We start from the raw sequence: 188122 nt of genomic DNA on the forward strand, positions 1-188122 counted from the left end.
TCGCGAGTCGCGACTCCTACAAGGGCGGCGGCATGCACGACTGCTTTCGTGGGAGCCCCGCCCTCGGGGCGAAGCTTTTCAGACACCGAGCTGCGGCCATTCGCCGCGGGTCGCGACTCCTACAAAGGCGGCATACACGACTGCTTTGTTGTGGGAGCCCCGCGCTCGGAACGAAGCGTTTTAGCACCGAGCCGGCGCCATTCGCCGCGGGTCGCGACTCCTACAAGGGCGGCGGCATGCACGACTGCTTTGTTGTGGGAGCCCCGCGCTCGGGACGAAGCTTTTCAGGACGGCAGGATAGGCAAGCGGCGTTCCGCTTCTGTGCATCACGCGGGCAGTGTGGCCGCCCCTTAGAAGAAGTGGCGCGGCAACCAGACGATCATCACGGCACAGAACACCGTCAGGCCGATGCAGAACCAGAAGAATTTGCGTTGGCGCCGTTCGCCAGCGGTATCGGCGTGGGCGGGGAGGGGCATACCGCAGTTGCTGCATTCGGCTTCCTGCGGCGGGTTGGGTTGCTGGCAGTACAAGCACTTGGGCATGGGCGGCGTCCTCTTTACGTCAGGTCCAGCTTGCCATCCCTGGCGACCGATCAAGGTTGACCGCAATCAACCGCCTGAAAAAGCCGCTCGGCCTGGACGGGCAGCCGACCGGGGGGAGCGGGCGGTTGCTGCCGATCACTCGAACTGTTCGAGGCGTTGGCGATCGAGGATGGTGATCTGCCGGCCTTCCTGGATGATGATGTCTTCGTCGATCAGGCGACGCATGATGCGCGAAAAGGTTTCCGGCTGGATCGACAGGTGGCCGGCGATCAGCTGCTTGGCCATCGGCAGCTCGAAGCTGTTGCTTTCGTCCTTGAGTCGCGCCAGCTGCGTCATCAGGTAGCGCACCACGCGGTGGGTGGCGTTCTTCAGCGACAGCGTTTCGATCTCATTGATGCGCTGATGCAAGCGCACGCTGAGCTTGCCGAGTAGCGCGAAGGACAGCTTCTGGTTGGCTTCCAGCAGACGCATGTAGGCCGTATTGGAGAACCGGTAGACCTGGGTCGGGCAGACGGCCTGGGCCGAGGCGACGTAGTTGGGTGTGTCCATGAGCATCATCGCTTCGGCAAAGGTCTGCCGGTTGCCGATCACCTCGAAGACCTTTTCCTGCCCGTCCGGGGTCAGCCGGTAGATCTTGATCGCCCCGGAAATCACGAAGTAGAACGAATGGGCCGGTTCGCCCTGATGAAAGAGGTTGTCGCCCTTGTCGAGATTGAGCAGCTGGCTGGCGCTCATCAGCTCGTCCATCTGTTCGTCATTCAAGGGCTCGAACAGGTGATGGCTACGGAGGATCTGGTTGTGTACGCGATGAAGCACCATGCAAGGCATCCTGTTTTCTAATAATCAACCGCCCTCGGACGGGTGCCGTACCGGTTCACAGGTGTCGGCGTCGAGGTTTTACTGAGCCTAGCCCAGGCGTGGGACTGAAGTATTGATGCATGCCAAGTGTTGAAACGCATGGCATCAGGCCCGTCAGGGTGAGAGCGTTTTCGTTCCGCTGACGGCTGCTTGTGTGGGGCTGACGACCAGATCGAGTGCCACACCGCTGGCCAACGCCAGCATCGACGCCATGGCCAGGCCCCACACCAAGGGCTGAATCACTGCTTTCATACCGCCTCCGTTACTACAGGATGGGGCCATCTGGCCCGCGTGGCTCGTTGTCGCCTCAATGTGCAGCGGCGTTGACGAACAGGATGTTGTTCTCGAGATGAATGTGCTGCATCAGGTCGTCGCGCAGCTCCTCGAGCCCGCGATAAAGCGCGCGCCAGGTGTTGCAGGCGTTGGCCGGCGGGGTGATGTCATGGGTCAGCTCGGCCAGGCGCTCCAGCGCGGCGCCGTGCTGGTCGTGCTCGTAGCGCATCACCGCGATCGGGCCCTGGGTCGGCGACAGTAGGATGTTGCGGCGCAGCATCGGGAACAGAATCTGCTCCTCCTTGAGCATGTGGCTTTCCAGCTCCTGCTGCATGCGCCAGAGGTGTTCGGCGAGCCCGGTCGGACAGTCAGCCTTGTTGCCGTGTACCTGCTCGACGCGGCTGGCCAGGCGGATCAGCTCTGGAAGCTGTTCACGATGCCGTTCGTGAAAGCGTTCGAGAATGTATTCGATGAGCTCGGCGACCGATTCATTGCGCCAATCCAGCTCGGTTGTCGAGTTGATACTCAGTGCCGCGAGCTCGTTGGCTATGGTTTGCGCGTCCAGGTTGCGCTGCAGCGCCGCGTCGCGCAGCGGGATGTTGCCACCGCAGCAGAAATCCAGTTTGTACTGGCGGAACACGCGGGTGGCGCCGGGGATGAGGCAAGCCAAGCTGCCCAGGGTCTGCTCGGTAAACGCGATGTTCATGGCGGCGTATCCGTGAGTGGAGATACAGGAGAAGGGCAAGCTCCGTGCCATAGCTAACCGGTTGATTCATAAGGACCTAAATTTAGGCTTGGTGAAAACTACCTGACCGGTATAGGGTTTAAAAAACCTTGAGGGTAGTTCGCACCATGATGGAAGAAGCACTGCTGGCCGATCTTGTCACCGAGCTGCCCAATGCGGTTCGCCTGCAACGACTGGTGCATACCCTGCACGAACGCTTCCGCTGTGGCGCGGTGGTGTTGCTGCGCCTCGATGACGACACGCTGCGCCCGTTGGCCGCGGTGGGGCTGGTGCAGGAGGCGCTTGGCCGGCGCTTCGTGGTGGCGCAACACCCGCGGCTCGCTGCGATCCTCTCGCAACGCGAGCCCACCTGGTTCGAACCCGATAGCCGGCTGCCGGACCCTTACGACGGGCTGCTCGACGAACGTGCCGGCGAGCCTTTGCCGGTACACGATTGCATGGGCGTCAGCCTGTTCGTGGAAGGCAAGCTATGGGGCGCGTTGACCCTCGATGCGTTGCACGCCGGAACCTTCGATGACGACGCGCGGCGCGACCTGCAGCGCTATACCCTGGTGATCGAGGCGGCGATTCGTATCACCCGGCTGGAGCACGAAAATCGCGGCCTTCGCCTGGCCCGCACCGATGTGCTGGAACCCACCGAAGTGCCGGGTGACGGTGAGATTCTCGGCCAGAGTCAGGTGATTTCCGAACTGCTGCGGGAACTGAAAGTGGTCGCCGACTCCGAACTGCCGGTGTTGCTGCTGGGCGAGACCGGCGTGGGCAAGGAGCTGTTCGCCCGTTGGTTGCACCGCCATTCGCGCCGCCGCAACAAGCCCCTGGTGCTGGTCAACTGCGCCGCATTGCCTGAATCGTTGGCCGAAAGCGAGCTGTTCGGTCACGTCAAAGGTGCGTTTTCCGGTGCCACCACCGATCGGCCCGGCCGTTTCGATGCAGCCAACGGCGGCACTCTGGTGCTCGATGAAGTGGGCGAGTTGCCGCTGGTGGTTCAGGCCAAGCTGCTACGCACCTTGCAGAACGGAGAAATCCAGCGTCTCGGGGCCGACAAGCCGCGGCAGGTCGATGTGCGGATCATCGCGGCGACCAATCGGAATCTGCGCGAGAGCGTGCGCGACGGGCATTTTCGTGCCGATCTCTACCATCGCTTGTCCGTCTACCCGGCACCGATTCCGCCGCTGCGCGAACGCGGCAATGACGTGCTGATCCTGGCCGGCTACTTTCTCGAGCTGAACCGCGCCCGGCTGGGGCTGCGCAGCATGCGACTGTCACCTGCCGCCGAGCGCGCGTTGCTCGGTTATGGCTGGCCGGGCAACGTGCGCGAGCTGGAGCACGTGATCAGTCGCGCGGCGCTGCGACTGCTCAGCCGTGGCGCGTCACGCAGCGAGATCCTCACCCTGGAGCCCGATCTGCTCGATCTGGACAGCACGCATGCCGCCTCGCTTGCGCCGATTGCCGAGGCCCAGCCGCAACCGACACCGACGGAAGTGGAAATCGTCTCGCTGCGCCAAGCCGTCGATGACGCTCAGCGCCTGGCGATCGTTCGCGCCCTGGAGGCCAGCGGCGAGAACTGGGCACAGGCAGCCCGCTTGCTGGACGTCGATTCCAGCAACCTGCACAAGCTCGCCAGACGGCTGAAGCTCAAATAGCCCCGACGTGGTAGCAACCGTTTCATCGCAATTGCCGCCAATCGGCGCGAGTCGTCTCGACAGCTCGCTGGTCTAAGCTGCTGACATGACCTATCGAGGAGACTTCCATGGCTCTGGACCATGACCAGTTCGACGCGCTGCTGACCGAGGCGCTGGCGCATGCCGAGCGCGCCGCCAGCGAGAATAATCCACAGCACTACCAACAGGCCTTCGTCGCCAGCCTCAAGGCCATGCGTCTGCTGGCGGACGAATCCGGTGCCTGGCGGCAGATGGTCGCGCGCGCCACCGAGGAATTCGAAGGCGACGAGGGAATATAGACCGAGGCGCTGGAGGCTGGCAGCAAAAGCAGAAGCTGGGCTGTCGGCGGATCGGCATGCGCGGCTTAGCGAGCTTGTGGCGAAAACGCAGCCGGAGCCTCGTGAACAAGCCGCGCGCCCATGGCGTCTCGCCCCGCGCGAACTGCATGGCATGCAGAACAACATCGACAATATCCGAATGAAAGCCCAGCCCTGATTAGCTTCGAACGTCGAGCTTCGAGCGCTACCCCTCCTTGACCTTTATCAATGCCGACCTCGGGTCGTCTACCTAGACTGCCGGCTTTCCGTCCGGCCCGGACGGCGCTGCTGCCATCGGCACGGCGCGCATGAACCGCACGTCTAGGAGTTGCCATGCATTTGGTCTGTCCAGCAGGTAGCCTGCCGGCGCTGAAGGCCGCCGTCCAGCAGGGCGCCGATGCCATCTATGTCGGTTTTCGCGACGACACCAACGCCCGCCATTTCGCCGGCCTCAATCTCGATGACAAGCAGCTCGACAAGGGCCTGCAGTTGATCCGCGAGAAGGGCCGGCAGCTGTATATCGCGGTCAATACCTATGCGCAGCCCGACGGTTGGAGCCGTTGGCAGCGCGCCGTGGATCAGGCAGCCGCCATGGGCGTCGACGCACTGATCGCCGCCGACCCTGGCGTATTGGGCTATGCCGCCAAGCGCCATCCGCAGCTCAACCTGCACTTGTCGGTGCAAGGCTCGGCGACCAATGCCCCGGCGCTGGCGTTCTACCAGCAGCGCTACAACATCAAGCGCGCCGTGCTGCCCCGGGTGCTATCGCTCAAACAGGTCAAGCAGGTCGCCGCCAGCAGCCCGGTGCCGATCGAAGTGTTCGCCTTTGGCAGCCTGTGCATCATGGCCGAGGGTCGTTGCCATCTGTCTTCGTACCTTACCGGCGAATCACCCAATCTCTGTGGCGTCTGCTCGCCGGCAAAGGCGGTGCGCTGGAGCGAGGAGCCGGAAGGGCTGACCTCGCGCCTCAACAATGTGCTGATCGACCGCTACGCCGAAGGCGAATCGGCTGGTTACCCGACGCTGTGCAAAGGTCGCTTCATGGTCAATGGCCAGCGCTTCCACGCGCTGGAAGAACCCACCAGCCTGAACACTCTGGATCTGATCCCCGAGCTGTCCGCCATCGGCGTCACCGCGATGAAGATCGAGGGCCGCCAGCGCAGCCCGGCCTATGTTGAGCAGGTCACCCGGGTCTGGCGCGCGGCGCTGGACAGCTATCTCAAGGCGCCGCAGCGCTACGCGGTCGAACCCGGCTGGCGGCAGGTGCTGGACGGTCTCTCCGAAGGCTCGCAAACCACCCTGGGTGCCTATCACCGGGCCTGGCAATGAACGAGGAGTCACCCATGAAACTTTCTCTGGGCCCGGTGCTGTTCTACTGGGATCGCCAGCAGACGCTGGACTTCTACGCCAACATGGCCAGCCAGCCGCTGGATGTCATCTACCTCGGCGAAACCGTGTGCTCCAAGCGCCGCGCGCTGATGCTCGATGACTGGCTTGGTCTGGCCCGTGATCTGGCTGAAGCCTCCTCGGCGCAACTGGTCTTGTCCGGCCTGACCCTGGTCGAAGCCGCTTCCGAGCTATCCAGCCTGCGTCGCCTGTGCGACAACGGCGAACTGCTGGTGGAAGCCAACGACATGGGCGCGGTGCAGCTGATGTCCGAGCGCAAGTTGCCCTTCGTCGGCGGCCCGGCGCTGAATCTCTACAATGGCCATGCGCTGGCCGAGCTGGTGGCCAGCGGCATGACCCGCTGGGTGCCGCCGGTGGAAGCCTCCGGCAAGCTGATCACGAGTGCCCGCGCGCAACTGCAGGAGCTGGGCGTGGCGCTGCCGGAAATCGAGATATTCGCCTATGGTCATCTGCCACTGGCCTATTCGGCGCGCTGCTTCACCGCCCGTGCCGAGAACCGGCCGAAGGACGACTGCCAGTTCTGCTGCCAGAACTATCCCGAGGGCATTCCGTTGCTGAGCCAGGAGGGTGAGGCGCTGTTCACCATCAACGGTATCCAAACTATGTCCGCAGCGGTCAGCAACCTGCTCGCCGACTACGCGGGTCTGGTCGACAGCGGTGCCGATCTGCTGCGCCTGAGCCCGCGCGCTGCCGGTATGGACGAGGTGGTCGCTGCCTTCGATGCGGTGCGCAAGGGCGCGCTGCCGCCGCTGGCGGTGGACGGTTGCAATGGGTATTGGCATGGCCAGCCGGGCATGCTGCGCGCCGAGGAGGCCGGATTATGTTGAGCCCGCGTGCCCATCTGGTGAATCTCGGTGGGCGGCTGCTGCCGCTCGCCGCCAAGACGCCGTTCCTGTTGCAGCGTCTGGCGCTGGAGCGCAGCCTCAATCAGGTATTCGCCGAAGCGCTGAGTGACGGTGCCTTCGATGTGCTGGACGATCGCTGGTTGAAGCTCGAAGTCGCCGACCTCGGTCTCGCCTGGTGCCTGACCTGCGAGCGTGAGCAGCTGCGCATCGCCGCGCAGGTGCCAGCGGAGGTGACGATTCGCGGCAACTGGCGTGAGTTCCTGCTGTTGGCCAGCCGTCAGGAAGACCCGGATACGCTGTTCTTCCGTCGCCGGCTGGTCATCGAAGGCGATACCGAGCTGGGCCTGGCGATCAAGAACCTGATCGACAGCCTCGACCCCGACTCGCTGCCGAGCTGGCTGTGGAAACTGCTGCAAGGCGCTGGTGAAGAAGTGGCCGCGGCCGGGCGGGCCCAGGCGGCTGGTGCCTGATCCGACTAGCAGTGCTAGCGGTGCGGCGTTGGTCAAGGTGGTCTTCAGTGTTGCGCCGTAGGATGGGCTCAGTCCGCCGCCCTGGCTGATCGAGTCGCCGACCAGCGATGTGTGGTTTCACCCCGCGCGCCGCTGCATCCGATCGCTGGCGATGATGGCCTTCATGTCCACGAACAACGCGTCGGCTTCGGCCTCCGAGCAGTCCTCGCGATAGCGCTTGCGCAAGCCGTAGCTGCTGAGCGTGATATGGACATCGGCGGTCACGTCGTGGAGCGCCAGACAGGCGCGTGCGCAATGCAGAGGGCAGCCGTCGATCGCCAGAATCGGTCGGCCCGAGTTGGCCTTGTTGACCAGCGAGCTGACTCTTCCGCCGACACCGGCAATGCAGGACATTTCTGCCAGCCCGGCACGATCGAGGCGCACCGCGAGGGTGTTGGCCAGCTGCGCCACGTTCGAGCAGCCTGAACAGGCGTACACCAAGGGTAGGCGCGACGTCGACATGCTGTTCTCCCGATCCGATAGGTCTGTCGGCAAGTATCCAAGCCTGGCGGATCTCTGCCTTTGACGATCATCAAGAAGCTGGGGCGATTGGTCGCAGGTCACTCCTGATAGGCAGCCAGGCCTTGATTGTCCAGGATCTCGATGCGGCGGCGTTGCACGCTGATCATTCCCGACTCCATCAGCCGGTGCAGGATGCGCGAAAAGGTTTCCGGCTGTATGCCCAACTTGGAGGCGATCAGGCGTTTGGGCACGTCCAGCGTGACCACGCCGCTGTCGTCCGCCTGTGACTGATAGAGAAAGCGCACCACGCGATGGCTGGCGTTGGCCAGGGTAAGGGTGTCGATTTCGTTCATGCGCTGATGCAGACGGATACTGAGCGTGGCGAGGATGTCCAGGCAGATGCTCGGGTGCTCCTCCAGCATGCGCCGATAGTGCGGGCCATGCAGGCTGGCGATGAGGCTGGCCTTGAGCGCCGTGGCACTGACCGGGTAATTCGGCGCGCCGGTGAACAACAGCGCTTCGGCGAAAGATTCGCCGCTGCGAATGACCTCCACCAGTTTCTCCTGGCCGTCGCAGACTACGCGATGCAATTTCACCTGACCGCTGAACAGAAAGTAGAAGCGCTCGGCCTTGTCGCCCTGGTGAAACAGCGAAGCGCCAGCGGGCAAACGCTTGAGATTGGCCGACGCACAGACCTCCTGCATCGCCGCCTCGGGCAGCCGGCTGAACAAGTGATGGCGGCGAAGCTCCGCAACAAGGGATGTTTCGGTGAGCATGGTTCCTCCGCCGGTACGCGTCCGGGATTGTTCGAAGCTGCATCCTAGAAGTCCCGGTGGTCGCGCTTCCTTGACCTCGGACAAGATCGTCCGCCGCGGTTGGCTAGGCCAGATGTTGAAAAAACACCGAGGACGAATTGACGATGGTCAATTCGTTCCAGGCCTCGATTCTCTACATTCACACCATCTTGTGTTTTTGGATTTTTTGCTTACTACATATGGTGATGGAGGGGTGATGCTCAGGCTTGAGGAGGTGAACCATCCTGTCTCGCTGCGCAAGCGCGATGGGCGGCTGGTAGCGTTCGAACTGGACAAGATTGGCGCCGCAATCGAGACGGCCGGTCTGGCCACGGGTGAATTCGACCAGACCGCTGCCCAGGCGCTGGCTGCCCAGGTGCTGACGCGCTTGCAGCAGCGGGTGGTAGCGGTGGAGCAGGCGCAGGATGCCGTCGAACGCGTACTGATGGAGGCGGGGCATTACGCGACTGCCCGCGCTTATATCGTCTACCGGGAGCAGCATGGCCGGCTGCGCCGCGACCACAAGGCGATCGTCGATGTCGCCGCCTCGATGAACGAGTACCTGTCTCGTGAAGACTGGCGCGTGCGGGCCAACGCCAATCAGGGCTATTCCCTGGGCGGTCTGATCCTCAACGTGTCGGGCAAGGTCACCGCTAATTACTGGCTGGACGAGGTCTACAGTTCGGAAATCGGTACCGCGCATCGCGAAGGCGATCTGCACATCCACGATCTGGACATGCTGGCCGGCTACTGTGCCGGTTGGTCGCTGCGCACCCTGCTCAACGAAGGATTCAACGGCATTCCCGGCCGGGTCGAGGCGGGGCCTCCCAAACACCTGTCGAGTGCGCTGGGGCAGATGGTCAACTTCCTCGGCACGCTGCAGAACGAGTGGGCCGGCGCGCAAGCCTTCAGTTCCTTCGATACCTACCTCGCGCCGTTCGTGCGCAAGGACAATCTGGGCTTTGCCGAGATCCGCCAGGCCATTCAGGAATTCATCTACAACCTCAATGTGCCGTCGCGCTGGGGAACCCAGACGCCGTTCACCAATCTGACGTTCGACTGGGTCTGCCCGGAAGATCTGCGCGAGCAGATCCCCTATATCGGTGGTGAAGAGATGCCGTTCGCCTATGGCGAGCTGCAGGCCGAAATGGAGCTGATCAACCGCGCCTACATCGAGGTCATGCAGGCGGGCGACGGACTTGGTCGGGTGTTCACCTTCCCTATACCGACCTACAACATCACCCATGATTTCCCCTGGGACAGCGAGAACGCCGATCGCCTGTTCGAGATGACTGCGCGCTACGGGCTGCCGTACTTCCAGAACTTCCTCAATTCCGACATGCAGCCCAATCAGGTGCGCTCGATGTGCTGCCGGCTGCAGCTGGATGTGCGCGAGTTGCTCAAGCGAGGCGGTGGCCTGTTCGGTTCGGCCGAGCAGACCGGTTCCCTCGGCGTGGTGACGATCAACTGCGCGCGCCTCGGCTATCTACATGCCGGCGACTGGTCCGGGTTGCTCGAGCATCTCGATGCGCTACTGGAAATGGCCATGCAGAGCCTGGAGATCAAGCGCAAGGTGATTCAGCATCACATGGACGCCGGGCTCTATCCCTACACCAAGCGCTACCTGGGCACCCTGCGCAATCATTTTTCAACCGTCGGTGTGAACGGCCTGCACGAAATGGTGCGCAACTTCACCGAGGATGCCGAAGGGCTGCATACATCGGCGGGGCGGCAGCTTGCGATCGACTTGCTCGACCATGTGCGTGCGGTGCTGGTGCGCTTCCAGGAGCAGACCGGTCACCTCTACAACCTCGAAGCGACGCCGGCCGAGGGCACCACCTACCGGTTCGCCAAGGAAGACCGAAAGCGCTTCCCGGACATCTTGCAGGCGGGTTCGGCGGATGCACCGTACTACACCAATTCCTCGCAGCTGCCGGTGGGCTTCACCGATGACCCCTTCGAGGCCCTGGCGTTGCAGGACGAGCTGCAGACCAAATACACCGGCGGCACCGTGCTGCACCTGTACATGGCCGAGCAGATCTCGTCGGCGCAGGCCTGCAAGAACCTGGTGCGCAAGGCGCTCGGTCGGTTCCGGCTGCCTTACCTGACCATCACCCCGACGTTTTCCATCTGCCCGGTCCACGGCTACCTGAGCGGCGAACACGAGTTCTGCCCGAAGTGCGACGAGGTATTGATTGCCAAGCGGCGGGCCGAATGCCCCTGCACGGCGTGACACGAGTTCTAACCAACCCAGAGGAGCGACACATGACCCAAGCCACCCAACTGCCCGAAGCCCAACGCCAGCGCTGCGAAGTCTGGACCCGTGTGATGGGTTATCACCGCCCGGTAACCGCCTTCAACCCGGGCAAGCAGTCGGAGCACCGGGAGCGCAGGCACTTCACTGAACAGGCGGCGCGAGTGACCGTTGCGTGAACGCAGCGCTTCGGGTCGGGGGGCTGGTCCCCCTGACCACATTGGATTTTCCAGACCATCTCGCCTGCGTGCTGTTCTGCCAAGGTTGCGGCTGGCGCTGTCGCTACTGCCATAACCCCGGGCTGATTCCAGCCTGTGGGGAGCAGGAAAAGCCTTGGGACGGGATTCTCGATTTTCTTCGGGAACGAGTCGGACTACTCGAAGCGGTCGTTTTCAGCGGCGGCGAGCCGACCCTGCAATTGGCGCTACCCGAGGCGATTGCCGAGGTGCGCGCGATGGGTTTCAAGATCGGCCTGCACAGCGCTGGCATCAAACCCAGGTTGTTCCGTCAGGTGCTATCGCTGGTGGATTGGGTGGGCTTCGACGTCAAGGCCCTGCCGGAGCACAGCATGCTGATCACCGGAGTCGAAGGCAGCGGCAAAGCCAACTGGAAAAGCCTTGAGCACTTGCTGGAAAGCGGTGTTGCCCACGAATGCCGGACCACCGTGCATTGGCAGCTGTTTGATGCCGACCACCTCTGGGACCTGGCCCAGCGTCTTCGCGCCCTGGGTGTCGAGCGCTTTGCGGTGCAGTGCGTGCGCACCGCCAGGATGTTCGACAACACCCTGCCCGACAGCCGCGCGCCCTATGACCAGCAAAAACTCTGGGATCGGCTGGGGATGCTGTTTCCGTCGTTCGTGCTGCGAGGGTGACGTCAAGCCTCTTCGCAGCATTCCGGCTCCCTCCGGATGCTTCGGGGCTGGCAACGATAACGACTCGTGGCGAGCGAACTTGCTCGCGATCAGGGTGAGCATCGGAGTTTTTGTATCAAGCCGGTGCTGGCGATTCCTGAGCGGCGTTTAGGCGTGTTACTCACGCTTCCGGCGCATGCCGATGTGCGGGATCCCGTCCTCGACATACACCTCGCCCACCGGGTCGAAGCCGTAACGCCTGTAATAGCCTTGCAGGTGGGCCTGGGCGGACAGGAAGATCGAGTGCCCCGGCCATTGTTTCTCCGCATGGTCGAGTGCATGCACCATCATTTCATGGCCGATGCCCTGACCGCGGGCCGAGGGCGCGGTCACGACGCGGCCAATGACCACGTCGCCATCATGCTGGATAGGGGCGAGCAGGCGCAGGTAGGCCGCTAATTGCTCGTCGCGCCAGGCCATCAGGTGGCAGGTGTCGCCTATCAGGTCCTGGCCATCAACATCCAGGTACACGCATTGTTGCTCGACCACGAAGACGTCCGCGCGCAGGCGCAGGATGGCATAGAGTTCTTGCGTGCTGAGTTGGGTGTGGTGTTTGCAGATCCAGTTGATTGACATGACGCCGACTCGTAGAAAATACCAGCGCTGATACTAAACGTATCCCACGCCAAACGCTGTCGACAGTCCCTGCAAGCAGCAAGCAGCCTCCCCGACGCCCTGCGTGAGCGGGTCGGACTGCTGGAAGCCGTCGGCGTTGGCACTCGCTCTTGCAGGAGCGAGCCTTGCTTGCGATCAGGGCGAGTATCAGAGGGTCCGCTTTGTTTCCGAATGCGGCTGGGATCGCCAAAAGAAGGCTGGGCGGAGCCCGACAGGGCGCCTGTTCAGCTCCAACCCCAGAACTGCAAATACCAGCCGTAACCCACCACCGCAGTCGCCAGTCCCACGCAACCTAACGCACTGAGCCGTCGCAGGCCATTGGCCCCATGGCGGCTGATTACCCGCCACGCCAAGTACAGGCTCCAGCCGATAGCACCGGCCAGGAGCAGTGCGCGGGTCGGCTGTGCCCAGGCGAGGATGAACCCTTCGTAGCGCAACAGCTTGATGGTGGTCGCCGAGAGGCCGAGAAACAGCCCAGCACCACCCAGGGGCGTGAGCGCAAGCGCGAGGTGGTGGAAAACCTCATCGCGGCGGTTCATCAAGCGCACTGCGCCACGCAACAGCAACCACAGCGCACCACCGATCAGCAGCGAGCTGGCACCGATGTAGGTAAGGATGGCTGCACCATCGAGCCAGGTGAAGGCGTCGTTGACCTGCGGATAGTGGGTCAGCAGCCACCAGGGCGCGTTGGCCTCCAGCGGCCAGAAGATGTCGCGATCGACCAGCCACTCGGCGGCGGTCTGCTTGAGGGTGATGAACCAGGGACTGACCGTCCATTGGAAGGCGCCCATGGCCAGGCCGATCATGCCGAATAGCAGCAGCGTACTGTCCCAATGGCCGTGCTGCGGCTGGTTGCCGACGATGAGGATTTCCTCGTTGGGCGAACGGGCGGCGAGGGCGACGGCCCCACGTTGGCCACTGCAGCGACCGCAGGCGTGGCATTCGCTGTTTCCCTGCATGCGGCGGATGTCGATCAGCGGCGCGCAGTTGGGGGTCGCCAGCTTCGGTCCTTGGTTGGCCTGCCAGCGTTGCTCGTCGACCCTGTAGTGCATCGGCGCCAGACGCGCGAGCAAGCCGAACACACCGCTCACCGGACACAGGTGGCGGCACCAGACGCGTTTGCCGCGTCCGTAGAGGAAGCCGACGATCATCGCCGCGACGGTGGAGCCGCCGAGGATCAATGCGGCGGCCCGACCATAGTCATAGACGCTGATCAGCTGGCCGTAGACGGTGGTCAGCACGAAGGCGATGGTCGGCCAGCCGCTCCAGCGGATCCACTGCGGCGTGCGCTTGTTCAGCCCGCGCCAGCTGATCCATTCGCTGAGCGCGCCTTCCGGGCAGAGCACGCCGCACCAGAGTCGGCCGAAAATCACCATCGACAGCAACACGAACGGCCACCACAGCCCCCAGAACAGGAACTGCGCGAACACCGTGATGTTGTCCAGCATGCGTGCCTCGGAAGGCGGCAGCGAAAGCACGGCGGGCACCAGCAACAGGACCAGATAGAAGCCGACCACCAGCCACTGGATCAGGCGGATGGTCTTGGCATGCTGGCGCAGCAGGTCGCCGATACGCGCCAGCCAGGGAGCGTTGGCTATCATGCTGGATGCGCCTCCAGACGAGCCTCCGCCTTCGGCCGCAACCAGGCCCAGACGGCCAGCCAGTACAAGGCCATGAGAATGACCGCCGCCAGCGAAGGCATTGCTCGGTAGCCGGTCAGCCCGGCGATGGTGCTGCCCAGGGTGCCGCCGTCATCGAGCAGGGCGGAGGTGTCCCATAGCGGATCGCCGAAGGCTGTATAGAACAGTTCCGGTACGTCCATGCCCATCAGTTGACCGCTGAAACGGTCGAGTCCGGCCATCAGCAGGGCGGCGCCGAGCAACAGCAGCAAGGCTTCGCTGATCTTGAAGAAGCGTTTCCAGGAGAAGAACCGGCTGCCCGCCTGCAGTGCGGCGTAGCTGAGCAGTGCCAGGCCGAAACCGAGCAGACCGCCAATGACGAAGCTGGTCAGGTCCATGCCCTGTTGCTGATGGCCGATGCCGTACAGGAAGACCACCGTCTCGCTGCCTTCACGCGCCACGGCAAGCATGGCCAACACCAGCAGTCCGACACCGTTACCCTGGCTCAGCTGTGTGCTGGCGCTGTCGATCAGATTGCGTTTGAGATCGCGTCCATGATGATGCATCCAGCCGACCATCTGCAGGATCAGCACGCTGGCAACCAACAGCATGGCGCACTGGAACCATTCGCCCGCCGGGCCGGCCAGCCAGTCCCCGGCGCTGAGGATGCCCCAGGCCAGCAACGTCGCCAGGCCAAGGCCTGCGCCTACACCAGCCCAGAGCATACGCAGCGCGTGGCGATTGCCGGGTTGCTGGCTCAGCCAGGCGTGCAGAATGCCGATGACGAGCAGCGCCTCGACGCTTTCGCGCCAGACGATGAACATTGATTGGCCCATGTCGCTTCTCCTGTGAAGGAACTACTTGGCGATGATTTCCCCTTCCGGGAGGTCCATGTGGAACTCATCGAAGAAGGGGTAGCGGCCCGGCTTGAGCGGATGAATCACGACAAACGAGGTGACGCCGGGCGAGAGGACCTTTTCCACCCGCAGCGGCGTGCTTTCGAACTCGGTCGGCCCGCTGCCGGCATTGATGACGACGATCTTGAAGCGCTGGCGAGCCGGCACTTCGATTGTCGCCGGCTCGAAATGGCCGTCACGGATGGTCAGTTCGTAGGTGGGTAACCCGGCTTGGGCGCCGCCGGCGAAACCGGCAGCGAGCAGGGCGAGGGTAGGGAGCAGGATGCCTCGCATGCTGACCTCCGACTCAATAGCCGCCTTTCTTGCCGATGCCGGCGTAGGTGAACTCGTAGTTCAGCTTGCAGGTCTCGAACCAGGGCGCGACTCCGGTTTCCTTGTCCACGTGACGGCCGAACATGCTGTGCTTGCCATCCGGCGGCGAGATGGTGAAAGTCAGCCGGTACTTGCCCGGACCCATCAGCTTGACGTTGTCGCCGTAGTGCGGGCCGTCGTTGGCAACCATCGGGTGGAAGTCACCCTCGATTTTCTCATCCGAGCCTTTCTTGGTCAGCGCGTAGCTGATGTTCAGGTAGGAGACGAAGCTGCCTTCCTGCCAGCCGTTGGGGTTGTTTTCCGTAGCGGAGATATCGGCTTCCAGGTGCACGTCGGATTTGGCCGCGTCGAGCATCATTCCGGCCGGCTCCATTTCGACTGGCTGCAGGTACACGGCACCGACTTCCATACCGCCGCATTGCTGCGGTTCGCCGATGGGGTATTCCTTGGCCTGAGCGAGGGGAGTGAGTAGCAACGAAGCAACGGCGAGGGTGGCAGGAATGCGCATGAAGCCTCCGAAGAGCAGAGATGGAATGTGTGGAGAGGTTCGCACCTGTGATACTTAACGATAATGATTCGCGTCAATTCTGATCGAAATACTTTGTTACGTATAGCCCGAATGGGTTGTGTCCGACGCTCCACAGAGCCTGGATGCTCCGCGTGCTGTGTCCTGGAGCCGTTGGGTGCGTTGAGTTGTCGCACCGGGGTGGACGCTGAAGTGGTTGGCCTCGGCATGCCAGGGCAGCCCTGTCCGGTGTGTTTATGAGGCTCGATAAAAGCTGCGGGAGATATCGTTAGCGGCCTACCATATGTATTTTCGAGTCGGGGAATTCTATGCCTCAAGCCATCGCACTGGATGCTCGATCCGCCCGTGTATTGCCCTGGCTGGTCGCCATCGCGTTCTTCATGCAGACCCTCGATGGCACCATTCTCAACACGGCGCTGCCCGCAATGGCCCGTGACCTGGCCGAGGACCCGCTGCGCATGCAGGGCGTGGTCATTGCTTACATGCTCACCGTGGCACTGCTGATTCCAGCGTCCGGATGGGTGGCGGATCGCTTCGGCACTCGACGCATCTTTTTCTCGGCCATCGTGTTGTTCACGCTCGGCTCGTTGCTCTGCGCGATGAGTGCGAGCTTCAATCAGCTGGTAATGGCTCGCGTGGTGCAGGCGATCGGGGGCGCGCTGATGCTTCCGGTCGGGCGTCTGGTGGTGCTGCGCGCCTATCCGCGCAGCGAGTTCGTGCGGGTGATGACCTTCATTGCGTTGCCGGGCATGGTCGGTCCGCTGATCGGCCCGACCCTCGGTGGTTGGCTAGTGGAATACGCCTCCTGGCACTGGATATTCCTGATCAACCTGCCAGTCGGGTTGGTTGGCTGCATCGCCGCGCTTCGCTTCATGCCCGATCTGAAGAGCAGTGAGCGGATGCGTTTCGATACGGTCGGCTTTTTGCTGTTTGGTGGCTCGATGGTGCTGATCACCATTGCGCTCGAAGGCCTGGGGGAAATGCAGATGCCTCACGCCCGCGTTCTATTATTAATGGTGATTGGCAGCGCTTGCCTGGCGGCCTATTGGTTGCGCGCCGGGCATGTCGACGAACCCTTGTTCAGCCCGACGTTGTTCCGCACGCGTAGTTTCGCCGTTGGCATTTTCGGTAATCTGTTCGCACGCCTAGGCAGTGGGGCGCTGCCTTTCCTACTGCCGTTGCTGCTGCAGGTCGCACTGGGCTATTCTCCGGCGCAGGCGGGCATGAGCATGATCCCGCTGGCACTAGGTGCAATGTTGATCAAACCCCTGGCCAAACCGCTGATCGACCGGCTCGGCTACCGGCGCATCCTGGTGGGCAACACCTTGTTGCTGGGCAGTCTGATCGCGAGCCTCGCGACAATCGACGCACACACACCGACAGTGCTTCTGCTGCTGCAGCTGAGCCTGATCGGCATGGTCAATTCGATGCAGTTCACCGCGATGAATACCGTGACCCTGGTCGGGCTCAGCAACCAGAATGCCAGCAGCGGCAACAGCCTGTTATCGGTGGTGGTGCAGTTGTCGATGAGCCTGGGGGTGGCTTCGGCGGGCGCATTGCTGGGCGGCTTCACGGTCCCGGGCGCTGACGGCGAGGCCGTGCTGCAAGCGTTCCACTTGACGTTCCTGTGCATCGGCGGGATGTCGATGCTGGCCGCCACATTGTTCTTTCAGCTCGACAGCAAGCAGGTCATGGCCGCCCGACTCATCGACGACGAGTGACAGATCAGCCGATACAGAGATCGGCTTCTTCTTCCTCGGGTATTTCGTCAGTCACGATCACCCGCGCGTGGTAGCTGTTTTCTTCCTCCATGCGCAGGCCGAAATAGCGGGTGTCATGCGCATCCCAGAACGCCTCGACCTGCTCCATTGTGGCGGCCTCAAGGAGTACCTCCAGACTATGTTCCAGAACAATGGTGTAGAGTTTTTCAGAAGACATGGTTCGCAGGCTCATGCTCGGATTAGAAGGTGGCTGCTCGTCTGTAGCAGTGATGTCATTCTGACAGCTGGCGCTTTGTTATCCGTGCCCGCTCATCGCCTTACCATCGCGTTCCGCTGAACGGTCTATCGATGCGGTGGTCGCGTTTCCGGCAGATGCTTTATCCAGCCCGCCTTGAGCGCTGTTCGGCTGCGCTATGATGGCGTCCGTCAGGTCGAGGAGTGGGAAATCCCATGAGTAAGCCGGGTCAGCGGGTCTTGATCGCGCTGCGCAAGATGATCGCCTCCGGGGAATTGGCGGCGGGTGAGCGCATCGCAGAGATTCCTACGGCGCAATTGCTGGAAGTATCCCGTACGCCGGTGCGCATCGCCTTTCGCACCCTGGAACAAGAGGGCCTACTGGCCAAGAGCGCCGGGCGCGGTTACACGGTGCGCGCAGTCAGCCCCGTGGAAATTGCCGGCGCGGTCGAGGTACGCGGAGTGCTCGAGGGGCTGGCCGCGCGCCAGGCCGCCGAGCGCGGCATCGATGCCGAGGTGCGTCAGTCTCTACGCGAATGTCTGGAGCAAGGCGACCGGCTGTTCGGCAAAGGCTACGTCACGGAGGAGGATCTCGAGGCCTACCACGAACTGAACATGCACTTCCATCAGCTGATCCTCGAAGCCAGCGGCAACCCTGCCATCGCCGACGCCCTGTCGCGCAACGACCACCTGCCGTTCGCCTCGGTCAGCTCGCTGGCGGTCGACCTGCATGATATGGCGCGCGAGTATCGCCGCTTCAATTTCGCTCATATGCAGCACCACGCGGTGTTCGACGCCTTGATCAACGGCCAGGGTGCCCGGGCCGAAGCGATCATGCGCGAGCATGCCAACGCGACTCTGCGCTACGCGGAGATCTTCGGACCGGCAAAAACCGCCAGTGAAGGGCTCAAAGTGATCCACAAGAGCCAGGCGGACGAAGCTGGATAAGCGCCAGCCTAATTCGGAAGGCGGCGGCGCCTGCGTAGTACGCTTTACAGATCCAAAACCAGCAACGGACTTTTCGCCCGCGAGCAGCAAGGGGTGAATTGGTCGTTGCGTGCCTGTTCTTCTTCGCTGAGGTAGAGATCGCGGTGTTCCGGTTCGCCGGCCAGCACGCCGGTCAGGCAGGTGCCGCAGATCCCCTGTTCGCACGACAACGGTATCAGGATGCCGGCGGCGTCAAGGGCCTCGGCCACGCTCTGGTCGGCAGGGATCTGGATGATCTGGCCGCTGCTGGCGAGCTGCACGGCGAAGCTGCCGTCGTGCGCATGGTCGACGGGCGCGGCGGCGAAATACTCGCGGTGCGCGCGTTCGTCGGCCCAGCCTTGGGCTTTGGCGGTATCCAGCACGTGGGCCATAAAGCCGCCCGGTCCGCACACGTACAGGTGTGTATCGGCGCCGGGCTCAGCCAACAGAGCGCTGGCATCGAGCCGCTGTGCGGCCGCGCCATCGTCGAAATGCAGCTGTACCCGGTCGGCGAATGGCGCTGCCCGCAAGCGGTCGAGGAAGGCTGCTCGCTCGACCGAGCGAGCGCAGTAATGCAGCTCGAAATCGGCACCGAGCTGGTGCAGACGTTCGGCCATACACAGCATCGGTGTGATTCCAATGCCGCCGGCGAACAGGAGGCTGCGTCGGGCATCTTCGGTTAGGGGAAACAGATTGCGCGGCTCACTGATTGACAGCGTCTGGCCGACCTGTATCTGCACGTGCATGGTCTGGGAGCCGCCGCGCGAAGCGGGATCCTTTAGAACGCCGATCAGGTAGCGGTGGTTTTCGTCCGGGTGGTTGCACAGCGAATACTGGCGGACCAGGCCGCCGGGCAGGTGTACGTCAATATGCGCGCCGGCCGTGAATGCGGGCAGCGGTGCGCCGTCGGCTCGGGCCAGTTCGAAACTGCAGATGTCCTCGGCCTGGTTGTGGCGCGCAATCACTATGACTTCGATCACGGTCGGCTCCTTGAGCGGTAAGGGGATGGGCTATGCCGGGCCTGATGATCAGCTACTGGCGATCAGCTCGGGCAACGTGGCCTGGGTCCGTTCTGCGGCGATCAGTCGTTCAAGGATGCGCCGCGCCTGCACGCCCCCGGCGTCGATATTCAGCTTGAGCAGTTGGCGCTGCGGGTGCGCCAGCAGGTTGGCCTGCTGCTGCTCGAGCATTTGCAGATCCTCGGAGAAAATCTTGCCCTGGCCTTCGCGGATGCTTGCGGTGAGTTCCTGATCGTCGGGCTTGAAGCTGCGCGCCATGCCCCAGAAGTACCAGATCGAGGTCTCGGTCTCCGGGGTGATGAAATCCACAACGATGCTCGCCGCCTTGTCGGCCTCCGCCGCTTCGTAGCCGCCCTTGCCGGCGTGAGCCACGCCCACCTCGATCAGCACATGGCTCGGTGGGGTGAAGCGGCAGATCTGCCAGCGATCCACTGGGACGTCGTCCGCCAGGCCGTTGCCGCGCAGGGCCATGCGCCAGAACGGCGGGGCCATGATGTTCTGCATGTGCCGGCTGGTGATTACGCTGTCGCCCTCGACGGTGGTGGCCGGCGCGACCTCGTCGATTTCCTTCTGGCCGATGCTCGAGGCGTGGACATAGGTCTCGTGGGTCAGGTCCATCAGGTTGTCGATCATCAGGCGATAGTCGCAATTGATGTGGAACAGCCCGCCGCCGTAGGCCCAGTCCGGGTTGTCGGCCCATTCCAGATGGTGGATCAGTGCGGGGTCGGCCTGCTCGGCGTCGCCCGGCCAGACCCAGATGAAACCGTAGCGCTCCTCCACCGGGTAGCTGCGGATACATGGGAAGCCGCGCACGCGTTGGCCCGGCATCGCGGCGGTCTTGCCGTCGGCGCCCATACTCAGGCCGTGATAGCCGCAGATGAGTTGTCCATCTTCGACGAAACCCAAGGACAGCGGCGCGCCACGGTGCGGGCAGAAATCCTCGACCGCCGCGACCTTGCCCTGCGGGCCGCGATAGAAAGCGATTTTCTCGCCGCAGATCAGTCGGCCGAGCGGCTTCTCGGCGATCTCGTCCGGGGTGCAGGCTACATACCAAGTGTTTTTTGGAAACATGAGAGGATCTCCAGCACAGGCTGTGTTTGTTTTTATTGGATCCAATAGTTTCCTTGCTTTAGGTCGATGTCAAATCAAAGCCCGATAAACGTCCGATTATCGCCCTTATTCGGCTTAGAGCGTTGTGTTTCCCGGAGAGCAATAGGTGAGGTGAATTCAAATGGATCCATTATTGGATTTGTCAGATGCTCGCATCGCCGCGCTGTAAGGGCTGGTAAATAAGTTGGTCATGAGTGCAGCCATGCCGTAAGGGCTCTCCTGCAAGGGCAGGTCGCTGCCAACGAAGAACTCGGCGTTGAGGTCGGTCAGATCCGCTTCGGCGTCTTACCATTCTTCGGCGGGGTTACGGCTCAGGCGGCAGATGACGGAGCCCGTGGGGGATTCGACGGAAATGGCCGCGCAGGTGCATGAGCGGATCCAGATTCCATCCAATCAGGCTCGCAGGCATGAGGCTAGGCGTGTAGCTCAAAGGCAACGCCAGCGGAAGGCACACGGGGACTTTCACGCGCATCACAGCGCGGCGGACAGATTCTGCCTGCCGCCATACTCCTGTGCTCGTTTTCGTGTAGTCGAGCAAACGGTGCGTCGGGCGCTCAGCGGTCGCGGCCGGACGCTTCCCGTGATCGCATTGCTCCGTCCTCTGCGCCAGAAGCGGCAGGCGCCTCAGCCTCAGCCGGTTCGGTACTCGGCTCGCTGGACGGCACCGCCGTCGGCGTACCGACACTCTGGTTGGCGGCACGGCAGGTCAATTCCGCGAAGGGCTTGTCGGGCGAATAGTCTCCCGGTACCCGCTCGACCCGCTGGCTGTTCGAGGTAACGGTGAAAACCGGTGGGGCCGAGGTATCCGCGCGTGCTTCATCCGGCACGTGGAATTCGCAGGTCACGGTTTCTTCGCTCTTGTTCATGACCCGAACCGCCCGAATGCCCACCAGCTCGACACCAGCCTCGGCGCTCGTCGAGGTGGGCACGCCCATGGCGCTGACCTCGACATCGAGCCCGTTCAGGTGCGTGATGACCTCGGGTTTCGGTGTCTGGGCAAAGGCCATCGGCGCGCAAAGGGCCAGGCCGCAGGCGATGAGAAGTGGTTTGGTCATGGGAACCTCCTGGAGTCGTGTGTGCTTAGAAGGGTTCGATGGGCGAGGGTTCGGCGCTGGTCATTGGATTGGTTGCAAAATGATTGTGCCGCGACAGCGGCAGCGACGCTGCACATGCGATGCGGTGTGGGACCTGAATGGCTGAAAGGCTATTTGGAAGATTTGAGATTGCGTGCGTAAAGCGCCTTGCCACCGGTCGAGGTCGTCCCGCGGGATTCCAGCTCGAAGCGCTTGGGCTGGGACTTGATCAGGTCGCTGAGTTTCTTGAAGCCATAAAGCCGCGGATCGAAAGCTGGGCGGAGCTTGCTGATGTTCGAGCCCAGCAGGCCCAGTTGGACCCAATCATCTTCATCGTCGGCAATGTCGCTGAGCACCTTGGCGATGAAGTCCACCGGCACCTTCTGCGATTTGACCTGAGCGCTCTTGTCGGCGGCCTTGGTGTCTTCCTCGGTTTTTTCCGGCGCTGCCGGCGTAGGAGACTTCTCACCGTTGCTGGGTGGTTCCTGAGAGGTCTTTGGTGCGTCGGCCCGGAGGATTTCGGTGTAGATGAACTTGTCGCACGCGGAGACGAACGGCGAGGGCGTCTTCTGTTCGCCAAATCCATAGACGGTCAGGCCCTCCTCGCGCAGGCGGGCGGCCAGGCGGGTGAAGTCGCTGTCGCTGGAAACCAGGCAGAAGCCATCGAAGCGCCGGGTGTAGAGCAGATCCATGGCATCGATGATCAGCGAGCTGTCCGTGGCATTTTTGCCGGAGGTATAGGCGAACTGCTGAATTGGCTGGATCGAATAATCGAGCAGTACCTTCTTCCAGCTGCCGAGGTTGGGCTTGGTCCAGTCGCCGTAGATGCGCTTGACGCTGGCGACGCCGTACTTGGCGATTTCCTCGAAAAGGCCTTCGACAATGGCCGCAGGCGCGTTGTCGGCATCGATCAGTACGGCGAGGTGAATCTGCTGGCGGGTGCTGCTGGGCTTGGCGGCCATGAGGTCGTCCCTGAGTGGGTTTGGGTCGACCTTAACGTCAGTGGCGGGGCGTCGGCCAGAGGCAATGTACGTGGTGGGGGTTCATGCCTTACTGCGCAATCACGCCGAACCCCCGCGCCATCAAGGTGGCCAACAGGGGGATCAGCAGCAGGGCAAGGAGTTCGACGCGGATGATCAGCTTCACCCATCGGGTGGTCGCTGGGCTGATGGCCGGAGGCTGGCCGGCCTTCAGCGCTGGACGCCAGCGCAGGAAAGTGACGGTGGGGTAGATGGACAACAGCGCGACGGCCACGAACACACCGATCTTGGCATGAAAGAAACTGTTGTTGAGGTAATAGTCCATGCCCTTGCCGTAGCGCATGGCGCGAGCGGCGCCGGTGATCAGTACCAGCCCGGCGACGATGCCGAATGCAATATCGGTGCGGAACAGGCTGCGAGCCCGCTCAAGACTCAGTGGTTGGCTGAACAGCTGATGCTCAAGCACCAGCAGGGCGAAGAGCAGGAAGATCGCTACGAAGTGCAGGTAGGCCGCGACGGCGTAGGCCATTTTTCAGTGTCCTTTCGATATGGTTGCTGCGGGTGCCGCATGGGTCGAGTGGAACCATTGCCGCTGGCGCTGCAGGCGTCGGGCGATGCTGGCAAGGCAGATACCCCGCAGCAGCATGAAGGCGAGAAAGGCCAACCACAATCCATGATTGCCCATTGCTCGCAGCAGCCAGCCCAATGGTAGCGAAATCGCCACGGCAAGAAGCATCGCATTGCGCATTTCTCGCGCCCGGGTGGCGCCGATGAAGAGGCCGTCGAGCAGATAGCTCCATACGGCAACCAGGGGCAGCGCGGCGAGATAGGGCAGGTAGACGATGGCCGTTTCGCGTACTGCGGGTATATCGGTCTGCAGGCCGATGAACAGCTCGCCGCCCAGGAGAAAGAACAGGCCGAAGGCGAGGCTGGCGAGCAACGACCAGCCACCGGCGACCGTGAGGATACGGCGCAACTCGGTCCGATTCTGCGCGCCGATGGCGTGACCGCTGAGGGCTTCCACCGCATGGGCCAGCCCGTCGAGTGCATGGGCGGTGAGCATCAGACCGTTGAGCAGCAGCGCATTGGCGGCAACGGTGGCATCACCCAGGCGGGTGCCTTGCACCGTGATCAGGAAAAACACCAGTTGCAGCGCCAGCGATCGCAGGAATATGTCGCGGTTGACGGACATCAAGGGTTTCCAGCTCGCCCAGCGGCGCAGTGCGTGGCTATCCAGGCGGCCGCGATAGCGCGACAGGGCGCCACGGGTGAGCACCACGCCGATCACCACGCCGCTCCACTCGGCGATCACCGAGGCGCGTGCGGCACCGGCCACGCCCCAGTCCAGGCCGATGACGAACCAGAGATCCAGCGCGACGTTGGTCAAGTTGGTGGTCAGCAGGATCGCCAGCGGCGCACGGGCATTCTGGGTGCCGAGAAACCAGCCGATCAGCGCCAGGTTCGCCAGCGCGGCGGGCAAGCCGAACAGGCGGGTGTGGAAGTAGTGCTGGGTAAGGTCATTGAGCTCGGCCGAAGGCTGCATCAGCTGCAGTGCATAACCTTTGAGCGGCAGGGCGATCAGGCTCAGCAGCAGGGCGAATCCCAGCGCGAGTAGCAGTCCCTGCAGCAGCACCTGGCGCAACGCACCTCCGTCCTCGCGTCCCGCGGCCTGGGCGGCGAAGCCGGTGGTGCCCATGCGCAGAAAGCCCATGACCCATACCAGCAGGGTATAGAGGCTAGCGCCCACCGCGACCGATGCCAGCTGATGAGCATGCGGCAAATGGCCGATCACCGCGCTGTCGACCAAGGCCACCAGCGGCACGGACAGGTTGGACAGAATCATCGGCGCAGCCAGCGCCCAAACTCGTTTATGAGTGGGGACGTGCTGCCAGGCGGTCAATAGCCGTGACATGTATAGCTCCAGGACAGCGGGGCATGATACGTCGCGGCGAAGCGAGCGGCCAATCGAGGGATGAGGTGGCGGGATAAGAACACTCAGGTTTCATCGAAACGCTGAGCTGATGGTTCGCTCGCGCGTTGGCTTCCAGCTGTCAGTGAATCAGCCAGCTCAACAGCCAGAGGCCCAGGAACAGATAGATCACACCGGCGATGATCGAGCGCCGGAAGAAGGCGCGAACGGCCCCGACCAGCAACATCAGGCCGATCGCCAGGGCGATCAGGCTGATCAGTGAGCGGTCCATGCCCAGGGTCCTGGACAGCCCTTCCAGGAAGTTGGCCCCGGCGTCGGCGAACAGGCTGAAAAAGCCGCTGAGTGCGTCGACGATGTAGCGAATCACTGTGCCGAGCGCCTGGCCCAACCATTCGAAAAAACTTTCCACCCGCATGGTGCTCTCCTGCCGTGATCGGGAGCTGCAAGCGCAGCCGTTCCTCGGGGCATTGGGCTATCAATCCGTCCGGCAGTTCCCACGGCCCGGGTTGAACCGGTAGTCAAATGGTGGGTCAGTACAGGCTGATGAGTGCCGTATCGGTCGCCGTCATGCAATTGCAATCCTTCCCGAGCAGGCTGTAGCCGTTGCTCCAACGAGAAAAAATATGCCATCCGTTACTGATGTGCGCCCCCAATGGCTACCGGGCGCACGCCCCGGTGCCTGGGCGCTGGGTCTGCTGGCTGCCGGGTTGTTCTACACGGCGGCGACCTTTCACCTCGATGAGCGGGTGTTCTACTCGTTGCAATCGGCCTGGCACGAAGACAGTCGCCAGGCGCGCAGCCTCTGGCTGCCGGAGTATAAGGTGCGTGTCGAGGCGCAGCCGGTAACGTCGGTGGGTAATAACCTCTCCGGGTTAACGTTCGACGATCGCCGCAAGCATCTATGGGCGGTGGTGAACAATCCAGAAGAGTTGGTCGCGCTGGACCTGAACGGCGAATTCATCGCACGTTACCCGCTGAAGGGCTTTAGCGACGTCGAAGGCATTACCTACCTGGGCGACAACCTGCTGGCGGTCGCCGAGGAGCGCAGTCAGTCAATCGTGATACTGCCGGTCCCGGCGCAACCCGGTAATTTGCAGCGTGCAGACTATGCATCGGTCTCGTTGCCGGCGGAGGCGTCGGATAATTCGGGGTTCGAGGGCCTGGGCTACGATCGTGACGGCGACCGCCTCTTCGTGGTCAAAGAGCATTCGCCGCGCAAGCTCTACGAAATTCAGGGTATCAAGGCAAGCCTGCACGGCCAGCTGAACTTGAAAATCATCGATCGCGAGACATGGATCGCTGACAAGGACATGGCCAGCGATCTGGCATCGGTACACTTCGACGAGCGCACCGGTCATCTGGTGCTGCTCAGCGACGAAGCGAAGATGGTGCTGGAGCTCGACGGACAAGGCGATCTGGTCAGTTTTCGCTCGTTGTGGAGCGGTTTCGCGGGGCTGAAAAACAGTGTGCCGCAAGCCGAGGGCATGACCTTCGATGCGCACGGCAACCTCTATTTGGTCAGCGAACCCAACCTGTTCTACGCCTTCGAGCGCAAGTAGCCGTCGGCATTCGCCGAGATCCCACCAGGCGTAGACGGACATAGGAATCAAGGCCCGCCGAGACACAGTAGGCTGATGGCGACTGCTCAGTGTGGCGGGTACTGCGAGAGCACCTTGGCCACGGTCTCGCGGAACATCCCGGCGCGTTCCTGTGGGCCGCCGGGATCGTCGCGCAGGACCTGCTCGGCACTGCCGCGCCAGACGAGTTTGCCGTCGGCCGCATCGTAGAAGTCCACCTGCAAAGTGCCGACCTGATAATGGATGGTGCGCGTGTCGGTAAACATCGGTCCGCCCCAGAAGCCATTCCAAGGACTGCCCCACGCCCCCATCGAGGTGGTGGTGTACTGCTGGGAGCGCTGATCGACGATGAACCAGGCCTGGATCAATACATCCGCCTGGTTACCGGCCGGGGCCTGGCGCAGGCCGCGCTGATCGAGCTGTTCGCTGACCGCGCTGCGAATGCGCTGCTCGGTGAGGTCGCTTTTGATCCGGGGGTCGTCCGGGCGATATTGCAGCGCCGGCTCTTTCCAGCTCCAGCTGCGGTATGCGGAAAAGTCCCGCTGTGGATCGAAGTCGCGTTGCACCTGTGTGCTCTGGCAGGCCGCCAGGAGCAACAGCAGGGGAAGCATCATCAATTGCCGCACCATATCGATCTCCTTGAGGCACCTGCGTTCAGCGCGGAGGATAATCCGCCAACGCGCGATTCACCGCATCTCGCGCCGCGTTCTTGCGCTCGGCCTGCTTGCCGCCGCTGCGGGCTTCGGCGCGGTTGCTCCAGACCGTCTGGCCGGACGCGCCGTCGATCATCTCGACGCGCACGGTGACGACTTCCTCTTCATAGTTGCGTACCACCGGTGCGCTGACGCCAAAGCCGGAACCGTAGCCGGGGCCGTAACCGCCATAGCGACCGGCACCGATGTGAGTGCCATAGTCATCGTAGACCTGTCGCACGCGCGTCTCCATCCGGGCGCTGGCGCTGATCTGCACGTCGCCGTTGCTCCCCGCGGGCGCCGGGCGCAGACCGCGCTGATCGAGGGCGCCGGCAATCATCTCCTGCAACTCCTCGCCGGCAAGCGATGCGCTGCCTGCTGGCGGGTTGCGCCAGCTCCAGCTCTGGTACGCGGAAAAATCCCTGGGCGCGGCCGGGTAGGTGGGCGACTGGATCTGTTCGACCGGCGGCGCCGGCGGAATTGGCGCGGACTCGCTGCGGTAGGGGTTGCTGCTCTGGCAGGCCGTGAGACTCAGGCAGAGCAGGGGCAACGCAGCACGCATGAACATGATGTCCTCCTGGCCGGCGCTCAGCTCGGCCGGCACATCCAGTGCAAGTAACGTCCGAGCTTGGCGAACGCGGGATGACGGCGATAGGCCAGTTCCATCTCGATCAGGTCGGCCGGCTCGGTGCGGGCCTGGAAATCGGCGGGCATGTAATCGTGAAACACCCGCACGCCGCTTTCTGATTCGACCCGCCAGTGCGGTGCGAGTTGCGCCGCCAGCTCTCTTGGGTCGAGTGGCTGCTGCGGCGTCAGGCTCTGGCGCTCACCGGCAAAGGATTGCGTGCGCAGCTTCTTGAAGTGTCCCTTGAGCAGATTGCGGTAGATCAGCGCGTCGCGGTTGTAGAAGGCCAGCGACAGCCAGCCGTCGGCTGCGGTCAGGCGATGCAGTACTGGCAGGATCGCCTGTGGTTCGGCCAGCCATTCCAGCACGGCGTGGCAGATGACCAGATCGAACCGGCCCTCGACCTGGCTCTCCACTTCTTGCCAGGGCGCCTGGATAAAGGTGGCGTGCTGGCCTGCTTCGGCAAATCGCTCGCGTGCACCTTCGAGCATCGGTTCGGCCGGTTCGGCGAGGGTCACCTGATGGCCTTGCTGCGCCAGCCAGAGGCTCATGTGGCCGAGACCGGCACCGATGTCCAGCACCTGCAGTGGCCGCTCGGGGAGGATCTCCGTCAGGTCTGCCTGTAGCACGGCGAGACGGATAGCGCCCTTGGCGCCACCGTAGATCTTCTGCGCGAAACGCGTGGCCAGCTCGTCGAAATGGCGGTCGCTCATCGGGCGAACCGCCGCTCGTTGTCGGCCAGCTTGGCCAGCAGCGCCTGTTCCATGTCGATGCCCAGCTCGCTGCACATCAATAGCAGATACATAAGGATGTCGCCGACTTCCTGTCCGACGTGTTCACGCGTGTCGTCCGGCAGCTGGCGCGACTCGTCCTCGTTCAGCCACTGGAAGATTTCCACCAGTTCGGCCATTTCCACGCTGGCGGCCATGGCCAGATTCTTCGGGCTGTGAAAGCGCTGCCAGTCGTTGCGATCGCGGATCGCATGCAGGCGTTGGGTGATCTGTTCGATGTTCATCAGCAAGCGGCTCGTTCGGAGGCGGCTAGCTTCCGTCACTGCGTCGCTGCCCGCAAGGGGTAGGCGCCTCAGGCCGGCGCGTCTGTGCGGCGAACCTTGAGCACCCGTGCCACGGCACGTTCTCCCGCTTGGTAGTCGCCGTGCTCGATGGCGCGAATCGCCTGGTCGAGCGCCAGATCGGCGATCTGCGCGTGCTGTTGGGAGATGGCGTTGACCCGGATCGGCAGGAAATCGAGCAGCTGCGCGTCGCCGAAGGTGCCCAGGCGCAAGGCCTCGGGCCATAGCAGTTGACGCTCCTGCAGGGCATCGAAGACGCCTTCGAGCAATACATAGGCGGTGGTGATCAGGGCATCGGGTAGCGGTCCGAGGTCGAGCAGAGCGAGCATCTGCTCGCGGCCGCAGGCACGGCTGAACTGCTCGGCCTGCAGCACGCTGACCGGACCCTGGTGATGCGCAAGGGCCTGGCGGAAGCCTTGCTCGCGCTGCTGGCTGATACGCAAGGCCGGTCGCGCGCTGATGAGCGCGACATGGGCGTCTGCCGGCGCGCGCAATGACTGCGTCAGCTGCGTGGCGGCTTCCTTGTCATCGCTGACCACCGAACAGAAATGCTCGGCGTCCAGCGCCCGGTCGAGGGCGATGATGGGCGTGCCGCCGCTCAACAATTTGCGGTAGCTGGCATCGCCCGCCGGCAGGCAGCTGGCGACGATCAGCGCATCACAGCGGCGTGAGCGCAGCACCTGAATGACCTGGCGCTCGGTGTCCGGTTCGTCATCGGAGCCGACGATCAGCAACTGATAGCCCCGTTGACGGGCGCGCTGCTCGAGCAATTTGGCCAGGCGTGCATAGCTGGGGTTTTCCAGGTCCGGGACGATGAAGCCGAGCGTTCGCGACAGCCCGCGGCGCAGACCGGCGGCCTGCTGGTCAAGCTGGAAGCCCTGCTGCTCGGCCACGGCCATTACTCGCTCGACTGTGGCCTGGCTTATCCGCCGCTGCGCCGCCTTGCCATTGAGAACGTAACTGGCGGTGGTCAGTGAGACGTTGGCGAGGCGGGCGATGTCGATCAGTTTCAAGAGAGATCCTGCGGCCTGAGACGGGTGGTATGCATTCGGGCTTCTAGAATTACTCAATATTGCGTAATGTGCCAGCCTGAGGTGAAACGTTTCAGCATTGGTTCGGTCATAAGCGCCAGCCCGGAATCCGGTGATGCCGGCACCCTGTCGGTCATACCGCACCGGCTATAAAAACAATCGCGAGCCTGCAAGGAGCCTTCCATGCTTGAGTTGAATGCCCAGCACATCCACATGCATCAGACGGCAGCCGACAAGCCTGCCGCCCTGGCCCTGCTTAGCGAGGTGCTGGTGGCCGACGGGTTGGTGGCACCCGGTTACCTCGACGGGCTGCGCGCACGCGAAGCCCAGGGCTCCACCTTTCTTGGCCAGGGGCTTGCGATCCCGCACGGCACGCCGGATACCCGTGATCAGGTGTTCACCACTGGTGTGCGCTTGTTGCACTTCCCCAAGGGCGTCGACTGGGGCAACGGTCAGCAGGTGTACCTTGCTATCGGCATCGCCGCACGTTCGGATGAGCACCTGCGGTTGCTGCAGCTTTTGACCCGAGCGCTGGGGGAGGGCGATCTCAGCGAGGCGTTGCAAAAGGCCGAGTCCCCCGAAGCGATCATCGATCTGCTGCAAGGCGCGCCGCAGGCGCTGGCGCTGGATGGCGAACTGGTGGGGCTGGGCGTCGCCGCAGATGATTTCGACGAGTTGGCCTGGCAAGGCGTCAAGCTCCTCAAGCGTGCCCAGTGCGTGGAGCCCGGCTTCAATGCCGGGTTGGCCCTGAACCAGGCGCTGCCGCTGGGCGATGGCCTGTGGTGGCTGAGCAGTGAGCAGTCGGTGCTGCGGCCCGGGCTGGCGTTCGTCACACCCGCCGCGGGTCTGACTCACCAGGGCCAGCCCCTGAATGGATTGTTCGTGCTCGCCAGTCTGGGAGAAGCGCACCGCGCGATGCTCGAGCGATTGTGCAATCTGCTGATCGAGGGGCGTGGCCAGGAGCTGAGCCAGGCGACTTCCAGCCGCGTGGTGCTCGAAGCCCTGGGCGGCGAGGTCCCGGCTGACTGGCCCAGTGCGCAGGTGCCGCTCGCCAATCTGCATGGCTTGCATGCGCGACCGGCCAAGCAACTGACCGAAACCGCCCAGGCGTTCGACGGCGATATCCGTGTGCGCCTGGCCGGAAGCGAAAGCCTTGGCGTGTCGGTCAAGAGCCTGAGCAAGCTGCTCGCGCTGGGCGCACAGCGTGGTCAGGTGCTGGAGTTCATGGCCGAGCCGTCGATTGCCAGTGATGCGTTGCCCGCGTTGGTGCGCGCAGTCGAGGAGGGCCTCGGCGAAGAGGTCGAGCCGCTACCGGCAGCGGGCGAGGCGAGCGAGCCGCCGGCTATCGCGGCGCTGCCCGATGAGGCGCTTATCGAACAGGCGGTACTGCGCGCCGGGGAGAGGGTAAGCGGCATCGCGGCGTCGCCCGGAATTGCCATTGGCCCGGTACTGGTGCGCAAGCCTCAAGCGATCGACTACCCCGCGCGTGGCGAGTCGCCGGCCGTCGAACTGCAGCGGCTGGACGCGGCGTTGGACAAGGTGTTTCGCGAGATCGGCGTGTTGATCGAGGAGAGCCAGGTCGCCAGCATTCGCGAGATCTTCACCACCCACCAGGCCATGCTGCGCGATCCGGCGTTGCGCGAAGAGATCCAGGTGCGCTTGCAGAAGGGGCTCAGCGCCGAAGCGGCCTGGATGGATGAAATCGAGAGCGCGGCGCAGCAGCAGGAAGCTCTGCACGACAAGTTGCTGGCAGAGCGCGCGGCGGATCTGCGCGATGTCGGCCGTCGCGTGCTGGCCTGTCTGACCGGCGTCGAGGCCGAACAGGCACCAAGCGAAGCCTACATTCTGGTGATGGACGAGGTGGCACCTTCGGATGTCGCCACGCTGAACGCCCAACGCGTCGCGGGTATTCTGACTGCAGGTGGTGGCGCCACCTCGCACAGCGCCATCATCGCCCGCGCACTGGGCATTCCGGCAGTTGTCGGGGCGGGTCCGAGCGTGCTCGGGTTGGCGCCGAACACCCTGTTGCTGCTCGATGGCGAACGCGGCGAACTGCTGGTCTCGCCGACCGACGCGCAGCTCGAGCAGGCACGCAGCGAACGCGCCACGCGCGAGGAACGCAAGCGGTTAGCTAACGAGCGACGCATGGAGCCGGCGACCACCCGTGACGGCCATTCGGTGGAGATCGCCGCCAATATCGGTGCCGCCGGTGAAACGCCCGAGGCCGTGGCGATGGGCGCCGAGGGTATCGGTCTGCTGCGCACCGAGCTGGTCTTCATGAACCATTCCCAGGCACCGGATCAGGCAACCCAGGAAGCCGAATACCGCCGTGTACTGGACGCGCTCGAAGGGCGCCCGCTGGTAGTGCGCACGCTGGATGTCGGCGGTGACAAACCATTGCCCTACTGGCCGATGCCGACAGAAGAAAACCCCTTCCTCGGTGTGCGCGGCATTCGGCTGAGCCTGCAACGCCCGGACATCCTCGAAACCCAGCTGCGCGCCTTGCTCGCCTCGGCCGATGGCCGCCCGCTGCGGATCATGTTTCCCATGGTCGGCAACATCGGCGAATGGCGCACCGCCAAAGCCATGGTCGACCGTTTGCGGGTGGAGCTGCCGGTGGCCGATCTGCAGGTCGGCATCATGATCGAGATTCCGTCCGCTGCGCTGATCGCTCCGGTGCTGGCGCAGGAAGTCGACTTTTTCAGCATCGGCACCAACGACCTGACGCAATACACCCTGGCCATCGATCGCGGCCATCCGAGCCTGTCCGGCCAGGCGGATGGGTTGCATCCGGCAGTCCTGCGGTTGATCGGCATGACCGTCGAAGCGGCCCACGCGCATGGCAAGTGGGTCGGTGTCTGCGGCGAGCTGGCGGCCGACGCCCTGGCGGTGCCGATGCTGGTGGGGCTGGGCGTCGATGAACTGAGTGTCTCGGCGCGCAGCATCGCATTGGTCAAGGCGCGGGTGCGCGAGCTGAATTTCGCCGCCTGCCAGCGGCTGGCCCAGCAAGCGCTGATGCTGCCGGGCGCGCATGAGGTGCGCACATTCGTCGGGGAGCACTGCTGATGGCCCGTGTCCTGACTGTCACCCTCAATCCCGCGCTCGACCTGACCGTACGGTTGCCGGCGTTGCGCCTGGGGGAGGTCAACCGCAGCGACAGTCTGCAGGTGCATGCCGCCGGCAAGGGGCTCAACGTGGCCCAAGTGCTGGCCGATCTCGGCCATCAGCTGACCGTCACCGGCTTTCTCGGCGAAGGCAATCCGCAAGCGTTCGAGCAGCTGTTTGCCGCGCGCGGCTTCAGCGACGAGTTCGTCCGCGTCGCGGGGGACACCCGCAGCAATATCAAGCTGGCCGAAGCTGGCGGACAGGTCACCGACATCAACGGCCCGGGATTGGCGGTGAGCGAGGCGCAGGGCGACGCGTTGCTGCTGCGGCTCAAGCGGTTGGCTCCGGACCATGAACTGGTGGTGGTCGCCGGCAGCCTGCCGCGCGGTGTGGATAGCCTGTGGTTCGTCGAACTGCTGCGCACGCTCAAGCAGCTCGGCGCGCGGGTCGCGCTGGACACCAGCGGTGCTGCGCTGCGCGACGGGCTGACGACCGCACCCTGGCTGATCAAGCCCAACGAAGAGGAACTGGCCGAGGCGCGCGGAATTCCGCTCGCCGAATCGCAGGCGCTGGCCCGCGAGGCCTGGCGTCTGCAGGTCGAGGGCGTCGAGCACGTGGTCGTTTCCCAGGGCGCAGAAGGCGTCAGCTGGTTCTCGCCGGGCGCGTCCTTGCATGCACAACCGCCCAAGGTCCGAGTGGTCAGCACGGTTGGCGCCGGCGACTCGCTGCTGGCCGGCATGCTCCATGGGTTGCTGGAAGGGTGGCCTGGCGAGCGCACTTTGGCGCACGCCACCGCGATTGCCGCGCAGGCGGTCGGTCAGGTCGGCTTCGGGATCAGCGACCCGGCTCAACTCGCCGAGCTGGAGGCTGCGGTCCGGCTTCAGCCGCTCAGCCAATAATTCGAATAAGAGGTGAAGGAATGAATCTTCTCATCGTCACGGCCTGCCCCAACGGAATGGTCACCAGCGTGCTCACGTCACGCCTTCTCGAAGCGGCCGCCCATCGTCTGGGCTGGTCGACCTCCGTGGAGGTCCACGATCCCAAAGCCATCGGTTCGCCGCTGACCCCTGCGCAGATCGCCAGTGCCGACCTGGTCGTCGTGGTGAAGACCGGGCCGCTTTCGTTGCAGCGTTTCATCGGCAAGCGTGTCGCTCAATCGACGCCGTCCGAAGCTCTGCTCGATCCCGAAGCGTTCCTGCGCAGTGCCGCGGACGGGGCCACCGAGTTGCAGCAGGACGACGGAGCGGATGCCGTGCACACCAGCGGCAAGCCCAAGCTGGTCGCCATCACCGCCTGCCCGACCGGCGTTGCGCACACCTTCATGGCGGCCGAAGCCTTGCAGCAAGCGGCCGTGCGCAAAGGCTACGACCTGCAGGTGGAAACCCGTGGCTCGGTGGGCGCGCGCAATGTGCTCGAGCCGAAGGCCATCGAAGAGGCGGACGTGGTCTTGCTGGCTGCGGACATCGAAGTGGACGTCGCCCGGTTTGCCGGCAAGCGGGTGTTCCGCTGCGGCACCGGTGTCGCGCTGAAGCAACCTGATGCGACCCTCGACCGCGCGCTGGAAGAGGCCGCGGTGCTCAGCGGCAGCGTGGCTGCCAGTAGCAGCGGAACCGAGCAGAAGGGCGAGAAGACCGGTGTCTACAAACACCTGCTCACCGGCGTGTCCTACATGCTGCCGATGGTCGTGGCCGGTGGCTTGCTGATTGCGCTGTCGTTCGTCTTCGGTATCGAGGCGTTCAAAGAGGAGGGCACCCTGGCCGCAGCCTTGATGCAGATCGGTGGCGAGACGGCATTCAAGCTGATGGTGCCGCTCCTGGCCGGCTACATCGCCTACTCGATAGCCGACCGGCCGGGCCTGGCGCCGGGGATGATCGGCGGGCTGCTGGCCGGCACTCTCGGGGCAGGCTTCATCGGTGGGATTATCGCCGGCTTCGTCGCCGGTTACGCGGCCAAGGCGGTCAATCGCTGGGTTCCGCTGCCGGCCAGTATCGAGTCGCTCAAGCCGATCCTGATTATCCCGCTGCTGGCCAGCCTGTTCACCGGTCTGGTGATGATCTACATCGTCGGCACGCCGGTAGCGAAGATGCTAGCCGGGCTCACCGAGTTCCTCGACACCATGGGTACCTCCAACGCCATCCTGCTCGGGCTGCTGCTCGGCGGCATGATGTGCGTCGACCTCGGCGGCCCGGTGAACAAGGCGGCCTATGCCTTCTCGGTTGGTCTGCTCGCCTCGCAGAGCTACGCGCCGATGGCCGCCACCATGGCCGCGGGGATGGTGCCGCCGATCGGCATGGCCATCGCCACGCTGATCGCTCGGCGCAAATTCGCCCAGACCGAGCGCGAAGCCGGCAAGGCCGCGCTGGTGTTGGGCTGCTGCTTCATTTCCGAGGGCGCGATCCCCTTCGCCGCAAAAGACCCTCTGCGGGTGATCCCGGCCAGCATTGCCGGTGGCGCCCTGACCGGTGCGCTGTCGATGGCCTTCGGTGCGAAGTTGCTGGCGCCCCACGGCGGCCTGTTCGTGCTGCTGATTCCCAACGCCATCAATCACGCGCTGCTGTATCTGCTGGCGATTCTGGTAGGCAGCCTGGTGACCGGGGTGATCTACGCGGTGATCAAAAAGCCCGAGGTGCAGCCGCTGGCTGTTGGTGCGGTGGCTTGAGCGAGTGCGTAAAAAGCGTGAACTAAGGCCTCGCTGTCGTATCCACTAATAGCTGGCTGACGCTTTGTATCAGAACGTTTCGCCAGCCGTTTGTAAATGAAATCGGCAGGAGAGTCTGGATGAGTATCGAATACGGGCCCCGCCCCTTGCGTATCACGCTGACCGCCATTGTCGTGCTGGTGCTGGGCGCGCTGATGGCCGTCGGTGGCGGCTACCTCGCGACGTTGGGAGGATCCTGGTACTACCTGGTCGCCGGCATCGGCCTGCTGGTGGTCGCCGCGCTGCTGTTCCTCCGGCATCGTGCGGCGATCTGGCTGTACGCGTTGCTGCTGTTGGGAACGCTGGCCTGGACGGTTTACGAGGTTCGTTTCGACTGGTGGCAGCTAGCGCCGCGGATCGACCTTTGGTGCATCCTCGGACTTTGGCTGATCCTGCCTTTCGTCAATCGCTATGTGGATGACCGCCTGGTTTGGCGCGACGGCGCCAGCGGTTTGCTCGGTCTAGGGTTGCTGGCCGGTGCGCTGATGGCAGGCTATTCGCTGACGCAGGATTACTCATCGATCCAGGGTGAGTTCAGCGACGCGCAGATGCAGGGCGCTAGTCCCGACGGACAAGCCGGACGTTCGGCGAGTGGTTGGCCGGCCTACGGGGGCTCGGCCCAGGGCGATCGCTATTCTGCCGCCGATCTGATCACCCCCGAGAACGTCGGAACGCTGGAAAAGGCCTGGGAATACCACACCGGCGACCTGCCCGGACCGAACGATCCCGGTGAGTTCACCTACGAGGTGACGCCGCTCAAGGTCGGTGACAACCTCTTCATCTGTACACCACACAGCATCGCCATCGCGCTGGACGCCGACACCGGAGAGGAGCGCTGGCGCTTCGATCCGAGCATCAACCGCGATGCCGAGTATTACCAGCACATGACCTGCCGCGGCCTCGCGTTTCACGACGCCACGGCCTATGGCGCGGGCGCGCCTGCACAACCGGATCAGCCGACGGCGCGCTGCGAGCGTCGGTTGTTCCTGCCCACCAACGACAGCACGCTGATTGCCCTCGATGTCGAGGACGGCAAGCCGTGCGAAGACTTCGGTGATGGCGGTGTGGTGGATCTCAAGGCCGGCCTCGGTGAAGGCGCGCTGGGCGTCTACCTGCCAACATCGCCGCCGGTAGTGACCGAGAAACTGGTCATTGTGGGCGGATCGGTCACCGATAATGGTGCGGTGGATTCTCCCGGCGGCGTCATTCGTGCCTACGACGTACGCAATGGTCGGTTGATGTGGAATTTCGATCCGGGCAATCCCGACGCCACCGAGCCTTTGGCGCCGGGCGAGACCTATGTACGCAGCACCCCAAACTCCTGGACTGTCGCCACCGCGGATGAATCGCTGGGCCTGGTGTACATCCCCACCGGCAACCAGACGCCGGACCAGTGGGCTGAACCGCGCACGCCGGAGGCCGAGCGCTTCACCGCGACCCTGGTCGCGCTGGATCTGGAAACCGGCAAGGTGCGCTGGGAGTTCCAGACCGTGCACCATGACTTATGGGACCGCGACCTGCCCTCCCAGCCGACCCTGGTGGACATCGACGGGCCGCAGGGCAAGGTTCCGGCGATCATCCAGCCGACCAAGCGCGGTGACCTTTACGTGCTCGACCGTCGCACTGGTAAGCCCATCGTACCGGTCGAGGAGTTTTCCGTGCCGCAGGGCACCGATTATGGTGACTTTACCGCCCCGACTCAGCCGGCGTCGGCGCTCAGCTATGCGCCTGACGAACCGTTGCGCGAGCGCGACATGTGGGGCGGCACGCCGCTTGATCAGATGATGTGCCGCATCCAGTTCCGCAAGCTGCGGTATGACGGTGACTTCACGCCGCCGTCGCAGAAGGGCTCGCTGATCTATCCAGGCAACGTCGGCACCTTCAACTGGCCATCGGTTGCGGTTGACCCCAGCCGGCAACTGTTATTCGGCGCACCGAACTATCTGGCATTCGTTTCAACGATGGTCAAGCGCAGTGAGGTCGACCCTGACGAGCGTTCCGGTGGCGGCGAGACCGGTCTACAGCCCAACCTTGGCGCACCTTACATGGTCAGACTGGGGCCGCTGCTGTCGGTGCTGGGCCTGCCATGCCAGACGCCGCCGTGGGGCTATGTCACGGCCGTCGACCTGCGCACCATGAAGAAGGTCTGGATGCACAAGAATGGCACCAGCCGCGATAGCGCGCCGTTGGGTATTCCGCTGCCCGTCGGTACACCGGCGTTGGGCGGGCCGATCGTGACTGCTGGCGGTGTCGCCTTCATGAGCGGCACCCTGGACTACTACCTGCGCGCCTATGACATGCAGAACGGCAAAGAATTGTGGAAAGGGCGCTTGCCCGCCGGCGGCCAGGCGACGCCGATCACCTATGTGTCGGAAAAGACCGGCAAGCAGTACGTGGTGCAGATGGCCGGCGGGCATGGTTCGTTCGGCACCAAGATCGGCGACTCGGTGATCGCCTGGACGCTCGACGAGGGCGAGAAATAGGACGATTGGGAGAAGACACAATGGCCACACCCTCTTCCTTCTAGTCTCGCTAGGGAAGAGGGCGGCTGGCGGGTATCACCGCGTTGGACACGTGAGATTCCCGGTCACTCAGCAGGGCTGCCCGTGGTATCTGCGGTTATCACTGGGCTCCACGCATTGCTGTTCCGTATGCTGCTCAAGCCGTGGGGACTTGTCTCGCAGGCTGGATGTCAGGCTGTTCAAAAACTTCACGGCCCTTGCCTGGTCTTCGAAGCGCCGCGCGCCGTTCAGTGAGCCCGTGTAGCTGCCGTTGCTGGCGGCGTAGCACTCTTGATTGTTGGCACAGGTCAGACCGACGACCCAGTACGGGCTATTGATCAGCACCCCTGCCTGAGCAGCAGAGGCGGTGAGTGCGAGAGAGGCGATGAGTGAAGAAACGAACAGATAACGCCGCATGGGAGTGCTCCTGGATTTGACACTGCGAACATAACCCATCGCCGGATTCATGAGTGTGTGCCACATCGCGACCGGTGCTCTTTCGGGGTGAAGCTCAGGTCTCGCCGGCTTTTGGGTGACGGTCGCAAGTCCTGAACGGCTCGATGGCATGTGTACCTGAATCGATAGGTACGTTTTTTTGACGACCGTTCGTCTGTGCGTCACGGTTCTGTCAAGCGTGTCGCTTAAACCCTTCTTCAGCCACAGTCGAAGGGGACCGATCATGACCGAACCAACCAATAACGAACTGGACCGCACACGCCGCCGTCTGGTGCAGGGCATCGGCGCTGGCTTGGCGCTACCGGCGCTTGGCGTTTCGCCTGCCATCATCGCGGCACCCACGGCGCGCCCCTGGATCACCGACGGCGTTCAGTCCGGTGATGTGCTGGCCGATCGCGCGGTGATCTGGAGCCGCTGCGATCGACCTGCACGGCTGGTGGTCGAGTGGGACACCACTAGCGGTTTCACCAATCCCCGGCAGATGAGATCACCGGTCACTGACGAGCGCCTGGACTTCACTGCGCGGATCGATCTGCGCGGCCTGCCCTCGGATCAGTCTATTTTCTACCGCGCCTGCTTCGAAGACGCCCGCGACCATGTCCGGAGCGAACCCTGGCTGGGGCATCTGCGCACTGCGCCCCGGCGCGCGCGCGACATCCGTTTCGTCTGGGGCGGCGACACCTGTGGCCAGGGCTGGGGCATCAACGCCGATTTCGGAGGTATGCGTATCTATGAAGCGATGCGCCAGCGTCGCCCGGATTTCTTCCTCCAGAGTGGCGATGCGATTTACGCCGATGGTGTGATCCAGGCTGAAGTGCAGGCCGAAGACGGGCGTCTCTGGCGCAACATCGTCACTGAGGCCAAGAGCAAGGTGGCCGAAACGCTCGACGAATTTCGCGGCAACTATCGCTACAACCTGCTCGATCATAATCTGCGCCAGTTCAATGCCGAGGTGCCGCAGATCTGGCAGTGGGACGATCATGAGGTGACCAACAACTGGTCGCCGGGCAAGACGCTGGACGAGCGCTATCAGGTCAAGGACATCGAGCTGTTGGCCCGTCGTGGCCGCCAGGCATTCCTCGAATACGCGCCGATGCGCCTGGTAGGCCGGGATGCCTCGGGGCGTGTCTACCGCAAGATCGCCTATGGCCCGCAGCTGGACGTGTTCGTGCTGGACATGCGCAGCTATCGTGGTGCCAATACGCACAACCTGCAGCCGGAACAGAGTGCCGAGACCGCGTTCCTCGGTGCCGAGCAGCTGGCCTGGCTGAAGCGCGAGCTGCGCCGTTCACGCGCGACCTGGAAAGTCATCGCGGCCGACATGCCCATCGGCCTGCACGTGCCGGATGGCACCGATACCGCCGGCCGGCCGCGCTGGGAAGCGATCGCCAATGGCCAGGACGGCCCGGCGTTGGGACGGGAACTGGAAATCGCCGAGCTGCTGGGCTTCATCCAGCGATATCGGGTGCGTAACACGGTCTGGCTGACGGCTGATGTGCACTATTGCGCGGCGCACCACTATCATCCCAACCGCGCCGCCTTCCAGGAATTCGATCCGTTCTGGGAATTCGTCGCCGGGCCCCTGAATGCCGGCAGCTTCGGGCCCAATCCATTGGATGCGACCTTCGGTCCGGAGGCGGTTTTCCAGAAGGCGCCGCCGACCGCCAACGCATCGCCTTATGCCGGTTTCCAGTTCTTCGGTGAAGTCGAAATCGATTCACGCAGTGGCACCCTGAGCGTCACCCTTCGAGACATCGACGGCGCTTCGGTCTTCTCCAAAACCCTCGAACCCCAACACGCCTGAGCCTACGGAGCGACACCCATGCGCCGCAATGTCCGTTTCATGCCGCATCCCCTGGCCGCCGCACTGCTGGCAGTCGTCTCGCTGGGCGCGCAGTCGATGGCGTCCGCCGAGCTGCTGATTTCCGAATACATCGAGGGCAGCGGCAATAACAAGGCGCTGGAGTTCTACAACCCCGGCGAGACGGCGGTCCCGCTCGACGGCTATAGGATCGACTTCTATTTCAACGGATCGACCAGCAGCGGGCGGAGCATCGGCCTGGCCGGTGAGGTCGCGCCGAGCGGCGTGCATGTGCTGGTCCATGAAAGCGCCGATTCGGCCCTGCAGACCATGGCGAATCAGCGAGGCAGCGGCAGCTGGTACAACGGCGACGATGCCATCGTGTTGCGCGGGCCGTCCGGGGAGATTCTCGATAGCATCGGCCAGCTCGGCGTCGATCCGGGCAGCGCCTGGGGATCGGGGCAAACGCAGACGGCCGATCGTACCCTGACGCGCAGGGTGTCGGTCTCAACCGGTGATCGCGACCCCAGCGACACCTTCGATCCGGCCACGGAATGGCAGGGTTATGCCGTCAATACCTTCGCCCACCTGGGCCAGTACGGCGAAGGCGAGCCGGGCGGGGAAGATGCGGGGCGGCGCTCGATTGGCGAGGTGCAGGGAACGGGTGATAGCAGCCCGCTAGTCAATCAGTCGGTCATCGTCGAAGGGATCGTGGTAGCTGATTTTCAGAACAATGGCCAAGACGAAGGCGAGTTGGGCGGCTTCTTCATCCAGGCGCCGGACAGCGAGACGGATAACGACCCGCTCACCTCCGAGGGCCTGTACGTCTATGGGAAAGGCAACGGCGTGGATGTGCAGGTGGGCGATCGGGTCCAGGTACGCGGATTGGTCACCGAATACAACGGCCTCACGGAGTTGACGTCTCCTCAGATCAGTCTGGTCGCCAAAGCGCAGCCGCTGCCCAGCGTGGCGCAGATCAGCTTGCCGCTTGCCTCGCCCGATGAGCTGGAACGGTACGAAGGTATGCAGGTGCGCCTCACGCAGACCCTCACCGTCAGCGAGGTATATGACCTGGGCCGCTATGGCGAGGTGGTGTTGTCGTCCGGTGGACGGCTGTGGATTCCAACCAACAAGGTGTCGCCCGGCGAGCCGGCGCAACGTCTGCAGGCACAGAACGACCTCAACCGGATCATCCTCGACGACGGGCGCAGCGGGCAGAATCCGGATCCGATCCGCTACCCCTCGCCCGAGCTCGATGCCTACCGGACGCTGCGGGTCGGCTATGAGGTAAGCGACGTGCGCGGTGTGCTGCATTACCTGGCCGGTAGCTACCGGGTGCAGCCGACGCAACAACCGCAGTTCGTGGCGAAGAACCCCAGGCCGGACTCGCCGGAGCCTATCGGCGGGCGACTGCGGGTAGCGAGCTTCAACGTGCTCAACTACTTCAACGGTGACGGTCGCGGTAGTGGTTTCCCGACCTCGCGCGGCGCCCACTCCCTGGAAGAGTTCAAACGTCAGCGCGACAAGATCATCGCCGCGATTCTTGGCGCGGACGCCCATATCATCGGGCTGATGGAAATCGAGAACGACGGCTACGGTGAGAACAGCGCCATCGCCGATCTGGTGGTCGGCCTCAACGCGGCCTCACCCGAGCGCGATCGCTATGCCTTCATCGATCCGCGGCGCAATCGGTTGGGCACCGACGAGATCGCTGTCGGCCTGATCTACCGCACGGACATCGTCAGCCCGCACAAGGATGCCGCGGTGCTGGACGGTTCGGTCGATCCGCGTTTCAACGACACCCGGAACCGCCCGGCGCTCGCGCAGACCTTCCGCGAGCGCCGCAGCGGCGAGCGGCTGACCGTGGTCGTCAATCATTTCAAGTCCAAGGGGTCGAGTTGCGATGACATCGGCGACAAGGACATGGGCGACGGCCAGGGCAACTGCAACCTGACCCGCGTGCGGGCCGCCCAGGCGTTGGTCGACTGGCTGGGGCGCGATCCGACCCGATCATACGATCCGGACCGCCTGATCCTCGGCGACCTCAATGCCTACGCCAAGGAAGATCCGATCAATGTGATTCGCGCGGCGGGCTATACGGATCTGCTGGCGCGCTTCGGTGAAGGCAACGCCTATTCCTATGTGTTCGCCGGACAGTCGGGCTACCTCGATCACGGTCTCGCCAGCGCCAGTCTGGCAGCGCAGGTCAAGGACGCCACCGAGTGGCACATCAACGCCGACGAGCCGCGGGTGCTAGATTACAACCTGGAGTTCAAGACGCCACGCCAGCACTCGTTGCTGTACAGCAGCGAACCCTATCGGGCCTCGGATCATGATCCGTTGGTGATGGGGATCGATCTGAGCCGCGAGTAAGTAGAGCAGGGTGCAGGCGCCAGCGGGCGATCGATCCGGACGCGGTCGGGTCGCTCTCACGCTGGCCTGTAGGCGTGTGCTCGTCAGACCTTGCGTACGAACTCGGACTTCAGCTTCATCGCGCCGATGCCGTCGATCTTGCAGTCGATGTCATGGTCGCCATCGACCAGGCGGATGTTCTTGACCTTGGTGCCGACCTTGACCACCAGCGACGAGCCCTTGACTTTGAGGTCCTTGATCACGGTAACGGTGTCACCGTCCTGCAGGGTGTTGCCCACCGAATCCTTGATTGCCTTCTGCTCATCACCAGTCGGCTCGGTCGCGTTGGCAGACCACTCGTGCCCACACTCCGGGCAGACCAGCATCGGGCCGTCTTCGTAGGTGTATTCGGAGTTGCATTGGGGGCAGGCTGGCAGAGCGCTCATGGCGAATCCTCGGATGGCGGATGCGAAAAGCCGCGGATTGTATAGGGTTTTTTTGCTGCCGTTGCGGTCTCGCTTCACAGGCGCCGCCGTCAGGTCCCGCGATAACGTTCGCGGGACGGTGCGTTTGCTCGCCTCAGTAGTCGTCCTTGATCGCCCGGTAGCGCTCTTCCAGCTCGCGACGAATCTGCCGGCGGTGCTGCGCCTGGGCGAAGCGGCGCTTCTGATCGGGGGTTTGCGGCTGCAGGGTGGGCACAGGCGCGGGGCGACCGTCTTCGCCGACCGCCACCATAGTGAAGAAGCAGCTGTTGGTGTGGCGAACGGTTTTCTGCCGGATGTCTTCGGTGATGACCTTTATGCCGATTTCCATCGAGGTGGTCCCGACATAGTTGACCGAGGCGAGAAAGGTCACTAGCTCGCCGACGTGCACGGGCTGGCGAAAGTTGACCTGATCCACCGACAGCGTGACCACGTACTGCCCGGCGTAACGGCTGGCGCAGGCGTAGGCGACTTCATCGAGGTACTTCAGCAGCGTGCCGCCATGGACGTTACCGGAAAAGTTGGCCTTGTCCGGGGTCATCAGTACGGTCATGGTCAGTTCGGCATGTCCATCTAGCATGGTGCGCGGCTCGTGCTGGCAAAAAGGGCCGCTACTTTAGTCGAATACGAGGCGGCTGTGTGCATTGCGCATGCGACGGCTTCAGTTTTATCTCATCGGGTCAATGTGGCAATAACGCGCAGTGTGGCGCATGGGGCATCGACGAGATGCGGCGGTGCGGTGTGCGCTATTTCGGAGCGATACGCACGATGAACAGTGCGAACGAATTCCCGATGCAGGCCGGTGTGCGCTGCAGTGTGCGTCTTTATTGACTTGAGCCAGTGTCGAGGCTGTTTTTCTCCTTATAGTCCGGGCTGCTACGCGTTTCGATATTCACCCGTGCCGGACCTCCCATGCGCTTATTCATCCTTGTTCTGCTCAGTTGCCTCGCTCCTTTCGTCCACGCCAGCGAGGAGGCGATGGAGCGCTTCCGATACCTGATGGACGATACCGCGCGGCGTGAACAGGCCTATGCAGCCGGCCAGGAACGCATGCTGTTCTGCGGCTATTGCCATGGGGAGAACGGCAACAGCAAGCGTCCACATATTCCCAACCTGGCCTCGCAGAATCCGGTCTACTTGTTCCACTCGTTCGAGAAATTCGCCAACGGCGAGCGCATCGACTTCGTAATGTCGAAGCTGGCGAAGAACCTGACGCTCGAAGACCGCGTCAACATTGCCGTCTATTTCAGCCAGCAGAAGGTCGTGCCCTCCGCAGTTACCGGCGATGCGGCGCAGATCCAGCGTGGCGCGGCGCTGTTCCAGCGTACCTGCACCGGTTGTCACGGCGCCCATGCGCAGGGCCGGGAGACCATACCGCGGCTGGCGGGGCAGCCTGCCGAATACCTCAGCAAGGCGCTGAACCGTTTCCGTACCCAGGACCCGAGCCGAGCCGATTCGGTGATGATCGGCATCGCCGACAAGCTGTCCGAGGCGGACATCGAGGTGCTGGCGGCCTATCTGACGCAGCTGCGACTGAGCGAGGAACAGGAGCAGCAGGCCAATGCGCAACTGCTCGGCACGAACGTGCCCTGAGGCCCTGCCTCGCTGATCGGTCAGTAGCTCTTGTAGGGCAGGAACTTGCCGGAGAGCACCACATTGACACGGTCTCCTTTAGGATCCGGTTGGCGCTGAATGTTCATGGAGAAGTCGATGGCGCTCATGATGCCGTCACCGAATTCTTCATGGATCAGTTCCTTGATGGTGCTGCCATAGACGTTGACCAGTTCGTACCAGCGATAGATCAGGGGATCGGTGGGCACCGTGGTCGGCAGTGAGCCTTTATAGGGCACGATCTGCAGCCAGGCCACGGCCTCGTCAGGCAGCTCGAACAGCTTGCCAAGGGTTTCCGCCTGAGCCTTGTCGAAGGCCATCTGGCCCAGGCAGCCGGCTGTCGTCCACTCCTTCGACATGCCCATGGACTCGGCGATATCGCCCCATCTGAGGTTTTTCCGCACCTTGGCGGACACGATCATTTGGGTGACTTGGCTGCGGCAGGAAATCATCGGCGATACCTCTCGAGGTGGACTGGCGAGTCGGACTGGGCGGGCCGCATGCGGCGGCCGGTCTGTCCTGCTTTGCAGAAGCTATGCCAAAGGGGCTGTTCGCTCAGTCGTATTCCGAGGCCTCGTTCTCGCCCAGCAGGCGTCGCTGCCGGGGTGTGGCCGCCCCCAGCACGTCGGGATTGAAATGCCACTGCAAATAGGGCGAGAACTTCTGCGCGACCATGCGCCGGCCGTAGTGCACCTGCAGCAGATAGCGGCTGCGGTCGGCGGTGCGGTTGCGGCTGCCGGCGTGCCAGAGGTCGCTGCGAAACAGCAGGACGTCGCCCGCATCGCAAAGTACCGGCTCCGGCTCACGGCCCTTCCAATCGGTTTCGCCCATGCGCGGTTTACGGCCGGCGCGGTGACTGCCGGGAATCACGCGGGTGGGGCAGAGGTCCGCATCGATCCGGTCGAGATAGATGTGCGCCGTGCAAACCTGCATCGGTAGCCTGAAGGTGGGGTCGGCCAGCAACGCCTCCGGCAATTCCATCGCCAGGTAATCGGCGTGCAACTCACCACCGACGAAGCCCGGATGGCTGCGCCAGGCGGTTTGGCCGATCACATGGCAGTCCGCGCCTAGGCAGGCTTCGACGAGCTCGATGACGCCTGGCAGGTCGAGGTAAAGCAGCCAGAGTGGGTCGCGATTGAAGACGCATTTGTAATGGTCATCCACCAGCCCTTGATAGTCCCAATGGATAGGTTCGAGGCGGTCGATGGCGGCGCGCACCTCGTCGATCTGCCGTGGCTGCAGCACCTCGCGCAACAGCACGTAGCCTTGTTCGTGCATGGCACGCAGCGCGTCGGTGGTGGGTTGGGTTCGTGGCATGGCGGCAGGCTCGGCAGGGCTCAGATTATCGACAGCTTGTTGAAAGCTTGGGTTCGTATGCTGCCGCCGTTCGCGATGACCTGTTGTCGCGGCAGGCGCACGGCCACAAGCGGTGGGCCCGTTTCACCCTTCCTCGTGCGGAACCTGGCGGCGCCGCCACAAGCGACGTCTGCCGGTTTCGTTTTCACTTCGCACCAAGGCCGGTTGCTCAGCCGCCCCCTCCGGTGATCCGCAGGCCGCTCTGGCCGCTACCCTGCCGTTGCACCTGGATCTGCACCGGAATCCGTTCATGCATTTGCGCCACGTGCGAAATCACCGCGACCTTGCGGCCCTGGGCTTGCAGCGAGTCCAGCGCGTCCATGGCGATCTGCAGCGATTCGGGGTCGAGGCTGCCGAAGCCTTCATCGATGAATAGCGATTCGATCTTCAGCTTGCTCGACGCCATCGACGCCAGGCCCAGCGCGAGTGCCAGCGAGACGAGGAAGGTTTCGCCGCCGGACAGCGAATGCACCGAGCGCAGCTCGTCGCCCATCTCGGTGTCCATCACCAGCAATCCCAGCGGACTGCCGCCGCGCTTGAGCCTATAGCGCCTGGCCAGCTGGCGCAGTTGCACGTTGGCATGCTGCACCAGGAGGTCGAGGTTGTAGGCCTGGGCGATCTTGCGGAAGGCCCCGCCGTCGCTGGTTCCGATCAAGGCGGCAATACGCCCCCAGCGCTGGCTTTCGGCGGTCGCGTCGGCGATCTGCTGGAGCAGCGCCTGGCTCTGGTTGCGCCGGCGATCGTCGTCGAGCAGTGCGGCGCGGGTTTCGGTGCTGCGCTGCTCGGCCCTGTCGCAGCTGGCTTGCTGACTACTGAATTGGGTTTCCAGCGTTTCGGCGTCCGGTGGGTTCGTCTGTCCAGACTGGTGTGCCTTCAGCCTCTGCTCGCAGCCGTCGAGGCGCTCGCGACCACGGGCGAGCTGTTCGGTGTTGGCACGCAGACGTTCACGCGCTTCGGCGAGCAGCGTGTCGTCCAGCTGCAATAGCTGCTCCAGGGTTGCATCGTCCAAGTCGGGATGCGCGGCGCGCCAGCTCGCGAGTTCTTCGCTGAGCGTGCTGCGCTCGGCCAGCAGCTCGGCACGGCGCTGAGCGCAATTGTGCTGCTCGCTCGCGAGCCGGGTCAGCTCGAGGCGCGCCTCGTTCAGTTGCCGGTCGATTGCGGCCTGCTGATGACGGGCGAGCTGGATGGCCTTTTCCAATTGCTGCTGCCAGGCCTGGGCGCTGGGCTGTTCGCCGAGGCTTTCGCGCAGGCTCTGGCGACAGGCCTGTTCCCGTGTTTGCAGCTCGGCAAGACGGGTGGTGCAGGCCTTGTGCTGGTCGAGGCGATGCTGTTGTTGTAGCTGCTCGCGCTCCAGTGCTGCCTGGCGCTGCTGTTGTTCGTCTGCCAGCTCGGTCTGCTGCTCGAGCTGCTGGCGTCGGGCCTCGACCTGGCCGTCCAGTTGCATGAACGTATCGGCAGGCGCCTCGCGCCAGCGCGCGAGCAGGGCGGCTGGCATCAGATCGGCGAATTCGGCCAGCTCTTCTTCTAGTCGCGCGTTGTCGCGGGCGATGGCATCGCGCTGCCCGGCCAAGGCCTGGGTGGCCTGAACGCAGGTTTCGCGGGCCCGCTGCGCAGCGTTCAGCAGTTCTTCGCTGCGCTGTTGCAACTTGAGCAGCTCACGTTGACGGCTATTGGCGTGGGCAATGTCGGCCTTGAGCGTGGTCAAACGGCTGTCGAGCCAAGATTGGCGATCCGTTTCCGCCTGGCTCAGCAGGTCGGAATAGCTGGGCAGGGCGCAGAGTTGAGCCTCCAGCTTCGCCAGCTCATCGGCGATTTCCCCCTGTCGCTGACCGTTCTGTTTGATCCCGGTGGAGAGGACGATGTGCTGATCGCGCAGGGCTTGCAGTTTTTCGTCCTGGGCGGCGAGGTGGCGTTGCGCCTGCTCGACTTCGCCCTCATCGTGCTGATCGAGGGCGGCGAGCAGCGCGTCGCCGTCGTGCCAGGGATGCTCGGCGCTGCCGCATACGCTGCACGGCTCGCCCGGTACCAGCGCGGCGCGCAAGGCCTCGACATTGGCGCTACGGGCCAGGCGCTGGCGATCCAGCAGCGCCTGCAAAATCTTCAGCGTCTTCTCCGCTTCGTCGCGCTCGCCGCGCGCCAGCTTGCCGGCCTGGGTGAGGGCATCGAGTTCATCCTGCTGGCGGCCTTGTTCGCTTTGCAGAGCGCGCTGCTGATTGGCCAACTGTTGCTGGCGAGACCATAGGTTGTGCAGGCCTTCAAGTCCGCGCTCGGCCTTGCGGGAGGCTTCGAGTCCAGTCGTCAGTTTGGCAAGCTGCTCGCCGAGGCTCGTTTCACCGCCGATTTGCTTCTGCAGCTCTTCGAGCGCCTGGCGGGCCGTGGTTTGCGCGGCTTCGGCAGCAATGGCGGTGGCTTCCAGCGCCGGCAATTCCTGTCGACCTTGTTGCAACCGAGCCGCAATCTGCACCGCTTGTTGCAGGCGTGGCCGGTAGCCGCTCCAGGCTGCGCACAGCGGTTGCAATTCGGCGCTGCGCATGAGCGATTCGACGAGGGCGCCGAGCTGCGTGGCCGTCTGTTCCTGTTGCTGGCGCAGCTGGGCCAACGTTGTGTCGCCGGCCTGGCTCGCCAGTTCGGCTTGTTCGGCTTGCTCGCGCGCTTCCCGCAGATCGTTGTCGAGGTGGCTCAGGCGTTCTTCTTCACGGCGAGCCCGCGCGAGCCCGGGCTCGGCGGCTTTGTGCTGCTGTTCGGCGGTTTTCAGCGCCTCGGTCGAGGCGCGGCAGGCCTCTTCCAATTGCCCGACGCGGCGCTCCACGTCCGTGTGCTCGCGCTGATGGCGCGCCAGGGTCTCGTCGACCTTGGCCAACAATGGCGCCAGTTCACGTTCACGAATAAAACGATGGCGTTGCGGTGCCAACTGGTCGAACAGCCCGAGAATGCGCCGGGCATCGGCTAGGTTTTGCTGCTCTTTTTCGGCCTCGGCGAGCTGGCGCCGGGCATTGTCGCGCTCGCCTTGCAGACGGGAAAGGTCCTGCAACCATTGGCGCTGTTGCTTGAGCGCTTCGAGCTGCTGTTGCAGGGTCTTGAGTTCGGCCTGTTGTTGCTCATGCAACGCTTCCAGCGCTTGGCGCGCCTCGGGTTCCAGTGGCTGTACGCCGCCGGCCTGTTGTTGCAGCGCAGCCAGCGCTTCGCGGGCGCGCTTGGCCGCTTCGAAGGCAGCTTGGCCCAGGCGGCTGTAGAGCCCTGTGTCAGTGAGCTTTTCCAGCAGGGTACCGCGGTCGTTGTCGTCGGCCTTGAGAAACGCCGAAAACTCGCTCTGGGCCAGCAGCACCGCGCGGGTGAACTGCGCCAGGGTCAGGCCGAGCTTGGCTTCCAGCAGCTCCTTGAATTCACGCTTCTTGCCGCTGGCCAGCAACTGGTCGCGGTCCAGGTCCAGCAGGCTCTGGTTGCTGGCCTGCAGACGACCGTCGACTTTCTCGCGGGCGCGCTTGACCTCCCAGCGGGCGCGGTAGCGATGCTGGTCGACGCCGACGAAATCCACCTCGGCATAGCCACTGGCGCAGCCGCGGCGCAACAGGTTGCGTTCGTCGCCGCTGCCGATCTCGTCGTTGCCGTCAGGCACCTTGCTCAGCAGCGAGGCGCCGTCGAGTCGTGGCGTGCTGCCGAACAGCGCCAGACACAAGGCATCGAGGATGGTGCTCTTGCCCGCGCCGGTGGGCCCGGTGATAGCGAACAGGCCGGCGCTGGCCAAGGGTTCGGCGGTGAAATCGATCACCTGCTCGCCAGCCAGAGAGGCGAGGTTTTTCAGGCGGATGGCGAGGATCTTCATTTGCCGTCTCCTTCGCTGGCGAACTCGACGCTCTGCAGCAGACTGGCGAAATCGTCCAGCGCCTGCTCGTCCGGCGGGTTGCCGAACTGTTCTTCCCAGGCGCGGGCGAAGAGTTCCTGTGGCGTGATCTGGTCGAGGCCGAGCAGGACCTCCGAGTCGGCCTCGCCGCGTTTGCCGGCGTATTCGCTGGCGATGCGCACCAGGCGGCAGGCCTTGCCGGCGAGCGCCACTTCGATGCGCTGGCGCAGGTCGGGCTGAGGCTCGTCGAGCTGCACCCGTACTTCCAGCCAAGGCAGGTTCTCGGTGAACAGGCCCACCGGCGGTAGGGCTTCGAGTTGACTGATCACCTCGGCCAGCGGGGCGCGGCCGATGCGGATCATCGCCACCGCGCGTGGCACCGGCAGGCTTTCAATCCGGCTCAACTGATCGCCATCGAAACTCACCAGCAGCACCTGATGCGGGTAGTTGATCTCGCCGAATGACAGCGGCAACGGCGAGCCGCTGTAGCGAATACGCTCCTGTCCGGCGACCTTCTGCGGCTTGTGCAGGTGACCCAGGGCGACATAGGCGACGGGTTCAGGAAACAGGCTGGCCGGCAGCGCCTCGGCATTGCCGATGACGATGTTGCGTTCCGAATCCTCCGACACTGCGCCACCGGCCATATGCGCGTGGCTCATGGCAATCAGCGCCTGGCCGGGCTGGCGCTGCGCTTCGGCCGCGGCAATCAGGTGCTGGTGCACATGGCGGATGCCGGCCATGTAGTCCTCACCCGCCTCACCGCCGGTAACCTCCGCCGGGCGCAGAAAGGGCAGGGCGAGGCACCAGCCGGCGACCCGGCCCCGGGCATCGTGCAGCGGCACCAGCAAGCGGCCGTGGTCGAGTTGATGGTCAGCCAGCCAGCTGATGCGGCCGATAGCGTGGGCGTTCAGCCGTCGCATCAAGGGACCTGGGAGTTCGATGCGCCCGCCAGAATCGTGGTTGCCGGCGATCATGACGATGTCCAGCTGCGGCAGCTTTTCGTGGGCGCGGACGATGAAATCGTAGAGGCGCTCCTGCGCCTTGAGCGGCGGGTTGACGGTGTCGAAGATATCGCCGGCGATCAGCAGTGCGTCGGGCTGATGGACGATCAGTTGGTCGAGCAGCCAGGCGAGGAACTGCGCATGTTCGTAGTCGCGGTCCTGGCCGTGGAGGGTTTGGCCCAGGTGCCAGTCGGAGGTGTGGATCAGGCGCATACGAGGGGTCTTTTTTCGTTGGAGTCGCGGCGGGGCGCGACTGGATGCGAGGCTGGGCGCAGAATTTGCGAGATGCTTTTGTAGCCGCGAGGGGCGCGCCGAGTCCTTGCTTGCAAGGTCTTTTGGCCTTGGCTTTGTCTTTGGGTTCGCTGAGTGATACCCATTGGCTGGGTTGGCTGGGGCATTGGTTTCGCCCTGCTGGGCGAGTCCCTTTTGGCAGTCGCCGGATGGCCGGCCCCGCCCAAAGGAACCAAAAGGTCTTGCCCCTGCATCCGGGTCTCGCTTCGCGAGACTTCCCTCATTCCATCCGCGCTCCGGGGGCCGGCGTACAAGGGCCATCCATGGCCCATTACGCCTCTCGCGGCATCCATGCCGCTCGCTCCCCTCCGCGCGGATTCCATTCGGCCTCCTGAAAGGGGCGTTCGGCGTCGTCTGACGGCCTGTTCGTCCTCAAATGAGGAAGGCGCTTTGTTGCTGTCGCTGCTGAAAAACTTCCAGACGCCTCGGTCCCGAGTCCCCTTCAGGAGGCCGAGCGTAGGCGTTGCGTAGGGGGACGCGAGGCATGGATGCCGCGAGAGGCGTAATGGGCCAGGGATGGCCCTTCGCGACGCCCCCCGGAGCGGCGCCGGAGGGAGGGAAGTTTTGCGCAGCAAAACCCGGATGCAGGGGTGGCCTTCTTTTTGGTTACTTTTTCTTGGCCACACAAGAAAAAGTAACGCGCCGTGCGAGGCGCAACCTGCAGTGCCGACCGATGAAAGTGCGGCGCCGAACTTCGGTGTCGAAGCCGGTAATGCTGCGCGCCCAAACGCGCCCCTATAAAAAGCCAAGAAGCGATATATCTCCCGGCTCGTTGCCGTCCCCCTCGCAACCGGCCAGACGGGCGAAGATGGACGGATAAACTCGCCTCTATGCACGACGCTGCGCAGCCGAGTCATCAGTACAACCACCCCTTCAACCCCCGCAGATTCCGCACCTGAATCTGCTGCGCCGCCGCATTGGCCTGCACGGTGTTGGGATCGATCTGATACCGCTGCAGCACGTACTGCACCAGCGCACCGCGCGTTTTAATCAGTAACTCACCGTTCTCCATCCCATAATCGGTTGCGATGATCGCCTTCTGTTCCGGCGTCAGGCGCGCATCGGGCTCGATGATCACCTCGACCGGCGTGTTCCAGGCCTCGTCGGTGTCCTGGGTGTTGTCACTTTCATCCATCAGGTCCGGCTCGCCGCGAAAGCGGCTGAGCACGAAGTCGCGGAAGCCGCGGTTCTTCTCGCAGTAGGCGCGCACGTGCCAGCGAGTTCCGGTGAAGACCAGGGTGTGCGGTGCCATCACACGGATTTCGACGTCGGGGTGGGCGAGGGACACGTATTCGGTTTCCAGCCGCAACCCTTCACGGCAGGCTTTCAGAATCGGCCGCAAGACTTCCGGGCGGATGCTGCGGTCAGGCATGTGCAGCACCTCGGTATGCGCGTAGGCCAGCGCCAGGCCTTCGATATGCGGCGCGCGGTCGCGGTTCTGGTCGAGCAGGTGCAGGTAGGCGCCGGCGCTGCCATCGATGAACAGCGGGGTGAACCCCTTGCTTGGCTTGTAGCCCTTCAGATGGCGGTCATATGTAAGGTTTTTCGGCGCATGCTCGTTCAGGTAGGTGTTGATGTCCTTCGAAGCCTGTTGCCGGCTGATGCCGAAACTCTGCATCAGGTGTCCGGTCGTCAGACGACCTTCCCACCAGGCCACCGTCTCGATCAGGCGATAGCGCAGCGCCAGGTCCCAGCGGATCTGGCTGATCGATTGCTTCCTTTTCATGTTCGCCTCATCTGCTGGAAAACTTTACACGCGACTATCGGGTGGCTCGACGTGTCGCACGAAGCTACATATATTCGGGGCGTACATCAAGCGAGCTAAACGAGGACGATGACATCATGAGCCTGTTATTGAACGCGCTGCTGCTTTCCGCGACTGCCTTTGCCGGCATGGGTGTTCTGGCCTGGCTGGCCTACGGCAGAGACGAGGGAAAGTGAACCTGGGCGGACGCGCTCGTTACAGTTTTTTGTCGACCGACGGTCATCCGATGAGTGGTTCGGAATCTCCGAGTGCATTGCCAGGTCTTTGTTTCAGACTCAGCGCACGAGGTCTTCATGAAAACCCTGTCCCGTCACCTTGCCGACAACTTTCCGGCTGACTACAAAACTCGCGTGGAGCCGCAGGACGATGGCTATCTGGTCGTTCGCGTCGGCTACCCCATCAACGGCACCGAAGCCATTCGAATGGTCTCCGGTCGTCAGGTACAGAACGGCCTGTTGGTGGAAACTATCCTGGAAGATATGCGTAACGAGCTGGCGCGCGGCCAGTAAAAACCTCGCCGATCCGTCTGTTCCTGACCCCCTGGTTATTCTTTGCGGCGCGGCTGCGTCGACAAGTGAACGCTTGCCCGCAAACCGCCGAGCGAACTTTGCTCCAACGATAGCCGACCGTTCCAGGCGGCCAGAATATCCCGCACGATGCCAAGCCCCAGTCCGTGTCCTTCGGCGCGCTCGTCGAGGCGAATACCGCGTTCCAGTACCGCTTCGCGTTGGTCTTCTGGAATGCCCGGTCCGTCATCTTCTACCCGAATGAGGTAGCCGCCCGGCGTCTGATCGATGCTCAACAGCACTTCCGAGCGGGCGAATTTGCAGGCGTTGTCCAATAGGTTGCCGAGCAGTTCGAGCATGTCTTCTCGATCCCAGGGCAGGCGGCAATCTTCATGCGTGTGCCAATGCAGATGAAGATCGCGGCGGTGGATCATGTTCAGCGTCTCGAATAACGGCGCGAGTTCTTCGGCGCAATCGAAATAGGCGCCGGGTAGCACGTCGCCGGCCAACCGTGCGCGCCCCAGCTCACGGGCGACGCGTTGCTGGATCTGCTCCAGCTGATCGCGAAGAGCCGCCTGCAACTGCGGATGAGGCTGTAGTTCCTCGTGTCGGATGAGGCTGCCGAGCACCGCCAGTGGCGTTTTCAACGCGTGACCCAGGTTGCCCAAGGCGTGCCGCGAGCGCTTGAGGGTCTCGTCAGTGTGCGCCAGCAGGTGATTGATCTGTTCCACCAACGGCTGCAATTCGAGCGGCGCCTGGATGTCCAGCTGTTGACGCTCGCCTTGCTGCAGCTGAGCGATCTGCTGGCGCGCGCGCTCCAACGGGCGCATGGCGAGCTTAACCGCATAGCGCTGCAGCAGCAGAAACACCAGCAGCGCCAAGCCGACCAGGCCCAGTCCGCCCAGACGAACCTGGGCGAAGCTCTTGAGCACGGGCGTGTAGTCGCGCGCGACGCTGATGACGATGGTCTGCCCGCCGCGCCGGTATTCGGCACGAAAGCTCAGCAGTTGCTGATCCTGCGGGCCTTCGAGGAGGTCGCTGGCCAAACCGTTGGTGGTGGGCCAGGCCGGTTCGGCATCCCACAGCGAGCGGGATCGCCAGCTGCGCGTCGGCAGATCGATGCGAAAATAGTGGCCGGAAAACGCCCGCTGATAGCGAGGATTGAGCCGGTTCGGGTCCAGCTGGAAGCCGTCCGTGCCTTGGACCATGGCGATCAGCAGGCCCTCGGTCTCTTCCCGCAGGTCGATCGCCAGGTTGCGCCGCAGGCCGGCTTCGAATAGCCACAGACTGGTCTGCACCAATAGCAGACCGACCAGCAGCAGGCCTGAAATCAGCCCGAGGCTGAGGCTGCGCTGAATGGACTTCAAGACGCGCCGCCGAAGCGATAACCCTGGCCGCGACGAGTTTCGATCAGCTTGCGACCGAGCTTGCCGCGCAGTCGGTTGACATGCACTTCGATGACGTTGGAGTCGCGCTCGGTTTCGCCGTCATATAGATGTTCGGCCAGCTGGGTCTTCGACAGCAGCTGGCCGGGATGCAGCATGAAGTAGCGCAACAGACGGAACTCGCCGGCGGTCAGTTCGACGTCCTGGCCATCCTGGCTGCAACGCTGGCGCGCTTCGTCCAGGGCCAGCCCGCCGACCTGCAGTAAAGGTTGATTGGCCACGCCGTGGGCGCGCCGCAGCAGCGCCTGGATGCGCAACTGCAGTTCTTCCGGGTGAAAGGGTTTGGTCAGGTAATCGTCGGCACCGGCCTTGAGGCCTTCGATGCGTTCGGCCCAGGAATCACGCGCAGTAAGGACCAGCACCGGCGTGGAAACACCGCGTGCGCGCCAGGCGCGCAAGACCTCCAGCCCCGGCTTGCCAGGCAGGCCGAGGTCCAGAACGATCAGGTCATAGGGCTCGCTGCCGCCCTGGTAATCGGCGTCGCGACCATCGGCCAGCCAATCGGTGGCGTAGCCTTGGCGGCCAAGGCTGGCGATCAGTTCATCGGCCAACGGCACATTGTCTTCGACCAACAACAGGCGCATCAGTCTTCTTCGTCCTTGAGCAGGCGGCCGTCGCGCGCGTCCAATTCAAGTTCGCGGGCGACGCCGTCGGCTGTGAGCAATTCGATTTCATAGACGTAGATCCCATCTTCTTCTTCCAGTTCGGCTTCCAGCAGCCGAGCGCCTGGATAGCGCTCCATGGTGCGCTGCACGAGCGCCTCCAGCGGCATGATCAGCCCTTCGTGGCGTAGCTGCAGGGCTTCGTCCTGATCCAGGTCACGGCCCGCCGCCGGGGTGGCGGCGAGCAGTATGGTCAGGGGAACGCTGAGAAGAGTGGTGGGTCGCATCAATCGTCCTGATGGTCCTTGAGCACTTCGCCGGTCTTGGCGTCGAGCTCCATGTCCCATTGCACACCTTTGTCGTCACGCAGTTCAAGCTGATAGATGTGGCGGCCGTATTCTTCCTCCAGCTCGGTTTCCTCGACAGTGGCGCCCGGATGCTTGGCCAGCGCTGCCTCGTTGAGCTTCTCGAAGGATTGAATGGTGCCGGCATCGCGCAGCTTGAGCGCTTCGTCCGGTCCAAGGTCGCGGGCCATGGCCAGGTTGGCGCCGAGGGCGAGGGTGGCGGCGGTAATCAGGGTAGTCAGTGTTTTCATGGTTTGGTTTTCCTGTGTGGGTTTCGACGATTCACAGATTACGGAACGTGGCTTACGCGAAGCTGAACGAGCGCGATGCCGGGAAAATCGCCCGCTAGCAGTAATCGTCGAGGCGCTATTGTCCAATGCAGCGTACGTCCACCTGTCCCGGGAGGCCTGTCATGAAACCGCTTCATTGCGTCGCGCTCAGCCTGGTGCTGCTCGTTCAACCGGTAGTGGCGCAGGATCTGCTCAAACCGACGGAGCCGGCAGAAGCACCGGAAATCGACGCCGGGCCGGCTACCGAGTTGATGTCCGAGCCGGTCATGCGGGCCACTGGCACCATCGAGGCCATCGATCACGAGCGCGGCGTGGTGACCATCGCCCACGGCCCGGTCCCCGCATTGAAATGGCCGGCCTCGAGCATGGAGTTCCAGGCCAGGCGCGAGCAACTCGACGGCCTGGCCGTAGGCGACGAGGTGCGGATCGGCTTCCAGAGCGAGGCCGGTGAGGCGGCGCTTGTTTCCATCGACAAGCGCTAAAAGTCTGCTTCGCTTCAGTCCGCCTCACCCCACCAGAATCCAAATGCGATCGGCGGTGCGGCAGGCGATGGGCTGGATGACCTGTTGGCGCCAGGACGCCCGCTCACTTCCGGTCCTTGTCCTTGTCTGCGTGACGGCCCGGCAGGACCTTGCTGAGCACCTGCTTGGCCGATTGCTTGATGATCCCGCCCTGATCCGGGTCGCCATGCAGCAACGCCGACGCATAGGCCTTGGCCTGCTCCAGCTTGATGTGCGGCGGCAGCGGCGGCACGTCGGGGTCGGTCTTGAATTCGAGCACCACCGGCCGGTCCGCGGCGAACGCCTCGTCCCAGGCGGCCGCGACCTGATCTTCACGGTCGGCGTAGATGCCCTTCAGCCCGATGGACTCGGCGAAGCGGTGGTAGGGTACGTTGGGAATATCCTGCGACGCCTCGAACTTCGGATCGCCTTCCATCACGCGCTGCTCCCAAGTCACCTGATTGAGGTCCTCGTTGTTGAAGACGCAGCAGATCCACTGCGAGTTCTGCCACTGCTGCCAATATTTGGAGACGGTGATCAGCTCGGCCATGTTGTTCATCTGCATCGCGCCATCGCCCACCATCGCCACGACCGGGCGTTCCGGGTGCGAAAACTTGGCGGCTATCGCATAAGGCACGGCTGCGCCCATCGAGGCCAAGCCTCCGGACAGCGAGCCCATCATGCCGCGGCGCATCTTCACGTCGCGGGCATACCAGTTGGCGCAGGAACCTGAGTCGCTGGTGACTATGGCGTTATCCGGCAGGCGGGGCGATAGCTCGAAGGCGACGCGCTGCGGGTTGATCGGATGGGCCTCGACCATGGCGCGGTTTTCCAGCAGATGCTCCCAGTCCATGCGCCACTCTTCGACGTGCCTGCGCCATTTTCGCTCGGTTTTTTCCTGCAGCAATGGCAGCAGCGCGCGCAGGGTTTCGGCCGAGTCGCCTTGCAGATTCACCTCCATCGGGTAGCGGATGCTGAGCATGTCGGCCTTTAGGTCGATCTGCACGCCGCGCGCCTGGCCTTCCTTGGGCAGGAATTCGGAGTAGGGGAAGCCCGAGCCGATCATCAGCAGAGTGTCGCACTCGGTCATCAGCTTGTAGCTTGGCTCGGTTCCGAGCAGGCCGATGGAGCCGGTGACCCAGGGGAGGTCGTCAGGCACCGCGGCCTTACCCAATAGCGCCTTGGCTACCCCGGCACCGAGTTTCTCGGCCACGGCGATCACTTCGTCGGTGGCGTTCAGCGCGCCGGCACCCACCAGGATGGCCACCTTCTCGCCGGCATTGAGCACTTCGGCCGCGCGTTGCAGATCTGCGTCGTAAGGCACCATCTTCGGTCGGGTGTAACCGACACCCGAATGCACGGCGCCGTGGGCCCGCGGCGGCTCGCTGTACTCGGCCTCCTGCAGGTCGTTGGGCAGAATCACCGTCGCGACCTTACGCTCGCCCACCGCGGTGCGGATCGCCCGGTCGATCAGGTGTCTGACCTGGGCGGGTGCACTGGCCTGTTCGACGAACGCGCCGGACACGTCCTTGAACAACGCAGGCAGATCGATCTCCTGCTGATAATGGCTGCCCAGCGCAGTGCGCGATTTCTGCCCGGTGATCGCCAGCACCGGCATGTGATCCAGCCGCGCATCGTAAAGGCCGGTGATCAGATGCGCGGCACCTGGGCCGGACGTGGCGATACAGACGCCGAGGCCGCCGCTGAACTTGGCGTCTGCCGCGGCCATGAAGGCCGCCATCTCCTCGTGCCGAGCCTGGATAAAGCGAATCTTCTCGTTGGCACGATTGAGAGCGCCGAACACCCCGTTGATACCATCGCCGGGGTAGCCGTAAATGCGGCGAACGCCCCATTGGTAGAGGCGTTCGATCACGTAGTCACCCACTGTCATTGCCATGGAAACCTCGCTTGATTCGGCTGTGAACACTTCAGACCAGTAGGGCTGGGGTATCGCAGGCGCCCAAACAATCACAGTACGCGTGGGATAAGCGGCTTGGGCAGCCCGAGAACATGCCTGGTCGTTCTAGTCTGGACCGGGTAGTGCGGTGAGGGTTTCCCGAGAATTCCTTGCGGCGACGGCGAGCGTTCAGGTGCGATGGCAGCAGTCCGCCGATCCCCGATGGTCGCTTGAGCTGACGCGCCCAGTCGAGTCGACCCGATCGTCGCTGTCGTAACGGTCGTGATGGCGAACCCAGTCGGTCAGGTTATGTTGCGGCCCGTTTTCGTTACGCCCATTGGGTGTCATATCGAGCAGCACATAGCTGCCGAGCAGCTCTTCGGCACCACGCCCATAAGCGGAAAAGGTGTGGAAGATGCGTCCGTCCTCGTCGCGATAGAACACGCTGAAGCCCGACAGCTCTTCGCAGACGAACGGCTGCCAGGTGAAGTTATAGAAGACCTTGCCTTCGACGATGTCCTCAGGACCGAACGAGACATGAAAGTCGCGGTTGAAATCGCTGCCAGCAGACGATACCCAGCGGACTTGCCAGCCCATGCGTTGGCGGAAGACTTCGAGCGCCGCGAAGGGCGCCCGCGACACCGCGGCGAAGCTGACGTCATGGTGGGTCAGGTGCACCAGTGCGCCTTGCAGATGGTCCATCTCGAAGGAACAGCCGACGCAGCCTTCCTGCCAGTCGGGGCCGAACATGAAATGCTTGATGATCAGTTGGCTGCGCCCTTCGAACAGCTCGGCCAGGCCCACCGAGCCGTGTGCGTCCTGGAATCGGTAGTCTTTGTCCACCAATGCCCAGGGCAGTTCGCGGCGGGCGGCTGCGAGGGCTTCGCGCTGGTGGGTGACCTGCTTTTCTCTGAGCAGATGTTCGCTGTGGGCGGCCAGCCATTGCTGACGGGAAACGATCGGATGGTTGTTCATCGTAAACCTCCGCTTGCGGGACGAGCGAATGAAGCATCGATGGTTTTCGATGCATGCTCGGATGGTCGATCGACACCGAGCCAAATCGACACCGCCGATGGTCAAATCGACATGAACCGACGGTCGGCACGATGCAGTCGGGTATCATCGCTGGCCAGTTCCCATGTGCGTCGTCGTCATGTCCGCCACTGCCCACAACGCCCGCAGCACCCTGCATCTGCCCCAGGGCGACTGGCCCTCGGTGCTCGATTGCTTATGCGCGCATTTCCCCGCGATTGATCGCGCCACCTGGCTGGATCGCTTCGCCAGAGCACGCGTGCTGGGCGCCGACGGGCGGCCGCTCGCGGTTGATCATCCCTATCAAGTGGGGCTGAGGGTTCACTACTTTCGTGAAGTGCCGGAGGAAAAGCCGATTCCCTTCGCGGAGCAGGTGTTGCACCTCGATGAGCATCTGCTGGTGGCGGACAAACCGCATTTCCTGCCGGTGATGCCGGCCGGCGAGTACGTCAACGAAACCCTGTTGGCGCGTCTGAGCAAACGTCTGGGCAATCCCGATCTGGTACCCATCCACCGCATTGATCGGCTGACTGCCGGGCTGGTGCTGTTCTCCACCAATCCCGAAAGCCGTGGCCGCTATCAGGCGCTGTTTCGCGAGCGCCGGATCGACAAGCGCTACGAAGCGATCTGCCCGGCGCTACCCGCTCTCGACTTTCCGCGGCAGGAGCGGTTGCACATGGTCGAGGGCGATCCGTTCTTTCTGATGAAACAGGGTGATGGCGCGCCCAACAGCGAGACGCGTATCGAGGTGTTGGAGCGCCGCGGTGCGTTCTGGCGCTACGCACTTTTCCCAGTGACTGGACGCAAGCACCAATTGCGTTTGCAGATGGCCACGCTGGGAGCCGGAATCTGCAACGATCCCTTTTATCCGGAGCTGATCGAGCGCAGTCGTCGTGATCAGGACGACTACGCCAACCCGCTCAAACTGCTGGCACGCGGCCTGGAATTTCGCGATCCGCTGAGCGGCGAGCCACGCCACTTCGAGAGTCGCCTGGCACTGGATTGGTAGAGGGATTCGAATCGTGCGACGGGATGCGCAGGCCGCGGTGTCTTGCCTCGCTGAAGGCCAATCCCGCTGGTAACTTCAGGCGCCACTCTCGTAGGCACCAGGCCGGTGCCTACGAATGATCGCCTGTCAGTGATGCTCGCGCGTCGCCCTGAATTTCACATCCGGCCAGCGCTCTTCCATCAGGCTCAGGTTGACCCGGGTCGGTGCCAGATAGGTGAGGTGGCCGCCGCCGTCGAGTGCCAGGTTCTCGTAGGCCTTGTCGCTGAATTCCTTGAGCTTCTTCTCGTTGTCGCACTCGATCCAGCGCGCCGACCAGACGTTGATCGCCTCGTAGGCGCACTCGACCTTGTATTCCTCCTTCAGGCGGCTAGCGACGACGTCGAACTGCAGCACACCCACCGCGCCGAGGATGATGTCGTTGTTGCGCTCGGGGAAGAACACCTGGGTCGCGCCTTCTTCGGCCAGTTCCTGCAGGCCCTGGCGCAGCTGCTTGGACTTCAGCGGGTCCTTCAGGCGTACGCGGCGGAACAGTTCCGGGGCGAAATGCGGGATGCCGGTGAAACCGAGGTTTTCGCCTTCAGTGAAGGTATCGCCGATCTGGATGGTGCCGTGGTTGTGCAGACCGATGATGTCGCCGGCCCAGGCTTCTTCCAGTTGCTCACGCTCGCTGGAGAAGAAGGTCAGGGCATCGGCGATACGGATGTCCTTGCCGATGCGCGCATGGCGCAGCTTCATGCCTTTTTCGTATTTGCCCGAACAGATGCGCATGAAGGCGATGCGGTCGCGGTGCTTGGGGTCCATGTTCGCCTGGATCTTGAAGACGAAACCGGTGAATTTGTCCTCGACCGGCTCGACAACGCGCTCGTTGGCGGCACGCGGCAGTGGGCGCGGCGCCCAGTCGACGACCGCATCAAGCACATGGTCCACGCCAAAATTGCCCAGCGCGGTGCCGAAGAACACCGGAGTCAGTTGGCCGCTGAGGAACTCGTCCTGGTCGAACTCATGACAGGCACCCTGGACCAGCTCCAGCTGTTCGACGAAGCGGTCGTATTCGTCGCCGATATGTTTGCGCGCCTCGTCGGAGTCGAGCTTCTGGATGATCTTGACGTCGGTGCGCTCATGCCCGTGGCCCGGGGTGTAGACGATGATGTAATCGTCCTTGAGGTGATACACACCCTTGAAGTCGCGGTAGCAGCCGATCGGCCAGGTGATGGGCGCCGCCTTGATCTTCAGAACCGCTTCGATCTCGTCGAGCAGCTCGATGGGGTCGCGGATGTCGCGGTCGAGCTTGTTGATGAAGCTGACGATGGGCGTGTCGCGCAGGCGGCAGACGTCCATCAGCGCGATGGTGCGTGGTTCGACACCTTTACCGCCGTCGAGCACCATCAATGCCGAGTCCACCGCGGTCAGGGTGCGGTAGGTGTCTTCCGAGAAGTCTTCGTGGCCGGGGGTATCGAGCAGGTTGATCATGTGCTCGCGGTAGGGGAACTGCATCACCGAGGTGGTGATGGAAATGCCGCGCTGCTTTTCCATTTCCATCCAGTCGGAGGTCGCGTGACGGTCGGATTTGCGCGACTTCACGGTACCGGCCACCGCAATCGCCTTGCCCATCAGTAGCAGCTTTTCGGTGATGGTGGTTTTGCCCGCGTCGGGGTGGGAAATGATGGCGAAGGTGCGGCGCTTCGCGACTTCGGCGGCCTGAGAGGTCATGGCGGTCCCGGTATTGAAAGCGTGTCGGAAAAAGCCGGCGATTATAGCGCAAAGGGCGCGCTCGGGCGTGGTCCGTCACGGGGCCGTCGATCCGCAGCGGGGCGAGGCGGATGGAACATCGCCGCAGCACATCTGTCGGTTTGAGTAGGGTAGGTTCGCCGATGCGGCAAAAAATGGAACGAGCGTGGATTTTTCATTGATCTGAAACAGCTGTGGTTCTACAGTTCGCGCCCGAACGTCCATGCTGGCAACGATCCATCCGGCTCAAGTACTGACGACGAGAGATCAGGATTCACCAAGTCACTGCACCTGTGCTGTCGATTTGGCCGTGATACTCGGCGACATGCCTTGGGAAGTAGGCGAACCAAAGTGGGGAAACTGATCAGGCGTTCTTGCTTACCCCTAATCCGACTTTACGTTTCCCGATTTGGAGCCATGCATGTCGATCAAGATCGAAGACTACTATTCCCGATCCACCTTCCAGAAGATGAAGACCTTCGCTGACCAGCACGAAACACCGTTCGTGGTCATCGATACCGAAACCATCGACAAGGCATACGACGATCTGCGTGCCGGTTTCGAATTCGCCAAGGTCTACTACGCGGTCAAGGCCAATCCGGCGGTCGAGATCATCGACCTGTTGCGTGACAAGGGCTCGAACTTCGACATCGCCTCGATCTACGAGCTGGACAAAGTCATGTCCCGCGGCGTTGGCCCGGAGCGCATCAGCTACGGCAACACCATCAAGAAAGCCAAGGACATCCGCTACTTCTACGACAAGGGTGTGCGCATGTTCGCCACCGACTCGGAAGCCGACCTGCGCAACATCGCCAAGGCCGCACCGGGTTCGAAAGTCTATGTGCGGATTCTCACCGAAGGTTCGACTACGGCTGACTGGCCGCTTTCGCGCAAGTTCGGCTGCCAGACCGATATGGCGATGGATCTGCTGATCCTGGCGCGCCAGTTGAAGCTAGAGCCCTACGGTATCTCCTTCCACGTGGGTTCCCAGCAGCGCGACATCTCCGTATGGGACGCCGCGATCGCTAAGGTCAAGGTGATCTTCGAACGTCTGAAAGAAGAAGATGGCATCGAACTGAAGATGATCAACATGGGTGGCGGCTTCCCGGCCAACTACATCACCCGCACCAACAGCCTGGAAACCTACGCCGAGGAAATTATCCGCTTCCTCAAGGAAGACTTCGGTGACGACCTGCCGGAAATCATCCTCGAACCGGGCCGCTCGCTGATCGCCAACTCGGGCATTCTGGTCAGCGAAGTGGTGCTGGTGGCACGTAAGTCGCGGACCGCCGTCGAGCGTTGGGTCTACACCGATGTGGGCATGTTCTCCGGTCTCATCGAAACCATGGGCGAAGCCATCAAGTTCCCGATCTGGACCGAGAAGAAGGGCGAGATGGAAGAGGTGGTCATCGCCGGCCCGACTTGCGACAGCGCCGACATCATGTACGAGAACTACAAGTACGGCTTGCCGTTGAACCTGGCCATCGGCGACCGTATGTACTGGCTCTCCACCGGTGCCTACACCACCAGTTACAGTGCGGTGGAGTTCAACGGCTTCCCGCCGCTGAAGGCCTACTACATCTAAGCCTCCGCGTTACGCAAAACGCCGCGATTTTCGCGGCGTTGTTGTTTCTGCGGTAACGGTTACGCGGCGCTGTGTATGCCCGTGCCAGGTGCAAACGAGCCGAGACCGCATGGCCTCGGCTCGTCACCGTGGCGGTGTCGAATCAGGGCATCTGCACTTCGATGACGCCGTCGGCACTGACGCTGACCTGGCGGGTTCCGGCCTCTACATCGGGTGTCGGCATCGCCTCCATGCTCTTCATGGCGAAGTTGCGCATCACCGGCTGATAACCGCCGCCGCTGCCCAGGTTGAGGTTGACGATGCGGTAGTCGGTGCCACCCAATGCCTCGGTGGCCAGTTGGGCTCGGGCGCGGAAGGCGGCGACGGCATCTTTGAGCAGAGCGTCTTCGTTCTGCTTGCGGATCGCGTCGGAAACGCTGAATTGCATACCGCCCATTTTCAGGTCCTGCATCAGCTCCCCGGTCAGCTTGGACAGCGCGGCGAAATCACCGCTTTCCAAGCGTAGTTCGGCGCGTTCGCGCCAGGCGGTGATCTGCTGGCCCTTTTCCTCATAGACCGGATAGCTGCTGCGGCTGCCCTGGCTGATCACGATACCTTTCACCTGACGCGCATGTTGCAGAGCCTTATTCATGGCCTGGGTGGTTTGCGCGGCCAGTTGCGCCGGGTCTTCATGCTGGGCCTCGCTGTACAGCGTGACATGCATGCGGTCATGAGCGACTTCGCTGCTGGCCTCGGCATGCAGCGAGATCTGGTTGTAATGTTGCTCGTCGGCAACAGCGGGAAGGCAGGCGATGCAGGCCAGCAGAGCAAGGCTGCGAGGGGCGGAAACGAACATGAAAGCTCCTGGATTCGATAGCACCAGCGGTGCGGCGCAGAGACTTTAGCGGGTTGACGGCCTCCGTGCAGGTTTTCGTGCGTCGCGTTGCCGCAGATCAGTTGTCGTTCAGGCGGCTTGGTTATACTCCCGACTCCTTTGGAGAACCCATGTACGCATCCGTTCACCTGCTGTCTGCCAGTCGCCAGAACCTCCGTCTGCTCACCCTGATCCGCATCCTCGTGCTGGGTGCTCAGGCGGGCGCGGTGGGGCTCGCCTACGCTACGCAGCTGTTCGGTCTGCCCTGGTTTCATCTAGGGGTCACGCTGGCTGTCTCTGCACTGATCTGCCTGGGCACGGCGTTGCGACTGCGCGGCCCCTGGCCGGTGACCGAGTTCGAGTACGCCGTGCATCTGGCCACCGATCTGCTGATCCACAGCGCGCTGCTGTACTACTCGGGCGGCTCGACCAATCCGTTCGTTTCCTACTATCTGGTGCCGCTTACCATTGCCGCGGCGACACTGCCCTGGTTGTATTCGGTGGTTCTGTCTGGCCTGGCGCTTGCGGGTTATACCCTGATGCTGGTGTGGTATGACCCGGTCATCGTGCCACCGGTCGATCGCACCACGCTGCTGGTCTACGGGATGTGGCTGAGCTTCGCGTTGGCTGCGGCATTGATCACCTTCTTCGTGGCACGCATGGCCGAGCAGCTGCGGCGCCAGGAACAGCTCCAGGCCCAACGGCGTGAGGAAAACATGCGTGACCAGCAGCTGCTGGCCGTGGCGACACAGGCGGCGGGTGCCGCGCATGAATTGGGAACGCCCCTGGCGACCATGAGCGTGCTGCTCAAGGAACTGCGTCAGGAATACCAGCAAGCTCAGCTGAACGAAGATCTGGCGCTGCTGCAGTCGCAGGTGCAGTTGTGCAAGGAAAGTCTGCGCCAGCTTGTGCGTGCGGCGGAGGCGGACCGTCGTCAGGCGGTCGTCGAGCAGACCGTGCGCGAATGGGTCGAGTTGGTGCTACAGCGTTGGCATCTGATGCACCCGGAGGCCACCTATCGTTTCCAGTGCCTGGGCAAGGGCACCCCGCCGCGGCTGATGCCGCCGGCGGATCTTGGGCAGTCGCTGCTCAACCTGCTGAATAACGCCACCGATGCCAGCCCGGACAACCTGGACATTCGTCTGGACTGGGACGCGCAGTGGATCAAACTGACCATTCGAGATCATGGCGCTGGCGTACCTCTGGCCATCGCCGAGCAGATCGGCAGACCCTTCATCACGACCAAGGGCAAGGGCTTCGGCCTCGGTCTGTTTCTGAGCCAGGCCAGCGTTACCCGCGCCGGCGGAACGGTGAAGCTCTACAATCACGAAGACGGTGGCACCCTGACCGAGTTGCGCTTGCCGCGTGGTTCGGTACGGGCCTGAATCTGACGTGACCACAATGCGAGGAATGCGAACATGACCGAAGAGTTGCAGCACGAAGGCGAAGAACAGCCTCATCTGCTGCTGGTGGATGACGACCCGACATTTACCCGGGTCATGGCCCGAGCCATGAGTCGCCGGGGCCTGCTGGTCAGCATCGCCGGATCGGCCGAAGAAGGCCTGGAGCTGGCGAAGCAGGAACTGCCCGATTACGCGGTATTGGACCTGAAAATGGAGGGCGACTCCGGATTGGTCCTGCTGCCCAAGCTGCTCGAACTGGACCCGGAGATGAAGGTACTGATTCTCACCGGTTACTCGAGCATCGCCACGGCCGTCGAGGCTATCAAGCGTGGCGCCTGCAACTACCTGTGCAAGCCCGCCGACGCCGACGATGTGCTGGCGGCGTTGCTTTCCAAGCATGCCGATCTGGATACGCTGGTGCCGGAAAACCCGATGTCGGTGGATCGCTTGCAGTGGGAACACATCCAGCGCGTGCTCGCCGAGCATGACGGCAATATCTCCGCCACGGCGCGCGCACTGGGCATGCATCGGCGGACGTTGCAACGCAAACTGCAGAAGCGGCCGGTAAGGCGGTAAAAAGCAGCTTGAAGCTTGAAGCGAGTCGTCTGGCGGCGGGTGCATGCACAGCAGCTGAAAGCGGCAAGTAAAGTTGACGGAATTCAAAGCGGACCGAAGGCTTTCCAGCTTCCAGCTTCCAGCTTCCAGCTTCCAGCTTCCAGCTTCCAGCTCATAAGCGACTACCATAGGCGGCGTCTCTGCCGCCGAGCCCATTCATGCTTTCAGTTGCCATCCAGACCCTGAGCATTACCGCCCCGGTCTTCGTCATGCTGTTCATCGGTGTTGCGCTCAAGCGACTGGGCTGGATCGATGCTGCCTTTATCCAGACGGCTTCGGCGCTGGTATTCAAGGCCACGATGCCAACGCTGTTGTTCATCTCGATCATCCGCGCCGATCTGAACGCCGCGCTGCAGCCGACGTTGTTGAGCTACTACGTCATCGCCACCGTGACGACTTTCTTTCTCGCCTGGGCCTGGGCGCTCTGGCGCTGCCCGCTGGTGGACCGCGGCGTTTACATCCAGGGTGCGTTCCGTGGCAACAACGGCATCGTCGGCCTGGCGCTGGCGACCAGCCTCTACGGGGACTACGGTTTGTCGCTGGGGAGCGTTCTGGCGGGTCTGGTGATACTGGTCTACAACAGCCTCTCGGCGTTGATTCTGGCCATCTACAACCCGGACGGGCGCGCCAATGCCAGCGCCATTCTGCTCAGCATCCTGCGCAATCCGTTGATCATCGGAGTGACGCTGGCCGTCCCCTTCGCCTATTGGCGGATCCCGCTGCCGGACTGGCTGATGACCTCAGGCCAGTATTTCGCACAGTTGACCCTGCCGCTGGCGCTTATCTGCATCGGCGGCACGTTATCGCTATCGGTACTGCGCGAAAGCAGTCGCATTGCGATGAGTTCGAGCCTGATGAAATTGGTTTGGCTCCCGGCGCTGGCGACAGTGGGAGCCTGGCTGTGCGGCTTCCGTGGCGCGGATCTGGGTATTCTGTTTCTCTACTTTGCTTGCCCCACGGCCTCAGCCAGCTTCGTCATGGCACGGGCGGTGAACGCCAATCACCAACTGGCCGCGATCATCATCGTACTCACCACGCTGATGGCGGCGCTGAGCATCAATGCCGGGCTTCTCCTGCTCGGCTGGCTGGGCTGGATCTAACCCGCTCCGTTGGGATTGTGATCGATATCGGCTTTTCGGCCTTTGGGCTTAAGAGGCGCTCTGCAATGGTCGCAATCGGTCAATAGGCCTCAGAAAAAAATAGCCGCTTCGGTCACATTGCTCTGGATGCCGACGGCTGCCTGCCGAGGGTGGCCGCCTTGTTTCTGGGGATTGCACGATGCCGTTTTTCACTCCTTCGAACCGTTCGTTGACCCGCGATGCCAATCGTGTCGTCAGCCTGCGCCGTAGGCTCGTCCCAGGGCTGGCTTTGTTGTTGCTGGTCAATCTCGGAACCTTCGCTGGCGGCGTCTGGATCGGGCGGGATATTGGCTCAGTGGAGGAGTCCGCCCGCCTGGGCGAGCCTGGTCTGGACAGCGAAGGTCGTTTTGCCATTGCACGCGTAGGTAAGGTGGTCGGTCGGTTGAAATCGCTGCAGTCCGATGTGCTCGCGCTGCAGGAAATGATGGGTGAGCAGCGGATCCTCAGCGAACAGCTTTCAGCCCTCGATCCAACACTTCTTCCACTTTTGGTGCCGGAGCAGCCGACCGACAGCTCAGGGCAGGGCGGCATCCTGCTGCCGCCACAAGGCTGTCCGGATGAGCTGTCACTGGTGGCCGACAGCGTATCGCTGGATGATCTGCAGCGCACCGAGACCTCCGCGCTCTGTTTGCGGGTGGTACTCGACGGGATGATGGCGCGCGTGGCCGAGCGCAATGCCGCGCTCATGGCGATTCCATCTCGCCGTCCTGTCGGTGCGGCGCGGTTGGGGTCGGCCTATGGCAATCGAATCGACCCGTTCAAAAAGCAGGTCGCCTTTCACTCGGGAGTGGATTTCGCGTTGCATGCCGGTTCCGATGTGCTCGCCGCGGCCGGAGGGCGGGTTCGTTTCGCCGGTACCCGTGGCGGATACGGCAAGGTGGTGGAAATCGACCACGGCAACCAGCTCGTGACTCGCTACGCGCATTTGTCTCGACGGTACGTGCGGGCCGGAGATCTGGTAACCCCTGAGCAGCGGATTGGCGCGGTCGGTTCCACCGGTCGCTCCACTGGTCCGCACCTTCATTTCGAGGTGTTGCACAACGGACGCTTCGTCGATCCGCAGCGCTTCCTCGCCCTTGGCGATCTTGAACGGGCCGACGATGCTCAGGCCGATGATTAGAAGGTCCAATACGCGCGAATTGGTGCGTGCCGAACACCGTTTGCTGGCCGCACGTCCCATCCGCCCATGGCTTTTGCTCTGCGTTGCGATGCTGTGTCTGATCGCCGCCTTGCTGTACCTGCGGGACCATGAACACGCCGCGTACGAGCAACGGCTTGCCACCCTCGGCGCTGAAAATCTGATGCTTCAGGACGCACTCGAACAGGGCCGCTTACAGCGGCAGGAAGCCGAGGCGACGCAGGAGCAGTTGCTCGGGCGCATCGCCCGGTTGTCCGCGCAGATCGAGCGACTACAGACGGATCTGGCGTTCTTCCGGCAGCAGAAGAAAGCCCGTTAATACTTTGGAGTAGATGATGTTCAACAAAAAGAAGGCGGTGCGGGTCAGCATCGACCAGTTTTCAAGCCTGATTTCCAGCAATGTCTCGCTGATCGGCGATATGGAGTTCGAGGAAGGGCTGAAAGTCAGTGGCACCGTAAAGGGCAACGTGTGCCACAAGCCAGGTACCCATAGCCTCCTGGCACTGAGCACCGATGGGCGGATCGAGGGTAACGTCAGCAGTTACGATGCGCTGATCGACGGCACCGTCGTTGGCGACATGGTGGTCGAGCATCTGCTTGAACTGCATTCCAACGCGCGAGTGCGGGGCAATATCCGCTACCGCCAATTGAGCATGGAGAACGGTGCCGTGGTCGATGGCACGCTGAATCGTATGGGTGACGAAGAGACCGCACAGGTGGTCGAACTGCCACGGCTGCAGGTCCGCGAGGGCTGATCAGCGAGCAACGCGCGGCGGGCTTTGCGGCCCGTCGCGCGTTTGCCGATAAAGCTATCGAAAAAAGCACTACGGGTTCAACGCTGCTTCCGCCAGGCCCGGCTGGCGATCACCAGCAAGGTCACGGTGGTCAGCGGTACGGCATAGCCGATCATCGCATCGCCAAACGTCTCGGCAAAGGGACGCCCGGTGCTGACCATCACCAGGTAGAGCGTATAGGCGATGTAATAGGCCAGAAACAGCAGGCCTTCCCAACGGTTGATGCTATAGCCGGAGAAAAAGATCGGTAGGCAGGCCAGGGCCACCGCAATCATCACTGGGAAATCGAAGGCCAATGCATTGGCGGCCACCCCGATCGCTTCCGGCGACACCAGCGAGGCCAGCCCGAGGACGCAGAGCAAATTGAATATGTTGCTGCCGACGATGTTGCCGACGGCGATATCACGTTCGCCGCGGATAGCGGCGAGTATTGAGGTGGCGAGTTCGGGAAGCGAAGTGCCGACGGCAATAACGGTCAGGCCGATCACCAATTCCGACAGACCCAGCGCTCGGGCCAGCGATACCGCACCTTCCACCAGAAAATGGGAACCGCCCACCAACAGCACCAAGCCGGCTATCACCAGGCCCGCGTTGATCAGGCTGGCGTAGGGCTTGGGTTGCGCATCGAGGCCAAATTCTCTGGCGAACTCATCGTCGGCGGTTGCAGCTGCACTGGCGCGGCGGCTGCTGATGATCAGGAAAAACGTGTAGCTGACAACCAAGGCAAATAGCAGCGCGCCATCGAGCCGGCTTAACGTACCGTCCCAGGCCAGGGCGTAGGTGAGCAAGCTGGCGCCGATCATGATCGGTACATCGAGGCGAATCAACTGACGGGAAACGATCAGCGGCGCGACCAGCGAGGTCATGCCGAGAATCAGCAGAACGTTGGCGATATTGCTCCCGAGCACGTTGCCGATAGCGATATCGCCGCTGCCGTTTATCGATGCCTGCACGCTCACCGCCGTCTCCGGCGCACTGGTACCAAAGGCCACGACGGTGAGGCCGATAATCAACGGCGGGATGCCGAACTGGGCTGCCAGTTTGGCCGCGCCGCGCACCAGAACCTCGGCGCCGGCGACAAGAAGCACCAGACCGGCTATCAAATAGACGAACGTCATCAGGGACACGAAAGGGCGCTCCAGGAGTGAAAGGCATCGCTCAGCGCTGGTATTTCCAGGCGCGCAGAAAGATCACCAAAAGCGTGATGGCGGTCAAGGGCAATACGTACCAAGTCATTGCATGACGTAGCAGATTAATCGCCGGTAGGCCGGTGGAAAACAGCACCAAGTAGAGCGTGTAGGCCAGGTAGTAGCCGAAGAACATCGTGCCTTCCCAGCGATTGATTCGATAGCCAGAGAAGAAGATTGGCAGGCAGGCGGCAAATACCGCGAGCATGACCGGCAGATCGAAGACCAGAGCATTGGGCGAAATGGACAGGCCGTTGGTCGACACCAATGCCCCGGCACCGAGCACCAGCAACAGGTTGAAGATGCAGCTGCCAACGACATTGCCAACAGCGATATCGCGCTCGCCGCGGTACACGGCCAGCAATGAAGTCGCCAATTCGGGCAGCGAGGTGCCGACGGCAATCACGGTGAGGCCGATGACCAGCTCCGACAGGCCGAGCGCTCGCGCCAAGGCCACCGCGCCTTCGATCAGCAGGTTGGACCCGGCAACGAGCAGGCCCAGCCCAAGCAGGATCAACAACAGCTGCAATACCCAGCCGAATGGCTTGGCCTGCTCCTCGGCGCCATACTCCACGGCGAACTCGTCCCGCTGCGCACGTTGCGTCTCGCGTTTGCTGGCAATGACCAGAAACAACGTATAGGCCAGGAGAAGCGCCAGCAGAATGCATCCGTCCAGACGGCTTACGGTGCCATTCGAAGCGAGGCCGAAGGTCAGCACTCCGGCAGCGATCATTACCGGCACGTCGAGGCGCACCAGCTGACGCGACACCAGTAACGGAGCCACCAGTGCGGATAGCCCGAGAATCAGCAGAATGTTGGCGATGTTGCTGCCGATTACATTGCCGACGGCAATGTCACCGCTCCCGTTCAACGAGGCCTGGATGCTGACCGCCGTTTCCGGTGCGCTGGTGCCGAACGCGACGACGGTCAAGCCAATGATCAGCGGCGAAATACCAAAGCGCGCGGCCAGCTTCACGGCTCCGCGTACCAATGCTTCGGCGCCTAGCACCAGCAATACCAGTCCGCCGATCAGATAGGCGAATGTCAACAAACTCATCGAAACTCCGGATGTGGGACGTGCGTGTTCTATCGGTTCACTTTTTCGATTTTTACCCTGGCGATGCCATCTTCGAGCAGGTCGATCCTGGCAGCAGCGACCCTCGATAGATCGATTATTCGTCCTGGTTCGAACGGGCCGCGATCGACGATTCGCACCGTAACCTGTCTTCCGTTGTCCAGGTTGGTTACCTTCACCTGCGTACCGAATGGCAGCGTCTTGTGCGCAGCGACCAGTTCGTTCTGGTTGAAGGTTTCGCCGCTGGCAGTCTCCTCGCCATGAAAGCTGCGCGCGTAGTAGGAAGCCATGCCTTGCTGGGTAAAACTGTTTCTGGCTTTGGAGTAGGCCTCCTGGGTGTCGCCACAACCACCAAACAGCGCCAAGGGCAGTGCAATGAGCAGCAGTCTGGTTCGCATGCGTCAATCCTTCCCGGGCGGGACTGATCAGTTCTATGGCCTGGAAAGCTTTTGAACGTCAACCCAGACAGCCGTTCAACCTGTCGCCGCTCGTCGAGCGGCGCGGTGCGCGGCGGGGCAAGCGGGGCGGGCCTGACGACCCGCCCCGTCAATCAGCCTTCCAGCTTGCTTTTGAGCAGCTGGTTGACCTGGCCGGGGTTGGCCTTGCCCTTGGACGCCTTCATCGCCTGGCCGACGAAAAAGCCGAACATCTTGCCGCGCTTGGCTTCATCGCTGGCGCGGTATTGCTCGACCTGCTCGGCGTTGGCGGCGAGCACCTCGTCGAGCATCTTCTCGATGGCACCGGAGTCGGTGACCTGCTTGAGGCCCTTCTTCTCGATGATCGCATCGGCTGAGCCTTCGCCGGTCGCCATGGCTTCGAAGACCATCTTGGCGATCTTGCCGCTGATGGTGTTGTCCTTGATGCGCAGGATCATGCCGCCCAGTTGCTCGGCCGATACCGGCGACTGGTCGATCTCAAGGCCTTCCTTGTTGAGCAGGCTGGAGAGTTCGCCCATGACCCAGTTGGCGGCCAACTTGGCGTCGCCGCAAGCCTGCTGTACCGCCTCGAAATAGTCAGCCATTTCGCGGCTGGCAGCCAGGACGTCGGCGTCATAGGCCGACAGGCCGAATTCGCGCTGGAAACGCTCGCGCTTCTCTACGGGCAGTTCCGGCAGGCTGGCGCGCACCTCGTCGAGGAAGCTCTGTTCGATTACCACCGGCAGCAGGTCCGGGCAGGGGAAGTAGCGGTAGTCGTTGGCTTCTTCCTTGCTGCGCATCGAGCGCGTCTCGTCCTTGTTCGGGTCGTACAGGCGGGTTTCCTGCACCACCTTGCCGCCGTCCTCGATCAGCTCGATCTGGCGCTGTACCTCGTGGTTGATCGCCTTTTCGATGAAACGGAAGGAGTTGACGTTCTTGATCTCGGCGCGGGTGCCGAACTCGGCCTGGCCTTTGGGGCGTACCGAAACGTTGCAGTCGCAACGCAGCGAGCCTTCAGCCATGTTGCCGTCACAAATCCCCAGGTAGCGCACCAACGCATGGATGGCCTTGACGTAGGCCACCGCTTCCTTGGCGCTGCGAATGTCCGGCTCTGAGACGATTTCCAGCAACGGCGTGCCGGCGCGGTTGAGGTCGATTCCGCTCATGCCGTGGAAGTCTTCATGCAAACTCTTGCCGGCGTCTTCTTCCAGATGCGCGCGGGTGATGCCGATGCGCTTCTGCGAGCCATCTTCCAGGGCGATGTCGAGGAATCCCTTGCCGACAATGGGGTGATCCATCTGGCTGGTCTGGTAACCCTTGGGTAGGTCCGGGTAGAAATAATTCTTGCGGGCGAAGACGTTCTGCCCGGCAATCTCGGCATCGATTGCCAGACCGAACTTGCAGGCCATGCGCACGGCTTCGGCGTTGAGCACCGGCAGCGTGCCAGGCATGCCCAGGTCAACCAGGCTGGCCTGGGTGTTGGGTTCGGCACCAAAAGTGGTGGCACTGCCGGAGAAAATCTTCGACTGGGTTGCGAGCTGTGCGTGGATTTCCAGCCCGATGACGGTTTCCCATTGCATCTTCTATCTCCTCAGAATCCGCTCGGTGCTTGTTTGTGCCAATCAGTGACCTGCTGGTACTGGTGCGCCACGTTGAGCAGACGCGCCTCCTGGAAATAGGGCGCCAGTAGCTGCACACCGACCGGCAGGCCATCGATGAACCCCGCCGGCATCGAGAGCCCGGGGATGCCGGCCAGGTTGGCGGTGATGGTGTAGATGTCCTCCAGATAGGCCGAGACCGGGTCAGCGTTCTTCTCGCCGAGCTTCCAAGCCAGGTTGGGCGTGGTCGGGCCGAGAATTACGTCCACTTCGTCGAACGCACTGACGAAGTCGTTCTTGATCAGCCGGCGGATCTTCTGCGCTTTGAGGTAGTAGGCGTCGTAGTAGCCCGCGGACAGCGCATAGGTACCGACCATGATCCGCCGCTTGACCTCGTCACCGAAGCCTTCGGCGCGCGAACGCTTATAGAGATCGGTCAGGTCGGTCGGATCTTCGCAGCGATAGCCGAAACGCACGCCATCGAAGCGCGATAGGTTGGAGCTGGCTTCGGCTGGCGCGATCACATAATAGGAAGGGATGGCGTGCTGCATGTTCGGCAGGCTGATTTCTTTCACCGTTGCGCCGAGCTTCTTCAGCGCATCGACCGCAGCCATCACCGCATCGGCGATCTTCGCGTCCAGGCCGGCGCCGAAGTATTCCTTTGGCAGGCCGATGCGCAGGCCGGTCAGCGGCTTGTCGAGGGCGGCGAGGTAATCATCCAGCGGTTGATCGACGCTGGTGGAGTCCTTCGGATCGAAGCCGGCCATGGCGCCGAGCATCAGTGCACAATCTTCGGCTGTGCGGGCCAGCGGGCCGCCCTGATCGAGGCTCGAGGCATAGGCGATCATGCCCCAGCGTGAAACGCGTCCGTAGGTCGGTTTGAGGCCGGTGAGGTTGGTCAGTGCCGCGGGTTGGCGGATCGAGCCGCCGGTGTCGCTGCCGGTTGCGGCGGGCAACAGGCGCGCCGCCACTGCCGCGGCCGATCCGCCGGAAGAACCACCGGGCACTCGGGTCAGGTCCCAGGGATTCTTCACCGCGCCGTAGAAACTCGACTCGTTGGCCGAGCCCATGGCGAACTCGTCCATGTTCAGTTTGCCCAGCGAGACGGAGCCGGCTGCAGCGAGTCGCTCGACGACCGTGGCATCGTAGGGCGATTTGAAACTGTCGAGGATCTTCGAACCACAGCTGGTGCGTACGCCCTCGGTGCAGAACAGATCCTTGTGACCGATCGGTGCGCCCAGCAGCGAGCCGCTTTCACCATTGGCGCGGCGTGCATCGGCTGCTCGGGCCTGAGCCAGGGCTTGCTCTTCGGTCACGGTGATGAAGCTGTTCAGTTGCGGGTCGAGCGTCTGGATGCGCGTGAGCAGCGCACGGGTCAGCTCTTCGGCCGAGAAGCGCTTGTCGGCCAAAGCGCGAGCGATTTCGGCGAGGGTCAATTGATGCATGTCGGCGTCCTTCATTACTCGATCACCCGCGGAACCAGATACAGGCCGTCTTCCACGGCCGGGGCGATGGCCTGGTAGGCGTCGCGCTGATTGCGTTCGGTGACGGCGTCGGCGCGCAGGCGCTGATGCGTTTCCAGCGGATGAGCGAGCGGCTCGATGCCGGTGGTGTCGACCGCTTGCATGCGATCGACCAGGCCCAGGATGTTGTTCAGGGTCTCGGTGGTGCGGGGCAGGTCGGCTTCATTCAGGCCTAGACGGGCCAGATGAGCGATCTTTTCCACCTCGGAGCGTTCAAGCGCCATCGGGATTCTCCAGCGGGAAGCGAATCGGGTACGCCTTCCGTCGGCAAAGGCCGACGCAAGAGCAGCAGGGTGCGAGCCGCAGCAGTGGGCATTCGAGCCCGGAAAAGCCGTCAATCTTACATGTCTGCGGCGCTTGCCGGTAGCGCGGCTGCGGCTTGCCGCTCATCCGGCGGGTTTTTGCTGTTGGTTATATTTTGGGCAGTGGCTCACGTATGGCCAGACGCGCGTCTACGAGCGCCTTGCCCTAAGTTCGCACCATTGTTAGAGTTTGCGGCACTTTTTTCCCCACGCGTTTGCCCCAGGGCCCTTTCCCCATGTTCAAAAAACTGCGTGGCATGTTTTCCAGCGATTTGTCGATCGACCTGGGCACTGCCAATACCCTCATTTATGTGCGCGACCGTGGCATCGTCCTGAACGAGCCGTCAGTGGTTGCCATTCGCTCCCACGGCAACCAGAAAAGTGTTGTCGCGGTGGGCACCGACGCCAAACGCATGCTCGGCCGGACCCCTGGCAACATCAACGCCATCCGCCCGATGAAAGACGGCGTGATCGCCGATTTCAGCGTGTGCGAAAAGATGCTGCAGTACTTCATCAACAAGGTTCATGAAAACAGTTTCCTGCAGCCCAGCCCGCGTGTTCTGATCTGCGTGCCCTGCAAATCGACCCAGGTCGAGCGCCGCGCGATTCGGGAATCGGCACTCGGTGCTGGCGCACGTGAGGTGTTCCTGATCGAAGAGCCGATGGCCGCGGCCATCGGCGCTGGACTGCCGGTCGACGAAGCGCGCGGTTCAATGGTTGTCGATATCGGTGGCGGTACCACCGAGATCGCGCTGATTTCCCTCAACGGCGTGGTCTATGCCGAGTCCGTGCGTGTAGGCGGCGACCGCTTCGATGAATCCATCGTCACCTATGTACGCCGCAACTATGGCAGCCTGATCGGTGAATCCACCGCCGAACGGATCAAGCAGGAAATCGGCACCGCGTTCCCGAGCAGTGATGTGCGTGAAGTCGACGTTCGTGGCCGTAACCTAGCCGAAGGTGTGCCGCGCAGCTTCACGCTCAACTCCAACGAGGTCCTCGAAGCGCTGCAGGAGTCGCTGGCGACTATCGTCCAGGCGGTCAAGAGCGCGCTGGAGCAATCCCCCCCCGAACTGGCTTCGGATATCGCCGAGCGCGGCTTGGTACTGACCGGTGGCGGCGCATTGTTGCGTGATCTCGACAAGCTGTTGGCGCAGGAAACCGGCCTGCCAGTCATCGTGGCCGAAGAGCCGCTGACCTGTGTGGCACGTGGTGGCGGTCGAGCGCTGGAAATGATGGACCGTCATGCCATGGATCTGTTGTCCACGGAGTGATCTCCAAGCGATAAGCTCCAAGCACAAGCCGACAGCAAGCCCCAGGCCTGCTCTCGGCTTGTCGCGTTTAGTTTGAAGCCTGCAGCTGCGAGGACCCGCCCATCAAGCCACTATTCGCCAAAGGACCCTTGCTCGGAGTTCGCCTGCTGGTGCTCTCCGTGCTCTGTGTCGCGTTGATGGTAGTGGATGCTCGTTTCGAGACGCTGAAGCCCTTGCGCAGCCAGATGGGACTGGTACTGACGCCCTTTTACTGGCTGGCTGACCTGCCGGTGCGGACCTGGCAGCGGGCCACCGAGCAGATCAGCAGCAGCACCAGCCTGGTGGCCGAGAACGAGAAGCTCAAGGCGGAGGCGCTGTTGATGCAGCGGCGCCTGCAGAAGCTGGCGATGCTCACCGAGCAGAATGTGCGCCTACGCGAGCTGCTCAATTCCGCCGCCCTGGTCGACGACAAGGTGATCGTCAGCGAGCTGATCGGACTGGATCCCAACCCCTTCACTCATCGCATCTTGATCGACAAGGGCGAGCGCGACGGCGTGTTTCTCGGTCAGCCGGTACTCGACGCCAGCGGATTGATGGGGCAGGTCGTCGAGGTCATGCCCTACGCTGCCCGGGTGCTGCTGCTGACGGACGTGACCCATAGCATTCCGGTACAGGTCAATCGCAACGGTCTGCGCGCGATCGCGGTAGGCACCGGCAGCCCCGACTATCTCGAGCTGCGCCATGTCGCCGAGACAGCCGACATCAAAGAGGGCGATTTGCTGGTGAGCTCTGGGCTCGGACAGCGCTTTCCTAGCGGTTATCCGGTTGCGCAGGTCACCGAGGTGGTGCGCGGTTCCGGGCAGCCTTTCCTGATCGTCCGCGCCATCCCCACCGCCATGCTCAATCGTAGTCGCTACCTGTTGCTGGTCTTCAGTGATGCGCGGACGCCGGAAGAGCGCGCCACTGCGGCCGCGAAGGCTCAGGAATCGGCCGACCGCGAGGCGGCGCAGGCGACAACTGACCCCGCAGATACAGCTGCTCCAGACGCGGCACCACCGAGTAACGAGGAGCGGCCATGATCCATGGGCGGCTGAATAACGGTTGGGTCATCTGGTTATCGATGGTGCTGGCCCTGCTGCTCAGTGTCGCTCCCATGCCCGCCAGTCTTGGTTTGGCGCGCCCGCTCTGGCTCGGCATGTTCATCGCTTATTGGGCGATCACCTTGCCTCATCGCGGCGGCATGGCGGCGGCATTCTTCTTCGGGCTGATGCTTGATGTGCTGTCTGGCACCTTGCTCGGGCAGAACGGCCTGCCGCTGATTCTGATCACCTTTCTCGTATTGAGTCTGCAGCAGCGTCTGCGGATGTTTCCGCTGCTGCAGCAGAGTCTGGTGTTGCTGGTAATTCTTGGGCTCGGCCAGCTGGTGCAGTTGTGGCTCAACACGCTGACCGGTAATCGCCCACCGACGCTGTTGTTCCTCGTCCCCGTGCCGGTCAGTGCATTGCTATGGCCGTGGGTGTTCGTCGCCCTGCAGTGGGCGCGGCGGCGTTTCAACGTCTACTAAGCCGTTGCCGATTGCTGCTGGGTTGCTTCCGGGGCTCGCCTGGATATGCGAATCTGCTCCGCTCGTTGCACCCAAGGAGCTGGCATGTCCGAATTGTTTCTCGCCTCTGCGTCCCCGCGACGTCGTGAACTGCTGACGCAGATCGGCGTTCCGTTTTCCCTGATTTCGGTGTCCGTCGACGAAACGCCGGCAGCGACGGAATCACCTGACATCTACGTTCAGCGCTTGGCTCGCGAGAAAGCCCTGGCCGGTCTGTCACTGGTCGACCGTGACTCGGCGTGCGTGCTGGGCGCTGATACCACGGTGGTGCTGGATCAGCGCATCCTTGGCAAACCGGCTGGCAAGGCGGATGCGCTGGCGATGCTGCAGGCATTGTCCGATCGCCAGCATGAGGTGATGACCGCCGTCGCGTTGGCCAGCACGTCGGGCTGCGTGACGCGTCTGGTCACCAGCCGGGTGCGCTTTCGGCCGATCGGGGTCGACGAAGCCGAGGCCTACTGGGCCAGCGGCGAACCGCAGGACAAGGCCGGCAGCTACGCCATTCAGGGCTGGGGGGCGGTCTTCGTCAGCGAGCTGGAGGGTAGTTATTCGGCTGTGGTCGGCCTGCCGCTATGTGAGACGGCCCAGCTGCTCGACGCCTATGGGCTCCGGTACTGGTGTAAAAGCTTGGTATAGAGCCTGGGGCTTGGCGGCGTATGCCGTTAGAATCGAGCCAACTTGTCAGCTTCGGCTGCTATCAGGCCATTTGAGAAACGTAGGCGAGGCAGGAAAGACGAAGCAGAACAGCCGAAGGAGCGCTGTTCAGGTGCTCTAAATGGGCATTTGATTGGGCTGGTGATCCGGACTGTTTTGACGACGCACTGCCAACGCAGATAGTTTTTCAGCAGCCTGGCACACCCCACCGCCATCAGCCGAGAACAATAATGAGCGAAGAAATCCTGATGAACATCACCCCCATGGAGTCCCGGGTGGCGGTGGTGGAAAACGGCGTCCTGCAGGAGGTGCACGTCGAGCGTACCCAACGCCGCGGCATCGTCGGCAATATCTACAAGGGCAAGGTAGTGCGGGTGCTTCCCGGTATGCAGGCGGCCTTCGTCGACATCGGCCTGGAGCGCGCGGCTTTCATCCATGCTTCGGAGATCTCCAGCCGTGAAGGTAACGCCGTCGAACCCATCAGTGCGCTGGTTCATGACGGGCAGGCGTTGGTCGTGCAGGTTACCAAGGACCCGATCGGCACCAAGGGCGCCCGACTGACCACGCAGCTCTCGATACCTTCGCGTTATCTGGTGTACATGCCCAAGACCTGCCATGTTGGCATCTCCCTGCGCATCGAAGACGAGGCTGAGCGCGATCGTCTCAAACAGGTGGTCGCCGAATGCATCGAGGCTGAAGGCATCAAGGAAACCGGCGGCTTCATCCTGCGCACCGCCGCCGAAGGCGCCGGCAGCGATGAAATACTCATGGATATCCGCTATCTGCGTCGCCTGTGGGAACAGATCGACGGTCAGATGACGACCGCCGGCGCGCCCTCACTGATCTATGAAGACCTGTCGCTGGCCATGCGCACCCTGCGTGATCTGGTCAATCCGCGTATCGAGAAGATCCGCATCGACTCACGTGAAAATTTTCAGAAGGTCAGCCAGTTCGTCGGTGAGCTGATGCCCGAGCTGAGTGAGCACCTCGAACATTACCCTGGCGAGCGGCCGATCTTCGATCTCTACAGTGTCGAGGACGAAATCCAGAAAGCCCTCGAGCGCAAGGTCATGCTCAAGTCAGGCGGCTATCTGATCATCGATCCGGCCGAAGCGATGACCACCATCGATGTGAACACGGGGGCCTTCGTTGGCCACCGCACCCTTGAAGAAACCATTTTCAAGACCAATCTCGAGTCGGCTACCGCCATCGCCCGTCAGCTGCGGCTGCGCAATATCGGCGGCATCATCATCATCGATTTCATCGACATGGAGGACGAAGAGCACCGGCGTCAGGTTCTGCGCACCCTGGAAAAGCAGCTGGAGCGGGATCACGCCAAGACCAACATCATCGGCATTACCGAGCTGGGACTGGTGCAGATGACCCGCAAGCGCACGCGCGAGAGCCTCGAGCAAGTACTGTGCGAGCCCTGTCTGTGCTGCCAGGGACGCGGCAAGCTGAAAACCCCGGAAACCGTCTGCTACGAGATCTTTCGCGAAATTCTTCGCGAGGCTCGCGCCTATCAGCCCGAAGGCTATCGCGTGCTGGCGAACCAGAAAGTTATCGACCGGCTGCTCGACGAAGAGTCCGGCAGTGTCGCCGATCTCGAGAGTTTCATTGGGCGCTCGATCAAGTTCCAGGTGGAGACCATGTATTCCCAGGAACAGTACGACGTGGTGCTGCTCTGACTAGATGCAAACCTGGCCATCCGGGCTCGGGTGTGCGGAGCGTACCCAAATGAGTCGGCTGCTGGCCCTTGTTCTCGTCTTCCTGCGCCGCAGTCTCTGGCTGGGTGCGATCGGCCTGATGCTGCTGGCGCTCTATGTGAGCCTCGGTCGGCAACTGGTGCCGCTGGTCGCCGAGTATCGCCTCGAAGTCCAGAATAAGGCGCGCGAACTGTTGAACGTGCCGATCGAACTCGGCAACTTGGAAGGCCGCTGGGAGGGTTTCTCGCCGAGGTTGCTGGCCCACGATGTGATCCTCGGCGAAGGCGACATGGCGATGCGGCTGGACCAACTTGCGCTGGTACCGGATATCGCTGCCAGTCTTCTGTCTCGTCAGCTGAAATTGAGGACGGTGGAGTTCGTCGGTGCCCATCTGAGCCTGGTCCAGGGTGCCGATGGTAGATGGCGCGTAGGCGGTCTGCCCGAGCGCGACGATCAGGGGCCGATTGACCTGCCGAAGCTCTTGGGTGAGTTGCAGCGGATTCAATATCTGCGATTGCTGGATAGCCAGATCACGCTCGAGGCGCACACCGAAGCGCCAGTCACCCTGACCTATGCCAATCTCGAACTGCACACTGCCGGCAAGCATTTGCGCCTCGACGGGCGCGTGTTGCTGCCTGACGGACAACCGCTGAGCACGCATGCTCAGGTGCGGGTGCAGGCCGATGACTGGCGTGCCAGTGAGGCCGAGCTCTACCTCAGCCTGCCGCAGAGCGACTGGGCGGCCTGGTTGCCGGCGAGCCTGACTGGTAGCTGGGCCTTGGATCAGCTCCAGGTCGGCGGCGAGGTGTGGCTTGACTGGCGCGAGCATGAGTTGGCCCGCGCGGTGGCTCGACTGAACGTACCGATACTGCGTGTGGGTCGATCGCAGCGGGAGCCGGTTCGGATCGAAGATCTGGCGGTGAATGCTTATCTCGACCGAGGGGTCGAAGGCTACCGGCTGCAGCTCGATGGCCTGGCGTTCACGTTCGCAGGAAACCGTTGGCGGGACACGGCAGTGCTGGTCCAACAGAACATCGCTGAGGATCGCTGGCGTCTGCAGTCCGATCACACCGCCGTCGGACCGATAGCGGCACTGGTTCATGCCGTGGTGCCACTACCTGAACTGGCAAACGAATACCTGCTCGGGTTGGCTCCGAGTGGAACGCTGCGCAATCTTCAGCTCGACTACCGGCCGACGGCACCCCGCGACGAACGTCTGGCATTCACTGCCAACCTCGATGCGGTCAGCATGGCCGCGCACGATTGGGTGCCCGCCGTGCACAACGTCAGCGGTGCGGTACAGGGCAATCTCGCCGGCGGCGAGCTGCGCTTCGATAACCGGGATTTCAGTCTGCATCTGGCTCAGTTGTTCCCGCGGCCCTGGGACTATTATCGTGCTCGCGGTCGCTTGCGTTGGGCGCTCGACGATCAGGCCGTCACGCTTGCCTCACCCTATTTGCAGGTCGAGGGCGAGGAGGGGCAGATCGCCGGCGACTTTCTGATCCGTCTGATGCGCGATCCGGCGGCTGAGGACTATATGGATCTGCGCGTCGGTATTCGTGACGGCGATGCCCGCTTTACGGAGAAGTATCTGCCGACGCGCTCTCCGGCGCTGAGTCCGGCGTTAAGCGAGTGGCTGAACACGGCGATTCGCAGCGGCACTGTCGAACAGGGCTATTTCGAGTACCAGGGCTCGATAAACAAGAACGCCGACGATGCCGCACGCAGCTTGAGTCTGTATTTCAAGGTGAAGGATGCCGAGCTCGCATTCCAGCCCGGCTGGCCAATACTGCGCGAAGGTAGGGGTGAGGTGTTGATCGAGGACAGCGGCGTGCGGATCCGTCTTGCCGATGGGCGGATGCTCGACAGCCGGTTACATGACGCCACAGCTGAAATACCTCACGTTGCGGGCGATCAGACACTGCGCCTAGGCATCGAGGGACGTGTGGACGGCCGTCTGCGCGATGCACTGACGCTGATGCAGGTGGCGCCGATCGGCACGGGCGAGCTGTTCGCAGGTTGGCACGGCGAGGGGCCATTGAGCGGCACGCTCCAGCTGAACATCCCGCTGGCCAAGGGCGAGCAACCTCAGGTGATTGCCGACTTTTCCAGTACCGATGCCGCGCTGTTCATCAGGCAGGCGGACCTCCAGCTCGACGCATTGAGTGGCGAGTTTCGTTATGACAGCGAACGGGGCTTCAGCGCTAAGGCGTTTCGCGGCCGGACGCTGGGCAGTCCGATACAGGGCAAGGCCACCGCCACCGGGGCGCCGGGCGACCCGTCCACACGGATCGAAGCGTCGGGCACGGTAGCTCTGCAGCGACTTCTGGCGTGGCGCAAGATCGAACAGCCGCTGCCCCTCTCTGGAGAGCTGCCGTTCAGGCTGAGCCTGAACCTGAGTGGCGCCGACAACCAGCTACAAGTCGATTCGTCCCTGCTGGGTACCGCTCTGGCGCTACCGGTGCCGTTCGGCAAGCCGGCCGAACAGCGGCGCGACACCACGTTGCGTATGACCTTTGGTGGCGATCGACAGCGCTACACGCTGCGACATGGGACGCTGGCAGCACTGGCATTCGTCGTGCCAAACGGTGACTGGACCGAAGGTGGCGGCGAGCTGGTCTTGGGCGGTGGAGCGGCGAATCTGCGCACCGATCAGGGCCTCTATGTGCGAGGCGAGCTGTCGCAGCTCGAGCTGGGTGCATGGCAGGCGTTGTTGGAAACTTATGGCCAATCTTCGGCGGATCAGACCGGCGCCTCGATGCTGCGACAGGCCAACCTCGACATTGGTGCCTTTGATGGCTTTGGTACACATATCGACAACCTCGCCGTCGAGTTGCGGCGCCACTCCTCCGGATGGCTGCTTGGGCTGGACAGCGAGACGGTGGCCGGAACCGTCCGCTTGTCAGATACCGACGGCGAGCCCATCGCACTGGAGCTGTCGCGCGTGCGACTTCCTGCTGCCGAGCCGAGCAACCCCCAGGTGCCGCCTGGCGATGCGCTGGCAGCCGTCGATCCGAAGCGCTTGCCCGCGATGGATATCAGCGTGGCCCAGGTGCTGCGGGGCGAAGAGTTGATGGGGTCTGGATCATTGAAGATGCGGCCGAGCTCGGATGGCGTGATGTTCTCGAATCTCGCCCTGGATCTGAAAGGTCTGAAATTGGGCGGCGCCGGCGGTTGGAATGCCACACGGACCTGGTACAAGGGCCGGCTAGAAGGCGAAAACGTGGCCGATGTATTGCTGGCCTGGGGGTTCGCGCCTTCGACCACCAGCAGGGATTTTCGTCTGGATGTGGACGGCAGCTGGCCCGGCTCGCCGGCATACTTCGCCCTGAACCGGTTGTCCGGCAGGCTCGACGCTCGGCTGCGCAAGGGCCAGCTGCGCGAGGTGGATGGTGGCGCGCAGGCGCTGCGGGTTTTCGGTCTGCTCAACTTCGACTCGATCGGCCGGCGTCTGCGGCTGGATTTCTCGGATCTGTTCAGCAAAGGTCTGAGCTACGATCGTATTCAGACCGAGCTGGTTGCGACCCATGGGGTTTACGTGACATCGCAGCCGCTCACGGTGGCCGGGCCGTCCAGCAATCTGGAGTTGAATGGCCAATTGGATCTGGTCAGGGATCAGATCGATGCCAAGTTGCTGGTGACGCTTCCTGTCAGCAACAACCTGCCATTGGCAGCGCTGATCGTCGGTGCTCCGGCCATCGGTGGTGCTCTGTTCGTCGTCGACAAGCTGCTGGGCGATAAGGTCGCCCGCTTCGCCACCGTTCAATACAACGTCGAGGGGCCATGGCAGGCGCCCAGGATCACCTTCGACAAACCCTTCGAGAAGCCCAACTGAGTGCCATTTGCAGCGAGCGGCTGAGCGCCGCAGGGGGTAGTCAAGCATGAGCCTCGCCGTCATTCAGATGGTCAGTCAGGCCGACATTCAGGCCAATCTCGCCAATGCCAGGCGGCTGTTGGAACAGGCCGCCGAGGGCGGTGCGCGGCTCGCGGTCCTGCCGGAAAACTTCGCCGCCATGGGGCGGACCGACCTGCCGGCGGTGGGCCGAGCCGAAGCCGAGGGCACCGGACCGATCCTGCCATGGTTGAAACAGACGGCCCGCGACCTCAGGTTATGGATAGTCGCCGGCACGCTGCCGTTGCCGCCGGATGATCAGCCGCAGGCGAAGGTCAGAGCCTGTTCGTTGCTGGTCGATGACCAAGGCGAGCGGATTGCGCGGTACGACAAACTGCATTTGTTCGACGCCCAGATCAGTGACGCGCGTGGCCGTTATCGGGAGTCGGACGACTACGCGGCGGGCGAGCGGATGGTGGTCGTCGATACGCCGGTGGGACGACTGGGCATGACGGTCTGCTATGACCTGCGTTTCGCCGAGCTGTATGCGGCCCTGCGGTTGGCCGGCGCCGAGTTGATCAGCGTCCCGTCGGCTTTTACCACCGTCACCGGCCAGGCGCATTGGGAGATGTTGATACGCACGCGGGCCATCGAGACGCAATGCTATATGCTGGCCGCAGCACAGGGGGGCGAACACCCTGGCGGACGGTTGACCCATGGTCATTCGTCTATCGTGGATTACTGGGGGCGTGTGTTGGGCGAGCAACCGACGGGCGAAGCGGCACTGGTAGCCGACCGAGATGCGGCCGATCAGGCTGCGACGCGTCAGCGCATGCCCGTGCTGGACCATCGCCGATTCACTGCGCCCCGCATTGTCTCGGGCACCTTGGAGTAGATATGAGTGAACTGTTGTTACCTGTCACCGAGCGCCTGCTGACACCGGGTGGGTTGGAACTCGATGACCTGCCGGGTTTGCTCGGCGAGTTGGCCGGCCCCGGCATCGATGCCGCGGATCTGTATTTCCAGGACCAGGTGACCGAGTCCTGGGTGCTGGAAGACGGCATCGTCAAGGAAGGCGGCTTCCACCTGGAGCAAGGTGTGGGCGTGCGCGCGCTGTCCGGTGAAAAGACCGGTTTCGCCTACAGCAACGCGATCACCGCTGATGCGCTGCGCCAGGCCGCCGAGGCCGCGCGCTCGATTGCCCGCGGCGGCCAGCAAGGCCGTGTGCAGGTGCTGTCGAAGGCCGACTTCGCGCCGCTGTATGGCCGAGACAACCCGCTGGACGGGCTCGGTCGAGCAGAGAAAGTCGAGCTGCTCAAGCGGATCGACGTCGCGACGCGGGCCCTGGATCCGCGTATCAAGCAGGTCACGGTCAGCCTGGCGGGCGTATGGGAGCACATTCTGGTGGCCGGCCTTGACGGCGGCATGGCAGCGGATATTCGCCCGCTGGTGCGCTTCAACGTCAGCGTCATCGTCGAGCAGAACGGCCGTCGTGAGCGTGGCGGCCAGGGTGGCGGCGGGCGTACCGGATACGATTACTTCCTCAGCGAAGACCGGGCTATGGGCTATGCGCGCGAGGCGCTGCGACAGGCGCTGGTCAACCTTGAGGCCGTGGCGGCACCGGCCGGCACGCTGCCGGTGGTGCTCGGGCCAGGCTGGTCCGGGGTATTGCTGCATGAGGCGGTAGGTCATGGCCTGGAAGGTGACTTCAATCGCAAGGGCAGTTCGGCCTACAGCGGTCGGATCGGTCAGCAGGTGGCGTCCAAACTGTGCACCATCGTTGACGACGGCACGCTGGCCAACCGCCGCGGGTCGCTCAGCGTAGACGACGAGGGCACGCCTACTCAGTGCACCACGCTGATCGAGAACGGCATACTCAAGGGTTACATTCAGGACAAGCTCAACGCGCGCTTGATGGGCGTCGCACCTACCGGCAACGGCCGACGCGAGTCCTATGCTCACCTGCCGATGCCGCGGATGACCAACACCTACATGCTGGCCGGCGAGAGCGATCCGGAGGAAATCATTCGCTCGGTGAAAAAGGGCATCTACTGCGCGAGCCTCGGCGGCGGGCAGGTGGACATCACCAGCGGCAAGTTCGTGTTCTCGACCAGCGAGGCTTACTTGATCGAGGATGGCAAGATTACCGCGCCGGTGAAGGGCGCCACCTTGATCGGCAATGGACCGGAGGTAATGAACAAGGTCTCGATGGTCGGTACCGACCTGGCGCTGGATAGCGGCGTTGGCACTTGTGGCAAAGACGGCCAGTCGGTACCGGTCGGTGTGGGTCAGCCGACCCTGAAGATCGATGGCATCACGGTTGGTGGCACAGGGGCTTGACGCAGCGTCGGGTCATAACGATGTGCCAGTACCTAGCGCAAGCCGCGCAGGGTCTCGTCCAGCCCGCGGATGTACTTGAAGATCTTGCGGCTGGCTGCAGGCGGCTTGTTTCGTGCCGCTTCGTGCTGAGCGTGGCGGATCAGGCCACGTAGATGCTGGCGGTCGGTCTCGGGATACTCGGTAATGAAGGCTTCGAGGGTTTCGTCGTTACCGGCAATGAGGCGGTCACGCCAGCGTTCCAGCGCATGGAAGCGTTCGTTGTATTGCCGAGTGGAGGCGTCGAGCTGGTCAACCAGGGCCAGGATGGCGTCGACATCCTGATCACGCATCAGTTTGCCGATGTACTGCAGGTGGCGTTTGCGTGCGATGTGCGCGGTGTGCTTCGGCGCATCGCCCAGGGCCTTGCGCAGGGCATCGGTGAGCGGTAGGCGGTCCAGGACGTCGGGCTTGAGGGTCGTGAGGCGTTCACCCAGCTCCTGCAGGGCATGCAGTTCACGCTTGACCTGGGTTTTGCTTTTTTCCTCGAAACCGTCGAGATCGGAAATATCAGACATGGGGCTGGTCCAGTAGGGAATGCCGCCATGATAACAGCAGCCTTGCCGTGGAGCTCAGCCGAGCGCGGTTGGTTGCGATTGGATCGAATCAGTTGTTGGAGTGTTTATGAGCGAGATTGATGGGATCGGCCCGCATGCGTTGCCCGGATTGCGTGAAAAGGTCGCGCGGATCATAGAGGAGGCCAGCCGGCAGGGTGCCAGCGCCTGCGAGGTGTCCGTCTCGATGGAGCAGGGCCTGTCGACCACGGTTCGTCAGCGAGAAGTGGAGACGGTCGAGTTCAATCGGGATCAGGGTTTCGGCATCACGCTGTACGTTGGTCAGCGCAAAGGCTCGGCAAGTACCACCGGTAGCGGCGATGAAGCGATTCGCGAAACCGTGGCAGCCGCGCTGGCGATCGCCAAGCATGCCTCGGAAGACGAGTTCGCCGGGCTTGCCGATCCGACGCTGATGGCCAAGGACGTGCCTGATCTCGATCTCTATCATCCGTGGGACATTTCCCCGGACCAGGCCGTCGAACTGGCGCTTAGCTGCGAGGCAGCTGCGTTCGACACCGACAAACGCATTCTAAATGCTGACGGCACCAGCCTTAGCACCCATCTGGGCTGCCGCGGCTATGGCAACAGCAACGGTTTTATCGGTACCTACTGCAGCACTCGTCACAGCCTCAGCAGTGTGATGATCGCCGAAGCCGATGGGCAGATGCAGCGTGACTACCACTACGACGTCAGTCGTGTCGCGGGTGACCTGGCGTCCGCCGAGTCGATTGGCCGGCGTGCCGCCGAACGCGCCGTCCGCCGTTTGGGCGCTCGTCCCGTACCGACCTGTGACGTCCCGGTGCTGTTCTCCTCGGAACTGGCGACGGGGCTGTTCGGGCACTTCCTCGCCGCGATTTCGGGTGGCAACCTCTATCGCAAGTCCTCCTATCTGGAAGATGCGTTGGGGCAGACGCTGTTTCCCGAGTGGTTGAGTCTCGACGAGCGCCCGCATTTGCTCCGTGGTCTGGCCAGTTCGTCCTATGACGGTGATGGTCTGGCGACCTATGCCAAGCCATTCGTCGAGAAGGGCAGGCTGCTTTCCTATGTGTTGGGAACCTACTCCGGACGCAAGTTGGGCATGCCCAGCACCGCCAACGCGGGCGGTGTACACAACCTTTTCGTTACCCATGGCGATGAAGATCAGACCGCACTGATCCGTCGTATGGGGCGTGGTTTGCTGGTCACCGAACTGATGGGGCAGGGCTTGAATCTGGTGACCGGCGACTACTCACGCGGCGCCGGAGGTTTTTGGGTGGAGAACGGCGAGATCCAGTTTCCGGTCCAGGAAGTCACCATCGCCGGCAACCTGCGCGATATGTTCCGTCAGATCGTCGCGGTGGGCTGTGACGTCGAGACGCGCAGTAGCATTCACACCGGCTCGGTGCTGATCGAGCGGATGAAAGTCGCGGGCAGCTAGCTAGAACGGCAACGCGTTTCTTGACGTGGCTTTATTCGCCTTCTTCGAAATAGTTTTCGATCAGCGCGATCAACGCCTCGAGTGCCTCCTGCTCCCGCTCACCTTCGGCGTGCAGGTGCAGGATGGTGCCTTTGCTGGCGGCGAGCATCATCACGGCCATGATGCTCTTGCCGTCGATGAGGCTGGCCGGACAGCGTCCGACTCGGATGTCACAGGGGAACTGGTTGGCAACACCGACGAACTTGGCCGCCGCGCGGGCGTGCAGCCCCAGCTTGTTGATGATGGTGATCTCGCACGAGGGCATGTGTATTCCTAAGCCAGATCGCGGTGGCGGACCTGGACGTTCTTCAGGGGTTCGCGTAGCGCCTGACCGAGCCGCTCAGCGAGATAGACCGAGCGGTGATGCCCACCGGTGCAACCGATGGCGACCGTGACATAGGCGCGGTTGCTGGCGGCGAAACGCGGAAGCCATTTACTCAGGTAGGCCAGAATGTCCTGGAACATCTCTTCGACGTCCGCTTGTGTCGCGAGGTAATCGACAACGGGCTGATCCAGTCCGGAAAATTCACGCAGGTCGGCTTTCCAGTAAGGATTGGGCAGGCAGCGCACGTCGAACACCAGGTCGGCGTCCACTGGCATGCCTCGTTTGAAACCAAAAGACTCGAAGAGAAACGCCGTGCCCGGCTCAGGTTTGTTCAGCAGGCGCAGTTTCAGCGTGTCACGTAGCTGATAGAGGTTGAGGTGCGTTGTGTCGATCTTCAGATCGGCGTGGTCGATGATGGGCGCCAGTAGCAGCTCTTCGTCAAGAATGGCTTCGGCCAGGGAGCGATTCTGATTGGTCAGTGGATGTCGCCGTCGCGTTTCCGAGAAGCGCTTGAGTAGCGTCTCGTCCGCCGCATCGAGATACAGCACGTCGCACTGGATATAGCGGGCGCGGACATCTTCGAGTAGTTCCGGAAAGCGCTTCAGCTGGCTCGGCAGATTACGCGCGTCGATAGATACCGCGACCTGCGGCTGCAGCAGCTCCGTATGCAGCAATGCACGTTCCGCCAACTCCGGCAGCAGGCCCGCGGGAAGGTTGTCGATGCAGTAGAAGCCGTTATCCTCGAGCACGTCGAGCGCCGTGCTTTTGCCCGACCCGGACCGACCACTGACGATGATCAGGCGCATCGCAGCAAGAGGTCCGGCAGAGCGGCGGCTCGAACGCCTTGCAGTACGTAGCGCAGGCGGGTTGGGTGTGGGCAGATAGAAGGCACGTCTCTTTCCTCACTCAGCGTAGGCAATGCCGTTGCGCTAGCGACCGCTCTGAATATCGACGATAGCCTGATACAGATGCTGTCCCGTTGGGGCCTGGCGTAAACGTTCACGAACGTCCTCGCGGTCCAGCATGCTGGCGATCTGACGAAGCAGTTCGAGGTGTTCGTCGGTCGCCGCTTCCGGCACCAACAGCACGAATAGCAGATCGACCGGCGCGCCGTCGATGGCATCGAAGTCCACTGGCGCATCGAGCCGCAGCACCGCGCTGAGCGGTGATGTACAGCCGGGCATGCGGCAATGGGGGATGGCAATTCCGTTGCCGAAGCCGGTGGAGCCAAGTTTTTCGCGGGCGATGAAGCTCTCGAAGATGGCTTGGGAGTCCAGGTCTGGAAGGTCTTGGCCGAGCACCTTGGCGATCTGTTCCAGGACGCGTTTCTTGCTGCCGCCCGGTACGTTCACCAAGGAACGACCGGGGGTCAGAATGTTTTCGATTCGGATCATGATGGGTCAGCGAGCTAGGACGCCCTGGTTATGGTCGAGCTGTTTTTCTTTGTGCTTGATAAGCTGCCGGTCGAGCTTGTCGGCAAGCAGGTCTATGGCGGCGTACATATCTGCGTGTTCGGCGTTGGCGACGACTTCGCGCCCGGCTACGTGCAGCGTGGCTTCGGCCTTTTGCTTGAGCTTTTCGACCTGGAGAATCACCTGGACGGCAATGATGCGGTCGAAGTGCCGTTCCAGTCTGTCGAATTTTTCCTCGACGTAGTCACGCAGGGCTTCTGTGATTTCCAGGTGAAGGCCAGTGATGTTGACTTGCATACTGCATCTCCTTTTTGCCACGTGCGAATTGGCGAGCTGAGCACCCGCCACCGGAAGAAATCGACCAGGTCGCCTGGCATTACATCAACCGCTTACGCTCGCTGGACGGCGCAATACCGAGTGATTCGCGGTACTTGGCGACGGTGCGGCGTGCAACTTGAATACCCTGTGCCTCCAGTAAACCAGCGATCTTGCTGTCGCTCAATGGCTTTTTCGGGTTTTCCGCGGCGACCAGCTTCTTGAGGATCGCGCGTATGGCGGTAGAAGAGCACTCGCCACCTTCGGCCGTACTGACGTGGCTGGAGAAGAAATATTTCAGCTCGTAGATGCCGCGAGGCGTGTGCATATATTTCTGGGTCGTGACCCGCGAGATCGTCGACTCATGCATGCCTACCGCCTCGGCGATGTCATGCAATACCAGCGGCTTCATGGCTTCATCGCCATGCTCGAAGAAGCCACGCTGATGCTCGACGATCTGCGTGGCGACCTTCATCAGCGTCTCGTTGCGACTGAGGAGGCTCTTGATGAACCAGCGCGCTTCCTGCAGCTGGTTGCGCATGAAAGTGTTGTCGGCGCTGGAGTCGGCACGCTTGACGAAGCCGGCATACTGCGGATTTACCCGCAGGCGCGGCATCGCCTCTTGGTTCAGTTCGACCAGCCAGCGGCCATTGTGCTTGCGCACGATCACGTCGGGCACGACATACTCGGGTTCGCCTGCTTCGATCTGCGAGCCGGGCCGTGGATTGAGTGTTTGAATGAGGTCGATGACCTGACGCAGTTCGTCTTCCTTGAGCTTCATTCGGCGCATCAGCAGGCTGTAGTCGCGTCCACCGAGGGTGTCCAGATGGTCACTCACCAGCCGCATCGCCTCGCCCAGCCAAGGGGTCCGCTCGGGGAGCTGGCGCAGTTGCAGCAGCAGGCATTCGCGCAAATCACGCGCACCGATCCCGGCAGGTTCGAATTGCTGGATGCGGCGTAGTACCACTTCGATTTCGTCGAGCTCGATTTCGAGTTCAGGATCGAAAGACTCAAGGACTTCCTCGAGGGTTTCGTCGAGATAGCCCTGGGGGTTGATGCAGTCGATCAGGGTGGCTGCAATGAGGCGATCGGTGTCGCTCATCGGGGCGAGATTGAGTTGCCAAAGCAGATGGCTTTGCAGGCTCTCTCCGGAGGAGGTGCGGGTGGTGAAATCCCATTCGTCGTCATCACTGCTGGGAAGGCTGCTGGCGCTGGTCTGATAGATATCTTCCCAGGCGGTGTCTACCGGAAGCTCTTCAGGGATGCGATCGCCCCAGTCGCCTTCCTCGAGGTTCTCCACCGTGTTGATGGGCTCTTCGTAATGGTTATCCGGCTCGCTCTGTTCGCTCGAAGTGCTTTCCGGCTTCTTTTCGATGGACTCGGCCATCGGATCGGAGTTGTCGAAGTCGTCTCCGTCCTCTTCACGCTCGAGCATGGGATTCGAGTCCAGTGCTTCCTGAATCTCCTGCTGGAGATCGAGCGTGGACAATTGGAGCAGTCGTATGGCTTGTTGCAGCTGCGGTGTCATCGTCAGCTGCTGGCCCATCTTCAGGACTAGCGATGGTTTCATGGCAGAGGACTTCGAACCTTGTTTGCCGGCGCAACCGCGCCTGTTCCGATTTCGCTGACGCCGCGGGCGCCAATGTAAGCAAATTATATGCCTGCTAACGAAGCCTTTGCCTAGCCCTAGATGTTCGCCTCGATGGAAAAATTGGCATCAGAGTCGGAATTCGTGTCCGAGGTAGACTTCCTTGACCAACTGATTGGCCAGGATCGTTTCCGCGTTGCCCTCGGCAATCAGTTGGCCGTCGTTGACAATGTAGGCGGTTTCGCAGATATCCAACGTCTCGCGCACGTTGTGGTCGGTGATGAGCACGCCGATGCCCTTCGCTTTGAGATGGTGGATGATCTGCTTGATGTCCCCGACCGAAATCGGATCGACGCCGGCGAAAGGTTCGTCCAGGAGGATGAATTTGGGTGCGGTAGCCAATGCTCGAGCGATCTCGACGCGGCGCCGCTCACCGCCGGACAGGCTCATACCCAGGCTGTCGCGGATGTGGTGGATGTGGAATTCCTGCAGCAACCCTTCCAGAGCCTGTTGGCGACCGCTGCGATCCAGATCCTTGCGGGTTTCCAGGATCGCCATGATGTTGTCGGTCACCGACAGCTTGCGAAAGATCGAGGCTTCCTGCGGCAGATAGCCGATGCCGGCCCGGGCACGGCCATGCATAGGCAGGTAGGTCACATCCTGGTCGTCGATCAGCACTCGTCCCTGGTCGGCCTTGACAAGGCCAACGATCATGTAGAAACAGGTGGTCTTGCCGGCGCCGTTCGGTCCGAGCAGGCCGACGATCTGCCCGCTTTCGATGGACAGGCTTACATCGCGCACGACCTGTCGGCTTTTGTAGCTTTTCGCCAGATGCTGGGCCTTGAGAATCGCCATTACTCGGTCTGCTCCGCGGCCTGTTGGTCCTTCTTGCGCGGCTGAATGACCATGTCCACGCGAGGGCGCGGCGTAGTGACGTCGGTATCGGTGGCGCGGCCGGCATTGACGATCTGCCGCTGTGTGTCATAGACGATTTTCTCGCCTTCGAAGGTATTGCCTTCCTGCACGACTTTCGCCTGGTCGATCAGCACGATGCGTTCGTTGGCGGCGAAATACTGGATGGTCAGGCCATACGCCTTGACGATTTCCTTGTCCGCTGCCGGCTTCTGCTCGTAGTACGCGGGCTTGCCGATGGAGGTGAAGACCTCGACATCACCGTTCTTGTTCTGAGTGATGGTTACCGTATTGCCAGTGATCTTCATGGTGCCTTGGGTGATGACCACGTCGCCGCGATACACGGCAACGCCCTGTCGATCGTCCAGTTCCGCTGTATCGGCCTGCACGCGGATCGGCTGATTGCGGTCCTCGGGGAGCGCATGGGCGTTCGCGCCGAGCAGGAAAATGCTCACACCGAGCAGGAAAGGAAGGGTCTTAACGCAGCTCATGCTGGCCTCTTACATTGGATAGCAGGAGCATCCTGCCTTCGTTCAGGTACGCTTTCATACCCGTCGCGGTCGTTACGCCGTTTGCGGCGACGATTCTAACGGGTTGGCGGGTCTCGGCGTAATCCTTCTCGGGAAACACCGTCATTCGACTGGAAGTGATAATCGTAGGGCGTCCCTTGGCGTCGTTCCGCTCGACCCTGACGTTGTCGATCAACTCGACTTCCTCGCCCTGTGGGCCGACTTCACCGCGCTCACTGGTCACATGCCATGGCAGATCGGAGCCCCTGTAGGAATGAAGGTCGGGGCGAGTCAGCAGGCTGACGTCACTGGCCTTGATGTGCTCCACCTTCTCGGCGGACAGCTCGTAATTGCGCTTGCCGTCTGGCTGATACTGAATGGTCCGAGAGTTGACGACATAGAAATCGATCGGCGTTTCGCCGCCCTGGCTCACGGGAGCTTCCTGCATGAAGCTCTCGGGGCGGATGTTCCAGTAGCCGACTGCGATCAGCAGCAGGGCGATCAGCAACAGGATGACAGGAAGACGGATTCTGCTCAGCATTGAAACCTCTAGAGGTAGGCGGCCTGGGCTGCATCGAGACTGCCCTGGGCGCGCATGATCAGTTCGCAGAACTCTCGTGCCGCGCCCTCGCCACCGCGGGCGGCGGTGACCCCGTGCGCGTGCTGGCGGACGAAGGCATCGGCACTGGCTACCGCCATGCCCAGGCCGACACGGCGGATTACCGGCAGATCGGGCAGATCGTCGCCCAGGTAGGCGACCTCAGCGTAGTCGAGTCCGAGCTCGGTGAGTAACTCATCGAGGACCACCAGTTTGTCTTCGCGGCCCTGATACAGGTGCTGGATACCGAGGTTCTGCGCTCGGCGCTCGACGACCGGTGTCTTGCGGCCGCTGATGATAGCGGTACGCACACCCGAATTGATCAGCATCTTGATCCCGTGACCATCAAGGGTGTTGAACGTCTTGAATTCGCTACCGTCGACTAAAAAGTACAACTTGCCGTCCGTGAGCACGCCATCGACGTCGAAAATGGCCAGGCGAATATCGCGGGCGCGTCGCAGTAGATCGTTCACTTACATCACTCCCGCACGCAGCAGATCGTGCATGTTCAGCGCGCCGATCGGTCGGTCGCTCTCATCGACCACTACCAGCGCGTTGATCTTGTTGTCTTCCATGATCTTCAGTGCTTCGGCGGCCAGCATGTCGGCATGGGCGGTCTTGCCGTGAATCGTCATGACCTGGTCGATACTGGCCTGACGCACATCGATACCTTTGTCCAGTGTGCGGCGCAGATCGCCGTCGGTGAAGATTCCGGCCAGGCGGCCGTCTGCTTCCAGCACCGCTGTCATGCCCAGTCCTTTCTGGGTCATTTCCAGCAGTGCATCGCGCAGCGTTGTGCCGCGGTTGACCAGCGGCAGGCGATCACCGGAATGCATGACATGTTCGACTTTCAATAGCAGACGCCTGCCCAGTGCACCGCCCGGATGCGAAAAGGCGAAATCCTCCGCGGTGAAGCCGCGGGCTTCGAGTAGGGCAATCGCCAGCGCGTCTCCAAGTACCAGACTGACCGTGGTCGACGAAGTGGGCGCAAGGTTCAGTGGGCATGCCTCGATGGCAACGCTCGCGTCGAGGTTGACTGATGCCGCCTTGGCCAGCACCGACTCGGGGTTGCCGGTCATGCTGATCAGGGTGATGCCGAGGCGCTTGATCAATGGCAGCAGCGTCACGATTTCGCTGGTGGTGCCCGAGTTGGAAAGCGCCAGCACGACATCATCACGGGTGATCATGCCCATGTCGCCATGACTGGCTTCGGCCGGATGAACGAAGAATGCGGCGGTGCCGGTGCTGGCGAGCGTGGCGGCAATCTTGTTGCCGATATGTCCCGACTTGCCCATGCCGACCACGACGACGCGGCCTTTACACTGGAGAATGAGCTCGCATGCCTTGACGAACTGCGCATCAACCCGTGTCGTGAGTTGCTCGACGGCCTCTAGTTCCATGCGGATGGTGCGCTGTGCCGTCTCGATCAGCTGGCTGCTCTGACTCATGTTCACGTCGTCGCCTGAAAATGGAAACGCGGGATTATAACGGTAAAACCCAGCGCCGCTCACCGAAAAGCTTTCGAGCCGATCGTGGTCGTTGGAGCTGAACCGAAGCTGAACGAATGTGCGCTCGTTCATGCGCCGATACAGGCCTTTGCTTGGGACGTCCCGAGGGCGGTGCTATAGTTCGCGCCGCCAAAACGGCTCTGCGAAGTATCTCCCCAAGATCGGAGGGCGTCTGATTCGCAGGCTGTATCCAAGGAGATCCGATGAGCGCCGCCAACGCTAACGCCGTCGAGCTGAAGGGTGTGACCTTCATGCGCGGGGAGCGGAGCATATTCAACAACGTCGATATCGCCATACCGCGAGGCAAGGTGACGGCCATCATGGGCCCGTCCGGCTGTGGCAAGACCACGCTGTTGCGGCTGATCGCCGCCCAGCTCAGGCCCGCGCGCGGAGAGGTGTGGGTGGCCGGCACCAACCTGCCGACCCTGTCGCGCCGGGAATTGTTCGACATGCGCAAGCAGATGGGCGTGCTGTTCCAGAGCGGCGCCCTGTTCACGGACCTCGACGTGTTCGAGAACGTGGCCTTCCCGCTGCGCGTGCATACCAAGCTGCCGGAAGAGATGATCCGCGACATCGTACTGATGAAGCTTCAGGCAGTGGGGCTGCGCGGCGCGGTCGAGTTGATGCCCGACGAACTGTCCGGAGGCATGAAGCGTCGTGTGGCGCTGGCGCGCGCGATCGCACTGGACCCCCAGATCCTGATGTATGACGAACCTTTTGCCGGTCAGGACCCGATTGCCATGGGAGTTCTGGTGCAGTTGATTAGAATGCTGAACGACGCCCTGGGCATTACCAGTATCGTGGTTTCCCATGATCTGGCTGAAACCGCGAGCATCGCCGATTACATCTATGTGGTGGGTGACGGTCAGGTGCTGGGGCAGGGAACGCCCGCCGAGCTGCGCGAATCGACCAGCCCGCGAATTCAACAGTTCATGAAAGGGGCTGCGGACGGGCCGGTGCCTTTCCATTTTCCGGCACCGGCCTATGCCGAGGATCTGCTGCGAGGCTCCGATGCGTAAGCGTTCATTGATCGAGCGAATCCGGATGTTTGGTGAGGGCGGGCTGAACGTGGTCGCGGCGCAGGGGCGGGCGACTTTGTTCCTGTTCCATGCGTTGTTCGGGCCCAGTGGGTTGAGCAATCGCTTCTCGTTGCTGGTTCGGCAGCTTTACTCGGTCGGCGTACTCTCGCTGGCCATCGTGGTGGTGTCCGGTATCTTCATCGGCATGGTGTTGGCGCTGCAGGGCTACAGCATTCTCAGCAGCTACGGCTCCGAGCAGGCGGTGGGGCAGATGGTGGCGCTGACGTTGCTGCGTGAACTGGGACCGGTGGTCACCGCCTTGCTGTTTGCCGGGCGCGCCGGGTCTGCGCTGGCTGCGGAAATCGGCAACATGAAGTCCACCGAGCAGTTGTCCAGCCTTGAAATGATCGGCGTCGATCCGCTGAAATACATCATCGCGCCGCGGTTATGGGCCGGCTTCATCTCTCTGCCGTTGCTGACTGTGATTTTCAACGTGGTCGGCATCTGGGGCGGGGCGATGGTGGCCGTGGACTGGCTCGGCGTTTATGAAGGCTCGTTCTGGGCCAACATGCAAAACAGCGTCACCTTTACCTCTGACGTGCTCAACGGCGTTATCAAGAGCATGGTGTTCGCCGTGGTGGTCACCTGGATCGCGGTGTTTCAGGGCTATGACTGCGAACCGACCTCCGAGGGCATCAGCCGCGCCACCACTCGAACCGTGGTTTACGCCTCGCTGGCAGTACTCGGCCTCGACTTTATTCTGACCGCCTTGATGTTTGGAGATTTTTGATGCGTATCCGCACCCTGGAAATCGGTGTTGGCCTGTTCCTCCTGGCGGGCGTTCTGGCGCTCCTGTTGCTTTCACTGCGGGTCAGTGGGCTGAACGTCGACAGTACAGACACCTACAAGCTGTACGCTTATTTCGACAATATTGCCGGTCTCAGTGTCCGATCCAAGGTCACCATGGCTGGTGTGACCATTGGCAAGGTGACCGCGATTGATTTGGACCGTGAAAGCTATACCGGCCGTGTCACGCTGGATATCCAGAAGGACATCGACATTCTTCCGGTCGACTCTACGGCGTCGATTCTGACCGCCGGCTTGCTGGGCGAGAAATATATCGGTATCAGCGTCGGTGGCGAAGAGGAAACTTTGGCGGACGGCGATACGATTCGTGATACCCAGTCGTCCTTGGTTCTGGAAGAGCTGATCGGCAAGTTTTTGCTTAATTCGGTCAATAGAGAGTGAGGAGTATCCACATGATGAATGCCCTGCGTCGCGGCTTGCTAGTGTTATTGGCCACCCTGCCCATGTTGGCTCTGGCGGCCCCTAGCGCTCACGAAGTGATCCAGAAAACCACCGATGAGCTGCTCGCCGATCTCAAGGCCAACAAGGATCAATACCGTCAGGACCCGAATGCGTTCTACGAGTCGCTCAACGACATTCTCGGTCCGGTGGTCGATGCGGAAGGGATTTCCCGCAGCATCATGACGGTGAAGTACTCGCGTAACGCCAGTCCGGAGCAGATGACTCGTTTCCAGGAAAACTTCAAGCGCAGCCTGATGCAGTTCTATGGTAACGCCTTGCTGGAATACAACAATCAGCAGATCCGCGTGTTGCCGTCCAGTGGCAAGCAGGATGCCGAACGCACCAGCGTTGGTATGGAAGTGACCGGCCGCCAGGGCGAGATCTATCCGGTGTCCTACACCATGGTCAATCAGGGCGGTGAATGGCGTGTCCGCAACGTGATCATCAACGGGATCAATATCGGCAAGCTGTTCCGTGACCAATTCGCCGATGCGATGCAGAAGAACGGCGGAAATTTGGACAAGACCATCGATGGCTGGGCTGAAGTGGTTGCACGAGCCAAGGATACCGAGGCCGGCCAGCAGGCGGCGGGCGATGAGTGAGGCATTGGTCGAAGGTGGCGCCGATGGTGAGCTACGGCTTTCCGGCGTGCTCGACTACCAGACCGGGCCGGTCCTGCGGCGCGCCGGTCAGGGCTTGATCCGGGAGGGCAAAGGGCAGCGCTTGCTGATCGACTGCTCAGCGGTGAAAAAATCCAGTAGCGTCGGGCTTTCGCTGCTACTGGCGTTTATCCGCGACGCCGTTGCATCCGAGCGTGAAGTTGCAATCGTCGGCATGCCCGACGACATGCACCAAATCGCTAGGGTGTCCGGTTTGCTGGATGTGCTGCCGTTTGCAGGCGAAATCCGAGGGAACGAGTAATGCTGTTGCGCTGGGCAGAAGCGACACGTGGCAAGGTGCACGCCATCGCCGAGACGTTGGGCAACTTGCTGGTCGAAACATTTCATTACCTGTCCTTGTTTGCAATCGGCGCCGTCACGGCATGGGCCGCCGTGGTCGCGTTTCTGGGCATGGTCGAGAAGGGCAGCATCAGCGTCGACGACATCTTGTTGCTGTTCATTTATCTCGAGCTCGGCGCGATGGTTGGCATCTATTTCAAGACCAACCATATGCCGGTGCGCTTCCTCATTTATGTGGCGATCACAGCGTTGACTCGCTTGTTGATCTCGGACGTGTCGCATCACCATCGTCCGGACATGGGAGTTGTCTACATTTCCGGAGCTATTCTGCTCCTCGCCATCGCCATTCTGGTGGTGCGCTTTGCCTCGTCGAGGTTTCCCGCGGTAGCGGCGGGTAATCGTCATCAGCGCCCGTCAGAGAGTGAGGCGGAGACTCTAGAGTAGGTGCTTCGTCACCCCGTGCGGCTTCGGGGTTCGCAGCCTTCGGGCTTTTTTGTATGATGGCCGGCCGCGCGCGTCCGGCGCCGATCGAGGTTGAACATGCAGGCCGTAGAAGTTAAGAATTTTCTGGAACAGAAGCTTTCAGGTGCTCAGGTGGAAGTCGAAGGCGAAGGCTGCAACTTCCAGCTGAACGTGATCAGTGACGAGCTGGCTGGTCTGGGGCCGGTCAAGCGTCAGCAGCAAATTTACGCGCATCTGAACCCATGGATCGCCGATGGCAGCATTCACGCCGTCACGATGAAATTCTTCAGCCGTGCCGACTGGCTTGCACGCAGCTGATCGCCGGTCGCGACAGATATCTTTCAGCCCGTGCGCAGGCGGTGACGCCGTGCACGGCTCCTCTTCGCAAGCGCTTCGCGCCTGCGGGTTACGGGAACATCCATGGACAAATTGATCATTACCGGCGGTGCTCGCCTCAATGGCGAGATTCGCATCTCCGGTGCCAAGAACTCGGCCCTGCCAATTCTGGCCGCCACGCTGCTGGCCGATACGCCAGTTACCGTCTGCAACCTGCCGCACCTGCATGACATCACCACCATGATCGAACTGTTCGGTCGCATGGGTGTGCAGCCGGTCATCGATGAAAAGCTCAGCGTTGAAGTCGACGCCAGCAGCATCCAGACGCTGGTCGCGCCTTACGAGCTGGTCAAGACCATGCGCGCCTCGATCCTGGTGCTCGGGCCCATGGTGGCGCGCTTCGGCGAGGCGGAAGTCGCCCTGCCGGGTGGCTGTGCCATCGGTTCGCGCCCGGTCGACCTGCACATCCGCGGCCTGGAAGCGATGGGCGCGCAGATCGATGTCGAAGGCGGCTATATCAAGGCGCGGGCGCCGGCTGGCGGCTTGCGTGGCGCGCATTTCTTCTTCGATATCGTCAGCGTGACCGGCACCGAGAACATCATGATGGCGGCGGCGCTGGCCAATGGTCGCAGCGTGCTGGAAAACGCCGCCCGTGAGCCGGAAGTGGTCGACCTGGCCAACTTCCTCAACGCCATGGGCGCGCAGATTTCCGGTGCGGGTACCGATACCATCACCATCGACGGCGTGAAGCGCCTGGGTGGTGGTCGCTACAGCGTGATGCCGGACCGTATCGAGACGGGCACTTACCTGGTCGCCGCTGCCGCAACCGGTGGACGAGTAAAGCTCAAGGACACCGATGCCACTCTGCTCGAGGCCGTGCTACACAAGCTCGAGGAGGCTGGTGCTCACATCGACACCGGCAGTAATTGGATCGAGCTTGATATGAAGGGTAATCGGCCGAAAGCGGTGAACGTCCGTACGGCGCCTTACCCGGCCTTTCCCACCGACATGCAGGCGCAGTTCATTGCCATGAACGCGGTCGCCGAAGGCACTGGCACGGTTATCGAGACGGTGTTCGAGAATCGCTTCATGCACGTCTACGAAATGAACCGCATGGGCTCGCAGATTCTCGTCGAGGGCAATACCGCGATCGTGACCGGTGTACCGAAGCTCAAGGGCGCACCTGTCATGGCGACCGATCTGCGCGCTTCGGCGAGCCTGGTGATCGCCGGTCTGGTCGCCGAAGGCGATACTCTGATCGATCGCATCTACCACATCGACCGTGGTTACGAGTGCATCGAAGAAAAGCTGCAATTGCTGGGCGCCAAGATCCGCCGCGTACCGGGCTAGCGATTGGCAATAGGCCATAGCCGCGTGCTCCGTCGAGCCTCGGCCATGGTCAAAACTTGCAATCGCTGCTTCCGCCTGCGCCAAGGCCGCCATCAATAGGCTCCAAGGAATAACGTCCATGCTTACCATCGCCCTTTCCAAAGGCCGCATTCTCGACGACACCCTGCCTTTGCTGGCCGCGGCGGGTATCGTTCCGACCGAGAATCCGGAGAAAAGCCGCAAGCTGATCATCCCGACCACGCAAGATGACGTGCGTCTGCTGATCGTGCGTGCCACTGACGTGCCGACCTATGTCGAGCACGGCGCGGCGGATCTCGGCGTAGCGGGCAAGGACGTATTGCTGGAATACGGTGGGCAGGGCCTGTATGAGCCGCTCGACTTGAAGATCGCCAACTGCAAGCTGATGACGGCCGGTAAGGTGGGTGCAGCGGAGCCAAAGGGGCGGCTGCGGGTGGCGACCAAATTCGTCAATGTCGCCAAACGCTACTATGCCGAGCAGGGTCGCCAGGTCGACATCATCAAGCTCTACGGCTCGATGGAGCTCGCACCGCTGGTAGGGCTGGCGGATAAGATCATCGACGTCGTCGATACCGGCAATACGTTGCGAGCCAACGGGCTGGAACCGCAGGAACTGATCGCCATGATCAGTTCGCGCCTGGTGGTCAACAAGGCATCGATGAAAATGCAGCACACGCGGATCCAGGCATTGATCGATGCGTTGCAGCACGCGATAACGTATCAACGCTGATTCCTCTGCGGCGGCTGATAGCCGGCTCGCCTATCCGTGTCATAGCCTAAATTCTCAGGTGCCCGCACGGCTGGCTTGTTAATCTAGAGGCGCCTGAAAACCCGCTTGTAAGCATTCTCATGAGGCCTGTTATGACCGCTCCCATCGACATCCGCCGACTCAACGCTGCCGATCCTGATTTCTCGCGACACCTGGATCACCTGCTGAGCTGGGAAAGCGTGTCCGATGACGGCGTCAATCAGCGTGTGTTGGAAATCATTCAGGCAGTACGTGAGCGCGGCGATGCTGCCCTGGTTGAGTTGACCCAGCGTTTCGACGGCCTCGAGGTGGCCTCGATGGCCGACCTGATCCTGCCGCGCGAACGCCTTGAACTGGCGCTCGAGCGTATCAGTCCAGCCCAGCGCCAGGCCCTGGAGGCCGCGGCGGAGCGGGTCCGCCGTTATCACGAAAAGCAGAAACAGGACTCCTGGACCTACACCGAAGCCGATGGCACCGTGCTCGGCCAGAAGGTCACGCCGCTCGATCGCGCGGGGCTCTACGTGCCCGGCGGCAAGGCGTCATATCCCTCGTCCGTGCTGATGAACGCCATTCCGGCGAAGGTCGCCGGTGTGCCGGAAGTGGTCATGGTCGTGCCCACACCGCGTGGCGAACTCAACGAGTTGGTGCTGGCGGCCGCCTGCATCGCCGGCGTCGATCGGGTCTTCACCATCGGCGGAGCCCAGGCCGTGGCTGCGCTGGCCTATGGCACCGAGAGCGTGCCGCCTGTGGACAAGATCGTCGGCCCGGGCAACATTTATGTCGCCACTGCCAAGCGCCACGTGTTCGGCAAGGTCGGCATCGACATGATCGCCGGTCCCTCCGAAATCCTGGTGGTCTGCGACGGCCAGACCGAGCCTGACTGGATCGCCATGGACCTGTTTTCCCAGGCCGAGCACGACGAGGATGCCCAATCGATTCTGGTCAGCCCGGATGCGGCATTCCTTGATCGCGTCGCCGAGAGCATTGCGCGTCTGTTGCCGACCCTGGAACGTAACGAGATTGCCCGGGCGTCGCTACAGGGGCGAGGAGCACTGATCCAGGTTGCCGATATGCAACAAGCGATCGAAGTCGCCAACCGCATCGCGCCCGAGCACCTTGAACTCTCCGTCGAGAATCCCGAACAATGGCTGCCTGAGATCCGCCACGCCGGTGCGATCTTCATGGGGCGCTACACCGCCGAAGCCTTGGGCGACTACTGTGCCGGGCCGAATCACGTCTTGCCGACCTCGGGCACAGCGCGATTTTCCTCGCCGCTGGGGGTTTACGATTTCCAGAAGCGCTCGTCGATCATCAATTGCTCGGCTGCGGGCGCTTCTGAGCTGGGTAAGATCGCCTCGGTGCTGGCTCGCGGCGAGTCGCTGACTGCACACGCGCGCAGTGCCGAATACCGGATAAAGCAGTAAGACCGATAGCGGCGTTGAACTGCTAGGACTTGAGCGAAGGAGACGGCTCGGTGTAGCGAAACATCTTGGGTGGGTGTCGCTTTCACATTCACCGAGGCGTCACGCAACACCTTCGTCGTTCAACTCCTGCGATCCATTGATTGATAGCGAAGGAGATAAAGGGCAGTGAGTAAATTCTGGAGTTCCTTCGTCAAGGAACTGGTGCCCTACGTGCCGGGTGAGCAGCCGAAGCTGGCCAACCTGGTCAAGCTCAATACCAATGAGAACCCGTACGGCCCATCGCCAAAGGCGATCAAGGCGATGCAGGCCGAAGTCAGTGACAGTCTGCGGTTGTACCCTGACCCGAACGGCGATCGCCTCAAGCATGCGGTTGCCGATTATTACAATGTGCAACCAGGGCAGGTCTTTGTCGGCAACGGATCGGACGAAGTACTCGCCCATGCGTTCCACGGCCTCTTTCAGCACGGCAAGCCGCTGCTGTTTCCCGACGTGACATACAGCTTCTATCCGGTCTATTGCGGTTTGTATGGCATCGATTTCAAGGCCGTTGCGTTGGATGGGCAGTTCCAGATCGACGTCGACGATTATGTCCGGCCAAACGGCGGAATCATATTTCCGAATCCCAATGCGCCGACTGGCTGCCTGCTGGCACTCGATGCGATCGAGCGGCTGCTGCAGGCCAATCCGGATTCCGTCGTGCTGGTGGATGAGGCCTACATCGATTTCGGCGGTACCTCGGCCATTGCGTTGGTGGACCGCTACCCGAACCTGTTGGTCACCCAGACGCTGTCAAAGTCCCGCTCGCTGGCAGGCCTGCGGGTCGGCTTGGCTGTTGGGCATCCGGATCTGATCGAGGCATTGGAGCGCATCAAGAACAGCTTCAACTCTTATCCCCTGGACCGCATCGCCATCGCTGGTGCCGCGGCTGCGTTTGATGATCGCGAGTACTTCGAGCACAGCTGTCAGCGAGTGATCGCCAGCCGCGAGGCCGTGATCGCCGCGATGCAGGACTTAGGCTTCGAGGTGCTGCCGTCCGCGGCCAACTTCATCTTCGCCCGGCATCCGCAACGCGATGCTGCGCAGCTCGCTGCGGCGCTCCGCGAGCAGAGCGTGATCGTGCGGCATTTCAAGCAGCCGCGCATCGAGCAGTTCCTGCGGATCACCATTGGCGCACCGGAGCAGAATCAGGCCTTGCTCGAGGCGTTGAAAGGCATCGTCTGATCGTCCCGATCGCAAGCAACGTAAGATTGCTTGCGATCTATTGAGGACTCTTTTCTACCAACGGCCGCATCCCGACTTCGGCGGTCAGCGTCATTGGCTTGCCGTTGCGCAGGATATCGATGTCGATGTTGTCGCCAGGGCGCGCGCGGGCGACCTGGTTCATCGAACTGCGGCCGTCGACAGCTTGCTGTCCATCGATGCTGAGAATCAGGTCTCCTGGCAGCAGCCCGGCGCGTTCTGCTGGACCATCGCGATAAACCCCTGCTACGACGATTCCCGGCCGTCCGGCCTGGCCGAACGACTCCGCCAATTCAGGGGTAAGGGATTGCACCTCGACGCCGAGCCAACCGCGAATCACTTGACCATGCTCGACAATGGATTTCATCACTTCCATCGCAAGCTTCACCGGAATCGCGAAACCGATGCCCTGCGAGCCGCCGGATTCGGAGATGATCGCCGTGTTGATGCCGATCAGGTGCCCCGCGGTGTCGACCAGCGCGCCACCTGAATTGCCCCGGTTGATGGCTGCGTCGGTCTGGATGAAGTCCTCGTAGGTATTAAGGCCCAGCTGGTTGCGCCCTGTGGCGCTGATGATGCCCATGGTCACGGTTTGACCTACCCCGAACGGATTGCCGATCGCCAGTGTCACGTCGCCAATGCGGATACCGTCGGAGCGGCCGATGGTAATCGCCGGAAGATCCGCCAGATCGATCTTCAGCACCGCAAGATCCGTCTCGGGGTCGCTGCCGATCACCCGCGCAAGCGTTTCCCGACCATCTCGCAAGGCCACGACGATCTGCTCGGCGTTGGCCGTGACGTGGTTGTTGGTCAGCAGATAGCCCTCTGGGCTCATGATCACCGCTGAGCCAAGACTCGACTCCATGCGGCGCTGCCGCGGCAGGTTATCGCCGTAAAATCTCCGGAACAGTGGATCGTCCTTGAGCATCGGTGGCTGGCTGGAGCTGTCGATCACCTTAGTGGTGTAGAGATTGGCGACCGCCGGCGCTGCACTGCTGACCGCGTTGGCATAGGAGTAGGGGCCTTGCTGCGGTATGCCCACCAGCGGCGTTTGCTGCAGCTTATATTCCGGCTCGTCGCTAAGGCCCACCAGATGCGGGTAGCGCTGAATGATCAGCAGGGCCACTAGCAGGCCTACCAGCAACGGCCAGCCAAGAAAACGCAGGGCATTGATCATCGCGATTGAAAATCCGGACAGGTTGCGGAGGGCTATAGCGCCCCCTTAAGGTGGCGGCATTATACGAAGCTGGCGGCGAATTGCAGCCTTGCCGATAGTGAATCTGTGCGGATTGGCGAAGCGGTTAGCCATGTCGTTTTGCAGATGGGCACCTGTACGGTCTTTCGCCTTCGATAGCCAGCGTTGATTAATCAATTTTCTTTACGAGGACTTTCCACATGGCCGTTGCGCTAATTACGCTGGTCGAAGAGGCTGATCGCTACCTGAGCGCTGCCAAGATCTCCGACTATTGCCCCAACGGCCTGCAAGTGGAAGGGCGGCCGCAGGTGCGCCGCATCGTCAGCGGCGTAACCGCCAGCCAGGCGTTGCTCGATGCGGCGGTTGAGGCGCAGGCCGACGTGGTGCTGGTGCACCACGGCTATTTCTGGAAGAACGAGGACCCACGCGTCGTGGGCATCAAGCAGCGCCGACTGAAGACGCTACTCAGCCACGACATCAGCCTGCTTGCCTACCATCTGCCTCTCGATGTGCATCCAGAGGTCGGCAATAACGTGCAGTTGGCGAAGATGCTCGGGCTGACCGTGGAGGGGCCTCTGGAGCCTGACAACCCCCGCTCGGTTGGCCTTGTCGGCTCCCTCGATTCGCCGCTCGCCCCTGCCGACTTCATGCGTCGGGTAGAATCGGCGCTCGGGCGCGAACCGCTGATGATCGAAGGGGCAGAACCGATCAGGCGGATTGCCTGGTGTACAGGCGGCGCCCAGGGTTATATCGATCAAGCCGTGACGGCTGGTGTCGATGCCTATCTAACGGGAGAGGTTTCAGAGCCCACGGTGCACATCGCGCGGGAAAACGGACTGAGCTTTTTCGCCGCCGGTCACCACGCCACGGAGCGCTACGGGGTCCAGGCTCTTGGCGAGTATCTGGCGAAACGATTTGCCATCGAGCATCTATTCATCGATTGCCCAAACCCGGCCTGACCGGCGATGCCAATTGCCCTGGACCGCATTCCATGAGGAATGGAGCGCGGTTTCGCCGGCATAAACCTAGATCATTTAGATCTAATAGGCGGCCTGATTAGAAGTTTGTGCCGTGTTAAAGTTGCGCCCTCGTTCCGGCCGTGCCGGCCGTCCACCTGCAAATTCGTGAGTAGCCATGGTCGACAAACTGACGCATCTGAAACAGCTGGAGGCGGAAAGCATCCACATCATCCGTGAGGTGGCCGCCGAATTCGACAACCCGGTGATGCTCTATTCCATCGGCAAGGATTCGGCCGTGATGCTGCATCTGGCACGCAAGGCGTTTTTCCCTGGCCGGTTGCCGTTCCCGGTGATGCATGTCGACACTCGCTGGAAATTTCAGGAGATGTACCGCTTCCGCGAGAAGATGGTCACCGAGATGGATCTGGATCTGATCACGCACATCAACCCAGACGGTGTCGCGCAGAATATAAATCCGTTCACTCATGGCAGCGCCAAGCACACCGACATCATGAAGACCGAGGGCCTGAAACAGGCGCTCGACAAACATGGCTTCGATGCAGCCTTCGGCGGCGCCCGGCGTGACGAAGAGAAATCTCGTGCCAAGGAGCGTGTGTACTCCTTCCGCGACAGCAAGCATCGTTGGGATCCGAAGAACCAGCGCCCCGAGTTGTGGAACGTCTACAACGGCAAGGTGAAGAAGGGCGAATCCATTCGGGTCTTCCCGCTGTCGAACTGGACCGAGCTGGACATCTGGCAGTACATCTACCTGGAACAGATTCCGATCGTGCCGCTGTACTTCGCTGCCGAACGCGAGGTCATCGAGAAAAACGGCACCCTGATCATGATCGACGACGAGCGGATCCTCGAACACCTCACCGACGAGGAAAAGGCGCGTATCGAAAAGCGCATGGTTCGCTTCCGTACCCTCGGCTGCTACCCGTTGACCGGTGCGGTGGAGTCCACGGCCTCGACATTGCCGGAGATCATCCAGGAAATGCTCCTGACGCGCACTTCCGAACGTCAGGGCCGCGTCATCGATCACGATGGCGCAGGTTCGATGGAAGAAAAGAAACGTCAGGGCTATTTCTAAACGCAGCTGAAAGCTTGAAGCCGGAAGCTTGAAGCGAGAGCAGCAAGGAGCGCTGCATGAATTTTGAGAATCTGGACGTGTGGAAGAGATCGGCAAGGCTGTCCGTCAATCTGTATCGACAGCTAACCGACTCTCGCGAGCGCGGGTTCAAAGACCAAATTACGCGTTCGGGCTTATCCATCCCAAGCAACATCGCCGAAGGCATGAGCCGGGAAGGTATGAGGGAAAAGGTGCGCTTTCTGCTGATCGCCAAAGGCTCCTGTGCGGAGCTTCGAACGCAACTTTATATTGGTCGGGAGGCAGGCTTCGTATCCGAAGAGTTTGCGAAGCCGAGCATTCAGGAGACCCGAGAAATCGCCGCCATGCTGTCCAGCTTAATTCAAACCATTCGTAACGACTGATAGCAGAGCACGCTGCTGGTGTGAGGGGCTGTTACTTCCAGCTTCCAGCTTCCAGCTTCCAGCTCGGAGAATGCAATGAGCCACCAATCCGACTTGATTTCCGCCGACATCCTCGCGTACCTGGCCCAGCACGAACGCAAAGAGCTGCTGCGCTTCCTCACTTGCGGCAACGTCGACGACGGCAAGAGCACCCTGATCGGGCGCCTGCTGCACGACTCGAAGATGATCTATGAAGATCACCTCGAAGCGATTACCCGTGATTCGAAAAAATCCGGCACCACGGGCGATGACGTCGACCTGGCACTGCTGGTCGACGGCCTGCAAGCCGAGCGCGAGCAGGGCATCACCATCGATGTCGCCTACCGTTACTTCTCCACCGCCAAGCGCAAGTTCATCATCGCCGACACCCCCGGCCATGAGCAGTACACGCGCAACATGGCGACCGGCGCCTCTACCTGCGACCTGGCGATCATCCTGGTCGACGCCCGCTATGGCGTGCAGACCCAGACCAAGCGCCACAGCTTTATCACTTCACTGCTGGGCATCAAGCACATCGTCGTGGCCATCAACAAGATGGACCTGATGGACTTCGATCAGTCCGTTTTCGAGCGCATCAAGGCCGACTACCTGGCCTTTGCCGAACGCATCGAGCTGCAACCGACGTCCTTGCACTTCGTGCCGATGTCGGCGCTCAAGGGCGATAACGTGGTCAATCGCTCCGAGCGTGCGCCCTGGTACGAAGGCCAGTCGCTGATGGAAATTCTCGAGAGCGTTGAGATCGCCGGCGATCGCAACTTCGACGATCTGCGCTTCCCGGTGCAGTACGTCAACCGGCCCAACCTCAACTTCCGCGGCTTCGCCGGCACACTCGCCAGCGGTGTCGTGCGCAAGGGCGACGAGGTGGTGGTTCTGCCATCCGGCAAGCGCAGCAAGGTCAAATCCATCGTCACCTTCGATGGTGAGCTGGCACAGGCCACGCCGGGCGAGGCCATTACTCTGACCTTGGAAGACGAAATTGACGTGTCGCGTGGCGACATGCTGGTCCATGCTGACAATCAGCCCCGCATCGTCGATAGCTTCGACGCCATGTTGGTATGGATGGCCGATGAGCCGATGCTGCCGGGCAAGAAGTACGACATCAAACGTGCTACCAGCTACGTGCCGGGTTCGATTGCCAGCATTACCCATCGGGTTGACGTGAATACCTTGGAGCATGGCGCGGCCAGCAGTTTGCAGCTCAACGAGATTGGCCGGGTCAAGGTCAGCCTGGACGCCCCGATTGCCTTGGATGGTTATGCGCAGAACCGCACCACCGGCTCGTTCATCGTCATCGATCGCCTCACCAACGGCACCGTGGGTGCGGGCATGATCATTGCCGATCCGGTTGTTCAAGGCTCATCAGGACACCACGGTGCACTGGCGCATGTCTCCACTGAAGAGCGTGCGAGTCGCTTTGGTCAGCAGCCTGCGACCGTGCTGTTCACCGGCCTTTCAGGCGCGGGTAAGAGCACACTGGCCTACGCGGTGGAGCGCAAGCTGTTCGATATGGGCCGAGCGGTCTATGTTCTTGACGGCCAGAACCTGCGCCATGACCTGAACAAAGGTCTGCCGCAGGATCGTGCGGGCCGTACCGAAAACTGGCGTCGGGCCGCGCATGTAGCGCGCCAGTTCAACGAGGCGGGCCTGATTACATTGGCAGCTTTTGTCGCACCGGATGCAGAAGGGCGCGAGCAGGCCAAGGGGCTGATCGGAGCCGATCGAACCATTACCGTCTACATGCAAGCCTCCCCGCAAGCCTGCCAGCAGCGCGATCCGCAGGGACTGTACGCGGCCGGTGGGGATAACATTCCGGGTGAATCCTTCCCGTACGACGTGCCGGGCAATGCGGACCTGGTGATCGATACCGAGTCGTTGACGGTGGAAGAGGGTGCCAAGCAGGTCATCGATCTGCTGCGTAAGCGCGGCGCCATCTAAACGCACCATTTTGGAAACGAAACGCCCTGCAGATGCAGGGCGTTTTTGTTTGCGTCGATTTCTTTGCAGGGCAGCTCGAAGCGCTACGCACAGCACCTGTGCTATGGCTGCGGTCGGCCTTAGCGCACCACGTACTTGAGGATATCTACGATTTGGTCCGTGGTTATAGCCCAAGTCATAGCGCCCGCGTCGACTTCTTTCAGCGGATGGACGATATCTTCGCCGTGCAGCGTCACATAAGGCTTGCCCAGCGCCGCGCAGTAGCCCGCGTCGAAGGCTGCGTTCCACTGCTTGTACTTTCGCCGAACCGCACCACCACCAGGTCTGCTTGCTGGATCAGCGTCTTGATCGCGTTGACCTTGGACGATTTATGGTCATGCCAGAAGGCATTGGGCTCGGCGCCCAGGCAATCGCCGGCGGCATCGCTGGCTTCGTGATCCGTTACGGCGGAAGTGAAGGCTACATACAGCTCGGCGGCCCTGGCGCCGCGCTCGATTTCACCTCGCCAATCGGTGTGGATCTCGCCGGACAGGTAAACGGTAAAGGTCATGGTTCCTCCTGAATATCGTGTTGCTTGCGATATGGCTCGCAGGCAAAGAGGGGCCGATGTTAGCTCAGTAACATGCGTGAGGGACAAAGTTGGCCAATGTGGCCGGCATAGGTTGGGCTGGCCGAAGGCGTAATCCAATGGGCTGAGCGGGTTGGTGCGGTTGTGGTGTTTAGGCGATAGATGCGGCCGATTCGCGGTAAACGGGCCATTACATGGGAATCCAGCCTTGCAACCAAAAGCGTGGGGTCCAGCCAGTGTGATGTTGCATCATGTAAGCGTCTGCGGTTTGGGGCAGCGTAGGGGCTTCGCTTATTAGGACTTTCCCCAGAACCAGAAGCACCGGAATCGCGATGACGGCGCATGAGAGGCGCTGGGTGCCGGAGGGTCTTGCGGGTTTGGACCAGCGAGCCAAGGCCAGGCCAATCAGCAATGCCAGCCAGGTTTCTGTGTAGGGCATGACGAATACGCCATCGACCTGAGCCAAGACCAGTGCGCCGACGATCGCAACCCAAAGACCTGCATCTAGCTCGTTGGCCGAAGCTTGGCGTAGACAGCGGGCGCCGTGCAGCAATCCCCAGGCACCCAGAGCGAGAGCAATAATGGTTGCGGCAAAGCCCCATTCAGCCAGCCATTGAAGAACAACCTGATGAGGATGGGCTGCGATAGGGTTATAGGTTGCCGAGTAGTGCATGGGGCCAACACCCAGCCAGGGGTTGGCCAGGGCCATTTCCCATGCCCATTGCCATATACGCTCGCGGCCGGAGAGGCTGGTACGCAGGCTATCGCGCAGGACCGGATCGAGCCCCTGCCAGAGTGGGATCAGTTTGAACAGTAACAAGAATAGTAAGAAGCCCAGCAAGGCCGCGCCTGCCTGCAAGGCCAAGATACGCCCAAGCTGGCGGTTGATCAGCAGCAGAGCGAGATGGCTGGAAAGCACCCCCAGCCATAATCCCCGTCCGCCGAGGATAAAGGCGATACACCATTGAGTGGCAAGTGCCAGCCCCAGCAGTGCGGCGAATGCAACACGCCGATGCCGGCGGCAGCCCTCCACCAGCAGCGCCATCACGGGCAGGAGCATGACCTGGAACTGGCCGAAAAAGCGGGGATTGGAAAAGCCGCTGAACAGAATGTCGGCATTGAGCATCCGTATGCCGGTGATAAAAGCCATCAGGTAATAAACGAGAAACTGGAACGCATGAATGAAGCCGACGGCGGCCATTGCCCATAGGACGAACTTTAGCCATGTGGGGCGCATTGCCAAACCGCCTACGGCCAAGGCTAATATGATCAGTCCTGTATACCGGCTCCACTCCTTGAGCGCCCATTCCGGCCAAGCGGCGAGCATGGATGAGCATAGCCCTAAAAGAATTAGTCCAGATAAAAGAGATAGAGCAAGGCGTGGCAAGGCCGCCTGGGGTAACAAGGCAGCCAGGGGCGCGCAGGTGCACAGCAGGAGCAATTGATAGATACGCTGCTGGTCATGCCAGCTATATCCGGAGTGCCAAGTTTGGATAGCCGATAGCCAGAAGGCGGTGAGTAACAACGCAAGCAGTGAGTACGTTATCGCAGCCGGAGCGAGAGCTTTCATCCGTAAGGCTATTTTTCCAAGAATTTAATGCTCAGTATGCAGTAAGTGAGCCAGGCGTATCCGAAAAGCCCTTCCCACTCTATGGAAAGTCGGTTTTATAGATTGAATTCGCCGTAGGCGTAGGTCGACCGTTCGCGAGGCGCGCGCGTATGAGCGCGGTGGGAAATGTGTTTGGTGCGGGCACGGTAAGTGTCCCTAGCGATCCCGTCATACGAGATCTTCAATAAACAAAAACCCGCCGGAAAGGGCGGGGTTTTGTTTTGGGCGGACAGACGAGGTGCAACCGTATGGTTGATTCGCCTGGCAAGATTCGCAGTGAGCAATGAACACGCCTTTGGCTATTCATCCTACGATAAGCGGTCCGCCATACCCTTGTTTAAGACTGTGGGCAGGAGTTTGGAGCAAACTTTGCATCGCTGGCGCCGCTAGATGCACAGGCCCAGGTCCCGTCAGCAGCAGTCCGAGTCCACGTCAAGGTGGCGGACGCAACTTGTGTCGGAGCGTTTTGGATCGCGCACGCAATAGTAGTCGCAGTGACGGTGATGTTGCAGTTATTAGTACTAGCTTGTAAGCCAACTAGTGCGAGCGTAGGCGTATCACCATTGTTCACTATCTCTTCAAAAGCAGTACGGCCGGCTGAAATTTCAGCAAGACCCGCTGTCATCTTGGATCGTGCCTGATAGTCGCTATAAGCTGGCAGTGCGATAGCTGCCAAGATGCCGATGATCGCTACGACGATCATCAATTCAATTAGCGTAAAACCCTTCTGCATCTGAGCTTTCATTTGAATCTCCTTTAAGTGTTAAGGCTGTTAGCCTGCCAGAGATAAAGCAGTTGGCGTGCCAGCTCTCGTTCGCGCTGAGCGCGGCCGGTAAAAATGTGAGGCTCCTCAACTAATGCCACCGCTACGGACCGTTTAGGCAGCACCGCTGGCCGCTTGCGCGTGGCGTTGATTGTCATGAGATAGCTTTCGCCCACTCGTCGTGGTTGTTGAATGTTCTTTTGCGGGCGATATGTGACCAATAGCGTCACCTGCTGCTGACCTTGTTTGCAGACACTGGCATCTGCGCTATAAGGCGGGCAGTAAAATGAGTTGAGGCCACCATGAGCGAAAACATTTCCCTATCCGGGTTGGCGCGGCAGATGGTCGTGGCTGGGGTGCTGGATGAAAAGAAAGCGCAGCAGGCGCAGGTCCAGGCACTTCGCGGAAAAACATCCTTTGTTACTTACGTTGTGCAGAGCAAGTTGGCCAAAGGCCGGGCCATAGCGGAACTTGCCTCCGAGCAGTTCGGTGTCGCATTACTGGATCTCAACGCAGTGGATAAGGAGTCGCTACCCAGGGAGCTGATCAGCGAGAAGTTGGCGCGTCAACACCGTGTCCTACCGCTCTCCAAGCGCGGTACCAAGCTATACGTTGCCATTTCCGACCCGGCCAATCATCAGTCGATCTCTGATATACAGTTCAGTACCGGTTTGACCATCGAGTCGATCCTGGTGGAAGACGACTTGCTAGGCGCTGCCATCGACAAGTTGTACGACAGCGGCACCACCGGACTGGAGGATCTGGGCGAGGTTGATCTGGATGGCGTCGATGTCGAGACGGTCAGCGACGACGGAAGAGTGGATGAGGGTGGTGAGGCTGCCGATGACGCTCCAGTCGTTCGATTTGTCAACAAAATGCTGCTCGACGCCATTCGCGGCGGCTCATCCGACTTGCATTTCGAACCTTATGAAAAGGCATTTCGCGTACGGCTCCGTACGGACGGTATCCTTCACGAAGTGGCGCGGCCGCCGATTCAACTGGCGCCACGCATCTCTGCGCGCCTGAAAGTCATGGCTGGGCTGGATATTTCCGAGCGTCGCAAGCCGCAGGATGGCCGGATCAAGATGAAGCTGTCCAAGACCAAAGCCATCGACTTTCGCGTGAATACCCTGCCGACGCTGTGGGGCGAGAAGATCGTGATGCGGATTCTGGACCCTTCAAGTGCGCAAATGGGCATCGATGCGCTGGGGTACGAGGAGGATCAGAAAGAGCTGTATATGAATGCGCTCAAGCAGCCGCAGGGCATGATTCTGGTGACCGGCCCGACGGGGTCGGGCAAGACGGTATCGTTGTATACGGGACTGAACATTCTCAATACCGTCGACGTAAATATTTCCACCGCCGAAGATCCGGTGGAGATCAACCTGGAGGGGATCAATCAGGTCAACGTCAATCCCCGTCAAGGCATGGACTTCTCGCAGGCGCTGCGTGCATTTCTACGTCAGGACCCGGACATCATTATGGTGGGCGAGATCCGAGATCTCGAAACCGCGGAGATTGCCATCAAGGCGGCGCAGACCGGGCATATGGTGATGTCGACGCTGCACACCAACAGTGCTGCTGAGACCTTGACGCGCCTGCGCAATATGGGGGTGGCAGCATTCAACATCGCGACCTCGGTTAACCTGATTATTGCCCAGCGGCTAGCGCGCAAACTCTGCAACAGCTGCAAAAAAGAAGTGGAGCTGCCGCGTGAGGCCCTACTGGAAGAGGGCTTCCCGGCCGATAAGGTCGGTACCTTCAAAATCTACGGCCCGGTGGGCTGTGATAATTGCAAGGGCGGATACAAAGGCCGTGTCGGTATTTATGAAGTGGTTAAAAACACGCCGGCCCTGGCCAGGATTATCATGGAAGACGGCAACTCCATCGACATTTCCACCCAGATGCGTAAAGACGGCTTCAATGACCTGCGTACCTCGGCCCTCGTAAAAGCCATGCAGGGCGTGACCAGCCTGGAAGAAGTCAACCGGGTGACCAAGGACTAACATGGCGCAAAAAGCGATAAAGACCAGTGTGTTCACCTGGGAAGGGACGAACAGGCAGGGCGCAAAGATCAAAGGCGAGCTGAGCGGCGTCAGCCCTGCGCTGATCAAGGCCCAGCTTCGCAAGCAGGGCATCAACCCACAGAAGGTGCGCAAGAAATCGGTGTCGCTGTTCAGTGCTGGCAAAAAGATCAAGCCGATGGACATTGCCCTATTCACCCGGCAGATGGCGACGATGATGAAGGCGGGTGTGCCGCTGCTGCAGTCGTTCGATATCATTGGTGAGGGCTTTGATAACCCAAATATGCGCAAGCTGGTGGACGACCTCAAGCAGGATGTCGCCGCGGGAAACAGCTTCGCCAGCGCGTTGCGTAAGCAGCCGAAGTACTTCGACGATCTGTATTGCAACCTGGTTGATTCGGGCGAGCAGTCCGGCTCGCTGGAAACCTTGCTGGATCGTGTCGCGACCTACAAAGAAAAGACCGAGGCGCTGAAGGCCAAGATCAAGAAAGCTATGAATTATCCCATCGCGGTGGTGTTAGTTGCAGTTATCGTGTCTTCGATTCTTTTGATCAAGGTCGTGCCTCAGTTCCAAGAGGTTTTCGCTGGCTTCGGTGCGGAGTTGCCGGCTTTCACCTTGATGGTCATCGCGATTTCAGAAGCGTTGCAGGCTTGGTGGCATGTTGTATTGCTTGGCTTGTTTGGTGCTGCTTACACGTTTAAAACGGCCCGTAGCAAGTCCGAGGCCTTTCGTAACTGGTTCGATCGGTTCCTGCTCAAGGTTCCGATTGTGGGTGACATTCTTTATAAATCTGCCGTGGCTCGTTTTGCTCGGACTCTTTCCACGACTTTTGCTGCAGGTGTGCCATTGGTGGACGCGCTGGACTCGGTCGCGGGTGCTACTGGCAACGTTGTGTTCCGCAACGCCACGATGAAGGTGAAGAGCGACGTTTCCAGCGGCATGCAGCTGAATTTCTCGATGCGTACGACTGGCACTTTTCCCAGTATGGCGGTGCAGATGACGGCAATTGGCGAAGAGTCTGGCTCTTTGGATGAAATGCTCGCCAAGGTGGCGACCTTCTATGAGGACGAGGTCGACAATATGGTCGATGGCCTTACGGCTTTGATGGAGCCGATGATCATGGCGGTTCTGGGTGTTCTGGTCGGTGGTTTGATCATAGCCATGTACCTGCCGATCTTCCAGCTTGGGGCTGTTGTCTAAGATGGATGTGGCGACTTTCCTGGCCAGCAACACGCTGGCCTTTGTTTTATGCGTGCTTGTGCTGGGCCTGTTAGTCGGCAGCTTTCTGAATGTGGTGATCCATCGCCTGCCGATCATGATGCAGCGAGATTGGCGCGCTCAGGCTCGGGAGTTTCTTGATTTACCTGCCGAGTCAGTCACGACGTTTAATCTGATCCTCCCAAATTCCCATTGCCCGCATTGCGATCACGAGATTCGCCCGTGGGAGAACATCCCGTTGGCGAGTTGGCTGGCGCTGCGCGGCAAATGCTCCTCGTGCAGGGCACCAATCAGTAGTCGCTACCCGCTTATCGAACTGCTCTGTGGGCTGTTGTCCGCCTATGTCGCCTGGCACTTCGGTTTTTCCTGGCAGGCTGGTGCGATGTTGCTGTTGACCTGGGGGTTGCTGGCGATGAGCATGATCGACGTCGATCACCAGCTGCTGCCTGATTCCATCGTGCTGCCGCTGCTTTGGATGGGGTTGATCGTCAATCAGTTCGGGCTGTTCGCTACGTTGCCTGACGCGCTTTGGGGGGCGATTGCCGGATATCTCAGTCTTTGGTCGGTGTACTGGCTGTTCAAACTGGTGACTGGCAAGGAGGGCATGGGCTACGGCGATTTCAAGCTACTGGCGATGCTGGGAGCGTGGGGCGGCTGGCAGGTTTTGCCGCTGACCATCCTACTGTCATCTGTAGTGGGCGCAATACTGGGTACCATCATGCTGCGCATGCAAAAGGCGGATAGTGGTACGGCCATTCCTTTTGGGCCCTACCTGGCGATTGCCGGCTGGATCGCCTTGCTTTGGGGGGATCAGATCACCTCGAGTTATCTGCAGTTCGCCAGGCTCTGAGGGGGGATATCCTACAAAACGAAATCAAGTCCCGCGCCCACTGCTTTTCGCGGGAGGCGCGTCCCGCGGCGCGCGGGTTTTCTGCCGGTGCGCAGTTCAGAGCTTCGCCCCGGGTCGGGCCTCCCACAAGGTCGCAAAAGCTTCGCCTCTAGGGTGGGCCTCCACAGGAAAGACACAAGCTTTGCCCTGGTGTCGCGCAGACCTGCTTTTCGTAGGAGGCGCGCCCCGCGGCGAAAGCGGATTTTCTGCCGGTGCGCAGCCCAGCGCTTCGTCCTGGGTCGGGCCTCCCACAATAAAGCCAAAGGCTTCGCCCCGAGGGCGGGCCCCCACCAGAAAGCCAAAGAGCTTCGCTCCGGGGCAAGTTCCCCACAAAGCCAGAAGCATCGCCCCGAGGTGGACCGATGTTGGTCGCTGAATCGGGTGTGTGTGGCCCTTGCGCTTGCATCCTCGCTTTTCAGGCGTTACTACTGCGCGTCGTTTTCCGGGTTTGGGCGGTACGTGATGAAGCCTTGGGTGCTTGGTTTAACGGGGGGCATTGGCAGCGGCAAGAGCGCTGTGGTGGAAGAGTTCGGCAGGCTCGGCGTGCATTGGGTCGATGCCGATCAGGCTGCGCGCTGGGTCGTTGAGCCCGGCAGACCTGCGCTGAGGGAGATCGCCGGACGTTTTGGCGAGACCGTTCTGGCCGCGGATGGCAGTCTGGACCGGGCAGTGCTGCGCGAGCTGGTGTTCCGCGAGCCGGAACAACGCAAGTGGCTTGAGGCGCTACTGCATCCGCTGATTCGTCAGGAAGTCGCTGAGCATCTCGCGCGGGCCACCTCTCCTTACGCCATCATGGTCTCTCCGCTACTGGTGGAGTCCGGTCAGTATCGCCAGGTCGATCGCGTGCTGCTGGTCGACGTGCCTGAAGCATTGCAGTTGGAGCGTGCTGTCCGGCGTGATCAGTCCAGCGAGGCGCAGATTCGGGCCATTCTCAAGGTCCAAGCCAGTCGCGAAGAGCGCTTGCAGCACGCCGACGATGTGCTGGTCAACGATCGCGATATGGCGTGGTTAAGAAACGAGGTGGAGCGTCTGCATAATTTCTATCTGACGCTACGAGGAGGTCAGGAATGAGTAGTACGGTTGTCGAATGCCCGACTTGTGGCGCGCCGGTTGAGTGGAGCGTGAAAAGCCCGAGTCGGCCGTTCTGTTCGGAGCGCTGCAAATTGATCGATCTCGGCGCCTGGGCTTCGGAAGAGCATGCGATTCCAGGCAATGACCTTGAAGATGATTTGTTTTCCGAGGATAAGCCGCCGCGCCAACACTGAGCGAGGCGCCTGGCAGGGCGGGTTGCCATTTTGGCTGGTTGCAGTACCTGGTCAGCTCAAGCCTGTTTGTTGTTGTCGTCCTTCCAGGGCGCCTGCAAATAGCGGCTGCGATTGAACGTTTCCATCCAATCTGGATAGAACACGACCAGTGCGCTAACGACGGTTCCATTGATGAACGCCTCGGGAAACATCACCAGCCAGATATAGCCTGCGAAGTCGTCCAACCAGGGTGGCATCGGGTAGCGACCGTCAGCCAGCAGAACCCCCAGTCCGGCCAGTATGCAGAGAAGCGCCGCGAGGCCGGCTGCAAAGAATCCGGAAAAGAAGATGTAGACGAAGAGGTTGCGCGGCTGAGTGCGTTCGACTGCAATCGCACAGAGCTCTGTCACCGTAACCGGTATCAGCACGAGCAGTACGCCGTTCAGGCCGAGGGCTTCGAGCTGTTGGTGGCCGGTTATGGTCAGGCCAAGCTGGACGACAAAAGCGGCCAGAATCGCCAGTGGCCAGTCTAGTAGCAGCGTAACGGCTGTCAATCCGATGAAATGGAAGGACAGCCCGGAGTCGAAGTCCCGGCGAACCAGCCAAAGCAGGAAGATCGCCAATATCGCGCCGAACAACAGATGCTGACGACGGCTGTCGCTGAACAGCTCCACCCAGGGTGCCCGCAAGCAGGCCAGGGCCAATCCGGCTCCATAGAGCAACCAGCCTAGCAATAAGCTGGAGGAGGCGAGCAGTTCTGCGGCGATCATCTTCAAGTCTCCTCGCGGCGGGGTTGACTTCTGGTGGTCATGGTGGCGCCGCTGCGGGCGCTAATTCGACCTCCGCACTACATGCGACCGGTTGCTCCGGGGTTACTCAAGGGGCGGGGTTGGGTTGCTCGGTGTGAATAGCTTCTATGGCTTCGAGTATCTCGGCTGGCAGTCGCAGCTCGATGCTCGCGATGTTGCTATCCAGCTGTTCGAGTGAAGTGGCGCCAATGATATTACTGGTAACGAAGGGCTGCTGGGTCACGTATGCCAAGGCCATCTGGGCCGGATCCAGGTTATGTTGCCGTGCCAGCGCTACATAGCGAGAGCAGGCCGTTTGCGCCTGGGGATTTAGGTAGCGTGCAAAGCGGCTGAACAGCGTGATTCGCGCGCCGGCCGGCCGCGCTCCTTGCTCGTATTTGCCACTGAGCATGCCGAAGGCTAGCGGTGAATACGCCAGCAGACCACACTGCTCGCGAATGGCGATTTCGGCCAGGCCGACCTCGAAGGATCGGTTGAGAAGGTTATAAGGATTCTGGATGGAAACGGCGCGCGGCCAGCCTCTGGATTCTGCAAGCTGCAAAAACTTCATGGTGCCCCATGGGGTTTCGTTCGAGAGCCCGATGTGGCGGATTTTTCCAGCCTTTACCTGCTCATCGAGCGCCTCAAGGGTTTCCTCGAACGGCGTAAAATCCTGCTCTTGGTGACGGTAGCCGAGCTGGCCGAAGAAGTTGGTGGTGCGTTCCGGCCAATGCAATTGATATAGGTCGATCCAGTCCGTCTGCAGGCGCTGCAGGCTCGCGTCCAGCGCTGCGACAATATGCTTGCGGTTCATTTTCAACTGGCCGTCACGGATGTGGCTGATACCGTTGCCAGGCCCGGCAATTTTGCTGGCCAGTATCCAGTCCGCACGGTTTCCACGGGCCTTAAAGTAGTTGCCGATGTAGCGCTCTGTAGTGGCGTAGGTCTCCGCGCGCGGTGGCACCGGATACATTTCGGCGGTATCGATGAAGTTGATGCCTGCGGCCTTGGCGCGATCAAGCTGCGCGAACGCCTGATCCTGATTATTTTGCTCGCCCCAGGTCATGCTGCCCAGGCACAGCGAGCTGACTTTCAATTCAGTGCGGCCGAGTTGGCGCCGTTCCATGCAATATCCTTCGTAAGTTGGGGTTGAGGATCGGATTGTGAGACAGGTCGAGAAGTTTCGTTTCGGCCATGCCTAGAGCCGAGCGTGGCGCTTGATTATGCCCTCGCGGCGGTGGAGGCGAAATCCTTGGACGATTCATCGTTCATCGTGCTTGCTATTTCGCTGGTAATCCGGATAATTCCGCAGCCTGTCGCCGGGGATGCCTAGCCCGCTGACGCAAAACCAAGGTAGGGGATGCCTAGCCTACCGAACACTGCCGTAGCGGACGCGCTGACCCGAGCCCCCGATAGCGTCTGTTTCCGGCTGTCCTGGCCTTGCCAGGGCGAGCACCATTCAGTAAGATTCGCCGTCTTATTTTCAGGGCGGCCCCTGAGGCTATAACGAATGAAGACTTTTACTGCTAAACCGGAAACCGTCAAGCGCGACTGGTTCGTCGTCGACGCTGCCGGCCAGACCCTGGGTCGTCTGGCAACCGAAATCGCTAGCCGCCTGCGTGGCAAGCACAAGGCGGAATACACCCCTCACGTCGATACCGGTGATTACATCGTCGTTATCAACGCCGAGCAAGTGCGTGTTACCGGTGCGAAGACCACCGACAAGATGTACTACTCTCACTCCGGTTTCCCGGGTGGCATCAAGTCGATCAACTTCGAGAAGCTGATCGCCAAGGCGCCAGAGCGTGTGATCGAGACCGCGGTCAAGGGCATGCTGCCTAAGAACCCGCTGGGTCGCGACATGTATCGTAAGCTGAAGGTGTACAAGGGTGCCAATCACCCGCATACCGCTCAGCAGCCCCAAGAACTGAAGATTTAACGGAATAGTTCATTATGTCGGCGACTCAAAACTACGGCACCGGCCGTCGCAAGACTGCAACCGCGCGCGTATTCCTGCGCCCGGGTACTGGCAAGATTTCCATCAACAACCGCGAGCTGGATAACTTCTTCGGGCGTGAAACCGCTCGCATGGTGGTTCGTCAGCCTCTGGAACTGACCGAGACTGTCGAGAAGTTCGATATCTATGTCACTGTTCTCGGTGGTGGAGTGAGCGGTCAGGCGGGTGCGATCCGTCACGGTATCACTCGTGCCCTGATGGAATATGACGAGACACTGCGTCCTGCTCTGCGCAAGGCTGGCTTCGTTACTCGCGATGCTCGCGAAGTTGAACGTAAGAAGGTTGGTCTGCGTAAGGCGCGTAAGCGTCCGCAGTACTCGAAGCGCTAATCCCGCTTCACAAAAAAACGCCCAGCTTTATTCGAAGCTGGGCGTTTTTTTATGGGCTGGTTTTTATCCGTGCGACAGCGTGTCGCGTTTAGGAAGCCCCTGTTTTCGGGGCTTAGCGCTGGGGTGTATCCGGTTATTACCTTGTCATGCGAGGGGCTTTTCTTTACCATTTGGCGAATTTTTTCGCGGCTGTTTTACGTAGTAGACGCCTGCTTTCGGTAGGCCATAAGAAACTGATGGGAGACGACTGAATGAGCAATGACGGCGTGAATGCTGGCCGGCGTCGCTTCCTCGTAGCCGCTACTTCGGTAGTAGGAGCTGCAGGAGCGGTGGGTGCCGCGGTCCCGTTCGTGGGATCGTGGTTCCCGAGTGCCAAGGCCAAGGCAGCCGGTGCACCGGTTAAGGTAAATATCAGCAAGATCGAGCCAGGCCAGCAGATGGTTGCCGAGTGGCGTGGTCAGCCGGTGTTCATTGTGCGTCGTACCGAGGAGGCCCTGGCCAATCTGGACAAGCTCACCGATACGGTCGCTGATCCGAAGTCCGAAGCATCCGAGCAGCCGGCGTACGTGGATCCGGTGGTGCGCTCGATCAAGCCGGAGGTGCTAATTCTGGTTGGATTGTGCACGCATCTTGGTTGCTCTCCGTCCTTCCGTCCTGAAGTAGCGGCGCCCGATTTGGGTGCAGATTGGCTTGGGGGCTACTTCTGCCCTTGCCATGGTTCGAAATATGACATGGCTGGCCGCGTCTACAAGGGGCAACCTGCTCCCTTGAACCTGCCGGTTCCCCCTCATTCGTACGAGACCGACTCTTTGGTGGTCATCGGCGTGGATCAGGAGAACGCGTGATGAGCAAGTTCATGGAATGGGTCGATGCGCGCTTCCCCGCGACCAAGATGTGGGAAGACCATCTGAGCAAGTACTACGCACCGAAGAACTTCAACGTTCTGTACTTCTTTGGCTCGCTGGCCTTGTTGGTGCTAGTCAATCAGATCCTTACCGGTATCTGGCTGACAATGAGTTTCGAGCCCTCCGCTGAGGGGGCATTCGCTTCTGTCGAATACATCATGCGGGACGTCGAGTACGGCTGGATAATCCGCTATCTGCACTCCACTGGCGCTTCTGCGTTCTTCGTCGTCGTATATCTGCATATGTTCCGCGGCATTCTGTACGGCTCATATCAGAAACCTCGTGAGCTGGTGTGGATCTTCGGCATGATGATCTATCTGGCGTTGATGGCTGAAGCCTTTATGGGCTACTTGCTGCCATGGGGGCAGATGTCGTACTGGGGCGCTCAGGTGATCATCTCCTTGTTCGGTGCGATACCGGTCATCGGTGGTGACCTAACCCAGTGGATTCGCGGTGATTACCTGATTTCAGGTATCACGTTGAACCGCTTCTTCGCGCTGCACGTCATCGCGCTGCCGATCGTTATTCTCGGTTTGGTCGTTCTGCATATCCTGGCTTTGCACGAAGTGGGTTCGAACAACCCGATGGGTGTCGACATCAAGAAGTCAAAGGACGAGGCTGGCGTACCGCTTGATGGTATCCCCTTCCATCCGTACTACACGGTGAAGGACATCGTGGGTGTAGTGGTGTTCCTCTTCGTCTTCTGCGCCATCGTGTTCTTTTTCCCGGAGATGGGCGGCTATTTCCTTGAGAAGCCGAACTTCGAAGTGGCGAACGCGTTTAAGACTCCTGAGCACATTGCGCCGGTTTGGTACTTCACGCCTTACTACGCAATCCTTCGGGCGGTGCCGGACAAACTACTTGGCGTTATCGCCATGGGTGCTGCAATCGCTGTTCTGTTCGTGCTGCCTTGGTTGGACCGTAGCCCGGTCAAGTCCATGCGCTACAAGGGCTGGATGAGCAAGATCGCGCTAGTGTTGTTCTGTATTTCCTTCGTCATCCTTGGCGTGCTAGGTGTGCTTTCTCCTACGCCTGAGCGCACGTTGGTATCTCGGATCTGTACTGCTATCTACTTCGGTTACTTCATCCTGATGCCGTTCTACACCAAGCTCGAGAAGACCAAAGTAGTTCCGCAAAGGGTGGATGGCTGATGAAAAAGCAATTTGCTGCATTAATTCTTGCGCTGGTGCCAGCGTTCGGGTTCGCCGCTGGTGGTGGCGTACACCTGGATAAGGTCGACATCGACCTGACCGACAAGGTGGCCCTGCAAGATGGCCTGAAAACGTTCGCCAACTATTGCATGGGTTGTCACAGCGCCCAGTACCAGCGTTATGAGCGCGTGGCGACGGACTTGGGTATTCCAGAAGAAGTCATGCTCGATAACATCGTTTTCAGTGATGCCAAGATCGGCGATCACATGAAGATCGGCATGAAGCCGGAAGATGCGAAGACCTGGTTCGGGGCGGCCCCTCCAGATCTGACCCTGGTGGCGCGCGTGCGTGGAAACGACTGGTTGTACACATACCTGCGCAGCTTCTATGAGGATCCTACACGTCCTTATGGAGTGAACAACACCGTGTTCCCTAACGTAGGCATGCCGCATGTGCTGGCGCCGCTGCAGGGCCGTCAAGTGCTGCCGAGCAAGCTGCCGGAAGGTGAGTCGGTAGCATGTAAGCAGGTTCAGGTCGTCGAAGACGGACGCAAGCAATTCGATCCGCTGACCGGGACGCCGATCACGCATGAAGATTGTCATGCGATGACGATAGTGCCAGGCACTGGTGAGCTGACCGAGGCGGAGTACGACGAGAAGATCAAGAACCTGGTGACCTTCCTGGCCTACTCGGCCAATCCGGTCAAGCTGGAAAGCCAGCGCATCGGTACCTATGTGCTGCTGTTCCTGGCGTTCTTCTTCGTATTCGCCTACCTGCTGAAGCGTGAATACTGGAAAGACGTTCACTGATCCCACGCCGTTTTGCGGTACCCTGCGCGCGCCCTTATGGGCGCGTGTTTTTTTCTGCAGCGTCATAATTCCAATGAGGAGGGACCCAATGGCCGCTACCAATCGGTTGGCCTGTTATTCCGATCCCGCCGACCATTATTCGCACCGTGTGCGCTATGTCCTGGCCGAGAAGGGCGTCAGCGTCGAGATAATCGATGTCGACCCGGCGCGTTGTCCGGTCAGATTGACCGAGGTAAATCCCTACGCCAGCGTGCCGACGCTGGTGGATCGTGACCTGGCTCTGTATGAGCCAAGCGTGATCACCGAGTATTTGGAGGAGCGTTATCCGCACCCTCCGTTGCTTCCAGTGTATCCGGTGGCCAGGGCTAATACTCGGCTGCTGGTGCATAGGGTTCAGCGGGACTGGTGTGCGCTGGTTGATCGGATCGCTGATCGACGTACTCCCGATGCGGCGCGGATCCAGGCGCGTAAGGAGTTGCGCGAGAGTCTTACAGGTGTATCGCCTGTCTTCGCCGAAAAGGCGTTCTTCATGAGTGATGAGATCAGTTTGGTAGATTGCTGTCTGTTGCCTATTCTTTGGCGTTTGCCCAAACTCGGAATAGAGCTGCCGCGGCCGGCGAAACCGCTGCTCGATTACATGGAGACCAATTTTGCTCGCGAGGCCTTCCAGGTCAGTCTATCCGCCGTTGAGCGCGGCATGCGCTAAGAGGGGCTGTATATGACTTCAAGCCGTCCTTATCTGGTTCGGGCGCTGTATGAGTGGATCGTCGACAATGACTGCACGCCGCATTTGTTGGTCAATGTCGAGCATCCGGGCGTTAGGGTGCCCGATGGTTTTGCCAGTGATGGTCAGATTGTGCTGAACGTAGCGCCAAGCGCGGTCCGTCATCTGCAGATGGACAACCAATCGATCAGTTTCGAAGGTCGCTTCGGTGGGGTTCCCCACAGCCTGCATGTTCCATCTGCGGCTGTCATGGCGATCTATGCGCGGGAAAACGGGCAGGGAATGGTGTTTGAGATCGAGCCCACTCCGCCTGACGACGGTACGCCCGCTGACGACTCGCCCGCTGCTTCAAGTGAGGCATCGCCGCGTCCTGCTTCGGCAGGACGTCCAAGCCTGAAAGTCGTGAAGTAGCGGCGAGCCTCAATTCAGCCGGCAGGCGGTTCGTTGGTTCCGCTCTGGCTGGATTGAGGCCTTGAGGCGCCTCTTAATCGATGTATTCAAACAGCTTAACAATGCGTTGCACGCCGGAAACGCCTTGCACCACGCTCGTGGCACGATTGCCTTCCTGGCGGGTGACGAGACCCAGCAGATAGACGATACCGTTCTCGGTAATGACTTTGATGCGTGAGCCGGGGACGCTTGCGTCGGCGAGCATCTGCGTTTTGATTTTGGTGGTCAGCCAAGAATCATTGCTGCGAGCCAGGGCAGATGAGGGCTTGAGCACCTGAAGCTCGTTGTGTACACGTTTAACGCGCTGCACTGAGCTGGCGGCCTGTTCGGCCAGTTGCTTCAGCTCTTGACGCGGCGTCTGACCGGCCAACAGCACGACCCCGTTATAGCTGGCGACTATGATATGCGACGCCTGGCCCAGATCCGGATGGGCCTTGGCGATATTAACGGATGCTTTCGTTTCGATGAGGGAATCATCGATGGTGCTGCCTATGGTGCGGGTTCCCCGGTTGTCGTTGATGGGGTCATCGCGGGTGGCCGTGAGTACCGAGCTGCAGCCAGTGGCGGCCAGGCATAGTGCAAGCGTGAGCGCGTGCAGGTGAACCGGAATCATTCTTCGCTCCCGAACAGTTGATTGTCTATCAGATCGCATAGGCAATGGATGGTCAGTAGGTGGACTTCCTGTATGCGTGCGGTCACTTTCGCCGGCACGCGTATCTCGACGTCTTCAGGCAGTAGCAGTGAGGCCATGCCGCCGCCGTCACGGCCGGTGAGTGCGACCACAACCATCTCACGGTCATGAGCGGCCTGTATGGCTTGGATCACGTTGGCGGAGTTGCCACTGGTGGAGATCGCCAGCAGCACATCGCCAGGCTGACCCAGCGCCCGGATCTGCTTGGAAAAGACTTCGTTGTAGCTATAGTCATTGGCGATTGAGGTCAGCGTTGAGCTGTCTGTCGTCAGCGCGATCGCGGGTAGGCTTGGGCGCTCCCGCTCGAAACGGTTGAGCAACTCCGAAGAAAAATGCTGAGCGTCGCCGGCCGACCCGCCGTTGCCGCAGGTTAGGATCTTGCCTTCGCTGAGCAGCGTATTGACCATGACTTGTCCGGCCTGCTCGATGCTGGGCGCCAGCACCTCCATGGCGTTCTGCTTGGTCTCGATGCTGGCCTGGAAAAGCTGACGTATACGGGATTGCATATCCATCGGTGTTTAACCTTCAGGTAACGGGCTGGGCTGCTGGGCCGCGCCGTAGAAAATCTTGAGGACAGAGGAGGGTCGCCGAGCGCTGCGAAAGTGATCCTGGTCTAGCTATCGAACGCATTTCGGATCCAGTTGGGCTGTTCTGCGGTGCCGGTGGTCGCCTCTATGGCGACTACGTCAAAACGACAGGGGTGTCTCGCCCAGTGGCTCTCCTTTAGCAGGAATAGCTGAGCTGCCTTGATCAGCTTCTGCTGTTTGCGCAGGTCAACGCTTTGCAGCGCACCGCCCCATGCGGCATGGCGTCGGTAGCGAACCTCGACGAATACTACTGTATCGCCATCGAGCATGACCAGATCAAGCTCGCCGCTACGGCATGTCCAGTTTCTATGCAGCAGGCGCAGTCCATGAGTTTGTAGATGACGCTGCGCGAGATCCTCGGCGAGCTGTCCGCTGATCTGTTTGCTGGTCCTCAATCGGGCGTGTCCGCTAGCCGTTGGACCTGGCCGTCCTGGAATTCGGCCCATGGAAGGCGTCGCTCGATTCGCTGCTCGGGAGTGATGCTGAGCGTGCCGGACAGTCCGTCGAGTTGCGTCTCAGGCAATACCAGGAGCTGGTTCAGGCTCGGCGCCAGCAGATAGGCGTCGGCTCCCATGGCGTACAGCCTGCCTAGGCTGCTGCGGGCTTGCGGCCATTTGCGCTCGATTTCCTGGCGAAGAGGAAGTTGAGGGTTGAGCAGCCAGGGCGTTTCGGTGAATCGAATGCCTTCGAGATCGAGATATTGGGTGCGGTTGTCGGTGGCCGCGTGCAGGTGCGAAGTCGCATAGACGGGTAGGTCGCCAGCGTATTGGAATATTAACGTGGGCCTGACCTGCTGTGCTTGCTGCGGCGTTGCAGCGAGGAACAGGAAGTCAATGTCCTGACTACGTGATGGCTGCGACTCGTTGCCCTCTCTGCTGCGAACTTGCAGTAGGTCGGCTATCTGATTAGCCAATTCGATCGGCTCAGCGAGAGACTCTGCGGCGACGACTGTTCCACCCAGGTCCTGCCATTCTTGGCGAAAGGCTTGGAGCACTCTATTGCCCCAATCGCCGCGAGGCGTCAGGGCTACCGCGCGACGGTGCCCATCGGCCCAGGCTCGACGTGCCACTTCGCGCGCTTCGTCTTCCGCAGCCAGGCCGAACTGGAACAGCTGAGGTGGGGTCTTTTGGTCTGCATCGCTGTAGTTGAGGGCGAGGGTGGTTATCGGTAGCTGTTCGCGGTTGGCCAACTGACGGACCATATCCTTTTCCAGTGGGCCGATGACCAGCTCGACGCCAGAGGCCGCCGCCTGTTGGTAGAAATCATCCAGTGAGGAAAGGCGGGTGCTGTCGAACAGCTCGATTTTCAGGTCGTGCCGTGCCGCGAGGTGAGCGGCAAGAAATCCGTCACGTAACGCGCGCGCTACGCTGGCCAGAGGACCGTCCATGGGCAGTAGCAGTGCCACGTGCGAAAGGGGTTTGTCTGCCAGTTCTCGAAGCTTTACCAATGATTCCGGCAAGCGTCGCGCGGCTGGGTGGTTGGGGTTTTGCTGTATCCAGGCGTCGATCGCGCGTTGTTGCTGGCCAAGGGTGCCGGCCTGCTTCACCGTTGCTGCCAACGATAACCAGCCGGAAAGATCAGTGTCCGCGGTTGGCTGTAATTCATCGTCTGGCAGGCTCGATACGAGCGACCAGATCGCTTCATGATTCCGCTCGGCTGCTTCGCCGCTCAGTAGTGGTGCGATGAAGGTGCGCTCGCGTGCTGCATCGAGGGGCTGGTCATTGGCTTCGAGTGCTTGCGCGCGCGCCAGCTGGGTGCGCAATTGCTGTTCCACAGGCAGTTCTGCGAGGCGCTCGAAGGCTGGGTGTTGCAAGGCTTGGAGGGCGCGCTGTGGTTCGTTGCCGGCCAGTGCCAGTTCTGCTTCCAGGGTTTTGGCGAACATCTGCTGGGCCGGCTTCAATTGCTCGATAGCGACCTGCTCGAGTATCTGCCGAGCCTGTGCCTGGTTGCCCTGTCGCATGCTCTGGTCGGCAGCTGACAATCGCAATAAAGCGGCCTTGGCTGGGTCGCTGGCATCGGCCTCTTCCAGCATTTGTTGCGTTGATGCCTGCGGGGTCCGAGGCAGCTCGCCCAGCGTCGAAGACGGTGAGCTGGCACAGGCTGAGAGTAAGGCGGCAATGCATAAGAACAGAAGCGGGCGAAAGCGAGCCATCATGTAATTGATCCTAGAGGCGCTGGGCGAGTGTTCGTGGATTGTACCCAAGCACCGTCGGGGCTGCGATGTCATGGAGGCTAAACGGGCTACAATGCGCGTTTTCATAAATTGAGGTATGCCCTGTGACTGCGCCAGGTGATGTGAATTCCGCTGCAGGCACGCTCTATGTCGTCGCCACGCCAATCGGCAATCTTGAGGATGTCAGTGCACGGGCGCTGCGCGTGCTCGGCGAGGTGGGGCTGATCGCAGCAGAAGACACCCGTCACTCGGCCCGGCTATTGCAGCACTTCGGTATCACTACTCCGCTGGCAGCATGTCATGAGCACAATGAGCGGGACGAAGGCGGCCGCTTCATCAGGCGGCTTCTAGCAGGGGAGGACGTGGCGCTTATTTCCGATGCTGGCACGCCGTTGATATCCGATCCGGGCTACCACCTGGTCAGACAGGCACGCTCGGCAGGCATAAGAGTCGTTCCGCTACCTGGGGCCTGTGCGCTTATTACTGCGCTCTGCGCTGCAGGTTTGCCTTCCGATCGCTTCATCTTCGAGGGGTTTCTGCCTGCCAAGCAGGCCGCGCGTCAGGCGCGCCTGGAGCATTTGCGGGAGGAGTCGCGCACGTTGATCTTCTACGAAGCGCCGCATCGTATCCTTGACACGCTGGGCGACTTGGCGACGGTATTCGGGCCGGACCGTCCCGCTGTGTTGGGGCGGGAGTTGACCAAGACATTCGAGACCTTGAAGGGGCTGCCGCTGGGTGAGTTGCGTAATTGGGTGGAGTCCGACAGCAATCAGCAGCGCGGTGAATGCGTACTCGTGGTTGGAGGGTGGCAGGCGCCACAGGGCGACGATGCTATCGACGCAAACGCGCGCAGAGTGTTGCATTTGTTGTTGGCAGAGCTGCCCGTCAAGCGAGCGGCGGCTGTTGCTGCGGAGATAACGGGAGTCAGAAAGAACCTGCTGTACCAGCTTGCATTGCAAGACAAGAGCGCGAATGAAACGAAGTTGCCGTGACGGCAAGCAGGCCTTGGGTAGCTATCAGCTTGCAGGCGTGGGCGCGGCAAAGTACCCTGGCGATCGGAGAGTCGATCGGACAGTCGCTGTCTCTTTTTGTTCAACGAAAAGGGAGGGAGGAAAGTCCGGGCTCCATAGGGCGAAGTGCCAGGTAACGCCTGGGAGGCGTGAGCCTACGGAAAGTGCCACAGAAAATAACCGCCTAAGCGCTTCGGCGCCGGTAAGGGTGAAAAGGTGCGGTAAGAGCGCACCGCACGGCTGGCAACAGTCCGTGGCTAGGTAAACCCCACTTGGAGCAAGACCAAATAGGGATCCATTGGCGTGGCCCGCGCTGGATCCGGGTAGGTTGCTAGAGGCAGTCAGTGATGGCTGTCGTAGAGGAATGACTGTCCTCGACAGAACCCGGCTTACAGATCGACTCTCCGACCCTTCCGCAATGCCCCCGTCTTTTTAGTCCAAAATATTCTTGCTCTTAACAAAGTACTTTAACTTTGTGATGCAGCCTTTTGGCTCGCTTGAATATGTCTTCTCTGTCTGCGCTCCGCGTTGCCGTTTATCTCCTATTTGCTCGCTAAATTACCGTCCCATAAGGGTTTTTCCCGTCAGGCTCACCTTGACGGTGGGGCTGCTGCGTTTCTATAGTGCGCAGAAGTGGCGGAAAGTGGAATGAAGTGGGTAATTATGGATATGAATAGCTAGTCAAGGGGAGCGCAGCCGTGTTTCGCGGAGCAAACGCCATCAGTCTCGATACCAAAGGGCGGCTAGCTATGCCCAGCCGGTATCGTGACGAGCTCGTTTCGCGCTGCGAAGGCCAGCTGATCATCACCATCGACGCCGTTGATCGCTGCCTCTGTATATATCCACTTCCAGAATGGGAGCAGATCGAAGCCAAACTCCGCGAACTTCCTTCGCTGCGAGAGGAAAGTCGGCGGTTGCAGCGTTTGCTGATCGGTAACGCGGTGGATCTGGAAATGGATGGCAGCGGCCGCGTGTTGGTGCCGCCGCGTTTGCGGGAATACGCGGGCTTGGACAAACGGGCCATGTTGGTTGGTCAGCTGAACAAGTTCAGCCTGTGGAACGAGGACGACTGGAACGCGCAAGCAGATGCGGACCTGGCGGCCATTAAACAACCCGGCGGCTTGCCGGAAGAATTGCGCGACTTAATCCTGTGAACCAGACCAGCAGCTATAACCATGTGACCGTGTTGCTCGACGAGGCTGTTGCGGCGCTCGCTGTGCGCGCGAATGGCCGCTATCTGGACGGTACCTTCGGGCGTGGAGGGCATAGCCGCCTGTTATTGCGGCAGCTTGGGCCTGATGGTTGTTTGCTGGGCTTTGACAAGGACCCGCTAGCAATCGCTACGGGGCAAGCACTGGCGGCCGAGGATGGCCGCTTTGTCGTTGTGCAAAGAAGTTTCGCCGAGCTCGGCGCCGAGGTTGCACAGCGTGGCTGGACCGGCACCATCAGCGGTGTACTGCTGGATCTCGGTGTGTCTTCACCGCAACTAGATGATCCCGAGCGCGGCTTCAGTTTTCTTAATGATGGTCCTTTGGACATGCGCATGGATCCCAGTCGCGGGATTAGCGCCGCCGAGTGGATCGCCACGGCCAGCGAGGACGATATCGCCCGGGTACTCAAGGAGTACGGCGAGGAGCGTTTCGCCAAACGCATGGCGCGTGCTGTGGTACAGCGTCGTGTCGAACGGCCCTTCGAGCGCACGGCCGATCTCGCTCAGGTGCTCACCGTCGCCAATCCTGCCTGGGAAAAAGGCAAGAACCCGGCGACTCGTGCATTCCAGGGTCTGCGCATTTTCATCAACAACGAGCTGGGCGATCTGGAGGCGGGGCTTGAGGCTGCGCTCGAGGCACTCGAAGTTGGCGGTCGGCTGGTCGTGATCAGCTTTCATTCGCTCGAAGACCGCATCGTTAAGCAATTCATGCGTCGTCATGCCAAGGGTGAGGCCGATAGTCTGCCGCGTGATTTGCCGATCATTCCCGAGAAATTCGTGCCACGCCTGAAATTGCTGGGCAAGCCGCAATATGCGTCACCCGAAGAGGTCAAGGCCAATCCACGCTCACGCAGTGCCGTGATGCGCGTCGCGGAGAAGTTGCGGTGAACCAGCTCCGGCGCGCCATGCCCAACGGCAGCCTGCTGATGCTGGTGCTGTTTATTGCCGTTCTGCTGTCGGCGATAGCTGTCTCCTATAGTGCGCACTGGAATCGCCAGCTGCTCAATGAGTTGTATGGCGAACTCAGCGTGCGCGACAAGGCGCAGGCTGAATGGGGCCGTCTGATTCTGGAGCAGAGCACTTGGACGGCTCACAGCCGCATCGAGACATTGGCCGCCGATCAGTTGAAGATGCAAATCCCGGCAGCGGCTGAAGTCAGGTTGGTGGCGCCATGATGAGGCTTGAAGGGGCGCTCTATCCTTGGCGTTTTCGTATCGTTCTCGCCTTGTTGACGCTGATGGTTGGTGTCATCGCGTGGCGAATCGTCGATCTGCAGGTAGTCGACCATGGTTTCCTGAAAACCCAAGGCGACGCCCGCAGTGTGCGGCATATTCCCATTCCTGCGCATCGCGGGCTGATTACCGATCGTCATGGTGAGCCCCTGGCTGTGAGTACGCCGGTAACCACGCTCTGGGCTAATCCGCGCGAGCTCCAGGTCGCTCAAGGGCGCTGGGCAGAGCTGGCTGAGGCCCTTGGGCAGGAGCCGGCATCTCTTCAGCAGCGTCTCAAGGACCAAGCCGAGCGCGAGTTCATCTATCTGGTGCGTGGGTTGACGCCAGAGCAGGGCCAGCGTGTGTTGGATCTGAAAATACCTGGTGTCTATTCACAAGAAGAGTTTCGCCGTTTCTACCCGGCTGGAGAGGTTGCGGCTCAGGTGGTTGGATTCACTGACATCGATGACCGTGGTCGTGAAGGGCTGGAACTGGCGTATGACGAGTGGCTGGCGGGTGTCCCCGGCAAGCGCCAAGTCCTCAAGGACCGCCGCGGGCGGCTGATCAAGGACGTACAGGTAGTCAAAAACGCCAAGGCCGGCAAGGCTCTGGCGCTGTCCATCGACCTGCGTCTGCAGTACCTGGCGCACCGAGAGCTACGCAATGCGTTGCTGGAGTTCGGCGCCAAGGCGGGCAGCTTGGTCATGCTCGACGTAAAGACGGGGGAAGTGCTGGCCATGGTCAACCAGCCGACCTACAACCCGAACAATCGCCGCAACCTTCAGCCGGACGCCATGCGTAATCGGGCAATGACTGACTTGTTCGAGCCGGGTTCGACCATGAAACCTATTTCCATGAGCGCGGCCCTCGAAACGGGCCGTTGGAAGCCCAGCGATGTCGTCGAGGTCTGGCCAGGATCGTTGCGCATCGGGCGCTATACCATTCGCGACGTCTCCAGAACCGAAGGTCGTGAGCTGAGCCTGACCGGCATCCTGATCAATTCTTCCAACGTCGGCATGAGCAAAGTTGCCTTCGATATTGGCGGTACGGCGATTCATGAAGTCATGCGCAAGGTCGGCTTTGGCCAGGACACTGGCCTGGGTTTTCCCGGTGAACGAGTCGGCAACCTACCCAGCTACCGGGAATGGCGTCAGGCGGAGACCGCCACGCTTTCCTATGGTTATGGCCTCTCGGTAACTGCCGTGCAGCTGGCGCACGCTTACAGCACGCTGGCCAACGATGGCCGCCTGGTGCCAATGTCGCTCACGCGCGTGGATCGGCAGCCCGAAGGCGCCGAAGTGATCTCGCCTGAGGTGGCCGAAACCATCCAAGGCATGCTTCAGGAAGTCATCGAGGCTCCGCGTGGCGTCTTTCGCGCCCAAGTGCCGGGTTATCACGTGGCCGGCAAGAGCGGCACCGCGCGTAAGGCCTCTGCCAGCAGTCGGGGCTATCAGGAAAATGCCTATCGTTCGATGTTCGCCGGTTTCGGGCCTATGAAAGATCCACGCATTGCTGTTGCGGTGGTCATCGATGAGCCAAGCAAGAGCGGTTATTACGGCGGTCTGGTATCTGCTCCGGTGTTCAGCCGTGTGATGTCCGGCGCGCTGCGTTTGATGAACATCGCGCCTGACAACCTGCCTCCTCCGGAAGAAATCCAGACGGCCGAGACGGCCAAGACGAAGGGAGGGCGGATCTGATGCCTATGCCCCTGAATCAGCTACTCCCCCAGGCTGCGAGTGGTACTCTCATTCGCGAGTTGACCTTGGACAGTCGCAAGGTGCGCCCGGGCGATCTTTTTCTGGCTGTGCCCGGTCACCAGCAAGACGGCCGCGTGCACATTGCTGATGCGATTTCCCGTGGCGCGGCGGCGATCGCCTACGAAGCCGAAGGCGCTACTGAAATGAGCGCGGCGAGCGCCGTGCTGGTGCCGGTCCGTCACTTGGCGGAGCAGCTCTCCGCCATTGCTGGACGATTCTATGGAGAGCCAAGCCGCAGCCTGCATCTGGTGGGTGTCACCGGCACCAACGGCAAGACCAGTGTGACCTACCTGATAGCCCAGGCCCTGGATCGTCTGGGCGAGCGTTGCGGCATCATTGGCACCCTTGGCACTGGCTTCTATGGCGAGCTGGTGCTTGGCCAGCACACCACTCCCGACGCCATCGGCGTACAGGCGAACCTGGCCAACCTGCGCAAGCAGGGCGCGCGAGCCGTAGCGATGGAGGTCTCGTCCCATGGCTTGGCGCAGGGGCGGGTTGCCGCCTTGGCGTTCGATGTGGCTGTCTTCACCAATCTGTCTCGCGACCACCTGGATTATCACGGCTCCATGGAAGCCTACGCGGCGGTCAAGGCTCAGTTGTTCAAGATGCCTGGGCTCAGCTGCCGAGTGGTCAACCTGGATGATTCCGTCGGGCGTGCTCTTGCGGCAGAGCGTTCGGAGTCGCGGCTCATCACCTACAGCCTGGACGACGCCTCCGCCTATCTTTATTGCCCGGAAGCGCAGCTGGACGATAACGGCATTCGTGCCCGTCTGGTTACCCCTCAAGGTGAACGCTCTCTGCGTAGCCCGTTGCTGGGTCGCTTCAACGTGAGCAACCTGCTCGCAGCGGTGGGCGCTCTGCTGGGAATGAACTACCCGCTGGATGAGATTCTCGCCGTGCTGCCCGAAGTTCACGGGCCCGTCGGTCGTATGCAATGTCTTGGTGGCGGCGACCGCCCCTTGGTGGTGGTTGATTACGCCCATACGCCCGATGCTTTGGAAAAAGTACTCGATGCCCTGCGTCCGCATGCCCGGGGCAAATTGCTATGCCTGTTTGGCTGTGGCGGCGATCGTGACCGCGGCAAGCGAGCACTGATGGCCGATGTGGCCGAACGGTTGGCTGATCGCATCGTGGTGACCGATGACAATCCGCGCAACGAAGATCCATTGCAGATCCTCGACGAGATTCGTGCCGGCTTCAGCGATCCCGAACGCGCCACCTTTATTCCCGGTCGCGCCGAAGCGATTGCCAAGTGCATTGCTCACAGTGCAATGGACGACGTCGTGCTGCTGGCCGGCAAGGGGCATGAGGATTATCAGGAGATCAAGGGTGAGCGCCTGCCGTTCTCCGATCTCGACCAGGCCTCGATTGCCTTGGCTGCCTGGAGGGGGTCCGATGCTTGAAGCCATGCGCCTGAGTGACCTGATCGAGCCGCTATCGGCCAAATTGATCGATGCCAATGTGGCGTTCAGTTCGGTTAGCACCGACAGCCGCGCCATTGAGCCGGGACAGTTGTTCGTGGCCTTGACCGGTCCTCGTTTCGACGGTCATGCCTACCTGGCCGAAGTCGCGGCCAAAGGGGCCGTTGCCGCCTTGGTCGAGCGGCATGTGGAGAGTGTTGCATTGCCCCAGTTGGTCGTCGCGGATAGCCGCATAGCGTTAGGCCAATTAGGCGCACTGAACCGTGCCGGGTTTGCTGGCCCGGTCGCCGCGATCACCGGTTCCAGTGGCAAAACCAGCGTCAAGGAGCTGCTCGCCAGCATTCTGCGCGCGGCCTTTGGTGCCGATGCGGTATTGGCCACTCGCGGCAATCTCAACAACGATCTTGGCGCTCCGCTGACGCTGCTGGAACTGGCTCCCCAGCACAAGGCTGCGGTTATCGAACTGGGTGCGTCGCGTGTTGGAGAGATCGCCTATACCGTCAGCCTGACGCAGCCGGATGTCAGCTTGATTACCAATGCCGGCACTGCGCATGTGGGCGAGTTCGGCGGGCCTGAGAAAATCATCGAGGCCAAGGGCGAGATACTCGACGGGCTCGACGTCAATGGCGTCGCGGTGCTCAATCGCGACGATCGCGCCTATCCGACCTGGGAGCGGAGGGCGGCGGGCAAGCGTGTGGTGAGTTTCGCGATACAGAGTCCGCTGGCTGATTTCCATCCCGCTTCGATTGCCTATGATCAGCGTGGTTGCCCGAACTTCGTCCTGACCGGCCCATCCGGGTCCGTGCGTATCCAGCTCAACTTGCTCGGCCGCCACAGTGTGGCCAATGCGCTTGCCGCTGCAGCCGCGGCGCATGCGCTGGGGGTCACGCGCGAGCACATAGTGGAAGGACTCGAAAATCTGCAGCCAGTCAAAGGCCGAGGCGTCGCGCAGATGCTCGGCAATGGCGTACGCCTCATCGATGACACCTATAACGCCAATCCGGCCTCCATTTGCGCGGCCATCGACGTGCTGGCCGGCTTTGCCGGACGCACCGTGCTGGCGCTGGGCGACATGGGCGAGCTGGGTGATTGGGCTGAACAGGGGCATCGCGAGGTGGGCAGTTACGCCGTCGGCAAGGTCAGCGCCTTGTTTGCGGTTGGGCCGTTGATGACGCACGCCGTCACTGCCTTTGGAGCCGGAGGCCGTCACTTCGCCGATCAGCAAAGCCTGATCGAAGCGCTGCGGCTGGAGCAGGGCAACGCCACCACCATTTTGATCAAGGGATCACGGAGCGCCGCGATGGACAAGGTCGTCGCAGCGCTTTCCGCGTCCGGCATGGAGAAACACTGATGCTGCTGCTACTCGCCGAGTATCTGCAACGATTCCACACGGGCTTCGCGGTCTTCCAGTACCTGTCGCTGCGTGGAATTCTCGGCGTACTGACGGCGCTGGTCCTCTCGCTGTGGATGGGACCGTGGCTGATCCGCACGCTGCAGCTGCGCCAGATCGGGCAGGCCGTACGGACTGACGGTCCGCAAACGCACCTGTCCAAATCCGGAACGCCAACCATGGGCGGTGCTCTGATCCTCAGCGCCATTGCCATCAGCACTTTGCTCTGGGCCGATCTGGCTAACCGCTATGTATGGGTGGTACTTGCCGTCACGCTGCTGTTCGGCGCGATCGGTTGGGTTGATGACTACCGCAAGGTGATCGAGAAGAACTCGCGTGGTCTGCCGAGCCGCTGGAAGTACTTCTGGCAATCGGTATTCGGTCTCGGCGCCGCAATCTTCCTTTATCTGACAGCGCAGACGCCGGTCGAGACCACTTTGATCCTGCCCCTGCTGAAAAACATTGAGATTCCGTTGGGAATCGGCTTCGTGGTGCTGACCTACTTCGTCATAGTCGGCTCCAGCAACGCGGTCAATCTCACCGATGGGCTCGACGGCCTGGCGATCATGCCGACGGTGATGGTCGGAGGCGCGCTCGGCATCTTCTGCTATCTGTCCGGCAACGTGAACTTCGCCGACTATCTGCTGATTCCCTACATCCCCGGCGCGGGTGAGCTGATCGTGTTCTGTGGGGCGCTGATCGGTGCCGGACTCGGCTTTCTCTGGTTCAACACCTACCCGGCGCAAGTATTCATGGGCGATGTCGGCGCTTTGGCGCTCGGTGCCGCGCTGGGAACCATTGCGGTGGTCGTTCGCCAGGAAGTCGTGCTGTTCATCATGGGTGGCGTATTCGTGATGGAAACCCTGTCAGTGATCATCCAGGTGGCCTCTTTCAAGCTGACCGGTAAGCGGGTCTTCCGCATGGCGCCGATCCATCACCATTTCGAACTCAAAGGCTGGCCCGAACCTCGGGTAATCGTGCGCTTCTGGATCATTACGGTGATCCTGGTGCTGGTCGGTCTCGCTACGCTGAAATTGAGGTAATACAGAGTGCTCATCGCTTCCGATCAGTTCCGCATCGTCGTAGGTCTCGGCAAGAGCGGTATGTCCCTGGTTCGCTACCTGGCGAGCCGTGGGGTACCGTTTGCCGTTGCCGATACGCGCGCGAACCCGCCGGAGCTGGCCACTCTGCAGGCGCAATACCCGACCGTTGAAGTTCGTTGCGGCGAGCTCGATCCGCAGTTTCTCTGCCGGGCCAGCGAACTGTTGGTCAGTCCCGGGTTGCCGATCAGCACACCGGCTCTGCAGGTCGCCGCATCGAAAGGCGTGAAGCTGGCCGGTGATATCGAGTTGTTCGCCCGCGAAGCCAAGGCGCCGATCATCGCGATCACTGGTTCGAACGCGAAAAGTACGGTGACCAGCCTTGTCGGTGAAATGGCAGCAGCTGCCGGTCGCAAGGTGGCCGTGGGTGGCAATCTGGGCACGCCGGCATTGGATCTGCTCGATGATGACGTCGAACTTTACGTGCTCGAGATTTCTAGCTTCCAGCTGGAAACGACCGACCGCTTGAATGCTGAAGTCGCAACCTGCCTGAACGTCAGCGAAGATCACATGGATCGCTATGACGGATTGCCGGCCTATCACCAGGCCAAACACCGAATTTTCCGCGGTGCGCGGCAGGTTGTGATCAACCGCGACGATCGCCTCAGCCGTCCTCTGATTGCTGATGATGTCCCAGCATGGTCGTTCGGCCTAGGCAAGCCCGACTTCAAGGGCTTCGGGTTGTTCGAGGAGAACGGCGAAAAATACCTCGCCTTCCAGTTCGACGCGTTAATGCCAGTTAATCAGTTGAAGATTCGCGGCGCCCACAATCAGTCCAACGCCCTGGCGGCCTTGGCTTTGGGGCACGCGGTGGGGCTGCCGTTCGAGCCGATGCTCGCTACTCTCCGTAATTTCGCCGGGCTCGCCCATCGCTGCCAGTGGGTCGGTGAACGCAAGGGCGTCAGTTATTACGACGACTCCAAGGCGACCAACGTCGGTGCTGCGCTCGCCGCCATTGATGGCTTGGGTAGCGATATCGGCGGCGAGTTGGTCCTGATCGCTGGAGGCGACGGCAAAGGCGCCGATTTTTCGGCATTACACAGCGCGGTCGCGCGTCATTGCCGGGAAGTCGTGCTGCTGGGACGCGATGCCGATCAGCTCGCAGCGGCACTTGACGGGGCTGCGCCGATTCATCGTGTTCAGACCCTTCAGCAAGCCGTGCAACTGGCATCCAAGCTGGTACAACACGGTGATGCGGTGCTGCTTTCGCCGGCCTGCGCCAGCTTTGACATGTTCGAAAACTTCGAAGATCGCGGACGCCAGTTCGCCGCTGCGGTGGGGGCGCTCAGCTGATGCTCTCGTTCCTGCGCAACGCACCATCGCCGCTGTTCGGCCGTCGAGGTGTGGATCTTGATTTTCCGATGCTCGCCGGCTGCTTGGCTCTTCTGGGCTTGGGCCTGGTCATGATCACCTCGGCATCTTCCGAAGTCGCCGCTGTAAATACCGGCAACTCGATGTATCACATGGTCCGTCATCTGGTGTATCTGCTGCTTGGTCTGGTCGCAGCCGCTGCTGTGCTGCTGGTGCCGCTGTCAGCCTGGCAACGGCTGGATTGGATGCTACTGCTGGGCGCTTTCGCGCTACTGATCCTTGTATTGATTCCGGGCATCGGCCGCGAGGTCAACGGCTCCATGCGCTGGATCGGCTTCGGCGCCTTCAACGTGCAGCCTTCCGAGCTGGCCAAGCTCTTCGTCGTGGTTTACCTCGCCGGCTACCTTGTGCGCCGACAACAGGAAGTGCGCGAGAGTATGTGGGGCTTCCTCAAGCCGTTTCTGGTGTTGCTGCCGATGGCAATGCTGCTTCTGCTCGAGCCAGATTTCGGTGCGACCGTTGTGATGATGGGCGCGGCGGTGGCGATGCTCTTTCTCGGCGGGGTCGGTTTGATCCGGTTCAGCCTGTTGGTCCTGCTGGCTGTCGGCGCGGTATTCATTCTGGTGCAGACTCAGGAATACCGCCTGCAGCGGCTGATTACCTTCACCGATCCCTGGGCCGACCAGTACGGCTCCGGCTATCAATTGACCCAGGCCCTGATCGCGTTCGGCCGTGGCGAATGGCTGGGCGTCGGGCTGGGCAACAGCGTCCAGAAGCAGTTCTATCTGCCCGAAGCCCATACCGATTTCGTCTTTTCCGTCCTGGCCGAGGAGCTGGGTATGGTTGGGGCGCTCCTGACCGTTCTGCTGTTCGCCTTTGTGGGGGTGCGCGCCTTGTACATCGGGCTGGCGGCCGAGCGAGCACGGCAGTTCTTCGCGGCTTATATCGCCTGGGGTGTGGCGTTCCTCTGGCTCGGACAGTTTCTGATCAATGTCGGTGTGAACATCGGTTTGTTGCCGACCAAGGGGCTCACCTTGCCGTTCCTCAGCTATGGCGGCAGCTCGCTGGTTGTCACCTGCGCCAGCGTGGCGTTGCTGCTGCGCATCGAGTGGGAGAGCCGCACCGTACTGGGCAGCGAAGATGCTGAGTTCAGCGAAGATGATTTTGCCGAAGTGCCTGTGCTGAAGGGCAAGGAGGCCATCCATGGGCGCTAACGTGCTGATCATGGCTGGCGGGACTGGTGGACACGTGTTCCCGGCTCTGGCCTGCGCCCACGAATTCCAAAGTCGCGGCTACAGCGTGCACTGGCTGGGAACGTCTCGCGGCATCGAAAACGAAGTGGTTCCCGCAGCAGGTTTGCCGTTGCATCTGATTCAAGTGAGTGGTCTGCGCGGCAAAGGCTTGGTTTCTCTACTCAAGGCGCCGTTCCAGCTGCTGCGTTCGCTCGGTCAGGCACGGCGCATCATGCGCGATATCAAGCCGGTCTGCGTGCTGGGGCTCGGTGGTTACGTGACCGGTCCCGGTGGCCTGGCAGCGAAGCTTGCCGGGGTGCCGCTGATCATCCATGAGCAGAACGCCGTCGCTGGAACCGCCAACCGTAGCCTGGTGCCTTTTGCGCAGCGGGTCTGCGAGGCTTTCCCGAATACCTTCAGCGAGAGCGCCAAGCGGCGTACGACCGGCAATCCGGTGCGTCACGAGCTGTTTCTCGAAACGCCCAGGCAGACGCTGCTCGGCCGTAGGCCTCGGCTGTTGGTGCTGGGGGGCAGCCTGGGTGCCGAACCCTTGAACAAGCTACTGCCGGAAGCGCTCGGCCAGATGCCAGAGGAGTTGCGTCCCGAAGTGTTCCATCAGGCCGGCAAGCAGCACGCCGATCTCACACAGGAGCGCTATGTCGCTGCGGGGATCGAGGCCGAAGTTGCCCCCTTCATCAAGGACATGGCACGTGCCTACGCCTGGGCCGATCTGGTGATCTGCCGCGCTGGCGCCCTGACCGTATGTGAACTGGCGGCGGCCGGATTGCCGGCTTTTCTGGTGCCGCTGCCGCATGCGATCGACGATCACCAGACCCGCAACGCCGAGTACCTGGCGAAGGAGGGCGCAGCCGTTCTTCTCCCCCAAGCAAAAACCGATGCTGCCGTGCTGGCCGCGCAGCTGACCGAGGTAATGATGCAGCCGGAAAAACTCAAAGCCATGGGAGCCACGGCACGTCGCCTGGCTCGACCGGATGCCACCCGCACTGTCGTCGATATCTGCCTGGAGGTGGCGCATGGCTAAGTCCCCAGCAGCGGTCAAGGCTGAAGTCCGGCGCATGCGCCGTATTCGCCGGATTCATTTCGTCGGGGTTGGCGGCGTCGGCATGTGCGGTATCGCCGAAGTGCTGCTCAACCTTGGATATGATGTCTCAGGTTCTGATCTGAAAGCCTCCGCGAGCACTGAGCGCCTGCAGAATTTCGGTGCGCAGATCTTTATCGGCCATCAGGCCGGCAACGTAGCCGGGGCTGATGTACTGGTGGTCTCCAGTGCGGTAAACGCGGCCAATCCCGAGGTAGCGTTCGCCCTTGAGCAGCGGGTTCCTGTGGTGCCTCGCGCCGAGATGCTCGCCGAATTGATGCGCTATCGTCACGGCATCGCTGTCGCCGGCACCCACGGCAAAACCACGACCACCAGCCTGCTGGCTTCGGTGTTCGCCGCCGGCGGGCTGGATCCGACGTTCGTCATTGGCGGTCGTCTGACCGCAGCGGGTACCAATGCCCAGCTTGGCACCAGCCGCTACCTGATTGCCGAAGCCGATGAGAGCGACGCCAGCTTCTTGCATCTACAGCCGATGGTCGCGGTCGTGACCAACATCGATGCCGACCACATGAGCACCTACGGCGGTGACTTCGGCAAGCTGAAGCGGACCTTTGTCGAATTCCTGCACAACTTGCCGTTCTACGGACTGGCTGTGCTTTGCGTGGATGATCCGGTGGTGCGCGAGATCATTCCTCAGGTGGGTCGACCCATCACCACCTACGGTACCCGTGAAGATGCTGACGTACGGGCCATCAATATCCGCCAGGAAGGGATGCGCACCTACTTCACCGTACTGCGCGATGGTTTCGATGCGCTCGATGTCTCGGTCAACATGCCAGGCAACCACAACGTGCTCAATGCCCTTGCCACCATCGCCATCGCAACCGATGAAGGCATCGACGACGAGGCCATCGTTCAAGGGTTGTCGCAGTTTGGTGGCGTCGGCCGGCGCTTCCAGGTTTATGGCGAGCTGCCGGTGGACGGCGGCAGCGTGATGCTGGTCGATGACTATGGCCATCACCCGCGTGAAGTGGCTGCCGTGATCCAGGCGGTTCGTGGCGGTTGGCCCGAGCGCCGACTGGTCATGGTCTATCAACCCCATCGCTTTAGCCGGACCCGCGATCTGTACGACGACTTCGTGCAAGTGCTGAACGACGCCAACGTGCTGCTGCTGATGGAGGTTTATCCTGCCGGCGAAGAGCCCATTCCGGGCGCCGACAGTCGTCATCTGGCGCACAGCATCCGTCAGCGCGGGCAACTCGACCCGATCTATATCGAGCGGGGTATCGAGCTCGCCCCGTTGGTCAAACCGCTGTTGCGCCCGGGCGACATCCTGCTTTGCCAGGGCGCTGGCGATATCGGCGGATTGGCCCCCCAACTCATCAAAAGCCCCCTGTTTGCTGGCGATACAAGCGCCACGAGGAAAAGCGAATGACTGCCCTGCAATCGACTCGTGATCCCCAGGCATTCGGCCGGGTTGCCGTGCTCTTCGGCGGCAAGAGCGCCGAGCGCGAGGTGTCCTTGAAATCTGGCGCCGCGGTGCTAGCTGCGTTGCAGGCTGCGGGCGTCGATGCGTTCGGCATCGATGTCGGTGAAGACCTGCTGACGCGCCTGAGCAGTGAGCACATCGACCGTGCATTCATCGTACTGCACGGGCGCGGCGGTGAGGACGGCAGCATGCAGGGCCTGCTCGAATGCGCCGGGATTCCCTATACCGGTAGCGGCATCCTCGCCTCGGCGCTGGCCATGGACAAACTGCGTACCAAGCAGGTTTGGCAGAGCCTCGGCCTGCCCACGCCGCGGCATGCCGTGCTGGCGAGCGAGGCTGATTGCCAAGCCGCAGCAGAAACGCTGGGCTTTCCATTGATCGTAAAGCCGGCGCATGAAGGCTCCAGCATCGGTATGGCGAAGGTTGGCGGCATCGCTGAGCTGATCGCTGCCTGGCGCGCAGCGAGTGCCTACGATGCTCAGGTGCTGGTCGAGCAATGGATCCAGGGGCCTGAATTTACCATCGCCACGCTGCGCGGCGCAGTACTTCCACCGATTGGTCTGGGCACCCCTCACACCTTCTACGACTACGACGCCAAGTACGTGGCCAACGATACCCAGTACCGCATTCCCTGCGGTTTGGACGTGGTCAAAGAGCAGGAACTCAAAGATCTCTCCGCGCGTGCCTGCGAAGCCGTAGGGGTCCAGGGCTGGGCCCGTGTCGATGTCATGCAGGACAGTGCCGGCGCTTTCTGGCTGCTGGAAGTGAACACCGTGCCGGGGATGACCGATCACAGCCTGGTGCCGATGGCGGCGCGTGCTGCGGGGCTGGATTTCCAGCAGCTGGTGCTGGCCATTCTTGATGCCAGCCTGACGGTAGGGAACTGAGCCATGATCACCACGCTGCGTCACTCGCAACCCACCACCGGCCGTGCGTCACGCAAGCCGGCGCAGCGGGGCGCGAGCCGCCTGGTGCAACGTGAGCCGCTTTCGGCGCGCTTGCCACGGCCCAGCCTGAGTTCCTTCAAGCGTGTCCTGTGGCCGGTATTGCTGGTGACCCTGGTCGTGGGGCTTTACGAGCTGGGTCAGCGTCTCGCGCCCTATGCTGATCGGCCGATCGCCAAGGTCAGTGTTCGGGGCGAACTGACCTATGTCGATCAGCAGGCTGTGCAGGCGCGCATGGCACCGTTCGTCGAGGCCAGTTTCTTCAAGGTTGATCTCGACGCATTGCGTCACGACCTTGAGCAGATGCCGTGGATTGCCCATGTCGAGGTGCGTCGGATTTGGCCGGATGAGGTCCTGGTGCGTCTCGACGAACAGCTACCGGTCGCTCGCTGGGGCGATGAGTCATTGTTGAACAACAATGGCCAGGCCTTTGCGCCCAATGATCTGACTCAGTATGAACACTTGCCGCAATTGCATGGTCCGAAGCGGGCCCAGCAGCGGGTCATGCAGCAGTACCAGATGCTCAGCCAGATGCTGCGGCCGCTCGGTTTTTCCATCGCTCGCCTGGAGTTGCGAGCACGAGGCAGCTGGTTCGTGACGACCAAGCAGGGCGTCGAGCTGTTGCTGGGAAGAGACCAGATAATCGAAAAAATGCGGCGCTTCACTGCCATTTACCAGCAAGAGCTGGCGCAGGAGAGCGACAGAATTGCGCGGATCGACCTCCGCTACGCCAACGGCCTGGCTGTGGCATGGCGCGAGCCGAGTCCGACCACGACGGATGAACCCGTCGTTGCGAAGAATTGAGGAATGAAACACATGTCTAGCGTGCAAAGCGGCAAGATGATCGTCGGTCTCGATATCGGCACCTCCAAGGTGGTGGCGCTGGTGGGCGAAGTGACGCCGGACGGCGAGCTCGAGATCGTCGGGATCGGCACCCATCCATCGCGCGGGTTGAAGAAAGGCGTGGTGGTCAATATCGAATCGACCGTTCAGTCGATCCAGCGCGCTGTCGAGGAAGCCCAGCTGATGGCAGGCTGTCGTATCCATTCCGCGTTCGTCGGTCTGGCTGGCAATCACATACGCAGCCTCAATTCTCACGGAATCGTTGCCATCCGCGACCGCGAAGTAAGCAGCGCCGACCTCGAACGCGTGCTGGACGCCGCGCAAGCCGTGGCCATCCCGGCGGACCAACGGGTGCTACACACTCTGCCGCAGGATTATGTGATCGATAACCAGGAAGGCGTTCGCGAGCCGCTGGGCATGTCCGGCGTGCGTTTGGAAGCCAAGGTTCATGTGGTGACCTGCGCCGTCAATGCGGCACAGAACATCGAGAAATGCGTGCGTCGCTGTGGGCTCGAAGTGGATGACATCATCCTCGAGCAATTGGCCTCGGCGCATGCCGTGCTGACCGACGACGAGAAGGAGCTGGGCGTCTGCCTGGTGGATATCGGCGGCGGCACCACCGACATCTGCATCTTCACCGAAGGCGCGATCCGGCATACCGCGGTCATCCCAATCGCCGGTGACCAGGTCACCAATGACATCGCCATGGCGCTGCGTACGCCGACGCAGTACGCCGAGGAAATCAAGATCCGTTATGCCTGCGCACTGGCGAAGCTGGCCGGGCCAGGCGAAACCATCAAGGTACCGAGCGTCGGTGATCGTCCGCCTCGGGAACTCTCGCGCCAGGCACTAGCCGAAGTCGTGGAACCGCGTTACGACGAGCTCTTCACACTGATCCAGGCTGAACTGCGTCGCAGCGGTTACGAGGATCTGGTCCCGGCAGGGATCGTTCTCACCGGCGGCACAGCGAAGATGGAAGGTGCCGTCGAGCTGGCCGAGGAAATCTTTCACATGCCGGTGCGCCTGGGCGTACCGCACAGCGTCAATGGACTCACCGATGTAGTCCGCAACCCCATCTATTCAACGGGCGTGGGCCTGTTGCTGTACGGGATGCGTAAGCAGACCGATGGCGTCTCCATGTCCGGTCTCGGCCATTTCGCCGAAGAACCCAAAACATCTGTCGTGGACCGGCTCAAGAGCTGGATCCAGGGCAATTTCTGAGCAGTGCGGCTGTACCTAAAACTAGAAAGCTGGAAGGAGAGAGGGAAATGTTCGAACTCGTAGATCATACCCCGCAAAGTGCAGTGATCAAGGTCATTGGCGTAGGCGGAGGCGGCGGCAATGCCGTCAATCACATGGTGCGCAACAACGTTGAAGGTGTGGAATTCATCTGCGCCAACACCGATGCCCAGGCGCTGAAGAAAATCGAAGCGCGAACCGTGCTGCAGTTGGGTTCCGCCATTACCAAGGGTTTGGGTGCAGGCACCAATCCCGACATCGGTCGTCAGGCCGCGATGGATGACCGCGAGCGCATCGCCGAGGTGCTGCAGGGCGCCGATATGGTGTTCATCACCACTGGCATGGGTGGCGGCACCGGCACCGGCGCCGCGCCGGTCATCGCTTCGGTTGCCAAGGAAATGGGCATTCTCACCGTTGCAGTCGTGACCCGTCCGTTCCCGTTCGAAGGCCGTCGTCGCATGCAGGTCGCCGACGAAGGCATCCGCCAGCTGTCGGAGTGCGTCGACTCGCTGATCACTATCCCCAACGAGAAGCTACTGACCATCCTGGGCAAGGACGCGAGCCTGCTGGCCGCCTTCGCCAAGGCGGACGACGTGCTCACCGGTGCTGTACGCGGCATCTCCGACATCATGCAGCGCCCCGGCCTGATGAACGTCGATTTTGCCGACGTGAAGACCGTTATGGGCGAGATGGGCATGGCCATGATGGGCACCGGCTGCGCAACCGGACCCAATCGCGCTCGCGAAGCGACCGAGGCGGCGATTCGCAACCCGCTGCTGGAAGACGTCAACCTTCAGGGCGCCCGCGGCATCCTCGTCAATATTACCGCCGGTCTGGATTTGTCCCTCGGTGAGTACGCTGCGGTGGGCGAGATCATCGAAGCCTTCGCGTCCGACGAGGCGACCGTCAAGGTCGGTGCCGTTATCGATCCGGATATGCTCGACGAGTTGCACGTTACCGTGGTCGCGACTGGCCTTGGTCCGCGCAACGAAAAGCCGGTCAAGGTCGTCGACAACACGTTGCAGACCGCTGCCGTAGCCCCTCAGGCCGCGCCGGCGCCGCGTCAGGATCAAGCAGCGGTGAACTACCGTGATCTGGATCGCCCGACCGTCATGCGCAATCAGGCTCATGCAGCGGCCACGGCGGCGAAAATGAACCCACAGGAGGACCTGGACTATCTCGATATTCCGGCTTTCCTGCGTCGTCAGGCTGATTGATTGAATGCATCAGCAGTATTGGGGTGATTGGTATTCAGCAAACAGGGGTTCTGCTATGATCGCCACCTTTGTTGGAAACCATTCGCAACAGCGCAATAGCGAAACCAAGCCATGATCAGACAACGCACCTTAAAGAACATCATTCGCGCCACTGGCGTCGGCCTGCATTCGGGGGAGAAGGTATACCTGACCCTGAAGCCGGCACCCGTGGACACCGGAATCGTGTTCTGTCGCACCGATCTCAACCCGCCGGTACAAATCGCCGCCCGGGCCGAGAACGTTGGCGAAACGACCATGTCGACAACGCTGGTCAGCGGCGAGGTCAAGGTCGACACGGTGGAGCATTTGCTGTCGGCGATGGCTGGACTTGGCATTGACAATGCTTATGTCGAGCTTTCAGCGTCGGAAGTGCCGATCATGGACGGTAGCGCTGGCCCCTTCGTATTCTTGATTCAATCGGCCGGCCTGCAGGAGCAGGACGCCCCCAAGAAGTTCATCCGTATCATTCGCGAAGTCTCGGTGGAGGATGGCGACAAGCGCGCTACGTTCCTGCCGTTCGAAGGCTTCAAGGTGAGTTTCGAGATCGATTTCGACCATCCGGTATTCCGTGGTCGCACCCAGACCGCCAGTGTGGACTTCTCCAGTACTTCCTTCGTCAAGGAAGTCAGCCGTGCGCGAACCTTCGGCTTCATGCGCGACATCGAATTCCTCCGCTCGCACAACCTGGCCTTGGGTGGCAGTGTCGAAAATGCGATCGTGGTCGATGAAGACCATGTGCTTAACGAAGACGGTCTGCGGTATGAGGACGAATTCGTGAAGCACAAGATTCTCGATGCAATCGGTGATCTCTACTTGTTGGGTACCAGCTTGATCGGCGAATTCCGCGGCTTTAAATCCGGACATGCATTGAACAATCGTTTGCTACGCGCCTTGATGGAACAGAAGGACGCGTGGGAAATGGTCACGTTCACTGACTCCCAGACCGCACCGATCTCCTACATGCGCCCGGCAGCTGCCGGCTGAGCAGTACTCTCTTTCCTTTTTAAGGCCACCCCAGGGTGGCCTTTTTTTATCCAGTGTCCGCCGCGCTTGTGAACATGTCGAAGCGCTCAGTTCATGCCATCGAGCAGGCTGGCCATATCGTCGGCGTGCTCTTCTTCCTGGGCGAGGATATCTTCGAAGATCCGTCGCGTGGTTGGATCCTTGTCGCCAAGGTATTGAACGATTTCACGATAGCTGTCGATGGCGATGCGCTCGGAAACCAGATTTTCAAAGACCATGTCGCGTAGGCCGTTGCCCTCGGCATATTGAGCATGCGCGCGCTCGGATAGGCTGTCCGGGTTGAAGTCCGGTGCGCCGCCTAGCTGCACGATGCGTTCGGCGAGCCGGTCGGCATGCTCCTGCTCTTCATTGGCGTGCTCGAGAAACTCATCGGCGGCAACGCTTGATTTCAGGCCGGTGGCCATATAGTAGTGGCGTTTGTAGCGCAGGTAGCAGACCAGCTCAGTGGCCAGTGCCTCGTTGAGCAGATTGATCACGGTGTCGCGATCAGCCGAGTAGCTTTCAGTCACCGCACCATTTTCGACATGCTGGCGGGCGCGCTCGCGCAGAGTCTGTTTGTCGCTCAGTTGAACGTAGCTCATCACGGTCTCCTTAAAATATATAGGTAGTTATTGTCCAGCCACGCTGGTCGTTGCGCCTGGCGGCGTCTCGCTGGACCTAGAGCTCTATCCAATAGGAGTGGAGGTGGAGAGTTTTAGCCAGCCTCGCTTTTCTCCGGGCGCTCCGGCTTGCCGGGTTCTTCGATGGGAACCGGCTCGCCAGGTTCCTTGCGCTCGGGTTCGGGAATCGGACTTGGCGTTCCGTCATCCCCTGGATCAGGATCTTGCATAGGAATTCCTTCAGCTGAGCGCCTTGATTAGCTCGTCCTTGCGCATTTTCGAACGACCGTGAACGTCACGCTCACGCGCTTTTTGCATCAGCTCGTCGCGGGTGAGGTCGGCGAGCGAAGTGCTGCCTGAGCGGTTACTGCGTGCCGAGCCTTTGTTCGGTGACTCGCCGGAACGAGCTTTAGCTGCCCGATGCGCCGAATCCTTGCGGTCGGCACGCTTGGTTGTCTCGCTTTTCTTTTGGCCAGAACCTCCCTTGCGCTCGCCACCGCCTGATTGCTTGTTGACCGTGGCCCAGGCTCGGGCTTCGGCTTCTTTCTCCGATACCCCACGCTCCTCATAGCTCTCTTCGATATGTTCGGCTTTGCGTTGCTGTTTGTCGGTGTATTTGGACTTTTCACCTCTGGGCATGATGGCTTTCCTCGTGCCGGTAGAACGATGCGGGCCCGCAAGATCTCGCGCCGAGATGTTCTGCGCGACGACGCCTGTCCTGTTTGGTCCTCGTAGCAGGCCCTGAGTTTCACCCGTGCTAGCATTGCGCGTTTTGATCGCCACTGATGATGTCCGGCCCGCCAATAATTCTTAGTTTCACTTTGGCGGAACAAAATTCGTTTATGCTGGCCTGAACGAAGCATGGACCGCGCTATCTCGGTAGTTCTGGCGCGATTCACTGTGTTGAATCTGTTTTACAATCCATGCTTGCCGTTACCGATAAGCTTTGAATGAGGCGATAACCAGATGCGAATCCTTGTATGCGGAGCCGGTGGCCAGGTTGGTCACGAGTTGGTAGACCGTGCTCATGCGTATGGTCTCGAGGCGCTTGGCATGACTCGTGCGCAACTGGACATCACCGATGCTGATCAGATTGCGGGCGTTGTCGACCAGCTCAAGCCGGGGTTGATCATCAACGCGGCTGCCTACACCCACGTGGACAACGCCGAGACACACAGCGAGCAGGCTTACGCGGTCAACCGTGACGGTGCCGCGAGGCTTGCTGAAGCCGCCCGGCGACTCGCTATTCCCTTGCTGCATATTTCCACCGATTACGTGTTTTCCGGCGAAGCCCGTGAGCCTTATCGCGAAGAAGATCAGGTCTCACCAACAGGCGTTTACGGCGCCAGCAAGCTGGCAGGCGAAGCCGCCATCCAGGCTGTGTTGAATGAACATTTGATCCTGCGGACCAGTTGGGTATATGGCGCGCATGGCCACAACTTTGTCAAAACGATGCTGCGCCTGGCGCACCAACGCGACTCGCTCTCGGTCGTCGCTGATCAGTTTGGTTGTCCTACACAGGCCGGCGGTATTGCGGATGTACTACTGCAACTGGCCCAACGTTATTCACGGGAAGGCACGCTTGCTTGGGGGCTTTATCACTACAGCGGCCGATCACCTTGCACGTGGTTCGATTTCGCGGTGGAGATTTTTCGTCAGGCTGAGGCCAAAGGCATGCTGGCCAAGCAGCCGCAGGTGTCCTCGATCACGACGGCACAGTACCCGACACCCGCGCGCCGACCCGCGTGGTCGGTGCTCGACTGCGGCAAGTTCGAAGCTACCTTCGGTATCGATACGCACGATTGGCGTGACGATCTGTCGGTTGTGCTCGATGTACTGGCGGCAGGAGAGACAGGTACCGCCGCTGGCACCGTGCAGCATTTTCAAGCCTGACTGGCTGAGGCCCTAAGGCCGATTGGCCTATGGCGCGATGGTCGCGCGCTATTGGGTGATCTGGATTGCGACTCGGAGTATTCTTTGCGGCCTTTTTTCGGGGCGGCATGATGTCGCGCCGGTTGCTGGAGAAGCCGCGTGGTCGTGTTCCAGGCAATTCTGCCGATCTTTGGCTTGATCATGCTCGGCTACCTGCTGGGCTGGCGACGCTGGCTCGCTGGCGAAGCGGCGACCGGGCTTGCCAATATCACCTTCAAACTTTTCATGCCGGCGGTCCTGTTCTCCGGTATCGCTCGGGCGCAGCTGAGCGACGGGATGTCGCCCATGCTGTTGCTGGGATATTTCGGGCCAGTGCTGGCCATCTTCGTACTCGTAGGGCTAGTTGCACACCGCCTGCTCGGGCGCGCATCACCGCTTGGACTGACGGCAGCCTACTCCAATAACGTGCTGGTCGGGATCCCACTGGTGACTACGCTGCTCGGGTCGGAAAGCCTGGTGTACGTGTTTGCCATTTTGGTGTTCCATAGCCTGATTTTGTTTTCACTGCAAAGCTTCTACAACGCTTTCGGCTCAGGTCAGAAAGTCAATGGCGCTGCGCTGCTGAAAAATCTTGCCAACCCGCTTATCGTGGGCCTCTCATTGGGCGCCTTGCTGAGCGTCTCGGGCCTCGAGTTGCCGCAACCGTTGTGGCGCGTGGCTGACTGGCTGGCCCAGGCGGCCTTGCCCTGTGCATTGATCGTGCTGGGCATCAGTCTGTCACGTTATCGCCTGCGCCCCAGCGGTACGGCATTGGCGCTCACCCTGGTCAAGTTAGGCCTGTTTCCGTTACTGGTGTGGTATCTGGGAGGACTGTTGCCCGGTCTGAACCACGAGGCGCGCAGCGTGCTGGTGCTGCTCGCGGCCTGCCCAAGTGGGGTCAATGTATTGGCCTTCGTGATCAATCAGGAAGATACCCGCGCGGTCAGCTCGACCGTGTTTCTCTCGACCCTGCTCGCGGCGATCAGCCTGCCATTGTGGATGCTGCTGATGTCGAGGTGAGCGGTCAGATATCTTTGTCAGGCCGATCGGCATGCGTATGGGCTGCGATGATGTCCTCGAGGCGCAGTCCGGTCAGACCATGGATGGTACGCCAGAGGTAGTAGAAGATGGCCATCATCATCGCCATACTCGGGATCGCGATCATCGGATAGCTGAGCAAGGTCATGCGTCCGAGCTCGGCATTGAACGCCTCGCTACCGGCCGGGCTGTTTACGATCCATTTGGCCAGCACGTAGTTCATGAAGGACGAAAAGAAAAAAGTGCCGCTAAGAAAGTAGGTGGCACGCAGCAGCCGTGTTTCGAAGTGAGCGGTCTGCCCGTTGCGTTCGAGCTGTTCGTGAACTTTCTCGACGTTGAGCACCTTGGGGTTGTAAAGCAGCGTGCGGATCAATGGAAAGCGAGTTCGGGTCGACGCTAACACGACGATGCCGATGACGCCGGGAATCATCGCCTCCTTGATGGCCAGCCATTGAGGGTCGAGCTGTAGCAGGCCGATGCCTCCGGTCAGCAGCACGCTGACCAGGCCCAGGAGCGCGATCCAGTTGAACTTGCGGTATTTCGCCAGCTCGAACAACCCCCAGCCGAGCGGAAAGGCCAGCGCCAGCAAGAGAGCACCGTCTGCGCCGAGACGATGTTCGCCGCTCAGTTTCATCAGAATCAATGACGGAATGACGATGCTTATAGCCAGGTCGATCAAGGGCCGAGGTTTGTGCTCGGCCGGCTGCTCGGGGCCGGGTGGGTTGGTACGGGTATCGGTCATGTGCTCGGTTTCGTTTCGGAAGAGGCCGAATGATCGCTCGGCAACGCACGCATAGCCATAGTGCAATGGTGGTGTTCGCGACAGCAGGTTATTGACCGACGGTAGCTTTGCGCCGTCGCTGCGACCATTGCGTCGTTTCGAATATCGCTACCACCATAATCGCAAGGGCAAATGGCACCAACAAGTAGAACGCCCTGAATACGATCAGCGCCGCCAGTACATCCGCGGTGGGCAGTTCCGGCAGGGCGGCGAGAAACGTCACCTCGAGCACGCCGAGCCCTCCAGGTGCGTGGGATAGCAACGCGAGCGAGAAGGAACCGAGAAACACCCCGAACACTACCAGGTAACCGGGGTTCTGCGCCTCGGGAAGGGCGAAGTAGATTATGGCAGCAGCGCAGGCGAGCTCCAGCGGTGCGGCGATCAACTGGCGACCGACGATTGGCAGGCGCGGATAAGTGATTCGCCACTTGCCTATGTGCATCGGCGCGAAGTGTCGCCAGGCGCCAATCACATAAAGGCCAACCAGGCACAACAGCGACGCGCCAATCGAGGTCGATAGCCATGGATCGGCCTCGATGAGCCTGTTCAGCAAGTCCGGCCGTAGGATCAATACAATCCCGCCCGCAATCAGAATGCCGAGGAGAAACGTCAGCGAACAGAACACGATCAGCACGCCGATTTCGTGGGGCGTAAGCCCTTTACTGCGGTACGCGCGGTAGCGCACGACCGCACCGGAAAACACCGATGCCCCTACGTTGTGCGCCAGGGCGTAGGTGGTGAACGAGCAGAGCGTGATGAACCACCATGAGATGCTCTTGCCGAGATGAGCGATGGCGATTCGGTCGTACCAGGCTAATGCACTGTAGGCGCCAAGTGTTGCAAGTCCTGCCAGCAGCCAGTTGCGATGACTGATGGCCTCAAGGCTGTCGGTGAGTTCAGCCAGCGAAAGATTACGTATCTCCTGATAGAGCAAATAGCCGGAAAGCAGTACCGCCATGATGCCGACAAGAGTCCAGGCGACATCGCTCCTCTTCATCATTGCATGGGCTCCTTGGCGACGGCATTTGCCTCGAAGCGAAGGTTCGGACAATTGGATGAAACACCCGTCGCGGAATAATTCGGCCGGTCTTTTATCGGCAGCGGACCGCGCGATTTGTTCATTCTCTTTCAATTGCGGGGCGCAAGGGCACCTGGGCAACGGTATGAGGTCCACCGACAAATCCAATCCATAGAGGTGTACTTATGCCGGATATCCCGCGCGACTCACAGGCGGAAAGTTCGCTGTCGTTGCTTGGCGAAGGTTACTCGTTCATTTCCAGCCGCTGCCAGCGGCTCGGATCGGACCTGTTCCAGGTTCGTCTACTGATGCAGAACACCATATGTATGCGAGGCGAGGAGGCGGCGAAACTGTTCTATGACGAGCAGCTTTTTCAACGTGAGCGCGCAGCGCCACGCATGCTGCAGAAAACGCTGTTCGGCCAGGGTGGCGTGCAGGGGCTAGATGACCAGGCTCATCGGCATCGCAAGCAGCTTTTCCTCTCGCTACTGACCGAGGCGGCGGTGGCCGATCTGGTGCGGCTGAGCGAGGCCAATTGGCAGGCAGCCATCGAGACTTGGCAACAGTGTGATCGCGTGGTGCTCATGCCCGAGGTGCAGGCGATTTTCACGCATGCTGCGTGCGACTGGGCAGGGGTGCCACTTGCGCAAGGCGAGCTAACGCATCGTCGTGATCAACTGGCTGCAATGATAGATGGGGCCGGTGGAGTCGGTGCGCGTCATTGGCGTGCGCGCAAGGCCCGTAAGGAGGCCGAAAGCTGGATGATTGATCTGGTCAGCCGTGTGCGCGCCGGAACGCTGGTGGTTGATGAGACCCGGCCGCTGGCAGTGGTCGCTCGGTACCTCGATCTTGACGGGGTGGCGCTGGAAGAGCGGGTCGCTGCAGTGGAAATGCTCAATCTCCTGCGTCCGATCGTGGCGGTGACACGATTCGTCATCTATGCGGCGCTGGAACTACTGGCACACCCTCAATGGCGTCAACGGCTTCAGCAAGAAAACGCTGCGCTGGAGCTCTTTGCACAGGAAGTCCGGCGGCTTCACGCCTTCTTCCCCTTCACGGCGGCGCGTGTGCGGAGGGATTTCGAATGGAAGGGCTACCATTTTCCGAAAGGCACGCGGGTGTTGCTGGATCTCTACGGTACCAATCGAGACGCACGACTCTGGGCGCAACCCGAGGCATTTCAACCCGAGCGCTTCGCCAATTGGGATGGCGGTGCATTCAATTTCATTACTCAGGGTGGCGGCGATGCCGCGAACGGGCATCGTTGCCCTGGGGAGCCTCTGGCAATCGCGTTGCTGACGAGTGCGCTGCGCATGCTGACCCGTCGAATGAGTTATGCGGTACCTGCTCAGGACTTGCGCCTGGATGCCTCACGAATGCCTGAGCAACCGGAAAGCCTGCTGATCATCAGCGACGTCCGGTCCATACCGTCGGGCAACTAGGGTTGCAATCATGAAGCGGCGCGCGTGGTTAGCGTTGGTACGGACTATCGATCTGCTGTCGCCTCCCTGATGCGGACCCAGTGCTCGATCAGCTCGCGCAACTGGGACATCTCGACAGGTTTGGCCATGTGACCGTCCATCCCTGCATCGCGGGCACGCTCACGGTGTTCGCTGAGAATATGGGCGGTAAGAGCCACCACTGGCGTTCGCGGCCGGCCCTCGGACGCCTCCCAGGCACGTAGCCGCGCGGTGGCCTCGAAGCCGTCCATGATCGGCATTTCGCAATCCATCAGCACCAGATCATAGGGTTGCTCCTTGATCGCTGCGAGTGCCTCTTCTCCATTGCTGGCCGTATCCGGATTGAGGTTGAGCTTGCTCAACATGCCTCGAATGACCTTGGTGGAAATACTGTTGTCCTCTGCGACCAGGATGCGGAAGTCGTCCGGCACGGAAAGTGGCGTGCTGGCTTGGGTCGTCGCGGATCGCGCGATGGCGCTGGTGCGACGAGCCAGCTCATCCGCCAGGGTGGTTTTCAAAGTATAGCCGGCAACGGGTTTGGCCAGGATGCGCTTGATCCCGGCGTTACGCGCGATGATCTTGCTCGGCGCGTTGCTCATGCCGGTCAGCATGATCAGTAGAATGTCATGATTGAGGCTGAAGTCTTCCTTGATTCTGCTCGCCAGTTGCATGCCGGTCATGCCGGGCATGTCCTGATCGAGCAGGACCACGTCGAAATATTCGCGCAGATGCGCCTTGGTGCGCAGAAGCGCCAGCGCCTCCTTGCCCGAGGCCACCGCACTGACTTCGAATCCCCAGCTGCTGCACTGCTGACTGAGCACCTTTCGGCAGGTATCGTTGTCATCGACTACCAAGAGCCGCGAGCCTTTCAGCTGATTGTCCAGATCGCTGCCGGGTTGCTCCGAAATGTCTGCGCCCAACGGCAGGCTGATCCATAACGTATTGCCGGCGATGCCACCGGTCTGGATGCCGAACTCGCCATCCATCAGGTGGACAAGCTGTCTGGCGATAATCAAGCCGAGGCGGCCACCGTGGCGGGTCGCGGCAAGGAAGTCGCGGCTATCCAGGGCGGCATTGAGCAGGGCATCGCGTTCTTGTGTTTCCAGCGGTCGTCCGCTGTCCTGTACGGTGATACGCAGCCGCGGCGCCTCCTCATGACCATCCACCGCCGCTATCAACAGCACCTCGCCTTCTTCGGTCTGCTTGAAGGCATTTTCCAACAGGTTCAGCAGGGCCTGGCGCAAGCGGGTTGGGTCGCCTTCAACGACGTGCGGCATCTGCGGCTGGACGAAGCTGATCAGCTCGACTTTCTGCTGCTCGGCCTTGGCGCGGAAGATGCTCAGGCAGTCTTCGATCAATGCGTTGAGGTCGAATTGCACGTCGTCCAGTTCGATCTGCCCGGACTCCAGTTTAGAGATGTCGAGAATCTCGTTGATCAGGTTGAGCAATTCGTTGCCGGAGCTATGAATCGTCTGCACATAGTCGCGCTGCTTGGCCGACAGCGAGGTGCTGAGCAATAGCTCGCTCATGCCGAGTACCCCGTTCATCGGGGTACGAATTTCATGGCTGATCTTTGCCAGGAAATCCGCCTTGGTCCGTAGCTCGGCACTGGTGACCGCTTCGGCAGTGTGCTGATTGCGGCTGTCCGATTGGATCTGACGCTGCCGCTCGAGCAGTGCGAAGCTGAGAATCAATCCGGAGCACGTGGCCACGCTGAACATGATGCCGGTCAGCCAATCCGGATCGAATTGATTGAAACCCAGCAGGATCGGCAGAACGAAGACGAAGCCGCCATTGAACAACAGCATCCCGGCGACGAGCAGGCGGGCTGGGTCATAGCGCTGCCGCCAATGGTGGATAGCCACCGCGGTGACGCTGACGGCGGTGGCCAGCACCATGGCGTAGATCAGCCAGCTGAACCAGAGCTGACCGGTAAGCAGTATGGTCGCCGCCAACGCGCTGACGAGACCCGCTTGCAATGCGAGCAGCCAGGTAATCCAGGGTGTCCTGCGATGATGAAAGAAGCCGAACGTGAAGGCCAGCAGCGAAAGACTGGTCGCCAATGCCGCGATGTCGGCAATCAGGGGTTGGCTGTAGATCAGTTTCGGCGACCACACCGCCAGCAGTCCGAGGTTCGCCACGGCACAGGTCAGCAGCGCCCCGTGCAGCAGGGCGAGCCACACATGGCAGTAATTGAAGGTATAGGCGAAGCGCAGCAGGTTGTAGATCATCAGCAAGGCGAGGGCGCCGAACAGCGCCCCGAACAGGTAGGCCGGGCGCGTCTGCTTGACCAGCCCAATCTCATCTACCGTGTGGAACCAGGCCATGATTGGGTGTGACGACTGCAACCGGATATAGGCTTCGCGAGGCACGTTGTCGTTGGGCAGGGAAAACAGGTACGCGCGGGTAGGCAAGGGGCGGGATTCCAGCGGCCGCAACTCGCCGGTTTCCACATGGCGCTCGACCTGGCCGTCACGTAGTAGATAAAAATCGAGATATTGCACGCGTGGGGCAAAAATCCACAGCCAGTTCGGCTGGGCGAAGGCGGGCAAACTCACCTGTAGCCAGACGGCGTTGTCGCTCGCCGGAGCGGCGTACGAGCGTTGGTCGATTCGCTGGAACAGAGTGCGTTGTTCCAGGATTTCCGCAAGGGTGAGCCGGTTTGATTGGTCGATGAGCAATCGCCAGTTGGGCTCTGTCCCCTGCGTGGCGTCAATGACTGCCGAAGGCGAGGATGGCTCGGTGATCGCAGCGGATGCGTTCAACGCAGCCAGTAATAGACTGAAGGTAAAAGCAATGGCGACCCAGAGTCGACGCACGATTGAAGTCCCTTCATCTGTGTGACGATGGATTATAGCCATCGCAAAGAGCCCCGGTAATGTGCGCAACGAAAGATAAGCTCGACCGTTGCGCACATTGCGGCGATCTTCTCGCTCAGCTCTCGCCTTGTTCGCGCGCAATGGCACGATATCCGATGTCGTGGCGATAGAAGTGGCCGTCCCACTCAATGCGAGCGGCCAACGCATAGGCATTCTGCTGGGCTGCTGACACGGTGTCGCCCATGGCAGTTGCGCAGAGCACGCGGCCGCCGGAGGTGGTGACCGCTCCGTCTTTCAGAGCCGTACCAGCATGGAAGACCTTGCCTTGCAACTGGGCGGCGGATTCAAGGCCGCGAATCGCTGCGCCTTTGCCGTAGTAACCAGGATAGCCACCTGCGGCAAGTACGACGCCCAGGCTCGGGCGCGGATCCCACTGCGCTTCAATCTTGTCCAGCGCCTTGGCCAGCGCTGCTTCGACCAGCAGCACCAGGCTGGATTGCAGGCGCAACATGATCGGCTGGGTTTCAGGATCACCGAAGCGACAATTGAACTCGATTACCTTGGGCGCGCCATGGCGGTCGATCATCAGGCCTGCATAGAGAAAGCCCGTGTAGACATTGCCCTCTGCCGCCATGCCCTTGACGGTTGGCCAGATGACCTCGTCCATGACGCGCTGATGAATCTCATCGGTAACCACCGGCGCCGGAGAATAGGCGCCCATGCCGCCAGTGTTCGGGCCGGTATCGCCGTCCCCTACGCGTTTGTGGTCCTGGCTGGTGGCCATTGGCAGCACATTGGCGCCGTCGACCATGACGATAAAGCTGGCTTCCTCGCCGTCGAGGAATTCTTCGATTACCACCCGTGCACCCGCATCGCCAAAGGCATTGCCGGAGAGCATATCGCGCACGGCGTCCTCGGCTTCTGCCAGCGTCATGGCGACGATCACACCTTTGCCAGCCGCCAGGCCGTCGGCCTTGATCACGATCGGCGCGCCTTTCTCCTGGAGATAGGCGAGAGCCGGTTCGATCTTGGTGAAGTTCTGGTAGTCCGCCGTGGGAATCTTGTGGCGGGCCAGAAAATCTTTGGTGAAGGCCTTGGAACCTTCCAGCTGCGCGGCAGCGGCGGTCGGCCCGAAGCAGTCGAGACCGCGTGCGCGGAACAGGTCGACCACGCCTTTGACCAGCGGGGCTTCGGGGCCGACGATCGTCAGTTGTACGTTTTGCTCGGCGAAGTCTGCCAGCTGTTCGATGGCAAGCACGTCGATGGCGACGTTTTCGCACTTCGCTTCGGTTGCGGTGCCGGCATTACCCGGGGCAACGAAAACTTTCTCGACGCGTGGATCCTGTGCAACTTTCCACGCCAGCGCATGCTCCCGGCCGCCGCTGCCGATGATCAGTACGTTCATTTCTCTCTCCCAATGGAGGCGGGCCGGTAGCCCGCTTGGTGGATAAGCGAAGCGTTATCCACCCTACGAATACCGAGGTCGCGATCGGGCTGGTAGATGCAAGGCGCCCGATTCTTCACCCAGCGGAGTTGCCTTCTGGCAATGAGCATGGGGGAAGAGTCGGGCAACGCCGCAGATGCCTGTCCGAGTGCGGCCGATTTTAGTGCCTAAAGTGGCGCATGCCGGTGAATACCATGGCAATGCCGGCTTCGTCTGCAGCGGCGATCACTTCGGCGTCGCGCATCGAACCGCCGGGCTGGATCACCGCGGTGATGCCGGCCTTGGCAGCGTTGTCGATGCCATCGCGGAAGGGGAAAAAGGCATCGCTGGCCATCACCGCGCCCGGAACCGGCAGCCCGGCATGCTCAGCTTTGATCGCGGCAATACGGGCGGAGTTGATACGGCTCATCTGGCCAGCACCAACGCCTACGGTCTGACGGTTCTTGGCATAAACGATAGCGTTGGATTTGACGAACTTGGCTACTTTCCAGGCGAAGATCAGATCATGAATTTCCTGCTCGCTGGGTGTGCGCTTGGTCACGACCTTGAGGTCGGCTTCGCTGATCATTCCGATGTCTCGGCTCTGTACCAACAGCCCACCATTGACGCGCTTGAAGTCCCAGCCAGGCGCACGCTCCGCTGGCCATTGGCCGCATGCAAGCAAACGTATATTCGCTTTGCTCGCGACCACGTCGCGGGCCTCGGCAGAAATGCTCGGTGCGATGATCACCTCGACGAACTGACGCTCGACGATGGCCTTGGCTGTTTCACCGTCCAGCTCTCGGTTGAACGCGATGATGCCGCCGAAAGCCGATTCGCTGTCGGTGGCGTAGGCCAGTTCGTAAGCTTGGCGAATGCCGCCTTCGTCGTCCGGTACCACGGCAACGCCGCAGGGATTGGCGTGCTTGACGATGACACAGGCCGGCTTGACGAAACTCTTCACGCATTCCAGGGCGGCGTCGGTGTCGGCGACGTTGTTGAAGGACAGCTCCTTGCCCTGCAACTGGCGGGCCGTGGCGACACAGGCTTCATCGGCCGTTTCGACGTAGAACGCCGCGATTTGATGCGGATTCTCCCCATAGCGCATGTCCTGCGCCTTGACGAACTGGGTGGTGAAAGTGCGCGGCAGGAGACTACGGCCTTCGGTGGAAAGCGTTTCGGCGCTTTGGTCGACGGTGCCCAGGTAGTTGGCAATCATGCCGTCGTAGGATGCGGTGTGCTCGAAGGCCTTGAGCGCCAGGTCGAAGCGCTGGGCATAGGTCAGGCCGCCGCTCTGCAGGTTCTCGATGACATTGGCGTAGTCATCGGCATTGACCACGATGGCGACGTCCTTGTGGTTCTTCGCGGCGCTGCGCACCATGGTCGGCCCGCCAATGTCGATGTTCTCGATGGCATCTGGCAGGGAGCAACCAGGCTTGGCGACGGTAGCAGCGAAGGGGTAGAGATTGACTGCGACCAGGTCGATGGGGTTGATGCCATGCTCGGCCATGACCGCCCCGTCCATATCGCGCCGGCCAAGAATTCCGCCGTGGATTTTGGGGTGCAGGGTCTTCACCCGGCCATCCATCATTTCCGGGAAGCCGGTGTAGTCGGCGACTTCTACCGCAGCGATGTCGTTCTCACGCAGCAGCTTGTAGGTGCCGCCGGTGGACAGGATCTCGACGCCGAGCGCGACGAGCTCGCGGGCGAATTCAACGACGCCGGTCTTGTCGGACACGCTGATCAGCGCGCGGCGGACGGGGAGGCGAGTGCTTTGGTCGGTCATAGACATTTCCTAGGAGCTACAGGCTGCTGCGGGAAGCCCCAGGTGGAACGGCTTGCTACCGTTCCTTCGGAGCTTGCCGCTGTGTCAGAGAAGATCGTACTGCTTGAGTTTCTTGCGCAGGGTGCCGCGGTTCAGGCCCAGCAGCTCGGAGGCTTTGGTCTGGTTGCCTTTTACGTAATTCATCACGGTTTCGAGCAGCGGCGCCTCTACTTCGGAAAGCACCAGGTTGTAAACGTCCGTGACGTCTGCGCCTTCGAGGTGGGCGAAATAGTTGTGCAACGCCTTTTCCACACTACCGCGCAGGGTCTGGCCTGCTTCGCTCGGTGTGTTGAGGTGTTGCTTAAGGTTCACGTTGTCGCTCACGGATGATGTTCCAGTTACCAGTGTTTCGTTCAACAGCGTCATGCAGCCACCCCTTTTCCATCCCCTGAATCAGGGCCTGTTCGGCGTTCGGCCAGAAATGCCCGAACACTGGCGCATTGCGCGTCCCTGTCTTCCAAACCATTGAACCGGCCACGGTATTCGCGCGCGCCGGGTTGTGTTGCGAGGTACCAACTGACGTGCTTGCGCGCGATCCGCACGCCCATGACCTCGCCGTAGAACGTGTGAAGCGCACCCAGGTGCTCCAGCAGGATGCTTTCGACTTCGGCCAGATCCGGCGGAGCCAACAGCTCTCCGGTGGCGAGGTAGTGATTGATCTCGCGGAATATCCAGGGCCGCCCCTGGGCCGCACGACCAATCAGCAGTGCGTCGGCACCTGTGGCTTTAAGAACCTGACTTGCCTTAAAGGGTGTATCGATATCGCCATTGGCGAACACCGGAATCGATACCGCCTGTTTGATCGCCGCGATGGTGTCGTATTCCGCGTCGCCCGTATAAAGATCGGCACGTGTACGGCCATGCACCGCCAACGCTGCGATTCCGCATTGCTCGGCGATCTTTGCCACCGTAAGTCCATTCTTGTTTTGCCTGTCCCACCCGGTGCGGATCTTCAGCGTCACCGGTACATCAACCGCTTCGACCACGGCCTCGAGTATCTCGCGGACCAGTCGCTCATCTTTCATCAGCGCCGATCCAGCGGCCTTGTTGCAGACCTTCTTCGCTGGGCATCCCATGTTGATGTCGATGATCTGCGCACCCAGCTCGACGTTACGAACGGCAGCCTCGGCCAGCATCTGAGGATCACCCCCGGCGATCTGCACCGACCGCGGCTCAGGATCGCCCTCGTGCAGCAAGCGTAGACGCGACTTGCGACTGTTCCACAGGCGTACATCACTGGTCACCATTTCCGAAACCACCATGCCGGCACCGAGGCGTCGGCACAACTGGCGGAACGGCTGATCGGTCACGCCAGCCATGGGCGCTAGTATCAACCGATTTGGAAGGGTGTAGGGGCCGATGCGTACCGCTGACATGAAGATTCCCTGCTTGGAGCCTGCTTGTTAGGTCGATCGGGACAGCAAAAAAGGGTGTGCATAATACCCGCTCCGGATGACGGGTTAAAGGCTGTTCTGAACAAATTCTGAACAGCCTCTGGCATATAACCCGCCGTGATAGAGGCGCCGATGCGACCGGTGGCAGCGTGCGGCATGGCGTTTCGGAGGAAGGGATGGTTAGTCGGGCGAGCGGAAACTCAGGCTGTAATTTACCGCTTTGGTACCTGGATCGAGAATATCCAGCGCGATGTGGATGGGAATCTGCGAGGGCATTTCTCGCTGGCCGGCGAGCTCGCCGGAGAGGTACTCGCCGGGTTTGAAGGTGCGCTGTGCCAGCGTCTGCCCCTGGATATCGGCGAAGCGGACTTCCAGCAGCGGGAATGGTTGAGTGAAAGACGCGCGGTTGTAGATGATCGCATCGACAACCAGCGCTCCAGCGAAATCTGGATGGCTGCGCACCACCAGATTGCTGCTCTTTATCTGGCTGATATCGACCCTGGGCGGCAATTCACAACCCAATGCAGGGCAGAGGCGCTCGAGCCACGGGCGGTATTCGTTTTGCCGCGCTATCTCGTCGAAGTTGTAGGCCACGTACTGGCTCGCGAGCGCAAGCAGGGCGATCAGGTTCAAGAGCCCCCACCCCAGCCAGCGTCCCCAGGGATGCTTATGCTCTTCCCAGTCGAGCTGCAATGGCTCGTCGTCGAGTTCGAATAAAGGCTCTTCGCGCTCTTTACCTGACGAGTGTCTCGGTTCGGACTCGTGTTCAGCCTTGGCGTGGTTCGCAAACGTAGGGCTCAGTGTCTCCTCGTCGGGCTCGATTAGACCGTCGAGGACGGGCTCGACGCGTTCCTGTGAATCGAGTCGCTCGTTTAGCGGGCCGCGAGGGGCCGCGAGCGGGCTTGGCGGAGCAGGTCGCTCATCGCTAACGGGAGTGAACCGCAAATCCGCTGCATAAGAGCTCGGCTTGACGGAGGGCGGCTCCGTCTGCGTCCGGTGGTTCGCCGTCGGTGTGTCGGTTTCCGCGCTCAACAGCCGCTCAGCCCAGACCTCGTCGTCGTCGGCTGATGGGCCTTGGCGTCGCAGGTCGTTGCCGGTTTGCGGCTGAAGCTCGAGGAACTCGCGCGACAGCTCCAGCTCCTGCCGTTCGAGCTTTGCCAATTCCTCATCCAGATCCAGGCTGTCCAAGTCCAGATCATCGTGGATCCACAGCGTGCTCTCGTCTGCCGTGGAACTTGTCAGTGGCGTTTGGGCTCGCAGGGGCTGATGCTCAGCGACCGCTGAGCCTGAGTTCAGGTCACTGGCCGTATCGCCCCCCTGTAGATGGCGAGCAGCATTGAAGAGCTCCATGCATGCTCCGCAACGCACCACGCCACGGGCGGCGGCGAGCTGGGCGCGGCTGACGCGGAAGCTGGTGCGACAATGCGGGCACTGGGTGACGAAGCTGGTCATGCGTTGGTCCGGCGGAAATGCCGGTATTCTAGCGCATGCGCACCGATGAGCGGCAGTGGCGACACGCGTCGCACATCGAGGCATCGCGGTAATGCTAGCGCGATGCCTCCTTTGTCTCAGGGGCGGCGGATACCGGTGATGCGTACCCAGCCGTCCTTCTCCGCGGTTGGGTCGAGGTCGAACTGGTCCGAGTAGGCGGCACGGACTTCTTCGGCCTGTTCGGCCAGAATTCCGGACAAGGCCAGCCGGCCACCGGGTTTGACCCGCTCGATGATCCGTGGTGCCAGCGCCACCAGGGGGCCGGCGAGGATATTGGCGACAACCACGTCGGCCTGGCCCTCCGGTAACTGCTCGGGTAGATACAGTGGGAAGCGTGCCGGGTCGATAGCGTTGCGCCCGGCGTTGTCACGTGAAGCCTCGATGGCCTGTACGTCGATGTCGGTGCCCACCGCCTGCTTGGCGCCCAGCAGCAGAGCGGCGATGGCTAGAATCCCCGAACCACAACCGAAATCCAGGACCTGCGCGCCTTCAAGCGACTGTGCATCCAGCCACTCCAGGCAAAGCGCGGTGGTGGGGTGGGTGCCGGTGCCGAAGGCCAGCCCAGGGTCGAGCAGCAGATTCACCGCGTCCGGCTCGGGCGCGGCGTGCCAGCTGGGTACGATCCACAGCCGGCGGCCAAAACGCATCGGATGGAAGTTGTCCATCCAACTGCGCTCCCAGTCCTGGTCTTCGATGCGCTCCAGCTGGTGCGCGGGCAATTCGCCTTCGATCAATAGCTGAAGGTGGGCGAGTAGGTTGACTTCGTCGACATCGCCTTCAAGCAACGCCAGCAGGTGGGTATGCGACCACAACGGCGTGGTGCCGAGATCAGGCTCGAATATAGGCTGGTCTTCAGCATCCATGAAGGTGACCGAGACCGCGCCGACGCCCAACAGCGCGTCTTCGAGAGCTTGCGCCTGTTCCGGAGAGATGGCGAGACGAAGTTGTAACCAGGACATGAAAGACCTCATGGAGTAGCGACCGCCATTGCGCTGCGGTCCGAAAAAGTGGGCGAGCTTACTGCGTAGCTGCGCCGGCATCCAATATTGAGCGTGGCAGAAACGACAAGGGCTGCCATTGGCAGCCCTTGTCGACGCAGCACCGAATCAGTGCTTGTCCATTCCCAGCTTCTTTTCCAGGTAATGGATGTTCACGCCGCCCTTGCAGAAACCAGGGTCGCGAACCAGATCCCGGTGCAGCGGGATATTGGTCTTGATGCCATCGACCACAATTTCGTCCAAGGCGTTGCGCATTCTCGCCATGGCCTCGTCCCGCGTGGCCCCGTAGGTGATCAGCTTGCCGATCAGCGAGTCGTAGTTCGGTGGTACCGAATAGCCGCTGTACAGATGCGAGTCGACCCGTACGCCATTGCCGCCTGGTGCATGGAAATGCTTGACCTTACCCGGGCTGGGCAGGAAGTTCGACGGATCTTCGGCATTGATTCGGCATTCCAGCGAATGGCCGCGAATGACAACGTCTTCTTGGCGAATCGACAGTTTGTTGCCGGCGGCGATGCTGAGCATTTCCTTGACAATGTCCACTCCAGTGACCATTTCGGTTACCGGGTGTTCGACCTGCACGCGGGTGTTCATTTCGATGAAGTAAAACCGGCCATCTTCATAGAGGAACTCGAAGGTGCCGGCTCCACGGTAGCCGATTTCGACGCACGCATCGGTACACCGCTTGAGCACTTCCGCGCGTGCCTTTTCGTCGATGTAAGGGGCTGGCGCCTCTTCCAAGACCTTCTGATGGCGGCGCTGCAGCGAACAGTCCCGGTCGCCCAGATGAATGGCGTTACCCTGGCCATCGGAGAGTACCTGGACTTCCACGTGACGAGGATTGCCGAGGAACTTCTCCAGATAGACCATCGGGTTGCCGAATGCCGCGCCCGCTTCGGTGCGGGTCAGCTTCGCCGACTTGATCAGGTCTTCTTCTTCGTAGACAACGCGCATGCCGCGCCCACCGCCGCCTCCGGCTGCCTTGATGATGACCGGGTAACCCACTTCACGGGCAATCGCCAGTGCCTTTTGCTCGTCTTCTGGCAGTGGCCCGTCAGAGCCGGGCACCACGGGCACGCCAGCTTTGATCATGGCGTCCTTGGCTGACACCTTGTCACCCATCAGGCGAATGGTTTCGGCTCTCGGCCCGACGAAGGCAAAGCCAGAGTTTTCCACCTGCTCGGCGAAGTCGGCGTTCTCGGCGAGAAATCCATAGCCTGGATGAATCGCTGTCGCGCCGGTCACTTCCGCCGCGGCGATGATCGCTGGAATGTGCAGATAGGAGTTGGTCGCAATGGCCGGGCCGATGCAGACGGACTCATCCGCCAGGGCCAGGTGCATCAGCTCGCGATCGGCGGTGGAGTGCACCGCGACGGTCTTGATACCCAGCTCTTTGCAGGCTCGCAAAATCCGCAGGGCGATTTCACCGCGGTTGGCGATTAGTACTTTTTCCAACATCGCTGGCTCTCCGCGGTTCAAACGATGGTGAACAGCGGCTGGTCGTATTCGACCGGCTGACCATTCTCCACCAGGATGGATTCGATGGTGCCGCTGGTTTCGGCCTCGATGTGGTTCATCATCTTCATGGCTTCGACGATGCAGAGAATGTCGCCCTTCTTAACGCTCTGGCCGACTTCAACGAAGCTGGCCGACTCCGGCGAGGAGGCGCGGTAGAAGGTGCCGACCATCGGCGAGCGAACCACGGTGCCGTTGAGCTTAGGTTGCGCCGGCGCGGCGTCGGCGGCTGCGGGGGCAGCTGCCGGAGCAGCGGCAGCAGGAGCGGCCATCGGTGCTTGAGCGTAGTAGGGCTGCTGCATCGCCACTTGCTTGCTGTGGCGGCTGATGCGGACGGATTCCTCGCCCTCGTGAATTTCCAGCTCGTCGATCCCGGACTCCTCCAGCAGTTCGATCAGTTTCTTGACTTTGCGAATATCCATGAAGCGGTGACTCCCAAGTAAGTTCAAAGGGCATTGCTGCTCGCTCTTCGGGGCCGGGCGCGTGACGCGCGTGGTCCTGTCAGGAAGCAGCGAGTTGTTCCAGGGCGGCCTCCAATGCCAGGCGGTAGCCGCTGGCGCCAAGACCGCAGATCACTCCTACCGCGACGTCCGAGAAGTAGGAGTGATGGCGGAAAGGTTCACGCTTGTGCACGTTTGAGAGGTGCACTTCGATGAATGGGATGCTCACCGCCAGCAACGCGTCACGTAACGCAACGCTGGTATGCGTAAAAGCGGCGGGATTGATCAGAATGAAATCCACGCCTTCGCTGCGGGCGGCATGGATACGTTCGATAAGCTCGTACTCGGCATTGGATTGAAGGTGCAACAGGTGATGCCCCGCATCGCGGGCCCGCTGTTCCAGATCCTGGTTGATCTGCGCCAGCGTGACTGCACCATAGACGCCGGGTTCGCGGGTGCCGAGCATATTCAGATTCGGGCCGTGGAGGACCAGAAGCGTCGCCATGAGTATTCCTTGTTGTTCTGTCCGATCAGCGTCCTCGACGGCCGCAGATGGGGGAAGGGAAAAACTATGCACGAAGCGAGGGCTGACTGTCCAGTCATGTCTCGATCGGCGTAAATGCCGTCATTATGACTGGAGATTGCCGCAATGATCCTTTGTCAGAGCGACGCCTCGGCGCGGTTGAGTCGTTCAGCGAACTGACTCGCGTCGATTTCGCCGACGACCCTTATGTCGGCCAGTTCCTGCCCGCTTCGACCAAAGAACAGAATCGCAGGAGGGCCGAAAAGAGTGTAGCGGTCGAGCAGCGCGCGCTGTTCCGGATTGCTGTCGGTGATATCGAAGCGAATCAGGCGGTAGTTCGCCAGGCGGGGAGCGATCTGCGGATCGGCGAATACCTCACGCTCGATCACTTTGCAGCTGATACACCAATCGGCATACCAGTCGAGCATCAAGGGTTGCCCTGCTACACGAGCCGCGGCGAGTTGGGCGTCGAGCTCAGCAGGTGTGGAGACCGTGTGCCAGCCTTCGGTTGCACGGGTCATGCTGCCATCGGCCATTGATGGCATGCGTGGCAGCGGCCGCAGCGGATCGGAGCCTCCTTGCAACGCGCCGATCCAGGCGGCCAGCGCATAGACCAGCAAGGCCAGGCCAAGCAACTGAGCAAGTTTTTGCCGCGGCGCCTTCTGGGTGAACTCCAGCGTGCCGAGAAACAATGCCGTACCGGCGGCCAGCAAGCCCCACAGTGCAAGGGCCGCAGAGCCAGGCAGGACGCGCTCGAGCATCCACACTGCAACCACCAGCAGCAAGACGCCGAAGACGTTGCGCACGGTAACCATCCAGGGACCGCTCTTGGGCAGTAAAGCGCCACCGCCGACCGCGAACAGGATCAGGGGCGTGCCCATGCCGAGGCCGAGCGCGAACAGCTTCAGGCCGCCGCCCAGGGCGTCGCCGCTAGCGCTGATGTACAACAGTGCCCCCGCCAGAGGCGCCGAGACGCATGGCGAGACAAGCAGGCTGGACACGGTGCCCAGTAGCGCCGCGCCCATGAAGGAGCCGCCCTTGGCGCTGCTGGCAATGCGCTCCAGGCGCGAGCTCATGACCTGGGGCAGACGAAATTCGAACAGACCGAACATTGCCAAGGCAAAAGCGACGAAGAACAGTGCGAAGGGCACCAGAATCCAGGGAGATTGCAGCCGTGCCTGCAGATTCAGCTCCGCTCCGAACACGCCCATCAGCGCGCCCAGCAGGGCGAAGCCGGCGGCCATGGGCAGCACGTAGGCGAGTGACAGGAAGAAACTACGGGTACCGCCGATCTGCCCGCGAAGGACCACCCCAGAGAGGATTGGCAACATCGGCAGCACACAAGGCGTGAAAGTCAGACCCAGACCGGCGAGGAAGAACAATGCCACCGAGCGCCAGGACAACGGGGCGCTGCCATCAGCCTCCCCATTGAGGGCGGGAGGTGCGGAAGCGGTAGGCGTTGAGGTGCCGCCAACCGTCAGTGACTCCGTTTCCGGCGGATAACACAGGCCTTTGTCGGCGCACCCCTGGTAGGTGATCTGCAGCGTAAAAGGGTGGCTCCCGGAGTTCTGCACCGGGAGTTCGACGTCGAGCACGCCGTAATAGACCTCGACCTCGCCGAAGTAGTCGTCGGTCTTCTGCTTGCCGGCCGGTAGTTTCGCCTCTCCAATGGTTATGCTGGGGTCATTGGCTTTGAATTGAAATCGGTGCCGGTAGAGGTAATAGCCCTCCGCGGCGACGAATCGGAGCTTGACCTGCTCGGGCGTCGCGTCCACTAGGCTCAGGCGAAAGGCCTCGCGGACCGGAAGAAAATCCGCGCTGTTGTTCAGTCCGCCCAGAATGGAGCTGGGGCGGCTATCGAACAGGCCTGCAGCGGCAGGAAGGGCGAACAACAGGGTCAGCAGACTCAGCAAACGGCGCATGGTCATCTCACAGGGTGCAGTGGCGCCATGATACCCAACGCGGCGGATCGTCGCTCGGGCGCAACGTCGCACTAGTGCTCGTTTTGCAACCAGATAATGCCGTCGCGTTCAACGCTTGTCAGAGCGCGCAGGGCTTGCCCGGCGCAGGGGCCGGCCACACATTCGCCGCTATCGATGAGAAACAGCGCGCCATGAGTGGCGCACTGGATCAGGCTGCCACTGCTGTCCAGAAATTGACCTGGAAGCCATTCCAGCGGTATGCCGCGGTGTGGGCAACGATTCTCGTAGAGATGCAAGACTCCATCCTTGCGCACGGCGAGCAGGCGCTGGCCCTGTATTTCGAAGCCCTTACTCTGACCTTCTTTAATGTCGCCCGTGGCGCACAATCGAATCATATTCCCCCCCTTGAACGCTCGGATTATCGCCCAGGCGACCCTGTTTAGCGTAGAGCTGGGGCCGATTAGAGCTGGCGGACTGATTGGCTGGCTTTTATCCTTCGCGTCGAACCTCGACTGGCGGCATTTCGATGAGCCCAGTGCTATCTGCACGCTCCCTTTTTCTTTCGCTGGGCCTGTTATGGCTGATTGCGTTCTGGCTGGCACTGGCGCTGGGGCCGGTCAGTCTGTCATTCGGCGAGACGTTGAACGCCATGCTTTGCCTGCTTGGCGTTCCGTTGGGCGGCGAAGACATCGGCCAAGCCGAACTCATCCTGGGGCAGATACGCTTACCGCGTGCGTTGCTAGGAGTGAGCGTGGGTGCAGTGCTGGCTCTGTCCGGGGCCGCCATGCAGGGCTTGTTTCGCAATCCGCTGGCGGATCCTGGCTTGATCGGCGTATCCAGCGGCGCCGCGCTGGGCGCGGCGGTGACAATTGTTGGCAGCGAACTGATGGGCGGCGTCCCCTCATCGCTTGAGCCTTATCTGTTGTCGCTGAGCGCATTCGTCGGCGGTCTCGGCGTTACCGCTCTGGTCTATCGCCTCGGCCGACGCGATGGCCGCACCCATGTGGCCACGATGCTGCTCGCCGGTATCGCGCTGACAGCCTTGGCGGGCGCCGCGATCGGACTCTTTACCTATATCGCCGACGACAGCACGCTGCGCACCCTGACGTTCTGGAATCTCGGCAGCCTCAATGGCGCCAGCTATGCGCGGCTCTGGCCGCTGCTGCTGGTGACCTTAATGGTCAGTTTCTGGTTGCCGCGCCGCGCTCGCGCGCTGAATGCGCTACTGCTCGGCGAGTCGGAAGCACGGCACCTGGGGTTCGATGTCGAACGGCTCAAGCGTGAGCTGGTGTTCTGCACTGCGCTGGGGGTGGGGGTGGCGGTGGCGGCGGCCGGCATGATCGGTTTCGTAGGATTGGTGGTCCCGCATCTGGTGCGGCTGCTGGTCGGGCCCGATCATCGCCTGCTGCTCCCTGCCTCGGCCTTGGCCGGAGGAAGCCTGTTGTTGCTGGCCGATTTGCTGGCGCGGCTCATGCTGGCACCTGCGGAATTGCCTATCGGAATCGTCACTGCGCTGCTGGGCGCGCCTTTCTTTCTTTACCTGCTGCAGCGAGGGCGCCGGTGATGTTGCGAGCCCAAGGGATTACGGTGCGCCGTGGTGCTAAGACAGTGCTCGCCGAGATCGATTTGCAGCTGGCGCCTGGCGAGGTGTTGGGGGTGCTGGGCCCCAACGGGGCGGGCAAGAGCACTTTGCTAGGAGCACTGAGTGGCGAGCTGCCGGTCAGCGCTGGAGCGGTGTTGCTACATCAGAAGCCGTTGCACAACTGGAGCGGCCCTGAGCGCGCGCGTTGCCTAGCGGTGCTGCCACAGCATTCAACGCTGAGTTTTGGTTTCCGAGTCGATGAAGTGGTAAGCCTGGGCCGCCTTCCTCACGCCAGCGGTCATGTGCACGACACGGCGATCGTCACGGCTGCGCTGCAGGCTGCCGATGTAGCGCATTTGGCCCCGCGCAGCTATTTAGCCCTGTCTGGAGGCGAGCAGCAGCGCGTGCATCTGGCTCGGGTTCTTGCGCAGCTGTGGCCGGGCAGCACAGGGCAAGTACTATTGCTCGACGAGCCCACGGCGATGCTCGACCCGTTGCATCAGCACGGTATCTTGCAAGCGGTTCGGCTGTTCGCGGGGCAGGGCGGCGCGGTGCTAGTGATCCTTCATGATCTGAATCTTGCGGCACGCTATTGTGATCGTCTGTTGTTGCTCTCCGATGGACGCGCCCGCCTGACCGGCACGCCAGCACAGGTGTTACGCGCCGAGCCGCTGAAGTCCGTGTTCGGTCTCGACGTGCTGATCCAGCAGCACCCTGATCGGGGCCATCCGCTGGTCATTGCCCGCTGAGGAACTGCTGATGCGATGTCTGCTATTTATCACTGCGGTCCTGCTCGCTGCCTGTCAAGCGGTGCCCCCCGTGCCGCCATGGCAGAGCCCAGAGGGTCTGAAACATCCTGATCTAGGGCAGATCATCGACCTCCGTCACGGTACGAGGATTTCGGTTCGACAGCTGATCCAGGAACTGGCCGGCGCGGATCGCGTACTGGTGGGTGAGCGCCATGACAATCCCGACCATCATGCCCTGCAGCTCTGGCTTCTAGAGGCGCTGGCCCAGCGACGAGAGCAGGGCAGCTTGCTCCTCGAGATGCTCGACCCCGTTCAGCAGCAAAAGGTGGCCAGCGTGCAGGCGTCGATCGATCGGGGGCAATGGCCGTCGGATCTGCCGGCTACGCTTGACTGGCAACAAGGGTGGGATTGGAAGCTGTACGGGCCGCTGGTCGAGTATGCGCTAGCACAACCCTATCCAGTGCTTGCGGCGAATCTGGATCGCGCCGAGATCAGCGACATTTACCGTCGCGCACCGACAGTGACCGGTGCCGCGGCGACTGAACATGTACGCAAAGAGTTGTTGACGCAAATTCGGATTTCCCACTGCGACCTACTGCCCGAAGCACAACTGCCAGCAATGCTTGCCGTGCAACAGCAACGTGACCGGCGAATGGCCGAGCGGCTGGATGCAGCGCCGAAGCCGGCGATACTAATGGCTGGTGCTTTTCACGTGCGGCGTGACTTGGGGATCCCCCTGTATCTGGCAGATCAGGGCGATATCCGCAGTACCCGTGTGTTGATCCTTGCGGAAGTGGGCGAGGATCTACAGGCAGAGCAGGCCGATTTCGTCTGGTTTACTCCAGCTCAGCCGCAGCAAGATTATTGTGCCGGGCTCCGCGGAACGGCTGAATGACGGTCAAGCGGCGCCTATATCGAATCGTGCGGAGCAGCTGTGCTCGATCATCCTGCGCTTTCGCAAGATCTGATCCGCCAGGCTTTATGCGAGACAAAAAAAAGACCCGGCAAGAGCCGGGTCAAAACCGTGATTAGCCTGATGAGGAGATAACCTGAAAGTCCAACTGCCTGGCCTTCCAGCTTACCGGCTGATCTTGCGACCAGTGGTGCTAATAATAACAATTCTCATTCAGTCGTCAATAGCTGATGCGAAATAAATTCGCATCGCTCAGTGCTGACCCTTTCGTGGGTTATGCAGTGAGCGGCAAGCGCAGCTGGGTGACTTCCTTGTTGAGCAAGTCGATACGCCGGGCCATGCTTTCTATCAGGCTGTGAGCAATTTTCGGATTGCTCTGCATCAGGCTGAGGAACTGGTCCTTGGGAATCAGCATGACGGTGCAGGCCGAGGTAGCAACAACGGTGGCGCTGCGCTTTTCCTGGGTGAATACCGCCATGGCGCCGAAAATTTCATCGCGCTGGACGTCGCCGACTTTCTGTCCGTCGACAATCGCTTCGGCATGCCCTTCGATGATGATGAAGACGTTGTCCGCGTCATCGCCTTGGCGAATCAGTTCTTCGCCAGCGGCGAAATGCTGGAATCCGGTGGTGGGGTGGATTTCGGGTTGTTTGAGTCGCGCCAGCGCATCGGATAACAGCGCCGTCTGGCCAATGAGGTACTGGGTAAAGAGCTCCTGACGGCGTTGATCGGCATGGATATGTTGAAATACAGCGCTGCGAGAATAGGGAATCAGGCGAATCGATTCGTCGCTGCGATAGCGGCATACCGGCAGTTCGATACCCTGGCGCAGCCCGAGAAGATCCCCTTCCTGCATGTAGAACAGTGGTTTTTCATCCACAAGCGCATGTAGAAGTCCGCTTTCGATGATGAAAAGTTGCTGCTCGGGTAGCGCGGCTGTCAGATCATCGGAGCCTTTGACCTCGATAGGCGGAGCAGAAGGTGTCAGGCCTTCTAGCAGTTGCGCGGGGATCCCCTGCAGACGGTTGATCAGCTGATCGGCGTAAGCCGGTTGTTCCCCGAGTAGATACATGACGGCAGTCCTTGGACAAGCGGGCTCACAAAGGTAGAGCGATGCGCGTGCTCACAATAAGATCGCAGCAGCCTAGAGTAAATCATGCCGCGCAGAGGTTGTGAGCTAGCTCTTGTCTCGGTGATCGCAACTTGCCAGGTGCTGGTTTAGCTCGCTCTTCAGTGCATCTGGCAGTTCCTTCCAGTTGATGTCCCGCAGTGCACCTTCAATGGCATAAAGCAGCACGCGCGATGCGCTGAACCCTCGCGACTTGACCGCCTGGTAAGCGCTGACCGCGCCGAGTCGGCGCAGGTCCTCGGCCGTGTGGATGCCGGAGGCGTGCAGCCATTGTGCGGATGTCTTGCCGAGATTTCTCAGGGTCAGCAACTCGTCGTGCATGCTCGCTCCTATCGGCCCGGATAGCCGGCGAGAAAATGAAGCGGCCAGCGAATCCTGCGTTGCCGCTCCGGGTCGCCCCATCGCTGCGCAAGGTCGGGTTCCAACTGAGCCACCGGATCCATGTCGTAGGCTTGCTGCCATTGTTTGACGGCCGACCAGGTGCGCAGATAGCCAAGCAACTGGGGCAGGTTCCAATGGACTTCGATGGCGAATTCCGGGGGCTCGATCGTTTCGAACGGAGCCCGGATGTCCTGATAGCCCGCATCGACGCTTTCACGGCCTCGTGGCCAGTAACCCTGTAACGTTTCGCCATGCAGGCGACTGATGACCTCGTCCAGTGCGGGATCGATGCGAAGTAGGCTGTAGCACCACGCGCAGAACAGGCCGTTCGAGTCGAGCACTCGCTTCGCCTCGGCAAAAAATGCAGGGGTTGCAAACCAGTGCAGCGCTTGTGCGACGACCATCAGATCGACTCGTCCATCGCACAGCGGCAGCCGCTCGGCCTGGGCGGCGAAGCGCTGCACCGATTGCCAGTCGGCGCTGCCGCTCAGTTGATCGGGGCTGGCATCGCAGCTAAGAACACGGTCGAAATGCCCTAACAGAGGGAGCGTCGCCTGACCGCTACCCGCGGCCACGTCGAGAGCACAGCGTGTGCGCGGGCACTGCTCGGCGAGCCAACTGAACAGGCTCTCCGGATAAGACGGGCGGAATTGAGCGTAATCGACGGATCGAATCGAGAAAAGCCGGACGCTGTCACTCATGGTGGCGGTCCGGCAAAACAGGCGGCAGAACGCGATGCGGCATGGTCGACTTCCATAGACAGACCTGTCGAAGTATAGAACCACCGCCGGGTTCTGCCCTCGGCGGTGCTTGGACACTGCTGGTTACGTCCGACGCGATTGCGTCAACCCAAGCGCTAGAGCCCTGGCAGCCGTTGGCGAATCGCACTGACCAGCGCGTCGAGACTGCCGGCCTCGGGCGTATCGATTTGTCGGTTGAGCAGTTGCTCGCTTTCGCTCAGCGGGTCTCGCGATGCCTGCTGCGCCTTGATCACAGCCATGGTCGCATCGGAGGGATCGCCGCCTTGGGCTTGCCGTTGGGCGAGCCATTGTTCGATAACCGCATTCGGCGCCTCGCAGGTCAGAATCATGAAAGGCACGCCGGTCGATTCAGCGACCTGCCAGGCCGCCTGGCGATATTGTTGCTTGAGGTAGGTCGCATCGATGACCACCGAAAAGCCTGCGTTGAGGGCCGTCTCGGCCAGCATATGCAGGCGATGATAGGTAGCGTCGCCAGCTTCCGTGCTGTAAATACCAGCATCCAGTTCGGCTGCGAGGGCTTCTGGTTGCTCGCCATGCAATCGCTTGCGTTCGACATCCGAGCGTAACCTGATCGCCCTCAGCGCCTCGACCAGGCGCAGCGCGACCTGGCTCTTGCCTACTGCCGACACGCCGTGAGTGATGGCGAGGAAGCGAGACGGAATGGCGCTATAGCTCTCTGCCAGATTGGCGTAGCCACGGTACTGACGCAGGATCACTCGGCGCTGTACCGCATCTTCTTCCTGATGCAGTCGGAACAGGTTGACCTTTGCGCGGACCAGTGCCCGATAGGCTTTGTAGAGGTTGAGCAATTCGAGCGCGGCGTAATCACCGGTACGTTCCAGCCAACCGTTAATGAAGCGTCGCGCCTGGCATTTCAGTCCGCGGTCCTCCAGGTCCATCGCCAGGAAGGCCGCGTCGGAGGCGATGTCGATCAGGCGGAAGGGCTCGTTGAACTCAATGCAATCGAACAACACCACCCGATCATTGATGAGGGTGGCGTTGCCCAGATGCAGGTCACCGTGGCATTCGCGGATAAAGCCCTGCTGGGTGCGCTGTGCCAGCAGTGGCTGCAAACGGGCGATACTCGTTTCGGTCCAGTCGAACAGCGCGTCGAGCTGTTGCAGATCGGATTGCTCGGTCAGCAACGGACGGATCTGCTCGAAGTTCTGCCGCATTGGCGCCACGATCGCCTCGGCACTGTTCAGAGGGTGCTCGGCCGGCACCTGCGGAATGCTCAGGTGGAACTGGGCGATTTGTTCGGCGAGAGCGTCGATATGCGCGTCGGTCAGTTCGCCCCGAGCCTGCACTTCGGCCATCAACTGTGTCTGTGGGAATTCCCGCATTTGCAGGAGGTACTCGATCGGCTCGCCGTCCCCGTCGATCACCGGGGCGTCGATGCTGCCGGTAATGGGCAGGACACGCAGATACAAGTCCGGTGCCATGCGTTGGTTCAGGCGCAGTTCTTCTTCGCAGAAATGCTTGCGATCCGCCAGGTTGGTGAAGTTGAGAAAGCCGAAATCCACCGGCTTTTTCATCTTATAGGCATAGGCTCCGGTGAGGATGACCCAGGAGATGTGGGTTTCGATGATCCTGAAACCGTCGACCGGGTGGGGATAGAGGGCCGGATTTTGCAACGCGGCGATCAATGCTTGGCTCACGGTCATTCCTTGCAGATTGTTGGGCGGGGCGTGTGAGCAATCGCGACGCGGATCACACACTCGGAAAACGGTCCATTATGTCTTTACGCGCGGTGCCTGCAAACCGCCAAGAGGCCGTCTGCCGAGTAAATCAAAGTGCGTATAATGCGCCGCCATGACTAAAGCACGCTCCTCTCGTTCCCGTTCCAAACGCCGTTCCGGTGGCGCCCGTCCCTGGCTGGGCTGGATGATCAAGCTCTCCATCGTGGGCCTGGTGGTATTAGCCGGCGTGGCCGTATACCTCGATGCCGTGGTGCAGGAGAAGTTTTCCGGCAAGCGCTGGACCATTCCCGCTACGGTTTATGCAAGGCCTCTCGAGCTCTTCGTTGGGCAGAAGCTCGCCAAGGAAGATTTCCTGACCGAACTCGACGCGTTGGGGTATCGCCGCGAAAAGGCTGTTAATGGTCCTGGAAGCATGTCGGTGGCCGCCAACGCGGTGGAAATGCATACCCGCGGATTCCGGTTTTACGAAGGGGCCGAAGAGTCACAGCGTATTCGGGTGCGTTTTTCCGGCGACTTCGTGGCCGGACTAACACGCAGCGACGGGGGAGCGCTTCCGGTGGCGCGGCTTGAGCCCGTCACCATCGGCGGGCTGTATCCTGCGCACAACGAGGACCGAATTCTCATCAGGCTCGACCAGGCACCGCCTTACCTTGCTGAAACGCTGGTTGCCGTCGAGGATAGAGAATTTTTTGATCACTTCGGCGTGTCGCCTAAGTCCATCGCACGGGCTGTCTGGGTCAATCTCACTGCCGGCGAAGTGCGCCAGGGTGGCAGTACGCTGACCCAGCAGTTGGTCAAAAATTTCTATTTGACCAACGAGCGCAGCCTCAGCCGCAAAGCCACCGAGGCGATGATGGCAGTGCTACTGGAGCTGCATTACGACAAGAATGAGATTCTCGAGGCCTACCTCAATGAGGTGTTTCTCGGTCAGGACGGCCGACGGTCCATTCATGGGTTTGGATTGGCCAGCCAGTATTTCTTCGGTCGTCCGCTCGCCGAATTGAAAGTGCAGCACATCGCGCTGCTGGTCGGCATGGTGAAGGGGCCGACCTACTACAACCCGCGACGTCATCCGGAGCGAGCCTTAGAGCGTCGAAATCTTGTGCTCGACCTATTGGAAGAACAGCAGGTTTTGACGCCAGAAGAAGCTGCAGCGGCTCGGCAGACGCCACTTGGCGTCACGCAGCGGGGTAGCCTTGCCGACAGCTCCTATCCGGCGTTCCTCGATCTGGTCAAACGCCAGCTGCGCGAGGATTACCGCGACGAGGATTTGACCGAGGAAGGATTGAGGGTGTTCACCAGCTTCGATCCGATCCTCCAGCGCAAGGCCGAGCAGGCCATGACGGAAACATTGAAGCGTCTTGGCAAAGCGGCAGAGGGCGTCGAAGGAGCGATGCTGGTGACCAATCCGGAAACCGGAGAACTTCAGGCGATGCTGGGCAGTCGTCAGCCGGGCTTCGCCGGGTTCAATCGGGCGCTGGATGCGTCGCGACCCATCGGATCGCTAATCAAACCGGCTATCTATCTCGCGGCGCTGGAAAAGCCTAGTCAGTACACCCTGACCACTCTGTTGGATGACGAACCGTTCTCGGTCAAGGGCGCCGACGGCCAAGTCTGGAAGCCTCAGAATTATGGGCGCACCGCTCACGGCACGGTTTATCTCTACCAGGCGCTGGCCAACTCCTACAATCTGTCCACCGCGCGCTTGGGGCTCGATCTCGGAGTCCCTCATGTGTTGAAAACACTTGAGCGATTGGGCGCTTCGCCGCAGTGGCCGGCTTATCCGTCGATGCTGCTGGGGGCCGGTGGTCTGCGACCGATCGAGGTCGCCGGCATGTACCAGACGCTCGCCAATGGCGGCTTCAATACGCCGCTGCGCGGTATTCGCAGCGTTGTGGCGGCTGACGGTGAGCCGCTCAGTCGCTATCCGTTCAAGATCGAGCAGCGTTTCGATGCCGGTGCGATCTATCTGACACAATACGCCATGCGGCGCGTCATGCTCGAAGGCACGGGGCGCTCGGCCTACAATTACGTGCCGAAGTCGTTGGCGCTGGCAGGTAAGACGGGTACCACCAACGACTCACGTGATAGCTGGTTTGCCGGGTTCAGTCAGGACCTTTTGGCAGTGGTTTGGCTAGGTCGTGATGATAACGGCAAGACTTCGCTGACCGGCGCAACCGGGGCATTGCAGATCTGGGCGGATTTCATGCGTCGGGCTGATCCATTACCGCTGCAGATGCCGTTGCCCGAGAACGTCGAGCTGGCTTGGGTGGATGCGCAAACCGGGCAGGGTACGTTGGAAAATTGCCCTGACGCCGTACAGATTCCCTATATCCGCGGCAGCGAGCCCGCGCCGGGGCCTGGTTGCGGTATTCGAGCCCCAGCTGAATCGGTCATGGATTGGGTTCGCGGTTGGTTGCCCTGAGTGGTCCCAGGTTAATGGAATTTCAAGAGGTTCGAGTATTGAGCAAGCAATGGATGATGGTTGTGGCGGTCGCGGTACTGGTGCAGGGGTGCGCGACGGTTAAGCGAGGGGCGATACCCGTCGTCGATTCGGGTGCGCCGGTGTCGGAGGAGGTCTCGGCACGGCAGCCTTATCGCACTCCTGGTCCGTCTGTTTCCGCAGCGCAACCTACGCAAGATTCAAGCGTCATGGTCATGGTGCCGCAGCAGAATTCGGAGCCGTTGCAGGTCTTCGCGGCGCCGGATGCTGCATTCTCCAGAAGCACGGATCCGGTACCTGGTGCGCCTGGTCAGTGGACCGCGCCGCAACCGGCCCCGACACCTGCACCAAGCCAGTCCATGCCCAGCGGCATCCCCTCGAATAGCGGAACGCTGTCGGCTGACGAACGGCTTGATGGGCCGGTATTGGCATTGCTTACAACGGCTCAGCAGCAACAAGGCGGGGGTGACCTGAACGGTGCCGCCTCCAGTCTTGAGCGCGCTCAGCGGATTGCTCCGCGGGAGCCTCAGGTGCTTTATCGTCTGGCTCAGGTACGCCTGGCCCAAGGCGACGCCGTGCAAGCCGAACAGCTTTCTCGACGGGGACTGAGCTATGCCAGCGGCCGGCCCGCGTTGCAGGCGAGTCTATGGGAGCTAATCGCCCAGGCCCGTGAGCGCCAGGGTAATACAGCGGGTGCCGCGCAGGCCCGCGAGCGCGCCAAGGTGGCGATGTGATGGATCGCCGCGTTGCCGAGCTGGCTGATCAGTTGCTGCTCATCGAACGTGAGTTGCGCGTGCATGACTTATGGGCCTCGTCGCCGCCGGATGCCCAGGCGCTCGCCAGCCAGGAGCCGTTCTGCGTCGATACCTTGTCGTTCGAGCAGTGGTTGCAGTGGATTTTTCTGCCCAGGATGAAGGTGATCCTGGAACGCGATGAGGGGCTACCGACCGTTTCGGGGATTCTGGCGATGGCTGAGGTGGTCTATCGGGGCCGGTCGCAGCAAATGGCCGGCCTGCTGCAGGCGCTGGAAACCTTCGATTTGCTGATCAGTCGCGGCGATAAATGACGAACACCAGCCGAAGAGCTGGCGTTCGATCCGTTGCCTTAATTGCAGGTCTCGGTGATCTTTTGCCGGGTCTCGCTGATGCGCGCCTGACGTTCCTCTTCATTTAGCCGGCGCACTTCACCTTTCTCTTCGACGCGTACACGCGGATTGTTCTGCAATTGCGCTAGATTGGTCCGCAACGTTGTGCAGTAGCGCTGCCGCTCCGCTTCCTGTTCGGCTACCTGCTGCTTCACCTGACGATCGATCTTGCGCTGTTCCGATTCGCCCGCCGGCTCGGATTCTACAGGCGCAGCGGCCTCTGCCGCGGCAGGTCTGGGGGGCGGTGTCGCTGTGTTGAGTGTTTCGGCGGATTGGCCCTGCGGTGGCTGCGCGCCGAAATGGGTGACGCCTTGAGCATCCACCCACTTGTAAACCTGGCCAGCCATGACACTGCTGCTCAATGCAAGCAGCAGGCCGCCCGCGAGAATCGTCAAACGCATGCTAATCCCTTCTGTGGATGCAGAACCAAGCCGCTACTATACGCAAAACCCGAGCGACTCCATTCTGCGCTGGATCACAGCTGAAACAGCCCGAAGACCAACAGTGGGCTTGACTTGGCTGAGCCTAATCCGAACAATTCCATGCTTGCTGTTCTGATCGACCGGTTAAACGGGTCGTTCAGTCAATCATGAGGTGCACACCCGCGCCGACTTGTAACACCCGCAACGCGTTACCTCGCGCTGGGAGGAGCGCCCCGCAACACTTTGGGGTTCTCCTAATACTTGCTAGTCAGCAGCTGACGTAGTCGGCGACCACCGTCGCTCATGCGCTGTCTCGCAGTAAACCTATTTCTGGCCGGTCCGACGCGGGGCGGCTATCTGGCGTTCTAGAGGTGAACAACGTGGAACTTTTATCCGGCGCTGAAATGGTCGTCCGCTTCTTGCGTGACGAAGGCGTTAAGTACATCTACGGTTATCCGGGCGGCGCCTTGCTGCACATCTACGATGCGCTGTTCAAGGAAAAGGAAGTCACGCACATCCTCGTTCGCCATGAACAAGCCGCTACTCACATGGCAGACGGCTATGCGCGCGCGACCGGCAAGGCGGGCGTCGTCCTGGTGACCTCCGGCCCAGGCGCTACCAATGCCATCACCGGCATCGCTACTGCCTATATGGATTCGATTCCAATGGTGGTGATCTCGGGGCAGGTCGCCAGCAACATGGTCGGCACCGATGCGTTCCAGGAAACCGACATGATCGGTATTTCCCGGCCAATCGTTAAACACAGCTTCATGATCAAGCATCCTTCGGAAATTCCCGAGGTGATGAAGAAAGCGTTCTATCTCGCTCAGTCTGGACGTCCCGGCCCGGTTGTCGTGGACATTCCGAAGGACATGACCAACCCCGCCGAGAAGTTCGAGTACGTCTATCCGAAAAAGGCCAAGCTGCGCTCCTACAGCCCGGCGGTACGCGGCCACTCCGGGCAGATTCGCAAGGCGGCGGAACTGCTGCTCTCCGCCAAACGGCCGATCATCTACGCTGGCGGTGGCGTGATCATGGGCGGGGCATCATCACAGCTCACCGAGCTGGCGAAGATGCTCAATCTGCCGGTAACCAATACTCTGATGGGCCTGGGCTGCTATCCGGGTAGCGATCGTCAGTTCGTCGGCATGCTCGGCATGCATGGTAGCTACACCGCGAACCTTGCGATGCATCATTCCGATGTGATTTTGGCGGTCGGCGCGCGCTTCGATGATCGCGTGATCAACGGCGCGACCAAGTTCTGCCCGAATGCCAAAATCATCCATATCGATATCGATCCGGCCTCCATCTCCAAGACCATCAAGGCCGACATCCCGATCGTCGGCCCGGTGGACAGCGTGCTTACCGAAATGGTCGCCATCGTCAAGGAAATCGGCCAGACGCCAAACGCCGATACCGTTGCCAGCTGGTGGAAGCAGATCGAGGAGTGGCGCGGCAACCGCGGCCTGTTCCCCTATGACAAGGGCGACGGCACCATCATCAAGCCGCAAGCGGTCATCGAAACCCTGTGCGAGGTGACCCGCGGCGAGGCCTATGTCGCCTCCGATGTCGGCCAGCACCAGATGTTCGCGTCCCAATACTACCGGTTCGACAAGCCCAACCGCTGGCTCAACTCGGGTGGTCTCGGCACCATGGGCTTCGGCTTCCCTGCCGCCATGGGGGCCAAGCTCAACTTCCCCGAAGCCGACGTCGCCTGCGTGACCGGCGAGGGCAGCATCCAGATGAACATCCAGGAGCTGTCGACCTGCCTGCAATACGACCTGCCGGTGAAGATCGTCAATCTCAACAACGGTGCGCTGGGCATGGTTCGCCAATGGCAAGATATGCAGTACAACAGCCGCTACTCGCACTCCTACATGGAATCCCTGCCGGACTTCGTCAAACTGGTCGAGGCCTATGGGCACGTGGGGATGCGCATTACCGACCTCAAAGATCTCAAGCCGAAGATGGAAGAGGCCTTCGCCATGAAGGACCGCCTGGTCTTCCTCGATATCGCCGTCGACACCAGTGAGCATGTGTACCCGATGCAAATCAAAGACGGCGCGATGCGCGACATGTGGCTCAGCAAGACGGAGCGGACCTGATCATGAGACACATCATTTCCCTGCTGATGGAAAACGAACCGGGTGCATTGTCCCGTGTGGTTGGACTGTTCTCGCAGCGCAACTACAACATCGAAAGCCTGACCGTCGCGCCGACCGAAGACCCAACCCTTTCGCGCTTGACGCTGACCACCGCTGGTCACGAGGAGGTGATCGAGCAGATCACCAAGAACCTCAACAAGCTGATCGAGGTGGTCAAGTTGGTGGATCTGTCGGAAAGCGCTCACATCGAGCGTGAGCTGATGCTGATCAAAGTGAAGGCCACCGGCGCGCAACGCGCTGAGGTCAAGCGCACCACGGACATCTTCCGCGGCCAGATCGTCGATGTGACGGCCAATGTGTACACCATCCAGCTGGCCGGTACGACCGACAAGCTGGACAGTTTCATCCAGGCGGTCGGTACCGCGTCGATCCTGGAAGTCGTGCGCAGCGGTGTTACCGGGATTTCCCGTGGCGACAAAGTGCTGAGCATCTAACCAATTTAATGAATGGCCCGACCGGCCAGTAACAGGGGTAATTCCATGAAAGTTTTCTACGATAAAGATTGCGACCTCTCCATCATCCAGGGCAAGAAGGTTGCGATCATCGGTTACGGCTCCCAGGGTCATGCGCATGCCTGCAACCTGAAGGATTCAGGTGTTGATGTCACTGTAGGTCTACGTGCGGGCTCGCCATCGGTTGCCAAGGCCGAAGCTCACGGTCTGAAGGTCGACAATGTTGCAGCTGCTGTTGCAGCTGCCGATGTGGTGATGATCCTTACCCCGGACGAGTTCCAGGGCCGCCTGTACCGTGACGAGATCGAGCCGAACCTGAAGAAGGGCGCTACCCTGGCCTTCGCTCACGGCTTCTCGATCCATTACAACCAGGTCGTGCCGCGTGCTGACCTCGACGTGATCATGATCGCGCCGAAGGCTCCAGGCCACACCGTGCGTTCCGAGTTCGTCAAGGGCGGCGGCATCCCCGATCTGATCGCCATCTACCAGGATGCCTCCGGTAATGCCAAGAACGTTGCGCTGTCCTACGCCTCAGGTGTTGGCGGTGGCCGTACCGGCATCATCGAGACGACCTTCAAGGACGAAACCGAAACCGACCTGTTCGGCGAGCAAGCCGTTCTCTGCGGTGGTTGCGTCGAGCTGGTCAAGGCCGGCTTCGAAACACTGGTCGAAGCGGGCTACGCGCCGGAAATGGCCTATTTCGAGTGCTTGCACGAGCTGAAGCTGATCGTCGACCTGATGTTCGAAGGTGGCATCGCCAACATGAATTATTCGATCTCCAACAACGCCGAGTATGGTGAGTACGTGACCGGCCCGGAGGTCATTAACGCCGAATCCCGTGCCTCGATGCGCAACGCACTTAAGCGCATTCAGGACGGTGAATACGCCAAGATGTTCATCACCGAAGGCGCTGCCAACTATCCGTCGATGACTGCCTACCGCCGCAACAATGCCGCTCACGGCATCGAAGTGGTTGGTGAGAAGCTGCGTTCCATGATGCCGTGGATCGCTGCCAACAAGATCGTGGACAAGAGCAAGAACTGATAGCGATCCTGCTTGAAAAAAGAACGCGGCCTCGGCCGCGTTTTTTCATTGGATCTGCTGGCTTCTGGTATAAAACCGCTGCCGGCGCCTGGCTGAACCCGCAGTGCCGGGGTCTGTCGAAATCATTCACACCTGCTGTAAGGTAAAAACTACATGAGTGAGCATCCCGAAGAGCCGAACAAGCCAGTCGAGCCGGAGAGCTTGCTGCCGATCGACGAGCATGTCGAAGAAATCCAGGATTCCGAAGGGCGCAAAGTGCGTCATCGCGGCATTTACTTGCTCCCCAACCTGTTCACCACGGCCAACCTCTTCGCCGGTTTCTTCTGCATTATCACGGCGATCAACGGCAACTTTTATGTCGCTGCCGCCACGGTATTCGTGGCGATGGTGCTCGATAGTCTGGATGGCCGGGTGGCGCGCTTGACCAACACCCAGAGTGCTTTCGGTGCCGAATACGATTCGCTGTCGGACATGGTCGCCTTCGGTCTCGCACCCGCCGTACTGGCTTATGAATGGGCGTTGTCGGGATTGGGCAATGTCGGGCTTACCGTCGCGTTCATTTATGTGGCATGCGCGGCGCTGCGTCTTGCACGGTTCAACACGCAGATCGGGAAAGTCGACAAGCGCTGGTTCATCGGCCTGGCCAGCCCGGCGGCCGCCGGTGTAGTTGCCGGCTCGGTGTGGGCGGTGTGGGCGCTGGACGAGCCGGGCATCCGCGGCGCGGATCTGCCGATCGCCGTGGTGATGCTGTTTGCTCTGTTGGTCGCCCTGGCCGGCCTGTTGATGGTCAGCAACATCAAGTACTACAGCTTCAAGGACCTGGATCTCAAAGGGCGGGTGCCCTTCGTGGCGATCCTGGTGGTGGTCCTGGTCTTCGCCGTAGTGTTCAGCGATCCGCCGCGTATCCTGCTATTGATCTTCCTTGCCTATGCCGCTTCCGGGCCTGTGCAATTCCTGATGCGTCGTCGCAAACGCGTCGAGAGTTGATTTCCAGAGTGATCCGCTGTCTATTGAATGGCCCAGGCCTAAGGCAGCGGAGCACATCATGCTTATCAAGATCCCTCGTCGCAGCGATTGCCATGAATCCGAGGTGACCCCCGAAGCGCTTTATCTGAATCGCCGGCAGGTCATGCAAGGGGCTGCGCTGTCTGTCGCCTGCGCGGGCTTGCCGCTGATGGCCTGCGCGCAGGAAGGGCGGTACGAAGGTGTCGACGCGGACGATGCGCCTGCTTGGTTCGATGCCAAGCGCGGTGAGGCGCGTTGGGAAGCCGTTGTCGCCAAAGGCGAGGCCATCACGCCCTATCGCGATGCGACGCACTACAACAACTTCTATGAATTCGGCCCGGACAAGGGCGATCCCGCAGCTCATGCGCCCAAGCTCGTCACTGAGCCCTGGACGGTCATGGTCGATGGTGAAGTAGCGAACCCGGGGGCCTACTCCGTCGAAGACCTGTTTGCGGCGCCCCGGCTCGAGGAGCGTATCTATCGCTTGCGTTGCGTCGAGGCGTGGTCGATGGTCATCCCGTGGCTGGGCTTTCCGCTAGCTGAACTGGTCCGCCGCCTCGAGCCCACCTCCAACGCTAAGTTCGTGCGTTTCGAGACCCTGGCCAGGCCCGAGCAAATGCCAGGAATGCGTACGGGTTTTTCGCTGATCGACTGGCCCTACGTCGAGGGGTTGAGGATGGACGAAGCGATGCATCCGCTGAGTTTGATGGTGGTCGGCATGTATGGTCGCGTACTGCCCAACCAGAATGGCGCGCCCCTGCGCCTGATTGTTCCATGGAAGTATGGTTTCAAGAGCATCAAGTCCATTGTGCGCATCAGCTTCGTTCGGGAGCAGCCGGCAACCACTTGGCAGACAATGGCGCCTCAGGAATATGGCTTCTATGCCAACGTAAATCCCGACGTCTCCCATCCTCGATGGTCTCAGGCGAGGGAGCGACGACTGCCCGGTAGTTTGTTCAGTCCCAACGTCAGGGCAACGCTTGCATTCAATGGATATGCCGATGAAGTTTCGAGCCTGTACGCCGGAATGGATCTGAGCAAGGACTATTGATGCGCTGCCCATGGTGGCGGCTGCTGTTGTTCCTGGCCGCGGCGAGCGTGCCTTGCTATTGGGTGTACTTGGGGGCTATCGCGGCACTGGGGCCCGACCCTGGCAAGGTGCTGGTGGACAACTTGGGGCAAGGCGCTCTGGTGATGCTGCTGTGCTCGCTCGCAATGACGCCGTTGCAGCGACTCACAGGCTGGTCCGGATGGATCGCATTCCGTCGCCAGCTGGGGCTGTGGTCGTTTGCCTATGCAGTACTGCACGTCTCGGCCTATCTGTATTTTTTGCTGGGGCTCGACTTCACCGGCTTCACGGCTGAACTCGTCGAGCGGCCCTATATCGCCGTGGGCGCGATTGCGCTGCTGGGGTTGTCGGCACTCGCCGCTACGTCCAACCGTGGGAGCATGCGCAAGCTCGGCAAGCGCTGGAAGAAACTGCATCGGATCGTTTATCCGATTGTCCTGATTGTGCTGCTGCACATGTTATGGGTCGTGCGAGCTGACGCTGGGCGCTGGGCGCTTTACGCCACGGTTGCTGCTGTTCTGCTGCTGGCACGGTTGCCATCGGTAGAAAGAAAGCTCGCTGGCCGCGGCAGGGCGAAGCGAGTGCGATCTATTGATTGAAACAAAACTGAAAACAACCGTTGACGTGGTTTTGTGAGTGCCTATAAT

General features: G+C 61.2%; 183 protein-coding genes, 1 other RNA gene and 2 pseudogenes. 97 read left to right on the forward strand and 89 right to left on the reverse strand.

All coding sequences use genetic code 11. The annotated features are described in order from the left end of the window. Positions 1–350 precede the first annotated feature (350 nt). From MCB86_RS07270 to ytfE, 4 genes are all read right to left on the reverse strand, one after another. Complete coding sequence (locus tag MCB86_RS07270; protein WP_239610466.1) at positions 351–542, reverse strand: DnrP protein; 192 nt, start codon at positions 540–542, stop codon at positions 351–353. Positions 543–677: 135 nt separating this feature from the next. After that, entirely contained in the window at positions 678–1361 is a 684-nt protein-coding gene (locus tag MCB86_RS07275) for a Crp/Fnr family transcriptional regulator (protein ID WP_239610467.1), read from the reverse strand. A 153-nt stretch (positions 1362–1514) separates the two neighbouring features. Next, positions 1515–1652, reverse strand: a complete 138-nt coding sequence (locus MCB86_RS07280; protein WP_239610468.1) for a hypothetical protein — start codon at positions 1650–1652, stop codon at positions 1515–1517. Between the two features lie 55 nt (positions 1653–1707). Beyond that, positions 1708–2379: an iron-sulfur cluster repair protein YtfE gene (gene ytfE / locus MCB86_RS07285; RefSeq protein ID WP_239610469.1), complete on the reverse strand. Its 672-nt coding sequence runs from the start codon at positions 2377–2379 to the stop codon at positions 1708–1710. A gap of 146 nt (positions 2380–2525) precedes the next feature. Here ytfE and norR point away from each other — a divergent pair, with 146 nt between their 5' ends. From norR to MCB86_RS07310, 5 genes are all read left to right on the forward strand, one after another. Next, entirely contained in the window at positions 2526–4061 is a 1536-nt protein-coding gene (norR, locus tag MCB86_RS07290; protein ID WP_239610470.1) for a nitric oxide reductase transcriptional regulator NorR, read from the forward strand. 107 nt (positions 4062–4168) lie between these two features. After that, complete coding sequence (locus MCB86_RS07295; RefSeq protein WP_045163587.1) at positions 4169–4378, forward strand: hypothetical protein; 210 nt, start codon at positions 4169–4171, stop codon at positions 4376–4378. 351 nt (positions 4379–4729) lie between these two features. Further along, positions 4730–5725: a peptidase U32 family protein gene (locus MCB86_RS07300; RefSeq protein ID WP_239610471.1), complete on the forward strand. Its 996-nt coding sequence runs from the start codon at positions 4730–4732 to the stop codon at positions 5723–5725. 14 nt (positions 5726–5739) lie between these two features. After that, entirely contained in the window at positions 5740–6630 is an 891-nt protein-coding gene (locus tag MCB86_RS07305) for a U32 family peptidase (protein WP_239610472.1), read from the forward strand. Then, complete coding sequence (locus MCB86_RS07310; RefSeq protein WP_045163584.1) at positions 6624–7118, forward strand: SCP2 sterol-binding domain-containing protein; 495 nt, start codon at positions 6624–6626, stop codon at positions 7116–7118. The genes MCB86_RS07305 and MCB86_RS07310 overlap by 7 nt, the downstream gene beginning before the upstream one ends. 117 nt (positions 7119–7235) lie before the next feature. On the opposite strand, the gene MCB86_RS07315 is transcribed toward MCB86_RS07310, so the two are convergent. Then, entirely contained in the window at positions 7236–7619 is a 384-nt protein-coding gene (locus MCB86_RS07315) for a putative zinc-binding protein (protein ID WP_239610473.1), read from the reverse strand. A gap of 98 nt (positions 7620–7717) precedes the next feature. Further along, positions 7718–8395, reverse strand: coding sequence for a Crp/Fnr family transcriptional regulator (locus MCB86_RS07320; RefSeq protein ID WP_045163582.1), 678 nt, complete (start codon positions 8393–8395; stop codon positions 7718–7720). 235 nt (positions 8396–8630) lie between these two features. Between MCB86_RS07320 and MCB86_RS07325 the strand changes: the two genes are divergently transcribed. Genes MCB86_RS07325 through MCB86_RS07330 form a run of 3 tightly spaced genes read left to right on the forward strand, consistent with a single transcriptional unit; the run spans position 8631 to position 11538 of the window. Further along, positions 8631–10646, forward strand: a complete 2016-nt coding sequence (locus MCB86_RS07325) for a ribonucleoside triphosphate reductase (protein ID WP_275589453.1) — start codon at positions 8631–8633, stop codon at positions 10644–10646. Between the two features lie 32 nt (positions 10647–10678). Next, complete coding sequence (nrdD, locus tag MCB86_RS22935; protein WP_045163580.1) at positions 10679–10846, forward strand: anaerobic ribonucleoside-triphosphate reductase; 168 nt, start codon at positions 10679–10681, stop codon at positions 10844–10846. Further along, complete coding sequence (locus MCB86_RS07330; protein WP_045163579.1) at positions 10843–11538, forward strand: anaerobic ribonucleoside-triphosphate reductase activating protein; 696 nt, start codon at positions 10843–10845, stop codon at positions 11536–11538. Before nrdD ends, MCB86_RS07330 begins: the two co-directional genes overlap by 4 nt. 156 nt (positions 11539–11694) lie before the next feature. Here the strand turns inward: MCB86_RS07330 and MCB86_RS07335 are convergent, their stop codons facing one another. From MCB86_RS07335 to MCB86_RS07355, 5 genes are all read right to left on the reverse strand, one after another. Next, positions 11695–12153 (reverse strand): GNAT family N-acetyltransferase, encoded by a 459-nt coding sequence (locus tag MCB86_RS07335; protein ID WP_045163578.1) that lies wholly within the window; start codon positions 12151–12153, stop codon positions 11695–11697. Between the two features lie 263 nt (positions 12154–12416). Beyond that, on the reverse strand, positions 12417–13793 hold the full coding sequence (locus MCB86_RS07340; RefSeq protein WP_239610474.1) for a 4Fe-4S binding protein: 1377 nt from the start codon (positions 13791–13793) through the stop codon (positions 12417–12419). Then, positions 13790–14647 (reverse strand): FTR1 family protein, encoded by an 858-nt coding sequence (locus MCB86_RS07345; RefSeq protein WP_239610475.1) that lies wholly within the window; start codon positions 14645–14647, stop codon positions 13790–13792. Before MCB86_RS07345 ends, MCB86_RS07340 begins: the two co-directional genes overlap by 4 nt. 21 nt (positions 14648–14668) lie before the next feature. Then, positions 14669–15001 carry a cupredoxin domain-containing protein gene (locus MCB86_RS07350; protein WP_045163575.1) on the reverse strand — a complete coding sequence of 111 codons (333 nt, stop codon included), beginning with the start codon at positions 14999–15001 and terminating at the stop codon, positions 14669–14671. A gap of 13 nt (positions 15002–15014) precedes the next feature. Continuing rightward, positions 15015–15548 carry an iron transporter gene (locus tag MCB86_RS07355; RefSeq protein WP_239610476.1) on the reverse strand — a complete coding sequence of 178 codons (534 nt, stop codon included), beginning with the start codon at positions 15546–15548 and terminating at the stop codon, positions 15015–15017. Between the two features lie 326 nt (positions 15549–15874). Here MCB86_RS07355 and mdtD point away from each other — a divergent pair, with 326 nt between their 5' ends. Continuing rightward, a complete protein-coding gene (gene mdtD / locus MCB86_RS07360; RefSeq protein WP_239610477.1) occupies positions 15875–17287 on the forward strand; it encodes a multidrug transporter subunit MdtD in 1413 nt (470 codons plus the stop codon). Positions 17288–17291: 4 nt separating this feature from the next. Here the strand turns inward: mdtD and MCB86_RS07365 are convergent, their stop codons facing one another. Then, positions 17292–17504: a hypothetical protein gene (locus MCB86_RS07365; RefSeq protein WP_239610478.1), complete on the reverse strand. Its 213-nt coding sequence runs from the start codon at positions 17502–17504 to the stop codon at positions 17292–17294. Positions 17505–17737: 233 nt separating this feature from the next. On the opposite strand from MCB86_RS07365, the gene MCB86_RS07370 reads away from it, so the two are divergent. Next, positions 17738–18469, forward strand: a complete 732-nt coding sequence (locus tag MCB86_RS07370) for a GntR family transcriptional regulator (protein ID WP_239610479.1) — start codon at positions 17738–17740, stop codon at positions 18467–18469. Positions 18470–18513: 44 nt separating this feature from the next. Here MCB86_RS07370 and MCB86_RS07375 read toward each other — a convergent pair whose 3' ends face one another. From MCB86_RS07375 to MCB86_RS07405, 7 genes and pseudogenes are all read right to left on the reverse strand, one after another. Continuing rightward, positions 18514–19467 (reverse strand): PDR/VanB family oxidoreductase, encoded by a 954-nt coding sequence (locus MCB86_RS07375; RefSeq protein WP_045163571.1) that lies wholly within the window; start codon positions 19465–19467, stop codon positions 18514–18516. Positions 19468–19515: 48 nt separating this feature from the next. Next, a complete protein-coding gene (locus tag MCB86_RS07380) occupies positions 19516–20577 on the reverse strand; it encodes an aromatic ring-hydroxylating dioxygenase subunit alpha (protein WP_239610480.1) in 1062 nt (353 codons plus the stop codon). 722 nt (positions 20578–21299) lie between these two features. Continuing rightward, positions 21300–21671, reverse strand: a pseudogene (locus MCB86_RS07385) (hypothetical protein); the annotation flags it as partial. Positions 21672–21820: 149 nt separating this feature from the next. Continuing rightward, a complete protein-coding gene (locus MCB86_RS07390) occupies positions 21821–22651 on the reverse strand; it encodes an NYN domain-containing protein (protein WP_045163568.1) in 831 nt (276 codons plus the stop codon). A gap of 88 nt (positions 22652–22739) precedes the next feature. Further along, positions 22740–23198, reverse strand: a complete 459-nt coding sequence (locus MCB86_RS07395) for a DUF2214 family protein (protein ID WP_045163567.1) — start codon at positions 23196–23198, stop codon at positions 22740–22742. 3 nt (positions 23199–23201) lie between these two features. Then, positions 23202–24581: an MATE family efflux transporter gene (locus MCB86_RS07400; protein WP_239610481.1), complete on the reverse strand. Its 1380-nt coding sequence runs from the start codon at positions 24579–24581 to the stop codon at positions 23202–23204. Between the two features lie 139 nt (positions 24582–24720). Then, positions 24721–25014, reverse strand: coding sequence for a hypothetical protein (locus MCB86_RS07405; RefSeq protein ID WP_045163565.1), 294 nt, complete (start codon positions 25012–25014; stop codon positions 24721–24723). Between the two features lie 208 nt (positions 25015–25222). On the opposite strand from MCB86_RS07405, the gene MCB86_RS07410 reads away from it, so the two are divergent. Then, the gene (locus MCB86_RS07410) at positions 25223–26158 is read left to right on the forward strand and encodes an SdiA-regulated domain-containing protein (RefSeq protein WP_239610482.1); all 936 of its coding nucleotides are present in this window, start codon (positions 25223–25225) and stop codon (positions 26156–26158) included. Between the two features lie 86 nt (positions 26159–26244). On the opposite strand, the gene MCB86_RS07415 is transcribed toward MCB86_RS07410, so the two are convergent. From MCB86_RS07415 to cra, 5 genes are all read right to left on the reverse strand, one after another. Then, a complete protein-coding gene (locus tag MCB86_RS07415; RefSeq protein ID WP_239610483.1) occupies positions 26245–26805 on the reverse strand; it encodes a DUF4136 domain-containing protein in 561 nt (186 codons plus the stop codon). A gap of 25 nt (positions 26806–26830) precedes the next feature. Further along, a complete protein-coding gene (locus MCB86_RS07420; RefSeq protein ID WP_239610484.1) occupies positions 26831–27436 on the reverse strand; it encodes a DUF4136 domain-containing protein in 606 nt (201 codons plus the stop codon). A gap of 20 nt (positions 27437–27456) precedes the next feature. Then, entirely contained in the window at positions 27457–28206 is a 750-nt protein-coding gene (locus tag MCB86_RS07425) for a methyltransferase domain-containing protein (RefSeq protein WP_045163562.1), read from the reverse strand. Continuing rightward, complete coding sequence (locus MCB86_RS07430) at positions 28203–28508, reverse strand: nucleotide pyrophosphohydrolase (RefSeq protein WP_239610485.1); 306 nt, start codon at positions 28506–28508, stop codon at positions 28203–28205. Before MCB86_RS07430 ends, MCB86_RS07425 begins: the two co-directional genes overlap by 4 nt. 68 nt (positions 28509–28576) lie before the next feature. After that, entirely contained in the window at positions 28577–29578 is a 1002-nt protein-coding gene (gene cra / locus MCB86_RS07435; protein WP_239610486.1) for a catabolite repressor/activator, read from the reverse strand. A 201-nt stretch (positions 29579–29779) separates the two neighbouring features. On the opposite strand from cra, the gene ptsP reads away from it, so the two are divergent. The 4 genes from ptsP to MCB86_RS07455 all read left to right on the forward strand — a co-directional run bounded on the left by ptsP (position 29780) and on the right by MCB86_RS07455 (position 37882). Then, a complete protein-coding gene (gene ptsP / locus MCB86_RS07440; protein WP_239610487.1) occupies positions 29780–32662 on the forward strand; it encodes a phosphoenolpyruvate--protein phosphotransferase in 2883 nt (960 codons plus the stop codon). Further along, on the forward strand, positions 32662–33600 hold the full coding sequence (pfkB, locus tag MCB86_RS07445; RefSeq protein WP_239610488.1) for a 1-phosphofructokinase: 939 nt from the start codon (positions 32662–32664) through the stop codon (positions 33598–33600). Before ptsP ends, pfkB begins: the two co-directional genes overlap by 1 nt. A 20-nt stretch (positions 33601–33620) precedes the next feature. Further along, positions 33621–35360: a PTS fructose-like transporter subunit IIB gene (locus MCB86_RS07450; protein WP_239610489.1), complete on the forward strand. Its 1740-nt coding sequence runs from the start codon at positions 33621–33623 to the stop codon at positions 35358–35360. Positions 35361–35479: 119 nt separating this feature from the next. After that, positions 35480–37882, forward strand: coding sequence for a membrane-bound PQQ-dependent dehydrogenase, glucose/quinate/shikimate family (locus tag MCB86_RS07455; protein WP_239610490.1), 2403 nt, complete (start codon positions 35480–35482; stop codon positions 37880–37882). A gap of 108 nt (positions 37883–37990) precedes the next feature. On the opposite strand, the gene MCB86_RS07460 is transcribed toward MCB86_RS07455, so the two are convergent. After that, positions 37991–38317: a hypothetical protein gene (locus MCB86_RS07460; protein WP_045163555.1), complete on the reverse strand. Its 327-nt coding sequence runs from the start codon at positions 38315–38317 to the stop codon at positions 37991–37993. A 262-nt stretch (positions 38318–38579) separates the two neighbouring features. Here MCB86_RS07460 and MCB86_RS07465 point away from each other — a divergent pair, with 262 nt between their 5' ends. Together MCB86_RS07465 and MCB86_RS07470 are read left to right on the forward strand one after the other, a co-directional pair. After that, positions 38580–40160 (forward strand): alkaline phosphatase D family protein, encoded by a 1581-nt coding sequence (locus MCB86_RS07465; protein ID WP_045163554.1) that lies wholly within the window; start codon positions 38580–38582, stop codon positions 40158–40160. 96 nt (positions 40161–40256) lie between these two features. After that, complete coding sequence (locus tag MCB86_RS07470; RefSeq protein ID WP_239610556.1) at positions 40257–42530, forward strand: ExeM/NucH family extracellular endonuclease; 2274 nt, start codon at positions 40257–40259, stop codon at positions 42528–42530. An 83-nt stretch (positions 42531–42613) separates the two neighbouring features. Here the strand turns inward: MCB86_RS07470 and MCB86_RS07475 are convergent, their stop codons facing one another. Both MCB86_RS07475 and MCB86_RS07480 read right to left on the reverse strand, forming a co-directional pair. Next, positions 42614–42955: a zinc ribbon domain-containing protein YjdM gene (locus MCB86_RS07475; protein WP_239610491.1), complete on the reverse strand. Its 342-nt coding sequence runs from the start codon at positions 42953–42955 to the stop codon at positions 42614–42616. A 133-nt stretch (positions 42956–43088) separates the two neighbouring features. Further along, complete coding sequence (locus MCB86_RS07480) at positions 43089–43571, reverse strand: acyl-CoA thioesterase (RefSeq protein WP_045163552.1); 483 nt, start codon at positions 43569–43571, stop codon at positions 43089–43091. Between the two features lie 332 nt (positions 43572–43903). Between MCB86_RS07480 and MCB86_RS07485 the strand changes: the two genes are divergently transcribed. Next, positions 43904–44584 (forward strand): c-type cytochrome, encoded by a 681-nt coding sequence (locus tag MCB86_RS07485; RefSeq protein WP_239610492.1) that lies wholly within the window; start codon positions 43904–43906, stop codon positions 44582–44584. Between the two features lie 20 nt (positions 44585–44604). On the opposite strand, the gene cynS is transcribed toward MCB86_RS07485, so the two are convergent. From cynS to MCB86_RS07510, 5 genes are all read right to left on the reverse strand, one after another. Further along, on the reverse strand, positions 44605–45054 hold the full coding sequence (gene cynS, locus MCB86_RS07490) for a cyanase (RefSeq protein ID WP_045163550.1): 450 nt from the start codon (positions 45052–45054) through the stop codon (positions 44605–44607). Between the two features lie 103 nt (positions 45055–45157). Then, entirely contained in the window at positions 45158–45919 is a 762-nt protein-coding gene (locus tag MCB86_RS07495) for a phytanoyl-CoA dioxygenase family protein (protein ID WP_239610493.1), read from the reverse strand. A 208-nt stretch (positions 45920–46127) separates the two neighbouring features. Beyond that, a complete protein-coding gene (locus MCB86_RS07500) occupies positions 46128–49781 on the reverse strand; it encodes an AAA family ATPase (RefSeq protein ID WP_239610494.1) in 3654 nt (1217 codons plus the stop codon). Continuing rightward, positions 49778–51013 carry an exonuclease SbcCD subunit D C-terminal domain-containing protein gene (locus tag MCB86_RS07505; protein WP_239610495.1) on the reverse strand — a complete coding sequence of 412 codons (1236 nt, stop codon included), beginning with the start codon at positions 51011–51013 and terminating at the stop codon, positions 49778–49780. Before MCB86_RS07505 ends, MCB86_RS07500 begins: the two co-directional genes overlap by 4 nt. A 934-nt stretch (positions 51014–51947) precedes the next feature. Next, entirely contained in the window at positions 51948–52817 is an 870-nt protein-coding gene (locus MCB86_RS07510; protein ID WP_239610496.1) for a WYL domain-containing protein, read from the reverse strand. Positions 52818–53149: 332 nt separating this feature from the next. On the opposite strand from MCB86_RS07510, the gene MCB86_RS07515 reads away from it, so the two are divergent. Further along, positions 53150–53365, forward strand: coding sequence for a hypothetical protein (locus tag MCB86_RS07515; RefSeq protein WP_045163545.1), 216 nt, complete (start codon positions 53150–53152; stop codon positions 53363–53365). Positions 53366–53400: 35 nt separating this feature from the next. On the opposite strand, the gene MCB86_RS07520 is transcribed toward MCB86_RS07515, so the two are convergent. Genes MCB86_RS07520 through MCB86_RS07535 form a run of 4 tightly spaced genes read right to left on the reverse strand, consistent with a single transcriptional unit; the run spans position 53401 to position 56004 of the window. Then, a complete protein-coding gene (locus tag MCB86_RS07520; RefSeq protein WP_239610497.1) occupies positions 53401–54729 on the reverse strand; it encodes a sensor histidine kinase in 1329 nt (442 codons plus the stop codon). Next, the gene (locus MCB86_RS07525; protein WP_239610498.1) at positions 54726–55391 is read right to left on the reverse strand and encodes a response regulator transcription factor; all 666 of its coding nucleotides are present in this window, start codon (positions 55389–55391) and stop codon (positions 54726–54728) included. The genes MCB86_RS07520 and MCB86_RS07525 overlap by 4 nt, the downstream gene beginning before the upstream one ends. After that, positions 55391–55696 (reverse strand): PepSY domain-containing protein, encoded by a 306-nt coding sequence (locus MCB86_RS07530; protein ID WP_045163542.1) that lies wholly within the window; start codon positions 55694–55696, stop codon positions 55391–55393. Before MCB86_RS07530 ends, MCB86_RS07525 begins: the two co-directional genes overlap by 1 nt. Beyond that, positions 55696–56004 (reverse strand): PepSY domain-containing protein, encoded by a 309-nt coding sequence (locus MCB86_RS07535; RefSeq protein ID WP_239610499.1) that lies wholly within the window; start codon positions 56002–56004, stop codon positions 55696–55698. Before MCB86_RS07535 ends, MCB86_RS07530 begins: the two co-directional genes overlap by 1 nt. A 161-nt stretch (positions 56005–56165) precedes the next feature. Between MCB86_RS07535 and MCB86_RS07540 the strand changes: the two genes are divergently transcribed. After that, positions 56166–56525 carry a copper-binding protein gene (locus MCB86_RS07540; RefSeq protein WP_045163540.1) on the forward strand — a complete coding sequence of 120 codons (360 nt, stop codon included), beginning with the start codon at positions 56166–56168 and terminating at the stop codon, positions 56523–56525. A 103-nt stretch (positions 56526–56628) separates the two neighbouring features. On the opposite strand, the gene MCB86_RS07545 is transcribed toward MCB86_RS07540, so the two are convergent. Together MCB86_RS07545 and MCB86_RS07550 are read right to left on the reverse strand one after the other, a co-directional pair. Next, positions 56629–58440 (reverse strand): thiamine pyrophosphate-requiring protein, encoded by a 1812-nt coding sequence (locus tag MCB86_RS07545; protein ID WP_239610500.1) that lies wholly within the window; start codon positions 58438–58440, stop codon positions 56629–56631. A gap of 189 nt (positions 58441–58629) precedes the next feature. Further along, a complete protein-coding gene (locus tag MCB86_RS07550; RefSeq protein WP_239610501.1) occupies positions 58630–59415 on the reverse strand; it encodes a thioredoxin family protein in 786 nt (261 codons plus the stop codon). A gap of 178 nt (positions 59416–59593) precedes the next feature. Here MCB86_RS07550 and MCB86_RS07555 point away from each other — a divergent pair, with 178 nt between their 5' ends. Further along, positions 59594–60481: a pseudouridine synthase gene (locus MCB86_RS07555; protein ID WP_196298693.1), complete on the forward strand. Its 888-nt coding sequence runs from the start codon at positions 59594–59596 to the stop codon at positions 60479–60481. A gap of 126 nt (positions 60482–60607) precedes the next feature. Here the strand turns inward: MCB86_RS07555 and MCB86_RS07560 are convergent, their stop codons facing one another. Further along, a complete protein-coding gene (locus tag MCB86_RS07560) occupies positions 60608–62191 on the reverse strand; it encodes a peptide chain release factor 3 (RefSeq protein ID WP_045163537.1) in 1584 nt (527 codons plus the stop codon). Positions 62192–62630: 439 nt separating this feature from the next. Between MCB86_RS07560 and MCB86_RS07565 the strand changes: the two genes are divergently transcribed. After that, complete coding sequence (locus MCB86_RS07565) at positions 62631–63794, forward strand: type III PLP-dependent enzyme (RefSeq protein WP_045163536.1); 1164 nt, start codon at positions 62631–62633, stop codon at positions 63792–63794. A 142-nt stretch (positions 63795–63936) separates the two neighbouring features. Here the strand turns inward: MCB86_RS07565 and MCB86_RS07570 are convergent, their stop codons facing one another. After that, positions 63937–64629, reverse strand: a complete 693-nt coding sequence (locus MCB86_RS07570; RefSeq protein ID WP_045163535.1) for an SIMPL domain-containing protein — start codon at positions 64627–64629, stop codon at positions 63937–63939. A gap of 149 nt (positions 64630–64778) precedes the next feature. On the opposite strand from MCB86_RS07570, the gene MCB86_RS07575 reads away from it, so the two are divergent. The 6 genes from MCB86_RS07575 (at position 64779) to MCB86_RS07600 (ending at position 69697) form a co-directional block, all read left to right on the forward strand. Beyond that, positions 64779–66032, forward strand: coding sequence for an ATP-binding protein (locus MCB86_RS07575; protein ID WP_239610502.1), 1254 nt, complete (start codon positions 64779–64781; stop codon positions 66030–66032). 33 nt (positions 66033–66065) lie between these two features. After that, on the forward strand, positions 66066–66626 hold the full coding sequence (locus tag MCB86_RS07580; RefSeq protein WP_045163533.1) for a response regulator transcription factor: 561 nt from the start codon (positions 66066–66068) through the stop codon (positions 66624–66626). Between the two features lie 197 nt (positions 66627–66823). Then, positions 66824–67765: an AEC family transporter gene (locus MCB86_RS07585; protein ID WP_239610503.1), complete on the forward strand. Its 942-nt coding sequence runs from the start codon at positions 66824–66826 to the stop codon at positions 67763–67765. A gap of 178 nt (positions 67766–67943) precedes the next feature. After that, positions 67944–68924 carry a M23 family metallopeptidase gene (locus tag MCB86_RS07590; RefSeq protein WP_239610504.1) on the forward strand — a complete coding sequence of 327 codons (981 nt, stop codon included), beginning with the start codon at positions 67944–67946 and terminating at the stop codon, positions 68922–68924. After that, positions 68917–69261, forward strand: a complete 345-nt coding sequence (locus MCB86_RS07595; protein ID WP_239610505.1) for a hypothetical protein — start codon at positions 68917–68919, stop codon at positions 69259–69261. The genes MCB86_RS07590 and MCB86_RS07595 overlap by 8 nt, the downstream gene beginning before the upstream one ends. Before the next feature lie 16 nt (positions 69262–69277). After that, positions 69278–69697 carry a polymer-forming cytoskeletal protein gene (locus MCB86_RS07600; protein WP_045163529.1) on the forward strand — a complete coding sequence of 140 codons (420 nt, stop codon included), beginning with the start codon at positions 69278–69280 and terminating at the stop codon, positions 69695–69697. A 77-nt stretch (positions 69698–69774) separates the two neighbouring features. Here the strand turns inward: MCB86_RS07600 and MCB86_RS07605 are convergent, their stop codons facing one another. The 6 genes from MCB86_RS07605 to gatC all read right to left on the reverse strand — a co-directional run bounded on the left by MCB86_RS07605 (position 69775) and on the right by gatC (position 75759). Beyond that, a complete protein-coding gene (locus MCB86_RS07605) occupies positions 69775–70863 on the reverse strand; it encodes a calcium/sodium antiporter (protein WP_045163528.1) in 1089 nt (362 codons plus the stop codon). A gap of 31 nt (positions 70864–70894) precedes the next feature. Next, on the reverse strand, positions 70895–71980 hold the full coding sequence (locus MCB86_RS07610; RefSeq protein WP_239610506.1) for a calcium/sodium antiporter: 1086 nt from the start codon (positions 71978–71980) through the stop codon (positions 70895–70897). A 29-nt stretch (positions 71981–72009) separates the two neighbouring features. Then, positions 72010–72396 carry a septal ring lytic transglycosylase RlpA family protein gene (locus MCB86_RS07615; RefSeq protein WP_045163526.1) on the reverse strand — a complete coding sequence of 129 codons (387 nt, stop codon included), beginning with the start codon at positions 72394–72396 and terminating at the stop codon, positions 72010–72012. A gap of 152 nt (positions 72397–72548) precedes the next feature. Beyond that, entirely contained in the window at positions 72549–73994 is a 1446-nt protein-coding gene (gatB, locus tag MCB86_RS07620; RefSeq protein WP_239610507.1) for an Asp-tRNA(Asn)/Glu-tRNA(Gln) amidotransferase subunit GatB, read from the reverse strand. Positions 73995–74005: 11 nt separating this feature from the next. Then, positions 74006–75457 carry an Asp-tRNA(Asn)/Glu-tRNA(Gln) amidotransferase subunit GatA gene (gene gatA / locus MCB86_RS07625; protein ID WP_239610508.1) on the reverse strand — a complete coding sequence of 484 codons (1452 nt, stop codon included), beginning with the start codon at positions 75455–75457 and terminating at the stop codon, positions 74006–74008. Between the two features lie 14 nt (positions 75458–75471). Beyond that, entirely contained in the window at positions 75472–75759 is a 288-nt protein-coding gene (gatC, locus tag MCB86_RS07630; RefSeq protein WP_045163524.1) for an Asp-tRNA(Asn)/Glu-tRNA(Gln) amidotransferase subunit GatC, read from the reverse strand. 314 nt (positions 75760–76073) lie between these two features. On the opposite strand from gatC, the gene mreB reads away from it, so the two are divergent. From mreB to tldD, 8 genes are all read left to right on the forward strand, one after another. Continuing rightward, positions 76074–77111: a rod shape-determining protein MreB gene (gene mreB, locus MCB86_RS07635; protein ID WP_025242938.1), complete on the forward strand. Its 1038-nt coding sequence runs from the start codon at positions 76074–76076 to the stop codon at positions 77109–77111. Positions 77112–77212: 101 nt separating this feature from the next. Next, the gene (mreC, locus tag MCB86_RS07640) at positions 77213–78169 is read left to right on the forward strand and encodes a rod shape-determining protein MreC (RefSeq protein ID WP_155397668.1); all 957 of its coding nucleotides are present in this window, start codon (positions 77213–77215) and stop codon (positions 78167–78169) included. Further along, positions 78166–78654: a rod shape-determining protein MreD gene (gene mreD, locus MCB86_RS07645; protein ID WP_045163522.1), complete on the forward strand. Its 489-nt coding sequence runs from the start codon at positions 78166–78168 to the stop codon at positions 78652–78654. Before mreC ends, mreD begins: the two co-directional genes overlap by 4 nt. Positions 78655–78738: 84 nt before the next feature. Then, positions 78739–79329, forward strand: a complete 591-nt coding sequence (locus tag MCB86_RS07650; protein ID WP_239610509.1) for a Maf family protein — start codon at positions 78739–78741, stop codon at positions 79327–79329. A gap of 248 nt (positions 79330–79577) precedes the next feature. Then, a complete protein-coding gene (gene rng, locus MCB86_RS07655; RefSeq protein WP_045163520.1) occupies positions 79578–81035 on the forward strand; it encodes a ribonuclease G in 1458 nt (485 codons plus the stop codon). A gap of 49 nt (positions 81036–81084) precedes the next feature. Beyond that, positions 81085–84888 (forward strand): YhdP family protein, encoded by a 3804-nt coding sequence (locus MCB86_RS07660; RefSeq protein WP_239610510.1) that lies wholly within the window; start codon positions 81085–81087, stop codon positions 84886–84888. 46 nt (positions 84889–84934) lie between these two features. Continuing rightward, positions 84935–85780, forward strand: coding sequence for a carbon-nitrogen hydrolase family protein (locus tag MCB86_RS07665; RefSeq protein ID WP_045163518.1), 846 nt, complete (start codon positions 84935–84937; stop codon positions 85778–85780). Positions 85781–85782: 2 nt separating this feature from the next. Beyond that, on the forward strand, positions 85783–87225 hold the full coding sequence (gene tldD / locus MCB86_RS07670) for a metalloprotease TldD (RefSeq protein ID WP_045163517.1): 1443 nt from the start codon (positions 85783–85785) through the stop codon (positions 87223–87225). Between the two features lie 32 nt (positions 87226–87257). Here tldD and yjgA read toward each other — a convergent pair whose 3' ends face one another. Further along, positions 87258–87779: a ribosome biogenesis factor YjgA gene (yjgA, locus tag MCB86_RS07675; protein WP_045163516.1), complete on the reverse strand. Its 522-nt coding sequence runs from the start codon at positions 87777–87779 to the stop codon at positions 87258–87260. A gap of 106 nt (positions 87780–87885) precedes the next feature. Between yjgA and pmbA the strand changes: the two genes are divergently transcribed. Then, positions 87886–89232, forward strand: a complete 1347-nt coding sequence (gene pmbA, locus MCB86_RS07680) for a metalloprotease PmbA (protein WP_239610511.1) — start codon at positions 87886–87888, stop codon at positions 89230–89232. 31 nt (positions 89233–89263) lie between these two features. Here pmbA and MCB86_RS07685 read toward each other — a convergent pair whose 3' ends face one another. The 10 genes from MCB86_RS07685 to MCB86_RS07730 all read right to left on the reverse strand — a co-directional run bounded on the left by MCB86_RS07685 (position 89264) and on the right by MCB86_RS07730 (position 96378). Beyond that, on the reverse strand, positions 89264–89536 hold the full coding sequence (locus tag MCB86_RS07685; protein ID WP_045163514.1) for an HPr family phosphocarrier protein: 273 nt from the start codon (positions 89534–89536) through the stop codon (positions 89264–89266). Positions 89537–89544: 8 nt separating this feature from the next. Next, the gene (rapZ, locus tag MCB86_RS07690; RefSeq protein ID WP_045163513.1) at positions 89545–90402 is read right to left on the reverse strand and encodes an RNase adapter RapZ; all 858 of its coding nucleotides are present in this window, start codon (positions 90400–90402) and stop codon (positions 89545–89547) included. Positions 90403–90525: 123 nt separating this feature from the next. Beyond that, positions 90526–90990: a PTS IIA-like nitrogen regulatory protein PtsN gene (gene ptsN, locus MCB86_RS07695; RefSeq protein ID WP_045163512.1), complete on the reverse strand. Its 465-nt coding sequence runs from the start codon at positions 90988–90990 to the stop codon at positions 90526–90528. A gap of 6 nt (positions 90991–90996) precedes the next feature. Beyond that, complete coding sequence (gene raiA, locus MCB86_RS07700; protein WP_045163511.1) at positions 90997–91305, reverse strand: ribosome-associated translation inhibitor RaiA; 309 nt, start codon at positions 91303–91305, stop codon at positions 90997–90999. Between the two features lie 79 nt (positions 91306–91384). Next, positions 91385–92893, reverse strand: a complete 1509-nt coding sequence (locus MCB86_RS07705) for an RNA polymerase factor sigma-54 (protein ID WP_045163510.1) — start codon at positions 92891–92893, stop codon at positions 91385–91387. A gap of 147 nt (positions 92894–93040) precedes the next feature. Continuing rightward, positions 93041–93766 carry an LPS export ABC transporter ATP-binding protein gene (lptB, locus tag MCB86_RS07710; RefSeq protein ID WP_045163509.1) on the reverse strand — a complete coding sequence of 242 codons (726 nt, stop codon included), beginning with the start codon at positions 93764–93766 and terminating at the stop codon, positions 93041–93043. Next, positions 93766–94314: a lipopolysaccharide transport periplasmic protein LptA gene (gene lptA, locus MCB86_RS07715; RefSeq protein ID WP_045163508.1), complete on the reverse strand. Its 549-nt coding sequence runs from the start codon at positions 94312–94314 to the stop codon at positions 93766–93768. Before lptA ends, lptB begins: the two co-directional genes overlap by 1 nt. Next, complete coding sequence (gene lptC, locus MCB86_RS07720) at positions 94301–94873, reverse strand: LPS export ABC transporter periplasmic protein LptC (protein ID WP_045163507.1); 573 nt, start codon at positions 94871–94873, stop codon at positions 94301–94303. Before lptC ends, lptA begins: the two co-directional genes overlap by 14 nt. Before the next feature lie 8 nt (positions 94874–94881). Then, positions 94882–95403 carry an HAD family hydrolase gene (locus MCB86_RS07725; protein ID WP_045163506.1) on the reverse strand — a complete coding sequence of 174 codons (522 nt, stop codon included), beginning with the start codon at positions 95401–95403 and terminating at the stop codon, positions 94882–94884. Further along, the gene (locus tag MCB86_RS07730) at positions 95404–96378 is read right to left on the reverse strand and encodes a KpsF/GutQ family sugar-phosphate isomerase (protein ID WP_275589454.1); all 975 of its coding nucleotides are present in this window, start codon (positions 96376–96378) and stop codon (positions 95404–95406) included. It lies immediately after the preceding gene. A gap of 263 nt (positions 96379–96641) precedes the next feature. Here MCB86_RS07730 and MCB86_RS07735 point away from each other — a divergent pair, with 263 nt between their 5' ends. The 11 genes from MCB86_RS07735 to hisC all read left to right on the forward strand — a co-directional run bounded on the left by MCB86_RS07735 (position 96642) and on the right by hisC (position 105283). Further along, complete coding sequence (locus MCB86_RS07735) at positions 96642–97457, forward strand: ATP-binding cassette domain-containing protein (protein ID WP_045163505.1); 816 nt, start codon at positions 96642–96644, stop codon at positions 97455–97457. Further along, a complete protein-coding gene (mlaE, locus tag MCB86_RS07740) occupies positions 97450–98247 on the forward strand; it encodes a lipid asymmetry maintenance ABC transporter permease subunit MlaE (protein ID WP_045163504.1) in 798 nt (265 codons plus the stop codon). The genes MCB86_RS07735 and mlaE overlap by 8 nt, the downstream gene beginning before the upstream one ends. Further along, positions 98247–98705, forward strand: coding sequence for an outer membrane lipid asymmetry maintenance protein MlaD (mlaD, locus tag MCB86_RS07745; protein ID WP_239610513.1), 459 nt, complete (start codon positions 98247–98249; stop codon positions 98703–98705). The genes mlaE and mlaD overlap by 1 nt, the downstream gene beginning before the upstream one ends. An 11-nt stretch (positions 98706–98716) precedes the next feature. Continuing rightward, positions 98717–99367, forward strand: coding sequence for an ABC transporter substrate-binding protein (locus MCB86_RS07750; RefSeq protein ID WP_045163502.1), 651 nt, complete (start codon positions 98717–98719; stop codon positions 99365–99367). After that, positions 99360–99686, forward strand: a complete 327-nt coding sequence (locus tag MCB86_RS07755; RefSeq protein WP_239610514.1) for an STAS domain-containing protein — start codon at positions 99360–99362, stop codon at positions 99684–99686. Before MCB86_RS07750 ends, MCB86_RS07755 begins: the two co-directional genes overlap by 8 nt. Continuing rightward, positions 99686–100168, forward strand: coding sequence for a phosphate-starvation-inducible PsiE family protein (locus MCB86_RS07760; protein ID WP_239610515.1), 483 nt, complete (start codon positions 99686–99688; stop codon positions 100166–100168). Before MCB86_RS07755 ends, MCB86_RS07760 begins: the two co-directional genes overlap by 1 nt. Positions 100169–100264: 96 nt before the next feature. Further along, complete coding sequence (locus MCB86_RS07765; RefSeq protein ID WP_045163499.1) at positions 100265–100504, forward strand: BolA family protein; 240 nt, start codon at positions 100265–100267, stop codon at positions 100502–100504. Positions 100505–100606: 102 nt separating this feature from the next. Further along, on the forward strand, positions 100607–101872 hold the full coding sequence (murA, locus tag MCB86_RS07770) for a UDP-N-acetylglucosamine 1-carboxyvinyltransferase (protein ID WP_045163498.1): 1266 nt from the start codon (positions 100607–100609) through the stop codon (positions 101870–101872). Between the two features lie 118 nt (positions 101873–101990). After that, positions 101991–102620, forward strand: coding sequence for an ATP phosphoribosyltransferase (gene hisG / locus MCB86_RS07775; protein ID WP_045163497.1), 630 nt, complete (start codon positions 101991–101993; stop codon positions 102618–102620). Between the two features lie 131 nt (positions 102621–102751). Further along, on the forward strand, positions 102752–104062 hold the full coding sequence (hisD, locus tag MCB86_RS07780; RefSeq protein WP_239610516.1) for a histidinol dehydrogenase: 1311 nt from the start codon (positions 102752–102754) through the stop codon (positions 104060–104062). A gap of 165 nt (positions 104063–104227) precedes the next feature. After that, positions 104228–105283, forward strand: a complete 1056-nt coding sequence (gene hisC, locus MCB86_RS07785; RefSeq protein WP_239610517.1) for a histidinol-phosphate transaminase — start codon at positions 104228–104230, stop codon at positions 105281–105283. 37 nt (positions 105284–105320) lie between these two features. On the opposite strand, the gene algW is transcribed toward hisC, so the two are convergent. Further along, the gene (algW, locus tag MCB86_RS07790; RefSeq protein WP_239610518.1) at positions 105321–106478 is read right to left on the reverse strand and encodes a Do family serine endopeptidase AlgW; all 1158 of its coding nucleotides are present in this window, start codon (positions 106476–106478) and stop codon (positions 105321–105323) included. Between the two features lie 218 nt (positions 106479–106696). Here algW and MCB86_RS07795 point away from each other — a divergent pair, with 218 nt between their 5' ends. The 4 genes from MCB86_RS07795 (at position 106697) to cysN (ending at position 110923) form a co-directional block, all read left to right on the forward strand. Next, positions 106697–107455: a Nif3-like dinuclear metal center hexameric protein gene (locus MCB86_RS07795; protein WP_239610519.1), complete on the forward strand. Its 759-nt coding sequence runs from the start codon at positions 106697–106699 to the stop codon at positions 107453–107455. A 175-nt stretch (positions 107456–107630) separates the two neighbouring features. Continuing rightward, a complete protein-coding gene (gene cysD / locus MCB86_RS07800; RefSeq protein WP_239610520.1) occupies positions 107631–108548 on the forward strand; it encodes a sulfate adenylyltransferase subunit CysD in 918 nt (305 codons plus the stop codon). A 56-nt stretch (positions 108549–108604) separates the two neighbouring features. Continuing rightward, positions 108605–108949: a four helix bundle protein gene (locus tag MCB86_RS07805; RefSeq protein ID WP_045163491.1), complete on the forward strand. Its 345-nt coding sequence runs from the start codon at positions 108605–108607 to the stop codon at positions 108947–108949. Between the two features lie 75 nt (positions 108950–109024). Further along, the gene (gene cysN / locus MCB86_RS07810; RefSeq protein WP_239610521.1) at positions 109025–110923 is read left to right on the forward strand and encodes a sulfate adenylyltransferase subunit CysN; all 1899 of its coding nucleotides are present in this window, start codon (positions 109025–109027) and stop codon (positions 110921–110923) included. 119 nt (positions 110924–111042) lie between these two features. On the opposite strand, the pseudogene MCB86_RS07815 reads toward cysN, so the two are convergent. The 3 genes and pseudogenes from MCB86_RS07815 to MCB86_RS07825 form a co-directional block, all read right to left on the reverse strand. Then, positions 111043–111473, reverse strand: a pseudogene (locus MCB86_RS07815) (YtoQ family protein). Between the two features lie 208 nt (positions 111474–111681). After that, positions 111682–113016, reverse strand: a complete 1335-nt coding sequence (locus MCB86_RS07820) for an O-antigen ligase family protein (protein ID WP_239610522.1) — start codon at positions 113014–113016, stop codon at positions 111682–111684. Between the two features lie 421 nt (positions 113017–113437). Next, positions 113438–113845 carry a pilin gene (locus MCB86_RS07825; protein WP_239610523.1) on the reverse strand — a complete coding sequence of 136 codons (408 nt, stop codon included), beginning with the start codon at positions 113843–113845 and terminating at the stop codon, positions 113438–113440. A gap of 320 nt (positions 113846–114165) precedes the next feature. Between MCB86_RS07825 and pilB the strand changes: the two genes are divergently transcribed. From pilB to yacG, 5 genes are all read left to right on the forward strand, one after another. Next, positions 114166–115869: a type IV-A pilus assembly ATPase PilB gene (pilB, locus tag MCB86_RS07830; RefSeq protein WP_239610524.1), complete on the forward strand. Its 1704-nt coding sequence runs from the start codon at positions 114166–114168 to the stop codon at positions 115867–115869. Position 115870: 1 nt separating this feature from the next. After that, a complete protein-coding gene (locus MCB86_RS07835; RefSeq protein ID WP_239610525.1) occupies positions 115871–117088 on the forward strand; it encodes a type II secretion system F family protein in 1218 nt (405 codons plus the stop codon). Between the two features lies 1 nt (position 117089). After that, positions 117090–117956: an A24 family peptidase gene (locus MCB86_RS07840; RefSeq protein WP_239610557.1), complete on the forward strand. Its 867-nt coding sequence runs from the start codon at positions 117090–117092 to the stop codon at positions 117954–117956. Positions 117957–118457: 501 nt separating this feature from the next. Then, on the forward strand, positions 118458–119066 hold the full coding sequence (gene coaE, locus MCB86_RS07845) for a dephospho-CoA kinase (RefSeq protein WP_239610526.1): 609 nt from the start codon (positions 118458–118460) through the stop codon (positions 119064–119066). Further along, entirely contained in the window at positions 119063–119260 is a 198-nt protein-coding gene (gene yacG / locus MCB86_RS07850) for a DNA gyrase inhibitor YacG (RefSeq protein ID WP_045163481.1), read from the forward strand. Before coaE ends, yacG begins: the two co-directional genes overlap by 4 nt. A 56-nt stretch (positions 119261–119316) precedes the next feature. Here the strand turns inward: yacG and MCB86_RS07855 are convergent, their stop codons facing one another. After that, entirely contained in the window at positions 119317–120009 is a 693-nt protein-coding gene (locus tag MCB86_RS07855) for an energy-coupling factor ABC transporter permease (RefSeq protein WP_239610527.1), read from the reverse strand. Positions 120010–120115: 106 nt separating this feature from the next. Next, positions 120116–121153: an NADP(H)-dependent aldo-keto reductase gene (locus MCB86_RS07860; RefSeq protein WP_239610528.1), complete on the reverse strand. Its 1038-nt coding sequence runs from the start codon at positions 121151–121153 to the stop codon at positions 120116–120118. A gap of 384 nt (positions 121154–121537) precedes the next feature. Here MCB86_RS07860 and rplM point away from each other — a divergent pair, with 384 nt between their 5' ends. From rplM to MCB86_RS07895, 7 genes are all read left to right on the forward strand, one after another. Beyond that, positions 121538–121966 carry a 50S ribosomal protein L13 gene (gene rplM / locus MCB86_RS07865; RefSeq protein ID WP_019342644.1) on the forward strand — a complete coding sequence of 143 codons (429 nt, stop codon included), beginning with the start codon at positions 121538–121540 and terminating at the stop codon, positions 121964–121966. A 14-nt stretch (positions 121967–121980) separates the two neighbouring features. After that, entirely contained in the window at positions 121981–122373 is a 393-nt protein-coding gene (rpsI, locus tag MCB86_RS07870) for a 30S ribosomal protein S9 (protein WP_021209313.1), read from the forward strand. A 251-nt stretch (positions 122374–122624) separates the two neighbouring features. After that, positions 122625–123218 carry a ubiquinol-cytochrome c reductase iron-sulfur subunit gene (gene petA, locus MCB86_RS07875; RefSeq protein ID WP_045163478.1) on the forward strand — a complete coding sequence of 198 codons (594 nt, stop codon included), beginning with the start codon at positions 122625–122627 and terminating at the stop codon, positions 123216–123218. Beyond that, complete coding sequence (locus MCB86_RS07880) at positions 123218–124429, forward strand: cytochrome bc complex cytochrome b subunit (RefSeq protein WP_045163477.1); 1212 nt, start codon at positions 123218–123220, stop codon at positions 124427–124429. The genes petA and MCB86_RS07880 overlap by 1 nt, the downstream gene beginning before the upstream one ends. Then, on the forward strand, positions 124429–125238 hold the full coding sequence (locus tag MCB86_RS07885) for a cytochrome c1 (RefSeq protein WP_045163476.1): 810 nt from the start codon (positions 124429–124431) through the stop codon (positions 125236–125238). The genes MCB86_RS07880 and MCB86_RS07885 overlap by 1 nt, the downstream gene beginning before the upstream one ends. A gap of 88 nt (positions 125239–125326) precedes the next feature. After that, entirely contained in the window at positions 125327–125944 is a 618-nt protein-coding gene (locus tag MCB86_RS07890) for a glutathione S-transferase N-terminal domain-containing protein (RefSeq protein ID WP_045163475.1), read from the forward strand. A gap of 12 nt (positions 125945–125956) precedes the next feature. Next, on the forward strand, positions 125957–126373 hold the full coding sequence (locus MCB86_RS07895) for a ClpXP protease specificity-enhancing factor (RefSeq protein WP_045163474.1): 417 nt from the start codon (positions 125957–125959) through the stop codon (positions 126371–126373). A gap of 73 nt (positions 126374–126446) precedes the next feature. Here the strand turns inward: MCB86_RS07895 and MCB86_RS07900 are convergent, their stop codons facing one another. The 4 genes from MCB86_RS07900 to MCB86_RS07915 all read right to left on the reverse strand — a co-directional run bounded on the left by MCB86_RS07900 (position 126447) and on the right by MCB86_RS07915 (position 129845). Then, the gene (locus MCB86_RS07900; protein ID WP_045163473.1) at positions 126447–127025 is read right to left on the reverse strand and encodes a BON domain-containing protein; all 579 of its coding nucleotides are present in this window, start codon (positions 127023–127025) and stop codon (positions 126447–126449) included. Beyond that, the gene (locus MCB86_RS07905) at positions 127022–127615 is read right to left on the reverse strand and encodes a phosphoheptose isomerase (protein ID WP_025242888.1); all 594 of its coding nucleotides are present in this window, start codon (positions 127613–127615) and stop codon (positions 127022–127024) included. Before MCB86_RS07905 ends, MCB86_RS07900 begins: the two co-directional genes overlap by 4 nt. A 101-nt stretch (positions 127616–127716) precedes the next feature. After that, positions 127717–128085: a YraN family protein gene (locus MCB86_RS07910; RefSeq protein ID WP_045163472.1), complete on the reverse strand. Its 369-nt coding sequence runs from the start codon at positions 128083–128085 to the stop codon at positions 127717–127719. Next, a complete protein-coding gene (locus MCB86_RS07915) occupies positions 128082–129845 on the reverse strand; it encodes a penicillin-binding protein activator (protein WP_239610529.1) in 1764 nt (587 codons plus the stop codon). The genes MCB86_RS07910 and MCB86_RS07915 overlap by 4 nt, the downstream gene beginning before the upstream one ends. A 122-nt stretch (positions 129846–129967) precedes the next feature. Between MCB86_RS07915 and rsmI the strand changes: the two genes are divergently transcribed. The 18 genes from rsmI (at position 129968) to lpxC (ending at position 149320) form a co-directional block, all read left to right on the forward strand. Further along, positions 129968–130855, forward strand: coding sequence for a 16S rRNA (cytidine(1402)-2'-O)-methyltransferase (gene rsmI / locus MCB86_RS07920; protein ID WP_045163471.1), 888 nt, complete (start codon positions 129968–129970; stop codon positions 130853–130855). 67 nt (positions 130856–130922) lie between these two features. Further along, positions 130923–131281: RNase P RNA component class A (gene rnpB / locus MCB86_RS07925), an RNA gene on the forward strand. A gap of 290 nt (positions 131282–131571) precedes the next feature. Then, positions 131572–132027 carry a division/cell wall cluster transcriptional repressor MraZ gene (gene mraZ / locus MCB86_RS07930; protein WP_045163470.1) on the forward strand — a complete coding sequence of 152 codons (456 nt, stop codon included), beginning with the start codon at positions 131572–131574 and terminating at the stop codon, positions 132025–132027. After that, complete coding sequence (rsmH, locus tag MCB86_RS07935; protein ID WP_045163469.1) at positions 132024–132971, forward strand: 16S rRNA (cytosine(1402)-N(4))-methyltransferase RsmH; 948 nt, start codon at positions 132024–132026, stop codon at positions 132969–132971. The genes mraZ and rsmH overlap by 4 nt, the downstream gene beginning before the upstream one ends. Continuing rightward, positions 132968–133258 (forward strand): cell division protein FtsL, encoded by a 291-nt coding sequence (ftsL, locus tag MCB86_RS07940; protein ID WP_045163468.1) that lies wholly within the window; start codon positions 132968–132970, stop codon positions 133256–133258. The genes rsmH and ftsL overlap by 4 nt, the downstream gene beginning before the upstream one ends. Further along, positions 133258–134991, forward strand: coding sequence for a penicillin-binding protein 2 (locus MCB86_RS07945; RefSeq protein WP_239610558.1), 1734 nt, complete (start codon positions 133258–133260; stop codon positions 134989–134991). Before ftsL ends, MCB86_RS07945 begins: the two co-directional genes overlap by 1 nt. Continuing rightward, on the forward strand, positions 134991–136454 hold the full coding sequence (locus tag MCB86_RS07950) for a UDP-N-acetylmuramoyl-L-alanyl-D-glutamate--2,6-diaminopimelate ligase (RefSeq protein WP_239610530.1): 1464 nt from the start codon (positions 134991–134993) through the stop codon (positions 136452–136454). The genes MCB86_RS07945 and MCB86_RS07950 overlap by 1 nt, the downstream gene beginning before the upstream one ends. Next, positions 136447–137823: a UDP-N-acetylmuramoyl-tripeptide--D-alanyl-D-alanine ligase gene (murF, locus tag MCB86_RS07955; RefSeq protein ID WP_239610531.1), complete on the forward strand. Its 1377-nt coding sequence runs from the start codon at positions 136447–136449 to the stop codon at positions 137821–137823. Before MCB86_RS07950 ends, murF begins: the two co-directional genes overlap by 8 nt. Continuing rightward, positions 137823–138905, forward strand: coding sequence for a phospho-N-acetylmuramoyl-pentapeptide-transferase (mraY, locus tag MCB86_RS07960; RefSeq protein ID WP_045163464.1), 1083 nt, complete (start codon positions 137823–137825; stop codon positions 138903–138905). Before murF ends, mraY begins: the two co-directional genes overlap by 1 nt. Positions 138906–138911: 6 nt before the next feature. Next, a complete protein-coding gene (gene murD, locus MCB86_RS07965; protein ID WP_345772239.1) occupies positions 138912–140255 on the forward strand; it encodes a UDP-N-acetylmuramoyl-L-alanine--D-glutamate ligase in 1344 nt (447 codons plus the stop codon). Continuing rightward, on the forward strand, positions 140255–141487 hold the full coding sequence (ftsW, locus tag MCB86_RS07970) for a putative lipid II flippase FtsW (RefSeq protein WP_045163462.1): 1233 nt from the start codon (positions 140255–140257) through the stop codon (positions 141485–141487). The genes murD and ftsW overlap by 1 nt, the downstream gene beginning before the upstream one ends. After that, positions 141477–142547: an undecaprenyldiphospho-muramoylpentapeptide beta-N-acetylglucosaminyltransferase gene (gene murG, locus MCB86_RS07975; protein WP_239610532.1), complete on the forward strand. Its 1071-nt coding sequence runs from the start codon at positions 141477–141479 to the stop codon at positions 142545–142547. The genes ftsW and murG overlap by 11 nt, the downstream gene beginning before the upstream one ends. Further along, positions 142540–144000, forward strand: a complete 1461-nt coding sequence (gene murC / locus MCB86_RS07980; protein ID WP_045163460.1) for a UDP-N-acetylmuramate--L-alanine ligase — start codon at positions 142540–142542, stop codon at positions 143998–144000. The genes murG and murC overlap by 8 nt, the downstream gene beginning before the upstream one ends. Then, on the forward strand, positions 143997–144941 hold the full coding sequence (locus tag MCB86_RS07985) for a D-alanine--D-alanine ligase (protein WP_045163459.1): 945 nt from the start codon (positions 143997–143999) through the stop codon (positions 144939–144941). Before murC ends, MCB86_RS07985 begins: the two co-directional genes overlap by 4 nt. A gap of 3 nt (positions 144942–144944) precedes the next feature. Beyond that, a complete protein-coding gene (locus MCB86_RS07990) occupies positions 144945–145802 on the forward strand; it encodes a cell division protein FtsQ/DivIB (RefSeq protein ID WP_045163458.1) in 858 nt (285 codons plus the stop codon). 12 nt (positions 145803–145814) lie between these two features. Continuing rightward, positions 145815–147062, forward strand: a complete 1248-nt coding sequence (gene ftsA, locus MCB86_RS07995; RefSeq protein ID WP_045163457.1) for a cell division protein FtsA — start codon at positions 145815–145817, stop codon at positions 147060–147062. 47 nt (positions 147063–147109) lie between these two features. Beyond that, positions 147110–148297 carry a cell division protein FtsZ gene (ftsZ, locus tag MCB86_RS08000; protein WP_045163456.1) on the forward strand — a complete coding sequence of 396 codons (1188 nt, stop codon included), beginning with the start codon at positions 147110–147112 and terminating at the stop codon, positions 148295–148297. 111 nt (positions 148298–148408) lie between these two features. Next, positions 148409–149320, forward strand: a complete 912-nt coding sequence (lpxC, locus tag MCB86_RS08005; protein ID WP_045163455.1) for a UDP-3-O-acyl-N-acetylglucosamine deacetylase — start codon at positions 148409–148411, stop codon at positions 149318–149320. 86 nt (positions 149321–149406) lie between these two features. Here the strand turns inward: lpxC and MCB86_RS08010 are convergent, their stop codons facing one another. From MCB86_RS08010 to MCB86_RS08015, 3 genes are all read right to left on the reverse strand, one after another. After that, a complete protein-coding gene (locus tag MCB86_RS08010) occupies positions 149407–149940 on the reverse strand; it encodes a ferritin-like domain-containing protein (RefSeq protein WP_045163454.1) in 534 nt (177 codons plus the stop codon). Between the two features lie 113 nt (positions 149941–150053). Next, complete coding sequence (locus MCB86_RS22940; RefSeq protein ID WP_268988830.1) at positions 150054–150188, reverse strand: hypothetical protein; 135 nt, start codon at positions 150186–150188, stop codon at positions 150054–150056. A 10-nt stretch (positions 150189–150198) separates the two neighbouring features. Continuing rightward, positions 150199–150597 (reverse strand): Rho termination factor N-terminal domain-containing protein, encoded by a 399-nt coding sequence (locus tag MCB86_RS08015; RefSeq protein WP_239610560.1) that lies wholly within the window; start codon positions 150595–150597, stop codon positions 150199–150201. Between the two features lie 327 nt (positions 150598–150924). Here MCB86_RS08015 and rfbD point away from each other — a divergent pair, with 327 nt between their 5' ends. Further along, on the forward strand, positions 150925–151851 hold the full coding sequence (gene rfbD / locus MCB86_RS08020; RefSeq protein WP_239610533.1) for a dTDP-4-dehydrorhamnose reductase: 927 nt from the start codon (positions 150925–150927) through the stop codon (positions 151849–151851). A gap of 138 nt (positions 151852–151989) precedes the next feature. After that, entirely contained in the window at positions 151990–152889 is a 900-nt protein-coding gene (locus tag MCB86_RS08025; RefSeq protein WP_045163451.1) for an AEC family transporter, read from the forward strand. Positions 152890–152893: 4 nt separating this feature from the next. On the opposite strand, the gene MCB86_RS08030 is transcribed toward MCB86_RS08025, so the two are convergent. After that, positions 152894–153649 carry a VC0807 family protein gene (locus MCB86_RS08030; protein WP_045163450.1) on the reverse strand — a complete coding sequence of 252 codons (756 nt, stop codon included), beginning with the start codon at positions 153647–153649 and terminating at the stop codon, positions 152894–152896. 88 nt (positions 153650–153737) lie between these two features. Further along, on the reverse strand, positions 153738–154688 hold the full coding sequence (locus MCB86_RS08035; RefSeq protein WP_045163449.1) for a YbhN family protein: 951 nt from the start codon (positions 154686–154688) through the stop codon (positions 153738–153740). Positions 154689–154891: 203 nt separating this feature from the next. Here MCB86_RS08035 and MCB86_RS08040 point away from each other — a divergent pair, with 203 nt between their 5' ends. Beyond that, a complete protein-coding gene (locus MCB86_RS08040; RefSeq protein WP_239610534.1) occupies positions 154892–156148 on the forward strand; it encodes a cytochrome P450 in 1257 nt (418 codons plus the stop codon). Positions 156149–156192: 44 nt separating this feature from the next. Here MCB86_RS08040 and MCB86_RS08045 read toward each other — a convergent pair whose 3' ends face one another. The 12 genes from MCB86_RS08045 to MCB86_RS08100 all read right to left on the reverse strand — a co-directional run bounded on the left by MCB86_RS08045 (position 156193) and on the right by MCB86_RS08100 (position 170911). Beyond that, positions 156193–158985: a hybrid sensor histidine kinase/response regulator gene (locus MCB86_RS08045; protein ID WP_239610535.1), complete on the reverse strand. Its 2793-nt coding sequence runs from the start codon at positions 158983–158985 to the stop codon at positions 156193–156195. 115 nt (positions 158986–159100) lie between these two features. Further along, positions 159101–160390 (reverse strand): phosphoribosylamine--glycine ligase, encoded by a 1290-nt coding sequence (gene purD / locus MCB86_RS08050; RefSeq protein WP_239610536.1) that lies wholly within the window; start codon positions 160388–160390, stop codon positions 159101–159103. Positions 160391–160589: 199 nt separating this feature from the next. Next, positions 160590–162194 carry a bifunctional phosphoribosylaminoimidazolecarboxamide formyltransferase/IMP cyclohydrolase gene (purH, locus tag MCB86_RS08055; RefSeq protein WP_239610537.1) on the reverse strand — a complete coding sequence of 535 codons (1605 nt, stop codon included), beginning with the start codon at positions 162192–162194 and terminating at the stop codon, positions 160590–160592. 84 nt (positions 162195–162278) lie between these two features. Beyond that, positions 162279–162599 carry a DNA-binding transcriptional regulator Fis gene (fis, locus tag MCB86_RS08060; RefSeq protein WP_045163444.1) on the reverse strand — a complete coding sequence of 107 codons (321 nt, stop codon included), beginning with the start codon at positions 162597–162599 and terminating at the stop codon, positions 162279–162281. Next, positions 162596–163609: a tRNA dihydrouridine synthase DusB gene (gene dusB / locus MCB86_RS08065; RefSeq protein WP_045163443.1), complete on the reverse strand. Its 1014-nt coding sequence runs from the start codon at positions 163607–163609 to the stop codon at positions 162596–162598. Before dusB ends, fis begins: the two co-directional genes overlap by 4 nt. A gap of 198 nt (positions 163610–163807) precedes the next feature. After that, on the reverse strand, positions 163808–165079 hold the full coding sequence (locus MCB86_RS08070) for a DUF3426 domain-containing protein (RefSeq protein ID WP_239610538.1): 1272 nt from the start codon (positions 165077–165079) through the stop codon (positions 163808–163810). A 116-nt stretch (positions 165080–165195) separates the two neighbouring features. Beyond that, on the reverse strand, positions 165196–166077 hold the full coding sequence (gene prmA, locus MCB86_RS08075) for a 50S ribosomal protein L11 methyltransferase (protein WP_239610539.1): 882 nt from the start codon (positions 166075–166077) through the stop codon (positions 165196–165198). A gap of 147 nt (positions 166078–166224) precedes the next feature. Then, entirely contained in the window at positions 166225–167574 is a 1350-nt protein-coding gene (accC, locus tag MCB86_RS08080; protein WP_045163440.1) for an acetyl-CoA carboxylase biotin carboxylase subunit, read from the reverse strand. Between the two features lie 17 nt (positions 167575–167591). Next, complete coding sequence (accB, locus tag MCB86_RS08085) at positions 167592–168053, reverse strand: acetyl-CoA carboxylase biotin carboxyl carrier protein (protein ID WP_045163439.1); 462 nt, start codon at positions 168051–168053, stop codon at positions 167592–167594. A gap of 79 nt (positions 168054–168132) precedes the next feature. Then, positions 168133–168576, reverse strand: coding sequence for a type II 3-dehydroquinate dehydratase (gene aroQ / locus MCB86_RS08090; protein ID WP_045163438.1), 444 nt, complete (start codon positions 168574–168576; stop codon positions 168133–168135). A 155-nt stretch (positions 168577–168731) separates the two neighbouring features. Continuing rightward, a complete protein-coding gene (locus tag MCB86_RS08095) occupies positions 168732–170516 on the reverse strand; it encodes a protein-disulfide reductase DsbD (protein WP_239610540.1) in 1785 nt (594 codons plus the stop codon). Between the two features lie 71 nt (positions 170517–170587). Further along, positions 170588–170911, reverse strand: coding sequence for a Rieske (2Fe-2S) protein (locus MCB86_RS08100; protein WP_239610541.1), 324 nt, complete (start codon positions 170909–170911; stop codon positions 170588–170590). 185 nt (positions 170912–171096) lie between these two features. Between MCB86_RS08100 and MCB86_RS08105 the strand changes: the two genes are divergently transcribed. The 3 genes from MCB86_RS08105 to MCB86_RS08115 are packed head-to-tail and all read left to right on the forward strand — an operon-like array spanning position 171097 to position 173742. Continuing rightward, a complete protein-coding gene (locus tag MCB86_RS08105; protein WP_239610561.1) occupies positions 171097–172080 on the forward strand; it encodes an iron chelate uptake ABC transporter family permease subunit in 984 nt (327 codons plus the stop codon). Next, on the forward strand, positions 172080–172847 hold the full coding sequence (locus MCB86_RS08110; RefSeq protein ID WP_239610542.1) for a heme ABC transporter ATP-binding protein: 768 nt from the start codon (positions 172080–172082) through the stop codon (positions 172845–172847). The genes MCB86_RS08105 and MCB86_RS08110 overlap by 1 nt, the downstream gene beginning before the upstream one ends. Before the next feature lie 10 nt (positions 172848–172857). Then, a complete protein-coding gene (locus tag MCB86_RS08115) occupies positions 172858–173742 on the forward strand; it encodes a ChaN family lipoprotein (RefSeq protein WP_239610543.1) in 885 nt (294 codons plus the stop codon). 292 nt (positions 173743–174034) lie between these two features. Here the strand turns inward: MCB86_RS08115 and MCB86_RS08120 are convergent, their stop codons facing one another. The 4 genes from MCB86_RS08120 to MCB86_RS08135 form a co-directional block, all read right to left on the reverse strand. Next, a complete protein-coding gene (locus MCB86_RS08120; protein WP_045163433.1) occupies positions 174035–174832 on the reverse strand; it encodes a cyclic nucleotide-binding domain-containing protein in 798 nt (265 codons plus the stop codon). 105 nt (positions 174833–174937) lie between these two features. Then, positions 174938–175210: a TfoX/Sxy family protein gene (locus tag MCB86_RS08125; protein ID WP_045163432.1), complete on the reverse strand. Its 273-nt coding sequence runs from the start codon at positions 175208–175210 to the stop codon at positions 174938–174940. A gap of 8 nt (positions 175211–175218) precedes the next feature. Further along, entirely contained in the window at positions 175219–175971 is a 753-nt protein-coding gene (locus tag MCB86_RS08130; protein WP_239610544.1) for a class I SAM-dependent methyltransferase, read from the reverse strand. A gap of 155 nt (positions 175972–176126) precedes the next feature. Continuing rightward, positions 176127–177689 carry a bifunctional aminoglycoside phosphotransferase/ATP-binding protein gene (locus MCB86_RS08135; protein ID WP_239610545.1) on the reverse strand — a complete coding sequence of 521 codons (1563 nt, stop codon included), beginning with the start codon at positions 177687–177689 and terminating at the stop codon, positions 176127–176129. Between the two features lie 154 nt (positions 177690–177843). Here MCB86_RS08135 and mrcB point away from each other — a divergent pair, with 154 nt between their 5' ends. The 3 genes from mrcB to MCB86_RS08150 are packed head-to-tail and all read left to right on the forward strand — an operon-like array spanning position 177844 to position 181240. After that, positions 177844–180156: a penicillin-binding protein 1B gene (gene mrcB / locus MCB86_RS08140; protein ID WP_239610546.1), complete on the forward strand. Its 2313-nt coding sequence runs from the start codon at positions 177844–177846 to the stop codon at positions 180154–180156. Between the two features lie 53 nt (positions 180157–180209). Continuing rightward, on the forward strand, positions 180210–180908 hold the full coding sequence (locus tag MCB86_RS08145) for a tetratricopeptide repeat protein (protein ID WP_239610562.1): 699 nt from the start codon (positions 180210–180212) through the stop codon (positions 180906–180908). Next, the gene (locus MCB86_RS08150) at positions 180908–181240 is read left to right on the forward strand and encodes a YqcC family protein (protein WP_045163427.1); all 333 of its coding nucleotides are present in this window, start codon (positions 180908–180910) and stop codon (positions 181238–181240) included. Before MCB86_RS08145 ends, MCB86_RS08150 begins: the two co-directional genes overlap by 1 nt. 38 nt (positions 181241–181278) lie before the next feature. Here the strand turns inward: MCB86_RS08150 and MCB86_RS08155 are convergent, their stop codons facing one another. After that, positions 181279–181719: a DUF4124 domain-containing protein gene (locus tag MCB86_RS08155; protein WP_045163426.1), complete on the reverse strand. Its 441-nt coding sequence runs from the start codon at positions 181717–181719 to the stop codon at positions 181279–181281. A 401-nt stretch (positions 181720–182120) separates the two neighbouring features. Between MCB86_RS08155 and MCB86_RS08160 the strand changes: the two genes are divergently transcribed. The 6 genes from MCB86_RS08160 (at position 182121) to msrQ (ending at position 188074) form a co-directional block, all read left to right on the forward strand. Next, entirely contained in the window at positions 182121–183845 is a 1725-nt protein-coding gene (locus MCB86_RS08160; protein ID WP_239610547.1) for an acetolactate synthase 3 large subunit, read from the forward strand. Positions 183846–183847: 2 nt separating this feature from the next. Next, positions 183848–184339: an acetolactate synthase small subunit gene (gene ilvN / locus MCB86_RS08165; protein WP_045163424.1), complete on the forward strand. Its 492-nt coding sequence runs from the start codon at positions 183848–183850 to the stop codon at positions 184337–184339. Between the two features lie 45 nt (positions 184340–184384). Then, a complete protein-coding gene (ilvC, locus tag MCB86_RS08170) occupies positions 184385–185401 on the forward strand; it encodes a ketol-acid reductoisomerase (RefSeq protein ID WP_239610548.1) in 1017 nt (338 codons plus the stop codon). A 153-nt stretch (positions 185402–185554) separates the two neighbouring features. Then, positions 185555–186388, forward strand: coding sequence for a CDP-diacylglycerol--serine O-phosphatidyltransferase (gene pssA / locus MCB86_RS08175; protein ID WP_239610549.1), 834 nt, complete (start codon positions 185555–185557; stop codon positions 186386–186388). A gap of 58 nt (positions 186389–186446) precedes the next feature. After that, on the forward strand, positions 186447–187457 hold the full coding sequence (msrP, locus tag MCB86_RS08180; RefSeq protein WP_239610550.1) for a protein-methionine-sulfoxide reductase catalytic subunit MsrP: 1011 nt from the start codon (positions 186447–186449) through the stop codon (positions 187455–187457). Continuing rightward, a complete protein-coding gene (msrQ, locus tag MCB86_RS08185; protein WP_239610551.1) occupies positions 187457–188074 on the forward strand; it encodes a protein-methionine-sulfoxide reductase heme-binding subunit MsrQ in 618 nt (205 codons plus the stop codon). The genes msrP and msrQ overlap by 1 nt, the downstream gene beginning before the upstream one ends. Positions 188075–188122: the final 48 nt, after the last annotated feature.

This window comes from Pseudomonas sp. KSR10 (genome assembly GCF_022355455.1).
In the GTDB taxonomy this organism is placed as follows: domain Bacteria; phylum Pseudomonadota; class Gammaproteobacteria; order Pseudomonadales; family Pseudomonadaceae; genus Stutzerimonas; species Stutzerimonas stutzeri_E.

Excerpts from the sequence above, each read along its gene's own strand:
- MCB86_RS07270 (WP_239610466.1), bottom strand. The coding sequence starts at position 542 with ATGCCCAAGTGCTTGTACTGCCAGCAACCCAACCCGCCGCAGGAAGCC.
- MCB86_RS07275 (WP_239610467.1), bottom strand. The coding sequence starts at position 1,361 with ATGGTGCTTCATCGCGTACACAACCAGATCCTCCGTAGCCATCACCTG.
- MCB86_RS07280 (WP_239610468.1), bottom strand. The coding sequence starts at position 1,652 with ATGAAAGCAGTGATTCAGCCCTTGGTGTGGGGCCTGGCCATGGCGTCG.
- ytfE (WP_239610469.1), bottom strand. The coding sequence starts at position 2,379 with ATGAACATCGCGTTTACCGAGCAGACCCTGGGCAGCTTGGCTTGCCTC.
- norR (WP_239610470.1), top strand. The coding sequence starts at position 2,526 with ATGATGGAAGAAGCACTGCTGGCCGATCTTGTCACCGAGCTGCCCAAT.
- MCB86_RS07295 (WP_045163587.1), top strand. The coding sequence starts at position 4,169 with ATGGCTCTGGACCATGACCAGTTCGACGCGCTGCTGACCGAGGCGCTG.
- MCB86_RS07300 (WP_239610471.1), top strand. The coding sequence starts at position 4,730 with ATGCATTTGGTCTGTCCAGCAGGTAGCCTGCCGGCGCTGAAGGCCGCC.
- MCB86_RS07305 (WP_239610472.1), top strand. The coding sequence starts at position 5,740 with ATGAAACTTTCTCTGGGCCCGGTGCTGTTCTACTGGGATCGCCAGCAG.
- MCB86_RS07310 (WP_045163584.1), top strand. The coding sequence starts at position 6,624 with ATGTTGAGCCCGCGTGCCCATCTGGTGAATCTCGGTGGGCGGCTGCTG.
- MCB86_RS07315 (WP_239610473.1), bottom strand. The coding sequence starts at position 7,619 with ATGTCGACGTCGCGCCTACCCTTGGTGTACGCCTGTTCAGGCTGCTCG.
- MCB86_RS07320 (WP_045163582.1), bottom strand. The coding sequence starts at position 8,395 with ATGCTCACCGAAACATCCCTTGTTGCGGAGCTTCGCCGCCATCACTTG.
- MCB86_RS07325 (WP_275589453.1), top strand. The coding sequence starts at position 8,631 with ATGCTCAGGCTTGAGGAGGTGAACCATCCTGTCTCGCTGCGCAAGCGC.
- nrdD (WP_045163580.1), top strand. The coding sequence starts at position 10,679 with ATGACCCAAGCCACCCAACTGCCCGAAGCCCAACGCCAGCGCTGCGAA.
- MCB86_RS07335 (WP_045163578.1), bottom strand. The coding sequence starts at position 12,153 with ATGTCAATCAACTGGATCTGCAAACACCACACCCAACTCAGCACGCAA.
- MCB86_RS07340 (WP_239610474.1), bottom strand. The coding sequence starts at position 13,793 with ATGATAGCCAACGCTCCCTGGCTGGCGCGTATCGGCGACCTGCTGCGC.
- MCB86_RS07345 (WP_239610475.1), bottom strand. The coding sequence starts at position 14,647 with ATGGGCCAATCAATGTTCATCGTCTGGCGCGAAAGCGTCGAGGCGCTG.
- MCB86_RS07350 (WP_045163575.1), bottom strand. The coding sequence starts at position 15,001 with ATGCGAGGCATCCTGCTCCCTACCCTCGCCCTGCTCGCTGCCGGTTTC.
- MCB86_RS07355 (WP_239610476.1), bottom strand. The coding sequence starts at position 15,548 with ATGCGCATTCCTGCCACCCTCGCCGTTGCTTCGTTGCTACTCACTCCC.
- mdtD (WP_239610477.1), top strand. The coding sequence starts at position 15,875 with ATGCCTCAAGCCATCGCACTGGATGCTCGATCCGCCCGTGTATTGCCC.
- MCB86_RS07365 (WP_239610478.1), bottom strand. The coding sequence starts at position 17,504 with ATGTCTTCTGAAAAACTCTACACCATTGTTCTGGAACATAGTCTGGAG.
- MCB86_RS07370 (WP_239610479.1), top strand. The coding sequence starts at position 17,738 with ATGAGTAAGCCGGGTCAGCGGGTCTTGATCGCGCTGCGCAAGATGATC.
- MCB86_RS07380 (WP_239610480.1), bottom strand. The coding sequence starts at position 20,577 with ATGTTTCCAAAAAACACTTGGTATGTAGCCTGCACCCCGGACGAGATC.
- MCB86_RS07390 (WP_045163568.1), bottom strand. The coding sequence starts at position 22,651 with ATGGCCGCCAAGCCCAGCAGCACCCGCCAGCAGATTCACCTCGCCGTA.
- MCB86_RS07395 (WP_045163567.1), bottom strand. The coding sequence starts at position 23,198 with ATGGCCTACGCCGTCGCGGCCTACCTGCACTTCGTAGCGATCTTCCTG.
- MCB86_RS07400 (WP_239610481.1), bottom strand. The coding sequence starts at position 24,581 with ATGTCACGGCTATTGACCGCCTGGCAGCACGTCCCCACTCATAAACGA.
- MCB86_RS07405 (WP_045163565.1), bottom strand. The coding sequence starts at position 25,014 with ATGCGGGTGGAAAGTTTTTTCGAATGGTTGGGCCAGGCGCTCGGCACA.
- MCB86_RS07410 (WP_239610482.1), top strand. The coding sequence starts at position 25,223 with ATGCCATCCGTTACTGATGTGCGCCCCCAATGGCTACCGGGCGCACGC.
- MCB86_RS07415 (WP_239610483.1), bottom strand. The coding sequence starts at position 26,805 with ATGGTGCGGCAATTGATGATGCTTCCCCTGCTGTTGCTCCTGGCGGCC.
- MCB86_RS07420 (WP_239610484.1), bottom strand. The coding sequence starts at position 27,436 with ATGTTCATGCGTGCTGCGTTGCCCCTGCTCTGCCTGAGTCTCACGGCC.
- MCB86_RS07425 (WP_045163562.1), bottom strand. The coding sequence starts at position 28,206 with ATGAGCGACCGCCATTTCGACGAGCTGGCCACGCGTTTCGCGCAGAAG.
- MCB86_RS07430 (WP_239610485.1), bottom strand. The coding sequence starts at position 28,508 with ATGAACATCGAACAGATCACCCAACGCCTGCATGCGATCCGCGATCGC.
- ptsP (WP_239610487.1), top strand. The coding sequence starts at position 29,780 with ATGCTTGAGTTGAATGCCCAGCACATCCACATGCATCAGACGGCAGCC.
- pfkB (WP_239610488.1), top strand. The coding sequence starts at position 32,662 with ATGGCCCGTGTCCTGACTGTCACCCTCAATCCCGCGCTCGACCTGACC.
- MCB86_RS07450 (WP_239610489.1), top strand. The coding sequence starts at position 33,621 with ATGAATCTTCTCATCGTCACGGCCTGCCCCAACGGAATGGTCACCAGC.
- MCB86_RS07455 (WP_239610490.1), top strand. The coding sequence starts at position 35,480 with ATGAGTATCGAATACGGGCCCCGCCCCTTGCGTATCACGCTGACCGCC.
- MCB86_RS07460 (WP_045163555.1), bottom strand. The coding sequence starts at position 38,317 with ATGCGGCGTTATCTGTTCGTTTCTTCACTCATCGCCTCTCTCGCACTC.
- MCB86_RS07465 (WP_045163554.1), top strand. The coding sequence starts at position 38,580 with ATGACCGAACCAACCAATAACGAACTGGACCGCACACGCCGCCGTCTG.
- MCB86_RS07470 (WP_239610556.1), top strand. The coding sequence starts at position 40,257 with ATGGCGTCCGCCGAGCTGCTGATTTCCGAATACATCGAGGGCAGCGGC.
- MCB86_RS07475 (WP_239610491.1), bottom strand. The coding sequence starts at position 42,955 with ATGAGCGCTCTGCCAGCCTGCCCCCAATGCAACTCCGAATACACCTAC.
- MCB86_RS07480 (WP_045163552.1), bottom strand. The coding sequence starts at position 43,571 with ATGCTAGATGGACATGCCGAACTGACCATGACCGTACTGATGACCCCG.
- MCB86_RS07485 (WP_239610492.1), top strand. The coding sequence starts at position 43,904 with ATGCGCTTATTCATCCTTGTTCTGCTCAGTTGCCTCGCTCCTTTCGTC.
- cynS (WP_045163550.1), bottom strand. The coding sequence starts at position 45,054 with ATGATTTCCTGCCGCAGCCAAGTCACCCAAATGATCGTGTCCGCCAAG.
- MCB86_RS07495 (WP_239610493.1), bottom strand. The coding sequence starts at position 45,919 with ATGCCACGAACCCAACCCACCACCGACGCGCTGCGTGCCATGCACGAA.
- MCB86_RS07500 (WP_239610494.1), bottom strand. The coding sequence starts at position 49,781 with ATGAAGATCCTCGCCATCCGCCTGAAAAACCTCGCCTCTCTGGCTGGC.
- MCB86_RS07505 (WP_239610495.1), bottom strand. The coding sequence starts at position 51,013 with ATGCGCCTGATCCACACCTCCGACTGGCACCTGGGCCAAACCCTCCAC.
- MCB86_RS07510 (WP_239610496.1), bottom strand. The coding sequence starts at position 52,817 with ATGAAAAGGAAGCAATCGATCAGCCAGATCCGCTGGGACCTGGCGCTG.
- MCB86_RS07515 (WP_045163545.1), top strand. The coding sequence starts at position 53,150 with ATGAAAACCCTGTCCCGTCACCTTGCCGACAACTTTCCGGCTGACTAC.
- MCB86_RS07525 (WP_239610498.1), bottom strand. The coding sequence starts at position 55,391 with ATGCGCCTGTTGTTGGTCGAAGACAATGTGCCGTTGGCCGATGAACTG.
- MCB86_RS07530 (WP_045163542.1), bottom strand. The coding sequence starts at position 55,696 with ATGCGACCCACCACTCTTCTCAGCGTTCCCCTGACCATACTGCTCGCC.
- MCB86_RS07535 (WP_239610499.1), bottom strand. The coding sequence starts at position 56,004 with ATGAAAACACTGACTACCCTGATTACCGCCGCCACCCTCGCCCTCGGC.
- MCB86_RS07540 (WP_045163540.1), top strand. The coding sequence starts at position 56,166 with ATGAAACCGCTTCATTGCGTCGCGCTCAGCCTGGTGCTGCTCGTTCAA.
- MCB86_RS07545 (WP_239610500.1), bottom strand. The coding sequence starts at position 58,440 with ATGGCAATGACAGTGGGTGACTACGTGATCGAACGCCTCTACCAATGG.
- MCB86_RS07550 (WP_239610501.1), bottom strand. The coding sequence starts at position 59,415 with ATGAACAACCATCCGATCGTTTCCCGTCAGCAATGGCTGGCCGCCCAC.
- MCB86_RS07555 (WP_196298693.1), top strand. The coding sequence starts at position 59,594 with ATGTCCGCCACTGCCCACAACGCCCGCAGCACCCTGCATCTGCCCCAG.
- MCB86_RS07560 (WP_045163537.1), bottom strand. The coding sequence starts at position 62,191 with ATGACCTCTCAGGCCGCCGAAGTCGCGAAGCGCCGCACCTTCGCCATC.
- MCB86_RS07565 (WP_045163536.1), top strand. The coding sequence starts at position 62,631 with ATGTCGATCAAGATCGAAGACTACTATTCCCGATCCACCTTCCAGAAG.
- MCB86_RS07570 (WP_045163535.1), bottom strand. The coding sequence starts at position 64,629 with ATGTTCGTTTCCGCCCCTCGCAGCCTTGCTCTGCTGGCCTGCATCGCC.
- MCB86_RS07575 (WP_239610502.1), top strand. The coding sequence starts at position 64,779 with ATGTACGCATCCGTTCACCTGCTGTCTGCCAGTCGCCAGAACCTCCGT.
- MCB86_RS07580 (WP_045163533.1), top strand. The coding sequence starts at position 66,066 with ATGACCGAAGAGTTGCAGCACGAAGGCGAAGAACAGCCTCATCTGCTG.
- MCB86_RS07585 (WP_239610503.1), top strand. The coding sequence starts at position 66,824 with ATGCTTTCAGTTGCCATCCAGACCCTGAGCATTACCGCCCCGGTCTTC.
- MCB86_RS07590 (WP_239610504.1), top strand. The coding sequence starts at position 67,944 with ATGCCGTTTTTCACTCCTTCGAACCGTTCGTTGACCCGCGATGCCAAT.
- MCB86_RS07595 (WP_239610505.1), top strand. The coding sequence starts at position 68,917 with ATGATTAGAAGGTCCAATACGCGCGAATTGGTGCGTGCCGAACACCGT.
- MCB86_RS07600 (WP_045163529.1), top strand. The coding sequence starts at position 69,278 with ATGTTCAACAAAAAGAAGGCGGTGCGGGTCAGCATCGACCAGTTTTCA.
- MCB86_RS07610 (WP_239610506.1), bottom strand. The coding sequence starts at position 71,980 with ATGAGTTTGTTGACATTCGCCTATCTGATCGGCGGACTGGTATTGCTG.
- MCB86_RS07615 (WP_045163526.1), bottom strand. The coding sequence starts at position 72,396 with ATGCGAACCAGACTGCTGCTCATTGCACTGCCCTTGGCGCTGTTTGGT.
- gatB (WP_239610507.1), bottom strand. The coding sequence starts at position 73,994 with ATGCAATGGGAAACCGTCATCGGGCTGGAAATCCACGCACAGCTCGCA.
- gatA (WP_239610508.1), bottom strand. The coding sequence starts at position 75,457 with ATGCATCAATTGACCCTCGCCGAAATCGCTCGCGCTTTGGCCGACAAG.
- gatC (WP_045163524.1), bottom strand. The coding sequence starts at position 75,759 with ATGGCGCTTGAACGCTCCGAGGTGGAAAAGATCGCTCATCTGGCCCGT.
- mreB (WP_025242938.1), top strand. The coding sequence starts at position 76,074 with ATGTTCAAAAAACTGCGTGGCATGTTTTCCAGCGATTTGTCGATCGAC.
- mreD (WP_045163522.1), top strand. The coding sequence starts at position 78,166 with ATGATCCATGGGCGGCTGAATAACGGTTGGGTCATCTGGTTATCGATG.
- MCB86_RS07650 (WP_239610509.1), top strand. The coding sequence starts at position 78,739 with ATGTCCGAATTGTTTCTCGCCTCTGCGTCCCCGCGACGTCGTGAACTG.
- rng (WP_045163520.1), top strand. The coding sequence starts at position 79,578 with ATGAGCGAAGAAATCCTGATGAACATCACCCCCATGGAGTCCCGGGTG.
- MCB86_RS07660 (WP_239610510.1), top strand. The coding sequence starts at position 81,085 with ATGAGTCGGCTGCTGGCCCTTGTTCTCGTCTTCCTGCGCCGCAGTCTC.
- MCB86_RS07665 (WP_045163518.1), top strand. The coding sequence starts at position 84,935 with ATGAGCCTCGCCGTCATTCAGATGGTCAGTCAGGCCGACATTCAGGCC.
- tldD (WP_045163517.1), top strand. The coding sequence starts at position 85,783 with ATGAGTGAACTGTTGTTACCTGTCACCGAGCGCCTGCTGACACCGGGT.
- yjgA (WP_045163516.1), bottom strand. The coding sequence starts at position 87,779 with ATGTCTGATATTTCCGATCTCGACGGTTTCGAGGAAAAAAGCAAAACC.
- pmbA (WP_239610511.1), top strand. The coding sequence starts at position 87,886 with ATGAGCGAGATTGATGGGATCGGCCCGCATGCGTTGCCCGGATTGCGT.
- MCB86_RS07685 (WP_045163514.1), bottom strand. The coding sequence starts at position 89,536 with ATGCCCTCGTGCGAGATCACCATCATCAACAAGCTGGGGCTGCACGCC.
- rapZ (WP_045163513.1), bottom strand. The coding sequence starts at position 90,402 with ATGCGCCTGATCATCGTCAGTGGTCGGTCCGGGTCGGGCAAAAGCACG.
- ptsN (WP_045163512.1), bottom strand. The coding sequence starts at position 90,990 with ATGATCCGAATCGAAAACATTCTGACCCCCGGTCGTTCCTTGGTGAAC.
- raiA (WP_045163511.1), bottom strand. The coding sequence starts at position 91,305 with ATGCAAGTCAACATCACTGGCCTTCACCTGGAAATCACAGAAGCCCTG.
- MCB86_RS07705 (WP_045163510.1), bottom strand. The coding sequence starts at position 92,893 with ATGAAACCATCGCTAGTCCTGAAGATGGGCCAGCAGCTGACGATGACA.
- lptB (WP_045163509.1), bottom strand. The coding sequence starts at position 93,766 with ATGGCGATTCTCAAGGCCCAGCATCTGGCGAAAAGCTACAAAAGCCGA.
- lptA (WP_045163508.1), bottom strand. The coding sequence starts at position 94,314 with ATGAGCTGCGTTAAGACCCTTCCTTTCCTGCTCGGTGTGAGCATTTTC.
- lptC (WP_045163507.1), bottom strand. The coding sequence starts at position 94,873 with ATGCTGAGCAGAATCCGTCTTCCTGTCATCCTGTTGCTGATCGCCCTG.
- MCB86_RS07730 (WP_275589454.1), bottom strand. The coding sequence starts at position 96,378 with ATGAGTCAGAGCAGCCAGCTGATCGAGACGGCACAGCGCACCATCCGC.
- MCB86_RS07735 (WP_045163505.1), top strand. The coding sequence starts at position 96,642 with ATGAGCGCCGCCAACGCTAACGCCGTCGAGCTGAAGGGTGTGACCTTC.
- mlaE (WP_045163504.1), top strand. The coding sequence starts at position 97,450 with ATGCGTAAGCGTTCATTGATCGAGCGAATCCGGATGTTTGGTGAGGGC.
- mlaD (WP_239610513.1), top strand. The coding sequence starts at position 98,247 with ATGCGTATCCGCACCCTGGAAATCGGTGTTGGCCTGTTCCTCCTGGCG.
- MCB86_RS07750 (WP_045163502.1), top strand. The coding sequence starts at position 98,717 with ATGATGAATGCCCTGCGTCGCGGCTTGCTAGTGTTATTGGCCACCCTG.
- MCB86_RS07755 (WP_239610514.1), top strand. The coding sequence starts at position 99,360 with ATGAGTGAGGCATTGGTCGAAGGTGGCGCCGATGGTGAGCTACGGCTT.
- MCB86_RS07760 (WP_239610515.1), top strand. The coding sequence starts at position 99,686 with ATGCTGTTGCGCTGGGCAGAAGCGACACGTGGCAAGGTGCACGCCATC.
- MCB86_RS07765 (WP_045163499.1), top strand. The coding sequence starts at position 100,265 with ATGCAGGCCGTAGAAGTTAAGAATTTTCTGGAACAGAAGCTTTCAGGT.
- murA (WP_045163498.1), top strand. The coding sequence starts at position 100,607 with ATGGACAAATTGATCATTACCGGCGGTGCTCGCCTCAATGGCGAGATT.
- hisG (WP_045163497.1), top strand. The coding sequence starts at position 101,991 with ATGCTTACCATCGCCCTTTCCAAAGGCCGCATTCTCGACGACACCCTG.
- hisD (WP_239610516.1), top strand. The coding sequence starts at position 102,752 with ATGACCGCTCCCATCGACATCCGCCGACTCAACGCTGCCGATCCTGAT.
- algW (WP_239610518.1), bottom strand. The coding sequence starts at position 106,478 with ATGATCAATGCCCTGCGTTTTCTTGGCTGGCCGTTGCTGGTAGGCCTG.
- MCB86_RS07795 (WP_239610519.1), top strand. The coding sequence starts at position 106,697 with ATGGCCGTTGCGCTAATTACGCTGGTCGAAGAGGCTGATCGCTACCTG.
- cysD (WP_239610520.1), top strand. The coding sequence starts at position 107,631 with ATGGTCGACAAACTGACGCATCTGAAACAGCTGGAGGCGGAAAGCATC.
- MCB86_RS07805 (WP_045163491.1), top strand. The coding sequence starts at position 108,605 with ATGAATTTTGAGAATCTGGACGTGTGGAAGAGATCGGCAAGGCTGTCC.
- cysN (WP_239610521.1), top strand. The coding sequence starts at position 109,025 with ATGAGCCACCAATCCGACTTGATTTCCGCCGACATCCTCGCGTACCTG.
- MCB86_RS07825 (WP_239610523.1), bottom strand. The coding sequence starts at position 113,845 with ATGAAAGCTCAGATGCAGAAGGGTTTTACGCTAATTGAATTGATGATC.
- pilB (WP_239610524.1), top strand. The coding sequence starts at position 114,166 with ATGAGCGAAAACATTTCCCTATCCGGGTTGGCGCGGCAGATGGTCGTG.
- MCB86_RS07835 (WP_239610525.1), top strand. The coding sequence starts at position 115,871 with ATGGCGCAAAAAGCGATAAAGACCAGTGTGTTCACCTGGGAAGGGACG.
- MCB86_RS07840 (WP_239610557.1), top strand. The coding sequence starts at position 117,090 with ATGGATGTGGCGACTTTCCTGGCCAGCAACACGCTGGCCTTTGTTTTA.
- coaE (WP_239610526.1), top strand. The coding sequence starts at position 118,458 with ATGAAGCCTTGGGTGCTTGGTTTAACGGGGGGCATTGGCAGCGGCAAG.
- yacG (WP_045163481.1), top strand. The coding sequence starts at position 119,063 with ATGAGTAGTACGGTTGTCGAATGCCCGACTTGTGGCGCGCCGGTTGAG.
- MCB86_RS07855 (WP_239610527.1), bottom strand. The coding sequence starts at position 120,009 with ATGATCGCCGCAGAACTGCTCGCCTCCTCCAGCTTATTGCTAGGCTGG.
- MCB86_RS07860 (WP_239610528.1), bottom strand. The coding sequence starts at position 121,153 with ATGGAACGGCGCCAACTCGGCCGCACTGAATTGAAAGTCAGCTCGCTG.
- rplM (WP_019342644.1), top strand. The coding sequence starts at position 121,538 with ATGAAGACTTTTACTGCTAAACCGGAAACCGTCAAGCGCGACTGGTTC.
- rpsI (WP_021209313.1), top strand. The coding sequence starts at position 121,981 with ATGTCGGCGACTCAAAACTACGGCACCGGCCGTCGCAAGACTGCAACC.
- petA (WP_045163478.1), top strand. The coding sequence starts at position 122,625 with ATGAGCAATGACGGCGTGAATGCTGGCCGGCGTCGCTTCCTCGTAGCC.
- MCB86_RS07880 (WP_045163477.1), top strand. The coding sequence starts at position 123,218 with ATGAGCAAGTTCATGGAATGGGTCGATGCGCGCTTCCCCGCGACCAAG.
- MCB86_RS07885 (WP_045163476.1), top strand. The coding sequence starts at position 124,429 with ATGAAAAAGCAATTTGCTGCATTAATTCTTGCGCTGGTGCCAGCGTTC.
- MCB86_RS07890 (WP_045163475.1), top strand. The coding sequence starts at position 125,327 with ATGGCCGCTACCAATCGGTTGGCCTGTTATTCCGATCCCGCCGACCAT.
- MCB86_RS07895 (WP_045163474.1), top strand. The coding sequence starts at position 125,957 with ATGACTTCAAGCCGTCCTTATCTGGTTCGGGCGCTGTATGAGTGGATC.
- MCB86_RS07900 (WP_045163473.1), bottom strand. The coding sequence starts at position 127,025 with ATGATTCCGGTTCACCTGCACGCGCTCACGCTTGCACTATGCCTGGCC.
- MCB86_RS07905 (WP_025242888.1), bottom strand. The coding sequence starts at position 127,615 with ATGGATATGCAATCCCGTATACGTCAGCTTTTCCAGGCCAGCATCGAG.
- MCB86_RS07915 (WP_239610529.1), bottom strand. The coding sequence starts at position 129,845 with ATGATGGCTCGCTTTCGCCCGCTTCTGTTCTTATGCATTGCCGCCTTA.
- MCB86_RS07945 (WP_239610558.1), top strand. The coding sequence starts at position 133,258 with ATGAGGCTTGAAGGGGCGCTCTATCCTTGGCGTTTTCGTATCGTTCTC.
- MCB86_RS07950 (WP_239610530.1), top strand. The coding sequence starts at position 134,991 with ATGCCTATGCCCCTGAATCAGCTACTCCCCCAGGCTGCGAGTGGTACT.
- murF (WP_239610531.1), top strand. The coding sequence starts at position 136,447 with ATGCTTGAAGCCATGCGCCTGAGTGACCTGATCGAGCCGCTATCGGCC.
- mraY (WP_045163464.1), top strand. The coding sequence starts at position 137,823 with ATGCTGCTGCTACTCGCCGAGTATCTGCAACGATTCCACACGGGCTTC.
- ftsW (WP_045163462.1), top strand. The coding sequence starts at position 140,255 with ATGCTCTCGTTCCTGCGCAACGCACCATCGCCGCTGTTCGGCCGTCGA.
- murG (WP_239610532.1), top strand. The coding sequence starts at position 141,477 with ATGGGCGCTAACGTGCTGATCATGGCTGGCGGGACTGGTGGACACGTG.
- murC (WP_045163460.1), top strand. The coding sequence starts at position 142,540 with ATGGCTAAGTCCCCAGCAGCGGTCAAGGCTGAAGTCCGGCGCATGCGC.
- MCB86_RS07985 (WP_045163459.1), top strand. The coding sequence starts at position 143,997 with ATGACTGCCCTGCAATCGACTCGTGATCCCCAGGCATTCGGCCGGGTT.
- MCB86_RS07990 (WP_045163458.1), top strand. The coding sequence starts at position 144,945 with ATGATCACCACGCTGCGTCACTCGCAACCCACCACCGGCCGTGCGTCA.
- ftsA (WP_045163457.1), top strand. The coding sequence starts at position 145,815 with ATGTCTAGCGTGCAAAGCGGCAAGATGATCGTCGGTCTCGATATCGGC.
- ftsZ (WP_045163456.1), top strand. The coding sequence starts at position 147,110 with ATGTTCGAACTCGTAGATCATACCCCGCAAAGTGCAGTGATCAAGGTC.
- lpxC (WP_045163455.1), top strand. The coding sequence starts at position 148,409 with ATGATCAGACAACGCACCTTAAAGAACATCATTCGCGCCACTGGCGTC.
- MCB86_RS08010 (WP_045163454.1), bottom strand. The coding sequence starts at position 149,940 with ATGAGCTACGTTCAACTGAGCGACAAACAGACTCTGCGCGAGCGCGCC.
- MCB86_RS22940 (WP_268988830.1), bottom strand. The coding sequence starts at position 150,188 with ATGCAAGATCCTGATCCAGGGGATGACGGAACGCCAAGTCCGATTCCC.
- MCB86_RS08015 (WP_239610560.1), bottom strand. The coding sequence starts at position 150,597 with ATGCCCAGAGGTGAAAAGTCCAAATACACCGACAAACAGCAACGCAAA.
- rfbD (WP_239610533.1), top strand. The coding sequence starts at position 150,925 with ATGCGAATCCTTGTATGCGGAGCCGGTGGCCAGGTTGGTCACGAGTTG.
- MCB86_RS08030 (WP_045163450.1), bottom strand. The coding sequence starts at position 153,649 with ATGACCGATACCCGTACCAACCCACCCGGCCCCGAGCAGCCGGCCGAG.
- MCB86_RS08035 (WP_045163449.1), bottom strand. The coding sequence starts at position 154,688 with ATGATGAAGAGGAGCGATGTCGCCTGGACTCTTGTCGGCATCATGGCG.
- MCB86_RS08040 (WP_239610534.1), top strand. The coding sequence starts at position 154,892 with ATGCCGGATATCCCGCGCGACTCACAGGCGGAAAGTTCGCTGTCGTTG.
- purD (WP_239610536.1), bottom strand. The coding sequence starts at position 160,390 with ATGAACGTACTGATCATCGGCAGCGGCGGCCGGGAGCATGCGCTGGCG.
- purH (WP_239610537.1), bottom strand. The coding sequence starts at position 162,194 with ATGACCGACCAAAGCACTCGCCTCCCCGTCCGCCGCGCGCTGATCAGC.
- fis (WP_045163444.1), bottom strand. The coding sequence starts at position 162,599 with ATGACGCTGTTGAACGAAACACTGGTAACTGGAACATCATCCGTGAGC.
- dusB (WP_045163443.1), bottom strand. The coding sequence starts at position 163,609 with ATGTCAGCGGTACGCATCGGCCCCTACACCCTTCCAAATCGGTTGATA.
- MCB86_RS08070 (WP_239610538.1), bottom strand. The coding sequence starts at position 165,079 with ATGACCAGCTTCGTCACCCAGTGCCCGCATTGTCGCACCAGCTTCCGC.
- prmA (WP_239610539.1), bottom strand. The coding sequence starts at position 166,077 with ATGTCCTGGTTACAACTTCGTCTCGCCATCTCTCCGGAACAGGCGCAA.
- accC (WP_045163440.1), bottom strand. The coding sequence starts at position 167,574 with ATGTTGGAAAAAGTACTAATCGCCAACCGCGGTGAAATCGCCCTGCGG.
- accB (WP_045163439.1), bottom strand. The coding sequence starts at position 168,053 with ATGGATATTCGCAAAGTCAAGAAACTGATCGAACTGCTGGAGGAGTCC.
- aroQ (WP_045163438.1), bottom strand. The coding sequence starts at position 168,576 with ATGGCGACGCTTCTGGTCCTCCACGGCCCGAATCTGAATATGCTCGGC.
- MCB86_RS08095 (WP_239610540.1), bottom strand. The coding sequence starts at position 170,516 with ATGCGCCGTTTGCTGAGTCTGCTGACCCTGTTGTTCGCCCTTCCTGCC.
- MCB86_RS08100 (WP_239610541.1), bottom strand. The coding sequence starts at position 170,911 with ATGATTCGATTGTGCGCCACGGGCGACATTAAAGAAGGTCAGAGTAAG.
- MCB86_RS08110 (WP_239610542.1), top strand. The coding sequence starts at position 172,080 with ATGTTGCGAGCCCAAGGGATTACGGTGCGCCGTGGTGCTAAGACAGTG.
- MCB86_RS08115 (WP_239610543.1), top strand. The coding sequence starts at position 172,858 with ATGCGATGTCTGCTATTTATCACTGCGGTCCTGCTCGCTGCCTGTCAA.
- MCB86_RS08120 (WP_045163433.1), bottom strand. The coding sequence starts at position 174,832 with ATGTATCTACTCGGGGAACAACCGGCTTACGCCGATCAGCTGATCAAC.
- MCB86_RS08125 (WP_045163432.1), bottom strand. The coding sequence starts at position 175,210 with ATGCACGACGAGTTGCTGACCCTGAGAAATCTCGGCAAGACATCCGCA.
- MCB86_RS08130 (WP_239610544.1), bottom strand. The coding sequence starts at position 175,971 with ATGAGTGACAGCGTCCGGCTTTTCTCGATTCGATCCGTCGATTACGCT.
- mrcB (WP_239610546.1), top strand. The coding sequence starts at position 177,844 with ATGACTAAAGCACGCTCCTCTCGTTCCCGTTCCAAACGCCGTTCCGGT.
- MCB86_RS08145 (WP_239610562.1), top strand. The coding sequence starts at position 180,210 with ATGATGGTTGTGGCGGTCGCGGTACTGGTGCAGGGGTGCGCGACGGTT.
- MCB86_RS08150 (WP_045163427.1), top strand. The coding sequence starts at position 180,908 with ATGGATCGCCGCGTTGCCGAGCTGGCTGATCAGTTGCTGCTCATCGAA.
- MCB86_RS08155 (WP_045163426.1), bottom strand. The coding sequence starts at position 181,719 with ATGCGTTTGACGATTCTCGCGGGCGGCCTGCTGCTTGCATTGAGCAGC.
- ilvN (WP_045163424.1), top strand. The coding sequence starts at position 183,848 with ATGAGACACATCATTTCCCTGCTGATGGAAAACGAACCGGGTGCATTG.
- ilvC (WP_239610548.1), top strand. The coding sequence starts at position 184,385 with ATGAAAGTTTTCTACGATAAAGATTGCGACCTCTCCATCATCCAGGGC.
- pssA (WP_239610549.1), top strand. The coding sequence starts at position 185,555 with ATGAGTGAGCATCCCGAAGAGCCGAACAAGCCAGTCGAGCCGGAGAGC.
- msrP (WP_239610550.1), top strand. The coding sequence starts at position 186,447 with ATGCTTATCAAGATCCCTCGTCGCAGCGATTGCCATGAATCCGAGGTG.
- msrQ (WP_239610551.1), top strand. The coding sequence starts at position 187,457 with ATGCGCTGCCCATGGTGGCGGCTGCTGTTGTTCCTGGCCGCGGCGAGC.